The following is a 202,265-nucleotide window of genomic DNA, read 5'->3' as shown; positions in this document are numbered from 1 at the left end:
ACACACACAGTTCACCGTCGCCACCGGCATACCGGTCTACTTCTGCGACCCCCACTCACCCTGGCAACGCGGCTCGAACGAAAACACCAACGGCCTACTCCGCCAATACTTCCCCAAAGGCACCGACCTGTCCGCCCACAGCGCCGAAGACCTCGAACACGTCGCCCAGCAACTCAACGGCCGACCACGCAAAACACTCGGCTGGGCCACCCCAGCCGAGCGCCTGCGTGATCTACTCACAACCACATAGGCCAACAGGCGTTGCAACCACCCCAAGAAACCACCCAACACGGCCCCCGGAATCCGCAACACGGGCCCCGGAATCCGCAACACGGGCCCCGGAATCCGCAACACGGCCCCCGGAATCCGCAACACGGGCCCCGGAATCCGCAACACGGGCATCGTTCAGTCGAGGGCGGCCAGTTTGCGGGTGAGGACGGTGCGTTCGCGGTCGTTGCCGCACAGGGACACGGCACGCTCCAGTTCGGCGCGTGCCTCGGCGGTGCGGCCGAGGCGGCGCAGCAGTTCGCCGCGCACGCCCGCCACCTGATGAGAATCCGCGAGGCCGTCGGCGACGGCGTCCACCAACGGCAGGGCCTCGCCGGGGCCGCGGGCCATCGACACCGCCACCGCACGGTTGAGTTCCACGACCGGTGACGGCGCCAGCGTTCCCAACGCCTCGTACAGCGCCACGATCCGTTCCCAGTCCGTTTCGGCGACGGACCCGGCGACCGCGTGGCATTCGGCGATCGCAGCCTGCAGTCCGTAGTAGCCGAGCCCCCGGCCGATCCGTTCGGCCGACCGCAACGCCGCCCTTCCCCTTCGGATCGTCGAGCGGTCCCACAGCCGCCGGTCCTGGTCCTCGAGCAGCACGGGTTCGCCGTCGGCGCCGGTCCTCGCGGGGAAGCGTGCCGACGTCAGTTCCAGCAGTGCCAGCAGCCCGTGCGCCTCGTTCTCCCCCGGCATGAGCCGCGCCAGCACCCTTGCGAGCCGTCGCGCTTCGCTCGCCAGGTCGAACCGGATCAGCGCACCGCCCGAACTCGCCGACGACCCCTCGGTGAAGATCAGGTAGACGACGCTCAACACCGAAGCGAGCCGCGCACCGAGTTCGTCGGCCTGCGGCGTTTCGAACCCCGCGCCGGCCGCACCGAGCGACTTCTTCGCCCGCGTGATGCGCGCCTGCACGGTGGCGGTCGAGACGAGGAACGCCCGCGCGATCTCGTCGCTCGCCAGACCGCCGACCACGCGCAACGTCAGCGCCACCTGCGCCTCGCGGGAGAGCGCCGGGTGGCACGCGGTGAACATGAGAGTGAGGACGTCGTCGTCGGTGTCGTCGGGCCGTTCCGGAGCGGATCCGGTGTCCAGCTGCGGCAGGCGTTCGTCCAATGCCGCCCGCCGGCGGAACGTGTCGATCGCCCGCCGCCTGCCCGTCGTCAGCAGCCACGCCACCGGATCACGTGGGACGCCCTCGCGAGGCCAGTTCACCAGTGCCTCGGCGAGGGCTTCCTGCGCGACGTCCTCCGCCAGCGCGAGATCGCCGGTGTACCGCGCGAGCGCACCGACGATCCGCGCCGACTCGATCCGCCACAGCGCCTCGACCCGGCGCCGGGCCGCGACGGTCTCGGCTGCCGTGCTCACGCCGTGCCGAGCTGTTCCCGCCAGACCTTCTCCTTCTGGACCCACTCGTTGTCCTGCGGGAACTCGTCGACCCCGGTCACGCGGCGGATCTCCATCTTGCTGCCGGGTCCCTGCAGCGGAGCGCGCTTCGCCCATTCGACGGCCTCTTCCTTGGAGGCGACCTCGAGCATCCAGAAGCCGTTGAACAGTTCCTTGGTCTCGCCGTACGGACCGTCGCTGACGACGGGTGTCTCGCCGGAGTAGTCGACAACCACGCCCGGGTCCTGCGGGTCGAGCCCCTCGCCGCCGACCATGACCCCGGCGTTGATCATCTCCTCGTTGAAGCGGCCCATGACCGCGATCACTTCGTTGAAATCGACGTTCTCGAAAGCCGCCATGGTCTCGTCGGTGGCCCGCATGATCAGCATGAACTTCATTGTCTACTCCTTCGCCGGTGAAGCCCCCTTGGTGGAGCTTCTCACCTAGGTCGAACGGGCGCCCCCGGAAATCGACAAGCCCGGAGAAAATTTCTTCGAGGTGCCTCGCCCGGCCCGCGCCTGCGACGGGTGAGGTCCGCATCGTCGCCGGTCGGCGCGGTCTCCTTCGCGTTCGTCGCGCACGTGTTCCCGCATCACGGCGAGTCGAATCCCGGGCTCCGCATCCCGGGGGCCGCCGGGCTCGCTCCACGGCCTGCCGTGAGCTCCGGCTGACGTAGGCTCCGGCGGGTGACTCCGACCGCCACCGCAACCCCGGACCGGCTCGCCGAGACGGTATCGGCCTGCCGTGAGCTGATCGAGACCCGCTTCGCCGGTGACGTCGAACGCGGCGCCGCAGCCATGCTCCTCGACGACGGCACGATCCTGACCGGTACCGCTCCCGACGTCGCCAACCCCAGCGTGGAGATCTGCCACGAGACCGAACCGTTCGCGGCGGCGTTCCGGCTCGGCCGGGCGATCGTCGCGTCGGTGTGCCTTGCGCGTGAGGCGCCGGGCCGGTTCGTCGTCCTCAGCCCCTGCGGGGTGTGCCGGGAGCGGCTCGCCGGGCACGGCCCGGATGTCCGCGTAGCGGTGCCCGGCGATACGGGTACCCGCGGCGATCCGGCGTGGATCACCCTCGGCGAGGCGCTGCCGCACTACTGGGCAGCGGTGTTCGACGACATCCCGTGGCGCTGACGCTCGTCCTGCGTTCCCGAAAGGTCGGCGTCTCGTGGCACGCTTACCAGGGTGAGCATCACGGACGCGGCGCGCCTGCGCGAACTCGCGCTGCTGCGCAAGGTGCGCGACCGGATCGACAGGGAGTACGCCCAGCCGCTCGACGTCGATGCACTCGCGCGCGGCGTGCACCTGTCGGCGGGCCACCTGAGCAGGCGGTTCCGCGAGGCCTACGGCGAGTCGCCGTACTCGTACCTGATGACCCGGCGGATCGAACGCGCCATGACCCTGCTGCGCCGCGGTGACCTGAGTGTCACCGAGGTCTGCTTCGAGGTCGGCGGCTCCTCGCTCGGCACGTTCAGCACGCGGTTCCGCGAGCTCGTCGGCATGTCCCCGAGCCGGTACCGGGCGCAGCAGGCGGGCGCGACCGACGGCATGCCCGCGTGCGTGGCGAAACAGGTCACCAGGCCGATCAGGAATCGAGAAGCGCCCGCGCCGCGCAGGTCCTAACGTGAAGCCATGAGCAGCACAGACCTCACCATCGCCCAGGCCATGCTTCCGCTGGCCGACCCGGACACCTCACTCGCCTTCTACCGCGACGTCCTCGGCTTCGAGGTGCGCAACCACGTCGAGTACGGCGACATGCACTGGATCACCGTCGGCCCGCCCGGCCAGCCGGAGACGTCCGTCGTCCTGTACCCGCCCGAGGCGACACCCGGTCTCACCGACGCCGAGCGCAGCCTCATCGAGGAGATGATGGCCAAGGGCACGTACGCCATGATCAACCTGTCCACCCCGGACGTCGACGCGGCGTTCGCCAAGGTCCAGCAGGGCGACGTCGAGGTCGTCCAGGAGCCGATCGACCAGCCGTACGGCATCCGCGACTGCGCACTGCGCGACCCGGCGGGCAACATGATCCGCATCCAGCAGGTGGGGTGAGCAGGCGATGGCCACGAAGACCGCGGGCCCGAGCGCGCTGTCGCGGTGGATCCAGCACCGGGCCAACGCCTCCACGAGGAAACGCATCCGCCGCAAGGGTGGCCGGTCGATGGGGATGGACCTGTTGATCCTGCACACCGTCGGCAAGCGCTCCGGCGAGCCGAGGGAGACCCCGTTGACCTGGTTCGCCGACGACGACCCCGAGGCCTGGCTGATCCTCGCCTCGGGCGGCGGTGAGCGGCATCCGGACTGGTACGTCAACCTGATGGCACGCCCGGAGCAGGCGACGGCCGAGTGGCACGGGCAGGAGCCCGTCGCGGTGACCCCGCGGGTCCTCGACGGCGCCGAGCGGGAGCGGGCGTGGCTGCGCATCGTCGAGGAGCAGCCGCGCATCGCGAAGTATCAGCGCAAGCACAGCAGGCAGTATCCCGTCGTGCGGCTGACCCGCCGCTGACCGCGTCGCGGGCGCCCGAACCGAACCGACCCACTGGAGAGAGCCGATGAGCACGGACACGCCGGCGGTACCGGCCGCCGACAGTCACGACCTGATCCGCGTGCAGGGCGCGCGGGAGAACAATCTCGCCGACATCAGCATCGAACTGCCGAAACGGCGGCTGACGGTGTTCACCGGCGTGTCCGGCTCGGGCAAGAGCTCACTGGTGTTCGCGACGATCGCCGCGGAATCGCAGCGGCTGATCAACGAGACCTACAGCACGTTCGTGCAGGGGTTCATGCCGACACTGGCGCGGCCCGACGTCGACGTGCTCGACGGTCTCACCACGGCGATCATCGTCGATCAGGAGCGCATGGCCGCGGATCCGCGGTCGACCGTCGGCACGGCGACCGACACCGGTGCGATGTTGCGGATCCTGTTCAGCAAACTGGGCGAGCCGCACATCGGGTCGCCGAAGGCGTTCTCGTTCAACGTGGCGTCGATCAGCGGCGCGGGCGCGGTCACGATGGAACGTGGCGGCAAGAAGGTGAAGGAGCGGCGCAGCTTCAGCATTCTCGGCGGCATGTGCTCGGAGTGCGAGGGCACGGGGCGGGTCACCGACTTCGACCTGTCCGCGATGTACGACGACAGCAAATCGCTGCGCGAGGGCCCGTTCACGATTCCCGGTTGGAGCGCCGACGGTTGGTACGGGCGCATCTACATCGGCTGCGGCTTCTTCGACCCCGACAAGCCGCTCCGCGAGTTCAGCAAGTCCGAATTGGACGACCTGCTCCACAAGGAACCCACCAAGATCAAGGTCGACGGGATCAACCTCACCTACGAGGGGATCATCCCGAAGTTGCAGAAGTCGATGCTGTCGAAGGATCGCGAGGCTATGCAGCCGCACATCCGCGCGTTCGTCGACAAGGCCATCACCTTCACGACCTGTCCCGAATGCGACGGCACCCGGCTGAACGACACGGCGCGCTCGTCGAAGATCGACGGTGCGAGCATCGCCGACGTCTGCGCGATGCAGATCAGCGACCTCGCCGAATGGGTTCGCGGGATCGAAGTACCGTCCGTGCAGCCGCTGCTGGAGATGCTGCAGTCCACACTGGACTCGTTCGTCGAGATCGGGCTCGGCTATCTGTCACTGGACCGGCCGTCGGGCACGCTGTCCGGCGGTGAGGCGCAGCGCACCAAACTCATCCGCCACCTCGGTTCCTCGCTGACGGACGTCACGTACGTCTTCGACGAGCCCACCATCGGACTGCACCCGCACGACATCGCGCGCATGAACGACCTGCTGCTGCGGCTGCGGGACAAGGGCAACACGGTGCTGGTCGTCGAGCACAAGCCGGAGACGATCGCGATCGCCGACCACGTCGTCGACCTCGGTCCCGGCGCGGGAACCGACGGCGGGACGGTGTGCTTCGAGGGCACGGTCGACGGCCTGCGAGGCAGCGACACGCTCACGGGCAAACACCTCGACGACCGCGCCGCGCTGAAACCGTCGGTGCGCACCGGCGACGGCGCGCTCGAGATCCGCGGTGCCGACCTGCACAACCTGACCGGCGTGGACGTCGACATCCCGCTCGGTGTGCTCACGGTCGTCACGGGTGTGGCCGGGTCGGGCAAGAGCTCACTGATCCACGGCTCACTGGCCGGACGCGACGACGTGGCGATCGTCGACCAGAGTGCGATCAAGGGTTCGCGCCGGTCGAACCCGGCCACGTACACCGGCGCGCTCGACCCGATTCGCAAGGCGTTCGCCAAGGCCGGCGGTGTGAAACCGGGACTGTTCAGTGCGAACTCGGACGGTGCGTGCCCCAACTGCAACGGTGCCGGCGTCATCTACCTCGACCTGGCGATCATGGCCGGGGTGCCCACGCCCTGCGAGGTGTGCGAGGGCAAGCGATTCCAGGCCGAGGTGCTGGAGTACACGCTGGGCGGCAAGGACATCAGCGAGGTGCTCGCGATGTCGGTGGCTCACGCCGAGGAGTTCTTCTCCGCAGGCGAGGCGAAGATACCGGCTGCACACAAGATCCTGAAACGACTCGACGACGTCGGCCTCGGCTACCTGACCCTCGGCCAGCCGCTGACCACGCTGTCGGGCGGCGAACGGCAACGACTCAAGCTCGCGACGCGCATGACGGAGTCCGCGGGTGTGTACGTGCTGGACGAACCGACCACCGGGCTGCACCTCGCCGACGTCGACCAGCTGCTGGCGTTGCTGGACCGGCTCGTCGATTCCGGCAAGTCGGTCGTGGTCATCGAGCATCACCAGGCAGTGATGGCCCACGCCGACTGGATCATCGACCTCGGCCCCGGTGCCGGTCACGACGGTGGGCGGATCGTCTACGAAGGCAGTCCGGCCGACCTCGTCGCCTCGCGTTCGACGCTGACGGGACAGCACCTCGCGGAGTACATCGCCTGACCACTGTCGTTGACAGGCCGTGTTGCGTTTTCCAGGGGCCGTGTTGCGGATTCCGGAGCCCGTGTTGCAGTTCCCGGGCGGCGTTGCAGTTCCCGGGGGGCCGGATACGGAACCGCCCCGGTTCGTCCTTCGGGGGATGACGAACCGGGGCGGTTCCGGCCGGCCGCCAGGCCGGGCCTGTATGCACGGGCGGCTGCCGCATGGGGGAGATTTCCGCCCGTGCATACCCCCAGTGGCCCGGTGGGGACCGGTGGCTGGACCACCGCGCGAGCGGGAGGGAGCTTCGGAGGCTCGTGCCACTCGCCCGCGCGGCGGAGGAGAATCCCGCGAGCCCGAATGGTCCTCACCGGTACCGATCGTCCCGCGGGGGTGATCAGTTACTGCGCCGGTACTCCTCCCACGTGACCTTCTCGACCTTCGGGCCGTCGTCCGGTGCGCCCGATGCCAGGCCGTTCTTGCCGCGGAAGTAGTCGCCGACCTGCTTCTGCGCCGCCGGTGACACGTCGGTGTCACTGATGGCGATCGCGTGGATGTGCGGCGCCCAGTCGCCCTGGTCGGCGGTGCGGTGCCAGGCGGCGAACCCGACCTTGCGCAGCGCCTTGACGGCCTTGTACGCGTTGATGCCGCGCACCGAGATGTCGACGGCGCCGCCGCCGTCGTGCGTGCCGGCCGAGCCCGGGTTCGACCCGGTGTACGAGCCCTGCGTGACGGTCAGGTCGATCCCGGAGATCTTCTCGGCCTCTTCGTACATGTCGAGCGTGCGCCGGTTCAGCACGTCACCCGAACCGAGCCGAATCTTGCCGCCCACGCTGATCTTCCGCGTGACGTCGAACCCGGCGTCGCGTCCCAGTTTCGTCAGCGAACCCTTGCCGGGCAGGCCGCTCGCGGCCAGCCCGGAGTAGCCGAGTGAACGCTGGTACTCGGCGTACGCCGAGATCGTGCTCGTGCCGAAGTGTCCGTCGACGTATTTCCCTGCCAGCATTCCCTTTGCGGCGAGTGCCTTCTCGACCTTCGTCACCGACTTGCCCGCACCGGGAACGATCGACGTGTTCGGCTTGTACGGATCCCACATGGCGGCCTTGACGACCTTCTCCATGTTGACCGAACCGGCCTTCGCCGCCGGAGCCGCGGTGTTCGGCTCACTCGCGGTCGCGGCCGAGGGTGCGAGTCCCGCCGCGGCCACCGCCGTCAGCAACGCCGTCGCTGCGATCTTGCGCATGAGGTGTCCTTCGCGTCGAATTCGGGGATCAGGAGCCGCGGCATCAAGAACCGCAGTGGCCGAACTTGCTGGTGAACGACTTGTCGCCGACCGAGCCGCCCCACTTGACGCACTTGTCGGCGGCCTGGGCCTTCACCGGCCCCGCGTAGTAGCTGAACTTGCCCTTGTCGGTCTTGCGGCTGCCGCCCTGGACTTCGAGGAACGCCGACGTCGCGCTGGCCTTGCCGATCTTGGTGTTCTTGATCGTGGTGACGCAGTTCTTGCCGGAGCCGGAGTTGTACATCAGGTACACCCGGCCGTTGCCGCTCAGGCCCTGCTGGTTGATCACGCTGAAGCCGTTGCCGCAGATCTCCTTCGCCGTGTACGGGTTGGATCCGCCACCGCCGCAGTTCTTGCTGGTGAAGCTGGTCTTGGTGAAGTACGGGACGTTCCTGCCGCCGAGCACGACGCGCTTGGCCACGCCGTTGAGGCGCTGCTCGAAGTGCAGGTGCGGACCGGACGAACCGCCGGTGTTGCCGACACGGCCGATGCGAGTACCGGCGTTGACCTTCTGGCCCACGCTCACGCCCTGCGAGTACAGGTGGGCGTACCGGGTCTTCCAGCCGCCGCCGTGGTCGATCTCGATCCACTTGCCGTAGCTGGTGTTGCCCTCGTTCGCGACACGCGAGACGGTGCCGGGCGCGGACGAGACGACCGGCGTCTTCCAGATACCGGACTTCTGGAAGTCGACGGAGTTCTCGGGACTGTGGCCCTGCCACGTCGCCGCGGTCGCGGTGTAGCCGCACTTGAACGGCATCTTGAACGCGGGGGCCGCGGCAGCCTGGCCGGCACCGATCGACACCAGTGCCGCGCTCGCCGCGACGGCGACGGCACCGATGGCCGCCGAGATCTTGCGGAACTTCATGATTCTCCTCGAAGGCGAAGATTGATGGGATGTGAATCGGTGACGACGGGGTCTCCACGAGCGCGTGCGCAACTGCCGAGGTTCGGACCTCACTGCGCGCCCCACCGGTTCCCGACGTCAGAAATCGAAATCGATGCGCACTCCCTGCGCGGCTGCCGCCCGTGTCTCAGGCGCGATCACTGTGTCCGTTGGTATCCCTCCCAGGTGCGAATCGGTTTGACCTTGGGCCCGTCGTCGGGCAGATCGTTGGCGAGACCGTTCTTGCCGAGGTAGTAGTCACCGGTCTGCGCGCGGGCCGGTTCGGACAGATCGGGGTCGGCCAGCGCGACGGCGTGGATGTGCGGCCCCCAGTCGCCCTGCGCGGGCGAGCGGTACCAGGCGGCGAACCCGACCTTGCGCATGGCGCGCACGACCTGGGTGCGCTTCTTCGGGCTCATCCCGTCGACGTACAGATCGACGGCGCCGCCGCCGTCGTGGGTGCCCGCCGACGTCGGGTCGCCGCCCGGGTTGTACGAACCCTGCTCGACGTCGAACGTCACGCCGGTCAGCCGCTGCGATTCGAGCAGCATGTCCTTGGTGCGCTTGTTGAACGTCGCGCCGTCCAACGTCACGCGCTTGCCGGGCCGCACGATGTGCGTCACGTCGAAGGCGTGGTCGCCGAGCGCGGTCAAGGAACGGTGCCCCGGGATGCCGTTGGCGGCGAGCCCTTCGTAGCCGAGGGAACGCTGGAACGCGGAGTAGGCGTCGAGGGTGGCCGTGCCGTAATGGCCGTCGACGTACTTCTGTTCGAGTACCCCGCGCTCGGCGAGCTCCCGCTCGACCTTTTTGACGTGCTTGGCCGCTCCGTCGGTGAGGGTCTGGTCCGGGCGCTGCGGGTCGATCTGCGCGGCCTCCAGGACCGCCGCCATGTTCACCTTCGGCAGCTCCGCGGCTCCGGCTCCGGTTCCGGCTCCACCCGTGGGCCCGGAGTTTCCGGCCGCCGCGCACATGGGCAGGCTCACCATTACGGCCGCTGCGGCGAGGCCGGTCACCGCCGTCGACACGGGGCGCTTCGCTTTCATTCGCTTCCTTCTTCCAGCCGTGGTGCGTTGCTGGGAGGAACAGTGGCGAACGGGCGAGGTGTCCGGAACGTGTTGGGCAATCCTTCTGACGCCGTATGACACCGGTTGACAGGCCCGACACCCGGACGTTGCATGCTGAAGCCGCAGGTCAGCGCTGTATGACAGCGGTTGGGGTGCGATCGGTCCGCGGCCTCTTCCTGTGACGAGTCGTGTTGCCGGAGTGAAGTCCGAACGGGCATTTTTGACAGATCGGCAACCGCTGCGGCGTAGCCGGCGTCACATCCGCAGACGCTCGAGAAGGAGGACCGAGGCCGTGTCCGACGCCGAAGGTGAGCAACGGCCGCCTGCGCTCGAAGAGTTCATGGCGGAGCTGAAACGTCTCAGACAGCAGGCGGGGAACCCGTCCTTCCGCAAGATGGCCGAATTGTCGGGTGCGGTGTCGCACGCGACGCTCCATCTGACCGTGACGGGGCGCCGGTTGCAGCCGTGGGAGACGGTGCGGGAGTTCGTGCGCGCATGTGGCGGTGACGAGGCCGAGTGGTGCGCGAGGTACCGGCGCACCAGGGCAGTGCTGTCGGGTGAACTCCCCGAACCCGCCGCCGGAACTGAGCCTGTTGTCGAGACCGGTGGTCCAGACGAAAGGGCCGTGGATTCGGCGTCCGGTGCAGCTTCCCGCGACGCCGCCGCTTCGGATGCCGTGGTGGTGGACGGGACCGGTGCGGCAACCTCGGTGCCGGCGCAGCACAACTACGAACAGGGCGCCGACGGGGCGGATGCGGCAGGTTCGAGCGCCGCGGCATCGGCCGGTCGCGGCGTCTCGCGGCGCTGGCTCGCCGTGCCGCTGGTGGTGCTCGCGGTGGTCGCCGTTGCGGGCGGGCTGTGGGCCTTCGGCGGTGACGACGGTCGCGCCGAGGCCGACCGACAGCACTCCGCGGGCGGCGAGTCCAGCAGTGCGTCCGAAGCCGGCGCGCTCTCCGAACCGGTGTACGAGGGCGATGCGAGCAAGCTGGCCCGCGACCTCGGCATCCCGGACGGTGCCGTGGTCGCGCCGCAGCAGAAGTTCACACGGACCTTCGAACTGGAGAACGCAGGCACCGTGCACTGGAAGGGCCGCTACCTGCAGCGGATGGACAACGAAACGGGTCCGCACCACTGTCGGGCCCCGCAGCGGGTGCGCATCTCGGACACACCGCCGGGTGAGCGCGTGAAGGTGCCGGTGACGGCTACCGCGGCTGAGGAACCCACGACCTGCAAGGTTCGCTGGAAGATGGTCGACCACACCGGGCGGCAGCTGCTGCCCGAGTACCGCCCTGCCTACTTCCTCGTGCACGTCCGTGCCGGTGCGTCGGGGCCGGTCGAGTAGTGACCGCGCGCCACGGCTCACGCGCGACTCCGCCGAGTGCGGTCAGCGGCGGCGGCCGTCACGTCACAGGGCCGGGGTGAGCAGCCGCGTGCAGGGTGGGTTCGTGTCACCTCCGTAGGTGCGCCGCCGCTTCGAGCTTCGCCACGTGTGCGCGCCAGGCTCGCTCGTCGGTGTGCGGCAGGTTCGAGGCCGCCGCGGTGTAGCCGACGGTGCCGTCGAGTTGCTCCCGGAGGATGTCGGCGTGGCCGGCGTGCCGTTGGGTATCGGCGATGACGTGCACCGCGAGCTGGTGCAGCGTCACCGGATTGCGGTGCGCGGGCCAGTGGGGAACACGTCCCCGGGTGCCGAGATCCGACCCGGTGAGGACGGCGTCGGTGTTGGCCCACGCCGTGCGGTACAGGGCGACGACGTCCTCGCGCGATTCGTCGGACCGCGCCCACATGTCGACGAGCGGGTCGTCGTCCAGCCCGTCGAGCCAGGCGGGAGCTCCCTGCGGGCTGCGGCCGAACGGTTCGCCGAAGTAGCCGAATTCGACACCGGCGGCGTGTTTGACCAGGCCGAGCAGGTTCGTTCCGGTCGGGGTGAGCGGACGGCGGACGTCGTACTCGCCGAGCCCGTCGAGTTTCCACAACAGCGTGTCGCGTGCCTGCTGCAGATACCGCAGCAGCGTGTCGGTCTGCGTTTCGGGCTCGCTGTCGCCCGCGTGCCGGTCGTCCACCGGGCAGAGCGTAGATGTGCCCGGACGAGGCCGCGAAGGGTTTTCGCGCGACGTATGCGGGAACGCCTATGCGTGCCAACGGACCGCCGACGGAAGGAAGGGCCATGGCCTCCTGCGAGGTTTGCGGCAACGACTACGAGCTGACGTTCGAGATCCGCACCCAGGGCGGTGGGGTGCATGTCTTCGATTCGTTCGAATGCGCGATCCACCGGCTGGCTCCCGTGTGCGAACACTGCGGCTGCCGGGTGATCGGCCACGGCGCGTCGGTCAACGGCCGGTTCTTCTGCTGCGCCCACTGTGCCCGCACGGCGACCGGCGCCGGCGCTGAACTGCAGGACACGGTCGGCACCGCGTGAGCCAACGCTGGTCACCCGGCGGCGTGATCCCGTACCGTCGCGCCCGATTCGTGAACGTCCGGGGATACGAGCGCCGTCCTGTCCAAGGGTGAACGCCCGGCGGGAGCGCCCCGAGTTCTCGAACGGAGTGACGAGGAGGTCGCGTGGGTGTTCCGCAGCCGGGGTTGACCTGGGGTCTGAAACGCAGCTTCGTCGCCTACGTGTCCCGGCTCAGGGACGGCGGTTGCGGCGCCAAGGACGGCGGCTCCGTCGTCGACGGCAGCTTCTTCCACTTCGAGCCCGTCGAAGCGGTGGCGGCGGTCGGCGATCCTGCGCAGGGCACCGCGGTACGGCCCGTGGCCGCGCAGCCGGACGGGCCGGTGCCACAGCCTGCCGACTCCGCGGTCCCGTCCACCGGGGACGACGTGCTCCGGTTCCGGGGCGACGTGCGGCTCGTCGGCCACGCGGGGTTGCTGTTCGTGATGTTGAAGGACCCGTGGGTCGAGTTCACTTCCGGCGGGGCGGTGCTCACGGTCGTCGACGTGGAGCATTGGCCCGACACGTCGATGCGGATGCCGCTCGCCACGCTCGAACCCACCGAACCCGTCACCGGCCAGGGCCTGCGGGTGTGGTCCGACGTCCCCGCCAGGCTCACCGAGCAGGGCGTCGAGCTGTTCAACGAGCAATACCCGGCCGGGCAGCCGTTCGACCCCGTCACCTTCGCCGTACCAGCCGGATGAACCCGCAGTGACCTGCATCGGCATGGTCGACCACCGATCGTCTCCGCGCCGAACGGGTCACAAGCCGGCCACGCGGCCGAGCAGGTCGTGGTTGAATTTCCGGTGGACTCACGGCGAAAGGGTGGACGTGGCGAAGCTGGGTGAACTGGAGCGCGCGGTGATGGAGGTGCTCTGGGCGCGGGCCGAGCCGGCCACCGTGCGTGCCGTCCACGAGGAGCTGACCGACCGCGGCTTGGCGTACACCACCGTCATGACCGTGTTGACCCGGCTGGCGGCGAAGGGCGTCGTGCGCAGGAAGCGGTCGGGCCGGGCGTGGCTGTACGCACCTGCGGCGAGCCGCGAGGAGTACGTCGCGGAGCTGATGCTGGAGGCACTGGAGATGACCGGCGACCGGGATTCCGCGCTGGTGCGTTTCGCCCAGTCGGTGACGAACGACGAGGCCGATGCGCTGCGGAAGGCCCTGGAACGGGGCGAATCGCCATGAGCCTCGCCGCGCATCACGTCGCAGCGGGCACAGCGGCCGTGCTCGTGTCGCTCTGGCTGCTGCGCGGACGCTGGACCCATTCACACCCGCGCGCCGCGTTGGTGCTCTGGCAGCTCAGTTCGCTGGCGCTGATCGTGTCGGTCGTCGGTGCGCTGCTCTCGTTCGGCCTCGAACCGTTCGGCCGGGGACTGCTGCCCGCGCTCGTCGATCTGCCGTGGCGGTTCCAGGAACTCGACCTCTGGCACCTCGGGGCCGTCGGACTCGGCCTCGCCGTGGGCGGCTGGCTGGTCGTCAACCAACTGTTGTGCCTGCGCAGCACGGCTCGCGCGCGGGCGCGGCACCGGTTGCTGCTGCAGCTCGTGGCCACTCAGGAATCAGAGGAGCAGGGCAGGGACGCGCTGGTCGTCGACCACCCGGTCGCCGTCGCGTACTGCCTGCCGGGCCGTACTCCGCACATCGTCGTCAGCGCGGGCGCGCGGCGGCTGCTCACCGACGACGAACTCGACGCCGTGCTCGCCCACGAGCGTGCGCACGCGCGCGAACGGCACCACCTGGTGGTCGCGCCGTTCCAGGCGCTGCGGCGGTTGCTGCCCGCGAGCGGATTGCTGACCAGGGTGTGTTCGACGATCGAGCTGCTCGTCGAGATGTGCGCCGACGACCGTGCCGCGCGTTCGCGCGGCCGCGAACCGCTGGCGAGTGCCCTGGAGCGGTTCCGCGCGAACGGAAGCGGCGGCAGCACACCCGCGGGCGCGCTCGCCGTGGCCGATGCGCCGGTGCTGGCCCGCATTCGCAGGCTCCGCGACCCCGAGGAGGCCAGGTTGCCGCTGGCGTGGCCGCCGGCGTGCGCGGTCGCCGTCGCGGCGCTCGCGACGTCGCTCTCGCTCTTCGCCGTCCCGCTGTAGGGCAGGTTCGCGCCCCAAAGGCACCTTGGCAGTTCAACGCAGCCACGCGTCAGCCTGTCGTTGAGGGGTGGTGGCCGGGCCGGCGGGCGGGAGCCCCGAATCCTCCACTCGCGACTCCGCGCCCGCCCAGCTGTGGTCCCCTTGCGCCTTCGTGCGCCCGCCCGGCTGCGGTCCCGCGTCCCCTCCGCTTCGTCCGTGCGTGCCCCTTGCCATAAATACGACAAAGTGTAGTAAGTTCCGCGCATGGACATCGTCTACAACCTTCTCGTCGTGACGCACCTGCTCGGCATGGCCTACCTCGTCAGCGGCATCGTCGTGCGGTGGGTCGGATCCCCCGAACCGGCGGGCAAGATCATGCTGTGGGGCGCGAGCGCCCAGGTCGTCACGGGTCTGGCACTCGCGGGCATCGCCTCGGCGGGCCTCATCGGCGGCGAGGTCAACCACATGAAGATCGGCGTCAAGCTCGTCGTCGCCGTGGTGGTGCTCGTGCTGGCTCATATCGTCTGGCGCCGTCCCGACGCCGGGAAGAACGTCTTCTACGGCCTCACCGCGGCGACCCTGCTCAACGTCGTGATCGCCGCCATGTGGGTGTGAGCCACCGGCCACATCACTAGGGTTTCGGTATGTCCCGTGCCCATATGCCCGAGCCCGCCGCGAGTCGCGGCAGCGGAGTGGAGTTGTCGGCGCATGAGTGATAAGGCATTCGACGGCAAGTCGGTCGGCACCTGGTTACCGGCCGGTATTGCGATGGGGATCGCGCTCGGCCTGACCGTGTTCGACAACGTCGCCATCGGGGCAGGAATGGGAGTGGCACTCGGGATGGGTATGGCCACTGCCGCGTCGGCGAAGGGGAAGTCCGACGAGGACGACGGGACCGGCGGCCCTGGGGCGTGACCCGGCGGAGCTCGTTCGAAGCTGGTACCTCGGATCGAAAGCCCTGGATCGGAGGGGCACTGCGCCACCGAACCGGCGTCGACGGGAGGCGCGTCAGGCGGGGCGGGTGCGGCGCAGCCAGAGCAGGCCGATCACGGGCAGCACCAGAGGGATGAACAGGTAGCCCATGCCGAAGTTCGACCACACCGTGGCGTCGGGGAACGCGGCGCGGTCGAACACGCTCAACGTTCCGACGACCAGCACTCCCGTCATCTCCACCGAGCACGACACGAGCGCCACGCGCCACCACGTCGGGCCGGTGCGGGCGAGTGCGAAGGTCGCGAGCACGTAGACCACCGCCGCGAACGCCGACAGTGCGTACGGCACCGGCGCCTCGTCGAACCGGGTGGCGATCTGCACTGCGGCGCGGGAGGTCGCGGCCACGGCGAAGATCGCGTAGACGGCGATGAGGACGCGGCCGGGCCCGCTGGCGGTCGCGGGCCGATCGGCGGGCGTGCGGGACGATGTTGCGGGCCGGTCAGGCACTGGCCCCACCCCACACCTCGACCATGCGCAGCAGCAGCACCGGGACGGTCAGGCACAGGATTCCGAGAATCGCAGTGCTGGAACGGGTGCGCTCGGCGAGTGCCCACACGGTGCCCAGTGGCAACACGAGTAGCGAGCCGACCAGGTATGCCAGGAACGTGAGCATGCTGCCCGGTTCGCCGCCGCCGATCAGCATGACGACCGAGATCACGACCTGGACAGCGAGCAGTGCTTCGAGTGCTCCGACGCCCATGAGCAGCGGTTTCTCCGGCTCGCGGTGCAGCACCACGAGGACGAACGCCCAGATCGCGACGCCCGCCGCACAGGCGGCCACCGCGATCGCATAGCCAGTGATCACCGGACCTCCACGCTTACTACCGCCCGTAGTCTACGACCCGGGCACGCGGGCCGGATTCGTGGCCGGTGGGTGCGGCATCGGCCACGGCGTCGGGTCGCCCGCTCGCCGGACGGGTCGCCGTGATCCGGATTCGCCGTCATGGTCACGGGCGGATTCCTCCGGTAGCGTCGTCGGCAGACGGCCGGGCACCTGCCAACACGACCCCGATAGATCGGAGCCCCCAGCCCGGCGCATCGCCCGCCACCGCGGGCCTGTCATCGCAGCCGAGTGGGGGTCGGCTCGCCTCGTCGATCACGTCCAGATTCTCCGCGCACGTCTTTCCGAGTACAGCCGCGTGCAACTGCGGCCGCCGGGCCCGCGTTCGTTCGGGTTCCGGCGCGTCCGCAGGTCTGCCGCGACAACCCGACTCCGCGACAGCCCGACTTCGCAACAACCAACACGAGGTGTCCATGTCCCCCGTTTCCACCGATGCGGAAACCCACGAATCGGCCGGCGCCCGCCGGCCGAAGCCGATCACGTCCGGCCGGACGTCCCTGCCCGAACACGTCACCGTGAAGGTGTTCGTCATCGCGCCGCTGGTGGCGATCGCCGCGGCCGTGCCCTTCGCCTGGGGATGGGGCCTGAGCTGGATCGACATCGCGATCGGCGCGGCGTTCTTCGTCGTCAGCGGGCTCGGTGTGACGGCGGGCTACCACCGGTTGTTCACCCACGGTTCCTACAAGGCGGCGCGTCCGCTGCGCATCGCGCTGGCGATCGCGGGCAGCATGTCGGCGCAGGGGCAGGTCACGACGTGGGTCGCGGACCACCGCAGGCACCACGCGTTCTCCGACCGCGCGGGCGATCCGCATTCGCCGTGGCGGTACGGCACGTCGCCCGCCGCGCTGGCGAAGGGCTTCTGGCACGCGCACATGGGCTGGCTGTTCGACAGGGAGGTCACGAACGTCGAGCGGTTCGCTCCCGACCTCGCAGGCGACCGGGACATCCGCACCGTCGACCGGCTCTTCCCGGTGTGGGTGCTCGCGAGCTTTCTGTTGCCCGCGCTGCTCGGCGGGCTCATCACCTGGTCGGTGTGGGGTGGCGTGACGGCCTTCTTCTGGGCCGGTCTCGTTCGGATCGGGCTGCTGCACCACGTGACGTGGTCGGTGAACTCGATCTGCCACATGATCGGCGAACGCCCGTTCAGCAGCAGGGACAAGGCCGCGAACTTCTGGCCGCTCGCGATCTTCTCGTTCGGCGAGTCCTGGCACAACCTGCACCACGCCGACCCCACCTGCGCCCGGCACGGAGTGTTGCGCGGTCAGCTCGACATCTCCGCCAGGCTGATCTGGATCTTCGAGAAGCTCGGCTGGGCGACGAAGGTCCGCTGGCCGACCGCCAACCGCCTCACCCGGCTGGCTCAGTAACCGCTCCGCCGTCCCGCCCGTCACGGGGTGTCACGGCCGGCGCGGCCGGCTCCTCGTTTCGGGTGGGAAGGGCCCGTTCGTCCGCTCGCTCGTGATACGACATCTTCACGATCTTCGTCTGTTGGACCGGTCCGTGACCTGCGTGAGGGGCGCCTCGGCTACGGTCGTCCGCGGCAGGCGAACTGGGTGGAGGGACGATGACGAGCACCGTGACGCGTCACGGTCCGGACGAGCGGCAGCAGGAGTCCGGGCCGGAACCCGCGGGTGAGCCGCGCGGGGGACGCTCCGGGTTCGCGTGGCTGGTGCGGCTCCCGAACGCGGCCGTTCGCGGGCTGCGCCGTTCGGCGGCGACGACGCCGGGACGGCTGACACTGATCAGCGTCGGTCTCGCCCTGCTCGCGCTGCTGGTCGGCACGGTGGCAGGTGCCCAACTCGGCGAGCGCAAGGCGACGATCGACGGGCTCGTCGACCACCGCGAGCCGTTGACTGCGGCCGCGCAGGAGGTCTACCGCTCCCTCTCGGACGCCGACGCCACCGCGGCGGGCACGCTGCTCAACGCCGATTCCGAGGGCATCGCGCTGCGGGACCGCTACGACCTCGACGTCGCACGCGCCGGAGCCGCGCTCGCGAAGGCGGCGAGCGCCTCGGCAGGCAACGCCGAAGCGGTGGCGCAGGTCGACGTGCTGTCGCGGCAGCTGCCGGTCTACACCGGGCTGGTCGAGACGGCGCGGACGAACAGCCGGCAGGGCAACCCCGTCGGTGCGGCCTATCTCGCCGAGGCGTCGCAGCTCATGCGCTCGGAGATCCTGCCGGCCGCGAAGACCCTGTACGAGATCGACGTCGAACGCCTCGCGGAGGAGCAGGACGACGCAGCGTCGGTGCCGTGGCTGACGGGCCTGCTGGCGTTGGCGCTGCTGGCGGCGCTGATCGTCACGCAGGTGCACCTCAAGCGCCGGACGAACCGCGTGTTCAACGTCGGCCTGGTCGTGGCGACGGTTGCGGTCGGGCTGGCGGTGCTGTGGTCGGCCGCGGCCGTCACGGTGCAGAGCCTGCTCGTCAGCAGTGGTCAGTCGTCGGGTTCGGAGCAGACGGACGTCATGGTGCGGGCGCGTATCGCGGCACTGCAGGCGCGCGCCGACGAGACCCTCACGCTGCTGGCCCGCGGCAACGGCACCGCGTACGAGGAGGAGTACCAGGCCTCGATTCAGCGGCTCTCCGGCGGGAACGGCGAAGCAGGGTTCCTCGGTGAGGCGAGGGACGGCACCGAGGGATTGCCCGCTGCCGATCACGTGGACGCCGCGATCAGGAGTGCAGGGGCGTGGCGCGAGGTCCACGGTCAGGTGCGCAACCTCGACAACGGCGGCCGCTACGAGGACGCGGTCGAGCTCGCCATCCAGACCGAGGGCGACGACGGCGCGACGGCCGCCTTCACGCGTCTCGACGGTGACCTGGCCGAGGGCATCGCCGACAGCAGGCAGTTGTTCCTCGACGACACGACGAACGGGTCGCGCGCGCTGACGTTGCTCTCGCCGGGATTCGCGGTGTTGTCGCTGGTGGCGATGCTGGGTTCGATCCTCGGCATCCGTGAACGTCTTCGGGAGTACCGCTGATGAAACGCTGGACATGGCTCGCCGGGGCGCTGGTGGCGACGTTGGTGGCCGGATGCGGATCGGCGGGGACTCCCGTGGATCCCGCCCCGGTCGGCTCGGTGCAGCGTCCGATGCCCGGCGGCACCGATGTGTCGGGGAAGATCGAGCAGGGTGGTTCGGACGCGCCGAGCTGCAACCCGCGCCAGAGTCTGCGGCCGAACGACTCGATCCCCGCAGGGTCCACAATGGACAACATCAGGAAGCGTGGCTACCTCATCGCCGGTGTCGATCAGGCCACGAACCTGTGGGGTTTCCGCAATCCGCACACGGGTGAGCTCGAAGGATTCGACATCGATGTCGTGAAGGAGATCGCCCACGACATCTTCGGCAGTTACGACCCCAACACGATCCGCTTCAAGGCCATCAACTCCTCGGAGCGGGAGACCGTGCTGGCCAGCGGCGACGTGGACGTGGTCGTTCGCACGTACTCGGTGACCTGCCAGCGGCTGCAGAAGGTCGCGTTCTCCTCGGTGTACTTCGAGGCGGCGCAGCGGGTGCTGGTCACCGAGAAGTCGGGGATCGAGAACATCTCCCAGCTGGGCGGGAAAAAGGTGTGCGCAGCGGGCAGTTCGACGTCGGTCAACCGGCTCGCCGAGGCGAAACCGAAGCCCGAGCCCGTGGTGACCAACAACTGGACGGACTGTCTCGTGCTGTTGCAGCAGGGGCAGGTCGCGGCTGTGTCGACCGACGACACGATTCTCGCGGGCATGGCGGAGGAGGACCCGTCCACGCGGGTCGTGGGCCCGCCGTTGTCGGAGGAGCTCTACGGCGTCGGCGTCCCGAAGGGCAACGAGGACATGGTCCGCTTCGTGAACGCCACGCTCGAGGACTTCCGGAAGAACATGTGGCGCGACCGGTTCCGGCACTGGGGGCTGCAGCAGGTGCTGGGCGACCTGAACCCACCGCAGCCGCAGTACCGGTGACCGCGAACCGAGGAGGCAACCTGTGACCGACGAGCCACGCCGTCCTCGCCATGCGGCGCCGGACGGGGACGAAGAGCAGCACACGCAGTACGTCACGCCGGCGGCGCCGAACGGCGGCCCGCCCCGGCACGCCGCACAGCCACCTCAGCAATCACAGCCGCCGCACCCGCAACCGCAGCAGGCTCCGCCGACCGCGCACCAGCCCCCGCACGCCGCGCAGGCGCAGGGCGCCAACGAACCGATGCCGACGAGCGTGCTCGACCACGCTCCGGGCACCGAACTCGTCATGCCGCCGACGCCGCCGTCCGAATCGGCCGACCCGAGCGAGGGCATGGGGCCGCCCAGCGGGTACACGAGCGGCCCCGGGAGCGGTCCGGCGAGCGGGCCCGGAAGCGGGCCTGCGAGCGGACCGGGCAGTGGCACCGGCAGCGGACCCGGGAGCCACGGCAGCGGTACCGGGAGCGGCAGCGGGCCGTGGACCGGTTCGGGCGCGGGCACGGGCGGGGGTGCGTTCCCGCGCACGTCGCGGCGTTCGTCCTCGCGCACGTCGACGCGTGGCCGGCTCGGTGCCGGCATGGTCGAGGTGCCGCCGGTGCCCTACCGGGACCCGGCCGAGGCGGTGCTGTCGGACCCGGTGGTTTCGGAGTCGAAGCGCTTCTGCAGCAGCTGTAACGCCAAGGTCGGCCGCGGTTCGGGTGACGAGGCGGGCAGCCCGCAGGGCACGTGTGACAAGTGCGGGACCCCGTTCTCGTTCGTGCCGAAGCTCCATCCCGCCGATCTCGTCGGCGGTCAGTACGAGGTGCTCGGCGCGCTCGCCTACGGCGGGCTCGGCTGGATCTACCTCGCGCGAGACCTCAACGTCGACGGCCGCTGGGTCGTCCTCAAAGGACTGATCAATACCGGTGACGCGACGGCGATGGCCGCCGCCGTCAACGAGAAGCGGTTCCTCGCCGAGGTCGAGCATCCGCACATCGTCAAGATCTACAACTTCGTGCAGCACCCCGACCCGGCCACGGGCGGGGCCGTCGACTACATCGTGATGGAGTACGTCGGCGGGCAGTCGTTGCGCCAGCTCGCGCTCGATCACCACCGCAAGAGCGGGCGTGCGGAGCCGTTGCCGATCGGGCAGGTCATCGCCTACGGGCTGGAGATCCTGCCGGCGCTGGGGTATCTGCACAACCAGGGTCTGCTGTACTGCGACCTCAAGCCGGACAACGTGATCCAGACCGGGGACCAGCTCAAGCTGATCGACCTGGGCGCCGTGCGGCGGATGGACGACTACAGCAGTCCGCTGTTCTTCACGAGCGGTTACAGCGCGCCGGAGCTGGCGAGCGACGGTGCGTCCGTGGCCTCGGACCTGTTCACGGTCGGCCGCACGCTCGCGGTGCTGAGCTTCGAGTTCACCGGCTACACCACGAAGTTCAAGACGACGCTGCCGAGTCAGGACGACGTCCCGCTGTTCCAGCTCTTCGGCTCGTACTACCGGTTCCTGCGACGTGCGACGCACGCCGATCCGGCGCGCCGGTTCGTCTCCGCCGAGGAGATGGCCGATCAGCTGACCGGTGTGCTGCGCGAGATCATGGCGTTGGGCACGGGGAAACAGCGTCCCGGACAGTCCACTGTGTTCGGTCCGGAGACGAACACGTTCGGCGTCGACATGGTGGTCCCGGACAGCGGCCGGAACGTGCCGCTGCCCGATCCGGTGGAGGTCGTCTCCGGGCTGCCGGTGCCGCAGGTCGACACGGACGACGTCGGCGCAGGTGTGCTCGCCGCGACGCTCGGGGCGGACCCGCGGGCGGCGATCGAGGCGCTGGCCGGTGCGCCGCGCGAGTCGATCGAGGTGCGGCTGCGTGTCGTGCGGGCACGCATCGAACTCGGCGAGCTGGCAGAGGCCAATCGGCAGTTGCAGGCGGCGCAGTACCTGGCGATCAAGGCGGGATTCCCGCACGACTGGCGGATCGACTGGTACCGCGGCCTGATCGAGCTCGCAGGCGGGCGTGCGCGGGTCGCGCACGTCGCCTTCGACACGGTGTACGACGAGTTGCCCGGTGAGACGGCGCCGAAGCTGGCGATGGCCTTCAGCGCGGAGGCGACCGGCGAGTACTTCACGGCGTCGCGGCTGTACGAACTGGTGTGGCGCACCGACCGGTCGTACGTCAGCGCCGCGTTCGGACTGGCGCGTGTCTACCTGGCGCAGGGGGCACGGGCCAGCGCGATCGAGGTGCTCGAATCGGTGCCCGCGACGTCGACGCACCACGTGCCCGCACAGTTGGCGGCGATCAAGGTGAAGATCACGCCGGTCGCGGGCCAGCAGGTGACCGAAGCCGATCTCGTCGACGCGAGCGCACGGCTCGAGCGGCTGAACCTGGACGCCGAGCGGCGGACCCGACTCGCGATCGAGGTGCTGTCGGCGGCGCTGGATTGGGTCGGTGCGAACGAGCGCTCCGCGGGCACCCGAGTGCTGGGCTGCGGGCTGGACGACCGTGACGTCCGGCTCGGGCTCGAGTCGCACCACCGGTCGCTGGCGCGGCTGGTGTCCACGGCCGCGGAACGCATCGAACTCGTCGACAAGGCGAATGCGTTGCGGCCTCGCACCTTGACGTGATCGGGCCGCCCCTGCGATGCAGCATGATCAAGGGAAGAATCGTGGCTCCCGCCCGCCGGCCCGACCACCACCCCTCAAGGACACGCTGACGCGTGGCTGCGTTGAGCGCCCCAAGGTGCCCTCGGGGGCATCGCCCCGGTTGCGCGACGACCACGCCACGGTGGTGAATCTCAGGGGTTGACGTCCCAGCCCCTGTCCTCGGCCGCCTTGGCTTCGGCCGCCCTGGTCTCGCGGAACTTGTCGAGCGCGTCGGGGTCGCCGTGCGTGGTGAAGTGCTCGACGCCGACGGTCACGAACAGTGCGCGGGCGCGCAGTGCGACCGGGCCGTCCGCGGCGTCCAGGCGGCCCTCGGCGCTGACGTACGTCTTGCGGCCTGACCCGCCGTCGAGCTTGGCTGCGATGTGCAGCGTCGAGCCGACGGGCACCGGGGCGACGAAGTCGGTTTCGAGGCGGGCGGTCACGGCAGGCCTGCGCAGCAGGTTGCCGACCGCCGACCCGAGGGCCTCGTCGAACGCGCACGCCAGCAGCCCGCCGTGGGCCAACCCGGGAGCGCCCTGGTGGTCCTTCTGCACGGTGAACGTCGACACGACGGACATGTCGTCGGCGACGGCCGATGTCAGGTGCAGGCCCGATTCGACCTCGTGGCCGCACCCGAAGCACTCGGCATAGTGCTCGGCGAGCTGCGTGCCGGGGGCGGGTGCATCGGCGTGCGGGCTGACGGGCTCGGCATCGGCGGGCGGCCAGGTGTCGGTACGTGAGCTCATCGGGCCAAGCTATCCGGCCCGGGCGCTGCGACCCCGCTTACGCCACCGATCTGTGGCGAACACCGCCGTTGCGACCTCGTCGACGAGTGCGAATGTCGGCCTCTTCGTGCGGCGTCGGCTTCAGCCCGGGCTCGTCGCCGGGGGATAGCTCGTCGGGTCAGGGACGTCCTTGTAGCCCGTGGGCGTCCCCGGCATGACCTACGGCGAAATCGTCGGAAGCGGCGAATGGCGACAACTACTCATTTCGAGGTAATCAGACGGTGACGACCAAGCCATCGCGCCTCGTCTTCATGACGACGGCGATTGCGGCAACACTGAGCCTGGCTGCATGCGGCTCGGAAAGTGGAGGCACGGATTCCGCCCCGGCCAGTGCACCGCTGTCGGCTCCCGACGGGCAGGCCGCGTGGCAGCAGCAGGATCCTTGTTCGCTGCTCTCCGAACAGGAGTTGCAGCCCTACCTCGGTGACAAGGCGGGTTCGATCCCGCCGGAGCGCAGCAGCAAGTTAAACCGGTCGACTTGTGAGTGGAAGGTCTCCAAGTACGACGGGGTCCGCCTCGTCCTGTGGCAGCCGCCTGCGCCGACGGTCGTCACTGACAGAGACAAGACCGTCGAGGTCGGTGAGCGCACCGGCTACATCACCTCGGAAACGTCGACGAGCTGCCTCATGGACGTCAAGGCCGACCCCGCGTATCTGCAGATCGACGTCAATGCCGCCGACGTCGACAGCGGGCGTGAGCACTACTGCGAGGTCGCCGCGGAGACCGCCCAGGCCGCGCTGACCAAGCTCGGCTGGTGAGCCGGAGGGCGCCGCAGGTCGCCTGAACGCCACGGGCGCACCGACCGGTCAGTCCTGGAGTGCCGACATCGACGTCCATTCGGGCCAGGAGTACGACCAGTCGTGGTAATTGCCGTCGCGGGGACCGAGGGGCACGCTGCTGCCCCGCACCTCGAACGGGTCGCCGGTCTGCGCCAGGTTGTAGTACTCGAGGGCGTTGGCGGGTGCGAGGTTGACGCATCCGTGGCTGACGTTCGTGTACCCCTGGCTGCCGACCGACCACGGGGCGGCGTGCGTGAACTCGCCGTTGTTGGAGATTCGCACCGCCCACTCGACGCGGAAGTCCTCGTAGTCGTAGGCAGGGTTGGTCATGTAGTACTCGGGGTGCTTCGTCATCACGACGTGCGTGCCGCTGCGGGTGACGCGGCCCGGGTCGGAGTCGAGCCCGAAGCTCGCCGGATAGTCGGCGGTCTGCTTGCCGTCGACGAACACCTTCATCCGGTGCGTCTGGGTGTTGGCGCGGACGAGCTGCCTGCGGCCGATCGTGAAGGTCGACGACAGACCTTTTTCGGCGTAGGCACCGTCGCCCAGTGCGAGTCCGTACAGGTCGGCGTCGACCGACACCTCGGTGCCGGGCTTCCAGTACTCCTTGGGACGCCAGTGCACGGCCGTGTCGAGTTCGAGCCATGCCCACGAGCCCTCGGTGGCGGTGGACGTCTCGACCGACAGCGCCCGTTCGACCGCAGCCTTGTTCTCGACCGGCTCGTCGAACGTGATCGAGATCGGCATGGCGACGCCGTAGGTCTCGCCGTCCCCGACGTTCAGGCTGGCGCCGTGGACCGCGGCCGGTTTCACCGTCGTGAACGAGCCGTTGACCGGGGTTTCCTCGCCGTCGGCGTTCGTCGCCGTGCCCGCCCAGCGGTAGACCTTGTCGTAGCCGAGCCGTTCGCCGGCCGTCCACGAGCGCCGGTCGTCGGCGAGTTCACCCTCGACCTGTTCGCCCATCCCGTTGGTGAGGGTGACTTCACTGAGCGTGCCGTGTTCGACGCTCGCCGACACCGTGTCGCGCGGTTGTACGTTCTTCGCCCCGTCACCGGGGTGCAGGCTGACCTCGGCCGCAGGTGCGGGCGAGGGCGTCGCGCCCTGCGCCCCCGCGCTGCCCTGCCGGGGTGCGGGTCCGGTGCAGGCCGCCAGCCACAGCAACGCCGTCAGCATCATTGCGGCGACCGGCGTGGATCTGCGACCGGACCCGGTCGATTCTCTTCCCGTCACGTGGATCGGCCCCCTCCGACGTTCCCGGCTTAGGCGGCTGAGGCCACCTGTCGGCCACGGATACGTGAGTAGTGATAGCAATCACATTCGGCTGTTTGGTTCGGACGTCCCGGTCGATGCCGGCGGTGACCATGCGGCTACCCAGGTGACATGGCCGGTACGGGCCGGGTCGAAACCCGTCGGGGCGCCGATCCGCCCGGTTGGACCAACCGCCCGTGCGGGGCTGTCGAAACGGCGGCGGCAGGGTAGGCTGCGAAGTGGCCGTTGTTTTGCGTGTTCGTGGCTTCACACTCGCGGAACTTCTAACGCGGGGCGTGAGACGGACATGCGCTCTTTCGCAGAACCTCGTTGGAACCGTCCGGATCGGCCGGGATCTCACTGCGGGTGGGGTCCAGCTCAACAGCAACGAGGAGTAAACGGTGGCGCAAGGCACTGTGAAGTGGTTCAACGCCGAAAAGGGCTTCGGCTTCATCGCCCAGGACGGCGGAGAGGGCGACGTGTTCGTCCACTACTCGGAGATCGAGGGCCGCGGCTTCCGCACTCTCGAGGAGAACCAGCGAGTGGAGTTCGAGGTCGGCCAGGGTCAGAAGGGCCCTCAGGCTCAGAAGGTTCGCGCTCTCTGAGCGTGCGTCACCTACTGACTTTCACTGACTGACGAGTGAGCCCCCGGCGACATCGTCGCCGGGGGCTCACTTGCGTTCGACAGCCGCTGGTTCCATGGCGGCTGTTCCGTGGCTGTTCAGCGGCGCGGTGCGTCCCAGCCGCTGCGGTCGAAGAAGTGCTCGTCGGTGCGGGCCTCCGGCTCGACGCTGCCGGCCCCGGATGCGGCCCCGGCCACGGCCCCGGACGCGGGCCGCGGTTCCGCGGCTGCGGCGAGTGGCGGGACGGCGTGGCCGTGCGGATCGGTGTCCTCACCGGGCCGTGCGGCATGACCATCGGGAGCGGGCGCGCCCGGTTCCGCGTACGGCGCCGCCGGCTGCCCGTTGCCCGGTAGCCCGGCATCGTGGAATCCGGCTTCCCGGGGTTCGGCGTGGTGCCGGCCGCCGGGGCCCTGCTGGCCTGCGTCGAGGTGGCCGTCAGGGCGGTCTGTGCCGTATCCGGTGCCGTCCTGTTCGGGAGTGGCCGGCTCGCCACCGGTGTGCGTCACCGAGCCCGCCTCCCACGCGAGCCGTTCGAGCACCCACTCCAGGGCGAGCGCCTGCGGGGACGTGCCGCGAGCCTCGGCCAGCTCGGTCAGCTCCTCGCCCGCGGCGTGGGTCATGCGCAGCTGGTAGACCTGCGCTTCGCCGAACTTCCTGCCGGAGCCGGTGCTCTCGACGTCGTTGTCCGGGGCGAGGGCCTTGAGGTAGCTGGAAAGCTCCTGGTCCTCGGCACCGTGGTCGTCGGTGTCGTCGCGGCCTGCCGGTGCGGCGGTGCGCGGCGTGGCGTTGTCCGGGTCGTCCCGGCGTCTGGAGCCGGATTTGCCGCGGCCGGACAGCCGTCCGAATGAAGGTTTAGGCACGGCGGTCACGATAACGGTTGTGTCTCAGCGACGTGGGCCGACGTGGCTTCCGACACGTCGTGTAACGCTCGCAGTCACTCGCGATCCGGTCGTTCGGCGTAGCCGTGGTCCATCTGTGTGGATGCGGCAGGAGCGCGGTGCGCATTCTTGTACGGATCGTGATTTCGGACATCGCGATGATTGCAGATTGCACGACCGAAGAATGCCCATCGGGCAGCGGTGGCGCTCCGAAGTGGCGCCGTCAACAGTCCGTCGAAACCGCCGTGACCACCGGTGTGACGCGGTCGGCAAAGTGGCCGCAGAAATGGAGAGGCCCCCGCGCCAGGGGGAGGAACGCGGGGGCCGGAGGGGATCTCCACAGGCGCTGACCGGGGGTGTGTCAGCACGTCGATTGTTACACGATCCGGTCGCGGGTGGCGAGGTTTGTGGATGAAAAAAGCTCGCCGGTCTTCATCGATGGGGTTCGCTTCCGCATGGTCGGCCGCGAATGGGTCGACATTCTTCCGTCGTTCGGGCAGTGGTCCCGCGAGATCTTGCGCGGTCGGCCCCGCTGCACGGATATCACGCGACGATCGTCGCCCGGAATGCTTGACGCGATTCGCGAAACCGATGTGCGCAACCCGCACGTATGACGCGGAGTTCACTCTGCGGGGGGCTGGGGTTGTGATCGCCACGTGGCTAGCCTCGGCGCCGAGACGGGTGGTCGAACACCCCTCGATCCGGCGGCAACCCGTACGCGGGGATCCGTCCGCGATCCGGCGCAGCCCCTTTGGAGGAGCCATGAGCGGATCAGTGGAAGTGCGGCAGTTTCTCCTCCGGCAGGAGGGAGGGGAGCAGGTTTCCGGCGTCGGCGGACTGCCGGGGCAGCGTTCGGGTCATGCGGAGGCACCGCGGGTTTCCGACGACCAGGTGCGCAGAGCCAGGATCGCCGTCGCCTCGGGTGCGGCCGACGCCGAGGACTGCGCCCAGCTGCTGGACATGCTCGGCCTGACACCCGACGAGGACGGCAACCTGCCAGCTCAGCGGTGACCACTGTGGCGATCCGGCCGGCGCCGGATCGGTGCGCGTGGCCCCGTTCGTGTGGGTGACGGGTGCGGTCGGGAGAGTGTGCGTCCAGGTGCACACCCCCTGGTCGTGCACCTGGACGACACTTCGTCACGCTAATTGCAGTCAGCGCTGGTGGGCAAACGGTTGCGCGCCGGTTCGGCCGGGCTGTTACCGGGTCGGCAGCTCCCGGTCGGCCGTTGTTAACCCGGGCGTGGTCGCGGTCGCGTCGCCGTGACTGAGTCGGCCGTGGTCGTCGCTCGGCGTGGCGGGGTTCGGATTCCTCCGGCCGGAGCTCCCACGAGCGCGCTTACGGCAAGCGCGGGGTGTCGATGGCCGGGTTGTCGAGAGGTCTCCCGTCGCTCGGATGACCCGCCACGTCTTTCGCCGGCCGAAGGGCGGGTGAAGGTCGTGTGGGCTCCATCGGCGGGCGCCATGGGTGACCCTCGGGTGGTTCGGGCGTTTCCGCAGGTCAGCATGAAAACGACCCCCGGTGTTTCGGCCGATCACCGGGTGCCGTAAAGTAGTCATCGCTCCCGGGGACGCGACCTGGAGAGCGTGGTCGGGTCGGTTATCCGAAACCGGCCGGGCTCCCATCGTCCAGCGGCCTAGGACTCCGCCCTTTCAAGGCGGCAACGCGGGTTCGAATCCCGTTGGGAGTACGCAGTACACTGCACGTGACGAGTGCAGTCGACAACAGAATACCGGCCCAGGTAGCGGAATCGAGACTTGAGGCCGGAACACAGCAAGGCCCTGTGGCGCAGTTGGTCAGCGCGCCGCCCTGTCACGGCGGAGGTCGCGGGTTCAAGTCCCGTCAGGGTCGCATCGAAGGAGCGGGTTCGTCATCGGACGGGCCCGCTTCTCTTGTATTGCCGGAGAGTCTCCGGCGTCGGCGACCTGGCAGGGCCGGTGGTTCGGACACCCTGCTGTTGGATGCCCTCTCTTCGGCGCCCTGTCCTCGATGCCCTGCGTTTCGGTGTCCTACTCTCCGACGTCACTGTCCCGATGCCCTGTTTCGGCGTCCGGCTTTTGGATGTGCCGGCACCGATACGCGAGGCCGACATGCGGGGTTCCGCAGGCGGAACGGGGCGGCGTCCGGAGTCTCGCCGTCCGGGACTTACGGCCGCCCTGCACACCGGACCCGCCGCACGGTCCGTTGCGCGCATGCGCTAGTGTGTACAGCCAACGGCCAGGTAGCTCAGTTGGTACGAGCGTCCGCCTGAAAAGCGGAAGGTCGCCGGTTCGACCCCGGCCCTGGCCACCCACGAAGAAGCCGTCCGGACTCAGGTCTGGGCGGCTTTTTCGCGTTCCGGCACGGGCGTCGTGATTCCGGTGGGTGCGTGCCGGAAGAAGGTGAGAAGTCGGCGGAGTCGGCCGAGGCCACCCACCCATCGAGCCCCGCCACGGCGAGCAGATCCGTGCGAGTCCCTCCGCTTGGGTGTCGCCTCGTGTCAGACGTCGGTCCGAGCCGCGTCCGCAACCATGCTGTAGGAAACCTAGTTGCAATACAAGCAACTAGGACCTGATTTGGCGTCGTTCAGCGAACCTGTCGGCGCCTCGCGCACACGGTACAAACTCGCTGCGCAAGGTCGCGTCATAAGCGACAAATATGCCGAAAAGCGACCTTCTGCGGAGGCTTCTAGGTCACCGACTCGGTTGACAGTCGCGCGCGACCTTGCCTATCTTCACGCAACCGACTTGCACATTTGGCAACGAAGGTGTGTTTCGGTGCTCCGCTTGTGTCCGCACCGACGAAGGCAGGCCCCCGGGCTGGGATGGGGAGAAGCTCATGGTTCTCGGCCGCAGCGCGCGCGGTGAACGGCGCGACCCCGATTTCCCGCTCGACGCGGTTCCACAGTCGTCGCGGCGCTCACCCGCCGGTCTGTTCGTACTGCTGGTGAGCTTCTTCTTCTTCACTCCGACGATGTTGGCCGGCGGTCAGACCTCCGTCGGCTTCACGTTCTCGAACTACCTCGGTATTGCGCTGATCGCCGCGGTGATCTTGGCGGTCTATGCCGCGTTGATGGGTGTGATCAGCTCCCGATCCGGGTTGAGCACGGTGCTGATCACGAAAGCGTGTATGGGGCGCGTCGGCGGCAAGTGGTCGGCCTTGTTGCTCGGCGGTACCCAGGTGGGCTGGTTCGCGGTGACCCTCGCGACCCTCTCAGACCTGATCGGGCGCGCGTTGTCGCTGGAAGTCACCTGGCCGCTGGTGCTCGTGTTCGGGGTAGTGACGGCCACGGCCGCCTATCGCGGGGCCAAGGGCCTCGAGATGCTCGGATGGGTGGCAATCCCGTTACTGCTCGCGCTCTGCATCTGGGTCACGCAGCGTGCCATCGGTGATATCGGAGGCTGGGGCGAGCTGATGGCGACCGAGCCTGTCACCGAGATCAGTGTCGGTTCGGCTCTCACCGTACTGGTCGGAACATTCGTGAGCGGGTCCACGCAGGTCGGCAACTGGTCACGGTTCTCCCGAACCGATCGCGGCGCGCTCATCTCGATCTTCGTCGCCGTGATCGTGGCTCAGTACGCGATGTACTTCTTCGGCGGGCTCGGCTCCGCCGCCTACGGCGAGCCCGACTTCGTGCTCGCGCTCTACGAGATGGGTCTGGTCGCGGCCGGAGCGGGTCTGCTGCTCGTGGCGTTGTGGACGACCAACGAGAACACGGCTTACGCATTCGGCGTGGCGGGATCCGAGCTGTTCGGCGTGAACGACAAGCGACCGTTCGTCGCAGGTGGCGCGGCGCTGGGTGTGGTGTTCGCACTCACCGGTATCTACGAATCGCTGTCGACGTTCCTGATCCTGCTCGGCACCTTCGTCCCGCCGTTGGGCGGTGCGATCATGGGGCAGTTCTACCTCGTCTGGCGCGGTCGGCTTCCCGCTCACCACCTGACCGACGCCGGTGGCTTGACCGCGCTGCCAGTGGTGCGCGTGAGCTGCGTCGCTGCGTACCTGCTGGGTACCGCCGCTGCCGGTACGGGTGCGGCCTTCGACCTCGGAATACCCGCGGTACAGGGCATCGTGGTCGCGGCCCTCGCGGCTCCGCTGTGCCACGTCCTGCTGTCGCGGTGGCGGAAAACCTTGCCACGCGAGGTCGCTGATTCCCCGGCAACCGATGCGGCGGCGGGGAAATCGGCCTCCGGCGCGACCGAATACAAGGCAGGAGACTGACATGGCCCGCGAGTTCACCTGGCCCGCCGGAACGCGTGCGGCCGCGGCGTTCACCTTCGACCTCGATGCCGAGTCGTGTGCGCTCGCGGCCGACCGGTCCAGCCACGACCGGATGTCACTGATGTCCCACCAGGCCTATGGGCCGCAGACAGCAGTGCCGCGCCTGCTGGCGATCCTGGCCCGGCAGGAGATCACCGCGACGTTCTTCGTCCCGGGGCTCAGCGCGGAGATGTACCCGGACACCGTGCGGCGGATCGTCGATTCCGGTCACGAGATCGCCCACCACGGCTACACGCACGAGCCCATGGGATCACTGACGCGCGTCCAGGAGGCCAGGGTGCTCGACCGTGGCCTCGATGCGCTCGACGCCGTCGCCGGCGTGCGGCCGGTCGGCTACCGGGCACCCTGGTGGGAATTGAATTGGCACACGCCGGAACTGCTGATCGAACGCGGTTTCCGCTACGAATCCAGTCTGCTCGACGGTGATCGCCCGTACGCACTGGGAAGTACCGAATCCGACGCGTCCCTTGTGGAGATTCCGGTCGACTGGGCGCTGGACGACTGGGAACAGTACGCGTTCTTTCCGGGTTGGACCGGCAGCGGCGTCATCGAGTCGCCCGCCAAGGCGAAGGAAATGTGGCTGCTCGAAGCCCGGGCCATGCACCGGGAGAACGGCTGTTTCGTGCTGACGAATCATCCGTTCCTCAGTGGCAGGCCAGGACGTGCTCACCAACTCGAGGAACTGATCGAGCAGGTCAAGGCGCTTCCCGGGATGTGGGTGACGACCCTGCAACAGATCGCGGCGCACGCGGCGTCGCTCGACCTGCCGCCCTATCGGCATCGCCGGATGTCGGCCGAGCAGGTCCGGGATGCCTTCGCTCACATCGACGAGTGACTCGTCCTCCGCGGCAGTCGGACGACGTCACGGGATCACCGTTACGCGAAAGAGCAGTGGACGAATATCGAGAAGGGGACGGATCAATGGGCGCCGAGCTGGAACGACTCAAGGTAATCCACAACGGATCAAAGGAACGGCGGACGTTCTCCGATGCCGAGATGGAGCGCAGACTGTCGACGCTGCGCAAGATCATGGCTGACGACGGAGTCGACGTCGCGTTGCTGACGTCGTACCACAACGTCAAGTACTACTCCGACTTCCTCTACACCTCGTTCGGCCGCAACTATGCCTACGTCGTGACGGCGGACGAAGCTTTCACGGTGTCGGCCAACATCGACGCCGGCATGCCGTGGCGCCGAACCTACGGCGACAACGTCGTCTACACCGACTGGCACCGCGACAACTACATCCACGTGATCCGGGAAACGCTGCGGTCCAGGGGTGTCGCGGTCAAGCGGATCGGTGTCGAGGACGACACGCTGCCGCTGCAGCTCCGGGAGAAGTTTCAGGCCGCCTTCGCCGATGCGGTACTCACCGACATCTCTGGGGCGGCGATGCAGCAGCGGATGGTGAAATCGCCCGAGGAGATCGAGGTGATCAAGCACGGTGCGCGCATCGCCGACCTCGGGGGTGAGGCGGTGAAGGACGCCGTCGCAGCCGGCGTGACCGAGTACGAAGTCGCGCTCGCCGGCACCGAGGCGATGGTTCACGAGATCGCCCGTACCTTTCCGCAGTCCGAGATCCGGGACACGTGGGTGTGGTTCCAGTCGGGCATCAACACCGACGGTGCGCACAACTGGCCCACCACGCGGAGGCTCCGGGACGGTGACATCCTGAGTCTCAACTGTTTCCCGATGACCTCCGGCTATTACACCGCCCTCGAGCGGACGATGTTTCTCGGCGAGCCCGACGCCCGGTCGCTGGAGCTGTGGAACGTCAACGTGGAGGCCCATCGGCGAGGGCTGGCCCTGATTCGTCCAGGGATCAGCTGCGGCGAGATCGCCCACACACTCAACGAGCTCTACGTCGAGCATGGCCTGCTCGCCAACCGCACATTCGGTTACGGTCACTCGTTCGGCGTGCTCAGCCACTACTACGGCCGTGAGGCCGGGCTGGAGCTGCGCGAGGATGTCGACACGGTGCTGGAACCCGGCATGGTCGTATCGATGGAGCCGATGATCATGGTTCCGGAGGGTGAACCCGGCGCGGGTGGCTACCGTGAACACGACATCCTGGTCGTCACCGAGGACGGTGCGGAGAACATCACAGGTTTCCCGTTCGGGCCCGAGCACAACGTCATCCGCGGGTGACCGGCGCCCGTCCGGGTCGACGTGCAGGAGCCCGCCGACCCGGACGGATCGCACCGCGGCACGGCGAGTCGTGGAGCGCGGTGAGGCCGACGGGCGCCCGCACGGGAGGCGAGATGATGATGCCATGGTGAACGACTTCATGGACGCGGGTGAGCGGGCCGGTTCCGATGGGCGGGGGATGTCCGTGCTGCTCAACGGCATCGCCGTGCTCGGCGCCTTCAGCAGCGAAGAGCCGCAGCTGGGGGTTACAGAGATCGCCGCCAAGGTCGGGCTTCACAAGAGCACGGTGTCGCGAATCCTGGCGACTCTGGAGCAGACGGGCATGGTCGAGCGGGACGAGCTGTCCCGGCGGTTCCGGCTCGGGCTGGGGGTACTCGCCCTCGCGGGACCGCTGCTCGGGGATCTCGACGTCCGGCGCGCGGCGTACCCGGTGCTGTCGGACCTCAGTATTCGCACCGGTGAGACCGCGGCGCTGATGGTGTGGAACGAGCCCGAGTCCGTCTGCGTGGAGGAGGTCTCCAGCAGGCGGCAGGTCAAGCACACCACGCCACTGGGCACTCGCTACAACACGGCCGCCAGCTCGTCGGTGCAGGTGTTCTGCGCAGCCGTGGACGAGAACCGGGTACGTGGCCTGCTGGAACAGGGGTCGCTGCGCGCCGCGGGAACGGACGAATGGGCCGTGGAACGCTACCTCACCCGTCTGGGCGAGGTGCGCGAGCTCGGCTACGCCGTCAACTACGGTGAGACGTCGGCGGAAGAGGTGGGGATCGCCGCGGCGGTGCACGATCATCGCGGCAAGCAGTCGGCGGCCGTGTTGCTATCGGCGCCGCGATTTCGGGTGTCGCGGCAGCAGCTCGACGCCTATGGCGAGATGGTGCGCGAGGCAGCCGCCACGATCACGGCCCGGTTGGGCGGTGCGTGACGTCGCCTCCGGTGGGCGGTATCCCGAGGTTTCGGCCCCCGCGGACCCCGTGCTCCCGGTCACAACTGTGGTACGGCGGTGCCAGTACCCTCACCGGGTAGGACGACGGGAGAGGGAGCCGCCTGGTGAGCACGGACCACGAGCGCAGTTACTACGAGCGCATCGACGATCGGCGGTACAAGCCGACCGCCCACACGAGCGGCGCGTGGAACCCGGACGAGCAGCACTTCAGCCCTCTCGGCGGTCTCATCACGCACGCCATCGAACGCGACCGTGACGACCGTGGCAGCGCGCTCGCGATCTCCCGCATCAGTTTCGACATCCTCGGCAAACTCGCCCTCGACGAATGCGACATCCGCGTCGAGGTGATCCGTCCCGGCAGGACGATCGAGCTGGTCGAGGCCGTCGCCGATCTCGGCGGCCGCACGGCGGTACGCGCGCGGGCGTGGCTGCTGGCCCCCGGCGACACGGCGTCCGTGGCAGGTGGCGAGGACGCGCGGCTCGCCCCTCCGGATGAGGTCGAGCCGTGGCGGATGTCGCACCTGTGGTCCGGTGGCTACATCGCCTCGCTCGACGCCCGTCCCGTCTCGACACCCGAGCCCGGCCGCGGCACCGTCTGGATCTCGTCCGACACCGACCTCGTCGCCGGTGAACGCGTCGGCCCGTTCGCGGCGTTCGTCACCCACGTCGACGCGGCCAACGGCATCGCCGTGCGCAGGCCGCCGACCGAGTGGATGTTCCCGAACGTCGACCTGACCGTTCACCTTCATCGGACTCCCGAGGCCGGCTGGACCGGTCTCGACACCACCGTCACGTTCGGCGCCGACGGCAGGGGCATCACGAGCACCGCACTCCACGACACCCGCGGCCACGTGGGGCACGCACAGCAGATCCTCACGGTGCGGCCGCTGTGAGCACCCCCGTGCAACCCTCGGCGGCGTTCGTCCCGTCCTGACAGGGAGTCCGCGCGAACGGCGCGGGTCGACATCGCGAGGGGGCTGCGATGAGAACTGTCAGGAGCGCGTCGAGGACCGCCGGGTTGACGATGGCCGCACTGCTGGGCGGTGTGCTGGCGGTGCCTGCCGCCGCTGCGGCCGAGGTGGACGGGGACCTGCCGGATTCGGCGTCCGTGCAGGCCGACATCGACGGTGACGGTGGCCCGGAGCTGATCACCGTGCGCGAACGGGCCGGCGACCGTGTGGTGTCGGCACGCTTCGCCGACCATTCCTATGTGGAATCCCCGTTCGCCGCCGACACGGCGGGACGGCTGCACCTCGACCCGAGGGTCGCCGACCTCGGCAGGGACGGTGCGGCAGACCTGCTCGTCACCACCGCGACCGGCGCCAACACGCTGACGTTCGCCGCGTTCACCTACATCCCCGAACAGGGACTGGTGCGGGTGACAGGCACCGACGGCGTGCCACTGACTTTTCACGACGGCGGCGGTGCGACATCGCTGGCGTCGTACGCGTGCCACGAACCCGGCGACGACGGTGCGACGTTCACCACCGTGCGGGCCGAACGTACCGACGGCGGACTCTACGGCGTGCGCACCCGTTACGAGGTCGAACGGGACACGGTCGTCCCACGTGGACAGACCGAGTTCCACGGCGTCGCCGAGGACGCACCCGTGGCGCAGGCCGACCCGGCCAGCTGCGCCCCCGCGTGACGCGGACGGCGAACCCGGTCAGCCTTCGCGCCGGTGGGCGATGTACCGGACCACCAGGCCCGTCAGCAGCGCCAGTCCGGAGACCACGACCAGCGCGCCGACCGGCGTCGACGGGCCCTCGGTGGCCTCCGGTGTACGGGAAGGCTCGGCGATCACCGAGAGGGCGCCGATCTCGTCCACTCGGTGCGGTGCCTGCGCCTGGGCCGGTGGTGCGGTCGTGAGCAGCGACATCGCCACCGCGACGAACAGCGCCGCGAGCGTGGCGAGAATGCGGGAAGTACGCATGGCCTTCGCGATCTCCGGACTTCGGTGGCACGATCCCGTCAGCGAACCACCACCGGGCAGCGGCACGAAGCGCAGCGGCGTCGCGCGTCGCGGTGACGGTACTGCTCCATTCCGGGGAACCGCGGGGTTCCGGCGCAGTGCCGGGTCCGGGCCGGGCGACGCCCACCACGGACCCGGTCAGCCGATCGCGGTGACGGTTCCGCGGGCGTCGTACAGGTAGTGGACACCGCCGGAACGCACCAGCCGGCCACCGTAGCTGCAGTCGATGCGCGAATCCGACTCCGAATCGACGAGACGGGTGCTGCCCGACGCGCTCACCAGGTCCACGGCGCACCCGCCGACGTGGCCCTCCGACGCGACCACGGCACGGTCGCCGGACATCGGCAGTACGTCGGTGACCGTCCGCCGCTCGTACCGGTGGTGCCAGGCGACCGAACCGTCGGACGACATTGCCGTCAGCACGTCGGCGTCGGACATCGAACCGCAGCCGGAGACGTACAGCGTGTCCTCGCCGGCGGCCAGCCGCAGAGCCCGTTCCATGGACCAGCCGTCGTCCGCGAACCGCGCACACGGCGTTCCTTCCGCCGGCAGGCCGGTGGACCAGGCTTCGTTCCCGTCGGACAACCGCCGCGCCGTGATCCGGCCGCTCTCCCTGCTCGCGGTGACGTACAGCCGCCCGGTCACGTCGGAGGCGACGTTCGACTCGAGCACGTCCTCCTTCGACGCTTCCCACAGCCGGCGGCCGGTGCTGGCATCGAACGCGAGAACGTCGCCGTCGCAGCCGAGCAGGGCGACGTCGTCGTGGGCCGCCTCGACGTGCTCGTTGATGCAGTCGAACCGGCGCTCCCACAGCTCGTCACCGTCGATGCCCACCGCGGCGAGTCTGCCTTCCGGACGATCGCCGCGTGTCACCAGCGTGTACCGCGATCGCACGTCGTCGTCACCCGTCGGCCACGGCTCGTCGACCTCCGCGTGGAGCGCGTGATCGTCGCCGCCGTAGTTCCACAGCGACGTCGAGGCGCCCGTCCGCGTGTCGAGCACGGTCCCGTCCACGTCCGTTCCGTGCGTGTTCCAGTGCACCACGAGACGGGTCGCATCGGCGGCGACGAGGCGCGGCCTGTCGCCGCCTTCGAGCGATCGGATCCACACCGGCTCCCCGTCCCGCGCCGACAGGAGCGCGACGCGCGGAAAGCCGCGATCCTCGTAGGTCACCGCGATGCCGTGCCGGGTGGGCGCGACGTCACGCACCAGCCCGAGCGACCCGACCTCGAAGGTCCAGCGCACGGAGCCGTCGAAGACGGAAGGCTTCGCGGTTTCGATCCGGCCGGGCCCCGATTCGACGTCGGAATGCCGCCACAGCAGGTACCGGTCGGACAGCGCCGGGCCGAATCCGCCCAGCACGAAGACCATCGCCGTCACGACCACGACGCAGCTGCCGGTGATCAGACCGCCCGCGGCCCAACCGGTCGCGCGCCGCCCGTGCAGCCGCATCTCCCACCACGTCGCTGCCGCCACGGCCGCCCACAGCGGTGCGGCCAGCAGCGCGTACAGCGGCGCGGGACCCTGCCATTCGTCCGCGGGCAGCAGTCCGACGACGGCCGTCACCGCGGTGCCGACGGCGAACAACCCGGCGAGCCCGGCGAACCAGTGCAGCGCCGTGCGCGACTCCGCGTGCCCCGCTCCCCACAGCCCGAACAACCCCAGCGCGGTGAACCCGGTGAACAGCAACGCCCACACCTGCAGTTCCTCGGCCTCGAATCCGCCGAGCACCCACGTCGTGAACAGGGCGGCAGGCACCATGAGCGCGAGCTGGGCCGTCACCAGCACCGTGATCAGATACGACGCCGGCTCGGTCACCTGCGTGTCCTGGGCGGACGAACCGGAAGCGCCGGTGTACCGGTCGTCGCCGGGCGCGTCGTCGTGCGCATCCCCGTCGGGTGCGCCCGGGGCCCGGGCGTCCGGGTCGTTCGGCGTGGTCGGTTCATCGGCCATGGCGGTTCGACGCCGCCCACCGAGGATCGGTTGCATCCGCACCGGCCCTGGCGATGCCCCGTGACGGCGCGTCCGGCATGGTGAACAGTGGATCTCGCGTGGACCGGCGAGCAGGAGGCGGACATGAGCAATCTCGAAGCCGCACCCGAGGAGCTGACCTGCACGTCGGCACCGAACGGCCGCGGAAGGGTGCTCGAACCGCGCAGCGTGCCGCTCGGCGGGCCGCGGGCGATGTCGGTGCGGCGAACGCTGCCGCAGCGCGCGCAGTCGTTCATCGGAGCGTGGTGCTTCGTCGACCATTACGGCCCCGACGACGTGGCGGCGACCGGCGGTATGCGCGTGGCAGGCCATCCGCACACCGGGTTGCAGACGGTGTCGTGGCTGTTCCGCGGCGAGATCGAACACCGCGACACGACCGGCGTGCACGCGTATGTCCGCCCCGGCGAGCTCAACCTCATGACCGCGGGTGCCGGCATCGCGCACTCCGAGTTCTCCACGCCCGGTACCGATGTGCTGCACGGGGCGCAACTGTGGCTCGCGCTGCCCGAGGCCCACCGGTTCACCGAGCCCGGGTTCGACCACTACGCACCGCCCGCGGTCGACGTCGACGGTGCGCGGATGCTGGTCTTCCTCGGCTCGCTCGCCGGGCAGGTCTCGCCGGTGCACACGTTCACCCCGCTGCTCGGAGCCGAGATCACGGTCCCCGCGGGGCGGGAGCTGCGGCTGAGCATCGACCCGGCGTTCGAACACGGCGTGCTGGTCGATCGGGGAGCGGTCGTCACGGCAGGGGTGACGGCCACCGCGGGCATGCTCGTCCACCAGCCCACCGGTTCCGACACGCTGACGTTGCGCGCCGAGTCCGACAGCCGCGTGCTGCTGCTCGGCGGCGAACCGCTCGGCGAGCAGATCGTCATGTGGTGGAACTTCGTCGGCCGTTCACACGACGAGATCGCCGAGTACCGCCGCGAGTGGGAACACGAACGCACGTCGCTGCAGCCGGGCCGCTTCGGCCGCATGCCGGCGGAGTGGGAGCAGACCATTCCCGCGCCCGAGCTGCCGAACGCCCGCCTGCGCCCGCGGAGCTAGTCGACACGCGGGCGCCCGCGTGTCCTGCACGGGGTTCCGGTGCGCGTGTTGCGTTCCCGGGGCGCCGTGTTGCGTTTCTCGGGGGCCGTGTTGCGGATTCCGGTGACCGCGTGCCGGTGACCGTCGTCGCCTGCCCTCCTCGGTCCCGCACCCCCGCCGCACGGTCACCGAGCTCGTCGTTCCGCCTGCGGCCGGCTCCGTGCGTTTTGCGCACCCCCGCTCGGGCGCGACCTGGTGTTCGGCCGGTTCACGCCGCTCCGTGCGCAGGCACGGGCGGCGGTCAATCCACGAACCGGGCCAGGACGGTTGCCTCGTACCGCACGGTTTCGGCGGCGTCGTGCTGTCCGAGCCGGTCGTAGTCGGCCGCGTTCGCCCTGCGCTCGTCGACGGCGGCGCGCACGATGCCGGTAACATCGTCGGCCGTCAGCTCCTTACGTGCGACGTCGGCCGTGCCGACCCCGGGCACGGCTCCCGCGACGTTGTCCGAACCGGTGTCCGGTGCGGCTCCTGCCGGCACGGCTTCGGCGTTGTCGAGCGCGCCGAGGGCCGAGCGCAACGCCGACGTGGCTGCCTTGTCCTTCGACTTCATGGCGTCTTTCAACGCCGCCCGCATGGTGGTGCGCAGCTCCGCCGCCCGTTCCGTCACCGGGGCAACGTAACAACGCCGGTTCGGTACCCGCCTCCCCTTTTTCGCCCGAAATCCGCAACACGGCCCCCGGAACCCGCAACACGGCTCCCCGAGAACGCAACACGGCCTCCGGGATCCGCAACACGGGCGGTCGGCTCGGGTTCAGTCGCGCAGTTGGCGTCGCAGGAGCTTGCCGGTGACGGTCTTGGGCAGGTCGTCGCGGATCTCCACCTTCCGCGGGTACTTGTAGGCGGCCATGCGCTCCCTGCAGAACGCGACGAGTTCGTCGGGTTCGGCGGAACGTCCCGGGCGCAGGCTGACGAACGCCTTCACGGTCTCGCCGCGGTACGCGTCGGCCACGCCGACCACCGCGGCCTCGCGCACGGCTTCGTGCTCGTACAGCACGTCCTCGACCTCGCGCGGCCACACCTTGTAGCCGCCTGCGTTGATCTGGTCCTTCTTGCGGTCGACGAGGTAGAACCAGCCGTCGGAGTCCATGTAGCCGACGTCGCCGGTGTGCAGCCTGCCGCCGGGCAGTGCCCTCGCGGTCTCGTCGGGCTTGTTCCAGTAGCCGGGCACCACCTGTGGTCCGGACGTGACCAGTTCGCCGATCTCACCGGGCGGCAGGTCGCGCCCGTCCTCGCCCACGACACGCACCACCGTGTCGAACACCGGAACGCCCACCGACAGGGCACCCGACGTGGGGTCGACCGGCGCGTCCCCGCCCCTCGGCACGCCGTGGGACGGGGACGTGGTCTCGGTGAGGCCGTAGACGTTGTTGATGTAGTGGCCGAACGTCTCCCGGAACGCCGTCACGGTGCTCGGCGGGATCGGCGCACCGCCGGAGTACAGCTTCGTCAGGCTGGCCAGTGCGGGCTTCTCGGCGTTCGGTGCGTTCATCATCGCGATGAACACGGTGATCGATCCGGCTGCGAACGTGACCTGCTCGTCCCGGATCGTTTCGATCGTCACCTCCGGGTCGAACCGGTACAGCAGCACCAGCGGAGCCCCGGTGAGCAGGGACAGTGCGACGTGGGCGATCAGCCCGGTGATGTGGAACAGCGGAGCGACGCCGAGGATGACGTCGTCGTGGTCGATGCCGATCCACTCGCGGAAGGTCTGGGCGTTGAACACCACGTTGCGGTGGGTGTTCATCGCGCCCTTGGGTGGACCGGTCGTGCCCGAGGTGTAGGTCAGCAGGGCCACGTCGTCGGGCCGCAGCCGCACCGGAGGAGGCGCGGTGCCGCGGAACCGCGCGAGCATTGTCGACATGTCGATCGTGTCGTCGCAGGCGATCCGCTCGATCCCGCCGAGTACCCGCTCGTCGCCGCGAGACTGGTATTCGAGCTCGGAGGTCGTCACGACCGTGCGCACGCCGGTGCGCGGCAGCACTGCGGCCGCCACGTCGCGGTACAGCCCTTCGAGACACACCAGCACGCTCGCGCCGGAGTCGGTCAGGATCAGCTCGAGTTCACGTTCGCGGTTCATCGGGTTGACCGGCACCGCGATGCCGCCCGCCTTCCACGTGCCGAGCTGGGCGATGACGAACTGCGGCACGTTCTGTGCGTAGATCGCGACCCGCTCGCCCGTCGTGAACCCGGTGTCGACGAGGCCCGCCGCGAACGCGTCCGACAGCTCGTCCAGTTCGCGCGCGCTGATCCGGCCGTCGAAGTAGCGGATCGTGTCGGCGTCCGGCCTGCGCGCGGCCGCGGCGGCGAACATGTCCACCGCGTTGTCGAACTCCACCGTGATCCCGTCGGGCTGCCCGTCCGGGTACAGCTTCAGCCACGGTCGCTGGTCGTAGATTCCCATGGCGTCAGCCGGCGGCGACCGGGCTGCCGGCGGACCCGGCCTCGTGGGGCGCGTCCCGGCCGAGGACGCCTCGCATCGCAGGTGCGTCGGTCATGGGGAAGCTCCTTCGCCGCCGTCGGCTGATGGTGCGGCCGTGCGTGAACGTGTGTCAAGGTTGGACAGTGGACGCCGATGTCGTCGCTCTGCCGCGGTTTTGCGCCGTGTGAGGGAGAATCGGCCGACATCGGGAGCGGACGGTGACCGCTCGCGCAGCGATCCGCAGGCGAGGTGATGCCGATGTTGACCGTTCGGACCTATCGCAGCGGTGACCGGGCCGCACTGCGCGAGTTGTTCGCGGTCGCGGGCCGTGGATCACCGACGGAATCGCTGTGGGGCGATCCCGCGTCGGAGGCGGCCGTCTATCTCGACCCGTACCTGGACGCCGTGCCGGGTTCGGTGTGGCTGGCCGAACGCGACGACCGGCTCGTCGGATACCTCGTCGGCTGCCCTTCCCCCGACCTGCTGCCGGGCGAGGACGCGAGGCTTGCCTCCGCGATCCGGCAGCATCGCCTGCTCAGGAACCCCGCCGCGCGGCGCTTCTTCGCGCGCGCCGTGCGCGACATGGCCGTCGCCAAGCTCCGTGGCCGTCGCACGGCGGGGGAACTGCACGACGAACGTTGGCCCGCCCACCTGCACCTCAACGTCGCCGAGAACGCGCGGGGCAGCGGTGCGGCGGAAGGCCTGGTGCGGCACTTCCTGTCCCAGCTGAAGGAGCAGGACGTGCCGGGTTGCCACCTGCAGACGGTCGAGGAGAACGAACGCGCCGTCCGGTTCTTCCTGCGGATGGGGTTCACGCCGCACGGCGAACCCGTGCCGGTGCCCGGTGTTCGCTACCGCGGCAAGCCGGTGCACCAGCTCACGATGGTGCGCTCGGCCTGACGGGCTCAGGCCGGCAGGCGCGTGCCTCCCGTCAGACGCGTGCGCAGCGCGGCGAGATCCGACTTCGACAGGCCGCCGTCGAGCAGGAAGTCGGGCATGTTCAGGTGGGCGACGGTGGCGGCGATCGAATCCTCGATCGTGGTGCTGTGGTCGGCGAGTAGCCCGGTGACGACGGTGAGCTGGTCGCCTGCGCCCATCGCATCGAAGCGCGGCTGCATGCGCGGGTAGCTCAGCAGGTAATCGGCGCAGATCTCGTCGACTGTCGCGCCGGCGAAGGCCAGCAGCACCAGCGAGACGAGGCCCGTCCTGTCCTTGCCGCCCGCGCAGTGGACCGCCACCCCACCGGGTGCTGCCGTGGCGATCGCGCGCACCGCGGCGACGACCGGATGCGGGTGCTCTTCGAGCATGGCCGGGTAGTGCAGCGGTGATCCGAGCTTGTCGATTCGTTGCCAGCGATCGTAGAACGGGGTGCCGACGGGATCCAACGGCGCGTGCACCGTCGTGACCCCTTCGGGGCGGGGCGCCTGGTCCGCGGTGTGTTCGCACGGATCACGCAGATCCACGAACGTGCGAACGCCGTGTGCCCACACTGCCGCCCATCCGGCCTCCGTGAGGGTCGCCGGCTCCTCCATCCGGACGACGGCACCGGGTGCCACGTGGCCCAGCCCGCCCAGGTCACGGACGTTCACGCAGCCGTCCCAGGTGAGGCTCCTGTCGCATGCAACGCCGTTGGTCATGTGCGGTGGACGCGTGGCACGGGGCGCGGGTTGAGTGCACCCGCGCCGGGTTCACCGCCACGGGTGCATCGTGGCGGGTGTCCGTCGCGCGGGCCGGACTTCGCGGGTTGGACCGTGCGGGCCGGGTCAGGGCTTCACCTGCAGCAGCCGCGGCGACACGGCGAAGCCCCGGCGTTCGTACGCCGTGACGGCCCGTTCGCTCGAATGCACCGTCACCCATTCGAGGTCCAGTTCGCGGGCGCGGGCCAGTGCCGCCTCGATGAGCCGGTCTCCGTGGCCAGCCGACCGGTGCTCCGGCGCGACGTAGACGCATTGCAGATCGCCTGCCACCCGGTCGGTCGACCGCGGTGACGGGACCCGCGGTTGCAGCGCCAGCCACGCCATGCCGACGGCCGCACCATCCCGCAGCATGATCAGCGCATGGTGTGCGTCGGCGTGAGCCCGCGCCCACGTCACGAACGCGGCCACGAACTCGTCCCGCGTCGTGGCCGGTTCGTCGCCGCGGTCGATCACCCAGCGCCAGCGCATGTCCGCCAGCAACGGCAGCTCGTCGTCGCGCGCCGCGCGGATCGTCACATCGTCCATGGCGGGCATTCTCGCCGCACCGGAACTGTCGGACGTCGCGAGTAGCGTCGGCTGCCACCAACGGCAGTGGAGCGGAGGAGGGCTGTCATGCCGGACGACGGGAACACGGCGGGGAACGCGGAAGGGAACGTGGACGGGGACCGACACAGAGCCGGGGACGGGAATCTGCGTGGCAAGGTGGCCCTGGTGGCCGGGGCGACGCGTGGCGCGGGGCGCGGGATCGCCGCGGCACTCGGCGAGGCGGGGGCGACCGTGATCTGCACCGGCCGCAGCTCGCGTGCCGGCAACGCCACGTCGGACTACGACCGTCCCGAGACGATCGAGGGGACGGCCGAGCTGGTGACGTCACTGGGCGGTACCGGCATTCCCGTCCAGGTCGATCACCTCGAACACGACAGGGTGCGCGCCCTCGCCGACCGGGTCCGTGGCGAATTCGGTCACCTCGACGTGTTGGTCAACGACATCTGGGGCGGCGAGGAACTGAAGGGCGGACCAGCCGAGTGGAACACCCCGATCTGGCGGCACGACCTCGACACCGGCCTGCGCATTCTGCGTCTCGCCGTCGAAACGCACCTGGTCACTTCGCACTTCCTGCTGCCGCTGCTCATCGAACGCCCTGGCGGCCTGCTCGTGGAGGTCACCGACGGCACCACCGAGATCAACGCGTCCTCGTACCGGATCTCGGTGTTCTACGACCTGGCGAAGGAGTCCGTGAACCGGCTGGCCTTCTCGCAGGGTCACGAGCTCGCACCGCACGGGGCGAGCGCCGTCGCGGTCACGCCGGGCTGGATGCGCTCGGAGATGATGCTGGAGCACTTCGGCGTCACCGAGGCCACCTGGCGTGATGCGCTGAACCCCGAACGCGCCGACGGGCCGGTCGCGCCCGCGGACTTCTCGGAGTCCGAAACTCCGCGGTTCGTCGGGCGCGGCATCGCCGCGCTGGCCGCCGATCCGGACCACGCACGCTGGAACCAGCGTTCGGTCACCGCGGGCGACCTCGCACGCGAGTACGGAGTCACCGACGTCGACGGCACCAGTCCGGATGCATGGGCGCGGTGGTGAGTGCCGCCGGCAGTCACGGCGGCAGGAACCGCTTCGCCAGGCCCGGGGCCAGCCACGGCTTGCGGCCGTAGGCCACGACCTTTCCGGTGAGCGCCGCGCGCGTGGGGTTTCCGCGGCCGTAGACGAGCAACAGCCACGTGGCCGGGTCTGCGGAGATACGCACGTGCGGCCGGCCGCTCTCCCCGATGGTCAGCGCGCCGTCACGGAAGGAGTAGATCTGCATGGGCCCGCCGCGCAGCCGCACGTGGTAGGTCGCCGTGTGGCCGGCCGCTGCGTCGCGGTCGATCCAGCCGGGCATGATCTGGTGCATGCCGGTCAGCACCATCGGTACGTGCTCGGGGTCTATCGGCCACGACCGGCCCAGTGCGGCCGCGATGTCGTGGCCGTGCACGACGAACTCCCCGAGTAGCGTGCCGAGGGCACGGTCGACGCGGATCTCCTGGTCGCCGTCGAACATCATGCGTGCCTCCGGGCCGAGCTCGTCGATCGTGGCGAGAAAGTCGTCGAGGTCGGCGCGCAGTAGACCGGCCAGGGTCCCGAGGTCGTCCGCGGGCAGCGAGGCGATCTGCTGTTCGTTGAACTCGGGCAGGTCGGCTGCGCGCGACGGCCACGTGCCCTGCCCGCGGGCGAGGTCGCGGTAGCGGCGCGGCTCCATCGCGACGTGGCCGAAGACGTCGGCGATCGTCCACGGTGGAGTGGCGGGGACCGGGACGGCCGGGTCGAGAACCGACAACGCGAGGTCGATGAACTGTTGTGCAGCGGCCCTGGCGGCTTCGGCCGTGGGTTCCACGGTCGGTTCGAGCATGGCTGCGGGCACTCCAGGCTTCCGGTGGCGGCTTCCGGTGGGCACGGCGTCGTGAACTGCGTCGAACCGTATCGGACACGCCGATGCCGGGCTAGGGTCGCTGGTCACGTCGAGTACGGGTGAGGAGACGACGATGTCCGAAGTAGACGTAGACGCGCAGGGCAGGACCGAGCCGCCGCTCGAAGGCGGTGAGGAGGACCAGCTCCTCGGCTTCCTCGACTACCAGCGGCAGACGCTCGAATGGAAGTGCTCGGGACTGGGAGCGGACGCGCTGCGGCGGACCACGTCGGCCTCCGCGATGACCCTCGGCGGACTGCTCAAGCACATGGCCTTCGTCGAGAACCACTGGTTCGCGCGCAGCCTGCACGGGCTGCCAGCCGAGCCGCCGTGGGACGAGGTCGATTGGAGCCGGAACCCCGACTGGGAATGGTGCAGCGCCGCGTCCGACACCCCGGAGCAGCTGTTCGGCCTGTGGAAGGACACTGTGGACACCTCGCGCAGGCTTGCCGCGGAGGCGATCGCCGACGGCGGGTTCGACGGGCTCGCTGACACGCCCTGGCCGGACGGCCGCGCGCCCAACCTGCGGTGGATCCTGCTCCACATGATCGAGGAGTACGCCCGCCACAACGGCCATGCCGACCTGTTGCGCGAATCCATCGACGGGGAGACCGGCGAATGACCGGCACGGGAGCGCTGCATCACCTGGAGCTGTGGGTCGACGACCTGGCAGCGGCCGAACGCGAGTGGGGTTGGCTGCTGGGCGAGCTCGGCTACGCGTGTGCCGACCGCTGGCGAGGCGGGCAGAGCTGGCGGCACGGCACCGGCGGGTACGTCGTGCTGGAGGCGGGCCCGGACCGCTCCGGGTCGCACGACCGGCTGCGGGCGGGCATGAACCACGTGGCCTTCTGGGCAGGCGGGCGCGGTGACGTCGACCGGTTCGCCGCCGCGGCGCCCGCCCACGGCTGGCGACTGCTGTTCGCAGACCGGCACCCGTACGCGGGCGGCCCCGACCACTACGCCGCGTTTCTCGAGAACGGCGAAGGCTTCGAGGTCGAGCTCGTCGCCGCGTCCTGAACCGGCGACACGGACCGCGGGCACGACCCCGCGGCGGTGCACCGATGAGGGGCAGCGGACGGCCGCCGCCCCCGGGATCCGCAACACGAGCCCCGGAGACCGCAACACGGTCCCCGGAGACCGCAACACGAGCGCCGGGAGGGCGGGCGCTCACCCGAATGGGTGAGTTTCGTGGGTGTGCGTCATGGCGGGGCGCGAGGCCGCTCTCCCCACGTGCGCACCCTCCCTCCCCCAGGGGGTCGCGCCGGCGCCGGCCCTTGGACCCCCAGCAAGGGCCGGCGCCCCCTCACCTCTCTGTCCCGCCTGCTCCCCTTCGCGCGAGGTCCGTCCGCGCTCGGATCGAGTCCCGGTTGCGCGAGTCTCCGGCCGATCGCGGGAGGTGTTCACAGGGTGACGGCGGCGTCGCCGTCGGTCGGTGCTGCTGCGAAGCGACTGCATTCGAGGTACATGTCACAGTGTGTCACCAGATCGCCGGAGTATCCTTGAGCGTCCACGAAAACGCCTGGTCACCGTGTCAAGTCAGCAGTGTTCGTACTCGGCCGAGGCGGCGCGAAGGGGCTAGTGTTCCTGTGTGCGGCCACTATCCTGGCGGCCAGGTGCGCCGGGAAGTCTGGTCGGCAATGGTCTTGACCGCTGCCTTCCCTGGAGTGTGAATGTCGCAATCGTCTTCCCACGACTACGACACGTTCGGTCGCGGATCGTGGTCGGAGACCCGCCGTATCGGTGACATCCTGCGTAAGGAGACCGTCGGCGGCGCGCTGCTGATCATCGGTGCCGTGGTCGCGCTGATCTGGGCCAACTCGCCCTGGTCAGAGGCGTATCAGTCCATGGTGTCGTACAAGATCGGCCCCGAATCGCTGCACCTGGACCTGACGATCTCCCACTGGGCCGCCGACGGCCTGCTGGCGATCTTCTTCTTCGTCGTCGGCCTCGAGCTCAAACGCGAGTTCGTCGCGGGCGACCTACGGGACATCCGCAAGGCGATCGTTCCCGTCGTCGCCGCGGTCGGCGGTGTCATCGCTCCGGCCCTGATCTACGTCGCCTTCAACTTCGGCGGCGCCATGCAGGGCTGGGCCATCCCGACGGCCACCGACATCGCGTTCGCCGTGGCGATCCTCGCGGTCGCCGGGCCGTTCCTGCCCGCCGCGCTGCGGATGTTCCTGCTGACGCTCGCGGTCGTCGACGACCTCATCGCGATCCTGATCATCGCGATCTTCTTCACCGACGACCTGGCGATCGGCCCACTGCTGCTCGCGCTGGTTCCGCTGGGCATCTTCACGTTCCTGGTGCAGAAGCGGGTGCGCTCGTGGTACCTGCTGTTGCCCCTGGCCATCGTGACCTGGGCGCTCGTCCACGCCTCCGGTGTGCACGCGACCATCGCGGGTGTCGCGCTCGGCATGGTCGTGCCCGTGCTGCGGAGCGAGCGGGCCGGTGGGCCGAATGCCGGTCCCGGCCTCGCCGAGCACTTCGAGCACCGGTTCCGCCCGCTCTCGGCCGGCGTCGCCGTGCCGATCTTCGCCTTCATGGCGGCCGGTGTCCCGATCGGCGGGTTCTCGGGCCTGATCGAGTCCTGGCAGGAGCCGGTCTCGCTCGGCGTCATGGTCGGCCTCGTGCTCGGTAAGACCATCGGCATCGTCGGCGGCACGTGGCTCGCCACGAAACTCACCGGCGGACGCATGGCCGAAGGGCTCAACTGGATCGACGCCGTCGGGCTGGCGTTGCTCGGCGGTATCGGCTTCACGGTGAGCCTGCTCATCGGCGAACTCGCGTTCGGCGTCGGCACACCGGAGGACGACCACGTCCGCATCGCGATCCTCTCCGGGTCGGTCATCGCCGCCGTGCTCGGCACGATCGTGCTCCGCGCCCGCAACCGCGTGTACAAGCGGATCCACGAGTTCGAGAACCGTGACGAGGACGCGGACGGCGTGCCGGACGTCTACCAGACAGGAAGCGACGACTCGTCGAAGTGACCGTCCACCGCGGCCCCGGACACCCCGTGGCGGGTGTCCGGGGCCGCGTCGTGTCCGGCACGGCCGCCCCGGTGTTGTCGTGCCCCTGCGTTCGTTGCCGCTTCGTGCGTGATCGCCGTTCCGGTCGCTGTGGGGCTCGCCGTTCCGGGACGAATCCGGCAGACTCGCGCGGGTGGCGACCGACAGCGCACGTTGGCAGCGGTACTGGGACCAGCACGCAGGCGACTACGACCGGCAGATGACCAGGTGGGAACGCAAGCTGTTCGGCGATTCCCGCAGGTGGGCCGCGTCGCGGGCGCGGGGTGACGTACTCGATGTGGCCGTGGGCACCGGCCTCAACCTGCCGCTGTACCCGGGCGACGTGCGCATCACCGGCGTCGACATCTCCCCGCGCATGCTCGAGCACGCCCGCACCCGTGCCGGGCAGCACGGCCTCGACGTGACGCTCCGCCAGGCCGGTGCCGAGGACCTGCCGTCGCCGGACGCGTCGTTCGACACGGTGGTCTGCACTCTCGGGCTGTGCGCGATTCCCGACCACGACGCGGCGCTCGGTGAGATGGCGCGGGTGCTGCGGCCCGGTGGTCGGCTGATCCTCGTCGACCACGTCGCGGGCAGCTCCCGTGTCGTCCGGTTGCTGCAGCGGCTGCTGGAAACCGTCACCGTCCGCCAGGCCGGTGAGCACTTTCTGCGCAGGCCGTTCGACCTGCTCGCAGGGCACGGTTTCGACGTCGTCGAGCGCGAGCGGTTCAAGGCGGGGCTCGTCGAGCGGCTCGTGGCCACGGCGGGAGCGGCGCAACCGCCGGAGCCCGGCTCACCGTAGGAGCAGGGTGGGCCCGCTCCGCGACACCGGCGGCTCCACTCCGCGGCATCGCGGCGCTGCGCCCGCCGAGCCCCGTCACACGCTGCAGCGCCGCCACGCTGCGCCCGCGGACATCCGCCGCGCCGCCGGCGTCACATCGCCCTGAGTGCGGGCAGGAGCTGCTCCTCCTCGTGGTCCAGGTGCCGTTCGAGTTCGCAGGCGAGCCGTTCGACCTCGACGCGAGCGGCGTCGCGTGACTCGTCGTGCACGGCGGTCTGCATCGCGGCGGTGAGGTCGGCGATCGTGTCGTGCTCGCTGCGCAACCGGGTGAGGGTGTCGGTCAGTTCCGGATGTTTCGCACCGATGGCCTCGAACAGGCCCGCGTCCTCGCCGACGTGGTGATTGTGCAGTCCCTGGCACAGCGTCACGCAGTTGATGCGCAGCTGAACCCCCAGCCACGGCCCAGAGCCCGCCAGTTCCTTCCGGATCAGCGCGAGCTCGCGCCGGAACGCGTCGTGGATGCCCACCAGCATGTCCGCGAGCGAACCGCCGCCGGGTGGGCCGTCGGAGGCGGGCGAGAGCGCGACCACCGGCAGCACCCGTGCGGTCTTGTGCTGGTAGTCGCCGAACCCCGGCGCGGCCTCGACGACGCGGGCGAACACGGTGTCGCGCTCCTCGCCGTCGAGTATCTCGGCGAGCGCATCGTAGGTGAATGCGCCGTCCTCGACGGTCACGCGCGGGTCGGCGCTGATGTTGTGGAACCAGTCCGGGTGCCGGTCGGAGCCCGCGGCGGACGCGACGACCAGCACGCGCTCGCCGTCCGGGAAATAGCCCAGCGGAGTGGTGTGCCGCAGGCCGCTCTTCGCGCCGGTGCTGGTGAGCAGCAACAGTCTGGCGTCGGCGAACATACCGCCGACTCGGCCGCCCGTGGCACGGAACTCATCGATGATCGGTCTGTTGACATCGTTCATGTACGCACTGCTTTCGGAGTGAGGGTGGGGATTCGAACCGTCGAAAAGCAGTGCTTCCTGGCGGGCCCCGTGCTCGTGAACGGCTCCGGGCCCACCGCGCGATCACGCGGTGGCCGGGAACCTCTCTCGTGCGTGGCCACGCATGGCCGACCCGGCAGTCACGAAGCAGGACCGTAACGGAAGCGCCACACGGCGCGCAATGCCTCGCGTGAGAGCGGCGCAGGTCGTACGCTCGGGGTGTGCACAACGGCGACGGAGCGAGCGGTCTGGTGTCCACTGAGGACGGGGCGGCCGGCGCATGAACGGACCGCGTGTCGCACTGTTCCCCACCTGCCTCACCGACACGGCGTTCCCCGAGACGGCCAAGGCCATGGTGCGCCTGCTCGAACGCCTCGGTTGCGACGTCGAGTTCCCGCTGGACCAGACGTGCTGCGGCCAGATGCACTTCAACACCGGGTACGCCGACCACGCGCGGCCGATGGCCCGCGCCTTCGCCGACGTGTTCGACGGCTACGACCACATCGTGGCACCCTCGGGTTCGTGTGCGGGCATGGTGCGGGAGATCCACCCGAACCTGTGCGATTCCTCGTCCGCGGCCCTGCGCACGTATGAGCTGAGCGAGTTCCTGGTGGACGTGCTCGGTGTCGTCGACGTGGGCGCCCACTTCCCGCACCGGGTCACCTACCACCCGACGTGCCACTCGCTGCGCATGCTCGGTGTCGGTGACAAACCCCTGCGCCTGTTGCGCGCGGTGTCGGGACTGGAACTGATTCCGCTGCCGCAGGCCGAGCAGTGCTGCGGATTCGGCGGAACGTTCGCGCTGAAGAACGCCGAGACCTCCACCGCGATGCTCGCCGACAAGATGCGGTGTGTCCAGGACACCGGTGCGCAGGTCGTGACGGCCGGCGACAATTCGTGTCTGATGCAGATCGGCGGCGGCCTTTCCCGGTTGCGGGCGGGGGTGCGTCCGGTGCACCTGGCCGAGATTCTGGCGAGCACACAGGAGGAGCCGTGGGTCGCAACCCCGTGACATGGCTGGGCAGCCCGGCATTCCCCGACGCCGCACGCCGCGCCCTCGACGACACGCAGCTGCGCGGCAATCTCCGCAAGGCCACCACCACGATCCGTGGTAAGCGCGAGTCGGTCGTGAGCGAGCTCGACGACTGGGAGGAACTGCGCAGGGCCGGTGAGTCCATTAAGGACGACGTGCTGACGAACCTCGACACGTACCTGGAACGCCTCGAAGCCGCCGTCACCGAACGCGGCGGAGTGGTGCACTGGGCCCGCGACGCCGACGAGGCGAATCGCATCGTGCTCGACCTGGCGCGGCAGGAGGGCGCCGACGGGGTCGTCAAGGTCAAGTCCATGGCGACCGCCGAGATCGGTCTCAACGAGGCGCTCGCCGACGGCGGGGTCGACGCGATCGAGACCGACCTCGCCGAGGTGATCGTCCAATTGGGAAACGACAGGCCGTCGCACATTCTCGTCCCCGCGATCCATCGCAACCGCGCGGAGATCAAGGAGATCTTCGCGCAGATGCCCGAACCGCCGGACTCCGACGACCCCCGTGCGCTCGCCGAGGCGGCCCGGAAGTACCTGCGGCGCAAGTTCCTCTCGTCCAAGGTGGCGATCTCCGGGGCCAACTTCGGCGTTGCCGAAACCGGTTCGATCGTCGTCGTCGAATCCGAGGGGAACGGCCGAATGTGCCTGACCCTGCCGGAAACGCTGATCACCGTGATGGGGATCGAGAAGGTGCTGCCGCGATGGCAGGACCTCGAAGTGTTCCTCCAGCTGCTGCCTCGATCGTCCACAGCGGAACGGATGAACCCGTACACCTCGATCTGGTCCGGTGTGACTCCCGGCGACGGGCCGCAGAAGTTCCACCTCGTGCTGCTCGACAACGGCCGGACGTCGACACTGGCCGACGAGGTCGGACGGCAGGCGCTGCGGTGCATCCGGTGTTCGGCGTGCCTGAACGTCTGCCCGGTGTACGAACGCACCGGCGGCCAGGCGTACGGGTCGGTGTACCCGGGGCCGATCGGAGCGATCCTCGCGCCGCAGCTCGCCGGTGACCTCCACGACGAGCAGGCGGCCTCCCTGCCGTACGCGTCGTCGTTGTGCGGAGCGTGCTACGAGGTATGTCCCGTGCGGATCAACATTCCGGAGGTGCTGACGCACCTGCGCGCCGAAGTGGTGGAGGCGAAGGGGAAACGGACGCCCGAGGCGATGGCCATGTCGGCGGCCGCGTGGGTGTTCGGTGATCGCCGGCGGTACGAGGCGGCGCAGAGGGCGGGTTCGCTCACGCGGTTCCTGGCACGCGACGGCACACTGTCGTCGCTGCCGTGGCCCGGTTCCAAGTGGACGGACACCCGCGATGCACCCGTGGTGCCGAAGGAATCGTTCCGCTCGTGGTGGAGGCGCAACCGTGGCTAGCGCGCGAGAGGAGATCCTCGGCCGGATCCGCGCCGTCGATCGGCAGGCGACGCCCGCGGTGCCACGCGAGTACGAACGGGTTCGCCGGGCCGACGACCCCGTCGGGTTGCTGGCCGAACGCGTCGCCGATTACCGGGCGACGGTGCACCGTGCCGCGGCGCGAGAGCTGCCGTACCGGATCGCCGAACGGCTCGACGGGCGGGGCCGTATCGCCGTGCCGCCGGGCGTGCCGTGGGAATGGCGGGTTCCCGGTGTGTCGTGGTTGCCCGACGACCCTCCGCTCGGTGTGTCCGATCTGGAGGCGGCCGACGGGGTGCTCAGCGGCTGTGCGCTCGCGATCGCCGAGACCGGAACCATCGTGCTCGACGCGGGCCACGCCCAGGGCAGGCGGGTGCTGACGCTGCTGCCCGACTACCACCTGTGCGTCGTGCACGCGGACCAGGTCGTGGTGAGCGTGCCGGAGGCGGTCGAACGGCTGGATCCCAAGGGTCCGCTGACGTTCATCAGCGGACCGTCCGCGACCAGCGACATCGAACTCGACCGGGTCGAGGGTGTCCACGGCCCGCGCACCCTGGAAGTCCTGCTCGTCGGCTGACACGCCTTACCCTGGTGCGCGTGTCCTGCACTCGGGTTCGCCGTGTTGCGGATTCCGGGGGCCGTGTTGCGGGTTCCGGGACGCTGCCTGCGCGCGTTGGTGTCCCCGCAGCGCTGCACCGCCGACGTCGACAGGCGGCGATCGGCACCGCCGCCGGTCGATGAGTCAGCCGTCGTGTCGGGGTGAAATGCGGAGCACGGGGACGCCCGGTGCGGCCGCGAGCAGGTCGTCGTCCGACGACTTCGCATCGATCCCGTCGAAGAACGCGCCGACCTCCCAGCCCCAGCGTTTGAGGTAGGCGCGGAGGATCGACGGCTTCTGTTCGTCGTCGAGCTCGACCGCCTCGAACCACTCGACCCTGCGCCCGACGCGGAGTGTGCCCTCGCCCGTCGCCCGCAGGTTCCGGACCCACTGCGTGTGCCCGCGAGCCGCAACCAGGTACCGCACCCCGTCGATGCTCAGCACGTTGACGGGCACTGATCGCCATTCGCCGGTTTTCCGTCCGCGCACCGACAGCACTCTGCTGCCCCACAGGCTGACGCCCAGCCGGGTCAGTCGCGCCACGACGGCGTTGAACACCACGGCCGGCCGTGTGGGCTCCAAGTAGCGCACGTTCTCGGTCATCACCACTCCTCGAGATCACCTGTCGCAATCGAGAGCACTGCTCTCACTTTCGAGCATCCTCGTCAGTAGCCCAGAAATCAAGAGCACTGATCTCGATGTGGTGCGCTGATCACTGAAATGCGAGAATCACGCCATGCCAGCCCATCGAACTGCACGCGAACGCGCCCGCGCCGAGCTCACGGCCGAGATCAAGGACGAGGCCCGCAGGCAGCTCGCCGACAGCGGCGCGAACGGGCTGTCGCTGAGAGCGGTCGCGCGTGAGCTCGGCATGGTCTCGTCCGCGCTGTACCGCTACTTCCCCAGTCGTGACGAGTTGCTGACCGCACTCATCGTCGACGCGTACAACGCGCTCGGCGACACCCTCGACACGGCGTCGGCGTCGGCGTCGGCGTCCGGTGGCAGCCCGGCCGACCGGTGGCGCGCGGCCGCGCACGCGTTGCGCAGCTGGGCTCGCACTCACCCGCACGAGTACGCCCTGCTCTACGGAACCCCCGTTCCCGGATACCGCGCGCCGGACGACACCATCGTGCCTGCTGGCCGCGTCCCCGGGGCGTTCCTGTGGATCGCGCGCGATGCCTGGCACGCGGGCGACCTTCCCGTCAACGGCGCCGAACCGGACGACACGTTGCGAACCCAGGCGCGCACCATCGCGACGGCACTCGACCTCTCCGGCCTGCCCGAGGTGGTCATCCTCCGGGCCGTCGATGCGTGGACGCAGCTGTTCGGCACCGTGGCGCTGGAGTTCACCGGCCAGTTCGCCAACACCCTCGATCCGGCCGACGCCTACTTCGCGCGCGCCGTCGAGTTGCAGTTACGCACCGCCGGCCTCGCCTGAGCTCCCCCTGGAATCCGCAACACGGGCCCCGGAACCTGCAACACGGGCCCTGGAATCCGCAACACGGGCCCCGGAATCCGCAACACGGCGCAGGGGCGGGCACGGGTGCAGGACACGCGGTGCCGAACGCAGAACACGCGTGTCTGAGTGCAGGACACGTGGGTCAGATGCGCGGGGTGTCGGCGCCGAGCTGTTTGCTGATCTCGGCCGCGGCCTCCATGACCACGGGCAGGAGCTCGTGGCGGATCTCGTCCACACTCAGTTCGTCGGCGCGCACCGACATGCTCAGCGATGCGATCGTCAAGGAGTGGGCGTCCCGCACCGGCGCGGAGAACGATCGCACGCCCTCCTCGAATTCCTGGTCGACGAGGGCCCACCCGCGGGTGCGGGTCGCGGCGAGCGCCGACGTCAACTCGTCGGCCGTCACCTTCGTGCTCGCGGTCAGTCGGGTGAACGGTGCGCCGGCGAGGTACGTGGCCAGCTCGTGGTCGGGGAGTTCGGCGAGAAGCACGCGGCCCATCGACGTGGCGTACGCGGGCAGTCGCGTTCCCGTGGTGAACGTGTGCCGCATGACGGGTCGGGCAGGCACGCGGGTGACGAACACGGCGTCGTCGCCGTCCAGTACGGCCAGCGAACACGTGTGCCCGGTGACCTTCGTGACGTTCTCCATGTGCGGCTGGGCGACCTCGGTCAGCTTCAACGACGACAGGTAGGCCTCCCCGAGTGTCAGCACGCGCGGGGTGAGGGAGAACTCGCGGTCGTCGGTGCGCAGATAGCCGAGGCGTTCCAGGGTCAGTACGACGCGTCGCACCGTCGGCCTCGACAGGCCGGTGGCCTGGGCGAGCTGGGCCAGTGTGAGGCGCGGTCCGCGATCGGTGAACGCGTGGATGACCGCGAGCCCACGTTCGAGGGACTGCACGTAGTCCTTGTCCTCCGGAGCCTTCACCACGGCCCGATCCCCTCGCGCTGAACGCAGAGCGCGGACGCAATGCGTATGAGTTGTTCGCTATCCGACTACTCGGTACTGTGCGGTGGCCTGCCGGACGTGTCAAGTTCGGTTGCGCTGAGCCACCCCGCCGGCGGATCGCGGCCGGCCCGAGCAGGAGGGAAGCCGATGCTGTTCCACGTCGAAATGCAGGTGAACCTGCCGCCCGACATGGACCCGGAGAAGGCCGCCGCAATCAAGGCCGATGAGAAGGCCATGGCGCAGGAGCTGCAGCGAGCCGGCACGTGGCGGCACCTGTGGCGCGTCGTGGGCCACTATTCGAACGTCTCGATCTTCGACGTGCCGTCCGGTGACGAGCTGCACGACATCCTGTCCAACCTGCCGCTGTTCCCGTACATGGACATCCAGGTCAAGGCTCTGACGCAGCACCCGTCCGCCATCTGATGCGCGGGCGAGGGGACAGCTCGGCCCGGCACGGCCGGGGCCGAGCACGGGAACGGCCCGGATCCCACGCGGGATCCGGGCCGCTCGGTGACACGTCGTTGCCGCTCAGGCCTTCTGCTGCATGGTGCTGCGAGCCGGGTTGGCCTGATCGCGGGCCTTCGGGTCCTTCTCGGCCTGCTTCGACCGGACGCCTGCCTCGATGCGCTTGCCGACCGTCGAGTCGATGTTCTTCCAGTACTCGAACGCCCGCTCCAGCACGGGTTCGGTGACGCCGTTCAGAAGGTGCCCGACGACGTTGTCGACCAGCCGGTCGCGGGCGCCGTCGTCCATGACCTCCCGTACCAGCGTGCCCGGCTGGGTCCAGTCGTCGTCCTCTGCGTGTGAGACGTAGGCGGCCCGCGTGATGTCGCCGTCGGCCTGCCAGGTCGGCGGCCTGTGGGTCTCGCTGTCGGCGGCGGGGCCGCCCTTCGAGTTCGGCGCGTAGACGGGATCGGTCACCTTCCGGTATGCCATCACGCCGTCCTTCGAGTACGACTGCACGGCCGAGACCGGGGCGTTCACCGGCAGCTGCTGGTAGTTGACGCCGATGCGGGCGCGGTGGGCGTCGGCGTACGAGAAGAGCCTGCCCAGCAGCATCCGGTCCGGACTGGGTCCGATACCGGGCACCAGGTTGTTCGGCTGGAACGCGGCCTGTTCGATCTCCGCGTGGTTGTCGGTCGGGTTGCGGTCCAGCGTCATCCTGCCGACCTCGATGAGCGGGTAGTCGCCGTGCGGCCACACCTTGGTCAGATCGAACGGGTTGAACCGGTATGTCTTCGCGTCCTCGTACGGCATGATCTGCACGTACAGTGTCCAACTCGGATAGTCGCCCGCCGCGATGTGCTCGAACAGGTCACGCGTGTGGTAATCGGTGTCGGCGGCGGCCATCTGGTCGGCCTCGTGCTGGGTGAAGCACTCGATGCCCTGGTCGGTCTTGAAGTGGTACTTGACCCAGAACTGCTGGCCCTTCTCGTTGATCCACATGTAGGTGTGGGACGTGTAGCCGTTCATGTGCCGCCATGAACGCGGAACGCCGCGGTCGCCCATCAGCCACGTCACCTGGTGCGCGGACTCGGGCGAGAGCGTCCAGAAATCCCACTGCATGTCGTGGTCGCGCAGGTTGTTGTCCGCGCGGCGCTTCTGCGACCGGATGAAGTGCTGGAACTTCATCGGATCCTTGATGAAGAAGACCGGCGTGTTGTTGCCGACCATGTCGTAGTTTCCCTGCGAGGTGTAGAACTTCAGCGCAAAACCGCGGGGGTCACGCCACGTGTCGGGGCTGCCGCGTTCGCCCGCGACCGTCGAGAAGCGTGCGACCATCTCCGTTTTCGCGCCCGGCTGGAACAGCGCCGCCTTCGTGTACTGGCTGACGTCCGCCGTCACCTCGAAGCGCCCGAACGCGCCGCTGCCCTTGGCGTGCGGCTGCCGCTCCGGGATGCGTTCGCGGTTGAACTGGGCCATCTGCTCGATGAGATAAGCGTCCTGCAGCAGGATCGGCCCGCCCGGGCCGACGGTGAGCGAGTGTTCGTCGCTCTCGACGGGGACGCCTGCGTCGGTGGTGGTGGCGGGGCGATCGGTGGGTGCGGCCATGTCGTTCGGTTCCTCCTCGTTGCGTCGTCGGCACGCCGGCGTGCCGGTGCCGGGAATCTCCGCGGTCCTCCGTGCGGGGCCGTGGCCCCGCTGCCGGGTCAGCCGCCGTGGGGAGCGGGAGCCTGTGCGGCCGTGGACTCGGACCGTCGTCGCTGCAGGCACGCAGGACACAGGCCCCAGAACATGACCTCGGCCTGGGAGATGTCGAACCCGCGGTAATCGCTCGGGATGAGGCACGGCGACGCGCCGACGGCGCAGTCGACGTCTTCCGTCCGCCCACATGACTGGCAGACGAGGTGGTGATGGTTGTCGTGCACGCGGCGTTCGTAACGAGCCGCGTGGCCGGCGGGCTGTACGGAACGGACCAGACCGGCTTCCTCGCAGGCGCGCAGGACGTCGTAGATGGCCTGCCGTGACACGGAAGCCGGTTGTCCGCGCACGCCCGCCCATACGGCGTCCGCGGTCGAGTGCGGGTGGTGTTCGAGCCAGCGCAGTACGCGCCTGCGTGGCCCCGTGACGCGCAATCCGGCCGAGCGCAGCAGTTCTGCGATGTCCGGCGGTGAACCTGCATCCATCACCTGCCGGGCTACCCGAACTGGATGCGGTCAAACCGCCGTGTCGCAGCGGCGGGCGCCCCCAGGGGCACTTTGGTTGCACTGAATGCAACCAAAGTGCCCCTGGGGGCGCGGGGTCAGCGGCCGAGGAGCTGGGGTGCTTCGGTGCGGACGAGCTCTTCCAGCTGGGCGATGCTCGGATTCACCAGGGAGTGTTCCCCGACGTACACCGTGGGCACGGTCTCGTTGCCGCCGGCGGCCGCGCGCACGCGTTCGGCCGCGCCCTGCTCCTCCCAGATGTTGATCTTCAGGACGGGCAGGTCGGTCGCATCCAGCTGTGCCTCGAGCATCATGCAGAACGGGCAGCCGGGTCGCCAGTAGAACTCGATCTCGTCAATCGCCACGGTTCCGACCGTACGTCGCACCTCCGGCCGTCCGGTGTGCGATGTGACGCAGCTTGACATGCAGCCGGACAGCTGCCTATGTTGAAAGGGCAGCCGATCGGCTGCATGTCGGAAGCGGGAGCGGATGGACGAGGTCTTCAAGGCGCTGGCCGACCCCGGCCGTCGCCGGTTGCTGGACAGCCTCAACGCCCGCAACGGGCAGGCGTTGCGGGAACTGTGCGCGGAGCTGGACATGACGCGCCAGTCGGTGAGCAAACACCTGGCCGTGCTGGAGGAGGCGAATCTCGTGACCACGATTCGCCGGGGCAGGGAGAAGCTGCACTACCTCAACGCCGCGCCGATCCACGCGATCTCGGATCGCTGGATCCACACCTACGACCGCAGGCGGGTCGAAGCGCTCGCCGACCTCAAACAGGCATTGGAGCAGGAACCGATGGGCGAGCCCGCATTCGTGTACACGACGTACATCAGGACCACGCCGGAGAAACTGTGGCAGGCGCTGACCGATCCCGCGTTCACCCGCCGCTACTGGGGCGTCGAGTTCGAGACCGACTGGAAGCCCGGGTCGCCGATGGTGTGGCGGGAAGGCGGCAACCGCACCGAGGATCCGGCGCAGCAGGTCGTCGAGTCCGAGCCGTATCGCAGGCTGTCGTACACGTGGCACACGCCCACCCCGGAGTGGGCGGCCTCGGTGGGGGTCGGTGAGGACGTACGCGCCGAGCTGGCCGCCGAATCGCGGTCGACCGTGACATTCGAGATCGAGAGCCGCGGTGACCCCGACGGCCGCGGCGAGAAGGTGCGGCTCACCGTCACCCACGACGGGTTCCCCGACGGCAGCACGATGCGGCAGATGGTGTCCCAGGGCTGGCCCGAACTCGTGGCCGATCTGAAGACTCTGCTGGAAGACGGGGAGCAGCTTCCGGCTACGTGACGCGGGATCACGGCGCCGGGTCGCCGTGTCCGCGTGCCGGGCGGGGTACTGCTGCGTGACCGGGATGTCGATCTCGGTTGCCGGTAGGCGGGCGTTCGGAGGCCTTCGCGGGGGCGCGGAGTTGCGGCACGCTGAACGGCATGGACGATGGTGCGCGGATCGGCACCGGTGCGGACGGGGACGAGCACGCCGCACGCGAGCGGCAGTCACCGGGGGATTCCCCACGGGAGGCGGCCGCGGCGGCGGACGCCGCGCTGCGGGACGTCGCCGACGAGCTGTACGCCCTCGATCGCGCGGAGTTCACGCGGACGCGCGATCAACGTGCGCGTTCCGCGGGCGACCGTGACCTCGCGGCCCGGATCCGCAAGCTGCGCAAACCGACCGTCGCGGCCGCGCGGGTGAACCGGTTCGCGCGCCGGAACCCCGGTCGCGTCGGGCAACTCCGCGGGCTCGGCGACGAGCTGCGTGCCGCACACGGTGAGCTGGACGGCGACCGCATCAGGGAGCTGTCGCAGCGGCGGTCGGACCTGGTCCGTGAGCTGTCCGAACTGGAGGCCGCGGACGCGGACCTGGACGTGTCACGCGAGGTGCACGACACGTTCGACGCGGCGGTGACCGACGCCGGCGCGGGCGAGGCCGTGGCGCGCGGTTGCCTCGCCGCGACGTTGCAGCCGGGGGATGTGTTCGCCGCGGGCTGGCCCTCGCCCGATGTGGCCGGCCGTGGCCCCCGGGCTGCCGCGACTGCCCGGCCCCACGGTCTGCGCAGCGAAGATCTGCGCCCCGAAAGTCACGGCCTAGAAAGTCCCGGCCTCGAGAGTCACAGCCCCGAGAGTCACGGCCTCGAGAGTCACCGCCCTGTGGAGAGCTCGGGCGATTCTGCGCGGCGGGCGCAGGCCGGGATGCAGGACCGGGAACATCGCGACGATCAGCGGCAACGTCGTGAACGGAACCGCCGGGACCGGCAACGGCGCGAACCGCAACCGGCCGAGGATCGGATCCGGGAACAGCGGGCCCAGCACGAGGACGGCGCACAGCGGCGGCGCGAGCAGGAGCCCAGCGATCAGGAACGCCGGGAAAAGGAACGGGAACGGGAACGCCGGGACCAGGAACGCAAGGAACGGGATCAGGAGCGCAAGGAACAGGAACGCCGGGAACAGTGGCTCAGGGAGCGGCGGGAGCTGCGCCGCCGGCGCAGTGCCGAACTCGCCGAGGCCAGGGCCGCGTTCGGTGCTGTCGTCACCGAACTCAGGGAGGCGGAGGCCGCCGAGGCCGAGGCTCGCCGCCGCACCATCGCGGCCCGAAAGGCGTTCGACGCCGCCGACCGCCGGGTGAGCGAGGCCGAAGCCGCACTGGCCGAGGTGACCGAAGCGCGGGCCGACCCGGAGTGAGCGCGGCCGCGACGGCATGCCGGGTCGCGCCGGTGAATGCGTTCCCGCGCTGGGCCGCATGCCTCGATGCCGTGCCGGTGGCCTGCGGTGCGACGTCCGGTGCGCCGGAGATCAGCGGACGTGGCTGTTCGTCTTGGTGCTGAAACGGAACTCGGCTCGCGTGGGCAGGGAGTCGAGCTCGAGGGCCGTGCAAAGCCTGGGGATTCCTTCCGACGTGAGACGCCGGCGAATCTCGGCCGGATCGCCGTCCGACTCCGCCGTGATCACGAGAGTGAGGACCGGGGAACGCTGCGGTCCGCCGAGCGTTCCCCGCGCCGAGGCCACACCGTCGTAGGACTCGAGCTCGGCCAGTAGCGGTTCGACGGCGGTGCTCGCGGCCAGCTCGGTGGTGCCTGCTGCCGGTTCCCGCTCGAATCGCCATGTGGTGGTCGCCGGCTTTCGGGCCAGCTGCGCGAGCAGCCACGTCAGCGCGAGCAGCGCGACGACGACGCCCGCGGCCGCGGTGACGTACAGCGCCCAGGTCGGCGGTCGCGCGGTGCCGGGGACCACGCGTGTGTCCGCACCGAGCACGGTCAGCCAGCCGACATGGGTCGCGACCGCGAACCCGCCTGCCGCGACCAGCACCAATCCGAACAGCGCGAGCAGGCTGCGGTTGAGCCTCGCGGGACGATTGAGGCTGGGCATCACTTGCTCCTAGCGGCCTTGAGTTTGCTTGTCACCGTCGGCCTGCGTTCGGGTCCGAGCTGGTCGATCCGCTGGGTCACGGCTCGTTCCACCGCCTCGGCCAGGCCCGTGGTGTTCGTGCGATCGGTGCGCACGACGGCCCTGACGGATCGGCCGCGCGCCTTCACCTTCACGTCCCTGACGCCGTCGACCCGGGCGGCTGCGCTGTGCAGCGCGTTGCGGTAGCTGCGCTGGGCGGCACCGCAGTCCACACTGCCGTCGCCGGGTGCCAACGGAAGTACCGTCCGCGCGCCGGGCACGAACGCGCACAGCAGCAGGAGCAACCCCACCAGCGCCGTGCCGATGCCGATGAGAAGCACTGCGGTATCGGTCCAGCGAAGGCCGTGCAGGGCACGCGCCACTGCGTCGTAGCTGATCCACGGTGGTTCGCCGAGGAGCAACTGCACCGCGGTGACCGCGGCCAGCGCTCCCGCGGCCATCGTGACGAGCGCTACCAACGAGGCCGGCAGGCTCCTGCGGGGACGGCGCTTCACAACACCCTCCTGTGATCGCGGGCCGGCGCATGCAGCGCGGTGACCGTGATGTCCACGCGCGGCACGGCAAGGCCGGTCAACTCGGTCACCCGGCGGATCAGGTGGCTCCTGGCCGCTTCGGTGGCCACCGACACCGGCGTCGGATAGGTGACCGACAGGCGCACGCCGAGCGTGGCCTCATTCCCCTGGATCTGCGCGGTGACCTGTGCGTCGTGGTGGGCGGAATCCGCACTACCCACGGCGATGTTGAGCACACGCCGGACGCTGCCGCCGACGTCGTCCACTTCGGCCAGCGCCGCGGTGGCGATCCGTTCGACGGTGCGCGTGGCGATCGTGGTCTGCCCGCGTTCCTCGATGCTGGTGGCGGTCATGTGTGCCTCAGCTCCGGTCCCGCCCGGAGAACTGGGACAGGTCGAGCTTGCCGTCCAGATAGCGGCCGACCAAGAGTCCCAGTCCTCCGAACACGAGGACGAACACGAATGCGCCGAACCCGCCGAAGGCCCCGGCGAGGCCCAGCACGAGCCCGGTAAGCAACCCGATCTGGGTCATACTCATGACAGTGTCCCTTCAGGCGAGCCGTCAGAATCGGTGCGAATGCCGACGCCGTGGACCGGTCCTGCCGCCGTCCCCGGTGATGCCGCGACAACCTCCCGCACATCGTCGCCGACCTGGTCCGGCGCCGCCGCGCGCAGCAGCCGGTCGGCCCGGCCCGCCAACCGACGGGCCGGCCGCTGCGGGAACCGGTATTCCCCGGCATCCGGTGACGTCGCCGGATCCCGCAGCGGCGGTGTGATCCGGGAGGTGCCGCCGTATCCGGCGACGCGGGGAGTGGACCGCACGGCGGCGATCCGGTCGGTCCGGAGCCGGTCGCCGGTCACTGCACGCGACTGCTGTCGGCCTGCTCGTCGTTGTCGTCTCCGGGCAGGTGCACGTCGCCGACGTGGATGTTCACCTCCACGACCTCCAGCGCCGTCATCTGCTCGACCGCGGTGATGACATTGCGCCGTACCGACCGCGACAGGTCGGCGATCGAGACGCCGTACTCGACGAGGATCTGCAGGTCGATCGCGGCCTGCTTCTCGCCGACCTCGACCGTGACGCCCTGGCCGCTCGAAGCCGAGGCGCCGGGGATGCGCTCGCGGATCGCGTTGAACGCCCGCGTGGCGCCGCCGCCGACGTCGTGGACCCCGGACACCTCGCGGGTGGCCAGCGCGGCGATCTTCTGCACCACGGTGTCGGCGATGGTGGTGGTGCCGTCCTTGGTCACCAGCGCACTGTTCCCGGACTTCTCCACTTCGCCACCCGAAGCCTGAGTGGTCGTCCTGGATTCCGGACTCTGCGTGGTGCTCTTGCCGGTGTCGGTCATGTCGTCCTCCTTCGTCGGATGCCTACACAGGAAAGACCCCACGGACGGGAGAACGTCACGACCCGTTCGTGTGGTCTGCATCTCCCGGCACGTGCAGTGAGTCCAGCGCACCGCGATCCACGTCGGTCACGACGAGCCGGAGCCGTGTGTCCCTCCAGGAACTGTCGTTCAAGGACGGTGCCAGCGCCGAAGCGGCGTCGCGCAGCACGGGTTCGAGCGGCAGGGTCAGTGCGACGACCCGGATCTCAACCGCGTGGTCGTCGATGTCCACGGCCATCACATCGGCGTCCCAGGGAACCCAGGACCGGGTCACCGGGGTGGCTGGACGCAATCCGGAGAGCTCGCGGAGCACGGTGAGCAGCTCCCGCGTGAGTTCGGTTCTGTCGGTGATCACGCGGCTGTCCGAGGGTCGGCGTCGAGGACGTTCACCGACACGTTCCTCGGGGCGATCCCGGTGGCGTCGGTGACGGTCCGGCGTACCGCGCGCTGCACCGCCCGCGCCACGGCCGCCGCCTGGTCGAAGTCCGAGATCGTCAGGTCGATCTCGAGATCGACGCTGCCGGTGGCGCCGTCGACACTGGTCCGGACCCCTTCGGTGGGGGCGGGTTCCACATCGGCGATCCGTTGCCGGACCGCGCGTATGGCGGCTCCGGTGAGCCCGACGATGCCGCCCTGCAGGCGTCGCACCCCGGACACGCGGGAGGCCGCTCGTGCCGCGATCGCGGCGAGTACGGGCGGTTCGACCTCCCACTCCGGTTCGCGTTCCTGGCCGGTCACTTGTCGATGTCCACGGTCGGCACGGCTGTCGTCGTCCTTTCGTCGCGTTTGCGGAGCACGATCACGCTTCGAAGATGTCCGTCATTGTGAGATGCAGGGTGACCGTCGGCCAGCCGATGCGGCTGCCGGCGGCCGTCTCGACCCGCTGCCGAACCTGCTCGAGTGCAGGGTGGGAGAAGGTGCGGCCGTCGACGGCGATGTTCAGTTCGACGACCGCGCCCGTCGCGTCCAGCTCCACCCTGCAGTGCCGTGCCCGCACGCCGTCGACGGTGTCGGCGGCGAATCGCAGGATCGTCGCAGCGGCCTGCGCGCTGATGCGCGCGGCACCGGCCTCGGTCGTCGGCAGCTCGAGAAGGTCGCGGCGCCGAACGTCGGCACGCACCGCGGCCATGATGCGGGCCGTCAGCCCAGGGGGCGGTTCGGTGTCGTCGGCGACCAGCTCCGCCGTCGTCTCGCGCAACAGCTGAAGACTGGCTCGGGATGCCTGACAGTGCTGGCAGCTGGTCCCGTGCTCGTCGGGTGCGTCGAGTTCCTCCCACAGGCTTTCGACGTCCCGGCCACAGGGCAGCCGGTATTCGTCCGTACCAGGGCTCAGCGCCATGGTGACATCACCTCAGCCAGTTCTGCTCGTGCGCGTGCGATCCGCCCGCGCACGGTCGTGGCGGAGACGGCCAATGTCGCCGCGATCTCGTCGTAGGACCGGCCGTGCACCTCGCGCAGCAGCCAGCAGGCTCGCTTCTCGGGAGTGAGCCGGGCCATCGCCGCTGACAGCGCGGCGAGCTGGGCGCTGGTCTCGGCCTGTTGCTCCGGTTTACCGTCGGGGCCCGGTGCGGCGTGTTCCTCGGGCGTGCCGTCGACCAGTGGCTTGCGTGATCGGATGACGTTCAGGCACCGGTTCGTGGCGCTGCGGTACAGCCAGCCGACGAACGCGGCGTCCTCCTGCAATTGTCCGAGCTGTCGCCACGCGGTGAGGAACGCGTCCTGGGTGACGTCCTCGGCGTCGGCCGCGTTGGCGAGCATCCGCAGCGCGAGCCGATAGATCGGCCCCTCGTACCGAGTCACCAGTTGCTCGTAGGCGTGGGCGTCCCCGTCCCGGGCTCTGGCGACGAGCGTGACGTCGTCCAGCTGCGTCCCGGTGACCGTCATGGCGACATCCCTCCTGTTCACCTCGTAGGACACCGGAATCGCACCGTCGTCACGCGCGCGCCCGGGTGACCGTCACCACGCGGACGTTCGGTTCGCCGTCACCGGCGTCGGTCGTTGTGCCCGGCCGGCCGCCCGGTTCCGGTACTAGCGCACCCGTGGCTTCCTCTTGCGACGGCGGCGCGCCGACAGCGCGGCCCACAGTCGCGGCAGGCCACGTCTGCGGGCGACGAACACGACGGGTTCGGCCTCCGGCCGAGGGCGTTGGCGGAACCTGCGCAGCCCGGCAGCGAACACCTCCGGGTCTCCGCCCGCGTCGGGATGGTGATCCCGCACGAACTGCCGGTACGCGGCCCGTTCGGCCGGCGACCATTCCGCGCGTCGATCGCTGTCCATCCCGTTCCTCCGCACCCGACTCGTCGGAACCTCATGTTACGGACCGGGAGTCGTCGCGCAGCCCTAGTCGCCGCAGGGCACCTGATCGAACGTGCGATTCGGCAGCGGGGTAACCGGGCGCGGCGGGAGCGTCGCCGGCGCCCCGGTTCGACCTGGCGGGGCGGTTCGACCTGGCGGGGCGGGCCGTGCAACCGGAACGGCCGCCGGGTGCGTCCCAGTGGGCATGCGGTGGATGTGGATGTCGGGGTTGTCGGTTCTCGCCGTCCTCGGCGGGTGCGGTGCGGACGGGCAGACCTGTACGGCGATCGGCTCGCCTCCCGGAATCAGCATCGATGGCCCGGGGGTTCCCGACGCGCTGCTCGGCGACGCGGTGCTCGAGGCGTGCTGGAACGGGGACTGCCGGGAGCACGACGTCCGCCGCTGGTCATCCGACCGGCAGCACGGGTTCGCCGAGATCCGGGAGCTGCCCGCGGAGCCCGTGCGTGTCACGCTCGTCGCCGAAGGGCGACGGCTGGGCCCCGTGACCGTGACACCCGAGCCGACCTGGCCGAACGGTGAGGAATGCCCCGCCGGTGGGCCCGCCGCGTCGATCACGGTCGACCGGAACGGAACCGTACGGCCGGACTGACGGTCCGGTGGTGTGACCGGTCCGGCCCCCGAGACCGGACCGGCCCACCTCCCCTCGGCGCCCACCTTCTTTCGGCGCCGACCTCCCCTCGGAACCCACCGGCCGCGCCGGCCTCGCCGGACCCGGTCAGCCGATGTCGCGCCTGCGCAGCGCGGTCATGCCCACGGCGACGAGGACCGCGGCCGTGGCCGTCAGCCACAGCAGCGGGGTGGCGGTGAACTCGGCGTGCGGCAGCTGCGGCACGTGCGTGAACGGCGAGACGTTCAGCACCGCCTGGGGCAGCTCGAGGATGGGGCCGAACATGGAGATCAGCACGAACGCCGCCGCCAGTGCCCACGCCGCCACCGTCGCGCGCGGCACGAGCCCGAACAGCAGCACCGCGGCGCCGGCCACCACCCACATCGCCGGCAGTTGAGCGAGGGTCGCGCCGAACACGCGTGGCCACTCGCCGCCGACGTCGCCGGAACTGAGCCCGTAGCCGAGGCCGAGCAGCGCGGCGCACACCGTGAGCACCGCGGCCGTGCCCGCCAGCACGAACAGCAGGTGCCCGCCGAGCCAGCGCAGCCGTCCGACACCGGTCGTGAGCAGCGGTTCGACGCGCAGGGCCGTTTCCTCGTAGCGCATCCGCAGGGTCGCCTGCACCGCGTACATGGATCCGATCATGGCGACCATGCCGGTGATCGAGCTCAGGAACGCGTCCTCGATGCCGCGGGCGCCGCCCATCTGCTGCAGCATCTGCTTCATCTCGGCACTGTCGCCCACGATGTCGCCGACGCCGGAGGCGAGCGTGCCGAACAGCATTCCCATCACGGCGAATCCGACGAGCCAGCCGATGAGCGCGCCGCGGTGCAGCCGCCACGACAGTGCCAGCGACGTCCGCAGTCCTGGTTTGGCCGCCGCGCGTCCCGGCCTGCCTGCGATGAGGCTCATCCCGACGTCGCGTTTCGGGAGCAGTGCGTACGCCACCGCGCACAACGCGAGTGTTGTCGCGGCGGGCAGCGCCAGCACCCACCATTCGTTCTCGGCGAATGCGCGCACCCGGTGCACCCACCCCACCGGCGACAGCCACGACAGCCATTCGGCCTCGGACGTGTCGCCCGCGGCGCGCAGCAGGAACAGCACGCCGAACGTGGAGCCCGCGAGCGTGTTGGCGGTTCGCGAATACTCCGCCAGCTGGGCGGTCACGGCCGCGACGCCCGTGAAGACGAGGCCACACAGTGCGACGGCCGCGCCGAACGCCACCGAACCCGTGGCGTCCGCGCCGACCCCGGCGATCATCGCGGCGAGCAGCGCCCCGGTCGCCGCGCTGAACAGGCCGGCCGTGATCACGCCCGCGGTCAGCGGTGCGTAGCGGCCGACGACCGCCGACGACAGCAGCTCCTGTCGCCCGGTGTCCTCCTCCTGGCGGGTGTGGCGGGTCACGGTGAACGCCGCGATCAACGACGTCAGCAGCGCCGCGATCGTGCCGAACCGCCAGGCCGCGAACCCGCCCGCGGTCTCCAGGTCGTAGGCGGGACCGAACATGATCGCGAACGACGGATTGGCCGCCACGCTGGCCGTCAGTCCGGCGCGGTCCGCCGGGTCGGGATAGAGCGCCTCGTACGCGCTCGCGCCTGACGAGGCGAGGAAGGCGATCACCAGAGCCCACACGGGCAGCACGATCCGGTCGCGGCGCAGCGCCAGGCGAATCAGCTGGCCAGTGCCCGCGAGCGAACCCGCCGCGGCCGGCTGCCGTTCGCGGGCGGCGGGGGCGTGGGTGACGTTCGCGGTCATGGCGCCGTCCTCGCCTTCTCCGCGCGTTCTGCCTCGGTGCCGGGCAGTTCGTCGGTGTAGTGCCGCAGGAACAGTTCCTCGAGGGTCGGTGGCGTGCTCGTCAGGCTGCGTACGCCGACGTCGGTGAGCCGTCGCAATGCCTCGTCGAGTGCGTCGGTGTCCACGTCGAAGTGGACGGTGTTGCCGTCGACGCGCAGGTCGTGAACATGGGGCAGGTTCGCCAGGCCGTTCGGGTGGCCCGCGAGCTCGGCGGAGATGGACGTCCGCGTGAGGTGGCGCAGGTCGTCCAGCGTGCCCGTCTCGACGGTGCGGCCCGCGCGGATGATGCTCACGCGATCACACAGTGCCTCCACCTCGGCGAGGATGTGGCTGGACAGCAGTACCGTCCTGCCCTGGCCGCGGACTTCGCGGATCGTCTCCTGGAACGCGGCCTCCATGAGCGGGTCGAGACCCGACGTCGGTTCGTCGAGGACCAGCAGTTCGACGTCCGAGGCCAGCGCGGCCACGAGCGCGACCTTCTGCCGGTTGCCCTTCGAGTAGGTGCGGCCCTTCTTGGTCGGGTCCAGTTCGAACCGCTCGATCAGCTCGGCACGCCTGCGCTTGTCCAGCCCGCCGCGCAGCCTGCCGAGCAGGTCGATGACCTCCCCGCCGGAGAGGTTGGGCCACAGGTTCACGTCGCCCGGAACGTAGGCGAGCCTGCGGTGCAGCGTGGCCGCCTGCCGCCACGGATCGCCGTGGAGCAGGTGCACGTCGCCGCTGTCGGCGTGCAGCAGGCCGAGCAGTACCCGGATGGTGGTCGATTTCCCGGAGCCGTTGGGGCCCAGGAAGCCGTGCACCTCCCCGGTCTCGACGTGCAGATCGAGCCCGTCGAGGGCGGTGGTGCGGCCGAATGTCTTGCGCAGCCCGGCGACGCCGATCGCCTCGTGGGCGGTCGTGCCGCTCGTGGTGGTGCTCGCGGCGTTGTCTGTCATGCGTTCGAAGGTACACTTGTTTCACAAAGTTGTGAACTACGAAAAATTGATGATCGGTATGAACTTCGGAACGCGCGCCGTGTGGTTCCCTGATCGACGTGAGGGAGGATGTGCCCGTGGTCGACGAGTCAACCGGACAGCAGGACGCCCGTGTCCGTGACGAGAACACCCGTGACGAGGAGGCCGTCGCCAAGTACGTCGAGAGTCTGGGACTGACGCTCAACAACATCGGCCTCCCGCGCATGCCAGCCCGGGTGTTCGCCGCGCTGACCACATCGGACAGCGGGGAGATGACGGCGGCCGAGATCGCGGAGGCGCTGTCGGTCAGCCCCGCCGCCGTCTCGGGCGCGGTCAAGTACCTCGAACAGACCGGGCTCATCGCCAGGGAGCGGGCGCCGGGAGCGCGCCGCGATCACTACCGCGTGTTCGACGACTTCTGGTTCGCCTCGATGCTCAAGCGCGAGCGCATGCTCGAGATGTGGCGCGACGCGACGCGGGAGGGTGTGGAGGCCGTCGGTCCCGACACGCCCGCCGGGGTGCGCCTGTCCAACATGGCCGATTTCCTCGACTACCTGGTCGTCGAGATCCCGAAGCTGTTCGCCCGCTGGGAGTCCCTGAACGCCGACCGGTGAGCGGCGGCACGTGAGTTCGTGACATCCGTTGTCCGCCGGACGGAACCAGCGGGCGGTGCAGGCGGTCGGAGGCAGTGTTCCCCGTAATCGGGTATGGCTGGCCGGCTGTCAGGCGACACGCAGTGGGGGTGTCGGCCATCCGCAACAGGTGCGGGAATCGGTCCGGGTGCGCCGCGGTGCAGGTCCGGACCAGCGGGCGCGAGGCGGGTGCGGTTCGCCGGGAGGGCAGCCGTACCGCTTCGCGCGTGCCGGACATGGCCCGCGGAGCTCGCGGCGCAGCGGCGCCATCCGCACCGGTCCGACCGCCGACCGCCGTACGGCGCCGGCTCCCGGTAAAGCGGCTCCGGCGCACCTGGTGAAGCGACTCGCGTGACCGCCGTCCCGGCTCGCGCCACTGCCGTCTCGGCCGCACGGGTGTCGGCTTGATCATCTCGTCCCGGTGGCCGCTACTCGGCAAAGGTGGTGCTGGGTCAAGATGGTGGCGTGCGCCCGCCCCGTGCCGACCTGCCCGCGCCGCGCTGGCTCGCGCACCTGTTGCGGACCAACCCGGCGCCGGTGCCGTGGAGCGGCGCGGCGCGAGCGGCCGTGACCTTCTCCGTGCCGATCGCCGTCGGCTACCTGCTCGGCGCGCCCGCGACGGGAGCGCTGGTGTCGGCGGGTGTGCTGCCGGTCGTCACGGGCGACGTGGCCGGCCCGTACCGGTACCGCGCGCGGCGGCTCGGCGGCACGGTGCTCGCCGCGATCGCCGGGTTCGGGGTCGGCCTCGTCACCGGCGCCGACCCGTGGCTGTCGCACCCGACGGTCGTGGCCGTCGCGGCCGTGTCGGCGCTGATCAGCGCAGGCGGCAACAACGCCTCGTTCGCCGCGCTGCAGCTGCTGGTGTTCGTCACGCTCGGCACGGGCCAGGCCGAGGCGGGCACGGACGTCGGCGTGGCGTTGCTGTGCGTCGTGACCGGCGGTGTGTGGGGGCTGCTCGTCGCGCTGTCCGGCTGGCCGGTGCGCGGGACGTCGCCGGAGCGCACCGCCGTCGCCCAGGTCTACATCGAGCTGGCCGCCATGCACTCGGCGCCCGACGACGCGACGTCACTCACCGCGCGCACACAGCTCACGACCGCGATGAACACCGCCTACGACCGGCTGCTCACCGCGCGGTCGTGGTTGTCGGGCCGGGACGCGACCTACCGCAGGCTGCTGAACCTGCTGTCGGCCACGACGCCCGCCGTCGAGGCGTCGGTCGCGATGGTCAACGCGGGGCAGCGAGCGCCGAAGGACGTCATCGCTCACTTCACCGACCTGGCCACGGCAGTGCTGGCCGACCTGCCGCTGCCGGAGCCGCCCGACCCGGAGTCGCGGACCGCCGGCCGCGGCGAGCCCGCCGATTCGCCTGCCGCGGCGCTGTACCACGCGCTGACGAGGATCAGCACCGACCGGGAACGCCGCAGGCGTGACCCCGTGTCCTGGCGTCGGAGGCTGGGCGAGTGGGTCGACTCGCTCACCTCGGGCCCGCTCACGTGGGTGGCCGCGGCGAGGCTGACACTGTGCGTGGCGCTCGCCGAGCTGGCACGTCTGATCGTGCCGCTGGACAACTCGTACTGGATCACGCTCACCGTCGGGCTCGTGCTCAAACCGGACTTCGGGTCGGTGTTCGGCAGGGCGGTGCTGCGCGGTGTGGGTACGATCGTCGGCGTGGGCATCGGGGCGGCGATCCTCGGCCTCGGTGCCGATTCCCACGGCGTCGTGCTGGTGCTGCTCGTCGCGGTCATGGGCGCCGGAGTGGCCATCGGCAAGGTCCGCAACTACGGAATCCTCAGCGCGTTCGTGACGCCGCTGATCATCCTGCAGATGGACCTCACGATCGGTGGCGACTGGGGCGTCGTGGTCGCCCGGCTCGCCGACACCGCCGCGGGCTGCGTCATCGTACTGGTCTTCGGCTACCTGCTGTGGCCGGGCAGCCTGCGCCCGCGCGTGGGCGGGCGGCTCGCGGACGTCGCCGACACCGTCGCCCGGTACGTCGAGGTCAGCCTCGGACCGCCCGGCGAGGACCGGGCGGAGCAGTCCCGCTGCAGGCGGCGTGCCTACCGCGGGCTTTCCGACCTGCGCACGGCGTTCCAGCAACTCGTCGTCGAGCCCTCGCCCGCGGGCAGGCAGGCCGCGGCGTGGTGGCCCGCGATCGTGGCGCTCGAACAGGTCACCGATGCCGTCACGGCCGTCGTCGTGACGATCTCGCACGGCGCCGAGCGGCCTGCGGAGTCCGACGTCCGCCTCATGACGGCCGCGCTCGGCGAGCTGGCATCCGCCGTGCGCGAGGCGCGCGATCCAGGCGACGTCGAGTTGCCTGCGACCGAGCAGCTCGCGGGCGTGGCGGATCAGCTGTCAGCCGCGTTCGACGCCGCCGGTGGCCCGGATCCGATGCGGCCGCGATTCCGGTTCCGGCGCCGGTGAGGCGGCCCCGCGGCGTTTCGGGGCGTGCCGCCGCGGTTCGTTCCGGCGCCCCGGCTCGGCCGTGGGAGCACCACGTCGACGAGCTCGCCACTCTGCCGGGCACTCGCGCATCGCTCCGTCCGGGTGATTCATACGGTTAGTCCGATTGCTGCGGGTTTCGTCGGCGTTTCGGGCGAATTGTCGCGTATTCGAGGGCTGAGGTGGGCCGGAAGCACGGAGTCCGCGGCTTTCGGAGATGACACGCTCGGGTCTTTTCGTGCGACACCCCGGCCAGCGTTTGCGCTCGGGCCGTCAATGCTGGTGGATTGGGTACATGGGCATCAACTTCGGCGAAATCAAGAAGAAGGCTCAGGACGCCCTGAGCAAGAACAGTGACAAGGTCGAGCAGGGCTTGGACAAGGCGAGCGGGTTTGCCAAGTCGAAGTTCGGCGACAAGGCCGACAAGATCGACAACGCGACGCAGAAGGCGAAGGACGCGCTGCACAAGCAGACAGGCGACGAGGGCGACCAGGGTGGTGGCCAGGGCGGCCAGCAGCCGGGGCCGTCGGGTCCGACCGGACAGTGAGTCGTGTCCGGTCCGGTGAGGCCGGACCGGACCACGCCGGATCGAACGAGGCCAGGCCGAACGAGGCCGGCGCTGCGGTGCCGGCTCGGACGAGGTCGGCCCGTCGGCGCACTCCGCGCCGATGAATCGACGCCGGGCGCCGGGTCCGGCCGTTGCGCGGTCGGCGTGACCGGCCGTGCTCCCGGTCAGTGACCGCGCCCCTCGGCGCGAGGTCGATGCGGGGTCAGGCGACCTCGCCGGTGAGTACGTCGCCGTCGATCGCGGTGAACCAGCCGCCGCGTTCGCCCAGTGACAACAGCCCGTCGAGCGCGTCCGGTGCGCGCAGGTCCAGCTTGACCGGCGTGCGCGGTGCCTCCTGCTGTCGCGTGAGTGTCGTGACGGCGTCGTGCCCCGCGTCGATCGTGGCGGCGAGACCGCCCGTCGAGGCCAGCGATCCGCGAGCGGCTCCGAGCAGCCCCAGCGCCTCGTCGAGCACGGGGAGCAGTGCGCCGCGGTTGCCCTCGGTCATGGCGCGCACCAGTTCAGGGCGACTGCCTGCGACGCGGGTGCCGTCCCGCAGCGACCCCGCCGCGAGTGCCGCGGCGAGCGGGCCACCGCCCGCCGCGACGTTCGCCAGCACCGCGGCGAGCAGATGCGGCAGATGCGATGTCCTGGCGACCGTGCCGTCGTGCGCGAGTGCGGGCAGTGCGATGACGTGCGCGCCCGCATCGAACGCCAGCGCCGCGGCCTCCCGCCACGCTATGAGGTCCGTACCGGGCTCGTCGTCACCCGCGGGCTCCTCGGCACAGACCACCCAGGTCGCGCCGTCGAACAGCGATGCCGTCGCGGACTTCCAACCGGACTCGGCGGTTCCCGCCATCGGGTGGCCGCCCGCGTAGCGCGTGTGCGGCGTGAGGCGGGCGACGGCGTCGCGGACCGGGGCCTTGACGCTCGTGACGTCGGTGAGCAGGCAGTTCGGTGCGTGTTCACCGACGGCACGGAGGACCTCGTCGACCGCGGTGAGCGGCACGGCGAGCACGACCAGTGCGTCCGCCTCCGCCGCGCGGTCGAGCGCGTGGGCGAGGTCGGTGGCCGCGTCGTAGCCGTCCGCGACGGCGGAGTCGACGTCGGTCTGCGAGTCGGAGACCCCCCAACACGTGCGTCCCGCGGCCGCGGCCGCCCGCAACACCGACCCGCCGATGAGCCCCAGCCCGATCACGCACACGTCACGCACGGTGCAGATCCTGACACACGACCGTGGCTCCCCGCCCGCCCCTCACCGAACATTCGAGTGCCACAGAGTGCCCCCAAGGGCACTTTGGGGGCACTCAACGCCACTATTCTTCCCTTGATCATGGCCGTGCCAGAGCGCTGTTCAACTACCGTGCGCGCGGGGAGACGTCGTGTACGAGGGGAAGTTTTGGCGCGTTCAACGCCACTAAGGTGCCCTTGGGGGCGCAATGGTGTCCTTGAGGGTGAAGACACCACTCACCGCAACGTCGACAGGGCGTAGGCGGCGTGCAGCGCGACGCCGTGGGTCATGGCGTCCTCGTGGTGGCGGACGCGGTTCGAGTGGTTGGCGGGCGCCTCCGCCGGGTCGACGTCCGGTGGGCAGCCGCCGAGCAGGGCGAACGCGCCGGGCACGCGCTGCAGTACGTACGAGAAGTCCTCACCGCCCATGATCGGATCCGGCAGCGGCGCTGCGTTCTCCGGCCCGAGAACCGTCGACGCGAGGTCCAGCACGCGGGCCGCCTCGTCCGGGTCGTTGGCGGTCACCGGATACCCCGGCGTGAGGTCCACCTGCACCCGGCAGCCGTACGCCGCGGCGATGCCCTCGCACACCTTCTCCACCTCGGCGCGCATCGTGGCCCGCGCGGCGTCGGACAGCGTGCGCATCGTGCCCTCGACGAACGCGGTCTCGGGGATGATGTTCGTGGTCGTGCCCGCATCGAGGTGCGTCACCGACAGCACGGCGGGTTCGGTCGCGGCGAACCGGCGGCTCGACATCGTGTGCAGCGCGCCGACGAGCGCCGCGGCCGCCGGGATCGGATCGACGGCCGCCTCCGGGACCGAGCCGTGCCCGCCCTTGCCGAGGACGCGCACGTGGAAGTCGTCGACGGCCGCCATCAGTGGACCGGGGCGCGTGTGCACCCGGCCGCTCGGCAACGTCGGATAGATGTGCACGCCGAAAGCCCGCTCGACCCGCTCGCCCGCCGCGTCCAGCACCCCTTCGTGGATCATGTGCCGCGCGCCGTGCTGACCCTCCTCGCCGGGCTGGAACATGAACACCACCGAGCCCGCGAGCTCGTCGGCGTGCCGGGACAGCAGCCGCGCCGCGGAGACCAGCATCGCGACGTGCGTGTCGTGCCCGCAGGCGTGCATGACGCCGTCGATCTCGGAGGGGAAGTCGAGGCCCGACTCCTCCTGCAGGGGCAGTGCGTCCATGTCGCCGCGCAGCAGCACCGCGGGCCCGGGTTTCGCGCCGCGCAGCACGGCGGTGACCGACGTCGACGTCTTCCCGGTGGTGATCTCCAGCGGCAGCCCGTCGAGCGCGTCGAGGATCTGCTGCTGCGTGTTCGGCAGCTGGAGACCGATCTCGGGGTGGGCGTGGAGCCGCCTGCGCAGCGCGACGGTGTCCGGTTGCAGCTCCCGCGCCTCGTCGAGTAGTCGCGGGAGCACCAGGTCGGGGAGAGTGGGGAGCTGTTCGGGTCCGGTCATACGGCCGATCCTGGCACGAGCGGCGCGAGGGCCGTGGTCACCGGTTCGGATCGGCCTGTGAACAGGCCGGGAGGCTTTCGAGCCGTCACCGAACGTCACGCGGGTATACGGTAGGCCCATGCCGGTGGAGGAGCCGATCACGGGATTCGCGGTGGCCGTCGTGCGCGAGGACGGCCGGTGGCAGTGCAGCGCGCTGGACCAGGCCGCTCTCGCCGAACTCGACGCTGCCATCACCGAACTGCGCAAACTGCGGTCGACGGGCGCGGTGTTCGGGCTGCTGGCGGTGGACGACGAGTTCTTCGTGATCGTCCGCCCCACGCCGAGTGGCGCTCAGCTGATGGTGTCGGACGCGGCCGCGGCGCTGGACTACGACATCGCCGCCGACGTGCTGGACCTGCTGCGCGCCGAACCGCCCGACGAGGACGACGACACGATCTGGCCCGAGGGTGACCTCGAGGTGCTGGCCGATCTGGGAATGCCGGCGCCCGAGCTCGAGGTGATCGCGGGCGAGACCGAGCTGTATCCGGACGAGCAGCTGGGCATGATCGCGCAGCGCTGCGGGTTCGGCGACGAGTTCAACAAGGCTCTCGACGAGTTGTGAACCCGTCGCAGGACGACGAGTCCGCGGTGCGCGAGGCGCTGCGGTTCGCGCACCGCGGTTCCGGGGCCGGTGACGCCCACCCGTCGGACGCCGACGTTCCGATCGGGGCGGCCGTGTTCGACGCCGACGGCAGGTTGCTCGCGGGTGCCCGCAACGCGCGGGAGGCGCTGGGCGATCCGACCGCGCACGCCGAGGTGCTCGCGCTGCGCGCGGCGGCGGCCGAGCACGGGGACGGCTGGCGGCTCACGGGCTGCACCCTGGCCGTGACGGTCGAGCCGTGCACGATGTGCGCGGGTGCGCTCGTGCTCGCGCGCGTCGACCGGGTCGTGTTCGGCGCGTGGGAACCGCGCACCGGTGCGGCCGGGTCGCTGTGGGACGTCGTCCGGGACCGGAGGTTGAACCACCGCCCCGAGGTGATCGGCGGAGTGCTCGAAACCGAGTGCTCGGCGCTGCTCGACGAGTTCTTCGCAGCGCATCGGGGCGACGCCGGTTGAGCCGCGTGGGAGACCCACCCCCGTGTCATCGGCGGTCGGCCTTGCCGTAACCTATTTAGCGGTAGCGTGTCCGAGCGGCCTAAGGAGCGCGACTCGAAATCGCGTGAGGTGAGAGCCTCCGTGGGTTCGAATCCCACCGCTACCGCGCTTGAAACGGGGCGGGTACTCATTGCGAGTACCCGCCCCGTTTTGCGTTCGGTCGGCGTCCATGAGCGGTCCCGCCTTCCCCTTGGTCGACCGGTGTTCCCACGGTCCGCACGGGTGATCGTGACGAGCATCGGCTTCCCGTGTCTTCCCGTGATTGCTACTGCGGAGTAACGTCTGGGATCCGTACGCGAGCCGAGGAGACGTCGATGTCCGACCAGCCCGCCGCCGAGGCCGAAGCGGCCCGGTCCACCGACCCCGCAGCCGTCGTCCGCGCGTTCCTGTCGGCCCTGGAACGGCTCGACATCGACGCTGCGCTCGGCTATGCGGCCGACGACATCGTGTACCAGAACGTGCCGCTGCCGCCCGCGCGTGGCAAGGCGGCGTTCGAGAAGCAGATGCGGTTCCTGGCGCGCTACGGCAGCGGGTTCGAGGCGCGCGTGCACCGCATCGCCGCCGACGGGCCGGTCGTGCTCACCGAACGCACCGACGTGCTCGCCGCCGGCCCGTGGCGGGCCGAGTTCTGGGTGTGCGGCACGTTCGAGGTCTCCGATGGCGAGATCGTGCTGTGGCGGGACTATTTCGACTGGACCACCGTGCTCGCGGCGAGTGCGCGCGGCGGGGTGCGCGCGCTGGCGAAGGCGGTCCGAACCAGGTCGGGACGTTCAGCCCAGCGGTGATCGTCACCAGCGCCTCGCGCGGATGAACAACCGACGAACGGACCCCTCCACATTGGCCATTCTCCTTTCGGGAATAACCCGAATGGGTAAAGATGCGTGCCGTGACCGCATTCTCCAGACGTGCGACGCGGGTCGTCTCGGCACTCTCCGCGACAGCGGTGGCCGGTTCGCTCGCGCTCGGCACTCCAGCCAGCGCAGAGCCCCAGTCGACCCCGCAGGCCGCCGACGACACGCGCATCCATGACGTGCAGGGCACCGGCCGGCTCTCCCCGATGGACGGCGAGACCGTCACCGTGCCGGGCGTCGTGACCGCGAAACGCCAGTTCGGCAGTGTTCGCGGCTTCTGGGTGCAGGACCCGCGGCCGGACGACGACCCGCGCACCAGCGAGGCGCTGTTCGTCTACAACGGCGACGAGACGCCGGACGTGGCCGTCGGCGACGAGGTGTCCGTGACCGGCGAGGTGGGCGAGTACCGGCCACAGGGGCAGGATTCGGCCTACCAGTCGTCGACGCAGCTGACCGGTGCGGAGTGGACGGTCGACTCGTCGGGCAACGAACTGCCGGAGGCGGTCGAGCTGACCCCGGACACCGTGCCGGAGACGCTCGCGCCGGAGGAGGGAAACCTCGACGAGCTGGAACTCCGGCCCGACAAGTACGCGCTGGACTTCTGGGAGTCTCACGAGGGCGAGCGCATCTCCGTCGCCGACGCCCCGTTGGTCAGCCGCAGCACGGACTACAACGAGCTGTACGTGACGACCAAGCCAGGGCAGAACCGCACGCCGCGCGGCGGGGTCGTATACGGCGGCTACGACGAGGGCAACACGGGCAGGCTGAAGATCGAGTCGCTGATCCCGTTCTCCGAGCGCCCGTTCCCGACGGCGAACGTCGGTGACACGCTCACCGGCACGACCGCGGGGCCGCTCGAGTACGACCGGTTCGGCGGGTACACGTTGCAGGCCACCGAGCTGGGCGAGGTCGAGAGCGGCGGGCTCGAACGCGAGACGACGCGCAAGCAGCACCCGAGCGAGCTGTCGGTCGCGACGTACAACGTGGAGAACCTGTCCGGCGTCGACGAGCAGGCCAAGTTCGACGACCTCGCCGGTGGGATCGTGGACCGGCTGCGGTCTCCGGACATCGTGACGCTGGAGGAGATCCAGGACAACAACGGCGCCGACGGCAACGGGGACGGCGTCGTGGCGGCCGATGAGACCCTCGACAGGTTCGTCGAGGCGATCGAGGCGGCCGGCGGTCCGACGTACGAATACCGGCAGATCGACCCGCAGGACCTGACCGACGGTGGCCAGCCGGGCGGCAACATCCGCGTGGGATTCCTGTTCAACCCGGAGCGGGTGTCGTTCGTGGACCGTGAGGGCGGCGACGCGACGACTGCGGTGGACGTGGAGAAGACGCGGCGCGGCACGGCGAAACTGTCCGTGTCGCCGGGCCGGATCGACCCGCAGCACGAGGCGTGGGACGACAGTCGCAAGCCGCTCGTCGGAGAGTTCGAGTTCCGCGGGCGGACGGTGTTCGTCGTGGCCAACCACTTCGCGTCGAAGGGCGGCGACGAGCCGACCCACGGCCGGTTCCAGCCGCCGACGCGCTCGTCCGAGGAACAGCGTCACAAACAGGCCGAGGTCGTGCGGGGCTTCGTCGACGACGTGCAGCGGGTGCAGCCGAACGCCAACGTGGTCGTCGCCGGGGATCTGAACGACTTCCAGTTCTCCGAGACACTGGGCACGCTCACCGAGGGCGGCGCGTTGACGTCGCTGATCGACACGCTGCCGCCCGGCGAGCAGTACAGCTACGTCTACGAGGGCAACTCGCAGGTGCTGGACCACATCCTCGTGTCGGACTCGCTGCGCCGCGTCGACTACGACGTGGTGCACATCAACGCCGAGTTCGCAGAGCAGGCGAGTGACCACGACCCGCAGATCGTCCGGTTCACGCCGTCGGCGGGCCACTTCCTCGACTACTGGGACTGGTTCTGGTCGCGCTTCGGCAGGTGAGCGTCCTGCGGCGTGGCGGCGCCGCAAGGCTTGTGACCCGGCCGGTCGCCCTCCGCGGGGCGGCCGGCCGTCGTCGTGCCTGACCGTGTTGCAGCTTCCGGGGCGCGCGTGTTGCAGCTTCCGGGGCGCGTGTACTGCATTCGGGACGTCGTGTTCTGCGCTCAGGACGTTGCGCCCACCCGTCGCCCGGCCGCCACCCCTCATCGACGCGCTGGCGTGCGGCTGCGCCCAGCGGTCGCCCGGCCGCCACCCCTCATCGACGCGCTGGCGTGCGGCCGAGTTCGATGGGCGTACGGCGGTCAACGGGTGTGGCTCGGGGGCCCGGCAGGGAAGGGGCCGCCGGGCGATCGAGCACGCGTTGACGCGCTACGCCGGGTTCCGGTGCCGCTCTGCCGGGCCGACCCGGTAGCGGGTGTGCAGCATCTCGGGGCTGTCGAGGGTGCGGATCAGTTCGAGTTCGACGTGTTCGGCCGGCATGTCGTCGAACAGCCGACGGCCCTGCCCGAGCAGTACGGGCATGATCTGCAGGGACAGCTCGTCGAGCTCGCCGGCGTCGAGGAACGCGCGGGCGGCGGACGCGCCGTGCAGCAGCACATCGCGGTCGCCTGCGGCCTGTTTGGCCTGCGCTGCTGCTTCGTGGACGTCGGTGACGTAGCGGGCGTGGCCTGACGCGGGCTGTTCGGGGGCGGATCGGGTGAGCACGAAGATGGGGACGCCGTCGTGGTGGTCGCCGTTCCAGTGGTCCGCGTGGTCGAAGGTGCGCCTGCCGGTGAGGACTGCGCCGGTGGCGTTCGCCTCGGCCAGGATTCGGCTGCCGACCTCGTCGGTGGAACGGGCGGTGCTCGGATCGCCGTCGTCGAGGGAGAGAGTCCGGTGCAGCCGCTCGCCGCCGATCCCGAGGCCGCGGCCGGGGCCGTCGCCCGGCCCCGTGATGAAACCGTCGAGGGACATCCACATGTAGAGCACGATCTTGCCCATCGCCGTCCCTTCCCGCGCACTCCTGCCCGACCCGATGGCGCCGACCCCGAAGCTGCCGACCAACGCAGCCGACCAACGCTGCCGACCAACGCAGCAGGCCCCGACGCTGTCGGCCTGCTGTGTCGCATTCTCCAACCCCGGCGCCGCACCTGCCAGCCGCCGTGTTGCACCCGCGGGGGCCAGTGTTGCGCTTTCCGGGGCCTGCATTGCGTTCTCGGGGGCTCGTTGTGGGGTGACGCCTCGGTGCCGCGCAGGTGGAAGTCCGACTGGTGCAGTACCCAGCCGGGGGTCTTGTTCCCGGCCGAATCGGTGTCGTGCCCGGCCTGTGTGCCGACAGCAGCTTCGCGAACCAGTACCGGACGTAGTCGCGGTTGTCGGACAGGCGCCGGCCGGGGTGCTCGCGGGTCGTCGTGCCCGTGTCCGGTTTCAGCGGGCTCGCCAGCTCAGCTTCAGGACCGACTGGGTGAGTTCGTGGTAGGCGGGGCGGATGTCGTCGGCGTAGCGGGCGGCCTGTTCGCCCCGCGCGGTCGGCACCGGCTCCGGGTCGGTGCCCACGTCGAGCCACGACAGCCGTGCCACGTTGTCCCGCGCCATCGACCACCACCGGCGAGCGCGGTCGGCCATCGCCTCCTCGGCCTCGGCCGCCGCCGTCACGCTCTCCTCCGCCGCCTGGATCTCGGCGTACAGCTGCCGCTCTCGCGCCTGCTCCCACGCGCGCAGCTCCTCGGCCGCCGTGCGCGCCAGCCCGATGATCTCCTTGTACCGCGCCGCCGCCGACGTCGAACCGCCAACGGAACCAGCACCGCCGGCAGTACCGGCACCGCCCGCGCCTTGGGCGTCAGTCATCCGTGTCCTCCTCACGCCGGAACGGGACGACGATCTCCGGGGCCGACAGCGTCGTCCGGTCGAAGAACAGCGCACGGTCCGGCCGGGGCGACCAGTGCACGACCTGCCCGGCCGCCAACGTCGACAGTTCGTTGCCCTGCACGTCCAGCGCTGCCCACGCGCCGATGTCGTCGGTGCCGCCGAACCCCAGTGTGTCCTTGAGCCGCGCCACGCTGCGCCACCAGCCGAGCACGTGCACCCCGCGGGCCGGGCCGTGTTTGAGCAACGCCCGCAGGTGGTCGAGGCCGCTGGACTTGCCGGGCTCCTTCGCCTCCAACGTCGGCAGTGCCGCGTCGACGCCGTAAGCCACCAGGATCCGCCGCTCGGACGACTCCTGCCCGGCCCATACGGACACGAGATCGGTGAGCGTGTCCGTGGTGACGACCTCGGCCTTGTGCCCGCCTGAGGACAGTTCCTCGGCAAGATCCGTCACCGCGGGTGTGCATCGCTCGACCAGGCACGCCAGCGCGAACTCGACATCCCCGGGAGCGCACTGCCGAGCCGTCGACCGCACCGCAGAATCCAGAATGGACACCGCGTCGCGCTGTCCGGTGCCGAGTACCGCGAGATTTCGACCCGGTGCGGCCGACAGTTCGACGGAATGCGCGGTGTCGGCGACGTCGATCGACTGGCCGACGATCGCCTGTGGCCGGTCCGAACGCGACAATGCCGTGTAGGCGGTCGACTCGGTGAGCACGGGTGCGTGGGCGCCGTCGAAGAGTCGCGGGACGCTCGTCGCACCGTAGCGCTGCCACAGCTGTCGTTGCAGTGCAGGGAAAACGCCGCCGGAACTCGCGTCGGGGACGTGGGCGAGGCCGTTACCGTGACCGATTCCCGAGTCGTGGTTGACCACCGCGTGCCAGCGCGGTGCGGCCACCGCCGCCTGATTGCCCTCGGCGAGCACGCGCCGTGCCTTGGGCATCGCGATCCGCAGCGTGCACTGCTCGAACACCGCGGGCTTGCCCCAGAACGCCTCGATACCGGCGATGTCCTGGCTGGCCAGGATCAGGTGGATGCCCTGCGACCGCCCACGGCGCGCGACGTCCTCGAGCAGCGCCGTGGCCAGCGCCGTCACCGAATCGCGCTCGCCGAACAGGTACTGGAACTCGTCGACGACCGCCACGATCCGCGGCCAATGCCCGCCGGGATCCTGCTGCCGCAGCTCCGACAGGGTCGTGACCTCGTGCTCCTTCGCGGCGGCCGAACGGCGGCGCAGCTCGTCGGTGAGGAACCGCAGCAGTGCCAGGCCGAACTCGCGGTCGGTGTTGACGTTCACCCCGACCAGCCGCGCGTGCGGCAGCCAGCTCTCCTCCTTGCGGCCGGGCGCCAGCCCCGCGAACGACACACCTTCCTTGAAGTCCAACAGGTACAGCGACAGCTCGTCCGGCGAGTACCGCGCACACAACGACCCCAGCAGCGCGTACAGGAAGTTCGTCTTTCCGGAACCGCTCGGGCCGCCGATCAGCGCGTGCGGTGTGGCGTCTCCGATGACGACGTCGACCGGCTCACCCTCGTGGAAGCCGACCGGGGCGCGCAGCTCGACCGCCGACGACTCGGTGCCGAACTCGGTCGGAAGCAGATCCTCGAACGTGCGCGGGCCGCCCTGCTTGGCGACGAGCGCCTCGGCGAGCCTGCCTGCGGCGGCCGTCACCTGGCTCGCGGGCAGCGGCGGGTCGAGCCGGACCGCCAGGTCGGGGCCGTTCATGCTCGTCACCGCGGTGCGGTCGGCCGTCACGTGGACGTTCTCCACGGCACCGTCGAGCATCGTCGGCACGTCCACGAGGATCAGCGCCATGCCGGCTTCGAGCGCCCCGCTGGCGACCCGCTTGATGTCGCGGATCTGCTCCGGCTGCAGATCCTCACCGTTGCCGTAGAGCACGCCGATCCGCCACGGTTCGAGGCGTTTGCCGGTCGCCGACCGCATGGCCCGCAACGACACGTGTCCCGCCTGCATCGCGACGCCGTGGATGCGGCGGATGTGGCCCGCGAAGTCGTCGAGCAGATCGACCAGCCGGGTCGGATCGTGCACCGTGACGGCGCTCGTGCGAGTGAGCGCGTAGAAGTTCGGCAGCACACCGGTCAGCTGTCCGATGTCCCACAGGTGGATCTTCACCCCGCCCGGTTCGAACGCCGACAGCACGCGCATCAGCAGCGATTCGACGAGCGCGTCCACGGTGGGCCGGGTGTTCGGCGCCGACGTGATCGACAGGTGGGAGGCGTCGAGCAGCGGCACGGCGACGTCGAACGTCTGCCTGCCCCCGACGTCCACTGTGGATTCGCCGATCCGCCACAGCTCCGGGGAGGACAGGCCGGGATCGGCGCCGACGCGGCCGAGCCATTCGCCGGGTGGCGCCCCCGCAGGCCCGGGTGCGGCCGTGGTGACCAGCTCGCGGAGCCGCCGGGGGCCGTCGGCCCACTCGGCGTAGAACCGGTCCCGGACCGTCGCGAGCTGCTCCACGACACCCGCCATGGCCGGCGTGGTCATGCGCGCGGCGAGTTCCGGGTCGGCGGCCGCCCGCTCCAGCCCGACGCGCACGACCTCCTGTTCGAGTCTGCGCCGGGCGAGTTCCTGCTCGGCGGCCGCGCGGGCGTTGCGCGCGGCACCGAGTGCGAGGCCGATCTGGTGGCGGAGCTGGTCGAGAGCGGTCACGACCCGAGCGCGCTGCTCGCTCTTCTTCCTGCCCATTCGCCTGTTACAACCTTGCTTCGTATTGATTCAGGGCCGATTCGACGTTGCCCAGCTGGGCGATGTGCTCGTCCACCTGGTCGAACGCGCGGGCCAGCGGCGGCGGTAGCCACGGTTCACCCGACGCAGCCGAGCCCGTGCCGCTCTGCACGCTCAGTAGCGCTTTCCGGTACTCCTCGAGCAGTTCTCTGGCGTGCGCGGCCTGTGCGGCGGTGTCGGTGACGCCGGATCGGACGAGGCCCAGCGAGGCGCGGAGTTCGTGTAGTGACATCGCGTGCTGTGGTGCGGCCCGCTCAGAGGCGGGCCGCGTAGCCTTCGGCCGACGAGATGCACGCCTGGATGGTGCTCTGCGTGCCCGTGATGCCCTGGATCGCCTCGGCCATGAGTCCGTGTGCCTGGCTGACGTCCTCCTGCGCACTGCCCTCGGTCGCCATCGCGAGGGTCTGCTGCGCCTCCTCCAGGGTCTGCGCGGCCTGTTGAAGTGCGGCGATGCTGGCGGAAGCCTTCTCGTTCGCGGCGGCGATCCCCGCGCGGATCTCTTCCACTCCGGCCATGGGGCGGGCTCCTAGACATGTTCGGTGTGTGTCGCACACCAACTTAGCGTGACCACACCTCGGCAGGAGTGTGGAGGTCGGTCGAATCCGATGACGCTGAGTGTTCGTCAGCTCTTGCGAATCTCCTTCGCGTGCACGCGCGACGTGCGAACCGCGGGACGGGTCGCGTTCACTCCGTTGACTCAATCGTGAAATCACTTAGCATGGTTATCCTTGATTGATGGGAGAACCCATGGGCGAGTTCGACGCCGTGGTGCGGGGCACCGGGGCCGCGGGGCCGGCCGCGGCCCTGTCGGTGGTCGAGGCCGGAGCTACCGCCGGACGGTCCGCACGACGACGTGGCGCTCCGCATCAGCACCCTCGGCCGTCTCAGGCGGTCCACAGGACGATGTGGACGGATCGGTGTGCACTGTGGATGGAGAGTCGGTCGCACCGCTCTTCGCCGCGGGAAACGCCATGGCAGGGCCCACCGGAATGGTGGACGGCGGGGGCGGGCGGCACACTCGGTCCCGCGCTCGTGTTCGGAAACCGCGCCGGGCGCGCGGCGGCTTCGGGAGGCAGGCGATGACGGAAACGCTCGAACAGCGCATCCAGCGGATCGAGGACAGGACCGCGATCCAGGACCTGGCCGTGCTCTACGGCTACATCATGGACGAACGCGACGAGGACGGCATTCGCAAGCTCTTCTGCGAGGGCGGGACGTTGCGGTCGGCCGACGGAGTGTTCGCCGCGAACGGCATCGATGAGATCGTGACGACCTACCTCGGACGGTTCAAGGCCCTCGGCCCGACGAACCACTTCACGCACGGCCACGTGGTGCGTTTCGACGACAACGACCCGGACGTCGCTCACGGCCAGCTCGCCAGTCACGCCGAGGTCGTCCGTGACGGCAAGGCCATGGTGGTCGCGCTCCGGTACCAGGACGTGTACCGGCGCACCTCGACCGGCTGGCGGTTCGCCGACCGGCTCATGTCGTACATGTACTACACCGAGGTCACCGAGTACGCGAACGTGCTCGGCAAGGAGTTGCGTGTGCGCGCCTACGGCGACGAGCGGCCCGGGGACTGGCCGGAACTGCTCACCAAGGGCCGCCCGCCCACCTGGCTGAAGGACTACCTCCCCTGACCGACCCGCGTGTTGCGCCCTCAGGGGCCCGTGTTGCGGATCCAGGGGGCCGTGTGGCGCTCTCCGGGGTCCGTGCCCGTTGCGGCCCGCCCACGTGTCGGCCGCACCTGCCGGGGTATCCGTATCCGTGATGTGCACGTTCGCGGCGCGGAGGTCGGACCGTGGGACGACGGCGATTCGAGGAGCTGTCCACCGGTGAGCGAAGACGCATCGTGGCCGGGGTGCTGCTGCGGACACTGCTCAGCGCAGGGCTCGTGATCACCGTCTACTACCTCCTGCCACTGGACCGACCGTTCGAAACCGGTCCGTGGCTGCGGTTCGGCATCGCCCTGGTGGGGTTCGGGGTGGCGGTCACCTGGCAGCTCCGGGTCATCGCGGTCTCGGACACGCCGAGACTGAAAGCCACGCAGCTGATCGCCGTCGGCGTTCCGCTGTTGGTCGTGCTCTTCGCCTCCGCCTACGCCGGGCTGGACCGTGCGCAACCGGGAAGCTTCAGCGAGGATCTGGGCCGCACCGATGCGCTGTACTTCACACTCACGGTGTTCGCCACGGTCGGCTTCGGCGACATCGTCCCGGAAACCGAGGGTGCCCGGATACTGACGATGATCCAGATGGCGGTGGGGCTCGTCGTCGTGGGCGTCGCCGCGCGGGCCGTCGTCGGGGCGGTACGGGCTGCGCAGCGCCGCGCGGACGAGGAGTCGCAGGCGTCGCAGGCCGGGCGGGCCGACCGCACGCGGTGACCGAGCTGCGGGCGTGTCCTCGACGTTCGGGCGCCGTCGGCGGGTGCGCTCCACCCGCCACACCGAGCTGCGGCCCTGTCAGCGCGTGCCGTGTCGGGTCGTGGCTCGAATCGCGGGCCTGCGGCCGAGGAGAGCGGCGAGGCGTTCGATCGGGGTGGCCTCCTCGGCTGGGGTGATGGGCTCGTCGTACATCACCCCGCGCAGACGTCGGGGCACGATCGGGGCGCCGAGGCCGAGGCAGCGTTCCGCGACGGGGTCGGCGAACGCCGTCGGCCTGCCGGTCGCGACGGCCAGGTCCCAGCCGTGTGTCACGGTCTCGACGGTGAACCCGCCCGCCGCGGCGGAGGCCGTGCACGCACCCCACGGTGCGCGCACCTCCTCGTCCGGCTCAAGCGTCGCCCACGCTGCGGCGATCTCGTCCGACAACCGCGCGTAGGTCGTCGCGAGGTCGGCGTCGGGAACGTCGGTGACCGCGAACGGAATGTCCCGGGCCGGCGTGCCGAGGGCGGTGCCGAGACCGCGGTGGGCGGTGCCGATCAGGTGTGCCATCAGCGTGCGGACGTCGAGCTCGGCGCAGGGCGTCGGACCGGCGAGCTGTTCGGCATCGGTGCCGGACATGAGCGACACGACCCAACCGCGGGCGTCGGCGTAGTCCTGCAGGCGTTGCCGCAACTCCCGGGTGTCCGAATGCGGAACACGCGGTGCCGAACGCAGGACATGCGCAAGGGAGTGGTCGGCTTGACTCCGGGCCACGACGGCCTCCTTCGCGGTTCGAGTGCAGGACACGCGGTGCCGAGTGCAGGACACGCGGGCCTGAGGGCAGGACATGCGATCGTTCGCAGTGTCGCGCATGCCGCGTCGCGCACGCCTACCACCAGTTGAACGCGGTTTGTGGCGGGTACGGGACGCGGATAGCGTCGCGACCATGGATACGTACCCTCTCGGCCAGTTTCCCGTGCACCGCATCGGGTTCGGTGCGATGCAGCTTCCCGGTCCCGGCGTCATGGGACCACCGCGTGACCACGACGAGGCCGTCGCCGTGCTGCGCCGGGCCGTCGAACTCGGTGTCGACCACATCGACACCGCGCAGTTCTACGGACCGGACGTCGCGAACGAGCTGATCCGCGAGGCGCTGCACCCGTATCCCGAGGGCCTCGTGCTGGCGTCCAAGGTCGGCGCGCTCCGCGACGAGCAGGGCGGATTCGTCGCCGCGCAGCGCCCAGGGCAGTTGCGGGCCGCCGTCGAGGCGAACCTGCGCAGCCTCGGTGTCGACCGGCTCGAAGTCGTGAACCTGCGCCGGATGGACGAGCACGAGCTGGCGGCGGACCAGCTGATTCCCCTGGAGGACCAGCTCGCGGAGATGGTCGCGATGCGTGCGGAGGGCAAGATCGCGGGGATCGGCATCTCGACGGCCACGTACGCCCAGGTGCAGCAGGCCATCGAGCAGGCGGGCATCGTCTGCGTGCAGAACGCGTTCAGCCTCGTCGACAGGGCCGACGCCGACGTGCTGGACCTGTGTCACGGCGCGAACATCGCCTACGTGCCCTACTTCCCGCTCGGTTCGGCGTTCCCGGGCATGCCGAAGGTCACCGACAACGCCGCGGTCAGGGCGGTGGCCGAGCGTGCCGGCGCGTCGCGCGCGCAGGTCGGCCTGGCCTGGCTGCTCGCTCGCCGGGACAACGTGCTGCTGATCCCCGGCACGTCACGCGTGGCGCACCTGGAGGAGAACATGCGGATCGCCGACGTCGCCCTGAGCGAGGCCGACATGGCGGAGCTCGAGGGCGGCGCCTGAGCGAGGATGCCCGGTTGCGTCCCTGCTCGGGGAGGAGGTTCGAACCTGCCGCGGTGACCCTCGGCCGCGCGGCGGGTTTGCCGACTCGGCGAAGCGGGTAGGGCCACCGAGAAGGGAGACATCGTGGCGAGAACGGCGCATTATCGCGCAGCGGACACGGACCACGCGTCCGCGATCACGGTGCGGGACGACCGTGGTGTCCCGGTGACCGAACTCGAACTGCCACAGGGCGGCGACAACCAGCACGACATCGACGGCGAACTGCTCGCAGCCGGTTTCAGCCGCAGCGCCGACTGGGCCAAGGTCGACGACGGATGGGTCGCCCCCGTCGTGCCGGCGGAGTAGGGGTTGCGTCCCCGTCACCGTGAGCTCGACGGTCTCTCCCCCGTTAGTCAGCACCGATCGTGATGTCGTCCCGGCCGGGGCGTCGCCGGAAGGCGTTCCCGGCTCGGCCGGAACGGAAAGGGGCAATCGATGAGCACGGACCGCGAATCGTTGAAGGCGGCGCTGTCCTCGGTCGACTTTCCTGCCAGCAAAGAGACGTTGGTGTCCCATGTAGAGGCCGACAGCGGCCAGACGGACGTGGCCCAGGCGCTGCGTGCGATGCCGCCTGCCGAATACGACAACATCGGTGAGGTCATCCAGTCGGTGTCACTGGAGGAAAGCCGGTCCGACTCGGACAAGGCGCAGCAGGCCCGCCACAACAACGAGTCGTCGCTGGCCGAACACGAAACCGAGGTGCCGTCGAACCCGATCGTCGAGGAACTCGGCGAGAACCGGGGAAGCTGACCACATCGACCGTTCCACGTCCCGCGAGGTGCACACCATGACGTCCGACAACGTCCTGCCTCTTCCCGACTACGACGAGTTGCCGATCGCGAAACTGCAGCACCAGATTCGCGCCCTGTCGTCCGACGACATCGAGACCCTGATCGAACACGAACAGCAGCACGGCAACCGCACGCCCGTGCTGGAGCTGTTGCGGACCCGGCAACAGCAGCTCGCCGAGGGCGCCGAGCCGTCCGGCGGCGACCAATGGGACGGGACCGGAAAGCCGGCGGACACCCCGCACGGCTCACCCGTCTCGCGTGACAGTGCGGCCGGTCCTGGCGCTCCGCTCCGGCACGGTGTCGCGGGTCAGACTCCCGACCGCGACCGGCCGTGACCCCCCCGGGTCGGAACGTGCCGCTGCCCACGGGTGAGAAGGGAGGAACCAGTGATGACCGACGTTCCCCACCAGGACAGTACCGAGCTGGAAGAATTCGTTCGTGCGGTGCAGCAGCGCGCAGGGCTGGAGTCGTACGACGAGGCCCATCAGCTGTGCCGCGCGACCGTGCGGGCCCTGGGCACGTCCGTTTCCGGAGGGCAGGCCAAGCAGCTGGCGCAATGGCTGCCGGACGTACTGGAAGCCGAACTCGGTGACAAGAGCGGACACGCCGAGCGGTTCGACAAGACGAACTTCCTGAACAAGATCGGCGGCGAGACCCACACGGTCGACATGGAAAGCATGGAGCGCCAGGCCTCCGCGGTGCTGTCCGTGCTGCGTTCGTGGGTGCCCGCCGAACAGGTCGACGACACGATCGCCCAGCTCCCCCGCGAGCTGTCGGCGTTGCTGGAATGACGGCCCGCGCGAGCGGCTCGCTGCGGCGGCCCTCGCGCACGCCGACCGCAGTCGAGAACCCCGGGCAGTGAAACGCCGGGTGGGTCGAACGTGACCCACCCGGCGTTTCACCGTCGTTCGGCTGTTCGGAGCCGCTGATCAGTCCTCGGGGTCGTAGCCCAGGTTCGCCGACAACCAGCGCTCGGCCTCGGCCATCGACCAGCCCTTGCGCTGCGCGTAGTCCTCGACCTGGTCACGGCCCAGCCGGCCCACCACGAAGTACCGCGACTCCGGGTGGCTGAAGTAGAAGCCGGACACGGCCGCGCCCGGCCACATCGCCATGGACTCGGTGAGTTCGATGCCGGTGGTGTTCTTGACGTCGAGCAGCTCCCACAGCGTCTGCTTCTCGGTGTGCTCCGGGCACGCCGGGTAGCCCGGCGCGGGACGGATGCCGTCGTACTTCTCCTTGATCAGGCCGACGTTGTCCAGCTCCTCGTCGGGCGCGTAGCCCCAGAACTCCTTGCGCACGCGCTCGTGCATCCGCTCGGCGAAGGCCTCGGCGAGCCGGTCGGCCAGCGACTCGAGCAGGATCGCGTTGTAGTCGTCGAGGTTCTCCTTGAACTCGGCGATCTTCTGCTGCGTGCCCAGGCCCGTGGTCACGGCGAAGCCGCCGACCCAGTCCTGCAGCCCGGTCTCCTTCGGCGCGACGAAGTCGCCGATGGAGCGGTTCGGGACGCCTTCGCGGTGCTCGCCCTGCTGTCGCAGGTTGAACAGCGTCGTCAGCTTCTCGCCGCGCTGCTCGTCGGCGTAGAGCTCGATGTCGTCGCCGACCGCGTTGGCGGGGAAGAAGCCGATGACGCCGTTGGCGGTCAGCCACTTCTCCTCGGTCAGCTTGTCGAGCATGGCCTGCGCGTCGTCGTACAGCTTGCGCGCGGTCTCACCGGTCGACGGGTTGTTGAGGATGTCGGGGAACGAACCCTTCATCTCCCACGCGTTGAAGAACGGCTGCCAGTCGATGTAGTCCCGCAGCTCGGCGAGGTCGTAGTCCTCCAGCACGTGGATGCCCGGCTTGGCGGGCGTCGGCGGCGTGTACGACGACCAGTCGATCGGGGTGCGGTTCTCCCGCGCCTGCTCGAGGCTGATCAACGGTTTGCCCTGCTTGTTCGAGTGACGGGTGCGCAGCGCGTCGTAGTCGGCCTGCACCTCGGCCATCAGCGTCTCGCGCTGCTCGTCGTGCAGCAGCGAGGCCACGACCGGCACCGAACGGGAGGCGTCCTTGACCCACACCACGGGGCCGTCGTACTTGCGGTCGACCTTGACGGCCGTGTGGGCACGCGAGGTGGTGGCGCCGCCGAGCAGCAGCGGCACGTCGAACTCCTGGCGCTGCATCTCGGAGGCGAAGTTGACCATCTCGTCCAGCGACGGGGTGATCAGGCCGGACAGGCCGATCACGTCGGCCTGGTGCTCCTTGGCGGCGTCCAGGATCTGCTGGGCGGGCACCATCACGCCGAGGTCGATGACCTCGTAGTTGTTGCACTGCAGCACCACGCCGACGATGTTCTTGCCGATGTCGTGGACGTCGCCCTTCACGGTCGCCAGCACGACGGTGCCGTTGGTGTCCTTCTCGCCGGTGGTGCCGGCGTCGGCCTTCTCCTGCTCGATGAACGGGATCAGGTAGGCCACGGCCTTCTTCATCACCCGGGCGCTCTTGACCACCTGGGGCAGGAACATCTTGCCCGCGCCGAACAGATCGCCGACGACGTTCATGCCGTCCATCAGCGGCCCCTCGATGACCTCGATCGGGCGACCGTTGCGCTGTTGGATCTCGAGGCGCAGCTCCTCGGTGTCGTCCTCGACGTAGGCATCGATGCCCTTCACGAGCGCGTGGCTGATCCGTTCGGCAACCGGCAGCTCGCGCCACTCGTCCGCGGACTCTTCGGTGGCCGTGCCGTCGCCCCTGTACTGCTCGGCGAGCTCCAGCAGCTGCTCGGTCGCGGCCTGGGAATCGTCGGTGCGGTTGAGAATGACGTCCTCGATGGCGTCCCGCAGGTCGGGCGCCACCTCGTCGTAGACGGCGAGCGCGCCGGCGTTGACGATTCCCATGTCCAGGCCCGCGTCGATCGCGTGGTACAGGAAGACCGCGTGGATCGCCTCGCGCACGGTGTTGTTACCGCGGAAGGAGAACGAGACGTTGGAGATGCCGCCGGAGATCTTCGCCTCGGGCAGGTTCTCCTTGATCCAGCGGGCGCCCTCGATGAAGTCCACGCCGTAGGTGGCGTGTTCCTCGATGCCCGTCGCGACCGCGAACACGTTCGGGTCGAAGACGATGTCCTCGCGGGGAAAGCCGACCCGGTCGACGAGGATGTCGTAGGCGCGCTTGCAGATCTCCTTGCGGCGTTCGAGGTTGTCCGCCTGCCCGTCCTCGTCGAAGGCCATCACGACGACGGCAGCGCCGTACTTCTTGCAGAGTTCGGCCTGCTGGATGAACTCGTCCTCGCCCGCCTTGAGCGAGATCGAGTTGACGATCGGCTTGCCCTGGATGTTCTTCAGGCCTGCCTCGATGACCTCCCACTTGGAGGAGTCGACCATGATCGGCACGCGGCTGATGTCGGGCTCGGAGGCGATCAGCTTGAGGAAGCGATCCATCGCCTCGACGCCGTCGATCATGCCCTCGTCCATGTTGACGTCGATGACCTGCGCGCCGTTCTCCACCTGCTGCAGGGCCACCGACAGGGCGGTGTCGTAGTCGCTGTCCTTGATCAGCTTGCGGAACCGGGCCGAGCCGGTGATGTTGGTCCGCTCGCCGATGTTGACGAACAGCGACGAGTTGTCGACGTTGAAGGGCTCAAGGCCCGACAGCCGCATCGCGGCCGCGGGCTCGGCGGGCTTGCGAGGCGAGAGCCCCTTGGCCGCGTCGGCGATGGCGCCGATGTGGGCCGGTGTCGTGCCGCAGCAACCGCCGAGCACGTTGACCAGGCCTGATTCGGCGAACTCGCGGACAACCGGCGCCATCTGCTCGGGCGTCTCGTCGTACTCGCCGAACGCGTTGGGCAGGCCGGCGTTGGGGTAGCAGTGCACGAAGCAGTCGGCGATGCGGCTGAGCTCGGCGGCGTACTGCCGCATCTCGGCGGCACCGAGCGCGCAGTTCAGGCCGATCAGCAGCGGCTTGATGTGCCGGACCGAGTTCCAGAACGCCTCGGTGGTCTGACCCGACAGCGTGCGGCCGGAGGCGTCGGTGATGGTGCCCGAGATCATGACCGGCCAGCGGCGGCCGCGCTCCTCGAAAAGGGTCTCGAGCGCGAAGATGCACGCCTTCGCGTTGAGGGTGTCGAAGATCGTCTCGATCAGCAGCAGGTCGGCGCCGCCGTCCACGAGGCCGTTCGCCTGCTGCAGGTATGCCGTCACCAGCTCGTCGTAGGAGACGTTGCGGGCGCCGGGGTCGTTGACGTCCGGGGAGATCGACGCCGTGCGGTTCGTCGGGCCCATCGCGCCCGCCACGAACCGGGGCTTGTCCGGGGTCGCGAACTCGTCGGCCGCCGCGCGGGCCACCCGAGCGCCCTCGTAGTTCAGCTCGTAGACCAGCTCCTGCATCTCGAAGTCGGCCTGCGCGATCGTCGTCGCGCTGAACGTGTTGGTCTCGACGATGTCGGCGCCGGCCTCGAGGAACTGGCGCGTGATGCCGCCGATCAGGTCAGGCTGGGTCAGCACCAGCAGGTCACTGTTGCCCTTGACGTCGCAGCCCCAGTCGGCGAAGCGTTCGCCGCGGTACTCGGCCTCGCCGGGCGACTCCTGCTGAATCATCGTGCCCATCGCACCGTCGATGATCAGGATCTGCTCACGCAGGAGCGCAGTGAGCTCGTCGGTGCGGTCTGGCTGGATGTTGCTCATGCCCTGCCTTCCTTGTCGGAAGGCGTCCTTGGTGGTTCACGCCGAGCGTGGCGGGACGGCCCCTGGCGATGGCCGACCCGTTGCAACGCCTCTCGGCACACCCCAGCTTAAAGCGTGCCCGGCCGTTGGTCGCGAGCGTTTTGCGAGGAAGCTCACCGCTCGGTTGACCTCGGCCGCTCGATTCGCCATGAACGTGCGGCCGCTCGGGGCCGGTTCCGCATGGTCGGGAACGGCCGGCGACGAGCGGAAACGGCTGGGCACGGCTGGGCACGGCTGGGAACGGCTGGGAACGAAAACGCCGGGCAGCCCCAGTGGGGCCGCCCGGCGTTCGCGGTTGGCGGAGGATACGGGATTCGAACCCGTGAGGGCTATTAACCCAACACGATTTCCAATCGTGCGCCTTAGGCCGCTCGGCCAATCCTCCGCGGAAAAGGGTACAGGACCGCGAGCGACGGCTGATAGCGGGTCTGAGCTGCGGCAACTGCGACTCCTGTGCCACCCGTGGCGGGGCCGTGGCGGGGCAGTGATGGCGCGCGCGATGGCGGAGGCGGGGGCCTCGCCGTCGGTCTCGCCGGCCCGCCCGATCTGCCGATCGGACCAGGTGCTTCGGCCGGTCGGGGGTGGTCGGCGGTTAGGCCGGTCGGGTGGTCATGTGGGTGGGCCGTCGGCGCCGAGCAGCGGCAGGCACGGCTCCAGGCCGTCGATGGTGACGTCGACGGTCCGGTGGCGCTCCCATGCCTCTCGGGTCAGCACGAAGCGGTGGCCGGTGCGGCAGCGGCCACCGACGGCGTGGCGGGCGGTGCCGTCGTCGGCGTAGCCGAGCCTGCGGGACACGCCCGCCGACGCGGGGTTGCCGTCGAACGACTCGGAACGTGCGATCTCGGCGCCCAGTCCGGCGAACGCCAGGTGCAGCACCGCGGCGCGCATCTCGGTGCCGATGCCCTTGCCCTGGTGGTCACGCCCGAGCCAGGAACCGCTGCCGACCTCGAGGGTGACGGAGAACTCGGCGGCGTTGAGCCCCTGTGTGCCGACGACGGTGCCGCCGGACAGCACGGTCAGCGGCAGTGTCCACTTGTCAGGGCCGAGCTCGCCGCGGGCGCGGTAGTGGTGCTGCACGACGGAGCGGGCGACGACATCGGGCGGTGCATCCGTGAACGGATGCAGGAACGGCATCGTGTCCGGCTCGTGGATGCCACCCGCGGCGAGTTCGGCGAGCGCGGCCAGCTGGTCGTCGTCCGGTAAGCGCAGTTCGAGCCGCGGGGTGCGCACGCGCAACCCCAGGAGCGGGAAGTGGTCGGCCAGCATGCCGCCAGTATCGCCGCCCCGTCGACCGCTTTCCGCCGGAAACGCACCGTGACCACCCCGCGTGCGGACGAGTCCTCCGCGCGCCCCCAAGGGCACTTTGGTTGCACTCAACGCGACCATTCTTCCCCTGATCTTGCTGCTGCGGAAAGCCGTCCAACGCCATGCGCGAGGGGAAGTTCTGTCGCACTCAACGCAACCAAGGTGCCCTTGGGGGCATTCACGGCCCCGCGGGGCGGTTACTCAGCGTGGGGGTGTCGACGTGAGGTTGGCGAAGCTCTCCACGTCGTCCCTGCGGCCCGCCACGACGAGGAGGTCGTGGCGCTCGACCACGCTTTCCTGGGTGGCGTACGTGAAGTTCTCGCCGGGTCGCTTGATGCCCACGACCGTGACGCCGTATCGCTTGCGGATCGACGTCTGCCCCAGCGGCACGCCCAGCACCTCGTCGGGCGCCGTCGTCTTGACGAGCGCGTAGTCGTCCTCGAACTCGATGTAGTCCAGCATCCGCCCCGTCACGAGGTGCGCCACGCGTTCACCCATGTCGTGTTCGGGCAGGACGACGTGGTGCGCGCCGACGCGTTCGAGGATCCGCCGGTGCCGCCGGTTGGTGGCCTTCGCCCAGATGCTGGGGATGTCGAAGTCGGCCAGCACCGACGTCGTCAGGATGCTCGCCTCCATGTCGTCGCCGATGCTGACGACGGCGCGTTCGAAGTCCGGCACGCCGAGCTGGACCAGCGCGTCCGGATCCGTCGTGTCGGCGACGGCCGCGTGGGTCAACTCGTCGGCGAAGTGCTGCACGAGCTTCGGATCGCGATCCAGTCCGAGCACCTCGAACCCGCTCGCGATCAGTTCCAGCGCCAGCGAGGCGCCGAACCTGCCGAGCCCGATGACGACGACCCGGCTGGCGTCCTTCGACGTCCGCGCCGCGCTCCTGTCCGACCACCTAGCCAACGATCGGCCTTTCCTCCGGAAGTTCGTACCGACGTGAACGGTCCCGCAGCGCCAGCGCCGACGCCAGCGTGATCGGGCCGACGCGTCCCAGGAACATGAGCAGTGACAGCACGAGGTCTCCTGCCGTGCCCACGTCGGCTGTGATGCCGGTGGACAGTCCGACCGTCGCGAACGCCGACACGACCTCGAACAGCACCTGCTCCAGCCGGAACGGCGTGAGCGCCAGCAGCGCCAGCGTGCTCAGCATGACTGCCGCGACGCTGAGCAGCACCACCGTCAGCGCCTGCCGCTGCACCAGCGCCGGGATCTTGCGGCCGAAGGCGTGCACCGACGGTTCACCCTTGATCTCCGAGTAGATGACGAACGCCAGCAGCGCGAACGTCGTCACCTTGATGCCGCCCGCCGTGCCCGCACTGCCGCCGCCGATGAACATCAGGATGTCGGTGACCAGCAGGGTTCCCGATTCCATCTCGCCGACGTCGACGCTGTTGAACCCGGCCGTCCGCGGCATCGCCCCGTGGAACGCACCGGCCAGCAGCTTGCCCGCGGCACCGAAGCCGCCGAGCGTCTCCGGATTGTTCCACTCGGCGATGGTGATCACCACGATGCCGATGCCCAGCAGCACGCTCGTCGTCAGCAGCGTCAGCTTCGCGTGCATCGACCAGCGCCGGACCGCCTCGCCGCGGCGGCGCGGACGCCGATGCCGCCACAGTTCCAGCCACACCGGGAAGCCCAGGCCGCCTGCCAGCATGGCGAGCATGATCGGCAGGCAGATCCAGGCGTCGGTGGCGAACCCCATGAGGCTGTCGCTGTAGAGGGCGAATCCCGCGTTGTTGAACGCCGAGATCGCGTGGAAGACCCCGTGGTAGGCCGCGCGCCCCGCCTCGTAGCCGTAGCCGGTGGCGAACCTGAGCGCCAGCAGGGCCGCGACGACCAGCTCCAGCAGCAGCGACACCGTGATGACGCCGCGCACCACACGCCGCACGTCACCGAGGTCGAGAGCCTTCGTCTCGGCCTGCGCCGTCAGCCGCATCCGCAGCCCGAACCGCCGCGACACGAGCAGTCCCAGCAGGGACGCCGTCGTCATGATGCCGATGCCGCCGAGCTGGATCAGCGCCAGGATGACGAGCTGGCCGAACGTCGACCAGTGCTCGGGGGTGTCCACGACGATCAGCCCGGTGACACACAGCGCCGACACCGACGTGAACAGCGCGTCGACCAGTCCGGTGGCCTCACCCTGTCGGGCGGCGATCGGCAGCGCGAGCAGGACCGTGCCGCACGCGACGGCGACCGCGAACCCCGCGACGACCACGCGTGCCGGCTGCCGCCAGCTCGGCAGCAGGCGGCGGAGTAACCGCCCGGTCACCTCACGCGGGGTGTTCGGGACGGCCGTCGGCCGCCCACTCGGTGTGGAACACGCCGCCGGAGTCGACGCGGCGGTAGGTGTGGGCGCCGAAGAAGTCGCGCTGCCCCTGGACCAGTGCCGCGGGCAGCCGCTCGGCGCGCAGCGCGTCGTAGTAGGCCAGCGCGGTCGAGAAGCCCGGTGTGGGGATGCCGAGCCGCACCGCGGTCTGAACCACGGACCGCCACGAGTCCTGGGCGTCCTCGACGGCCTTGCGGAACCCGCCGCTGGTCAGCAGCGTCGGCAGCCCCGGTTCCGCGGCGTAGGCGGCGCGGATGTCGTCGAGGAAACGCGCGCGGATGATGCACCCGCCCCGCCAGATCGAGGCGACCCTGCCCAGGTCGATGTCCCAGCCGTACTCGGCTCCACCCGCGAGGATCTGGTTGAAACCCTGCGCGTAGGCGACCACCTTGGAGGCGTACAGCGCTTGCTCGACGTCGTCGGCGAATCGCTCCGCGTCGGAACCGGACAGCGGGGCGCGGGTCGGACCTGCCAGGCCGCGCGCGGCCGAGCGCAGATCGGCGTGGCCGGACAGCGACCTGGCGAACGTCGCCTCGGCGATACCCGTGATCGGCTCGCCGAGGTCGAGTCCGATCTGGACCGTCCACCGCCCGGTGCCCTTCTGCTCGGCCTGATCGGCCACGACGTCGACGAACGGCTTGCCCGTCGCGGCGTCGGTGTGGCCGAGGACCTCGGCGGTGATCTCGATCAGGTAGGACTCGAGCCGGCCGGTGTTCCACGTGCGGAAGACGTCGGCGATCTGCGCCGGCTCGTACCCGAGCGCGCCGCGGAGCAGGTCGAACGACTCCGCGATCAGCTGCATGTCGGAGTACTCGATGCCGTTGTGGACCATCTTGACGAAGTGGCCCGCACCGTCGGGGCCGATGTGGGCGGCACACGGCTCACCGTCCACGTGCGCCGAGATGCTCTCCAGCAGCGGTCCGAGCGATTCGTACGACTCGGCGGAACCACCCGGCATGATGCTCGGCCCGTGCAGCGCGCCCTCCTCGCCGCCGGACACTCCGGTGCCGACGAAGTGCAGACCACGCTCCCGCAGGGCGGCTTCGCGACGGCGGGTGTCGGCGAAGTGGGCGTTACCCGCGTCGACGATCACGTCACCCTCGTCGAGCAGCGGCGCGAACTCCTCGATCACGGCGTCCGTCGGATCGCCGGCCTTGACCATGACGACCAGCTTGCGCGGGCGCTCCAATGCGTCGACGAACTCGCGTGCCGAGGACGTGGGCACGAAGTCACCTTCGTCGCCGAACTGCTCGACCAGTTCCCTGGTGCGCGTTTCGGAGCGGTTGTGCAGGGCCACGGTGTGCCCGCGGCGAGCGAGATTACGGGCCAGATTCCGCCCCATCACGGCGAGTCCGGTCACGCCGATGTCGGCCTTCTTCGTCATGCGGCCAACCCTACGCCGACCTCCTGCTTTGGGGCAGCGGCGAGAAAAGGTAACGTTCGTCCCGCCATGGCAAGCACCGTGACCTCTCGCCGCAAGCAACTCGGCAACGAGTTGCGGCATGCGCGTACCAATTCGGGGATGACGCAGCAGCAGGTGGCTGCGATCCTCGGCTGCACGCAGGGCAAGGTCAACAAGATCGAGTCGGGCGCCGTCGGAGCGAAACTCGGCGATGTCCGGACCATGATCGATGCCTACGGCGTCTCCGGTGAGGAGGCGGACACGCTGCTGAACCTCGCGCGTGCCGCAGCCGGGCAGCGGGGCCACTGGTCCGGCTACCGCTCCGTGGTGCCGCACTGGTTCCGCACCTTCACCGACCTGGAACCAGCGGCCGCGGAGATCATGACGTGGCACGGTGAGCGCATCCCGGGGCCGTTGCAGTCCGAGCACTACATGCTCAAGCAGTTCACCGAGTTCGGCTCGAGCGACATCACCTCGCTCGTGCGCGCCCGCCTCGACCGCAAGGCCGTCTTCGACCAGGAACAGCCGCCGTACTACCGGTTCATCCTGTCCGAATCGGCGTTGCGCAGGGCGCCCGGCGGACGCTCACCCGGCGTGATGCTCGACCAGATGGAACACCTGCTCGAGCTGGAACGCCGCACCCGCGTGTACATCCACGTGCTGCCGTTCGACGCGAAGCTCGCCGCGGTGCCCAACGACTTCACGATCATGCGCTTCCCCGACCGCACCCGCGACTTCGTCTACGTCGAACACTCCGCAGGCGGCATCTACCTCGACGACATGAAGGACTTCCAGATCTTCGTCGACTCCTGGGACCGCCTGCGCGGTGCCGCGCTGGAACGGGGCGAGACGCGGGAGTTCGTCCAGGAGATGGCGGCGCACTACCGCACTCAGCTGGTCACCTGAGGCACCGCCGAGCGGGTGGCGGTGGCTCGCCGGGATCGGCACGTTCGTCGTCCTGCCGGAGGTCGACGTGGATGCGGAGCGGGCGGTCGGTGCTGCCGAGGCACGGGCCGCGTGCCCGCAACCGGGACGCGGTGCGGCGAGGTGTGGTGCGCCGTCGGCGGGCGAAGGACGTCGCGGCGCTAGACCGGCCGGAACGCGAGGCCTGCCGGAAGGTCGATCAGAGGCGGGCGACGTACCGCGAGGTGAGCCTGCGGTCGTCCGGGGAGTCGCCGTGCTCTCGCGGGCGGCGGCTGACGAGACCCGGCCCGAACCGACGGGGTTTGCGCGGCGAGGGCAGTGCGGGCACGGCGTGATCGGTGAGGTCGGGGACGTCCGGCTCCGGTGTCTGTGTGCTCGAGCCGGTCATCTCCAGTCGTACGGCCATATGTACTCCAACCCCAGAGAGCACGCGGTGGGCGTGCGCGCGGACTTGTGGTTCGCCTCTCAGCGAGCGGGCCGGGGTCGACCTGCCGCCGAGCGTTAGGAATAATCCTAGGAGGGGATTAATCACGGTGTCGACCGGCGTTCGTGAAGTTCCCACGGATGGACGCACGCTTTTGTCGGTTCGACGTCTGGACACAGGGATAAACCGGAGCAGTGATACGAAATCGGGCCACCTCGGTGGCCAGGTGTCGACGTTGCGCCGGTACGGAGGTAGAGATGGCCGACCGCACAGTGGAGACGGATTATTACGACCCGGCAACCGTTGTAAGCCGGTTCGACCCGATCGGATGGCAGAAGTCGTTCGCGAGTGAACCCAACGGTGGAAACTGCGTGGAGGTCAACTTCGGCGACACGGACGGCGGCGGCAACGTCGGCGTCCGGGACACCAAGCTCGACGACAGTCCCGTCTTCATGTTCACCAGGGGCGAATGGCAGGCGTTCGTCACGGCAGTGAAGGCAGGTCAGTTCGACCTGCCCGCCTGAACGCCGGGCCGTCGCCGGCCGGCCGGGCCGGCCGACCGGACCCCGTTCCGGCGAACCGCAGCCAGGCCGTAGACTGGTAACCGGACCCCCGCGGCGTCCACCCTGTGAACCTCCCCAGGGCCGGAAGGCAGCAAGGATAAGCAGGCTCTGACGGGTGCGGGGGTCCCCTTTTTGTATGCGGGTGGCGAACCGTCAGCCGCATGTCCTGCACCCAGCACCGCGTGTCCTGCGAAGTGCTCGTCCGGGTGTCGGTGCGGGCCGGTACGCTCGCTGCCGTGGCTCTCGCGCTGTACCGCAAGTACCGGCCCTCGACCTTTGCCGAGGTCGTGGGGCAGGAACACGTCACCGAGCCGCTCCGCACCGCGCTGGCGGCCGGACGCATCAATCACGCCTACCTGTTCTCCGGGCCCCGCGGTTGTGGCAAGACGTCGAGTGCCCGCATCATGGCGCGCTCGCTCAACTGCGAAAGCGGGCCCACGTCCGACCCGTGCGGCGAATGCGGCCCGTGTAAAGCGCTTGCGCCGGAAGGCCCCGGCAGCGTCGACGTCACCGAACTCGACGCAGCCAGCCACGGCGGCGTCGACGACGCCCGCGAGCTCCGGGACCGTGCCTTCTACGCACCCGCCGAGTCGCGCTACCGCGTGTTCATCATCGACGAGGCCCACATGGTCACGACGCAGGGCTTCAACGCCCTGCTGAAGATCGTCGAAGAGCCACCAGAGCACCTGATCTTCATCTTCGCGACCACCGAGCCGGACAAGGTTCTGACGACCATCCGCTCGCGCACGCACCACTATCCGTTCCGGCTCATCCCGCCGACCGCCATGCGCGAGCTGCTCGAACGGAACGTCGCCGCCGAGGGCATCAACGTCGAGCCGGCCGTGTATCCACTGGTCGTCCGCGCCGGCGGCGGATCCGCCCGGGACACCCAGTCGGTGCTCGACCAGCTTCTCGCCGGTGCGGGTCCCGACGGCATCAGCTACGACCGGGCCGCCGCGCTGCTCGGCGTCACGGACGCGGCGCTCATCGACGCCATGGTCGACGCGCTCGCCCGCGAGGACCACCAAGAGGTCTACGGCACCATCGACCGGTTGGCCGAAGCAGGCCACGATCCGCGCCGGTTCGCCAGCGACCTGCTCGACCGTTTCCGCGACCTGATCCTCCTGCGTTCCGTGCCGGACGCTGCGTCGAACGGCATGGTCGCCGCGCCGGAGGAAGAGCTCAGCCGGATGTCGGCGCAGGCCGAACGCGTCGAGCCCGGCACGCTCACCCGCTACGCCGAACTGCTGCACAACGGGCTGCGGGAGATGCGCGGGGCCACCGCGCCCAGGTTGCTGCTCGAGTTGCTGGCCGCGCGCATGCTCCTGCCCGAGGTCGCAGCCGACGGAGGCGCGACGTTGCAGCGCCTCGAACGCCTCGAACGTCGGATGACGGCAGGCGGCGGGGCTGCGGCCGCCACGGAGGCGGTACCGGAGCGGACGTTCGAACGGCCCTCGCAGCGCGCACCGCAGGCCGACCCCGGGGCACCGGCCCAGACCGGTACACAGGTCGCGGCCCCGGCCCGGGCGACCGCCGAGCATGCGTCCGCGACCGCGTCGTCGCCGGGGCCGGAGCAGCGGGCCGACTCGGCGGGCTCCTCCGCCCAGGCCGCTGCTCAGGCACCGGCTGCGCACGCGGAACCGGCTGCGCACGCGGAACCGGCCGAACCGGCGGCACCACAGCAACCGGCCCAACCGGCGGCGCAGGCCCCGCCGACGGCGCAGGCCCAACCGACGGCGCAACAGCAACCGGCGCGATCCGAACCGGTGGCGCAGCCCGCGGCTCCGGCACAGCCGGAATCGGCTGGGCAGGACGCCGCGGCGGAACAGCCCGGCCAGATCGACGCAGCCGCGTTGCGCCAGTACTGGCCACAACTGCTGTCGACCGTGCGTAAGGCCAGCCGCAGCACGGAGGCGATGCTCACCAACGCCACGGTGCACAGTGTCGAGGCAAACGGCGTCACACTCACTCACACGGCGGAGCCGTTGGCGCGGCGACTGTCGGAACCGCGCAACGCCGACTGCATCGCCGCGGCCCTCGGTGAACTGCTGGGCGGCCGGTGGCAGGTGCGCTGTGTGCACGCGGGAGCAGCCGGTCCTCCGCCTGCGCAGTCGGCTCCGTCCGCGCAGGCGTCCTCCGCGGGTCCGGCGCACGGTTCGACGCAGAGCGCGCCGGCTCAGGGAACACCCGTGCAGGGGGCGCCCGCGCAGGGGGCACCTGCTCAGGGCGGGCCGGCGAGGCAGGAGGCTCGGCCGGCAGGCGGTGAGCCGTCCCCGGACGCGTCGACGGGCGCTTCGGACACGACCGGCGACCCGTCTCCCGGCGCTGTGACCACCGGAAACGCCCGGACCGCACCGTCCGGGGCCGCGGCGCAGGCCGAAGCAGCCGAACCCGCGACCCGGGAGCGTCCGCCGCAGCCCGACGGAGCCTCGGCGGGTGCCGGGCCGAAGGTGACCACGGCCGAGCCGGACATCCCGCTGCCTCCGGAGCCGGACGACGACGAGTACGGCGCTCCGGAGCCGCCGCCGAACCCCGAGCCCGCCCGGTCCGATCGGTCGCAGGCGTCCGCCGGTAACGGTGCCGTGCAGGCCGGGGTGGCTGCCGCCGATTCGGGTGACCCGGAGGACGTCGCCCAGCGGCTCCTGACGGACCACCTCGGCGCCCGCCCCATCGACTGACACTCCGGTGCTCAGTGCTCCGGTGCTCGGCCCTCCGGTGCCCGGTGCCGGCTGCGGCGGGCGATTTCAGCGGTCGAGGTAGCGCAGCACTCCGCGGGTGATCGCGGCGGCGTACCGCTGGTGGCCTTCGGCGGTCGACATCGCCGCCGCCTCGTCGGGGTTGCGCATGTTGCCGCATTCGACGAGCACCGCGGGGACCGTCGAGAGGTTGAGTCCGGCGAGGTCGGCGCGTCCGTCGAGCCCGTCGGCCGAGGCGATGTAGTCCGCCTTCGGCAGGCCGGTGGCTGCCATCCCCGCCACCATGGCGCGTGCCAGTCCGGGTGCCGCGGTGCGCTGGGCGTCGTTCAGCGGCGGGTCGGAGTAGATGACGTGAAACCCGCTCGCGTCGGTCGCGGACCCGTCGGCGTGGATCGACACGACGGCGTCGGCGTGGTTGCGGTTGCCGATCGCGGCCCGTTCGTCGACGCACGGGCCGACACCGTCGTCGGCGGAGCGGGTGAGCACGACGTGGACCCCGCGGTCGGTGAGTTGCCTGCGCACCTGCTGGGCGACGGCGAAGTTGAAGGCGTGCTCGGGGTAGCCGTCGGCGGCACTCGTGCCCGTCGAGTTGCACTGTTTGCGCGCCCCTCGGCCGTTCGGCACCTCGCGTTCGATCCGGTCGAGGTTCGCCGCGTTGGCTCCGTTGTGCCCCGGGTCGAGGACGACGACGTCGCCCCGCGGCTCCCCGCCGGAATCCCGGCCGGGCCGCGGACGTGACTCTCGGTTCGGCTCCCGGTTCGGCTCCTGCCGGTGCAGTTCACCGGTGTGCGGCACCACCGTGCCGGGCACCCACTCCTGGGCGGCCGAACGCTGGGTCGCCGCCCGCTGATCACCCACCTGGCCGCTGGACACGGGTTCGGCCGCCGAACAGCTCGTCAACAGCATGCCGAGACCGATCGCCGCGGCGATGCCACGTGCCGGCGTGGCGGCGAACCTGCCCCCCGAACTTCGCACGGTGTCCACGGTGCCACAGGTGAGGCGACTAGGCTGGCCGGTACAGCCAGCTCAAGCGAGAGATCGGATCGACCATCATGGCGCAGCCCGGCGGCGGAATGCCCGACATGCAGCAGATCATGCAGCAGGCGCAGCAGATGCAGCAGCAGATGCTCGAGGCGCAGGAGGAGATGGCCAACGCCGAGGTCACCGGAACCGCAGGCGGCGGCAAGGTGACCGCCACGGTCAGTGGCGAGCTCCAGCTGAAGAAGCTCGACATCGACCCGGGGATCGTCGACCCCGAGGACGTCGAGACGCTGTCCGACCTGGTGGTGGCTGCCGTCCGCGATGCGACGGGCAATGCGCAGCAGCTGCAGCAGGAGAAGCTCGGCTCCATCACGGGTGGCCTCGGCGGCGGTGAAGGCCTGCCCGGTATGGGCAACCTCGGCCTCCCCGGGATGTAAGCGTGTACGAAGGTGTCGTTCAGGACCTGATCGACGAGCTCGGCAGGCTGCCCGGCGTCGGTCCGAAGAGCGCGCAGCGGATCGCGTTCCATCTGCTCGCGTCGGATCCGCAGGACATCGCGCGGCTGCGCGAGGTGCTCGGCAAGGTCGCCGAGGGCGTGCGGTTCTGCGAGATCTGCGGCAACGTCTCCGAGGGCGAGCGGTGCCGGATCTGCAACGATCTGCGCCGTGACGCGACGTCGGTCTGTGTCGTCGAGGAGCCGAAGGACGTCCTGGCCGTCGAGCGGACGCGCGAGTTCCGCGGCCGTTACCACGTGCTCGGGGGCGCGCTCGACCCGTTGTCCGGTGTCGGGCCCGATCAGCTGCGTATCAAGGATCTGCTCACGCGCATCGGGTCGGAGGAGATCACCGAGGTCATCATCGCGACCGACCCGAACACGGAAGGTGAGGCCACGGCGACCTACCTGGTCCGGATGCTGCGTGACTTCCCGGGACTGACGGTCACCCGGCTGGCGTCCGGGCTGCCGATGGGCGGCGACCTCGAGTTCGCCGACGAGTTGACGCTCGGCCGCGCGCTGTCGGGCCGCCGCGCGCTGTGACCCGCCGTGGCGCGCGGTTGCGGCACGGCACGTGACGTCGTCGACCACGTGAGCGGCTCGGTCGGCGTGGTCGACCCGGCCCGTGACCTCGCCGACCGGGTGCTCGCTGCGCCGCCACGGCTCGGGGTGGTGCGGCTTGTCGTGATCGACGGGCCGTCGGGTGCGGGGAAGTCGCACCTGGCCGCCCGGGTCGTCGACGTGCTCCGCGGCCGCGGGGCCGATCCTGCGCTGGTGAGCACCGACGACTTCGCGACGTGGGACGACCCGGTGTCGTGGTGGCCGCGGCTGAGTGCGGGGGTTCTCGAACCGCTCGCCGCGGGCAGGCCCGGCCGGTACCGGCGTACCGAGTGGACCGAGGCCGGGGAGCCGGTTGCCGGTGGATACGTGGCTGTCCCGGTGCCGGGCGTGCTCGTACTGGAAGGCGTGTCGTCGGGCCGCCGGTCGGTGCGCGGTTGGGTGTCGGTGCTGTGCTGGTTGGACCACGCGGACCGGGCCACCCGGTTGGCTCGCGCGGTGGCGCGGGACGGTGAGTGGTCCAGACCGCAGCTGGAGCGGTGGCAGCGCTTCGAGGCCGGGTGGTTCGCGGTGGACGAACCCCGCCATGCGGCCGACGTGGCCTATTCCTCCGAACGGTCTAATCCAGTCGTCCGAGACGACTGAAACCCGCCTTCTTCGCGCACTATCCGTGTCCGAATTCGTGAATTAGTCGCCGTAAACGACTGTCAAGTAGCCCGATCGTAACCTCAAGTACTTAAGGAACCGGCAACGAGCCGCTAAGGTCTGCCCCCATCTGCGCCCACCTGGGCGTAACCCGACTGACCTTTCTCAAGGGGTGCGAACATGCTCCACTCACGGGTGAACCGCACGCGCCGCCTCGCCCTGATCGGGCTGGCGGGCGCGCTTGCGTTGTCCGCTTGTGCCTCGGAACGTGGCGAGGACGCCGGTGCCGCGAACACACTGGTGTTCGGTGCCGCCGGTGCGCCGAAGAACTTCGACCCGGTGTTCAACGACGACGGCGAAAGCTTCCGGCCGATCCGGCAGATGTACGAGACGCTCGTCGCGTACAAGCCCGGCACCGCCGAACTCCAGCCGGGTCTGGCCACCGAGTGGACCCCGAGCGACGACGGCAAGACGTGGACGTTCGAGCTCCGCGAAGGAGTCAAGTTCCACGACGGCACCGACTTCAACGCCGAAGCGGTCTGTTTCAACTTCGACCGCTGGTACAACATGCCGAGCGCCGCCGCGCAGAGCCAGATGATCTACTACGGCGACGTGTTCGAAGGCTTCGCGAAGAACAAGGGCGACGCCTCGGGCGACCCGGTGTACAAGTCCTGCGAGGCCAAGGACGAGCACACCGCGGTGCTGAACCTCAACGAGGCCAAGGGTGCGTTCCCCGACGCGTTCGGCCTGACGTCGCTGTCCATGTCGAGCCCGAAGGCGCTGAAGGAGCACAACGCCGACGAGGTCACGCAGAGCGGCGAGTCGTTCAGCTACCCGGCCTACGCCAACGAACACCCGACGGGCACCGGGCCGTTCAAGTTCGAGTCCTACGACAAGTCGGCGAACACGATCACGCTGACCCGCAACGAGGATTACTGGGGTGACAAGGCGAAGCTCGAGAAGCTCGTCTTCCGTGTCATCCCGGACGAGAACGCCCGTAAGCAGGACATGATCTCCGGGCAGATCGACGGCTACGACCTGCCGAACCCGGCCGACTATCAGGCGCTGCGTGATTCGGGCGCCCAGGTGATGGTCCGCCCGACGTTCAACATCCTCTATCTGGGTATCAACCAGAAGAACACGCCGGAATTGAAGGACGAGCGCGTCCGCAAGGCGATCGAGTACGCGATCAACAAGGAACAGCTGGCGAAGAACCAGCTTCCCGAGGGCGCGTCCGCGCGGTACCAATTCGTGCCGGAGGAGACCGACGGCTACACCGACGAGGTCGAGAAGCACGAGTACGACGTCGACAAGGCGAAGCAGCTGCTCAAGGAGGCGGGCGCCGAGGACCTGACGCTCGAGTTCTACGTGCCCACCGAGGTCAGCCGCCCGTACATGCCGGACCCCGTGGACATCGCGGGCGCCGTCTCGGACAACCTCGACGCGGTGGGCATCGACGTCAAGATGCGGCAGCGGCCCTGGAACGGCGGTTTCAAGGACGACATCCAGAAGCACGGTAAGCACGACATCCACCTGCTCGGCTGGACCGGTGACTACGGCGACGCGGGCAACTTCGTCGGCACGTTCTTCGGCCGCGAGAAGGCGGAGTTCGGTTTCAACGAGCCGAAGATCTTCAAGGCGCTCGCCGACGCCGACGCGAAGGTCGACGACGAGGAGCAGAAGAAGGCCTACGAGGACGCCGCGGTCAAGATCTCCGAGTACGTGCCCGCCGTTCCGTTGACGTCGTCGCCCCCGGCGATCGTCGTGGGCGGGGACGTCCAGGGGCTCGTTCCGAGCCCGCTGACCGACGAACGGTTCGTCTCGGTTTCCAAGGGCCAGAGCTGACGCTCTGCTCGACATCCCACCGGGAGGCAGTGCCTGCGTGCGCGCCGCGTGCGTGAGCGCTGCCTCCCGGCTTCATGGGGCAAAGGCACCTATTCATGCTCAGGTTCACGGTGCGTCGGCTGCTACAGGCTGTTCCGACGCTGTTCGTACTGTCCATTTTGGTTTTCGCGTGGCTCCGGATGCTGCCGGGCGGGCCTGCCACGGCTCTGCTGGGAGACAAGGCCACCCCGGAGCGGGTCGCGGCGATGAACGCGGTGCTGGGACTGGACGATCCGATCGTCGTCCAGTACTTCCGCTTCCTCGGCCGCACGCTCACCGGTGACTTCGGAAACTCGCTGATCACCGGTGACCCGGTGATGGAGGAGGTCAGCTGGGCGTTTCCGGCCACGCTGGAGCTGTCCGTCGCGGCGATGTTCCTGGCGGTGCTGTTCGGCATCCCGATGGGCTACATCGCGGCGCGGTTCCGCGGCAGGTTCCTCGACAACGCCACGGTCATCACGACGCTCGTCGGCGTCGCGGTGCCGGTGTTCTTCCTCGGGTTCCTGCTCAAGTACATCTTCACGCAGGAGATGTCGCTGCTGCCGCCGTCCGGCAGACACGACGTGCTCATCGACGCCACCCGCGTCACCGGTATCGCGACATTGGACGGACTGCTGACGGGTGAGTTCGACGCCACGTGGGACGCGATGCTGCATCTCATTCTTCCCTCGGTGGCGCTGGCGAGCATTCCGTTCGCGGTGATCGTGCGGATCACACGCGCCTCGGTGCTGGACGTGCAGGGTGAGGACTTCGTCAGGACGGCCGACTCGAAGGGCCTGACGACGCAGATCGTGCGCAAACGCCACGTGCTGCGGAACGCCCTGCTGCCCGTGTCGACCACGATCGGCCTGCAGACCGGCCTGCTCATGTCGGGTGCGGTGCTGACCGAGAAGGTGTTCGCCTGGGGCGGGCTCGGCACCCTGCTCGAACAGGCGATCCAGCAACGTGACTATCCGCGGCTGCAGGGGCTCATCCTGCTGTTCGCCGTGGTCTTCGTGCTGGTCAACCTGCTGGTCGACATTTCGTACGCAATCATCGACCCGAGGGTGCGTGTGCGATGAGCATTCTTTCCACGCGGAAGGCCGAGAAGATCGACTCGCTGGCCGAGGGTGGAACCAGCCTCGCCATGGACGCGCTCCGCCGGACGTTCCGCAGTCCGGTCGCGATTCTCGGTCTGGTCATCGTCGGCCTGTTCGTCATCCTGGCGATCATCTCGCCGTTCATCGCGCCCAAGGACCCGTACCGGCCGTATCCGGAGTTGAAGGCCGAACTGACGCCGTCGAACATCCCGGGTCCGATGCCCGGCTTCCTGCTCGGCAGCGATCAGAACGGATACGACTTCTTCTCCCGGCTGCTCGTCGGCGCGCAGCAGACCCTGTTCGTGGGTGTGTTCGCAACGCTGATCGGCGTGGCCGTCGGCATGATCATCGGCGGACTCGCGGGCGCGTTCGGCGGCTGGGTCGACAGTGTCCTGATGCGACTGACCGACATCATGTTGTCGATCCCCTCGCTGCTGCTCGCGATCTCGATCGCGGCGTTGCTGCCGGGCAGTCAGTGGACGGTGATCATCGCTGTGGCGATGATCGGCGTCCCGGTGTTCGCGCGATTACTGCGGGGCGCGATGATCGCCCAACGGTCGAGCGACCACGTCCTCGCGGCGACGGCGCTCGGCGTCAAACGGAAGACGATCGTGTTCCGGCACATGCTGCCGAACTCGATCGGCCCGGTGATCGTGCAGGCGACGCTCACGCTCGCCACCGCGATCATCGACGCGGCGGCGTTGTCGTTCCTCGGCCTCGGTGACTCCGACTGGCGGCGTGCGGAGTGGGGTCTGATGCTCGGCAACGCGCAGGAACTGCTCAGTGTGAAACCGTCGCTGGCGTTCTTCCCCGCCATCGCGATCATCATCGTTGCGCTCGGCTTCACACTGCTCGGCGAGTCGATGCGGGAATCGCTCGACCCGAAGAACAGGCGGTAACTCACGTGGCACTACTGGACGTACGCGACCTGAGTGTCGTGTTCAAACGCAAGGGAACCCGCCCGTTCACCGCGGTCGACGGCGTCAGTTTCTCGGTCGAACCGGGGCAGACGGTCGGCCTCGTCGGGGAATCGGGCAGCGGCAAGTCGGTGACGTCGCTGGCGATCATGGGACTGCTGCCCAAGCGGGGAGCGGAGATCGGTGGCTCGGTGACGTTCTCCGACACCGAGCTGCTCACGCTCTCCGACAAGCAGCTGCGCGACCGCCGCGGCCGGGACCTGGGCATGGTGTTCCAGGACCCGCTGTCGTCGCTGAACCCGGTGATCACCATCGGGTTGCAGATCACCGAGGTGCTCGAACGCCACCGTGGGATGACCCGGAAGGAGGCGCGGGTCGAGGCTGCGGAGCTGCTCGACCGGGTCGGGCTGCCCGATCCGCAGCGGCGCATCGACGAGTACCCGCACCAGCTGTCCGGCGGGATGCGCCAGCGTGTGCTCATCGCTATCGCGCTGGCGTGCAGGCCGAAACTGCTGATCGCCGACGAACCGACGACCGCGCTGGACGTGACGATCCAGGCGCAGATCCTGTCACTGCTGTCGGAGCTGGTGTCCGAAACGGACACGGCGCTGATCATGATCACGCACGATCTCGGTGTCGTTGCGGGACTCTGCGACGACGTCAACGTCATGTACGGCGGCCGCATCGTGGAGCGGGCGCAGCGGCACGACCTGTTCGAGCGGTCACGGCACCCCTACACGCACGGGTTGCTGCAGTCGATCCCCCGGCTCAACGCACCGCGGGGCGAACCGTTGACGCCGATCCGCGGCTCGGTTTCGGACAACATCGAATGGGAGCAGGGCTGCGCGTTCGCACCGCGATGTCCGAACGCGACGGACGTGTGCTGGAGCGAGCCGCCCGAGCTGAAAGCCGACGACGGCAGGATGCTGCGCTGTCACAACCCCGTCGCCATCGGCGATGCCGTAACGGAGGGAGCGCTGTGACCGACGAAACCGCCACGACGACGGACGTCACCGGCACCGGGTCGGCGGCCACCGACATGGACGTCGCAGGTGCCGACGTGACCGGAACGGACGTCGCCGGCGCGGCCGGAACCGGCGGCGGCAGGTCCGCCGACGGTGACGGTGCCGCGGGGGCCGACGACGTGCTCGTCACCGTCGAGGGGCTCGAGGTGCATTTCCCGATCAAACGGGGAATCGTGCTGGAACGCACCGTCGGTTACGTGTACGCGGTCGACGGAATCGATCTGACGATCCGGCGCGGCGAGACTTACGGTCTGGTCGGCGAATCCGGCTGTGGCAAGACGACGATGGGCCGCGGCCTGCTGCGGCTCGTCGAGCCCACCGGTGGCCGTGTCGTGTTCGACGACACCGACGTGTCGACACTCAAGGGCGAGACGCTCCGCAAGTCGCGCCGCCGCATGCAGATGATCTTCCAGGATCCGCTGTCCAGTCTGGACCCACGGCAGTCCGTCGAGTCGATCCTGGTCGAGGGGATGCGCGCGCACGGGCTCGACTCCGGCAAGGAGTCGACCCGGGCACGGCTCGTGGAGCTCCTCGACTCCGTCGGTCTCCCGGAGAGCGCGCTGCACAAGTATCCGCACGAGTTCTCGGGCGGCCAGCGGCAGCGGATCGGCATCGCGCGGGCGCTGGCCGTGGAACCGGACCTGATCGTGGCCGACGAGCCGGTGTCCGCGCTGGACGTCTCGGTGCAGGCGCAGGTGCTGAACCTGCTGGAGGAGCTGCAACAGCGACTCGGGCTGACGTATCTGGTGATCGCTCACGACCTGGCCGTGGTGCGGCACATCTCCGACCGGATCGGCGTGATGTACCTCGGGTCGCTCGTCGAGGAGGCGAGTTCCGACGAGATGTACGCCGAGCCGATGCATCCCTACACCAAGGCGCTGCTGTCGGCCGTTCCGGTGCCGGATCCGACGGTGGAGGACGAGCGGGAGCAGATCCTGCTGACCGGTGATCTCCCGTCGCCCGCGAATCCGCCGACGGGCTGCCGATTCCACACGCGCTGCCCGTGGAAACAGGACACGCTGTGCGACACGGATCGGCCGGAGCTGCGCGAGGTCGGCGACGGCCACCGCGTAGCCTGCCACTACGCCGAGGACATCGCGGCCGGCAGGATCACGCGACACGAGGTGGAACCCGAACTCGTCCACCCCGACACCTGACCGGGTTGCGCCCCCAGGACGCCCCCAGGGGCACCTTGGGGGCGTTCAACGCCCCAATTGTTCCCCTCGCGTTCTCCTCGGACGGGAAGGTTGCGAAGGGAGGATTCGGGGTGGGACCTGCAGGAGCGTGAGGGATCCGACGTGCTCTCGGATACCGGCCGGGCCCACACCGTCGCCGATGAAGCTGTCCAGGTCGGGGAGCGTCGGCAGCGGGTCCACGAAACCCGAAACGAGCACGAGGGTCCCCAGGTGCCACGGCGCTGTGAGTGACGCGAGGTGCCGCAGGACGGTGATGCAGCCGAGGCTGTGGGCGACCACGATCGACTCCCGCCCCGGAGCCTCGACCCGTGCGCTGCGTCATTACGAGGACCGCGAGTACTCCTTGCGTAACGCGACGCCAACGGATACCGGATCTACTCCGAGGCCGACGTCCCTCGGGTCTTCCAGATCAAGGCCTTGATCGCTACCGGGCTGACCACGAGCACCATCCGGCGGTATGTCGACTGCGCAAGGACCGGGGAGCACGGTACGAGGCTGGACATGTGTCCCGACCTTCGCGCGGAGATCGACGCCATCTCGGTCCGGCTCGTTCGGCAACAGGCCGAACTCGAACAGACGCGTCACCGGCTGTGCTCGATCGTGTCCGACGCCTGACGATCCTCGACCCGATCCTGGGCGACGTCGGGTGGGAGTAGCCGGTTTCGGCGGCGGGCGAGACGTGCCGTGGTGGAGCCGAGGAACACGCCCGCCACGACGACGGCTGCCGCCGCGATCTCGACCGGCGTCGGCCGCTCGTCGAGCAGTACGAACGACAACGTCATTCCGACCACCGGCACGAGCAGCGAGAACGGTGCGACCGAGCTGGCCGGGTTGCGGCGCATGAGCGTCGTCCAGATGCCGGACCCGAGGATGGTGCCGAGCAGCACGACGTAGCCGAGTCCGGCCAGTGCGAGCCACGCCTCGTCCAGGGTCGCCAGCGACAGCCACTGGCGCTCGGGTCCCTCGAACACCAGCGACAACGCGAACATGGGCAGTGGCGGCACGACGCTCATCCACAGCGTGAAGTGCAACGGGTTGTCCGGCTTCGCCTGCCTGGAACACAGGTTTCCCGCGGCCCAGCTCAGCCCTCCCAGCAACGTCAGGATCACCGGCAGCAGTGCGGCGTACTCGGCGCGCTGCCACGCGATGGCCGTCATGCCGACGACGGCCATCGCGATGCCTGCCAGCTGTCGGCGCGACAGTCGTTCCCGCAGCACCACCGCACCGAGCAGTACCGTGAACGGCGCCGACGACTGCAACACCAGTGAGGCGAGGCCCGTGGGCATACCCGTGTACATGCCCACGAACAGGAACGCGAACTGGAACGTGCCGAATCCGAGTCCGTAGCCGATCAGCCAACGTGCCTTCACTCGGGGACGTGGGATCAGCAGCATCGTGGGGACGGCGATGACGAGGAACCGGATCGCGCCCGCGAACAGCGGCGGGAAGTGGGTCAGCACCGCGTGGATCGCCAGGAAGTTGCAGCCCCAGATGACGGCGACGAACGCGGCGAGCAGTCGGTCTCTCAGCGCCATGACCCCAGCCTGGAGCCGCCGGACTCTGTAGTCCAGCGAGAATATTTGCAGGAAGTGTGTAGCTGTGCTTCAATACGCACCGTGGACGTCGGCAAACTGAGGACGCTGCGCGAGTTCGCCGACCGGGGCAGCGTGTCGGAGGCGGCGAAAGCGCTGAGCTGCACTCCGTCGGCGGTGTCGCAACAGCTGCGCGCGCTGCAGGCCGAGGTCGGACTCGTGCTCACCGAGCCGGACGGCCGCGGACTGCGCCTCACCGACGCCGGAACCGCGCTCGTCGCGCGGGCCGACGACGTGCTCGGCGCGATCGACCGCGCCGAAGCCGAACTCGACACGTTCCGCAGTACTCCACGCGGGCGCGTGCGGCTGGCCGTGTTCCCTTCGGCGGCCCTCGTGCTGCTTCCCGGGCTGTTGGGGCAGGTCGACGCCGTCGAAGGGCTCGAGCTGGACGTCCGCGATGTCGACATGACGCCACCGGAAGTGCCCGGGCTCATGGCCGACTTCGACATCGTGGTGATGCACCGTGACGAGTACGCCCCGCCCGTCGCCTCCGAACGCCTGGAGGTGCTGCCACTGCTGCGGGAACCCCTGGACGTGGCGCTGCCCCCGGAGCACCCGCTGGCAGGTGCCGACCGCGTCGAGCTGGCCGATCTTGCCACCGAGCCCTGGATCAGCGTCGACGTCGGGTTCCCCGTCGACGACCTGCTGGTGTCACTGGCCACGCGGACCGGTGTCCGGCCACGAGTGGTGCAGCGGATCAACGACTTCCGGATCATCGAATCGCTCGTCGCCGCGGGCCACGGCATCGCGCTGCTGCCGCGGTACACAGTGGACACGGCGAAGGTGCGGCGGAAACCGCTCGCCGGCATCAAGGCCGCTCGGCACGTCGAGGCCGTGATCCGCCCCGGTGCCCCCGATCGGCGTCCCGCGGTGCGCGCGGTCCTCGATGCGATCCGCGCCGAGGCCGCCCAGTTCGGCGAACCCGGCGCGTGAGGCGTCCCCGAATCCGCAACACGGTCCCTGGGACGCAGCCGCGCGGCAGCGCGTCGATGAGGGGTGGGGGTCGGGCGACGGGTGGGCGCAACACGGCGATGCGGGGTGGGGCGTGCCCACCCCGCATCGCCGACTGCTCAGTGGTGCGAACCCTCGGTGGGTGCGCGCGGGCCTCAGCGGTGTGCGCGGTTGATCGCCGAGACGACGGCGCGCAGTGAGGACGTGACGATCGACGGGTCGATGCCGACGCCCCAGTAGACGCCGTCCCCGATGCCGCATTCGATGTACGAGGCGGCGCGCGAATCGTCACCCGGCGACATCGTGTGCTCGCTGTAGTCCATCAGCCGCACGTCGTAGCCCACCGTGGCCAGGCCGTCGAAGAACGCGGCGATCGGCCCGTTGCCGCGGCCGCTGACCTCCCGCTCGTCGCCGTCGACGAGCACGGTCGCGGTCACCTCGTAGCCGTCCGAGGTCGCCGACACCTGCGCGTGCTCGAGCTTCAGCGGCGCGGTGGTCTCCAGGTACTCGCGGGAGAACGCCGTCCACATCGTGTCCGGGTCGACCTCGCCGCCCTCCGAGTCGGTGTAGTGCTGCACGACCTGGGAGAACTCCACCTGCAGGCGGCGCGGCAGGTCGAGCTGGTGCTCGCTCTTCATGATGTAGGCGATGCCGCCCTTGCCGGACTGCGAGTTGACGCGGATGACCGCCTCGTAGGTGCGGCCGACATCCTTCGGGTCGATCGGCAGGTACGGCACTTCCCACGGGAACTCGTCGACCGGGGTGCCCGCCTTCTCGGCTGCGTCCTCCAGCGCGGCGAAACCCTTGTTGATCGCGTCCTGGTGGCTGCCGGAGAACGCGGTGAACACCAGGTCGCCGCCCCACGGGCTGCGCTCGGCCACGGGCAGCTGGTTGCAGTACTCGACTGTCCGCTTGATCTCGTCCATGTCGGAGAAGTCGATCTGCGGGTCGACGCCCTGGCTGAACAGGTTCATACCCAGCGCGACGAGGTCGACGTTGCCGGTGCGCTCCCCGTTGCCGAACAGGCAGCCCTCGATGCGGTCGGCGCCGGCCTGGTAGCCGAGCTCAGCGGCCGCGATGCCGGTGCCGCGGTCGTTGTGCGGGTGCAGCGACAGGATGATCGAGTCCCGGTTGTCGAGGTTGCGGCTCATCCATTCGATCGAGTCGGCGTAGACGTTGGGTGTCGCCATCTCGACGGTCGCGGGCAGGTTCATGATCGCAGGCCGCTCCGGCGTGGGCTGCCAGATGTCGGCGACGGCGTTGCACACCTCGGCCGCGTACGACAGCTCCGTGCCGGTGTACGACTCGGGCGAGTACTGGAAGCGGAACTCGGTGTCGGAGTACTTGTTCGCGTACTCGGCGGCCAGCTCCGCGCCCTGGAGCGCGATCTTCTTGATGCCCTCGCGCTCCTCGCGGAACACGACGCGGCGCTGCAGGATGGACGTCGAGTTGTAGACATGCACGATCGCGCGCGGTGCGCCTTCGAGGGCCTGGAACGTGCGCTCGATCAGCTCGGGGCGGCACTGCGTCAGGACCTGGATGTGGACGTCGTCGGGGATCGCGCCGTCGGTGATGATCTCGCGGACGAAGTCGAAGTCGGTCTGGCTGGCCGCGGGGAAGCCGACCTCGATCTCCTTGTAACCCATCCGCACGAGCAGGTCGAAGAACTTGCGCTTGCGGGCGGGCGACATCGGGTCGATCAGCGCCTGGTTGCCGTCGCGCAGGTCGACCGCGCACCACAGCGGGGCGCGGTCGATGCGGTTGTCGGGCCAGGTGCGGTCGGGCAGCCGGATGTCCTCGACCAGCCGGTGCCACGGCTCGTAACGGTGGTACGGCATGGATGAGCCGCGCTGGAAGTTCCACACCGGCTGGTCGGCGGGCGCCGGACGCGACGGTTTACGGATGCGACTGTTGGAAGAAGGTACTTCGGAGATTCCGCTCTCGGGCGTACTCATGGTGCTGAATGCTCCTGCTCGCTGCTGAAGGGGCCTCGGTCCTCAGACCGGCACAACGAAACCCCGCGACGGGGAGCCGGTCCGATCAGGCCCCGTCGCGGCAGCGAAGCAGAAGTGCGCGTGCCACGAGAGCGAGGCTAACCCAACGACGGGCCGATTGGCGAGGGCGGGTGTCGACACCGAAATGTTACGGCGCAACATCGTTGCAGGTTACTGGCCCGTAGCAATCGGCCATGCGACGTGTCAGACTGCGGGTCATGGGTGAGCACACGGAGAAGAACGCGCAGGGTAGCGCAGGTGGTGGCGCCGATACGGAGGCCACCGAGGTGCACCAGCCGTCGGCTCCCGAGACGACGTCCGGCGGCAGCGGTGCGCCGCAGGCGGCCGCGCAGAGCGGCACCCCCGACGCGGCGAACGGGAAGGTGACCGGGCAGACCGGCGGTTCGCGGCGTGCGCAGCGTGAGGCGAAGGAGCCGTCGGTCGACTGGAAGGCCGTTCGCGAACGGGGTGTCGGCCTGCTCGCCGGGATCGTCCGGTGGGTCGGCCTCGCGTTCGCGCTGGTCCTGGTGCTCCACGTCGTCTTCGTGATCGGCGAGGCGAACCCCGAGAACGGCATCGTGCAGTGGGTGGCCGACACGTCCGAGAACCTCGCGGTCGGCTTCCACGACCTGTTCCAGCCCGCGGATCCGAAACTCCTGGTCCTGATCAACTACGGCATCGCTGCGATCTTCTGGCTCGTCGTGTCGTCGATCGTGGCGAAGGTGATCCGCCGCGTCGGCGGCGGCGTCTGAGCGCTTCGGTGCCCCCAAGGGCACATTGGTCGCACTCAACGCGCCTGTTCTTCCCCTCGCACTTCGTGAAGGGGGCATGGGGTGCGCTCGCTGTTGCGCCATGATCGGGGGAGGATTCGTCGCGCTCAACGCGACCAGGGTGCCCTTGGGGGCGCTCACGCCGGCCTGGGGATCGCAGGGTCACAGCAAGGGGGTGCCCCAGGCGCCGGCGTAGGCGATCTCCGAGAGCGGCAGGCGGGCGCGCGGGGCCCGTTCGCGTTCGACGTCCCGTGGCCCGCCGAGCACCTCGGCATCGGCCTGGACCCCGACGGCGATCGCGACCAGGGGTTCGGCGTCGGCGGGCACCCCGAAGTCCCGTCGCACCCGTTCCGCGTCGAAACCGGCCATCTGGTGCGCGGCCAGGCCCTCCGCGACGGCCTGCAGCGCCAGGTTCTCGGCGGCGAGGCCGACGCCGTACTCGGCGTACGGCACCTCGCCCTTGGCGTTGCGCCGCATCGCCAGCCCGACCAGCAGCGCACCCGCCCGGTGGGCCCACGCCCGGTTCCGTTCCGTCAGCGCCTCCAGCACCCGCGCGTACGTCTCGTCGCCGCGTAGGCCGACGAGGAATCGCGCGGGCTGGGTGTTGCCGAACGAGGGCGCCCAACGGGCCGCGTCGAGAAGGGTGCGGATCTGCTCCGGTGTGACGTCGCTCATTGCGTCGAAGGCCCGGGGGCTCCGGCGCCGGGCGATCAGCGCGTGCACACCGACGGGCGTTTCCTGTTGTCCGCCACCCATTCCGCACCTCCATGGGCCCGGAAACCAGCAGCTCGGCGGCGTGCGAGGAGTCACAAGGCCGAATGGCATCCGGGTGAACGATCGGTACCCTGGTCACGACGATACGGAGCGTGCGCACCTTTGCGACAAGGCCGCCGAGCGGGCGCCGCTCCTTCGAGGAGGTTCGGCCAAAGTGGCGCTCATAGTCCAGAAGTACGGCGGTTCGTCGCTGGAGAGCGCAGACCGGATCAAGCGTGTCGCCGAGCGCATCGTTGCCACGAAGAAGGCAGGCAACGAGGTGGTCGTCGTGTGTTCCGCGATGGGGGACACGACCGACGAGCTGCTCGACCTCGCGGAGCAGGTGAATCCCGTCCCGCCGGAGCGCGAGATGGACATGCTGCTGACTGCGGGCGAGCGGATCTCGAACGCGCTTGTCGCGATGGCGATCTCGGCGCAGGGCGCCGAGGCGTGGTCGTTCACCGGCTCGCAGGCGGGCGTCGTGACGACGTCCGTGCACGGAAACGCCCGCATCATCGACGTCACGCCCGGGCGCGTGACCGAGGCGCTCGAGCAGGGCTACATCGCCCTGGTGGCGGGCTTTCAGGGTGTTGCCCAGGACACCAAGGACATCACGACGCTCGGCAGGGGCGGATCGGACACGACGGCCGTCGCGCTCGCCGCGGCGCTCGAAGCCGACGCGTGTGAGATCTATTCCGATGTGGACGGCGTGTACACCGCGGACCCGCGGATCGTTCCGGATGCCCGCAAACTCGACACGGTGCCGTACGAGGAGATGCTCGAGCTCGCGGCGAGCGGCTCGAAGATCCTCCACCTGCGCTCGGTCGAGTACGCAAGGCGGTACGGTGTGCCGATCCGGGTTCGCTCGTCCTACAGCGACAAGCCGGGCACGACGGTGGCCGGCTCGATTGAGGAGATCCCCGTGGAACAGGCGTTGATCACCGGCGTGGCGCACGACCGGTCCGAAGCGAAGATCACGGTCACCGGGGTCCCCGACCATGCGGGCGCGGCGGGCAGCATCTTCCGCGCGGTCGCGGACGCCGAGATCGACATCGACATGGTGCTGCAGAACGTGTCCAACACGCAGGGCCGCACCGACATCACCTTCACCCTGTCGAAGGCGAACGGGCCGAGCGCGGTCGGGGAGCTCGAGGCGCTCAAGGAGCAGATCGGCTTCTCTGCCGTGCTCTACGACGACCACGTCGGCAAGGTGTCACTCGTCGGTGCGGGCATGCGCTCGCACCCGGGTGTCACGGCGACGTTCTGCGAGGCGCTGGCCCACGCGGGCGTCAACATCGAGATCATCAACACCTCCGAGATCCGCATCTCCGTGCTGATCCGCGACGAGCAGGTCGACGACGCGGTGCGTGCGATCCACGAGGCATTCGAACTCGGCGGCGACGAAGAGGCCGTCGTCTACGCGGGGAGTGGTCGCTGATGGCTGGTGGGCTGCGAGTCGGTGTGGTCGGTGCGACCGGCCAGGTCGGCGGTGTGATGCGGCAGCTGTTGGAGGACCGGAAGTTCCCCCTGTCCGAGCTGCGGTTGTTCGCCTCGGCCCGCTCCGCCGGTTCGACCTTGTCGTGGGGCGGCAAGGACATCGAGGTGGAGGACGCGACGACGGCCGATCCGTCCGGACTGGACATCGCGTTGTTCTCCGCCGGAGGTTCGACGTCGAAGGCGCAGGCGCCACGGTTCGCCGAGGCGGGCGTGACGGTGATCGACAACTCTTCGGCGTGGCGGCTCGACCCGGACGTCCCGCTCGTCGTCAGTGAGGTCAACCCGGACGCGATCGGCGATGCGCGCAAGGGCATCATCGCCAACCCCAACTGCACGACGATGGCCGCGATGCCCGTCCTCAAGCCGCTGCACGACGACGCGGGCCTCACGCGCCTGATCGCCAGCACGTACCAGGCGGTGTCGGGCAGCGGGCTCGGCGGTGTCGAGGAACTGGCGAGCCAGGTCGATGCCGCGGACGGCAACGCGAAGGCGCTGACGCACGACGGTTCGGCCGTCGACTTCCCCTCGCCGGAGAAGTACGTCGCGCCCATCGCGTTCAACGTGCTGGCCATGGCCGGCTCCATTGTGGATGACGGCACGTTCGAGACGGACGAGGAACAGAAGCTGCGCAACGAGAGCCGCAAGATCCTCGACATCCCGGGGCTCGCGGTGTCGGGCACGTGCGTGCGCGTTCCGGTGTTCACCGGGCACTCGCTCTCGGTCAACGCCGAGTTCGCGTCGCCGATCTCCGTGGCCCGTGCGCAGGAGCTGCTCTCGGGGGCGCCGGGCGTGCAGCTGGCCGACGTGCCGACGCCGCTGGAGGCCGCGGGCAAGGATCCGAGCTTCGTGGGCCGCATTCGCACCGACCAGGGCGTGCCGGACGGCCGCGGGCTGACGCTGTTCCTCTCCAACGACAACCTCCGCAAGGGTGCGGCGCTCAACACGGTGCAGATCGCGGAGCTCGTCGCCGACCGAATCTCGAAGTAGGGACGCGGCGGAAGCACGCGACGCCAACCAGGAGACGCCGCGAAAACAGGAGACGCGCCGAAAACAGGCGCCGAAAGCCGAGGACGGGCGTTTCCGGCGAATCGTGCCGCAATGACGAAAACCGCGAAGGTTCAGGCCTTCGCGGTTTTCGCATTCCGGAGCTCTTTCATTCGTTTCCGGTGATGCGTGTCTCTGATAGTTGTAGGTGCTAAGCAATCGGGGTATGTCTGGTAGTGGAGTGATCACGTGCGGTGAGAGGGGTGTGGACATGACGTATGAGCTGCGGGATTGGGACATCGTCTCGGGGGTGGGCATCACCGCTCTCGGCGTGGCCGCCGCCAGGGCCGTCGAGACGAGCCGGGCCGACCCGCTCGTCCGGGACCCCTACGCCGCCGATTTCGTCCGCGCCGCAGAATCGCCGATTCCCATGCCGGCGCAGGCCGAGGACGTCGCCGACGACGATCTCCGGTGGTCGCTGATGTCGGTTTTCCTGGGGCTGCGTTCGCGCCATCTCGACGAGTACCTGCTCGATTCGTGCCGCGCCTCCGGGGAATCGCCGGGTGCCCGCCAAGTCGTGTTGCTCGCGGCCGGGTTGGACAGTCGCGCTTTCCGGCTGCCGTGGCCGGAAGGCGTCACGGTGTACGAGGTCGACCAGCCGCGGGTGCTGGCGTTCAAGGACGCGGTGCTCGCGCGCGGCGGAGCGGAGCCGGGATGTGCGCGCCGGGTCGCGGCGGTGGACCTGCGCGACGACTGGGCGGCGGCGCTGGCCGGTAACGGCTTCGATCCTGCGATGCCCACCAGTTGGCTCGCCGAGGGGCTGATGCCGTACCTCCCCGGGGACGCGGCGGAGCAGCTGCTGACGACCGTGCACGAGCTGTCCGCGCCGGGCAGCACGATCGCGGTGGAATACATGCCGGGTGTGGATTCGGTACTCGCCGATTCCTCGGCCGCGTCGTTGTCGGCCGGACTGGGGATCGACCTCGCATCGTTGCTGGCGGACAGCGACTACGACCCGAACGCCGGGCTGGCTGAACTGGGGTGGACCGTCGACGAGGTGACGGTGGCGCAGTTGGCCGACCGGTACGGCCGCACGTTCGACGACGAGCACGTCGCCGAGCTGGCGGGCAACGGGCGGTATCTGACGGCACGGAAACGCTAGCCCTCCCGTCCGCAACCGGGTCACGGCCCGGTGGTGTTGCCGGTAGGTTGTCGAGCCATGTGGAAACGGACGGCGCCGGTCGCCGCGCTGGGAATGTTGTTGCTCGCAGGGTGCTCCGAGGTGTCGGAGATCAGCAAATCCGTGGGCGGGGCCGCGGACAAGGCGAGTGTCTGTGGTCAGGCGCTCGGGATCGTCGACCTCAACCCGAACGTCGATCCGGAACAGGTGCAGTCCGAGGCTGCGGACAAGGCGCAGGAGCTTCGTGACCTCGCGGGCAAGGCCACCGAACAGGACCTCAAGCAGAACCTGACCGCGCTCGCCGACGGTTACGTCGAACTCGAGCAGCAACGCGCCGACCGGATCGGCGACTTCAACCAGTGGCTGCAGCAGAACCTGAACAAACTCGACCAACTCCGCCAGGCCTGCACATGACCCGTGACGCCGCGGTGCCGGTCGGGACGTCCCTCCGGCGCCGCGGCGTCACGCGGGCTGCGGGGCGGGCCGGCCGGACGTGCTGCGGCGGGACAGGGCCGCACCGGCGGCTGCGAACGCCAGTCCACCCGCACCCGCCGCGACGAAACCCATGCCCGGCGACGTGTGGTCCATGACGAACCCGACGACCGGGCTGCCGAGTGCGAGCCCGATCCGTGTCGCCGAGTCCTGCACGCCCATCGCCTCGCCGCGCGCCGCCGGCGGAGCGAGCTGCGAGACCCGTTCCGTCGTGGCCGCAAGGGTCGGGGCGCACACGAGGTTCGACGGCACGAGGATCAGCGCGAGCAGCCACCACGGCTCGGCCACGAGGGCCGCGGGGATCGTCAGTGCGGCCAGCGTGACCATCAGTGTCAGTTGGGACGCCGACCGGCGTGCGACCCCGTGCACGACCCCGCCCACCAGCGACGCCAGGCACATCACGGCGATCACGATGCCCGCCGCGCCCACCTCCCCGGACTCGCGCAGGGTGGCCAGTGCCGCCAGTTCCGCGCCGACCAGTACGAAGAGTGCACCGGTCGCGACGAGCAACGTCGCGATCATGTGCCTGCCGAGCCAGGACGTCAGCGGTGGGCGAATCCCGGCCCGAGAGGTCTGCCCGGCCTCCTCCGGTGTCCGGACCGGTGGGTTCACGGCGAACAAGGCGCACCCGCACGTGCCGAACAGCAGGCCGATCGCGGTCAGTGCGGCCGTCGACGAGACCTGCGTGGTGACGAGGATTCCCAGCGCGGGGCCCGTCATGAACGTCAGCTCGACGAGCACCGAGTCGAGCGAGTAGGCGGTGCGGCGCTGCCGCACGGGGACGAGCGCGGCGATCACCTGGCGCGCGATGGGGCCCGCGGGAATGAGGAGCGCACCGGCGGGCAGTGCCGCGACGAGCAGTACGGCGTACGGCAGGTGCGGTGCGCTGATCCAGAACGTGGCCGACGTCGTGCCGCACACCGCGACCACGGGTCGCAGTCCGTGGCGGTCGATCATGCGGCCGAGCAGCGGCGCGGCGAGCGCCGTACCCGCGGTGGTGGCGGTGCCGACGAGGCCGGCGGCGCCGTAGCCGTGGCCGAGTGTGCCGACGACGTGAAGGGTCAGCGTGACGCCCGTGGCGGTCATGGGGAGCCGGGCGAGCACGGCGACGAGGGTCGACGTGGCCATGCGAGGAATGCGAAGAATGTGCAGGTAGGGCGTCAGCGGCACGTCCGCGACGTAACAGCATCCCGGTACGGTCGTGCAACTTCTTTCGAGCACGTCACACGTGGGGTGCGGGTGACGCGCCGGAGGGTGAACCCGGCGGGCAGGACGGGGAACGGTTACGTCGGGGGACGGTTGTGGGAGCTGTGGTGGACGGTGCGACCGCAGTGTGACGCCCGGATCGCTCGTCTCGGTACTTGCCGTACCGGCAAGTGGGTGAAGCTCATGCCCCAGTTGGTCCAGTGCGCGATGGGTGGCGAGCACACGTCGTGACGTCATCACGCCACGGGATCAGGTGATTGCACGGTGTGCACGACGAGGCCGGTTGGTACGGCTGGACGTGTTCGTTGCTCTCCCACGCCAGGAGGTTGGCAGTCATGAAGTCCGGATTCGCTCGTACGGTCGCCGCGGTGCTGTCAGGGGCCGCGCTCGCAGTCTCCACATCGGGGATCGCGACGGCCGCGAGCATCAGCGACGACGGCAGCGGCTCGGTCACCACCCAGTCCACCGCACACCGCCTACTGGACCTGCGGGACCAGCTCACCGACCGGGCCTACTCCGGTGACGTGCAGGGCACGAAGGCCATGCTCGCCGAGGTCGACCCGGTGCTCGAGCGGCTCGCCACGACATCCACCGCGCGAAAGGCGGCGAGCGACGCGAAGAAGGCGTTGGCGCAGAACCAGAAGGTGCGGGACGTTCTCGCGGACCCGCAGGCGCAGCCGCGTGCCTACACGGCCGACGCCGAGATGCGGCAGCTGCCCTCGCTGCCGGATCCGTTGGCCGCGGTGAACGGCCTGCTGCAGTCACTGCTCGCGACGGTACAGGGGCTGTTGTCCGGTCTGCTCGGCCCGGTGCCGATGCCGGAGGTGCCCGCGGTCCCGGACACACCGGAGGTCCCGGACACCCCCGACGTCCCGACCCCGTAACCCACGGGCGGCCGTTGGACGCCCCCAAGGGCACCTTGGGGGCGTCCAACGCCCCAAATCTTCCCCTCACGCCGATCAGCGCCCCGGGACATCGACGAATCCCGGGGCGCCGCTGTTCGTGCTACCGCGTGTAGCCGGACAGGCCCATGCGGAGGGCGCCCGCGGCCTCGGCTGTGGCTTCCCGGAAACGGGTGCCGACGCCGGTGAAGTTGACGAACCCGTGGATCAGGTCGTCCTGCCTGCTGAGGCCGACGGGGACGCCGGCCTCGGCCAGCTTGGCCGCGTACGCCTCGCCCTCGTCGCGCAGCGGGTCGAACCCCGCGGTGGCGATGTAGGCGGGCGGCAGGCCCGTGTGGTCGTCGGCGAGCAGCGGTGACAGCAACGGGTCGGCGCGGTCGACACCCGCGGGTGCGTACTGGTCGAGGAACCACGTCATGTGCTCGTCGGTGAGGAAGAACCCGTTGCCGAACAGTTCGCGCGAGCGGCGCCGCGTCGTCGAGTCGACCGCCGGGTACAGCAGCAGCTGGAACGCGGGTGCCGGGCCGCCGCGCCGGGTGGCGGCCAGCGCCGTCACAGCCGCGAGGTTGCCGCCCGCGCTGTCCCCGCCGACGGCGATGCGCTCGGCGTCGGCTCCCAGGTCGGCGGCCTTCGCGTGGGCGTAATCGAACGCCGTGAGCGCGTCCTGCTGCGCCGCGGGGAACGGATGCTCGGGTGCGAGGCGGTACTCGATCGACAGCACCCGCACGCCCGCTTGCTTGGCGAGCAGCCGCGCCGTGTTGTCGTGGCTGTCGCGCGTGCCGATGACGAAGCCGCCGCCGTGGTAGAAGACCAGCAGCGGTGATCCGTCGGCCAGGCCTTGCGGCGTGTACAGCCGGGCCGGGATGTCGCCGTGGTCGGCGGGAATCAACAGTTCGCGGGTCGCGACCGGCTGGATCGGCGCGCCGCTCACCAGGTGCCGTGCCGCATCGAGGGCCGCGCGCGAGGTGTTGACGTCGAAGTCCGAAGCCACCAGTGACGTCCCGGACAGCTGTTGCATCCGCAGCAGCAACTGCGCGTCCAGTGCGAGCTCCTGGCCGTCCAGCTGCACCGGCTTGCCCGCGATCAGCCGACGCAGCGGCGAGGGCAGCGCGTAGATCGTCTTCATGGCTGCGGCCTGGGCCCGGATCTGGGGTGGAATCGCCATCGGTGGTGCCTTCCCGTCGACTCTGACTGCGTACACGAGGTTACTTGCGGGTAGGAAGAAGGGCCAGTCGTCGGTGACCGCGTTCCCCTGCCCCGCGGCGGCGCCCCGGCGGCCGATCACCGGCCGATCACCGGCCGGTTCCGGCCGTCACGAGTGCGAGATGTGACGGATATCGTCTCGGTGCCGCCGTAGTGGACCTCGACCATGGTCGAGCACTTAGCCTCGGAGTCGTGACTTCTACAGGCGCGACTTCTGCAGGCGCGACTTCCGCCAGCACGGTCAAGGTGCTCGGTATCGGCGGCTCGTTGCGGGACGGTTCGCAGACCGAACGGGCGCTCCGGATCGCACTCGACGGTGCTGCCGAAGCGGGTGCCGACACGTCCGCCATCTCCGGCCAGGCCCTGGACCTGCCGTTCTACGACGCGGTATCGCTCGAACGCACGCCACGCGCGAGCGAACTCGTCGAGGCCGTCCGCGAGGCCGACGGGCTCATCGTCGTCTCGCCCGGATATCACGGCGCACTGTCGGGCCTGATCAAGAACGCGCTCGACTACCTCGAGGACCTGCGCGCCGACCGGCGCCCCTACCTCGACGGCCGCGCCGTGGGCGTGGTCGGGGTCGCCTACGGCTGGCAGGCGGCCGTAACCACACTCGACCAGCTGCGCACCATCACCCACGCCCTCCGCGGCTGGCCCACACCACTCGGTGGCGCGGTCAACACCGGTGAGGTCAAATTCGACGTCGACGGCGGAGCGTCGGAGGAGAAGGTCGAGCGCACGCTGCGGCTCATCGGCACCCAGGTCACGGAGTTCGCCCAGCGCCGCGCATGACGGCGGCCGGGTTTGGGTTCCCGGCGAGGCGGTAATCCCCGGATCGCGTCGGCCCGGCGCGCGTCGCGTGCTGCCCGCGGCACGCGATGCTTCCGAGGACTCGAGCGCTTGCAGGGGAGCGCACCGCAGGAGGAACCCATGGCCAAGTCGCCGATCAGCAGCCCACTCAAGGACAGCGACAAGAAGATCACCGCGAACGTGCTGCAGAGCACGCTGGTCGACCTCATCGATCTGTCACTGATCGCGAAGCAGGCCCACTGGAACGTGGTCGGCACGAACTTCCGCAGTGTCCACCTGCAGCTCGACGAGCTGGTGTCGACGGCGCGCACCTACACCGATTCGGTGGCCGAGCGTGCCAACGCCATCGGTGTCTCGCCGAACGGCAAGGCGTCGACGGTCGCGGAGAGCTCGGGCCTGTCGGACTACCCCGACAACTGGCAGGACACGAAGGCCACAGTCGACGCGATCGTCGAGGTCCTCTCCGAGCTGATCGAACGCCTGCGGAACCGCATCGACGAGACCGACAAGGCCGACCTCGTCACCCAGGACCTGCTCATCGAGATCGCTGCCGAACTCGAGAAGCAGCACTGGATGTGGCAGGCCCAGCAGCAGTAGTCCCGCGCGTGGCGCGGGAGCCCCCAGGGGCACTTTGGCTGCATTGAACGCAACCAAAGTGCCCCTGGGGCACGGGCGCGGGTCAGGTGAGCCCGACGGCCTGCATCGCGAAGTGCACCTCGGTGGCCGTCTGGGTGATCGTCTCGGAGATCACCAGTGAGCCGTGGCCCGCGTCGTAGCGGTAGAACGCGTGGGTCACGCCTCGCTCGGCGAGCCCGTCGAGGTAGTTCTCGATCTGGCGGATCGGACAGCGCGGGTCGTTGTCACCGGCGAGCACGAGAACCGGGGCGTCGACGTCGTCGAGGTACGTCAGCGGGGAGCACTCGCGGTAGACGCCGGGCACGTCCTCGGGCGCGCCGCCGAACAGGGCGCGGTCGAACGAGCGCAGCTGTTCCATCTCGTCCTCGTAGGCGGCTACGTAGTCGGCGACGGGAACGCCGGCGACACCCGCCGTCCACCGGCCCGGCTGGGTGCCGAGCGCCAGCAACGTCAGGTACCCACCCCACGAAGCGCCACTGACGACGCACCGCTGCGGATCGGTCAGCCCGCTGCTCACGGCCCACCCGTGCACCGCGGCGACGTCTTCGAGCTCGGTCAGCCCCGGCCTGCCCTCGATGGCGTCGCGCCACGCCGAGCCGTAGCCCGTCGATCCGCGGTAGTTCACCTCGACGACGGCGAACCCGGCGTCCAGCCACACGGCGCGGTAGGCGGAGAAGCGGTCCTCGTCCGCGGCGTGCGGACCGCCGTGCAGCAGGAACACGGTCGGCTGCGGACCCTCGGCTCCCGCCGGCCTGGCGACGAGCGCGTGGATGCGGCCACCGGGACCGTCGACGAACGCGTCCTCGACGGGCTGCGACCCGGGTGCAGGATCGCCGGGCGGGGTCATCAGCACCTCGTCGGCCCCGTCGGCGCGGCGAACCCGCACCACGGGAGGCTGAGCGGCGTTCGACCACGAGTACTCGACGCTGCCGTCCGGGCGAACGCCGCCACCGCCGATCCGGCCGGGCGGCGTGTCCAACGCGGTGAGCGCGGCGGACTTCAGGTCGTAGCGATGCAGCGAGCTGCGGCCCTCGTGGAAGTGGACGATCAGCAGCGCGTCGGCGTCCGGATACCAGGTGCCGGCGACCTCGCCGGGCAGGTCGAGACTGATCTCCTGTTCGGTGTCGGCCTCGACGTCCCAGATGAGCAGCTCTTCCCTGCCGCGGCGTTCGTGCAGGAGCAGCAGCCGCGGGTCGCCTTCGACGGGGGAGAACTCGAGCGCGTCGAGGCCCTTGCCCTCGCCGTCCCACTTGTCGGCGACGGCCTGGAACCCGTCGGTGGCGAGCACGCGGACCGCGGGGTGGCGCGAGTCGCCGTGCTCGGAATGCGCGATGGCCAGCAGCCGTTCGTCCCGGGACAGCGCGGCGATGCCCGCGTCCTCGGAGCGGAAGTAGAAGCGTGTCGTCTCCCCGCCGGTGTGCGCGTACAGCGCGCTGCCGTCGTCGGTGGACACGCCGACCGCGACGAGCCGGTGGCCGATCTCGAGGCCCGCCGGATAACCATCGGGGACGTCGGCCACGGCCTTGGCGGCCTCGGCGTTCTGCGCCGTGTCGCCGGCGTCGAAGGGCTGGCGGACCCAGGAGCCGAACTCGTCGCCGTCGGTGTCGTCGAACCACCAGATCCACTCGCCGTCGGGCGACGTCGTCGCGTGAAGCGTCCCGTTAGGACGGTCGGTCACCTGGCGGCTCTCGCCCGTGACGCGGTTCCACGCGTAGACCTCCCACACGCCGCTGGCGTTGGACACGTAGATGCTGGCGTCGGGTGCGTCGAGCGCCCAGTCCGGCACCGATACCCGCGGCGCCAGGAACCGTGACCGCCAACGCCGCTCGGCCCCCTCGTCGGAGAAGAGCCGGTCGGGGACGTGTGGGGCTGGGTACCGCGGTGCGCCTGGCTGCTGTGTCGTCACGGTCGTCGATACTGCCAGGTCCCGGTGGCGACGCCGCCGCACGCCGTGCCCGGGGTGGTCGGCGGAGACGTGCCCGGTGGTGATTCAGCGGAGGTGCGCAGGCGCGCGAGCTGCGTGTGAGCCCCGTCACCTGTGAGGTTGAGGGGTTGTGCGGACCGGCGCAGGGGGTGGCCGTCATCATGGGCGCGATGTCTGCTGAACCCGTGCGCACCGACAACAGGGCCGACGACGAACCCGACGAGACGCGGTTGAGGCGCTGGGAACAGCGCACCGAGTGGCCGATGATCGCGCTGTCCGTGCTGTTCTTCGCGGGATACGCCTGGGTCGTGTTGGAGCCCGGCATGGACCGCGGCACGCGCTCGACGCTCGACCTCGGCATGTGGCTGGTGTGGGCGGCGTTCGCCGCCGACTACCTCGTCCGGCTCGCGCTGAGCCGGCGGCGCGGCAGGTTCGTGCTGCGGAACCTGTTCGACCTCGTCGTCATCGCCGTGCCGATGCTGCGGCAGCTACGAGTGCTGCGCCTGGTCATGGTGCTCGTCCTGATCAACCGGCGGATCCAGGCGCGCGTGCGCGGGCAGGTCGTGGCCTACGTGTCGGGTGCGACCCTGCTGGTCGGCGTGTCCGCCGCACTGGCGGTCCTGCAGGTGGAACGCGATCATCCGGACGGCATGATCACGAACTTCGGCGACGCCCTGTGGTGGACGATGACCACCATCACCACCGTCGGCTACGGCGACTACTCACCGGTCACCGGCCAGGGCAAGCTCATCGCCACCGGACTCATGCTCGCCGGCATCGCACTGCTCGGTGTGGTCACGGGTTCGATCGCGTCGTGGTTCGTCGAGAAGTTCGGTGGCATGGAGGAATCGGAGCGGGAGTCCCGGCAGGCCGACGCCGTTCGTGCGGAGGAGCTGCGCGGCGAGGTCGCCGACCTCAGGGCGGAGATCACCGCGCTGCGTGAACAGCTCGTGGGCGCTCGCACCGACGATTCCCGGGCGTGACGGCCGGTCGTCCGAGCGTGACGACGACCCGGTGACGGCGACGGCCCCGTAGGGCCTGAGTGCCTCGTCCGCACGGGTCTCGCCCCGGGATGGTCCGGCCACGGGGGATTGCTCTCGTCCATCCGGATTGTCCGCTGTGCGGGCTTGCGGTTGTGGATCACCACTCCTATGCTTCGGGAAGCGCTTTCCGAAAGCGCTTACAAACCGTTCATCCGGTAAGCACAACATCCGGTCAGCACGATGGGCCGTACGGCGAGCCGACGGAGGTGATCGCTGAGTTCTTCGCGCATGGCGCCGGCTCGTCGACATGACCGCTCGTCGAGGTGGCGGTGCCGCATGAGTTGCCAAATCGCATCACCGGTGGCCGCGGGCGTGGCCGCCGAGCGGGGAGGATCATGCACCGCACGTTCTCGCATGCCCGAACGACTTCCAGCGCACGCAGTACCGATCCGACGTCGCAGCCGAGGCCGCTGCGGCCGACGAGATCGCCGAGGCTGCGGCGGGTGTTCCTCGTTGCCGTGGCCGCCGTCCTGCCGCTGACGGCGACCTCGGCGACAGCCTTCGCGGCGATACCCTCTGGCGTTGCAGGGGCGGCCGTCGCCGACTCAACGGTTACCGATGCGACGGTTAACCGTGAAGCGGCTACCGGTGCAGCGGCTACCCACGCAGCGGCGGCGGGCCCGGCACGACGCGGTCTCCGAGGCGAGCCGCCGGACCGGTACTCGTTGTCCTGGCCGTGGGGTGCGGCCGGATCCGTGCACCGCAACGGGTTCACCGTCGTCCGGCCGGAGCCGACGCGGCGCGACTGGGCTCCGCTGCACCCGGACAAGTGGACGTTCGCCGACGGTCAGGTGATCCAGACCGACCGGGGAGATCCGCCGGAGGGACCGCGCAGGCCGTTCGAGTACGCGATCGTCGACGCGGGTCCCGAACTGGGATCGGTGCGTTACCGCGCCGCGGTGCGTATCGACGAACCGGTGACCCGAAACGACCGCGACGTCGTCCTGATCTTCAACTACCGGTCGCCGACGAGCTTTTACTACGTCCACCTGTCGCAGGACAACACGATCTACGCACACAACGGCATCTTCAAGGTCGACGACGCCGACCGGGAACGCATCGACGATCAGTGGGACGGCGAGCGCGGTGCGCCGCCCACGATCGACGACCGCGCCTGGCACGACGTGCGACTCGACTATCACGCGCCGTCCGGTCGTATCGCCGTTCACGTCGACGGTTCGCCGAAGCCGTTGATGACCGCCAGGGACACGACGTTCTCGGGTGGCCGGATCGGATTCGGCTCGTTCGACAACTACGGCCGCATCCGCGACGTCACCGCGGCCGGCATCCGCGACTGACGAGCAATCGTCCACTGTAGACGTCCCGGTGCGGCGGAATCGCCTTCGGACCGGGCGGGTCGGCGTGTGCTCGCGCATGTGCCGGCCGGAAATCGATCCAAGCACGTGAAAACGATGAGCACGTGGGATGGAGTCCAATGATGGGCAACAGAAAATGGTGGGTGTCGGCCGTGACCACGGCGGTGCTCACGATGTCGCTGGCGGCGCCGCCTGCGGGCGGAGCGTCACCGGCGGAGGGCCGGCCGGGGGCGGGTGACGAACCGATCACCGATCCGATTCCCGAGGATCCGCGGCCCGCGGAATTGGGGTTGGTGCTGGAGGAGTACGCCCAGCTTCCGGAGACCGAACCGACGCCGCCGCCGACGGACGAGCGGCTGATGCGGCACAACCGGATCAACTACATCGGGGAGGTGCCGGACGGCTCGGGCCGGAAGTACGTGCCGGACCTCAACGGTCCGATGTATCTGCTCGGCGACGATGGCAAGCAGCACGCGTATCTCGACATGCGCGACGAGGACGAGTACTTCTTCTCGGGCAGGGGCATGGGAACGGGTTTCGGCTTCGTCACGTTCCACCCGGAGTTCGCCGAGAACGGCAAGTTCTACACCGTGCACTCGGTCGGCGAGGAGGGCATCGCGGAGAACGAGCCGACGTACCCCAACCAGCCGAACGCCGACGTGCAGAGCGTCGTGACCGAGTGGACCGCCGACGACCCGTCGGCGAACACGTTCTCCGGCACCCACCGCGAGATCTTCCGATTCGGCTTCGCGACCCAGATCCACGCGATCCAGCAGATCGACTTCAACCCGACGGCCGAGCCGGGTGACGAGGATTACGGCCTGCTGTACATGGCGGTCGGCGACGGTGGAAACGGTGTCGGCACCGACGTTCCGCAGGCACTCGACAACCCGGCGGGCAAGATCCTCCGTATCGACCCGGAGGGCACGAACGGCCCGGGCGGTGCGTACGGCATCCCGGAGTCGAACCCGTTCGTCGGGAAGCAGGACGCGCTCGGCGAGATCTACGCGCTGGGCATGCGGGATCCGCACCGCTTCACGTGGGACCCCGAGGGCAAGAACGAGATGTACCTCGGCCACATCGGACAGCGGGCGCTCGAGGCCGTGTACAAGGTCGACAAGGGCGACAACCTCGGCTGGAGCGAACGGGAGGGCCGCTTCCGGTTCGACCCGGAGAAGCAGTGCGTGCTGTACCCGCTGCCGCCGGATGACCCCAAGCACGGCTACACCTACCCGGTGGCGGCCTACGACCACGACGCACCGGCGAACTGGCCGTGCAATTCGGACAGTGGGCACGCGATCTCGGGCGGCAAGGTGTACCGCGGCGACATCCATCCGGAGCTGCAGGGCAAGTACATCTTCGGTGACCTGGTCGACGGTGAGGTGTTCAGCACCGAGGCCGCCGACATGAGCCGCGGCAAGAACCGGGAACCGATCACCGAGGTGCAACTGTTCGATTCGGACGGCGAGCGGAAGCGGATGAGCGACTTCGTCGACGACGGGCGGGTCGACCTGCGGTTCGGCACCGACGCGGCGGGCGAGCTCTACCTGCTGGCGAAGGCGAACGGCAAGATCTGGAAGGTCACGGACGTGAAGCCGGCCGAGCCGTCGGAGGTCACCGATGCCGTGTCGGACAACCTGGTCGCGCACTACGACTTCGAGCACCCGTTCGCTGTGGACGGTGCGAAGGAGGCGGGGCAGGGCAGCGCCAACACGCTGCTGGACCTGGTGAACGGCGGCGAGGACATGCGTGTCGATGGCGGTGCGTTCCCCGGCAGTAACAACTCGTTGCAGCTCAAGCAGGTCAACCCCGGCCAGGTCGGCAACGACGATTGGAAGGCCGGGCTGTGGGACGGCGACGCGGACGGTGTCGAATCGTTGGACGCGTTCAACGCCGCCGACGGGATCACGGTGATGGGCTGGGTGAAAATGACGGGTGAGAACCCGAGCCCCGACCCGTCGTCGGACGATCCGGACGCGCGGTACAACTCCGTCGGCCTGGCGGGCGTGCTGAGCGGCGATTCGGACGGTCACAACGTGCGCGCGCTGCTGGAACTGATCGAGGTCGACGGCGAGATGCGGCTCGTGGCCCTGGGCAGGCGCCTGGACGGCGGCGAGTCTCAGACGTTCGCGGCCGAGCAGGATTGGCGTGAGCTCCTGCCGAAGGGTGAGTGGGTGCACCTGGCGGCGACGTTCGACTATACGACCGGTGAGATGGCGTTGTACCGCAACGGCGAGCCACTCGAGGGCTCGTACGTCAAGGACGGTGACCCGTGGCAGGTGGACGGTTCGCCGACCAGTGCGACGAACCCGCGCGGCATCAAGGTCGGCGGTAGCTTCCCGCAGAACACGGCGGAGAAGAATCCGTGCAACTGCAGCATGGATTCGCTGATGTTCCTCGACGAGGCTGCCGACGGTTCGACGATCGCCGAGCAGTACGCGCGCTTCCGGGGCGAGTAAGCGATCACGCAGCGGTGGGCCGTACCGGAAGGTGCGGCCCACCGCTGCTGTTCGGCCACAGTGCCCACGGGTGCGACCCCAGCGGGCTCGTTCGACTCGGCTCGGCTCCGGCCGCTGAAGACACCACGGCGACCTGCACCGGCCCTCCCCGGAAGCCGCAACACGACCCCCGGAATCCGCAACACGAGTCCTGGAGGGCGCAACACGGGCTCCGGAATCCGCAACACGGCCTGGGCTGCGTGTGACATGAAGAAAGAGACCCCCGTCCGCCTGCTCCGGTGACAGAGCCGCGGACGAGGGTCTCCCTCTTTCGTCGGGGTGGCGGGATTTGAACCCACGACCTCCTCGACCCGAACGAGGCACGCTACCAAGCTGCGCCACACCCCGATGATGTGTTCACCGGTCTCCCGGTGAGCGGGTCGGGAAACAGTCTAGCGGACTTCGCTGCGGGCTTTGCGGCGGGTGGTCCTTCTGGCGGTGGTGTCCTTGCGGGTGGTCGGTGAGCTGCGGGGAACGAGGGTGAGCAGGCTCGCTTCGGGTGGGCAGGCGAATCGGGCCGGGGCGTACGGCGAGGTGCCGAGACCGGCGGAGACGCCGAGCCACATGTCGGCGCCCCATCGGGAGACGCCGCGGGCGCGGGACCGGTCGAGTTCGCAGTTGGTGACGAGGGCGCCGATGCCGGGGACACGGAGCTGCCCGCCGTGGGTGTGGCCTGCGAGCACGAGGTCGTAGCCCTCGGAGGCGAACGGGTCCAGCACGCGCGGTTCGGGCGAGTGGGTGATGCCGAGCTTCAGCACGATCTCGGCGTCGACGGGGCCTGCGATCTCGCTGAAGCGGTCGCGGCGCAGGTGGGGGTCGTCGACGCCCGCGACGAAGATCCGCTGACCTGCGACGTCGAAGGTGGTGCGGCGGTGGGTGAGGTCGTGCCAGCCGCGTTCGATCATCGCCGCACGCAGGTCCTGCCAGGGCAGGTGCCTGCCGTGGATCCGCTTCTTGCGGCCCCTGGGCATGAGGTAGCGCGCCGGGTTCTTCGGCTTGGGTGCGTAGTAGTCGTTGCTGCCGAAGATGAACACGCCGGGCCGGTCGAGCAGCGGTCCGAGCGCGCGCAGCACGTGCGGTACGGAACGCTGATGGGCGAGGTTGTCACCGGTGTTGACGACCAGGTCGGGTTCGAGCTCGTCGAGGGCCGCGACCCAGCGTTGTTTGGACTTCTGGCCGGGCAGCATGTGCAGATCGGAGATGTGCAGGATGCGGATCGGGTAGGCGTCGTCGTCGAGGACGGGGAGCGCGGCCGTGCGCAGTGTCCAGTTCCTGCGTTCGACGCCGACGGCGTAGCCGAGCGTTGCGGCGCCGACGGCGGCCGTCGTGGTGACGAGGCGCTTCATGGAGTCTCCTTGCCCTGCAGCTGCACGCGCCCAGCGTACGCGTGCGGCCGGCGGTCAGGGGGCGGGTCGAGTCGGTGCCGTGGCGTATCAGTTGCCGCGTTTCCGAGACCGCGAACACCAGGGCGATCGCGGTCCCCGGTCCGATGACGGCCAGCCACCACAGGGGACTGAGCTCGGTGAAGCGGCCCCCGGGCGGGTGTCCGGCCGGGCCGGAAGCTCGACCGGACACCCGCCGGACCTCGTGGACCGGCATCGCCGGGTCCCTCACCGCCGCGGTTCGCTACTTGTAGCGAGGACTGGGCTTCGGGAGCTGGCGGACCGGTTCACCTTCCATGATCTTCTTCATCGCGTTGAACCAGGTGCGCGCCGGCGCCTTGCCGCCGAAGATGTTGCCTTCACCGTCGACCGAGTAGACGTTGCCGGGGCCGCTGTCCACGATGCCGCCCGTCGGGCGTTCCGGCTTGAAGATCATCGACGCACCGGCCAGCTGGGGCGTGCCACCGATGAACGCACCGGAGGCGTTGCTCTGCGTCGTACCCGTCTTGCCGATCATCGGGCGCGACCAGTTGACGGCCTCGGCCGCGGCGGCTGACGTGCCGCCGGGGAGGTCGTCCTTGCTCATGCCGACGGCCAGCGAGTTCGCCAGGTCCTCGCTCACGACCTGCTGGCACGGGTTCTCGTCGACCTTCACCGGGTTGCCGTCGCGGTCGGTGACCTCGGCGATCGGGGTCGGCGGGCACCACGTGCCGCCGCTGAGGATCGTCGCCGCGACGTTGCCCATCTCGAGGGGGTTCGTCGGGCTGACGCCCAGCGTGAACGACGGCATACCTCGGGAGTTCTTCCGCGGAGCGTAGTACTTCCGCTGCGACATGGCGTACTGCCCGCCGGCCTCCTTGTCGATCGGGCCGCCGTTCCCGGCGTTCGACTTCATGGTCCTGCGCATACCGAGCTTGTAGGCCATGTCGAGGATCGGCTCGATGCCGACACGGTCGACGAGGTGCACGAACGTCGTGTTCGGCGACTTCGCGAGCGCGTCCTGCAGCGTCAGCGTGGGCGGGTAGTCACCCGCGTTGCCCACCGTGTACGGCGCTCCGGCATTCGTGTAGCGCGACGAGGTGTACGAACCCGGTGACGGCAGGTCGTCGAAGATGCCGACCCCGGCCTTCTCCATCGCCGCCGCGGCCGTGAAGATCTTGTAGCTCGACCCGGCACCGGTGACGTTCCACGTGTCGGACGGCAGGGCGTAGGTGGTCTCGCCCGCCTCCTTGTCCAGTCCGTAGTCGCGGTTGGCGGCCAGCGCCACCACCTCGTGCCGCTTCTTGCCGGGCCGGACCAGCGACAACGTGTTGGCCACGTTCTCGGTCATCTTCGGCACCTGCTTCTCGGCGGACTGTTTGGCGAGGTGGTTGATCCGCCGGTCCAGCGTCGTGCGGATCGTGTACCCGCCGTCGTAGAGCTCCTCCTTCGAGATGCCCGAGCGGATCAGGTAGTCCTCGACGTACTGGCAGAAGAACCCGTGCTCGGGACCCGCACCGACGCAGTTCGCGGCCGGCTTGTTCGGGCCGCCCTTCACCACGCCCAGCGGCTCCTTCTTGAGCCGCTCCGCGTCCTCCTCCGACAGCTTCTGGTTGTCGACCATCGAGTCGAGCACCAGGTTGCGGCGGTTCTTGGCGCCCTCGGGGTTGTTCCACGGGTCGAGCACCGCCGGGTTGTTCACCATTCCGGCGAGCATCGCCGACTGGTTGACGTCCAGCTTGTCGGGTGTGGTGTTGAAGTAGGCCCGCGCGGCCGCGCCGACACCGTAGATCTGCCGCGAGAACTCGACGACGTTCAGATAACCGGCGAGCAGCTCCGCTTTCGACATCCGCGTCTCGAGCTGGATCGCGATGCGCGCTTCCTTCAGTTTGCGCGCGATGGTCTGTTCCTGTGCGCGTTGCTGGCCGATCTCGTCGTCGCGGTAGGTGACGTTGATCAGGTAGTTCTTGACGTACTGCTGGGTCAACGTCGAGGCGCCCTGCGTGTCGCCGCCCGACGTGTTGCTGATCGCGGCGCGCAGCGTGCCCTTCCAGTCGACGCCGTTGTGCTCGTAGAAGCGGCGGTCCTCGATCGAGATCAGCGCCCACTTCATGGCGTCCGAGATCTGCTCGGGCTTGGTCGGCACGCGGTACTGGTTGTACAGCGTGGCGATCGGTTTGCCGCTCTTGTCCGTGATCGTCGTCAGCTGCGGCGGCGGCTCGTCGGCGAGTTCGGCCGACATCGAGTCGACGGTCTCGCTCGCCTGGTTCGACACGACACCGGCGGCTCCGACCACGGGGAAGAGGATCCCTGCCACCAGCACACCGGCCAGCAGGCAGAGCCCGACCATCTTCAGCAGACCGCTTCTCTTACGCACGCAGCCAGGGTACGCACACCGGCCGTCACGTGCGGGTTGGCTACGCGGCGCGCTGCCGTGGCGCCCATACACACTTCAGTGGAGAAAGCTCCAAGCGGTAATCCGAAACATTGTAGCCACCTGCACTTGACCGCACGGTCATTCGCGAAAACAAATCCGAACTTCGTTGGTTGGATATGGGAACCGCGTGTGTCTACAGTCCGTCAACATCTCACGAGGCAACGCTCACAAGGGGAGGCGTTGCGGAGGGACCGTGAGAACACAGGGAGAGAGCGACCAGTCGCAGCGGCGAGGCTGAGGCGCCACGACCAGGCGGCCCGAGGCATGGCAACTGCGCAGGTCACAACAGGTAGGAGCTGGGGGTCGTGATGAACACCAACCAGTCGAGCTGGCGTATCCAGGCGTACTGCCGGGACACGGACCCGGACGGACTGTTCGTCCGCGGGGCAGAGCAGAATCGCGCGAAGACCATCTGCATGGGCTGTCCCGTGCGGACGGAATGTCTTGCCGAGGCGCTCGACAACCGGATCGATTTCGGTGTCTGGGGCGGTATGACCGAACGGGAACGGCGTGCGCTGTTGCGCAAGCGCCCCGAGGTGCACAGCTGGTGGGACCTCCTCGAGTCGGCCAAGCGCGAATACGAGCCGGCGGGTGCCGGCTCGAGCTGACACGTCGGACGGGTGGACGCCGGCCCCGCCGGTGTCCACCTCTCACAACCGGTGTCCACCTCTCACGACAGCGGCGGGCCCGCGTGTGTCAGGCGCCCGCCAGGCGATCGCCGATGTCGCGTAGTCCGCCCACGTCGTGCACGTCCCCGGCGAGCGCGGGCACCCGCCGCACCGGCACGTCCGGGTGCGCCCGGGTGAAACGCTCCAACAGCCGGGATTCACGTTCGGCCAGCAGCACCCGGTCGGCGTGCAACCGCAGCACCGCCTCGGCGAGGGGTGCGCTCGTCTCTCCCCGTTCCAGCGCCTCGGCCGCGGCGAGCGCGTCGACCACGGTCAGGTCGGCCAGCACGGGATGCGTCCGGTTCGCCACCAGGCCGGCCAGCGGCATCGACTCCTCCGAGAGCCGCTCCACGAAGTAGCTCGCCTCCCGCAGCGCGTCCGGTTCCGGCGCAGCCACGACCAGGAACGACGTCCCCTCGGACCGCAGCAGTTCCTGTGTCTTCGCCGCCCGTTCGCGGAACCCGCCGAACGTCGAGTCGAACGCCTGCATGAACGCCGAGGCATCCGCGAGCAGCTGGCCGCCCAGGATCGTCGAGACGGCCTTGGCGAACATCGAGAAGCCCGCGCTCATTACCTTGCGGATTCCCCACCCGCCCGCGCGGGCCGGGCTCGTGAGCAGGCGGATCATCCGCCCGTCCAGCGCCGCCGACAACCTGCTCGGCGCGTCGAGGAAGTCCAGGGCCGAGCGGCTCGGCGGCGTGTCGACGACGATCAGGTCCCAGTCGCCCGTCGCCGCTAGCTGGCCCAGTTTCTCCATCGCCATGTACTCCTGCGTTCCGGAGAACGACGTGGAAATGGTCTGGTAAAAGGGGTTGCTCAGCAGCTGTTCAGCCCGTTCCGGGCCGGCGTGGCGCCGCACCATGTCGTCGAACGTGCGGCGCATGTCCAGCATCATCGCCCACAGCTGGCCGTCCGGTTCGAACCCGTCCACGGCCACCTGCCGGGGATGATTGCCCAGCTCACGAAGGCCGAGCGCCTGGGCGAGCCGCCGCGCCGGGTCGATGGTCAGCACCACCGTGTTCCTGCCGCGTTCGGCTGCCCGCAGTGCGAGCGAGGCGGCCGTCGTCGTCTTGCCGACCCCGCCCGAACCGCAGCACACGATCACGCGCGTGTCCGGGTCGTCGATGAGCGCGTCGACGTCGAGTCCGTCGAGCTCGCCGTGGTCCGGGATCTCCTGCGTGCCGGCCACCGTCACCGCACCCCCTGCTCGCGCAGCGATTCCGCCAGCTCGTACAGCGCGGCCACGTCGACCCCGCCGGAGAGGTCGGCCAGTTCGAGTGTCGGCAGGTCGCTCTCGGACAGTTGCTGGCGCGCGGCCGTCTCCGCCTCGACCCGGCCTGCGTGTTCCACGGTCTCGGTCACCAGTGCGTCGAGCGTCGTGTCCGGCAGGTCGAGACCCGCAGCCCCCAGACCGCTCCGCACGCGGTCGGCGTCGACGCGGCCACCGGCGGCCGGCGAGATCGAGCGGGCCGGCAGCCGCGGCGGGCGCACCCGGTTGATCAGCACCGCCCCGGGGCGCAGGTCCGCGCCGTCCAGTTCGGCGACCGCGTCCAGCGTCTCCCGCACCGGCATTTCCTCGAGCAGGGTCACCAGGTGCACGGCCGTCTCGCCGGAATGCAGCAGGCTCACGACCCCGTCGGCCTGCGAACGGATCGGCCCGGTCTTGGCAAGGTCCGTCAGCGCGCGGGTGACGTCGAGGAACTTCACCACCCGGCCCGTCGGCGGCGCGTCCACGACGACGGCGTCGTAGAAGTGGCGCCCGTCGGAGTCGGTCCGGCCGACGCACTCCTTGATCTTGCCCGTGAGCAGCACGTCCCGCAGTCCCGGCGCGAGCGTGGTCGCGAACTCGATCGCGCCCATCCTGCGCAGCGTGCGGCCCGCGAAGCCGAGGTTGTAGAACATCTCGAAGTACTCGAGCAGCGCCGCCTCGACGTCGATGTGCAGCGCCCGCACCTCGCCGCCGTTCGGGGCGGAGGCGATGCGCTGCTCCGCGTACGGCAACGGCTCGGTGTCGAACAGCTGGGCGAAGCCCTGCCTGCCCTCGACCTCGACCAGCAGTACGCGCCTGCCGTGGCCCGCGAGTGCGAGCCCGAGCGACGCGGCGAGTGTCGTCTTGCCGGTGCCGCCCTTGCCGGTCACGAAATGCAGCCGGGTGCGGGTCAGCTCGTCGGTCCAGCCGGCCAGCGTGGTGGTCACCGGGGAAGCGTAAGACATCAACTCGCCAAGGCCAGCACGGCGACGATCACCGCGATGCCGCCGGCCAGCCACCAGGAGACGGCGGGAGTCAGCACCGTGAGCGTCAGCACGCAGGTCAGGGCCAGTGCGGTGACGCCGACGAGGCCCGTCACGGCGACGGCCTGCCACCGCCCGGTCCGCTCCCGCACGCGCGCCATGATCATCAGCACAGCCAGGACACCGGCCACGCCCAGCAGCGAGGCCGCGAAGATCCGCCACGTTTCCACGGGAACTCACGCTACTGGCAGTGGTTGTCTAGGGTGACGGCCATGAGTGCCACGAAGTGGGAGTACGCCACCGTTCCGCTGTTGATCCACGCCACCAAGCAGATCCTCGACCAGTGGGGCGAGGACGGCTGGGAGCTGGTCACCGTCCTGCCCAACCCGAGCGGCGAACAGCACGTCGCGTACCTCAAGCGCCCGAAGGACTGAGGCCGATGAGCGCCAGCACCGCGTCGGCGAGGCTCGCCGAGCTCGGCATCGAACTGCCCGGCGTCGCGGCTCCGGTCGCGTCGTACATCCCCGCGATCCGCACGGGACCGCACGTTTACACCTCAGGCCAGTTGCCGTTCGTCGACGGCGCGCTGCCCGCCACCGGCAAGGTCGGCGGTGAGGTCGGGCCCGAGGAGGCCAAGCAGTACGCCAGGACCGCGATGCTGAACGCGCTGGCCGCCGTCCACGACCTGGTGGGCATCGACGCGGTCACGCGCGTGGTCAAGGCCACCGGTTTCGTCGCCTCGGCGGAGGGGTTCAACGCCCAGCCCGCGGTGATCAACGGTGCGTCCGAGCTGCTCGGCGAGGTCTTCGGCGAAGCGGGTGCGCACGCCAGGTCGGCCGTCGGCGTCGCGGAGCTGCCGCTGGGCGCGCCGGTGGAGGTCGAGCTGATCGTGGAGGTGTCGTGATGGACCCGGATGTCGAGCAGGCGTGCCACGAGCTGCTGCTGCGCCTCTCCGGCCGGCTGCCCGACAACCTGGTCTGGCGGTTCCGCGACTGGCTGGGTGAGGGTGCGATGAGCACGCTCGCCCGCGTGCTGCCGAAGACTTTGCTCAAGCACAGGGTCGACCTCGACCAGGAGGAGTACGGCCTGCTGGTGGCCGGCCTCGTCCCGCACGGCGCTGACCGGCATCAGGTCAGTTCCACCCTTGGGGTAGACGCACCGTTAGAGAGCGGGTACACATTCACCGCGAGTACACCTAACTGGGTGAACTCTGTCGACTCGGTGGCCGCCGTGATCGACGCAACGTTGCGACGGCGACCCGATGTGGGTGAAGTGCGGGAAGCTTGGCGACAGGAACGTGGGGCCGGCCCGGAGGGGGCGAAACGTGTCCTGCTCGTCACGGCTGCCGCCGGGCTTCCCCGGCTGACGGGCGAACTGCAGCGCCTGCTGCGCGTGCTGGGTGACGAGGCCCCGTGCGTGGAGGTGCTGCCCACTCGGTTCGACCCGCCCGCCTACCACCGGGAGGCGCTCGCGAACTCCCGGTTCGTGTGCGCAGGGGCGGCCGACTCCGGGCGGCAACTCGTATCCGCATAGCGTCCGCGGCCGGCGGGCGGGAGGGAGAGCGGCGACATGGTGGACCTGCGGCCCGGTGGTGACCAGGACGGCTTCGGCGTCCCGCTGCGCCTGTACAACGTGCTGCTCGCGCTCGCGGGCAGGCTCGACGACAGTGCCCTGTCCGAGGCGCGGGAGCTCGTCGCCCGGTCGAATCTCGACGACGCCACCGAACTGACCGTGGGGTCACTCGTCGCCGGCCGCCTTCCCGTCCGCCCCGCCGAACAGCGGGAGCTGGCTTCGCTGCTGGAGCTCACCCGCTCCGACCCGACGCTGGCGGACCAGCTCACCGTCGTCGACGACATCGCGGCGACCGAACACCGGTTCAGCCGCGAGGACGACCCCGACGCGGGTGTCGGCGACGCGCTCGATCGCGTCCTGCGCGTGCTGCCCGACCTGCGTTCGGTCCACGCCGTGTGGCGCAACACCGCCGCGGGCAGCGTGCCCGGACCGTTGCCGCAGCGCGTCGTGCTCGTCGACATCGGCCCCGATGCACACCCGCCCGCCGTCGCCTTCCGCGTCGGCGACGCGCTGCGTAAGGCCGGTATCCGTGCGGTCGTCGAGGTCACCGGGCCCGGTTCGGAACGCACCGCGTACCACGAGGCGGCGCTGTCCTCCGGTGTTCCCGTGTGGCTCGCGGGCCCGGACGCCGTCGCGCGCGACTCCGCGAGGGCCGAGTCTGTAAGAGCGGAGCCGGCTCACGCTGAGCCGGCACCCGCACCCACCGGCCCCGCGAGTGTTCCCCCGCCCCCGGAACCACAGACCCGGGAACCGCGGAACCCGGAACCGTCGCGGGCGGCACCCGGGAACCCGCCCGCCGTGGCCGCCGTATCGGAGACCCCCGTGTCCGACGGTCCGGTGCCCACCGAATCTCCCGTGCGGGAGCAGGCGGCCACACCGGCCCCAGAGCCGGCTCCGGCTGCCCGGGGCTGGACCGCGGAGCCGCCACGGTCGGCGAGGTCGTCCGGTGAGCAGGGCCGCGGCCGGCGCAGTCGCAACCCAGCGCGCGTACCGGCCGAGCCGCCCGAAACCGCGGGCGGCGAGCTGCCGCGTGGCGGTGAGGGTGGCCAGGTGGTCGAGTTCCCTCAACCGGCGCACGACGTCGAGCAGGACAACCGGTCGGCACAGACCACCGAGATGTCCCGCGAGGAGGTCGCCCAGCTGCGCGCCGCGATCGCCGAGGACAGGGAGAAGGGGCAGGCGCTCGCGTCGGCCGATCTCGACTCCGACCAACTCGCCCGGATCCCCGATCTCAACCTCGACGATCCGCAACTGACCGACCGCGACCGCGAGCTGCTGCGCGAGTTGCACGCCGAACTCGCCGAGCGGGAACGGGCCGAGGCACAGCGCCAGCGGGCGGGCGGGACCCCCGCGAACGGCACCGACGCCCGCTGAGGCCGCTGCCGGACTGCTTTCGGCGGCGCGGCCGGTCGCACAGCGACAACCACCTCGCGCCTCGTCCACCTCGCGCCTCGTCCACCGGGAATCTCGTCGAACCGTGCGGGCGCACTGCTCGGCACCCGACCGGGCAGTGGGCCCGCCGAGCAGCGGTTCCCGGCTCGGCGGGGCCACCGCGGGCACGACGGACGGTCGCGCTTGCGCGGGTCAGAACGCCATCGTGGCGTGCACGTCGAGGTTGAGGAAGCGGGGCTCCCCCTCGCACAGCTTCTGCAACCGCTCCGCGAACTTCGAGGTCGCAGGGTTCGCGGAGTTGGCCATCGCCGCCTCGTAGCTGGGGAACTCCACCATCTCGATGTAGGTGCCCGCGCGGTCACGGTCGCTGGTCGTGACGCCCCATCGCGCGGTCCGGTCGGCGCCGATCTCCTCGGCCCACTCCCGGGCCAGCGCCTCCACTTCGTCGATGCGGTCGGTGCGGAACTCGATCAGCTGGATGAACGCGCCCGGTGCCGTGTCGGCGACCGGCGCGTCCCGCAGCCCTTCCCGCGTCATCGCACGCAGCTGCTCGTCATCGGCATGTCCGTGCACATCCACCGCGTGCCTGGCCGCCGCCTGCGCCAGCTCTTCCTCTTCGCCGCTCATCGCCAGCGTGCAACCCGACACACTGGGGGTGTCCCGGCAGTCGACATATTTTCTGGTCATTTCTCGGCTCCTGTTCGATCCGTTCCTCGCCCGGTCGCAGGACAAGCGGGCGGAGGAGCGCCGACAGGTCCACTGTGCGCCGCCCAGGGAAGCTGTGACGAGTGACACAAGTCAGTCATCGGCCGCCATAGGTCACCGGACCGGCGATGCAGGTCGGCCCGCCCCGGCGCGGGCGACCCCGGCCGTTCACGAGGCACGGCCGTCCGGGAATGCCGGCATCGGACGGAGTCGGGAGTTCGGCGGCGGCGGTATGTTGCGGACGTGGCTGCGAACTTTCATCTGCCGAGGAGCGCGATGCCGGATCCGACCGGCGGCGCGGGATCGGCCGACGCCGCGGCACCGCAGGAACCGCCCGTGCCCGCCCGCGATGCGGCTACTGTGATGCTGCTGCGAGACACACCCTCCGGCATCGAGGTCTTCCTGCAACGGCGGGTCACGGCGATGAAGTTCGCCGCCGGGATGACGGTGTTCCCGGGCGGCGGGGTCGACGAGCGTGACGCCGACGCATCGATCGCCTGGGCCGGTCCGTCCGCCGCACGGTGGGCGCAGTGGTTCGGCTGCGACGAGCGCCTCGCCAGGGCGCTCGTGTGCGCCGCGGTCCGTGAGACGTTCGAGGAATCCGGCGTGCTGCTGGCAGGGCACGGCCCCGACAACATCGTCGGAGACACTGCCGGCTACGCAGGCGCCCGCGCCGCGCTCGTCGGCAGGGAGTTCTCGCTCGCCGAGTTCCTCGCCGACGCCGGGCTGACGCTGCGCGGCGACCTGTTGCGGCCGTGGGCGAACTGGGTCACCCCGGAAGGCGAGAAACGGCGCTACGACACCCGGTTCTTCGCCGCGGCGTTGCCCGCCGGGCAGGACGCCGACGGCGAGACCACCGAGGCGTCCGAATCGGGTTGGCGCACGCCCGCCGACGCCATGGCCGACGGTGAGGCGGGCCGCAGCATGCTGATGCCACCCACGTGGGCGATGCTGTCGGACCTCGCGGTGTGCCGGGACGTGACGGAGGTGCTGGCGACCCACCGGGCGCCGGTTCCGAAGGTGATGCCCACCCTGCGATTCGACGGCGAATCCGTGCTCGTCGAGCTGTGACCGGGACGCGGACTGTGACTGGAGGTGTGATGACCGGCGCGAGTGCGCACCCGGCCTACGAGACGCCGCGGGTGGTGACGTCGGCGGCGACGGTGGTGCTCGAGGAGAACCCGTCGAACATGACGCTCGAGGGCACCAACACGTGGATCCTGCGTGGGCCGGATGCGCCCGCGTCGATCGTCGTCGACCCCGGATATCTCGACACCGCACACCTGGAGCGGGTCGTTGCGGCTGCGGGGCCCGTCGAGCTGATCGTGCTCACCCATCACCATCCCGACCACACCGACGGTGCGCCGTGGCTGGCCGAACGGACGGGCGCGCCCGTGCGGGCGTTCGACCCCGGACTGTGCCTTGAAGGGGACCCGCTGGGCGACGGCGACGCCGTCCGCGCCGCCGGGCTGGAGCTGATGGTGCTGCACACGCCGGGGCACTGCGGCGACTCCGTGTCGTTGCGCTTCGACCACGACGACGTAGTGCACGTGCTGACAGGTGACACGGTGCTCGGCCGCGGAACCACGGTTGTCGAGCACATCGGCGACTACCTGCGGTCACTCGACCGGCTCGCCGCGCTGCCCGCCGGATCGGTCGGCCTCACCGGGCACGGCCCGGAGCGGGAGGACCTGTTGGCGACGGTCGACCAGTACCGCAGGCACCGGCAACAGCGCCTCGCCGAGATCCGGGGCGCGCTCGACGTGCTGGGCGCCGACGCGACGCCGCGGCAGATCGTCGAGCACGTCTACGCCGACGTCGACCGTGCCCTCTGGCCCGCAGCGGAATCCTCCGTCACAGCCCAGCTCGAATACCTGCAGAGCTGACCGAAGCCCCCAGGGGCACTTTGGTTGCACTGAACGCCACCAAAGTGCCCCTGGGGGCGCCTGATGGCAGTCGATGGGTCACGTGGCGAGTGCGGGGGCCCGTTCGGAGGCGACCGCGTGCGGGCGGATCGTGCCGCGCAGGAGTGCCACGACGGCGGCGAGCGCCATCGCCACCGCACCCGCGGTCAGGAACGCCGCCGACGGGCTCGCGTGTTCCACCACGTAGCCGCTCACGGACTGGCCGCAGGCGATTCCGAGCGTGACCGACGTCAGGACCCACGAGAACGCCTCGGCGGCGGTGTCCCGTGGTGCGGTGAGTTCGATCGTGGTCGAGTGCGTCGTGGACTGCGGGGTGATCATCGCGCCGGCCGCGAACATCGCCAGTCCGAGGCCCCACAACGTCGACGGCCACGCCATGACCGCGACCAGCGCCCCGAACAGGCCGAGCAGCACCGGCAGTCGCGCAGGCAGCGTCCGCGGCCACGGCCGGAGGCTGTAGGCAACGCCGAACGCCACCGAGCTCACCGACCACAGCGACAGCAGTACGCCGCCGACCGAGACGTTGCCCGCCTGATCGGCCGCCGCCGGCACCGCCACCTCCACGAATCCGATGATGATCCCGAAGCCCAGCGCCGCGAGCGCGAGCGTGCGCATGCCCGGGCTCGCCAGTGCGCCCAGCAATGACGCCCCCGCCTGCGGATTCGGTCCCCATTCCCGTACCGCCGGGCTCAGCGCGAACAGCGCCGCACCTGTCGCCATGCACGCCCCGCCGAGTACCAGGCCGGTACCGGGCCACGGGAGCGCGATCAGCACACCCGCCAGTCCCGGCCCGAGGATGAAGAACACCTCCATGCTGATCGCCTCGTACGAGAACGCGGCATCGCGGGTCGGGCCGGCGGGAAGCAGCCGGCCCCACAGCGCACGGGACGCCGAGCCGGTCGCGGGTTCGAACAGCCCGATCGTGGCGGAACAGCCGACGAGCACCGGTACGGGCGCACCGGCCTCGATCACGACGATCAGCGTCGTCAATGCGGTGACGAACAGTGCGGTGACCACCAGAAGTGGGCGTGTCGGCCCGAACCGGTCGATGATGCGTCCCTGGACGACCGACCCCGCGGCCACGCCGACGAGCGCCGCGGCCGACACGAGGCCGGCTGCGGCGAACGAACCGGTCTCGTGCTGGACGTACAGCAGTGCCGAGATCCCGATCATGGCGATCGGCAGCCGAGCGAGCACGGATGCCACGAGTGGCCTGCGGGAACGCGGTGTTCGCAACACCGCGCGGTAGTCGGCGAGCGAGGTGCGGCCCTCGGAGGCGGGCGGATCGGGCCGGTCTGACTGGGACATGCCCACTATTATGGCACGTGCGTACCAGTCTGTTTTCTGGACTGTATCTGCCGGCGACCGTGAGTATTGAGGTGCATACCCGCCCCTCTTTCGGGTATCCGTGTCTCAGTTGGATAACGGAACAGCGTTTTCGGGCATCTTCTGACCCTCGTGAGCGTCCTTGAGGGTGAAGACACTTGAAGAGCAGGGTGGGTGCCGTGCGATTCTGAAGAAGTCAGCGGGTCTCGCGTCGCGAGACCCGGCAGTGCGAGTCCCACCCATGAACAAGCTGAAGACGAGTTTCGTGACCCGGAACTAAGCGCAGTGCTTGACCGGTGCATACGGCGACCGGGCGCACCGGTTGGGCCGGGTGCCGGAACAGTCGATCAACTACATAGGCGGTTTCCTCGCTTCGCAGCGGGTACTCAAGTATCGAGAGGTCGGGTCATCCGGCGTCGTCGATGGCGAGACCTCGGTGGCACGAGCACCAGCGCTGCTGGAGGCGAACACAGTCTCCCTCCGGGATTCGGGTCGGGGCCTTTCAACCGGAGGGCGGGGAGCGTGGGCTGTCGGGGGATGGTCCACGCACAGGCAAAGGGCCGGTGCGCCACGTCGGGGGTGGCGCCCGGCCCTTTGTCATGTCTTGATGCAGTCGGCTGCGAGACGGCAGCTGTGCCCGAGACGGTCGCTGCCGATCGCCGCCTACCGTGCCTTCCGCGGTGCGGACCCGCAGCCGAGACAGTCCGCGACACCGCACTCCGCCGCGACGTCGCACCTCGCCGGAGTGCAGGATCCCGGATGTCGCCTGTCTCCGTAGGCGTTGCCGGAGCCGCCGACCGTCGCATAGGGGAAATTGTGGGACCTCGCGCGGTGCGAGGTGTCGAATCCCCTGGTCAGCGGGCGCGTCGCGCGAGTCGCTCGGGGTCGAGGATCAGCACGCTCTTGCCTTCGAGTCGCAGCCAGCCGCGGTGCGCGAAGTCGGCGAGTGCCTTGTTCACCGTCTCACGGGAGGCGCCGACGAACTGGGCGATCTCCTCCTGCGTCAGATCGTGCGTGACGCGCAGCAGGCCTGCCTCCTGGCTGCCGAACCGCTGGGCCAGCTGCAGCAGCGCGCGTGCGACACGGCCGGGAACGTCCGTGAAGATCAGTTCCGCGACCATGTTGTTCGTGCGCCGCAGACGGCGGGCCACCACGCGGAGCAGCTGCTCGGCGATCTCGGGACGCGTGGAGATCCACTGCCGCAGCGCGGCGCGGTCCATCGTCACGGTGCTGACCTCGGTCACGGTCGTCGCCGTCGAGGTACGCGGTCCCGGATCGAAGATCGACAGCTCGCCGAACATGTCCGAAGGGCCCATGATCTGGAAGAGGTTCTCCCGGCCGTCGGCCGACTTGCGGCCGATCTTCACCTTGCCCGACTTGATGATGTAGAGCTTGTCGCCGGGCTCGCCCTCGTTGAAGATCACGTGGCCGCGCGGAAAGTCCACGGTCTCCAGGGTCTGTGCGAGCGCTTCGGCCGCAGCCGGCTCCACGCCCTGGAAAATGCCCGCCCTGGCCAGGGTCTCGTCCACCTCGTGCCTCCTTTGAGAAGCGACCATCGCACCCGGGGACGGGAGCGTGGCGCCGGTCACTACGTGCAGTGTAGGGCGTGCCCTCGAGATCGCTTCCCGGCTCGCCGATCCGCCGTAGCGACACCCCGTCCTGGGTGACGTACACGGCAATCACCCGGCGCTGGGCGCTGCCTGACACAGCTCGTCGAGACCGTACGCGGACGATCTCCGACCCGAAAGTTTAACCCTGACGTAACGGTGCCGGGCGACCGCCTCCGTTCGGGTGGCACACCCTCACACCGGGTATCACGGTGACTACCGCCAGGCCATGCCGCGCGGGCATTTCTGAGACGTACGGGTGATGAATCGACGTCATTGTGTGACCAGGTCGCGTGCGTCGCCCCCGTCGCAGTGCCGGCCGACGTCGGTTCCGGCCTGCCTCAGTCGGTGCCGCGCGCGTCCGAGGTCCGTGACTCCGTGGGTCGGGCCGAGGACTGCGGAGCCGAGGACTGCGGAGCCGAGGCTCCGGTCGATGCGGACGTGTTGGCCTGCGACGACTGCGGGTCCACGCCGTCGCGGCGGGGTTTGCCGAACCGGCCCCCCGAACGGCCGCCGAACCGCCTGCGGCGGAACAGTTCCAGGGCCCTGCCGATGCCGTGCCCGTACAGCGCCCTGACCTCTTCGGGTTTGGCCTGCTCGAGGAACTCCTCGACGTCCTCGCCGCGCACGGACACGTGGCGCAGCCGGGTCTCGACGCGTTCCATCCCGAGCGCGAACAGCATGACCGCCAGTGGCACCGCGATGACGAACCAGACGGTCATTTCTCTCCAAGTCCGGCGATCGGGGGCATCGCCGCGTTCGAGGGTAGTGAAGCGTGTGCCCGTCCTGTCGGAGGTCGCACGTAGGCTAACGATGTGTCGTCAGCGGTTCCTGAGCACCCCCGGGAGGGGACGCCCCGAAAGAGTGTTGTCCGGTCGCGGCCGCTTACCGAGGAGAGTCGGCTGGCCCTGGTGCGGCGGGCGCGACGTATCAAGCGTTGCCTGGACGAGGCTTATCCAAACGCCGAGTGCGAGCTGGACTTCGCCACGCCGCTCGAGCTGCTCGTAGCCGTCATCCTGTCGGCGCAATGCACCGACGTGCGCGTCAACCAGACCACGCCTGCCCTGTTCGCGCGCTACCGCACGGCCGCGGACTACGCGGGAGCCGACCGGACCGAGCTCGAGGAGTACATCCGGCCCACCGGCTTCTACCGCAACAAGGCGACCTCGCTGCTGCGGCTCGGCGCCGCACTGGTCGAGCGGCACGACGGCGAGGTGCCGAGCACGCTCGACGAGCTCGTCAAGCTGCCGGGAGTCGGCCGTAAGACGGCCAACGTGATCCTCGGCGAGGCGTTCGGCCTGCCCGGCATCACCGTCGACACGCACTTCGGCAGGCTCGTGCGCCGCTGGGGCTGGACGGCCGAACAGGACCCGGTCAAGGTCGAGTTCGCCGTCGGGGACCTGTTCCCCCGGAAGGACTGGACGATGCTCTCGCAACGGGTGATCTGGCACGGCAGGCGGATCTGCCACGCGCGCAAACCCGCGTGCGGTGCGTGCCCGGTCGCGCGTGACTGTCCCGCGTTCGGCGAGGGCCCCACCGATTTCGACGAGGCCGCGGCGCTGGTCAAGGGGGACGAGCGGGACCACCTGCTGGCGATGGTGTCGGAGCGGTGACTCCCGCGGCGCGCTGGGCGTTGGTGGCGGGTGTGCTGGTGATCGCCGCGTTGGTGGCGGTCGTGCCCATGGTGAACTCGCAGGACGGCACCGACCGTGGCGAGGACCTGGGCCCCGCACGGGCAGCCGCGCAGCTCGGAGAGTGCCGGACCGGCTCCGGCGCTCCCGCCGGTGGACTGCGCGGGGTCGAGGCGGTGTGCCTGGCCGACGGTTCGCAGGTCGACGTGGGTGAGGTCGTCGCCGCGGGGGACCGGCCGACGCTGATCAACGTCTGGGCCACGTGGTGTCAGCCGTGCCGGGAGGAGCTGCCGCTGCTCGACGCCTACGCGGCCGGGCCCGGCGCCGCGAGGGTGGTCACGGTGCAGGTCGAGAGCGGCCAGCGGGAGGGGCTCGAACTGCTGGCCGAGCTCGACGTCGACTTGCCGGGCCTGTTCGACGGCGAGGGGCCGTCGGGTCCGGTGCGCGAGGCGCTGTCGGTGCCGCGCGCGCTGCCGGCGTCGTACCTGGTGACCCGTGACGGTGACGTCGAGCTGATCCGCAAGCCACGGCTGTTCACGACCCAGGAGCAGATTCGAGAGGCCCTACGTGCGGGAGGTGAGCGGTGACCTGTGAGATGAGCGGCCCGCTCGTCGACCCGGCGGAGGTGCCGGACTGGCTGGCCGAACTGGTGCGGGCCAGCGCCGCAACGGACGCAGCGGCGTTCACCCGCCTCACCGTGCCGGACGGGCAGAACCCCAGGGCGGCGTCGGTGCTGGTGCTGTTCGGCGAGCAGCCGGTGCACGGTCCGGACGTGCTGCTGCTGCGCCGCGCCGACACGCTCGGCTCGCACGCCGGGCAGGTGGCGTTCCCCGGCGGCGGGGCCGAGGACGGCGACGAAGGTCCGATCGGCACGGCACTGCGCGAGGCGGAGGAAGAGACGGGCGTCGAGGTGTCCGGCATCCGCCCGGTGGCGGTGCTGCCGCGGCTCTACATCCCGGTGTCGCGGTTCGCGGTGACACCGGTGCTCGCCCACTGGGAGGAGCCTTCGCCCGTGCACGCGGTCGACCTCGGCGAGACGGCCGCCGTGGCGCGGGTGCCGCTGTCCGAACTGGCCGATCCGGCGAACCGCTTCATGGTGCGCAAACCCGGTGGTGGCTGGAAGGGACCTGCCTTCACCGTCGGTGAGCTGTTCGTCTGGGGGTTCACGGCGGGCGTGCTGACGGCACTGTTGCGACTGGGTGGCTGGGAACGGCCATGGGATCACACGGATGTGCGAGACCTTGACGTAGCGTGGGCGCGGCACATGGAGCGTGAAACGGGCCGGGAGTGACGGTGAACTGGGTCGACCTGCTGGTGATCGCACTGGCACTGCTCGCGGCGGTGTCGGGCGCACGCCAGGGCATGCTCGTCGCGTTGCCCGCGTTCATCGGTGTCGTCGCGGGTGCGCTGCTGGGGATCGAGCTCGCGCCGTGGCTCGTGGACTCGTTCGACGAACCCGCGGCGCGGGTGGCGATCGCCGTCGGCACGGTGGTGTTCCTCGTCGCGCTCGGCGAAACCCTCGGTGTGCTGGCTGGCAGTCAGCTGAAGAACCGGATCCGCTCGCCGAAGTTGTCCAGTGTGGACAGCACGCTCGGTGCGATCGTGCAGGGCATCGTGGTGTTCGTCGTGGCGTGGCTGATCGCGCTTCCGCTCACGAGCGTCGCCGCGCTGCCCGGGCTGGCACGCGCGATCAACGAGTCGTCGGTGCTGGGTGGCGTCAACGACGTCATGCCGGACGCGGCGCAGGGGCTGCCGGGGGAGCTGCGCGAGCTGCTCGACGCCTCCGGCTTCCCATCCATTGTGGATCCGTTCCAGCAGGCTCCGGTGCGGGAGATCTCCCCGCCCGACGAGTCGCTGCCCGCCGACGCCGTTGTGCAACAGGCGCATCCGAGTGTGCTGAAGATCCGCGGCGTCGCCTCCTCGTGCTCCCGCTCCCTTGAGGGCAGCGGCTTCGTCGTCGCCCCACAGCGTGTGATGACGAACGCCCACGTCGTCGCGGGCACCGACCAGGTTGCCGTCGAAACCCCCCAGGGGCGAGAACCTGCCACGGTGGTGCACTTCGACCCGAGTACCGACCTCGCTGTGCTGGCCGTGCCCGGTCTGACCACGCGTCCGCTCGACCTGCGTGACGAGGACGCCGTCGAAGGCGACGACGCGATCGCGCTCGGCTACCCGCTCGACGGGCCGTACACCGCGTCGCCGTTGCGGGTGCGTGAACGGATCAACCTGCGCGGCCCCGACATCTACGACGCCAACACCGTCCAGCGTGACGTCTTCACCGTCCGCGGACAGGTGCGCAGCGGGAACTCCGGCGGCCCCATGATCGACCCGGACGGCGACGTCATCGGTGTCGTGTTCGGCGCGTCGGTCGAGGATCCGGACACCGGATTCGTGCTCACGGCCGACGAGGTGCGGGACGAGTACGAACAGGCGCCCGCCTACGGCGCCGAGGTCGGCACGGGCCCGTGCACCTCATGACGCGGCGGATGCGCCGCGATCCCGACGTCCGCACCGCGGCCGGTCACCAGGCCCATCAGAACCGACTCCAGGCGTTCGCTCTGCTCCTCCTGGGTTTCCTCGCCGCCGCGCCGCGACCCCGGTGGCTGGGCTCGGCGCGGCGGCACTGAGATGTCGACGTGCTCGGGTGCCGACGTGCTCGGGTGGTGCGGTGCCCGGTGGCGTGCTCAGGCGGTGACGAGGTCGCGACGCCGGAACCCGGCGGCCCCTGCGCCCACCAGCAGGGCGCCGACGGCCGTCAGGATCCCCACGGCGCCCCAGGAGATCTCGTCGGCCGGATGCTGGCCGACGTGCTGGAAGGGTGAGGTGTCCAGCACTGCTCGGTCGAACTCGAGCATCTCGCCGAACAGGCTCAGCACCGTGCCGTAGACGAACACGATCCACACCAGTCCGAGGAGCCTCGGCGCGAGTCCGTACAGGGCGACGGCCAGCCCGAGGAAGAGCCACGCGGCCGCCACGTGCACCGCGTTCCCGAGCACGACCGGGCCGAACAGTCCCCAGTCGCCGGTGCCGAGCACTGCGCCGACCCCCTGGCCGAGGCCGGCGAGCAGCAGCAGCCACAGGGCGCCTGCCGCGGTGACGGCGGTCCACGAGCCCAGCCACGACGACCGGCTCACGGCCGTGGCGAGAACCGGCTCGGCGCGCACGCCCTGTTCCTCCCCCCGCAACGACTGCACGGACAGCACCACGTACACGGCGACGATCAGGGCGAAGTAGATGCCCATGAAACCCAGGTAGCCCTCCAGGATCCCCTCGGCGCCCCCCATGACGGTGACGATCTCCTCGGGCATGTCCGCCGCACCCTCCTGCATGGGCTGGGCGAAAGCGCCGAAAGTGACGCCGGCGAGCACCATCGCCATGGACCAGCCGACGAGCGACGGACGCTGGAGCCGGTAGGCCAGCGCGAGCGTGCTGCGCAGCCACGTGGCCGCACGTGCCGAGCCGAGCCGGTCGGGCAGGACTCCCGCGGCGAGGTCCCGCCGGGTCTGGAGCGCGTAGCCGACCGCGGCGCCGGCGACGGCGAGCGCGACCGACAGCAGCAGCGGCCACCAGCGGTCCAGCGTGAACGGCGCGGTCTGCTGCGACCATCCCAGTGGCGAGAGCCAGGACAACCAGCCGAGGCCGCCGTTCTGGGTGGTCGACATGTCGCCGATGCCGCGGACGACGAACGCCGCCCCGAGCACCGCACCGGCGATGCCGGACCCGGCTCGAGAGAAGGCCGAGAGCTGCGTGGTGATCGCCGCGACACCGGCGAATGCCAGCCCCGCCGCGCCGATGCCGGCGCCCATGAGCAGCGACGGTCCCGCCTCGGGCGGCGGCTCGATCGTCGAGCCCAGCGTGACCAGGCCGGTCAGTCCGGCGACCAGCAGGTTCATCACCGTCGCCATGATCAGCGCCGCGGTGAGCTGGGCGTGCCGCCCGAGCACGTTCGCGCGGACCAGCTCGGCCCGCCCGGTCTGCTCCTCGACCCGGGTGTGCCGGGACACGGTCGTGATCGACATGAAGGCGGCGCCCAGCATCAGGTACAGGGCGTAGAAGCCCGCGACGAGCCGGGCGACGGTGATGTCGTCGAAGCCGTAACCGGGTCCGCCGATCAGCGCCATCACGGGGTTCGCGGCCATCGTGGCCATTCCGGCCAGGCTCTCGGCGTCCATGACGGCGCCGATCGCGTTGGCGAAGTAGGCCCACAGCACCGTCAACCCCAGCACCCAGGCCGGCAGGCGAACGCGATCGCGGCGGACCATGAACCGCAACAGGGTCCCGGTGCCGGTGAGCGCGCCGCGCTGGTGGGAAGTGCTCTCCGGTGGCGCCGCGCCGCCGGGCCGTTCGGTGGCGGTCGTCATGACGCCACCTCGTTCCTGCCGGCGCGGGCCTTGCCGGCGCGGCGCTTGCGGGAGCCGTTGGACGCGGAACCGCCGTCGTGGCTGCCGTTGCTGCCGGCTCCGCCCAGTTCGTCGCCGTAATGCCGGAGCAGCAGCTGCTCCAACGTCGGTGGCGTGGCCGTCAGGGCCTGCACGTCGTGGGACGCCAGGTCGCGCATGATCGTCGGCAGGTACTCGGCGTCGACCTCGAACCGCGTCTGCTGACCCTCGGCGTGCAGGTCGTGCACGCCCTGCCGCCGAGCGAGCTCGGTGAGGGGCTTGTCGGTCAGCGCGGTCACCGTCGTACGGGACAGGTGCCGCAGATCCTGCAACGTGCCGGACTCGACGACGGTGCCCTTGCGAATGATGGAGATCCGGTCGGCGAGGATCTCGACCTGGGCCAGGATGTGGCTCGACAGCAGCACGGTGACGCCCGCCTCCTTGGCCTCGCGGACACACTCCTGGAAGACGACCTCCATCAGCGGGTCGAGGCCCGCGGTGGGTTCGTCGAGCAGCAGCAGGTCGACGTCGGAGGCCAGCGCCGAGATCAGCGCGACCTTCTGCCGGTTGCCCTTGGAGTAGGTCCTGCCCTTCTTACGCGGGTCGAGGTCGAAGCGCTCGACGAGCTCGTCGCGCTTGGCCGCGTCGACCCCGCCCCGCAGCCGGGCGAACAGGTCGATGGCCTCCCCGCCGGTGAGGTTCGGCCACAGCTCCACATCGCCGGGCACGTAGGCCAGCCTGCGGTGCAGGGCGACGGCGTCGCTCCACGGGTCGCCGCCGAGCATGCGCACCGTCCCGGCATCGTGGCGCAGGATCCCCAGCAGGATCCGCATCGTGGTGGACTTCCCGGCGCCGTTCGGCCCCAGGAAGCCGTGGACCTCTCCGCGCGCGACCTCGAGGTCGAGGCCGTCGAGGGCGGTGACCTTCCCGTAGTTCTTGGTGACGCCGGAGATGTCGATGGCCGGGGACTCGCCCTTGGCCGGTCCGGTGGACGACATTGTCGACCTTCTTTCTGCCGTGGAGTCTCGTGGTGTTCGCGATGTCGTGCGCGTGGTCTGCAGGTGTGCGCCGGCTGTCCGCGGATCAGGCGGTGTCGGGTGTGGTGCCCGATTCGGCCGGGGGATCGGCCGGAGGGTCGCTGTCGCTGAACGGTTCGGTGCGGTCGGGCGCGTAGGCGTCGAGCAGGGTGCTGTCGGTCAGCAGGCCGTGGGTGTAGAGCTCGAGGGCAGGCAGCATGAGCTCGTGGGTGGTCCGCCGCCAGAAGTCCGCGTCGAGCTCGCCGAGTTCCTTGTCTGCCATCAGAACGGACTGCAGCATCCAGCCGAGCGAGATCGAGAAGGTGAGCTTGACGCGGGCCCGTTCGTCCCGGCTGGGGCGCATGACGCCGGTGCGGACCCCTTGCCGCATCCAGCGTTCGGCCTCGCCGTACATGTCGGTGAGGAGGTTCCGCGCCGCATCGCCGCCGGTCATGAGACTGCGCACCACGTAGCGAATGAGTGGCTGGAACTCGTCGACCATCGCCATCTGTGTCAGGAACGTGGCGCGCAGATCGGCCGAGCGCATGGCCTCGGTCTTGTACTTCTGGATCACGTCCACGACGTGTTCGTCGCAGGCGCGGCGCAGTTCCTCCTTGGAGTCGAAGTGCTTGAGGATCGCCGGTGCGCTCACCCCGACGTCGGCCGCGATCGCGCGCAGTGAGGCGTCGAATCCGTCCTGCCCGAAGCGGTTGACGGCAGCCTCGAGGATGCGGGTCCGGGTGTCCGGAACCTCTGCGGGTGAACGCATGTAAACCACGGTAAACGCGTGTAAACCGGGTGCGCAAGTGGGGTGCGATGTGAACGGGTTCGCCCAGGTCACGAGGGTGCTGAGCGAAGGAGTCCCCCCGGCGGGTTCGGGTTCGCGGGAGGTCGGCCCTGTCAGCGGCTGCGGAGGAACGAGGCGAGGATGGCCGAGGTCTCCGCGGGCGCTTCGAGGTGCGGGAAGTGGCCGACTCCCGGCAGGGTGATGAACTCGGAGTGCGGGCCGCGCCACGGAGTCGAGTCTCGCGCGGTCGAGGGCAGCACACACGGGTCGTCCTCGCCGTGCAGCTGCAGGACGGGCATCGTCACGCGGGCGTCGATGTCGCGCCGGAACCGTCTGCCGTCGCCGCGGAACTGTGAGCGCAGCGCCCAGCGGTAGTACTCGAGGGCGCTGTGCGCGACGCCGGGGATGCGCATGGCGTGGCGCAGGGTCGCGGTGGTCTCCGTGAAGTCGCCGGTGCCGCGCCACGCCTCGCCCGCCCACGATGCGAGCAGCTCGCCGGTGTAGGCGGCGTCGTCGGCGACCAGGCGTTTCTCCGGCGCCATCGGAATCTGGAACCGCAGCACGTGGCTCGACGCGCGGGCCTGCGCACCCCGGAGCCCGAGCGGCAGCCGGAAGGCCGCGTGCCGCAGTGCCAGCGGGTGCGCGCCGCCCAGCACGCCGACGGATCGCACCACCCGCGGCCGCATCGCAGCGGCCGACCAGGCGAGCAGCCCGCCCCAGGAATGGCCGACCACGTGTGCCGAGCGGAGGCCGAGCGCGCGGATCAGCCCGGCGACGTCGCCGGCGGCGGTCCACGCGTCGTAACCGCGTGGCGGTTTGTCCGAGTCCCCGTATCCGCGCAGGTCGACGGCCACCACGCGGAATCCGGCCTCGGCGAGGTCACACAGCTGGTGATGCCACGTCCACCACAGGCCTGCGAACCCGTGCAGCAGCAACACGGGTTCGCCTTCGCCCGCCTCCGCCACGTGCAGCAGGATGCCGTTGGCGGACACGTCGCGATGCGTCCACGGGCCGGGGTACCGGACGGTCGACGGGTCGGGCGGGAGCACTTCCGGGCTGCGGTGGCGAGGCAGGAAGGGTCAGGACCGCGGCAGCGGTTCGCCCGGGGCCGCGGGCGCGCCTTCGGCGGCCTCGGCCGACTTGTGCTGCGGCTTCAGTGCCGCGGCCGATTCCTTGATGCTGTCGATAGACCGCTGTGGCGCGCGGACCTTCTTGAACTTCCGGTACCCCAGGAAGCCGCAGATCCCTGCGAACACCAGCATCAGCAGGAACACGATGCCGAACGCGGCCCAGCGCTGGAGCCACTCCGACAGCAGTTCGCCGAGGAAGAAAAAGAAGAAGAACGAGCTGTAGAGCGCGACCACCGCGGCGATGATGAAGAAGACGCTGCCCTTGGCGGCCTTCTTGACCTCGCCGACCGTTTCGGCCTTCGCCAGCTCCAGCTCGGCGCGGAACAGCGTCGACATGTGCTGCGTCGCGTCTTTGACCAGCGAACCGATCGACGCGCCTTCGGCGGAGTCGGCCGCGGAGTCCTCCGACAACGGGAGGTAGGGCACCCAGCCCCCGGCATCCCGGTTGTCGCCGTCGTTGAGTTCATGCTTCGGGCTGCTCACGCGCCTCATCGTGCCATGGGGATGGCGTCACGGTCGCGAAGGGCGCACGGGCGGTGTCGATGTGGTGTGAAGTCGTCGTCTCGGCGTGTCGTCCGGCGGTCGGAGCGGGATGCACCGAACGGGTGAGGACACGGAGTTGAATCCCATCACGATCGGTAGCGAATGGGGAGTATTGTTGAGTACTGGCCAGTAATAACGGACAAAATCCGTCAAAGTACGCAGGATCGGACAGTAATCAACATGTCGGGTATCGAGGCTGAATCCGCCGCCGCGGGATCCGCAGGTGGCGGGAACGAGAAGACCTTCTTCGGGCACCCCCGAGGGCTCGCCAACCTCTTCGGCGTCGAGATGTGGGAGCGCTTCTCGTTCTACGGGATGCTCGGCATCCTGCCGCTGTACCTCTACTTCTCCGCCGCCGAGGGCGGCCTGGCGATGGACAAGGGCACCGCGCTCGGCATCGTCGGTGCGTACGGCGGCCTCGTCTACCTGTCGACGATCCTCGCCGCGTGGGTCGCCGACCGCCTGCTCGCTCCCGAGCGAACGCTGTTCTACAGCGCCGTCGTCATCATGATCGGCCACCTCGCGCTCGCCGTGCTCCCCGGGTACGCAGGCGTCGGGGTCGGGCTCGGCTGCGTCGCGCTCGGCAGCGGCGGCGTCAAGGCCAACGCCACCGCCGTGCTGGGCACGCTCTACGGCGAAGGTGACGAGCGCCGCGACGCCGGTTTCACGATCTTCTACATGGGCGTCAACCTCGGCGCCTTCGTCGGCACCGCGCTCACCGGATTCTTCCAGCACACGGTCGGTTTCCACGTCGGCTTCGGGCTCGCTGCCGTCGGCATGGCGCTCGGGCTGATCCAGTACTCGATCGGCCGCTCCAACCTCGGTGAGACCTCACGGGTCGTGCCGAATCCACTGCCGGCCTCGCGCCGCCCGCTGGTCGCGCTGGTGTTCGCGGCGGTCGCCGTCGCATGCGTGCTGCTCGTGCTGACCGGCGCGATCACCGCGCAGAATCTCGGGGACGTGGCGGTGTGGGTCGCGGGCCTCGCGGCCGCCGCGCTGTTCGTGATCCTGCTGACCAGTACCAGGGTTGGCAGCGTCGAGCGCAGGCGCGTGATGTCGTTCATCCCGATGTTCGTGGCCAGCGCCGCGTTCTTCGCGCTGTTCCAGCAGCAGTTCACCGTGCTCGAGGTGTACTCGGACGAACGCCTCAACCGGGACCTGTTCGGCTGGGAGATGCCGATCTCGTGGGTGAACCTGATCAACCCGGTGTTCATCCTGATCCTGGCACCGATCTTCGCCACGGTGTGGGCCAAGCTCGGCGACCGGCAGCCGTCGACGCCGATGAAGTTCGCACTCGGCACCGGCGTGATGGGCGTGGCGTTCCTGCTGTTCCTGCCGATGGCGGGCGGCGAGGGCAACACGAGCCCGCTGCTGGCGGTCGTCGGCATCCTGGCGACATTCACGGTGGCCGAGATGTTCCTGTCGCCGGTCGGTCTCTCACTGTCGACGAAGCTCGCACCGCAGGCGTTCCGTGCCCAGATGGTCGCGCTGAACTACCTGTCAGTGTCGCTGGGCACGGCGCTGTCCGGGTCCCTGGCCGAGTACTACTCGGCCGAGCACGAGGCGTCGTACTTCGGCACGGTCGGCGCGGTCGCACTCGGCATCGGCGTGCTGATCGCCCTGCTCTCGCCGTTCATCCGCAAGCTGATGTCCGGGATCCGGTAGGTCCGCTCCGCGTAGCCGGCCAACACGGCCGGCTACGCGGTCGACACGCCGAACAGGGAGCCGACACCGTAGGTGACCGCCATCGTGAGCGCGCCGACACCCGCGTTGCGCAGCACCGCAGGCAACCTGCGCGCCCCGCCGAGCGTCGCGCTGGTCCACCCGGTGAGCACCAGCCCGGCCAGCACGCCGACCGCGCAGGTCACGACCCGGATCTCCGGCGGCGGCAGCACGATCGCCAACAGTGGAAGCAGGGCTCCGGCCACGAACGCCCCCATCGACGCGAACGCCGCGTGCCAGGGATTGGTCAGCTCGTCCGGATCGATGCGCAGCTCGACGTCGGCGTGCGCGCCGAGCGGGTCCTTCTCGGTGAGTTCGCGGGCGACGCGCGCGGCGAGGGCGGGCGAGAGGCCCTTCTCCTCATAGATCCCGGCGAGCTGCCGTTCCTCGGAATCGGGCATCGTGCGTAGCTCCCACTTCTCGGTGCGGAGCAGTGCCTTCTCGGTGTCACGCTGGGTGCTGACGGACACGTACTCGCCGCCTGCCATCGACAGCGCGCCCGCCACGAGGGACGCGACACCCGCGATGACGATCGCGGAACGGTCCGTGGTCGCGCCGGCGACACCCACGACGAGACCGGCTACGGAGACGATTCCGTCGTTGGCACCGAGCACGGCCGCGCGCAGCCAGTTGGTCCGCCTGCCGACGCCGTCCTCGCGATGGTTGGTCCGATCCCGAGGTGATGCTCGACTGGGAGCTGTCGGATCTCCCCGACCGATTGGGCCGCCCGGCCGTGCAGTCCTGTCGGGTTGTGCCGCGTCGTTCGGTTGCGCGGTCCCGTCCGGTTGTGGGGTGTCGTCGGTGCCGTCCACATGCTCTCCCTAACCGTGCCCGCGGCGGGTATCAAGGACCCATGCGACAGCGCGAACACACCTACACGCTGACTCTGCGGTGGACGGGCGACCGTGGCACGGGCACGTCGGGTTACCGCCGCTTCGGCCGTGACCACGACGTGATCGCCGACGGGAAACCGTCGCTCGCCGGGTCGGCGGACCCGTTCTTCCGTGGCGACGCCGACCGGTGGAACCCCGAGGAGCTGCTGCTCGCGGCCCTCGCCCAGTGTCACATGCTGTCGTATCTGGCCGAGTGTGCGCGGGGCGGTGTGGTCGTCACCGGTTACTCCGACGAACCGGTCGGCACGATGACCGAGACGCTCGGGGTCGGCGAGTTCACGTCGGTGCAGTTGCGTCCCGTCGTCACCGTCGCCGACGCCACCATGCTGGATCGGGCCCGCGAGCTCCACGAACCCGCGCACCAGGCGTGCTTCATCGCGCGGTCGGTGAACTTCCCGGTACGCCACGAGGCCCGCATCGACATCGCCGCCGACACGGACCGGTCCTGACGCCTTCGGCGCAGGCGATGCCGATGCCGGGAGTCCGGACCACACCCGCAGGCGACCCGGTTCACTGCTCCAGTTCGGCCAGCTGCTTCTTCGCCTCTTCGAGTTGAGCCTCGAGCTCGGCCACGCGGGCCTGCTGCTGCTCCTTCGCGGCGTTGATGACCTCGTCGATCGGCGTCGACAACTGCTCGTGGAGCTCCTTCGCCGCACGCGACACGGCCGAGGCGGTCACGGCCAGTCCGCGGGTCACCCACTTGCTGCCGTGCTTGAGCTCGGCCTGCCATTCACCGTCGGCCGTTCCGGTGACGGTGAGGGTCAGTTCGACGGTGCGGGTCTTGCGTGCGCTGGTCCCCTTGGCACGGCCGCGCTTGGGCTTGGCGTCGTCGGCGGACTGTTCGTCACCGGACCGGGAATCGGTCTGCGGGGTCTGGGCCGACGTCGTGCCGGCCGCATCGCCGGCCGACGGATCGGACGTGCCGTCGGAGGCCGCGGAGGCGTCGGCAGTCGAGTCCGCGCTGGTCAGCGGCGTTTCAGCAGCTTGATCGCTCATGTCGGTGGTCGCGGTGGTGCCGGTGTCGGCGGCGACTTCGGTGCTGGCTTCGGTAGTGGCTTCGGCATTCATCGCGGGCGGGTCCCCTCGAAACGTCCGGCAGTGGCGCCCGCATTGTAGAACACTCGTTCGACGTGTTGTCCACCCGGGTGCTCGCCGATGATCGGAATAGTGTTAACAAAAAGTCGGAAAATGTGGGGCAGGTCTCATCCGGTCGAGCTTCGAAGGTGTCCGTTGTGTCCGGATGTCGATGTGAAGCCTTTTCGAGCGTGTGTGGCCCATCTGCGCTTCTGCCAGGGACAAACCGGTACAGACCTCGTATACGTAGCCCGATGGAGTGATCCCTCGTTCGGGCTGTGTCCTGCGGAAACGGGTCATCGCTGCAGCTCGGGGCGGTACTGAAAATCAGCAACGCATTTGATCGAAACTTGCAGTGGGGATAACAATGCGAACCGTCGCGTACGCGAACAGTAACCCCTGTGCACGTAAAACCCGTGTGGCGCGGAACGTTGTGCACACAGCGGGTCGTACTGGGGGCTGCGCCGGTGAGTCCGGACTTCGGACGTTCGAGCACGAGGAGCGTCCGGGTGCGGGCCTGCGCAAACGGTCGCACATCGCGTGAGCGACGCACTACTGAACGCTCCACACCTCGCACCTTCGTGTGCCTAGTTGCAGGACGTGATCGATGGAAAGGCGTAGCAACGCCGACTGCTCGGGTTACACCGGGCGAGATGCCGGTGTAACCGCCGGGTTCGGGGACGCGTACCGGAGGCGGTCGCGTTCGCTGGCAGCCGCTGTGGGCGCGATGGTGCTCGCGCTCGTCATGACCGCGTGCGGCGGGGATCCGTCGGCCGGCGGCGGGCAGGACACCAAGCCGGTCGCCGTGACCGAGGAACAGCTCGCGAAGCTGCCCAAGGCCACGACCTACGACGCGCTCGAACAGGCGCCCGCCGACCCCGCGAAGGGGGACACGTCGGCGGGTAAGAACGGCACCGGAACGGTGCTGCACCCGAAGCAGACCCTGGCGGTGTACGACGAGCCGAGCGGCAAGCCGTTCGCGAAGCTGCCCGTCAAGCAGATCTCGTCGCCGACGTGGGTCCCGGTCGTCGCAGAGAAGGGCGATTGGGCGCAGATCCTGCTGCCCACACGTCCCAACGGCGCCAGTGGCTGGGTCCACACCACCGACAAGTCGGTCGAAGAGGCGCACAACGACTTCGCCGTCACGGTGCACCGCGACGACTTCACCCTCGAGATCACCAAGAAGGGTGAGCAGATCGGGGAATGGACCATCGGGGTCGGGAAGGACGAGCACCCGACGCCGACGGGGCGGCAGTACATCATCGCTTCCATCGAGGAGCAGGTGAACGACTACAGCCCCATCGTGCTTCCGCTGAGTTATCACTCGGAGTCGCACGAGACGTTCGGCGGTGGCCCCGGCACCGTCGGCATCCACACGTGGCCGGACAACAGCTTCGTTGGCAAGGCCAACAGCGACGGCTGCATCAGGGTGACGAAAGAAGCCCTGGACGAGCTCGTCAAGCTGCCGCTGGGAACGATCGTCGAGGTCGTTTGACGCCCCTCCCACGGCAGTGCCCCACCGGTGACGGGCCCCCGCCCGGAAACCCGACCCGAATGCACGACCGGAAATCGAAAGGTACTTCCTTGTCGAAGAAGAAGACTGCCGCGCTCGGCGCAGGCGCACTGTCGGCCGCCCTCGTCGGCGGTGTCATGTTCGCCCCGTCCGCGCTCGCGCAGACCGAGGACTCCGCTTTCGGCATCTCCGCCAGCGGCCTGATCAACATCGCCAAGACGCCGCACGTCGTGGGCGAGGGGTCCGAGACGGTGCTCGGCAGCAACGTGGCGGGCCTCGCGGAGGCGACGGTGCTCAACGCCGAGGCGTCCCCGAACTACGCCTACGCCGACGTCGCCAACCTCAGCGTCCTGCCCGGCCAGGCTCCCGGCGTCCCGGAGCTCCCGGGTGGTTCGCCCCTGATCGCGGCGACCGGAACCATCAGCGCCGAGTGCGACAACGGTGAGATGAGCTCGGACATCACCACGCTGACCATCGCCGGGCACGAGGTTCCGATCAACAACCTCGAGCCGAACACGACGGTGCTGCCCGAGCAGCTCGGCGGCGTTGCCCAGGTCACGTTGAACCAGCAGACCGACAACACGGTTACGGCCGTTCACATCGAGCTGCTGCAGGGCGTGCCGGGCCTGTCCGACATCGCCGGGCAGACGATCGACATCGCGTCGGCCACCTGCACCGCGGGTGACGACGACGGCGGCGACGACGGTGACAACGGCGGCGGCGACGGCGACAACGGCGGCGACAACGGCGGCGACAACGGCGGTGACAACGGCGGCGACGACAACGGTGACGGTGGCGGCGACGAGGCCGGCCCCGACGGTGCCGCCCCGGCTCCGACCCCGCAGCCCGGCCACCTGGACGTGACCGGCTGACGCATCCCCCAGGGGAGCTCCGCACATACGAAAGCGGCCTCCACAGTGGACATCCACTGTGGAGGCCGCTTCTCGTGCGTGCCCGAGCCTGCTCAGTCGTCCGAACCGGACGCGAGCCCCTTCGAGATCTGGTCCATGACCGTGCTGTCGGCGAGCGTGGTGACGTCGCCGACCTCGCGGTCCTCGGCCACGTCGCGCAGCAACCTCCGCATGATCTTGCCCGAGCGGGTCTTCGGAAGTTCCGGTACGACCATGATCTGCCGCGGCTTCGCGATCGGGCCGATCTCCTTCGCCACGTGATTGCGCAGCTCCTGGATCGCCTCGTCGCCCGCCTGCGCAGCGTCACCGCGCAGGATCACGAACGCCACGATGCCCTGGCCCGTCGTCTCGTCGCTCGCACCGACGACCGCGGCCTCCGCCACCGTCGGGTGCGACACCAGCGCCGACTCGACCTCCGTGGTGGAAATGCGGTGACCGGAGACGTTCATGACGTCGTCGACCCGGCCGAGCAGCCAGATGTCGCCGTCGTTGTCGTACTTGGCGCCGTCACCTGCGAAGTAGTAGCCCTGTTCGGCGAACCGCGACCAGTACGTGTCCTTGAACCGCTGGTCGTCACCCCAGATGCCGCGCAACATCGCGGGCCACGGCTTGTCCAGCACCAGGTAGCCGCCGCCACCGTTGCCGACCGGCTTACCCGCGTCGTCGACCACCTTCGCCGCGATGCCCGGCAGCGGCCGCTGCGCCGAACCCGGCTTGGCATGCGTGACACCGGGCAGCGGCGAGATCATGATCGCGCCGGTCTCGGTCTGCCACCATGTGTCGACGATCGGGCAGTTGCCACCGCCGATGGTCTCGCGGAACCACATCCACGCCTCGGGGTTGATCGGCTCACCGACCGAGCCGAGGAGCCGCAGCGACGACAGGTCGTAGCCGGCCGGGATGTCGGCGCCCCACTTCATGAACGTGCGGATGAGCGTCGGCGCCGTGTAGTAGATCGAGACCTTGTAGTTCTGGACGATCTCCCAGTGCCTGCCCTCGTGCGGGGTGTTCGGCGTGCCCTCGTAGACGACCTGTGTCGCACGGTTGGCCAGCGGGCCGTACACGATGTACGAGTGCCCGGTCACCCAGCCGATGTCCGCGGTGCACCAGTAGACGTCCTCGCCGGGCTTGTGGTCGAACACCGCGTTGTGCGTGTAGGCCGCCTGCGTCAGATAGCCGCCCGACGTGTGCAGAATGCCCTTCGGCTTACCCGTCGTGCCCGAGGTGTACAGGATGTACAGCGGGTGCTCCGAGTCGAACGCTTCCGGGGTGTGCTCGCCGGACTGGGAGTCGACCAGCTCGTCCCACCAGAGGTCGCGGCCCTCGGTCCACGGGACGTCGTCCGAGAGGTCGCTGCCGGTGCGGCGGACCACGATGACCTTCTCCACGCTCGCCGCACCCTCGAGTGCTTCGTCGACGTTCACCTTCATCGGTGCGGCCTTGCCGCGGCGGTACTGCCCGTCCGAGGTGATGACCACCTTGGCCTCGGCGTCGTCCACCCGCTGGCGAAGAGCGCTCGGCGAGAATCCGCCGAAGACCACGCTGTGCAACGCGCCGATCCGGGCGCACGCCAGCATCGCGACGATCGCCTCGGGGATCATCTGCAGCTGGATCGCCACGCGGTCACCGGCGGTGACACCGAGCGAGGTCAGCGCGTTCGCGGCCTTCGACACGTCATCCTTGAGCTGGGCATACGTGATGTCGCGGGTGTCGCCCGGCTCGCCGATCCAGTGGATGGCCGTCTGGTCGCCGTGGCCCGCCTCGACGTGCCGGTCGACGCAGTTGTAGGCGACGTTCAGCTTGCCGCCGACGAACCACTTCGCGAACGGGGCGTCCGACCAGTCCACGACCTGTGTCCACTTGGTGTCCCAGTGCAGGCGCTCGGCCTGCTTCGCCCAGAACGCCTCGCGGTCGGCGTCGGCCTCCGAATACCACTCCGCCGTCGCGTTGGCCGCCGCCGCGAACTCCGGGCTCGGAGGAAAACTCCGGCTCTCGGTCAACAGGTTGTCGAGTGCCGGCGACTGCTCTGTCGTCATCTGCAAGGCCTCCTGGTCGTTGCTCAGGCGCACGCGTCGTCGTTCCTGCGCCTGCCTGTGAAGTTAGTACCGCACGAGACAGGTTGCAGCCACGTTCGCCCACCCACAAGGCCCCGCGCTCGTTGCGGGCGCCCTGGGCGATGAGCGGCTGACGAACGGTCGGCGCATATGCTCGCCGGGGTGTGCAAGCGACGCGGGAGGATGGGCAGTGGCCGAGAGTGAGCCGGAGCGCGAGGTGCTCACATGGGATCTGTTCGGGACGGCGAGCCGGCAGCTCGCCACGGCCGTGGCCGACAGCGGGTTCCGGCCCGATCTGATCCTGTCGATCGCCCGCGGCGGCCTGTTCGTGGCTGGCGCGCTCGGATACGCGCTCGACGTGAAGAACCTGCACGTGATGAACGTCGAGTTCTACACGGGCGTCGACGAGCGACTGGACCTGCCGGTGATGCTGCCGCCGGTCCCGAACGCCGTGGACCTGGCGGGCGCCAAGGTGCTGGTGGCCGACGACGTCGCCGACACCGGTGCGACGCTGAAACTGGTGCGTGACTTCTGCGCCGACGAGGTTGCGGAGGTGCGCTGCGCCGTCGTGTACGAGAAGCCCGCGTCGACGGTGGCGTGCGATTACGTGTGGCGGCGGACCGACCGGTGGATCAACTTTCCCTGGTCGACCGAACCGCCCGTCATGACGAGAGAAGGTCAGGTGCTGGACGCATGAATCAGACGGCTGCTGCCGGGGACCCGCTCGCGCCGCTCGTCGAGCTCGACGGCGTCGCCGAGGCGGCGAAGTCGGCCCAGGACGCGGTGTTCGCCGTCCACCGGTACGGCGTGAACCTGCGCGAGGGCTCGGCCACGGCCGCCGAGGCGTCGGTGCGAGCCGCGCGCTCCTCGGCGGGTGTCGAGGGCGTCGACCCCGAGATCCCCGACGAAGGTGACGTGCGTGACCCGGTGCTGGCCGGTGCGCTGCGGGTGGCGAAGGCGAGCGAGACGCTCCTGCCGACGTGGCGCCGCGCCCCGATGCAGGCGCTCGCCCGGATCCACGTCCTCGCCGCGGCGGACCTGACGTCCGACTCCGACGCGCTGGGCAGGCCCGACCCTGCCGCGTCACCTCGACTGGAACTGCTCGGCCGACTCGTCACCGGCGGGACGAAGGTGCCTGCGGCAGTGCTGACGGCCGTCGTCCACGGCGAACTGCTGGCGTTGCAGGCGTTCGGCACCGCCGACGGGGTGGTCGCCCGCGCGGCGGCACGGTTGACGATGGTGGCGAGCGGACTGGACCCGAAGTCGCTGACCGTGCCCGAGGTCGCCTGTTTCCGCAGGCAGGAACGGTATGCCGAGACCGCGGCGGCGTTCGCCTCCGGAGAGCCCGACGGGGTGCGGGACTGGCTGCTGTTCTGCTGCGCCGGGTTCGAAGCGGGCGCCCGCGAAGCGCAGAGCATCGCGGACGCAGCCGCCTGATCACGCGCCCGGCCGGCGTTACGGGCCGGCCGGGCCCCGGGACGCCCGAACGGGAACGGCGCCCGAGTGGGAACCGTGGCCCGGCCGGGCCCGCGCGGCCGAGCCGTGCGGGTGCGACTCAGGATGCGCGGGGGCGGACCTCGTCGAGTGCGTCCCGGACGTGCCCGCCCGCATGGTCGAGTGCATCGGCCGCCGTCGTGACGTCGACGTCGCCGAGCAGGTGGACGAGCGCCACCTTCAGGTCACCGTCGGCCCTGGTCAGCGCCGCGTCACACGCCTGCTCGTCCGCGCCGGTCGCCTCGCCGAGGATGCGGAGCGTACGGCCGCGCAGCTTCGCGTTCGTGGCGAGCATGCCGACCATGAGGTTCGAATAGGTCCGGCCGAGTTTGACCATCGTGGCCGTGGAGAACGCGGTCAGCACCATCTTCTGTGCCGTGCCCGCCTTCATCCGGGTCGAGCCGGCCACGGCCTCGGCGCCCGTGTCCACGACGATCGACACGTCGACCTCCGCGGGTACCGGCGCCGACGGATTGTCCGACACCAGCCCGGTGTGCGCACCGAGCCGCTTGGCTTCCTTGAGCGCACCGAGCACGTACGGCGTCCGGCCCGAGGCGGTCAGTCCCAGCACGAAGTCGCCCGGCGTGACGGATTCCGCGATCTCGGCGGCACCGGCCGATTCGTCGTCCTCGGCGTTCTCCACGGGCAGCCGCAGCGCACGTTCTCCCCCGGCGTGGTGCGCGACGAACCAGTCGGCGGGAACGTTGTAGGTCGGCACCAGCTCGGCCGCGTCGAGCACCGCGAGCCTGCCCGAGGTGCCCGCACCCACGTAGTGCACCCGGCCGCCGCCGCGCAGCGCCGCCACCGCGTGGTCGACCGCCGTGGCGAGGACGTCCAGCACGCTCCGCACAGCACCGGCCACCTGCGCGTCCTCGGCGTTGATCGCCGACAGGATGCCGTGGGTCGACAACCGGTCGATGTCGGTCGTGCGCGGATTGCGCCCTTCGGTCGGCGACTCGACGTGTGCGATCGTCGCCACCTGCTGCGGACCCGCGTTCGTCGAGCGGGATGCCATGTTGCTCACCGTTTCAGTCCTCACCCGGCCACTCGCCGGCCGGGTTCTCATCGGGTGCGCCGCCGCCCGTCGGGGCGGGTACCGAGCCTGTGCGTGCCGACCGCGTCGCGAGTGGCGTCGAGGGCCTTCACAGCGTCGTCCATGTGCTGTTGCGCGATGCCGATGAACAGGCAGTCGATCACCGTCAGCTGGGCGATGCGGCTGGCGGTGGCGCCCGAACGGAAGGTCGTCTCCCGCGCGGCCGTGGTGAGTATGTGGTCGGCGACCTCCGCGATCGGTGACCGCGGGAAGTTCGTCAACGCGACCGTCGTCGCGCCGTGTTCCTTCGCGGCCCGGAGTGCCTCCACGGTGTCCGTCGTCGCGCCCGAATGCGAGATACCCACGGCGACGTCACCCTCGCCGAGCACCGCGGCCGACGTCAGCATGATGTGCGTGTCGGACCACGAGAAGCTCACCCGCCCGATGCGGTGCAGCTTCTGTTGCAGGTCGGCGGCGACGAACGCGCTCGCCCCGACGCCGTAGACGTCGACGCGGCCTGCGCCGGCCATCACGTCGACGACCTGCTGCAACCGGTCGACGTCGAGCTGTTCGGCGGTTTCCTCGACGGCTCTGGCGTCGGTGAACCCGATCTTGCCGACGATCGAGGCGAGGTCGTCGTCGTAGGAGATGTCACCACCGTGCATCTGCGGGGTGCGTGCCGCCGATCGGGCGGTGTCCGCGGCGAGCGCGATGCGCAGCTGCGGATAGCCACCGACGCCGATCGCCTTGCAGAAGCGGGTGACGGTCGTCTCGCTGGTATTGGCCGCAAGGGCGACCTCCGTGATGCTGCGGCGGGACACGGTCGTCGGGTCGTCCAGTACGACTTTGGCGACGCGCTGTTCGGCCTTCGCGAGGCCCGGCAGCAGGGACCGGATGCGGACCAGCGGACTGCCGTCCGGGTCGGCCGATTCCGAAGCCGCCGCGGCCACGGGGTCGTCCGTCGTGTCCGGCAAAGGTTCATCACCTGTAAGTCCCGTTGGAAAATTCCTTACTGCTGGCGTCTGCGACAAGGTTACCCACACCCTCCAGTCGATTGCAGCCCCTGGTGTGTCCCCCGCCGACCCGGCCGCTAGAACCATCGTTGCTCAGAAAGTCGCCAACCGCCTAGGGAGCGTTAGGCACAGCGCCTTAACGACTTGGCAACGTCACCTGCGGCTATGTGTCGGTAGCAGAGAGCGATTTCGCATGGTTTGCACGTTTCGGTGGTGCGACGGTGACGATCGTCGCGCGGCTGCACGACCATGACGCGGATGCAACCGGAACGGCCGGGTGGCCCACGCCGAACGTCGTGAATCTGCTGGTGAATGGCCAACAATCGCCCGTCATCACTGTCTCCTCGAAGGTGCACCGGGTGCCACTGGCGCCGGTGCCGAATCGCCGCCGCGGCCGCGCCGGTCCGGCGGTCGCTTCAACACCGTGGATGCCCATATCCGGAGGGGCATACGCGTCGATATGTGTAACGCGTGTGAGACCGCTCGCCTCGCGCACGCACACGAGGCGGCCCCGAGGGCAGTGCAGCACTGCCCTCGGGGCCGCCTCGGTGATCCGGCTCGCGTGGGGACGCGGATTACGAACCGGGCCGGTGGGAGACCGGCTTGGGCCGCAGCCCGGCGTTGTCGGACTTCCGGCCGTCGCCGGTGGCGCCGGCCGGGCCGGCGCCACCGGCGTTACCGCTCCTGCCATTACCGTGCCCGCCGTTGCGGGACTTGCCGTTCGCCGGCTTGTCGTCCTGGCCCGGGGTGCGGAACCAAGAGCCGCCGCCCGCGTTCGGCTTGGCCTTCAGTGCCTGCGACATGGCCGTCGCCCACGCCTCGCGAGCGTCGTTGACCGAACCCCATTCGCGGGTCGGGTGCACGCGGTTGGTCAGCAGGATGGCCATCGACTGCGAGTTCGGGTCGATCACGAACGACGTGCCTGTGTAGCCCGTGTGCCCCGCGGTGACGGGGGAGGACAGTTCGCCCATGTACCAGTCCTGGTCGAGTTCGAATCCGAGCCCGTGGGCGTGGCCGGGGAACTCCTGGTTGCGGTTCGTGAGCATGTCGCGAACGCTGCGTTCCTTCAGGATCCGCTCACCGCCGTAGACGCCGCCGTTCAGTAGCGTCTGCCCGAGCACTCCCATGTCGCGGACGGTCGAGAAGATGCCCGCGTGACCGGCGATGCCGTCGAGTGACCAGGCGTTCTCGTCGTGCACGACACCGCGGATCATGCCGCGATCCGGCTCGGACTGGTACTCCGTGGCCGCGATGCGGTCCCGCTTCGAAGCGGGCGGGTTGAAGCCCGTGTCGGTCATCCCGAGCGGCGCCGTGATGTTGTCGTGGACATAGTGGTCGAGCCGCTTGCCGGTGAGCTTGCCGACGAGCTCGCCGAGCGTGATCAGATTCAGATCGGAGTACTCGTACTCGGTTCCCGGCTCGTTCACGGGCTCGGCGGCCAGCACTGCTCCGATACGCGAGGTGCGGTCCGGGTAGTCCTCCCACAGCGGCATCGTGGCCTGCAGCCCCGAGGTGTGGGTCAGGAGCTGCTCGACGGTGATCGAGTCCTTGCCGTTCGCGCCGAAGGCGGGCAAATAACGCGCGACGGGCGCCGACAGCTCGACGTCGCCGCGCTCGATCAGCTGCATCACGGCGATCGAGGTGAACAGCTTGGTCACCGATGCCATGTCGAAGATGGTGTTCTCGCGTACTCGAACCTGCTGGTTCGGCGGCAGCTCGTTGCCGTCGCGGTCGAAGCGCACTGCGCCGCCCGCCGAGAACTTGCCCGCGACCTTGCCGTCGTGGGCGAGAAGTCCGGCGGCGCCGGAGTACATCGGATGGCCGTCGACGGCATCCGACGCGGTCAGCTCGGCCAGCCGCCGCTCCGCCTGCCTGATCGGCCGCGGGTCCAGGCCCGCGTCCTTGGGCTTGGCGTGAGCGAGCGCGCCCGCCGTCGGCGACAGCGCGGTGCGTGGACCGTCCGATCGCCCTTCGTCGGGTGTCGCCGCCGCCGCGGTGGTCGTGCTTGTCAGGACGAAGACAGCCGTCATCGCCACGATTCTGCCTCGCACGCGAGTAATCCCCCTACCGGTAGATCAGATACTGCTCCCGGTTCCGGCGGAATCCGTCGATCTCATCGGACCACGAACCGATGATCTCGTCGGTGCCTGCGCCGGCGTTCACCATGCTGCGGAGGCGATCGGAACCGAAGAGCTTGTCGATGAAGTTGTCCTCGCGCCACCCGAACAGCTTGGGGTGCACCCGTTTCGCCGTAACGATCATGGCGATGCCCGTGCGGATGGGCTCGAACGCGTGCGGGTCGGTGATGTTCAGCTGAACGCCACCGCATTGTTCGTCGGTGAATTTGCCGAACGTCGGCACGAAGTACGTTTCCCGGAACGATACACCGGGAAGGTTCTGTTCCTGGAGTGCTTCACGCCACTTCCAGTCGACCCCCGGGGCGCCCAAGATCTCGAACGGCCGTGTGGTGCCCCGTCCTTCGGAGAACACCGTTCCCTCGAAAAGGCAGGTGCCGGGGTATGCGAGCGCGGTGTCCGGGGTCGGCATGTTGGGGCTCGGTGGCGTCCACAGAAGATCGGTTTGCGAGAACAAACGATCACGTTTCCAGCCACGAATCTCGATGACGTCCAGATTATCGAGTTTCCCGCCTTCCTCCGGCAGGAATTCGTTGTTGAACAATCGCGCGAGTTCGCCCGCCGTCATGCCGTGCTGCAGGACGATCGGTTTGAGCCCGACGCCGGAGCTGAATTTCGGGTCGAGCATCGGGCCGAACGCGGAACCGCCGATGGGGTTGGGGCGGTCGAGCACGACGAACTCCACCCCGACTCGTGCGGCCGCGGCCATGCCCTCGTACATCGCCCAGATGTAGGTGTAGAAGCGTGATCCCACATCGGCGATGTCGAAGACGACCGTGTCCACACCCGATTTCCGGTACATCCGTGCGAGTTCGTCGATCGTGGCGCCGTACGCGTCGTAGACGGGAACGCCGGTGCGCGGGTCCTCGTAGTCGCCCTCGGAACCGCCGGCCTGCGCACTGCCCCTGAATCCGTGCTCGGGGCCGAACGCGGCAACCGGTCGGACGCCCGCCGCGATCAGCGAATCGACGATGTGATCGCCGCTGACCAGCACTCCGGTGGGGTTGGACAGCACGCCCACCTTGCGCCCGGCGAGGCGCTTCCAGCCTTCGTCGGCGAGAAGGTCGGCGCCGGGCCGGACGGCCCGCCCAGGTACGGGGCCGGGCCGTGCGGCGGCGCTGTCGGACGACGTGCCCGGGCGCGGAGCCGCGGACGCGAGCTGGGACCCCGAGGTCAGCAGGGGCGTCGCGAGGGCGCTCGCGGTCAGGAACGAGCGTCGGTTCAAAGGCATGTCATCACCAGGTCAGACCGTGGCCGAAGGGGTAGAGGGTCGTGTCGGGGTCGTCCCCGGCCGGAATCGTGACCGGCAACTTGCCGTGCGGGGCCTGCTGGCCGAGCAGCACCTTCGCGAGCGAGGTCATGGAAACGTCCCGCCAGTCGTACGTGGCGAGCCATGTCGGGACGTCGACGTAGCCGGGGTCGTAGGGCTCCTGGACCGAGACTGCCACGACGTTCGCGTCCGTGGCCAACAACTCGTGCAGCAGGTCACGTTGTGCGGCGTCGCCCGAGAGACCGTTCGTGAGGACGACGACCGTGTCGGCGTCACCCGCTGCGTTCACGGCACGCCGGATCGTTGCCTCGTCCGGCTGTGCTCCGGTCGGCAGTGCCGTCGCCGAATCGCCGAGCTTCGACGCGAGCGACTCGACCGGCCGTGCCGGGTAACCCGGGTAGTCGAGGTTGTTCCAGCCGGTCACCAGCGTGTTGCCCTCGCCGGGAAGGGGCAGAACCCCGTCGTCGTTGCGCAGCAGCGTCGGAGCCCTGTCCGTGGCGGCCTGCACCGTCTCGCGGTTCTCCGGCGTGCCGACCTTCTCGCCAACGGCCCCGACGTTGACCATCGGCGCCTCGGGAATGCCGCGCTCGGCCTTCAGTTCGAGAATGCGCAACACGCTCTTGTCGATGCGCTGTTCGGTGATGCGTCCGCTTTCCACCGCGTCGAGTACGCCGTTGACGGCGACGTCGAGGTCCGGCGGCATCAGCATCTGGTCGACACCCGCTTCGAGGGCGAGCACCGGGATCTCACTGTCGGGGTGCATCTCCCGCACGCCCTGCATCTGCAGTGAGTCGGTGACGACGACACCGTCGTAGCCGAGTTCTTCGCGCAGTAGTCCGGTCATGATCGGCTTCGACAACGTGGCCGGCTCACCCGACGGATCTAGGCTGGGCACGCGGATGTGCGCGGTCATGATCGAGTCGATGCCCGCGTCGACCGCCGCCTTGAAGGGCGGCAGGTCGATCTCGCGCCATTCCTGCTCGGTGCGGTCGATCGTCGGCAGGCTGGTGTGGCTGTCGGTCGCCGCGTCGCCGTGCCCCGGGAAGTGTTTGGCCGAGCTCGACACGGTCGCGGTGTCGCTGCCCGAATCCTGGTAGCCGTGAACCTGCGCGCGCACGAAGTCACTCGCCACCTGCGGATCCGCGGAGAAGGACCGTGATCCGATGATCGGGTTCGCGGGGTTGGAATTGACGTCGGCGACCGGGGCGAAGTCCTGGGTGATTCCCATGGCGCGCAGCTCGGAGCCCGTGACGGCGGCGGTGGCCTTCGCGGCCTCGGTGTCACGGCCTGCGCCGATGGCCATCGCGCTCGGCTGCTCGGTTGCGGGTTCACCCACGCGCGTAACGCGTCCGCCTTCCTGATCCACCGAGACGATCAGTGGCACGCCGGCATCCGTGGCGAGTGCCGCCCGCTGGAGACCGTTGGACAGCTTCGCGACCTGTTTCGGGCGCTCGATGTTGTCGGTGCCGCCGTGGTTGAAGTAGATGACCCCGCCCGGCTGGTACTTACGGACGACGTCGGACGGCGTGTCCACGCCGTACTTCTCCTGGTTGCCGGCGTGTTTCTCGTTCGGCGCCTGTCCCCAGACGTCGGCGACGAACAGCTGCCCCACCTTCTGCTCGAGCGTCATGTCGCGCAGCGTCCGTTCGGCCCAGCTCACGTTGCTGTCCGGACCGGCCTGCGCCGGAGGGGTCGTGCGGACCTCGGCGCCTGCGGTGGATGCACCCACACCGCCGGTGGCGACGAGAAGTCCCGTGAGTGTGGCAGCGGCATAGCTGTTCCTCCTGCGCGGGGAAGCAGGTTTTGTCACGAAATCCCTCCAGTGAGCGTGTGGATGTGGGAAATCCACGAATGCGTCAGCACCGGAAAGCTAAGCGAGCACGATAGGCCCGTCAATGGACGAACGTCGCGGACCGTCACGAGTGGACCGTTCCCTCCGGAAAACGGCAGGAACGGTCCACTCGTGACATGCCGATGGGGGAACGGAATCCGCCATTCGCGGCGCTATTCACGACCACGGAAGCGGGGCGCACGGAGCGACGTGGGGCAGAGCGACGCGGGGCACGGAACCTGCGTGGGGAGGGTGCCGCGCTCACGGAGTGGCACGCGATGCACTGCGCCGGAGATATGGCGCCGGAGGTACGGCGCCGGAGGCACGGCGCCCATTGAGTGCGGCGCCCACGGAGGCGGCACGCGGCGCTGGAGGGGTGCGCACAGAGGCGTGGCCCGCCGACGATGTCGACGGGCCCCACCTCGCGCGAGGGCCTGGGCGACCAAGCTGCAACGTGTGTCGCATCTTTTGGGGTACTAGGCGTCCGGCGTCCCGGTAACGCAGTCCCACGGCGACGAAGCCTTACGCGGCGTGCCCAGCGTGGGTACCCGGTACTCGCGCACGGAGATCGATCGGGGTGGATCGGGCTTATCTTCGCCGGATCCCTGGCCGGTTCGACGTCCGCACCTCCAGTTGTACTCAGTGATGCAGTTCACTTCAAGGGGCAGTTCGGGTGCACCGGTACAGATTGTGGCCGGATATGCGCATGACGTGGGTTTCCTTGCTGTGGCGGGAAAGTCAGCCGCCGGACGGGTGTTGACGCCGATACGGCCCACGTCCGCCGGCCCGAGCTGCCGTGCCAGCTTCGGACGTCAGGCAGGTCGCTCGCCGGTTCGCCGGGTCAGTCCGTAGGCGGCCGTTCCGGCGACGGCGGCGATCCCGAGCCCGAGTCCGACCCCGGCGAGCATGTTCGACCGCGCCGTCACCTTCGACCGGATGGACACCGGCTTCTCGAAGGTGTGAATCTCCCAGGTCCGTTCCGTGGCGATCCGGCGCAGCGTGCGGTCCGGATTCACCGCGTGCGGATGCCCGACGGTTTCCAGCAGTGGGACGTCGGTGCTCGAATCGCTGTACGCGTGGCAGTGGGTGAGGTCGTAGCCGCGTTCGGCCGCGAGGTGGCGCGCCGCGGCTGCCTTCTGCTCGCCGTAGCAGTAGAAGTCGATCTCGCCGGAGTAGTGCCCGTCCACGATGCCCATACGGGTGCCGACGCTGTGGTCGGCGCCGAGCATCGCGGCGATCGGAGTGACCACCTCGTCGCCTGCCGCCGACAGCACGATCACGTCGTGGCCCTGCGCCTTGTGGGCGGCGATGAGCGCCTCGGCCTCGGCGTAGACGAGCGGCGTCACGACGTCGTGCAGCGTTTCGGCCACGACCGCGCGCAGCTGTGCGACGTCCCAGCCGCGGCACAGCGCGGAGATCTCGGCCCTGAGGCGTTCGGTACGTTCTTCGTCGGCGCCGGACAGCGAGAACACGAGCTGTGCGTATGCGCTCTTGAGGGCCGTGCGGCGGCTGATCATTCCTTCGCGCATGAGCGGTCTGCCGAACGCCAGTGCGCTCGAGGACGCAATGATCGTCTTGTCGAGGTCGAAGAACGCCGCGGCGTCGCAGCTTGGGGAGTTCCCGGAGTCGGCCACGTTCTCACGATAGGTGATCGGCAAAGCCGGTTGTGCCGCCGGACCGACGCAGATCGTCCCGCCGCACGCCCCGTCCGTGGCCGGGATCGGCGCTACCCTTCTGTTACCGAATTGCCTGTTCGGAACCGGTTTCGGACCGGTTGGCGGAGCTACCCTGGAAGTAGTCCGGTATCGCTCCCGGATACGGCTCGGCTCACCCCCGGCCGAGCCCGGGCGGTCCCCGTTTCCCTCCCCCTGGCGGGGGCCGCCTCCTCGATTCTCGCCTGCGCTCTTCCTCGCTGCGCTGTTTCCGGTGCACGGCTTTCCTGTGCACGGCCCCGGTTACCGCTGAGTTATCCACAACGACCCGGTTATCCACAACTTTGCGATTCCCCTCTTTCCGTCGCGGTGGCCGCAGGTGAATGTGGATGGCAGCCGAAATTCTCTGGGGGGCGCAATGGAACGGGCTGTGGACCGGACGGCGGAACCGGGCGTCGTCGCGAACGCCGTGACCACCGGCACGATGTCCGGTGGTCACGGACGGCCGCTCGTCGTCGCACGTGAAGGGCGGGTGCTCGACGAGATCCGCAGGCACGCCGCGGCGGTCGACTGCGATCTCGTCCACGTGGCAGATCTCGACGACGCGGAACCGTACTGGCACGAAGCACCGCTCGTGCTCGTCGACGAGGACGTCGCGCCGAGCACCCGGGTGCGACCTCGGCGAGGCGACGTCGTACTGGTGTGCGGCGGGAAACCGCCGCAGAGCATGTGGCGCCGCGCCGTGGTGCTGGGTGTGCGTGAGGTCGTGACACTGCCCGACGCCGACGGGGTGCTGCTCACCTCGTTGGCCGATGTCGTGGAGCGGCCGAGCACGGACCGGGGGCGGGTGGTCGCCGTCGTCGGTGGACGCGGAGGGGCCGGTGCGTCGGTGCTGGCGGCGGCCGTGTCCGTCAGCGCCGCCAGGCAGGGCGGCAGATCCGTCCTCGTCGACTGCGATCCCCTCGGCGGCGGTATCGATCTCGTGCTCGGCGCCGAACTGCAGGACGGAGTGCGCTGGCCGGACGTACGGGTCCAGGGCGGGCGGGTGGCCATGTCGGCGCTCGACGAGGCCTTGCCGGTTGCCGGGCCTGCCGACGGGCCGGTCGCGCTGCTCTCCTGTGACCGCGACGGTGGAGGTCCTGCCCCGGAGACGGTCGAGGCGGTGCTTCGAGCGGGGGTGCGTGCAGGGCGGACCGTCGTGTGCGACCTGCCACGGGATCCGGGTCCGTGTGGCCGGCGGGTGCTCACCGTCGCGGACCTCGTCGTCGTGGTGGTGCCCGCCGAACTGCGCGCGTGCGTCGCGGCCTCGCGAGTGCTGGAGCGGCTCGGGGAACCCCGTGGCCGCGTCAGGGTGCTGGTGCGCGGTCCGTCGCCGGACGGACTCGGGGCGCGTGACGTCGCGGGCAGCGTGGGCGTGCCGCTGCTCGGGTGGGTGCCCGCCGACCGCCGTGTCGCCAAGGCCGTCGAGCGGGGTTCGTTCAACCCACGACGCCGGGGCGCGCTCGGCACCGCGGCCCGCACCGTACTCCGAGAACTCGCCATCGGCTGATACCCGCCGGCCGACTGTCCACATTGACCGTTCCGGAGCAATGCTCCGATATCGTTTCTCAAGGGGAGAACATGGGAAGCAGTACTGTCCATTCACTACCCGAAGAAGATGCGGAACCGCATGACGGTCCGCGACTGGTCGAACGGGTTCGGCAGCGGCTTGCGAACACCGGCTCTGCCGCCGATCCGCAGTCGGTGGCCGAAGCGGTGCGTGCTGAAACGACCGGAGTCGCAGGGCATCTCGACGTCCTCGACGCGCTCCGTTTGCTGCGGCACGAGTTCGTCGGTGCCGGACCGTTGGAACCGCTGCTCGACGACTCGGCGGTGACCGACGTGCTGGTGACCGCTCCCGACGAAGTGTGGGTCGACGGCTCCGGCGGTCTGCGCCGCACGGACGTGACCTTCGCCGACGAGGAGGCCGTGCGCAGGCTGGCGCAGCGGCTCGCGCTCGCGGCGGGCAGGCGCCTCGACGACGCCCAGCCGTTCGTCGACGGCTGGTTGTCCGGGGCGGGACCGCACGGACGGGTACGTATGCACGCGGTGTTGCCGCCCGTGGCGGCGGCCGGGACCTGTCTGTCGCTGCGTGTCCTCCGGCCCGCCGCGCACGATCTTCGGGCTCTCCGCAGGCTGGGCACAGTCGACGAATCCGGTTTCGCGTTGTTGGAGGCCGTCGTCGCGGCGCGGCTGGCTTTCCTGATCAGCGGTGCGACCGGTTCCGGCAAGACGACCCTGCTCGCGGCGCTGCTCGGCGCGGTCTCCCCGAAGGAGCGCATCGTCAGTGTGGAGGACGCCGCGGAGATTCGGCCGTCGCATCCACAGGTGGTGCAGCTCGTCGCGCGGCCTGCCAACGTCGAGGGTGCGGGTGAGGTGACGCTGCGCGACCTCGTGCGGGAGGCCCTGCGGATGCGGCCGGATCGGCTGGTCGTCGGCGAGGCGCGCGGCTCTGAGGTCTGTGAGTTGCTGAACGCGCTCAACACCGGTCACGACGGCGGTGCGGGCACCCTGCACGCCAACTCACCGAGTGAAGTGCCCGCCCGACTCGAGGCGCTGGCCGCGCTCGGTGGACTGACCCGGTCGGCGCTGCACAGCCAGCTCGCGGCGGCGGTGCAGATCGTGCTGCACATGGAGCGGGCAGGCGGCACGCGGCGCCTCACCGAGATCGGCGTCCTACGGCGTAGCGGCGACGGAGTCGAGGTGCGGCCCGTCTGGACGTCGTCTGGTCCCACTGCGGACCACGAGCTGCTGACGTCCATGCTGCGCGGCCGGGGAGTGGAGCCGCCATGGTGACGGCAGTCCAGCTGGCCCCCGCCCTGGCTTCCGGGGGCGCGGCACTGCTGCTCTGGCCGCAACAGCGGGGCAGACAGCGGTTGCGGGGTGTGGTCCAGCGGGCGCCCGCCCCGGAACGTTCCGGGAGCCGGTGGCGAGCGCCGTGGTCGTGGCGCGCCGGTGCCGTCGCGGCGCTGCCACCGGTACTGCTGGTCTCCCTGTGGGTGGGCGCCGGTCTCGTGCTGGCGGCCGGGTTCGGTGTGGCCGCGGTGTGCGTGCAGACCCGGGCTCGCCGCCGCGTTCGGCGGGGCGTTGCCGCGTTGAACGGCCTCGCCGAGGCGTTGCGCGCGATGGCGGGCGACCTCCGTGCCGGCGCGCATCCCGCGACCGCGGCCGAAGCTGCGGCGCAGGATGCGGCGCCTCACGTCGCTCCGGTGTTCCGGGCCATCGCGGTGTCGGTGCGGCTCGGCGGCGAACCGGACACCGGCCTCGCCGGGCTGCCTCCGAACTCGGCATCGCTGCCGGTCGGCGTGCTGGAGCGCGTGACCGCCGCGTGGTCGCTTGCGCGGCGGCACGGACTGGCTCTGGCCGACATCGTCGACGCGGTCCACCGCGACGTGGCGACGCGTGCCCGGCTTGCGAGCGCGCTCGACGCGCGGATGGCGGGACCACGGGCGAGCGCACTGATTCTTGCGGGACTGCCCGTCCTCGGAGTGCTGCTCGGCGAGGCGATGGGAGCGGCACCGCTCGGCGTGCTCCTCACGACGACAGCTGGGCAGGTGCTCCTTGCGGTGGGCTCCGCGTTGTTACTCGGCGGTGTGGCGTGGACTTCGGCGATCACGGGCAAGGTGTTGCCCGGATGAGCCCGCTCGTGCCTGCGTTGCTCGCCGCTGCGCTCTGGCTGCCGCCGGTTCCGTCGGCCACACGGTTGCGTGCGCTGCTCCCGTCGCGGCCGGCTTCGATGCCACGCTCGCGGCTGCTGCGAACCCTGACGTCTCCGGAACGCGGGTTGCCGGCGTGCGCGGCGGTGTCGGTCGCGCTGCTCGTCGCCGCCGCGGGGGCGGTCGTGGCAGCGCCCTTCACCGGCGCCTGCGTGTGGTGGGGCATCCGGCGGGCGCGAGCGCGCCGTGGCCGCCCACAGCCGGATCCGTTGCGCATGGCTGCGACCGGTGACCTGCTTGCCGCATGCCTGCGTTCGGGCATGCCGGTGTCCACCGGAGTGCACGCGGTGGCGTCGACGGCCCAACCAGATGCGGCCGCCGCGCTTCGTGCCACCGCGGGGTTGCTGACGCTCGGTGCAGAACCCCGGCAGGCCTGGCAGCCGGCTCGGGAGTGCCCGGCCACGGCCGAACTCGCTCGCGCCGCCTGCCGTACTGCCCGCTCCGGCAGTGCGCTCGCAGGGGTCGCTGAAGACATGGCTCACCGGGAACGTGAGGCCGTCGCGGACACCGCAGAGGCCCGCGCCCAACGAGCGGCAGTTCTGGTGACGGGGCCGCTCGGGTTGTGCTTCCTGCCCGCGTTCCTGTGTCTCGGCATCGCGCCTGTCGTGATCGGACTCGCGGGCGAGTTATTGGTCTGAACCGCTCGTCTCGGCCGAAGGCCCACTGCGTCGGCTGACTATGTCGACCCGAAGGAGGCCGCTCGGCATGAGCGGGCGGCGAAAATCGATGGAGAAAGGAAAGTCATGAACACGGTTATGACGATTGTGCGCACGGTTCTGCCCTTCGCCCGGCCGTCGGGGACGAGCGGGACCCCACCGCGGGAAACGGGCACACCGGGGAATCTCGAGGAGGTTCCGCGAACCAGCCTGTGCGACGGCCGGCCGACCCTGAAGGCAGCCGACGGGACGACAGCGGATGGGACAACAGCGGATGATGGGGCGAGAGCGGATGGGGCGACGGTTGATCTGGCTGCGTTGATTCCCAGACAGGCCGGACCGGAATGCGAGGGGATGCCGCGTGCCGGCTGGATCGCAGACGAGTGCCGGGAGAAACAGCTCGGTGAACGCGACCCCGGTGACCACGATGCCGATCGCAATGAAGGCGGCCGTCGCGATGGCGGCAGCCGCAATGGCGGCGGCGGTCGCGAAGGCCGGTCCGTTGCCGTCGCCGGTCGTGCCGAGCCCGACGACGAGGCGCGCGACGAATGCGACGTCGATGGGGGAATGTCGACGGCAGAATACGCAATAGGAACGCTGGCCGCCGCAGCGCTGGCGGCGGTTCTGTACGTGATTGTCACCGGCGACTCCGTGACCTCCGCCCTGACCTCGCTCATCGAGCAGGCGTTGTCGGTGGACTTCTGATGTCCACCGTCGAACCGCGTGCTCGTGACGGCACCCGCGGTCGCGACGGCGGCGGTTCCGGCACCGGTGGGCGAGGTGGGCCCGGAGTGGCCTGCCGGGACGGCACCGGGGGCTCCGGGCGTGGCGAACCGGCCGGTGGAGGTGACGAGCGTGACCGTGGCGCGGTGACGGTCGAAGGCGCGATCACGGTGTGCTCGCTGATCGTGGTGCTGGGACTCGTCCTGGGGGTCGTCACGGCGATGCTGGACCAGGCGCGCTGTGCCGACGCCGCCGGTGAGGCGGCACGCCTGCTCGGCAGAGGCGACGATGCCCGCGCTCGGGAAGCCGTCGAGCGGCTGGCCCCGGACGGCGCGACGTTGACGGCGACCGGCGACGGCACCGGCATCGTCGTCACCGTGCGCAGCCCGATCCTCGGCGGACTGTTGCCGGGAACGGAACTCGCGGCGGAGGCCTATGCGATCCGCGAACCCGGAACCGAAGGAGCTGCAGCCAGTGAGGCGGAACAATGAGGTTCGGGAAGCGGAGCCCGCGCCCTGAGCGGGACCTCCGCGAACGCACCGCGCCGCCGGGCACCGATGCGGCGCCGCCGGGCACCGGCGCCGCACCGTCGCCGGATTCCGGAAGGCAGGGGGCGGCGGCAAGACAGCAGGAGGAGGCAAGGCCGCGGGACGTGGCAAGGCGCCGGGACGTGGCAAGTCCGCGGGATGCGGCAGGGAAACGGGATGCCGAAGCGGGTATGGCCACGGTGTGGGGCGCGTTCGCGATCGCAGGTCTGCTGGCGGTCGCGGGCGTGGTGTGGCTGGTCGGTCATGTGGCTGCGGTCCGGCACCAGGCAGCCAACGCCGCGGATCTGGCGGCGCTGGCGGCTGCCGGCCGGGTGGACGGCGGCATGGGCGACGCGTGCCGGCTGGCGCGGACGGTCACCGACCGCATGCACGTCGACTTGGCCGACTGCCGCGTCGCGCACCCGGATGCGCTCGTGACCGTCGAAGCCGGCGGTGGGCCGTGGCTCGCCGTCTTCGGCCCGGTGACCGCACGTGCGCGCGCCGGTCCCGCGACGGAAGCCGAGGGGCATTCGGACGACGAGCAGCGGTCGGCTGCACGCGGTGAACGGTATCCGCCGCGTGCGCTGGGTGCGGACGTCGTGCAGAAACCACGGAGTGGCCGGGACCCGCCTGCCGGTGTTCGGCCGGCCGGTGCCCAGGTCATCGCCACGACGAACGGTACGTCGATCGGCGGCAGGGCCCGATGACCGGCGACCGGTGTTCGGCGCGACCGTTGTGTCGATGCTCACTCATCGTCTCCGAACGTCCGGTTGTCGAGCGCCTCTGTCGTCGACCCTGCAACTTGCCGTTAAGTGAGATCAGACGCCGCGACGAAGCGGTGCGAACGGTTTCAGGAGGCTTGAGCAAGACATGTTGGACATGGAGTGGCCCGACAGCTGGCGCGGCTCGTTCCGGATCGAGCTGCGTGCGGAGGCGATCAGCCTCGCCGAGCGCGGCTGGCCCATCTTGCCGGGCACGATCTCCCCGGGCGAGGGCGCCGACTGGGAGTACCCGGCACCCGCACACGAGGACTGGCAGGACCGGCTCGGCGCACACCCGCGTCAGGTCGCCGCGTGGTTCACCGGCAAACCCTGCAGCTTGCTGGTCGCAACCGGCACGATGGTCGATGCTCTCGAGGTCGGCGACGAACTCGGCAGGCGGGCGGCGTCCTTGCTGCGGGTGACGGGCCGCCCCGCGCCGATCGTGGCGATGCCGAACGGCCGGTGGCTGTTCCTCACCACCTCGACCGATGCCGTGCACCCCGTGCTCGCCGAGAACGAGGACGTGACCTGGCACGGCCGTGACGGGTACGTCCCGCTTCCGCCGACTCCGTATCGGCAGGGCGTGGTGCACTGGCGCGTCAAGCCGGAGATCTGGGGCTGGCGGCTGCCCGAGCCCTCGACCGTGCACGAGGTGCTGGTGCGCGCTCTACTCGGCGAACACGACGACGCGACCGTGACGGACCCGGCCACAACGGTGCTCCCGACCGAAGATCAGCCCGCCGTGGCTTCGTCTGCGGCCTGAACCACCCCGTGACCGTGTGCGCCATCGCGTCTCATCGCCCCGAGCACGATGTCGAGCACGGTCACAGCCCCCGCCTTGTCCAGCGGTTCGTTGCCATTCCCGCACTTGGGCGACTGAACGCAGGACGGGCACCCGGCCGGGCACTCGCAGGAGACGATCGCCTCCCGCGTAGCGGCCAGCCATGGGACCAGCGCGGCAAACCCGCGATCGGCGAAACCGGCACCCCCGGGATGACCATCGTGCACGAACACCGTCGCCTCCCCGGTGTCAGCGTGCAACGCGGTCGACACTCCGCCGATGTCCCAGCGGTCGCACGTAGCGAACAGCGGTAGCAGGCCGATCGCTGCGTGCTCGGCAGCATGCAGGGCGCCGGGAAGGCGCGCCGATCCCAGCCCCGGCGCCTCCCGGCGCCCTGCAGCATCTTCCACTCCACCAGCACCAGCACCAGCACCAGCACCGTCGGCTTCCGTGTCCACGCATGCCGCGCTCTGGAGCAGCTCGTCGTTGATCGTGTACCAGACGGCTCTGGTGCGCAGCTCCTCCTCCGGCAGATCGAGCGCCACCTGATCGAGCACCTCGCCCGAAGGCAGTCGCCGTAGATAGCCGACGACGCGCGACGTCACGGCCACATCGCCGAGGCACACGGTCACGCCCCCGAAATGCTGCTTCTGGTGTGTAGCCAGCACCTCGATGTCGATCACCTCGCGCGGCGACGTGTTCCACTCGGGGTCCTCGGCGTGCACCAGCGCCAGCCCGGTTTGCAGGTCCAGCTCGTCGACCACGTACGACGAACCCTGGTGCAGATACACCGCGCCCGGATGGACCGTCGTGCACGCCGAGCTCGGATCGACCGTTCCCAGCAGCCTCGACGTCTCCGCCTCGACGACCGCGACCTGCTCGCCGCCCGAACCACGAATGTCCACATCGAACTGCGGCCGGTCCCGTGACGTCCAGTACCACCCGCTCGGCCTGCGGCGCAGCACGCCGTCGGCCACCAGCGACTCCAGCACCGCACGTGCCTCGTCGCCGCCGAACGCGTCCAACTCACCGGCCTTCAGCGGCACCTCCGCGGCCGCGCACGCCAGCTGCGGTGCCAGCACGTACGGATTGACCGGGTCGAGCACGGTGGTCTCGACCGGCCGATCCAGCAGTGCCTCCGGATGGTGCACGAGGTAGGTGTCCAACGGGTCGTCCCGCGCCACGAAAACCACCAGCGCGTCGTCGCCCGCACGCCCCGCGCGGCCCGACTGCTGCCAGAACGAGGCCAACGTGCCCGGGTAACCGGCGAGCACCGCCGCGTCGAGACCGGAGATGTCGACGCCGAGTTCGAGCGCGTTGGTGGTCGCCACGCCGAGGAGTCGCCGCGCCATCAGGTCGGCTTCGAGCCGCCGCCGTTCTTCCGGCAGGTAACCGGCGCGGTAGGCGGCGACCGTCTCCTCCAGCGCCGGGTCGACCTCGGCGAGGATGCGTTTCGCGCCCAGCGACGTCAGTTCCGCACCGTGGCGCGATCGCACGAACGCCAGCGTGCGAGCCCCCTCGATCACCAGCTCGGCGAGGATGCGTGCTGCCTCGGCCCCGGCGGAACGTCGCACGGGCGCACCGTTCTCCCCGGTCAGCTCGTCGAGCAGCGGCGGTTCCCACAACGCCACGGTCCGCGGGCCGCGAGGTGACGTGTCGTCGGTGACCGCCGTGGCGGGCCTGCCGGTGAGACGAGCGGCGAACTCGGCGGGTTCGGCGGTCGTCGCGGACGCGAGGACGAACACCGGTGCGGCGCCGTAGTGACGGGCCACGCGCTGCAGGCGCCGCAGGAGCAACGCCACGTGCGAGCCGAACACGCCGCGGTAGCTGTGGCACTCGTCGACGACGACATAGCGCAGGTTGCGGAAGAACGCTGCCCAGCGCGCATGCCCGCTGAGGATGCCGCGGTGCAGCATGTCGGGGTTGCTGAACACCCAACGTGCGTGTTTGCGGACCCAGTCGCGCTCCTCGCGCGGGGTGTCGCCGTCGTACGACGCCGCGCGCACGCCGTCGAGGTCCAGGTCCGTCACGGCTCCGAGCTGGTCGGCGCCCAGGGCTTTCGTCGGCGCGAGGTACAGCGCGGTCGCGGAACTGTCGGTGACCAGCGTGGACAGCACGGGCAGCTGGTACACGAGCGACTTCCCGGACGCGGTGCCGGTGGCGACGATGACGTCGGAGCCCTCCCACGCGGCCGTGGCGCCCGTCGTCTGGTGGGTCCACGGGCGGTCGACGCCACCGCTGCGCAGGGCCGTCACGACCTCGGCCGGAGACCACGACGGCCACTCGGTGACCTCGGCGTCGCGGCCCGGGAGGTCGGCGACGTGGGTGACCGGGTCGCGCCGCTCGGGGATGCCGGCCGTCGCGCGCGCGAGCAGCCGGCGTGCACGCGTGGTCGAGGCTTCGTTCATCTGTTCGAGAATCGCACAGCCTTCACTGTGACGACCGACACCCGAGAGTGACCGGTGCCACACTGCTACGCCGGGTATCCGCCCCGAAACAGGTCTCCCGAGATCGACTCCGATACCAATACACTGCGCCGACAAACCGCAAAAAGTGGTGCACATCCCATGTCAGCGTCGACACAGTGGGGTCCGCGGAGTGTCGCGGCCGACCGGTCGCTGCTGGCGTAGGCGACGTTTCAGGAGGACGCATGTCCCGGCACTTCCTCGCGGCCGGCTCTCCGGAGCTGGCCGGAGGTGACTACGGCATAGTCGCCGTGGTCGCCGTGATCGCCCTGGCTGCACTGGCACTCGGATATGTCCTGCTCAAAGAGGTCCTGGCGGCTGACCAGGGCACGGAGCGGATGCGCGAGATCGCCACCGCCGTGCAGGAGGGCGCCGCTGCCTATCTCAACCGGCAACGCAAAACACTCGCCGTCTTCGGCGTGGTCGTGTTTCTGCTGTTGCTGTTCCTACCGGCCGAGGACTGGAACGAACGCATCGGACGTTCGCTGTTCTTCCTGATCGGCGCGGTGTTCTCGTTCTCGATCGGCTACCTCGGTATGTGGTTGGCGACGAGAGCGAACGTCCGGGTGGCGGCGGCCGCCAGGCAGTCCGGTGGCCGGGAGAAGGCGATGCGTGTCGCGTTCCGCACCGGTGGTGTCGTCGGCATGATCACGGTCGGTCTCGGCCTGTTCGGCGCCGCCGTCGTGGTGCTGGTCTACGCGGGCCAGGCGCCGAAGGTGCTCGAAGGGTTCGGTTTCGGTGCCGCGCTGATCGCGATGTTCATGCGTGTCGGCGGCGGTATCTTCACCAAGGCCGCCGACGTCGGCGCAGACCTGGTCGGCAAGGTCGAGCAGAACATCCCCGAGGACGACCCGCGCAACGCGGCGACGATCGCCGACAACGTGGGCGACAACGTCGGTGACTGCGCGGGCATGGCCGCGGACCTGTTCGAGTCGTACGCCGTGACGCTCGTGGCCGCGTTGATCCTCGGCAGTGCGGCGTTCGGCGCGAGCGGCGAAGGGCTCGTCTTCCCGCTGATCATCCCGGCGATCGGGGTGATCACGGCCGTGATCGGCATCTACATCACCAAGGCGCGCTCGGGCGAGAGCGCGCTGACGACGATCAACCGCTCCTTCTACATCTCGGCGGCGATCTCGGCGGTGCTGTCGGCGATCGCGGCGTTCGTGTTCCTGCCGAGCTCGTTCCCCGGCGTGTCCGGCAACCCCGCCGTGATCGCCACGTTCTCGGTGCTCATCGGTATCGCGCTCGCCGGCGTGATCTTGTGGCTGACCGGCTACTACACCGGCACCGAGAACAAGCCGGTGAAGGACGTCGGCAAGACGTCGGAGACCGGGGCGGCGACCGTGATCCTCTCCGGTATCTCGGTGGGCTTCGAATCCGCCGTGTACACGGCACTCGTGGTGGGCTCGGCCGTGTTCGGCGCGTACCTGCTGGGCGGCGCGGTGGCGTTGTTCGCCGTGGCCCTCGCGGGCACGGGCCTGCTGACCACCGTCGGCGTGATCGTCGCGATGGACACGTTCGGCCCGGTGGCGGACAACGCCCAGGGCATCGCGGAGATGTCCGGTGACCTCGAGGAGGGTGAGGGCGTGCAGGTCCTCACCGAGCTCGACGCGGTCGGCAACACCACGAAGGCGATCACGAAGGGCATCGCGATCTCGACGGCCGTGCTGGCGGCGACCGCGTTGTTCGGGTCGTACTCCTCGGCGATCGGTGAGGCGCTGGACAGTGTCGGCCGGATGGCGGGCGACGCGCTGCCGGATTCGTTCCTCGACAGCATCATCTCGCCGAACACTCTGGTCGGCGTGATCATCGGTGCGGCTGTGGTGTTCCTGTTCTCGGGGCTGGCGGTGAGCGCGGTCGAACGCGCCGCGGGTGCCGTCGTCTACGAGGTGCGGCGGCAGTTCCGCGACATCCCCGGGATCATGGAGGGGACGACACGGCCGGAGTACGGCAAGGTCGTCGACATCGTCACCCGTGACTCGCTCCGCGAGCTCGCGACGCCCGGTCTGCTGGCGGTGTTCGCACCGATCGCCGTCGGATTCGGACTCGGCACGGGTGCGCTCGCCGGGTATCTCGGCGGTGCGATCGCGTGCGGCATGTTGATGGCGGTGTTCCTCGCCAACTCCGGCGGCGCGTGGGACAACGCGAAGAAGCTGGTCGAGGACGGCCATCACGGTGGGAAGAACTCCGAGGCACACGCGGCGACCGTCATCGGCGACACGGTCGGCGACCCGTTCAAGGACACCGCGGGCCCGGCGATCAACCCGCTGCTGAAGGTGATGAACCTGGTGTCGCTGCTGATCGCACCCGCGGTCGTCCAGCTCACGGTGGGTGAAGGTGCCTCTCCGGCGCTGCGGATCACGTTCTCGGTCGTGTCGGTGGCGATCATCGTCGCGGCGATCGTCGTGTCGAAGCGGCGTGGTTCGGCGATGACCGAAACACCGGCGGAAACCCCGACGAACGCCTGACCGGGAAGCAGTGCTGATGCCCCCAGGGGCACTTCGGCCGTTGAACGCAGCCGCGCGCAGGAGGCCCCGTGAGGGGCGGCGGGGCCGGCGGGAGCGACAGCCGAGGTTCCTCTGGGGGCTTTCGCCGTCCCGCACCCGTTCGGATCGGCGTGGGCACCGGCACAGTGTCCGCGTACACCCTGGGCGCAGGCGGTACTCTCCGCGTCGGACGCAGTACGAACCGTGACCGGAAGGGGCGGCGTTGGGGGCGCGGAGGTTCGTGAGGATCGGCGTGGCCGGCGGGGTTCTCGGCTGTGCACTGCTGGCCGGGTGCGGTCACCCGGACTCGTCGGCGCGGCAGGCGGATCGCGCGTCCGGCACCGCGGCGCCGGAGGATGCGGCGTCAGGGGGTCCGGCCGCTCCCGAGCGTGCCGACGTGCTCCTCGCCTGGGTGGACGAATACTGTGGCGCGGCGGCGGACGTCGTCGACGCGGCGAGCCGTTACCCGGAGATCGACGCCAGCACTCCCGGCGGCACCTCCGCCACGTCCGCAAGGCTCCTGACCGTGATGATCGGCGGTTTCGACACCGCACTGGAACGTCTCCGTGGGCTCGGGGAGACCGGCGTGGACGGTGCCGAGCGGGTGCGCGGGTCGACGGTCGAGGCCTACGGCCGGGTGCGTGAGCAGGCGGTCGCCGCGAAACGTGCGCTGGACCGGCGCGGGGCGGACGCGGTAGGTGCCGTTCGCGCGACGCTCGACCGCGTCGGTGCGCTCGATCTTCTCGGCGACCTCGACCGGGTGCCCGAACTCCGCGCTGCGGGTGATCGTTCGGACACCTGCGGTCAGCTCACGGCACGGGGCGATGCCCGTATCGCGGGCCGCTGACCCGCAACGCGGCGGTGCCGTCGACGCGAGCGGCGCGGCGTTCCGGAAAGCGCCGGCTGCGGTGTGTCTCCTCGGCGGGACACGCCGCCGAGCCGCGTTCGATGCGGTCGTCGTGGTGCCGGAGGGTGCGCGACGTGAGGCCGCACGCCCTCTCGACGTGAGCGATCGGGCGGGAAGATCGGTGACCCGTTCGTGATTCGTGATCCGGGTGCCCGGGAATGTCTGGGCGGCCGGCGGTGTCTCAATGACACGCGGAGGCCGACTCGGCCGGGTGAGTTCCACGTCACCTGTGCGGCCCGCCTGCGGGCAGTCACCGTGGGGGTGGCGGAGGAGAGTCGGCGCGGCAGCATGGAAACATCGAGGACGAATCGGCCGAACCACTTGACACGTCGCATGTGGCGTGTCGAGGAACCTGGGCAGACACGACGGACGTTCAGCGTGCACACTGGCGGGTCCGACAGGTGATGTGAGGAAGCGGGACAGCGTGGCGGCAACGACGCGGAAGAAGAAAAACGAGAGCTCGGGCGACGGTAACCGACGGTTGGTGATCGTCGAGTCGCCCACGAAGGCGCGCAAGATCGCGCCTTATCTCGGAGGCGACTACGTCGTCGAGTCCTCCCGCGGCCACATCCGTGACCTGCCGCGGGGTGCCGCGGACGTGCCGGCCAAGTACAAGGGCCAGTCGTGGGCGCGACTCGGTGTGGACGTCGACAACGACTTCGAGCCGCTCTACATCGTCCCCGCCGACAAGAAGTCCACGGTCACCGAGCTCAAGGGCCTGCTCAAGGACGTCGACGAGCTCTTTCTCGCGACGGACCCCGACCGCGAGGGCGAAGCCATCGCCTGGCACCTGCTGGAAGCGCTGAAGCCGAAGGTGCCGGTGCGCCGCATGGTGTTCCACGAGGTCACGCCGGAGGCGATCCGGGCCGCGGCGGAGAGCACGCGCGAGCTCGACCCGGACCTGGTGGACGCACAGGAGACGCGCCGCATCCTCGACCGGCTGTACGGCTACGAGGTCTCGCCTGTGCTGTGGAAGAAGGTCATGCCGAGGCTGTCGGCCGGCCGGGTGCAGTCGGTGGCGACGCGCGTGATCGTCGAGCGGGAACGCGAGCGCATGCGGTTCACCTCGGCGTCGTACTGGGACATCTCGGCGACGATGGACGCGGGTGCCGACGCGGCGCCGCGGAACTTCCCCGCACGGCTGACCGTGGTGGACGGTGCCCGGGTCGCGACGGGCCGTGACTTCGGCTGGGACGGCAGGCTCAAGGACTCCTCGGCCGAGGTCCGCGTGCTGGACGAGGCGGAGGCGAACCGGCTCTCCGAGGCACTCGACGGTCGTGACTTCGCGGTCAGCAGTGTCGAGGAGAAGCCGTACACCCGGAAGCCGTACGCGCCGTTCATGACGTCGACGTTGCAGCAGGAGGCGGGCCGCAAGCTGCGGTTCTCGTCGGAGCGCTCGATGCGGATCGCGCAGCGGCTGTACGAGAACGGTTACATCACCTATATGCGTACCGACTCGACGACGCTGTCGGAGGCGGCACTGTCGGCGGCGCGAAGCCAGGCGACGGACCTGTACGGCTCCGAGTACGTGTCGAACAGCCCGCGGCAGTACAACCGCAAGGTCAAGAACGCGCAGGAGGCGCACGAGGCGATCCGTCCCGCCGGTGAGGTGTTCCGTACGCCCGGCCAGGTCGCCGGTGAGCTGGAGACCGACGAGTTCCGCCTGTACGAGCTGATCTGGCAGCGCACCATCGCATCGCAGATGGCCGATGCCAAGGGCACGACGATGTCGGTGAAGATCACCGGCACGGCCACGAGCGGGGAGGAGTGCGTGTTCTCGGCCTCCGGCCGGACGATCACGTTCCCCGGCTTCCTGAAGGCCTACGTCGAATCCGTCGACACCGAGGAGGGCGGCGAGGCCGACGACAAGCAGAAGCGCCTGCCGCAGCTCGCCGAGGGACAGAACCTCACGGCTGCCGAGCTCGAGCCGGATGGTCACGCGACGTCGCCGCCCGCGCGCTACAGCGAGCCCGCGCTGGTGAGCAAGCTCGAGGAGCTGGGCATCGGCCGTCCCTCGACGTACGCGTCGATCATCAAGACCATCCAGGACCGCGGTTACGTGTGGAAGAAAGGTTCCGCGCTGGTGCCGTCGTGGGTGGCGTTCTCGGTGGTCGGGCTGATGGAGCGGCACTTCGAGCGGCTCGTCGACTACGACTTCACCGCGGCGATGGAGGACGAACTCGACCGCATCGCCAGTGGGGACGACAAGCGCACCAGCTGGCTGTCGCGGTTCTACTTCGGCGGCGATCTGGGCGTCGACGGTTCGGTCGGCCGCATCGGCGGACTGAAGAAGCTGGTCGGGTCGGGTGTCGAGGACATCGACGCGCGGGAGATCAACTCCATCCCGATGTTCACCGACTCCGAGGGACGCGACGTCGTCGTGCGCGTCGGCCGCTACGGGCCGTATCTGGAACGCGAGGTCGACGGCAAGTCGCAGCGGGCGAACCTGTCCGACGACCTGCCGCCGGACGAGCTCACGCTGGAGATCGCGGAGAAACTGTTCGCGACGCCGCAGGAAGGGCGCGTGCTGGGCACCGACCCGGTGAGTGGGCACGAGATCGTCGTGAAGGAAGGCCGGTTCGGCCCGTACGTCACGGAGATCCTGCCTGAGCCGGAGGAGGAACCGGCCGAGCAGGACTCGGCGGAGGAGGCTGCTGCGGAGTCTGCCGAGGTGGGCGAGGACTCGTCGGGCGAGCAGAAGGCCGGCACGAAGACGGCTGCCAAGAAGACCACGGCGAAGAAGGCGACGACGAAGAAGGCGACCAAGCCGAAGCCGCGTACGGCGTCGCTGCTGAAGTCGATGGACATCGCCGAGGTGACCCTCGACGACGCGCTGAAGCTGCTGTCGCTGCCGCGCGTGGTGGGCACGGATCCCGAGTCCGGTGAGGAGATCACCGCGCAGAACGGCCGGTACGGGCCGTACCTGAAGAAGGGCACCGATTCGCGTTCGCTGGCCACCGAGGAGCAGATCTTCGACATCACGCTCGACGAGGCGTTGAAGCTCTACGCCGAGCCGAAGCGCAGGGGCAGGCAGGCCGCGAAGCCGCCGCTGCTGGAGCTCAAGGAGGATTCCGTCTCCGGCAAGCCGATCGTGGTCAAGGACGGCCGGTTCGGGCCGTACGTCACCGACGGCGAGTACAACGCGTCGCTGCGCAAGTCCGACAGCGTCGAGGACCTGACGCAGGAACGCGCCGAGGAGCTGCTCGCCGAGAAGCGTGCCAAGGGGCCCGCGAAGAAGACCACGACCAAGAAGTCGGCCGCGAGCACCAAGAGCGCGGGAACGAAGTCGACGGGCACGGGCACCAAGTCCACGGCCACGAAGAGCACGGGGACCAAGAGCACGGCCACGAAGAGCACGGCGAAGAAGTCCACGTCGAGCAAGTCGTCGGGCTCCACCGCATCGAAGTCAACGGGGTCGAAGTCGACGGCGAAGTCGACGGCGAAGTCGACGGCGAAGAAGAGTACGACGACCGCGAAGAAGTAGCGGTTCGGCGACCGCGACGCGGCTCCCGGTGGGCTCTCCCGCCGGGAGCCGCGTCGTCGGTGCGGGCGGGCGGTCACCGGTCCGGCGGATGTCGCCGACCGGTCGTCGCGGGCCCGGTGTGAGGGGTCCTGCGGCGTCCCGCAGCCGGTCCCGTCGAGCGTTTGTGCAGCGTACAGTCACTCTTCCGGCTCAGGATGGTGGTCGGGGGCCGCCTATGGGCGGACTACCCGCTGCGGTCGCGGCGGCCGCTGGGTGAGCCGGGTCATCGTCCTGTTGGCGGATGCGCGGTGTGATGGGACCGCTACCCTGGCAGCCGACGGCATGTCACTGCGGGTTCCCCGCATCGGAAGCAGGTACGAGGAGGACGCGTGGGCAGCGGAGACGGTACCCAGGCTCCGGAGTCGGCGCACGGCTACAGCGATTCACTCGCCGACGCGGACACCGCCGCGGACGGGGCCGGTTCGATGACTCCTCCCGCACAGTCGACCGTGCCGGACCTGGAGGTCATCCGGACCAAGGCCGCCGCGGCGCTCGCCGAGGAGGACGCGAAGCAGGCGGGCTCGGGAGGCGCAGGCGGCGCCCCGGAGGCCGAGGCGCCCGACGACGGCGCCTCCGACGGTGCAGGCGCGGACGGTGCCGACGCCGCCGAGACGAACGGCGCCGGGGCGAGCGGTGGCAGGGGCAGACTCGGCAAGCTCCCGCGGCCGCGCATGCGGGGCCAGCTGCTGCCTGCGATGTTGCGCCGGGGGCAGCAGTCCCAGCAGGCGCAGCGGCCCTCGGAAGCCAAGCCCGTGAAGCAGCCGCTGAACCAGCGCGTCACGGTGCGCAGGCCGTCGAACGCCTCGACCGGCATGATCGTGGCCGGTGTGCTGTTGATCGTGTTCGTGATCGTGGCGATTCAGTTCGTCGCCAGCTTCGTCGAGAGCGTGGGCAGCATCTTCTCCTGAACCACCATCTCCTGAACCGGACGCGCTGCGTGACCCCGACCGGCCGTCGCCGGCCGGCCGCTGTCGCAATTCGGTGAATCGCCCGGTGTGACATCACCGTCGGTGGGGTAATGCCTACGCGCGGTGTCTTCGCTGGTCCACCCCGCGAGGGCGGGCAGGTCAGCGATACCCTGGCCGCACAGGCAGCGCCGGTCATGTGGGGTGGGCACATCAGCGAGGCAGCTCGGGGGACGCAGAACGCCGACAGACGCGGTGACCGCGCGTCGGCGGAGTCCGCCACGGTGCAGGACGCGGTTCCCGGCGACACCGAGGGGTCGCCCCGCGTGCCGGGAGGTCCTTCGGCGCATCACGAGATGTCCACGACCCGGCGGGCGCGCAGCGTGCTGGGGATCCGGCCGTTCCGGCGGCTGTGGGCGGTGACGTACCTGTGCAGCGTGGCCGACTGGCTCGCGATGCTCGGCCTCACCGGTCTCGTCACGAAGTACACCGACGACTACCTGCTGCAGAACTTCGCGTTCGTCGGTGTCGTGCTCACCCAGCTGCTGCCGGGGCTGCTGTTCGCGCCACTGGGAGGCCTGCTCGCCGACCGGTTCGACCGGCGCAAGGTGATGATCTGCGCCGACCTCGCGCGGTTCGCGCTGCTGTTCTCGATCCCGATCGTCGGGTCGCCGATCTGGCTGTTCGTCGCCAACTTCATGGCCGGGTCCGCCGCGATGATGTGGATCCCCTCGAAGGACGCAGCCGTGCCGAACCTGCTGCGCAGGCCGGATCAGGTGGAAACGGCCAACCAGCTCGGCCTGTTCATGACCTACGGGCTCGCGGTCGTCAGCGGTGCGGGCCTGTACTCGGTGCTCACCGGTGTGCAGACGACGCTCGGCATCTCGCCCGACGCGTTCGGCGAGTTCGGTGTCGCCAACGCCGTCGTGTTCATCAACGCGCTGCTGTACCTGGCCAGCGCGATCCTCATCGCGACCCGCATCCCGGAACTGTCGCTCCGTAACGTCCACCCGGTGCCTGCGAGCACGGCCGCGCAGGACACCGCGTCGAGCGGCGACGGGTCCGACGAGGACAACGTCGGCTTCATCGCGATGGTGCGGCAGAGCTTCAGCTACATCCGGCGCACGAAGCTGGTCCGCGGCCTGCTGATCGGGATGATGGGCGCGTTCGCCGCGGGCGGTGCCGTGATCGGTGCGGCCAAGCCGTATTCGTCCAGTCTGGGCGGCGGCGACTCGTCGTTCGGATTGCTGTTCGTGGCGGTCTTCGTCGGCGCCGCGGCGGGCCTGGCGATGGTGCCCAAGCTGGCGCGCAGGCTGCCGCACGACCGGCTGTTCGGCGTCGGCATCGTGCTGGCGGGCCTGGCGCTGATCGTCGTGGCGTTGTCGCCCCACCTGGCCGTGTCGCTCGTCGCCGCGGCCGCCGTGGGTGCGTGCGCGGGCGCGGGCTTCCTCACCGGCGTCACGATCATCGGCTCGCAGATCGACGATTCGATGCGCGGGCGTATCAATGCGATCTACCAGTCGCTGCTGAAGATCATCATCTTCGGCTCGACCGCGATGGTTCCGGTGCTCATCGGCCTGGTGCAGCCGCACAAGGTCACGGTGTGGGGCAACGAGCTGATCATCGACGGCACCCGGCCGGTGCTGCTCGGCGGTGGGTTGCTGGCCGCGCTCGTCGGTGTCATCGCGTACCGGCAGATGGACTCGCGCCGCACCGAACCGATCCTCGCCGATCTGCGCAACGTCATGCGCAGGCGGCCGCGGCGGGTGAACGGCCTGCTCATCGCATTGGAAGGCACGACGGATACCGACACCGGCACCCAGGCGGCCCGCCTCGCCGACGCGCTGCGTACCGGGGAACGGGACGTCGTGCTCGCCACCGATCCGGCGCTCGACGACGAACGCCTGCAGGACATCGTCTCCGGGGCGTCCCTGTCGAGCGCACGGGCGCAAGCGCTTGCGGCGGCGGCCGTGCGCGCCGACATCGTGGAACGCGACATCCGGCCTGCGCTCGACTCCGGCGCCGTCGTCGTCATGGAACGGTTCGTCGACTCGCCGCTCGCGCACCTGTCGGCGGTGGCCGGGCTCGACGCCTCCGAGCTGGAAGGGCTCGCCGACTGGGCGACGGCGCGGCTGCGGCCCGACCTGGCGGTGCTGCTCGACACCGACCCGGCCGCGACCACCGCGGACGGCGGTGCGGACGGCTCGTCGGCCGGTCCGCAGCACTGGCGGGTGCAGCAACTGCTCACCGAAATGGCGTCGGCAGACCCGCAGCACTACGTCGTCGTGGACGCGGACGGCAGCCCCGACGACGTCGCCGACCGGATCCACACCGCGGTCCAGTGCGCCCTCGCCGGGAAGATTCCGGGACTGAGCTCGCGGCGCAGGAAGTCCGGCCGCGAGAACGGCTCGGAAGCCCAGGACCCGGCTGGAGCCCAGGACGCGGCCGGAGTCGAGGGCCGGACCGATGGAGCCGCCGAAGTTTCCGCGGCGGGCGAGACCGACCCGAGCGATACCGACCCGAGCGAGCGCGCGAGGCAGGGGACCGCGTCGTGACGTCGGTGTGGTCGCAGGTGGTCGGTCAGGAACCGGCCGTGGAGACGTTGCAGACCGCGGCGTCGGCGGCCGCCGCGCTGGTCGCAGGTGAGGCCGACCCGACCGGCGGGATGACCCACGCGTGGCTGTTCACCGGTCCACCGGGATCGGGCCGGTCGGTGGCGGCGCGGACGTTCGCCGCCGCGTTGCAGTGCTCCACGGGCACGGGCTGCGGTGGCTGCTCCGGTTGCCGCACCGCCGTCGCAGGTACCCACGCCGACGTGCGGCTCGTCGTCCCCGAAGGGCTGTCGATCTCGGTCGCGGAGATGCGCTCGCTCGTGCAGGCCGCCGCGCGCAGGCCCACGACCGGTGAATGGCAGGTCGTGATCATCGAGGATGCCGACCGGCTGACCGAGGGTGCCTCGAACGCACTGCTCAAGGCCGTGGAGGAACCGCCGGACCGCACCGTGTTCCTGCTGTGTGCGCCGTCGGACCACCCCGAGGACGTGTCGGTGACGATCCGGTCGCGGTGCAGGCTCGTCACGTTGCGCACACCGCCGCCGGACGCCATCGCGCGGGTGCTGGCCGAGCGCGACGGTGTCGACGAGTCGACAGCCCGGTGGGCGGCATCGGTGTGCGGCGGGCACGTCGGCAGGGCGCGCAGGCTCGCCACCGACGAAGCGGCACGTGGCAGGCGCGACGCGGTGCTGCGCATCCCGCTCGGACTGCGCAGGCCCGGCGACGTCTTCACGTGCGCCGACGAGCTGATCAAGACCGCCGAGTCCGACGCCGCCGACGAGAGCAAGTCGCGCGACGAGGCCGAAGCCGAGGAACTGCGCACCGCGATGGGCTCTGGCGGCACGGGCAAGGGTGTGGCGGCGGCGAAACGCTCCGCCGACGCCGCCGTGAAACAGCTGGAGAAGCGGCAGAAATCGCGTGCCACCAGAACCCAGCGGGACACGCTCGACCTGGCACTGATCGACCTCGCCGGGTTCTACCGCGACGTCCTCGTCACCTCCAGCGGATCCGGTGCCGCTCTCAACCACCCCGACTTCGCCGAACACAGCCGCGAGGCCGCGCGCGAGTGGACGCCGGCGTCCACGTTGCGGCGCCTCGAAGCGGTCCTCGAATGCCGCGAGGCGATCACCTGGAACGTCAAACCGCGCATCGCCGTCGAGGCCATGATCACCACCCTCCGCGAGGGCTGACCGCACGGGCGGGGCCGAAGTGCCGTGCCCCAGGGCACCTTGGGGGCGTTGAACACAGCTACGCGCCGGCGTGCCGTTGAGGGGTGGTGGTCGGGCCGGCGGGCGGGGGCCAGACATCTTCCCCTCGCGCCGGGCCGCCACCGAACCGGATGCGATATGCGCGGTAGGTGCCGAAACGGCGATGCCCCACGGTGCCAGGGCGGCACCGTGGGGCATCGCAAACTTCGCTGTTACTCCCGCGGGCGAGGCGACGGCTTCGGCGGAGCCGTGGCCGCCGCTGCCGATCCACCGCGACGACCCGGCGACACGGCCACCAGGACCGCACCGATCAGCAGCATCGCCGTGCCCGTCCAGAAGATCGGCACCGACGCGTACGCACCGCTGGTCTGCGCCAGCTTGTCCGGACCCGCGGGCGGGGCCGCGCCGCCACCCTCCGGCGGGGCCGCCGGCGGCTCGGGCTTGCTGCAATCGACGCCGCCCGTCGGCGCGAACGCACGGGCGATCTGCTCACCCAGCGACACCTGCGCCAGCGACGACGGCAGCTTCTCCGCCGCATCCCCCGGCAACAGCTCCTTCAACTTCTGCGTCGGCAGGATCTGCAGGTCCAGCAACCGCGCCGATGCGCCCTGCTGGTAGCCCTTGAACGGCTTGGCCTGCTCACTGCCGCGCTTGGTCAACTCGGCGATGCTCAACCGCAGCACACCCAGGTCCAGCACCTTCTTGGCCGCGGAGCCGTTCAGCGCCTTCACCCCGTTGTTCATCGTCTGCGCGAGGTCGCCGACAACGGGTGCGTCCTTGACCTGCTCGTAGCCGGGCAGGTCCTTCAGGTCCTTCGTCGGCAGGCCGACCGGGATGTCAGCAGTGGGGTTCGCAGCATCGAGCGTGAACAACTCCTTGCCGTTCCGCTCGATCGTCAGCACCGGCGCCTCGTACTCGACCTTCGACGTCTCCGCCTTGCCGGTCGACAGCACGCGCAGCGTCGGCTGGCTCGCCACCTTGACCGTCAGGCCCAGCGGCGTTCCCTTGAGGATGTTGATGTCGGCGACCTGCATCGTCGACGTCGACTCCACGGCCTTACGTTCGGTGCCGGGCATGTCGACCAGCCGCACCGTGGACCGCGTCGACAACGTGTTCGGCGCGCTGACCAGCGACCCCTTCCCGTCGTCGGCGGGCTTGGCCTCGTTCGTGCGCTGACCCGACAGCATCCCGCCGAGATCGGCGAGCGAACCCAGCTTGCTCAGCGCCTCCTCCGCGCCCGAGCCGGCACCGTTGAGCTGCCCGATGTCCGGCATCGTCGGGATCGTGTTCACCAGCGACGCGCTGGCCGTCGACGTCGACGCGTCCGCGATCGTGCCCACACACGGACCCAGCTCCTCGCTCCACCGCGCATGCGCCGAACCGTTCAGCGCACTCAGATTGACCAGCGGATTGTCCGGCGCATTGATACCCGTCGACACCGGCTTCTCGTTGTCCGGCAGCGCCGTCTGCGTCACCGACCCCGGAGGCATCGGCGCATGACCACCGATAGCCAGCCCGGCAGGCGAGGCCGACGCGATCGACCGCTCGTACGTCAGATACGACTCCGAATCGACCTTCGCATTCGACAACCCGAAACCGCCCTCCAACGCGGACTGCTTCGGCAGATCGTCCTCGGCACCCGGCAGGATCGCGTCCGTCGGCACCGCCTGCGGCAACAACCGCACCATGCCGAGCGCCGTGCCCGCCTCCCCGATGGCCTTGGCCTTCGTCTTCGTCGGCCCCGACGCGGGCGGCGCGTCCGGATCGGCAGGTGGCGGAACGGGAGTGGTCGGGATCGTCTGTCCGGCCGCGGGTCCGGCGGCCAGGACGACCATGGCAGCCGCCAGCGGCAGCGCTGCCGAGCGGGCCAGTCGTCGGCGCATAGTGGTGGGTCCTCCAGTGCAGGTGAAGCCGGTCGGGGTGGCTGTGCCTGTTTGATCCTCTAACGAGCGAGGGGGGCGTTGGTGACGCACGAAGCTCCGGTATAGTGTTACGCGCAAGGACATCACGTCCACGCCGCCTTAGCTCAGACGGCCAGAGCGACGCACTCGTAATGCGTAGGTCAGGGGTTCGATTCCCCTAGGCGGCTCGCCCGAAGGCGCCCCATGCTCGTCGCGTGGGGCGCCTTCGCTGTGTTCGGGCATCGCAGTGTCTTCTGGGGGCGTGGCCCCCAGACCCCCGCCCGGGGAGTCCCCCGGACCCCCATCGGTTGTGGTTGCCTTGGTCGGGGTCGGGGCTTGCGGTGTGTTCGGGGTCGGGCGGGGTGCTTCGGGGAGCGGTTGTCGGGGGCTGTGCGGGTTTCGGGGCGTGGGTGCGTTGCGTTGGCTCGCTTCGCATCGCTGGTGCGGTGGGTTGCCGGTCGCCGGTATCGGGTGCAGGCGCGGGGGTGTGGGTTGCGCTGGGGTGGGCTCGCATCGCTGGGGTGGCGAGGTCTGAACACGGGGGCGGGGCCCTCCGCCGAACGGAAGGCCCCGCCGTCGCCCACGGTCAGTACGGGCAGGTGTCGCGGTACTCGGCGATGTCCCCGTCGTCCGGCGCGGGGCACAGGAACTGCGCGTAGCGCTCGTCGTCGTCGAGGAACAACTTGAACCACGACAGCGTGTACTTCGCCGTCGTCGTGTCCGGCGTGTTCGGGAAGAAGTGGTTGGCCCGCTCCAACTCCATGTACGCCTTGTCCGTGCTGTCGGGGATCGACTCGTAGAACGGCTCCGAGTGACGCCGCACCGGCGCGACCGAGTCCGACTCACCACCGACGATGAACGTCGGCGTCGACAGCCCCGAGAAATCCTTGCGCAAATGCCACGGCGCGAACGGCACGGCCGCGTCGATGTCCGAGTTCTCGACCGCCGCCTCGAGCGAACCGCCGCCGCCCATCGAATGCCCGGCCACGCCGAGCCGCTCCGGGTCGACCCGATCGGTCACATCGCTGTCCTGCGTGAGGTATTCCAACGCGGCGTTCAACTGGTCGGCGCGGCTGCCTGGCTGGTCGTAACGGCTGTCGGTGTCGATCGTGAACACCACGAACCCCTGCGAAGCCAGCCGCGGCCCCAACCAGGCGATGCTCGATTGGCTCGCCGTGTAGCCCGGAGAGATCGCGATCGCCGCGAACGTGCCCTCGCCGGTCGCGGTCGGATAGTAGATCGTCCCGCCGCCGAACCCCGGCACCAGGCTCGACACCCGGTCCTCCGCGACGTCGAACGGACCCCGCGGGGCCTCGATGC

General features: G+C 69.8%; 192 protein-coding genes, 7 tRNA genes, 1 other RNA gene, 3 pseudogenes and 1 riboswitch (1 of these 204 only partly in view). Of the genes and pseudogenes, 117 read left to right on the top strand and 86 right to left on the bottom strand.

Features of this window, described 5'->3' with window-relative positions; genetic code table 11:
• Positions 1 to 250: IS30 family transposase (locus LY12_RS15655; RefSeq protein WP_372493516.1), on the top strand; the 250-nt coding region annotated here is incomplete at its 5' end.
• 155 nt (positions 251 to 405) lie between these two features.
• Here LY12_RS15655 and LY12_RS15650 read toward each other — a convergent pair.
• Both LY12_RS15650 and LY12_RS15645 read right to left on the bottom strand, forming a co-directional pair.
• Positions 406 to 1,638, bottom strand: coding sequence for an RNA polymerase sigma factor (locus LY12_RS15650; protein WP_253857248.1), 1,233 nt, complete (start codon positions 1,636 to 1,638; stop codon positions 406 to 408).
• Positions 1,635 to 2,054: a YciI family protein gene (locus LY12_RS15645; protein WP_253857247.1), complete on the bottom strand. Its 420-nt coding sequence runs from the start codon at positions 2,052 to 2,054 to the stop codon at positions 1,635 to 1,637. The genes LY12_RS15650 and LY12_RS15645 overlap by 4 nt, the downstream gene beginning before the upstream one ends.
• 288 nt (positions 2,055 to 2,342) lie before the next feature.
• On the opposite strand from LY12_RS15645, the gene LY12_RS15640 reads away from it, so the two are divergent.
• Genes LY12_RS15640 through LY12_RS15620 form a run of 5 tightly spaced genes read left to right on the top strand, consistent with a single transcriptional unit; the run spans position 2,343 to position 6,577 of the window.
• Positions 2,343 to 2,789, top strand: a complete 447-nt coding sequence (locus LY12_RS15640; protein ID WP_253857246.1) for a cytidine deaminase — start codon at positions 2,343 to 2,345, stop codon at positions 2,787 to 2,789.
• 51 nt (positions 2,790 to 2,840) lie between these two features.
• On the top strand, positions 2,841 to 3,278 hold the full coding sequence (locus LY12_RS15635) for a helix-turn-helix transcriptional regulator (RefSeq protein WP_253857245.1): 438 nt from the start codon (positions 2,841 to 2,843) through the stop codon (positions 3,276 to 3,278).
• Positions 3,279 to 3,287: 9 nt separating this feature from the next.
• The gene (locus tag LY12_RS15630; protein ID WP_253857243.1) at positions 3,288 to 3,707 is read left to right on the top strand and encodes a VOC family protein; all 420 of its coding nucleotides are present in this window, start codon (positions 3,288 to 3,290) and stop codon (positions 3,705 to 3,707) included.
• 7 nt (positions 3,708 to 3,714) lie between these two features.
• A complete protein-coding gene (locus tag LY12_RS15625; RefSeq protein ID WP_253857241.1) occupies positions 3,715 to 4,161 on the top strand; it encodes a nitroreductase family deazaflavin-dependent oxidoreductase in 447 nt (148 codons plus the stop codon).
• Positions 4,162 to 4,207: 46 nt separating this feature from the next.
• Positions 4,208 to 6,577, top strand: coding sequence for an ATP-binding cassette domain-containing protein (locus LY12_RS15620; RefSeq protein ID WP_253857239.1), 2,370 nt, complete (start codon positions 4,208 to 4,210; stop codon positions 6,575 to 6,577).
• A 373-nt stretch (positions 6,578 to 6,950) separates the two neighbouring features.
• Here the strand turns inward: LY12_RS15620 and LY12_RS15615 are convergent, their stop codons facing one another.
• The 3 genes from LY12_RS15615 to LY12_RS15605 all read right to left on the bottom strand — a co-directional run bounded on the left by LY12_RS15615 (position 6,951) and on the right by LY12_RS15605 (position 9,761).
• Positions 6,951 to 7,796, bottom strand: a complete 846-nt coding sequence (locus tag LY12_RS15615) for a peptidoglycan-binding domain-containing protein (RefSeq protein WP_253857238.1) — start codon at positions 7,794 to 7,796, stop codon at positions 6,951 to 6,953.
• Between the two features lie 43 nt (positions 7,797 to 7,839).
• The gene (locus tag LY12_RS15610; protein WP_301302519.1) at positions 7,840 to 8,700 is read right to left on the bottom strand and encodes a M23 family metallopeptidase; all 861 of its coding nucleotides are present in this window, start codon (positions 8,698 to 8,700) and stop codon (positions 7,840 to 7,842) included.
• Between the two features lie 176 nt (positions 8,701 to 8,876).
• Positions 8,877 to 9,761: a peptidoglycan-binding protein gene (locus LY12_RS15605; RefSeq protein WP_253857236.1), complete on the bottom strand. Its 885-nt coding sequence runs from the start codon at positions 9,759 to 9,761 to the stop codon at positions 8,877 to 8,879.
• Positions 9,762 to 10,074: 313 nt separating this feature from the next.
• On the opposite strand from LY12_RS15605, the gene LY12_RS15600 reads away from it, so the two are divergent.
• Positions 10,075 to 11,124 (top strand): NBR1-Ig-like domain-containing protein, encoded by a 1,050-nt coding sequence (locus LY12_RS15600; protein WP_253857234.1) that lies wholly within the window; start codon positions 10,075 to 10,077, stop codon positions 11,122 to 11,124.
• Between the two features lie 106 nt (positions 11,125 to 11,230).
• Here LY12_RS15600 and LY12_RS15595 read toward each other — a convergent pair whose 3' ends face one another.
• Positions 11,231 to 11,842 (bottom strand): DinB family protein, encoded by a 612-nt coding sequence (locus LY12_RS15595; protein WP_253857232.1) that lies wholly within the window; start codon positions 11,840 to 11,842, stop codon positions 11,231 to 11,233.
• A 104-nt stretch (positions 11,843 to 11,946) separates the two neighbouring features.
• Here LY12_RS15595 and LY12_RS15590 point away from each other — a divergent pair, with 104 nt between their 5' ends.
• The 6 genes from LY12_RS15590 to LY12_RS15565 all read left to right on the top strand — a co-directional run bounded on the left by LY12_RS15590 (position 11,947) and on the right by LY12_RS15565 (position 15,197).
• Positions 11,947 to 12,198: a metallothionein gene (locus LY12_RS15590; protein ID WP_253857230.1), complete on the top strand. Its 252-nt coding sequence runs from the start codon at positions 11,947 to 11,949 to the stop codon at positions 12,196 to 12,198.
• Positions 12,199 to 12,341: 143 nt separating this feature from the next.
• Positions 12,342 to 12,917, top strand: coding sequence for an HtaA domain-containing protein (locus tag LY12_RS15585; RefSeq protein WP_253857228.1), 576 nt, complete (start codon positions 12,342 to 12,344; stop codon positions 12,915 to 12,917).
• 121 nt (positions 12,918 to 13,038) lie between these two features.
• Entirely contained in the window at positions 13,039 to 13,401 is a 363-nt protein-coding gene (locus LY12_RS15580; RefSeq protein WP_308292125.1) for a BlaI/MecI/CopY family transcriptional regulator, read from the top strand.
• A complete protein-coding gene (locus LY12_RS15575) occupies positions 13,398 to 14,303 on the top strand; it encodes a M56 family metallopeptidase (RefSeq protein WP_253857226.1) in 906 nt (301 codons plus the stop codon). The genes LY12_RS15580 and LY12_RS15575 overlap by 4 nt, the downstream gene beginning before the upstream one ends.
• A 243-nt stretch (positions 14,304 to 14,546) precedes the next feature.
• Complete coding sequence (locus LY12_RS15570; protein WP_253857224.1) at positions 14,547 to 14,897, top strand: hypothetical protein; 351 nt, start codon at positions 14,547 to 14,549, stop codon at positions 14,895 to 14,897.
• 93 nt (positions 14,898 to 14,990) lie between these two features.
• On the top strand, positions 14,991 to 15,197 hold the full coding sequence (locus LY12_RS15565) for a hypothetical protein (protein WP_253857222.1): 207 nt from the start codon (positions 14,991 to 14,993) through the stop codon (positions 15,195 to 15,197).
• 93 nt (positions 15,198 to 15,290) lie between these two features.
• Here LY12_RS15565 and LY12_RS15560 read toward each other — a convergent pair whose 3' ends face one another.
• Positions 15,291 to 15,722 (bottom strand): hypothetical protein, encoded by a 432-nt coding sequence (locus LY12_RS15560; RefSeq protein WP_253857219.1) that lies wholly within the window; start codon positions 15,720 to 15,722, stop codon positions 15,291 to 15,293.
• Positions 15,715 to 16,080 (bottom strand): hypothetical protein, encoded by a 366-nt coding sequence (locus tag LY12_RS15555; protein ID WP_253857218.1) that lies wholly within the window; start codon positions 16,078 to 16,080, stop codon positions 15,715 to 15,717. The genes LY12_RS15560 and LY12_RS15555 overlap by 8 nt, the downstream gene beginning before the upstream one ends.
• A gap of 449 nt (positions 16,081 to 16,529) precedes the next feature.
• Between LY12_RS15555 and LY12_RS15550 the strand changes: the two genes are divergently transcribed.
• The 4 genes from LY12_RS15550 to LY12_RS15535 all read left to right on the top strand — a co-directional run bounded on the left by LY12_RS15550 (position 16,530) and on the right by LY12_RS15535 (position 22,660).
• Positions 16,530 to 17,483: an acyl-CoA desaturase gene (locus LY12_RS15550; RefSeq protein WP_253857216.1), complete on the top strand. Its 954-nt coding sequence runs from the start codon at positions 16,530 to 16,532 to the stop codon at positions 17,481 to 17,483.
• Between the two features lie 197 nt (positions 17,484 to 17,680).
• A complete protein-coding gene (locus LY12_RS15545; RefSeq protein WP_253857215.1) occupies positions 17,681 to 19,093 on the top strand; it encodes a GlnX family signal transduction membrane protein in 1,413 nt (470 codons plus the stop codon).
• Positions 19,093 to 20,055 carry a glutamate ABC transporter substrate-binding protein gene (locus tag LY12_RS15540; RefSeq protein ID WP_253857213.1) on the top strand — a complete coding sequence of 321 codons (963 nt, stop codon included), beginning with the start codon at positions 19,093 to 19,095 and terminating at the stop codon, positions 20,053 to 20,055. The genes LY12_RS15545 and LY12_RS15540 overlap by 1 nt, the downstream gene beginning before the upstream one ends.
• A 22-nt stretch (positions 20,056 to 20,077) precedes the next feature.
• On the top strand, positions 20,078 to 22,660 hold the full coding sequence (locus LY12_RS15535; RefSeq protein ID WP_253857211.1) for a serine/threonine-protein kinase: 2,583 nt from the start codon (positions 20,078 to 20,080) through the stop codon (positions 22,658 to 22,660).
• Between the two features lie 170 nt (positions 22,661 to 22,830).
• Here the strand turns inward: LY12_RS15535 and LY12_RS15530 are convergent, their stop codons facing one another.
• Positions 22,831 to 23,424 carry a PaaI family thioesterase gene (locus LY12_RS15530; protein WP_253857209.1) on the bottom strand — a complete coding sequence of 198 codons (594 nt, stop codon included), beginning with the start codon at positions 23,422 to 23,424 and terminating at the stop codon, positions 22,831 to 22,833.
• Between the two features lie 260 nt (positions 23,425 to 23,684).
• Between LY12_RS15530 and LY12_RS15525 the strand changes: the two genes are divergently transcribed.
• The gene (locus tag LY12_RS15525; RefSeq protein ID WP_253857208.1) at positions 23,685 to 24,221 is read left to right on the top strand and encodes a DUF3558 family protein; all 537 of its coding nucleotides are present in this window, start codon (positions 23,685 to 23,687) and stop codon (positions 24,219 to 24,221) included.
• 48 nt (positions 24,222 to 24,269) lie between these two features.
• Here LY12_RS15525 and LY12_RS15520 read toward each other — a convergent pair whose 3' ends face one another.
• On the bottom strand, positions 24,270 to 25,418 hold the full coding sequence (locus tag LY12_RS15520; RefSeq protein ID WP_253857206.1) for a L,D-transpeptidase: 1,149 nt from the start codon (positions 25,416 to 25,418) through the stop codon (positions 24,270 to 24,272).
• A 473-nt stretch (positions 25,419 to 25,891) separates the two neighbouring features.
• On the opposite strand from LY12_RS15520, the gene LY12_RS15515 reads away from it, so the two are divergent.
• The gene (locus tag LY12_RS15515) at positions 25,892 to 26,095 is read left to right on the top strand and encodes a cold-shock protein (protein ID WP_009156738.1); all 204 of its coding nucleotides are present in this window, start codon (positions 25,892 to 25,894) and stop codon (positions 26,093 to 26,095) included.
• A gap of 116 nt (positions 26,096 to 26,211) precedes the next feature.
• On the opposite strand, the gene LY12_RS26275 is transcribed toward LY12_RS15515, so the two are convergent.
• Complete coding sequence (locus tag LY12_RS26275) at positions 26,212 to 26,973, bottom strand: hypothetical protein (protein ID WP_372493515.1); 762 nt, start codon at positions 26,971 to 26,973, stop codon at positions 26,212 to 26,214.
• Positions 26,974 to 27,386: 413 nt separating this feature from the next.
• On the opposite strand from LY12_RS26275, the gene LY12_RS15505 reads away from it, so the two are divergent.
• The 11 genes from LY12_RS15505 to LY12_RS15455 all read left to right on the top strand — a co-directional run bounded on the left by LY12_RS15505 (position 27,387) and on the right by LY12_RS15455 (position 35,988).
• Positions 27,387 to 27,605 carry a hypothetical protein gene (locus LY12_RS15505; RefSeq protein ID WP_253857204.1) on the top strand — a complete coding sequence of 73 codons (219 nt, stop codon included), beginning with the start codon at positions 27,387 to 27,389 and terminating at the stop codon, positions 27,603 to 27,605.
• Positions 27,606 to 27,753: 148 nt separating this feature from the next.
• Positions 27,754 to 28,002, top strand: coding sequence for a hypothetical protein (locus tag LY12_RS15500; protein ID WP_253857203.1), 249 nt, complete (start codon positions 27,754 to 27,756; stop codon positions 28,000 to 28,002).
• 604 nt (positions 28,003 to 28,606) lie between these two features.
• Positions 28,607 to 28,679 (top strand) — tRNA-Glu (locus LY12_RS15495).
• Positions 28,680 to 28,766: 87 nt separating this feature from the next.
• Positions 28,767 to 28,840 (top strand) — tRNA-Asp (locus tag LY12_RS15490).
• 364 nt (positions 28,841 to 29,204) lie between these two features.
• Positions 29,205 to 29,278: transfer RNA gene (locus LY12_RS15485), tRNA-Phe, on the top strand.
• A 528-nt stretch (positions 29,279 to 29,806) separates the two neighbouring features.
• Entirely contained in the window at positions 29,807 to 31,189 is a 1,383-nt protein-coding gene (locus LY12_RS15480; protein ID WP_253857201.1) for a cytosine permease, read from the top strand.
• 1 nt (position 31,190) lies between these two features.
• Positions 31,191 to 32,084: a polysaccharide deacetylase family protein gene (locus LY12_RS15475; protein WP_253857199.1), complete on the top strand. Its 894-nt coding sequence runs from the start codon at positions 31,191 to 31,193 to the stop codon at positions 32,082 to 32,084.
• Between the two features lie 86 nt (positions 32,085 to 32,170).
• Positions 32,171 to 33,397, top strand: coding sequence for an aminopeptidase P family protein (locus LY12_RS15470; RefSeq protein ID WP_253857197.1), 1,227 nt, complete (start codon positions 32,171 to 32,173; stop codon positions 33,395 to 33,397).
• A gap of 124 nt (positions 33,398 to 33,521) precedes the next feature.
• A complete protein-coding gene (locus LY12_RS15465; RefSeq protein ID WP_253857195.1) occupies positions 33,522 to 34,319 on the top strand; it encodes an IclR family transcriptional regulator in 798 nt (265 codons plus the stop codon).
• Positions 34,320 to 34,444: 125 nt separating this feature from the next.
• Positions 34,445 to 35,233 (top strand): thioesterase family protein, encoded by a 789-nt coding sequence (locus LY12_RS15460; RefSeq protein WP_253857193.1) that lies wholly within the window; start codon positions 34,445 to 34,447, stop codon positions 35,231 to 35,233.
• Between the two features lie 89 nt (positions 35,234 to 35,322).
• Positions 35,323 to 35,988 (top strand): hypothetical protein, encoded by a 666-nt coding sequence (locus LY12_RS15455; RefSeq protein ID WP_253857192.1) that lies wholly within the window; start codon positions 35,323 to 35,325, stop codon positions 35,986 to 35,988.
• A gap of 18 nt (positions 35,989 to 36,006) precedes the next feature.
• Here the strand turns inward: LY12_RS15455 and LY12_RS15450 are convergent, their stop codons facing one another.
• On the bottom strand, positions 36,007 to 36,273 hold the full coding sequence (locus tag LY12_RS15450; protein ID WP_253857190.1) for a hypothetical protein: 267 nt from the start codon (positions 36,271 to 36,273) through the stop codon (positions 36,007 to 36,009).
• A 177-nt stretch (positions 36,274 to 36,450) separates the two neighbouring features.
• Positions 36,451 to 38,265 (bottom strand): outer membrane protein assembly factor BamB family protein, encoded by a 1,815-nt coding sequence (locus LY12_RS15445; protein ID WP_253857188.1) that lies wholly within the window; start codon positions 38,263 to 38,265, stop codon positions 36,451 to 36,453.
• A gap of 123 nt (positions 38,266 to 38,388) precedes the next feature.
• Here LY12_RS15445 and LY12_RS15440 point away from each other — a divergent pair, with 123 nt between their 5' ends.
• Complete coding sequence (locus LY12_RS15440) at positions 38,389 to 39,351, top strand: pirin family protein (protein ID WP_253857187.1); 963 nt, start codon at positions 38,389 to 38,391, stop codon at positions 39,349 to 39,351.
• Between the two features lie 280 nt (positions 39,352 to 39,631).
• Here the strand turns inward: LY12_RS15440 and LY12_RS15435 are convergent, their stop codons facing one another.
• Together LY12_RS15435 and LY12_RS15430 are read right to left on the bottom strand one after the other, a co-directional pair.
• Complete coding sequence (locus tag LY12_RS15435; RefSeq protein WP_253857186.1) at positions 39,632 to 39,997, bottom strand: GatB/YqeY domain-containing protein; 366 nt, start codon at positions 39,995 to 39,997, stop codon at positions 39,632 to 39,634.
• A 144-nt stretch (positions 39,998 to 40,141) separates the two neighbouring features.
• Positions 40,142 to 41,791, bottom strand: coding sequence for an AMP-binding protein (locus LY12_RS15430; RefSeq protein ID WP_253857185.1), 1,650 nt, complete (start codon positions 41,789 to 41,791; stop codon positions 40,142 to 40,144).
• A 276-nt stretch (positions 41,792 to 42,067) separates the two neighbouring features.
• Between LY12_RS15430 and LY12_RS15425 the strand changes: the two genes are divergently transcribed.
• Positions 42,068 to 42,709, top strand: coding sequence for a GNAT family N-acetyltransferase (locus LY12_RS15425; RefSeq protein WP_253857184.1), 642 nt, complete (start codon positions 42,068 to 42,070; stop codon positions 42,707 to 42,709).
• A 5-nt stretch (positions 42,710 to 42,714) separates the two neighbouring features.
• On the opposite strand, the gene LY12_RS15420 is transcribed toward LY12_RS15425, so the two are convergent.
• The gene (locus tag LY12_RS15420; RefSeq protein ID WP_301302518.1) at positions 42,715 to 43,446 is read right to left on the bottom strand and encodes a tyrosine-protein phosphatase; all 732 of its coding nucleotides are present in this window, start codon (positions 43,444 to 43,446) and stop codon (positions 42,715 to 42,717) included.
• Positions 43,447 to 43,572: 126 nt separating this feature from the next.
• The gene (locus tag LY12_RS15415; protein ID WP_253857181.1) at positions 43,573 to 44,031 is read right to left on the bottom strand and encodes a GNAT family N-acetyltransferase; all 459 of its coding nucleotides are present in this window, start codon (positions 44,029 to 44,031) and stop codon (positions 43,573 to 43,575) included.
• Positions 44,032 to 44,118: 87 nt separating this feature from the next.
• On the opposite strand from LY12_RS15415, the gene LY12_RS15410 reads away from it, so the two are divergent.
• On the top strand, positions 44,119 to 45,093 hold the full coding sequence (locus tag LY12_RS15410; RefSeq protein ID WP_253857179.1) for an SDR family oxidoreductase: 975 nt from the start codon (positions 44,119 to 44,121) through the stop codon (positions 45,091 to 45,093).
• 13 nt (positions 45,094 to 45,106) lie between these two features.
• Here the strand turns inward: LY12_RS15410 and LY12_RS15405 are convergent, their stop codons facing one another.
• Complete coding sequence (locus LY12_RS15405; protein ID WP_253857177.1) at positions 45,107 to 45,898, bottom strand: maleylpyruvate isomerase family mycothiol-dependent enzyme; 792 nt, start codon at positions 45,896 to 45,898, stop codon at positions 45,107 to 45,109.
• Between the two features lie 133 nt (positions 45,899 to 46,031).
• On the opposite strand from LY12_RS15405, the gene LY12_RS15400 reads away from it, so the two are divergent.
• The 4 genes from LY12_RS15400 to LY12_RS15385 all read left to right on the top strand — a co-directional run bounded on the left by LY12_RS15400 (position 46,032) and on the right by LY12_RS15385 (position 49,762).
• Entirely contained in the window at positions 46,032 to 46,577 is a 546-nt protein-coding gene (locus LY12_RS15400) for a DinB family protein (RefSeq protein ID WP_253857172.1), read from the top strand.
• Positions 46,574 to 46,972 (top strand): VOC family protein, encoded by a 399-nt coding sequence (locus LY12_RS15395; protein ID WP_253857171.1) that lies wholly within the window; start codon positions 46,574 to 46,576, stop codon positions 46,970 to 46,972. The genes LY12_RS15400 and LY12_RS15395 overlap by 4 nt, the downstream gene beginning before the upstream one ends.
• 653 nt (positions 46,973 to 47,625) lie before the next feature.
• The gene (gene nhaA, locus LY12_RS15390; protein WP_253857170.1) at positions 47,626 to 48,942 is read left to right on the top strand and encodes a Na+/H+ antiporter NhaA; all 1,317 of its coding nucleotides are present in this window, start codon (positions 47,626 to 47,628) and stop codon (positions 48,940 to 48,942) included.
• 172 nt (positions 48,943 to 49,114) lie between these two features.
• Positions 49,115 to 49,762, top strand: coding sequence for a class I SAM-dependent methyltransferase (locus tag LY12_RS15385; protein ID WP_253857169.1), 648 nt, complete (start codon positions 49,115 to 49,117; stop codon positions 49,760 to 49,762).
• Between the two features lie 131 nt (positions 49,763 to 49,893).
• Here the strand turns inward: LY12_RS15385 and LY12_RS15380 are convergent, their stop codons facing one another.
• Positions 49,894 to 50,712 carry a nitroreductase/quinone reductase family protein gene (locus LY12_RS15380; protein ID WP_253857168.1) on the bottom strand — a complete coding sequence of 273 codons (819 nt, stop codon included), beginning with the start codon at positions 50,710 to 50,712 and terminating at the stop codon, positions 49,894 to 49,896.
• 298 nt (positions 50,713 to 51,010) lie between these two features.
• Here LY12_RS15380 and LY12_RS15375 point away from each other — a divergent pair, with 298 nt between their 5' ends.
• From LY12_RS15375 to LY12_RS15365, 3 genes are read left to right on the top strand one after another with little or no spacing between them, the layout of a single operon-like run.
• Entirely contained in the window at positions 51,011 to 51,742 is a 732-nt protein-coding gene (locus tag LY12_RS15375) for a (Fe-S)-binding protein (RefSeq protein WP_253857167.1), read from the top strand.
• On the top strand, positions 51,724 to 53,145 hold the full coding sequence (locus tag LY12_RS15370; RefSeq protein WP_253857166.1) for a LutB/LldF family L-lactate oxidation iron-sulfur protein: 1,422 nt from the start codon (positions 51,724 to 51,726) through the stop codon (positions 53,143 to 53,145). The genes LY12_RS15375 and LY12_RS15370 overlap by 19 nt, the downstream gene beginning before the upstream one ends.
• A complete protein-coding gene (locus LY12_RS15365) occupies positions 53,138 to 53,740 on the top strand; it encodes a LutC/YkgG family protein (RefSeq protein ID WP_253857164.1) in 603 nt (200 codons plus the stop codon). The genes LY12_RS15370 and LY12_RS15365 overlap by 8 nt, the downstream gene beginning before the upstream one ends.
• A 165-nt stretch (positions 53,741 to 53,905) precedes the next feature.
• On the opposite strand, the gene LY12_RS15360 is transcribed toward LY12_RS15365, so the two are convergent.
• Positions 53,906 to 54,364: a nitroreductase family deazaflavin-dependent oxidoreductase gene (locus tag LY12_RS15360; protein ID WP_253857162.1), complete on the bottom strand. Its 459-nt coding sequence runs from the start codon at positions 54,362 to 54,364 to the stop codon at positions 53,906 to 53,908.
• Between the two features lie 133 nt (positions 54,365 to 54,497).
• Here LY12_RS15360 and LY12_RS15355 point away from each other — a divergent pair, with 133 nt between their 5' ends.
• Positions 54,498 to 55,199: a TetR/AcrR family transcriptional regulator gene (locus LY12_RS15355; protein WP_253857160.1), complete on the top strand. Its 702-nt coding sequence runs from the start codon at positions 54,498 to 54,500 to the stop codon at positions 55,197 to 55,199.
• Positions 55,200 to 55,362: 163 nt separating this feature from the next.
• Here LY12_RS15355 and LY12_RS15350 read toward each other — a convergent pair whose 3' ends face one another.
• On the bottom strand, positions 55,363 to 56,148 hold the full coding sequence (locus tag LY12_RS15350; RefSeq protein WP_253857158.1) for an IclR family transcriptional regulator domain-containing protein: 786 nt from the start codon (positions 56,146 to 56,148) through the stop codon (positions 55,363 to 55,365).
• Between the two features lie 165 nt (positions 56,149 to 56,313).
• Here LY12_RS15350 and catC point away from each other — a divergent pair, with 165 nt between their 5' ends.
• A complete protein-coding gene (gene catC / locus LY12_RS15345; protein ID WP_253857156.1) occupies positions 56,314 to 56,589 on the top strand; it encodes a muconolactone Delta-isomerase in 276 nt (91 codons plus the stop codon).
• Between the two features lie 105 nt (positions 56,590 to 56,694).
• Here the strand turns inward: catC and LY12_RS15340 are convergent, their stop codons facing one another.
• The 3 genes from LY12_RS15340 to LY12_RS15330 form a co-directional block, all read right to left on the bottom strand.
• The gene (locus LY12_RS15340) at positions 56,695 to 58,218 is read right to left on the bottom strand and encodes a catalase (RefSeq protein WP_253857154.1); all 1,524 of its coding nucleotides are present in this window, start codon (positions 58,216 to 58,218) and stop codon (positions 56,695 to 56,697) included.
• Between the two features lie 98 nt (positions 58,219 to 58,316).
• Positions 58,317 to 58,793, bottom strand: a complete 477-nt coding sequence (locus tag LY12_RS15335) for a Fur family transcriptional regulator (protein ID WP_253857153.1) — start codon at positions 58,791 to 58,793, stop codon at positions 58,317 to 58,319.
• A 116-nt stretch (positions 58,794 to 58,909) separates the two neighbouring features.
• Positions 58,910 to 59,176, bottom strand: coding sequence for a glutaredoxin domain-containing protein (locus LY12_RS15330; RefSeq protein ID WP_253857151.1), 267 nt, complete (start codon positions 59,174 to 59,176; stop codon positions 58,910 to 58,912).
• A 124-nt stretch (positions 59,177 to 59,300) separates the two neighbouring features.
• Between LY12_RS15330 and LY12_RS15325 the strand changes: the two genes are divergently transcribed.
• Both LY12_RS15325 and LY12_RS15320 read left to right on the top strand, forming a co-directional pair.
• Positions 59,301 to 60,107 (top strand): ArsR/SmtB family transcription factor, encoded by an 807-nt coding sequence (locus LY12_RS15325; protein ID WP_253857149.1) that lies wholly within the window; start codon positions 59,301 to 59,303, stop codon positions 60,105 to 60,107.
• A gap of 140 nt (positions 60,108 to 60,247) precedes the next feature.
• Positions 60,248 to 61,495 (top strand): hypothetical protein, encoded by a 1,248-nt coding sequence (locus LY12_RS15320; protein WP_253857147.1) that lies wholly within the window; start codon positions 60,248 to 60,250, stop codon positions 61,493 to 61,495.
• Positions 61,496 to 61,606: 111 nt separating this feature from the next.
• Here the strand turns inward: LY12_RS15320 and LY12_RS15315 are convergent, their stop codons facing one another.
• The 10 genes from LY12_RS15315 to LY12_RS15270 all read right to left on the bottom strand — a co-directional run bounded on the left by LY12_RS15315 (position 61,607) and on the right by LY12_RS15270 (position 66,394).
• Positions 61,607 to 62,179, bottom strand: coding sequence for an alkaline shock response membrane anchor protein AmaP (locus LY12_RS15315; protein ID WP_253857145.1), 573 nt, complete (start codon positions 62,177 to 62,179; stop codon positions 61,607 to 61,609).
• Positions 62,179 to 62,712 (bottom strand): DUF6286 domain-containing protein, encoded by a 534-nt coding sequence (locus LY12_RS15310; RefSeq protein ID WP_253857144.1) that lies wholly within the window; start codon positions 62,710 to 62,712, stop codon positions 62,179 to 62,181. Before LY12_RS15310 ends, LY12_RS15315 begins: the two co-directional genes overlap by 1 nt.
• Complete coding sequence (locus tag LY12_RS15305) at positions 62,709 to 63,083, bottom strand: Asp23/Gls24 family envelope stress response protein (RefSeq protein ID WP_253857142.1); 375 nt, start codon at positions 63,081 to 63,083, stop codon at positions 62,709 to 62,711. Before LY12_RS15305 ends, LY12_RS15310 begins: the two co-directional genes overlap by 4 nt.
• 7 nt (positions 63,084 to 63,090) lie before the next feature.
• Positions 63,091 to 63,267 carry a hypothetical protein gene (locus LY12_RS15300; RefSeq protein ID WP_253857140.1) on the bottom strand — a complete coding sequence of 59 codons (177 nt, stop codon included), beginning with the start codon at positions 63,265 to 63,267 and terminating at the stop codon, positions 63,091 to 63,093.
• A 319-nt stretch (positions 63,268 to 63,586) separates the two neighbouring features.
• A complete protein-coding gene (locus LY12_RS15295; protein ID WP_253857138.1) occupies positions 63,587 to 64,078 on the bottom strand; it encodes an Asp23/Gls24 family envelope stress response protein in 492 nt (163 codons plus the stop codon).
• A 55-nt stretch (positions 64,079 to 64,133) separates the two neighbouring features.
• Positions 64,134 to 64,472: a hypothetical protein gene (locus tag LY12_RS15290; protein ID WP_253857136.1), complete on the bottom strand. Its 339-nt coding sequence runs from the start codon at positions 64,470 to 64,472 to the stop codon at positions 64,134 to 64,136.
• Positions 64,469 to 64,855 carry an Asp23/Gls24 family envelope stress response protein gene (locus LY12_RS15285; RefSeq protein WP_253857134.1) on the bottom strand — a complete coding sequence of 129 codons (387 nt, stop codon included), beginning with the start codon at positions 64,853 to 64,855 and terminating at the stop codon, positions 64,469 to 64,471. The genes LY12_RS15290 and LY12_RS15285 overlap by 4 nt, the downstream gene beginning before the upstream one ends.
• Positions 64,856 to 64,916: 61 nt before the next feature.
• Entirely contained in the window at positions 64,917 to 65,456 is a 540-nt protein-coding gene (locus tag LY12_RS15280; RefSeq protein WP_253857132.1) for an anti-sigma factor, read from the bottom strand.
• Positions 65,447 to 66,001, bottom strand: coding sequence for an RNA polymerase sigma factor (locus LY12_RS15275; protein ID WP_253857131.1), 555 nt, complete (start codon positions 65,999 to 66,001; stop codon positions 65,447 to 65,449). Before LY12_RS15275 ends, LY12_RS15280 begins: the two co-directional genes overlap by 10 nt.
• Positions 66,002 to 66,145: 144 nt before the next feature.
• The gene (locus tag LY12_RS15270) at positions 66,146 to 66,394 is read right to left on the bottom strand and encodes a hypothetical protein (protein ID WP_253857130.1); all 249 of its coding nucleotides are present in this window, start codon (positions 66,392 to 66,394) and stop codon (positions 66,146 to 66,148) included.
• A gap of 238 nt (positions 66,395 to 66,632) precedes the next feature.
• Between LY12_RS15270 and LY12_RS15265 the strand changes: the two genes are divergently transcribed.
• Positions 66,633 to 67,022 carry a hypothetical protein gene (locus LY12_RS15265; protein ID WP_253857128.1) on the top strand — a complete coding sequence of 130 codons (390 nt, stop codon included), beginning with the start codon at positions 66,633 to 66,635 and terminating at the stop codon, positions 67,020 to 67,022.
• Between the two features lie 126 nt (positions 67,023 to 67,148).
• Here LY12_RS15265 and LY12_RS15260 read toward each other — a convergent pair whose 3' ends face one another.
• Together LY12_RS15260 and LY12_RS15255 are read right to left on the bottom strand one after the other, a co-directional pair.
• On the bottom strand, positions 67,149 to 68,795 hold the full coding sequence (locus tag LY12_RS15260; RefSeq protein WP_253857126.1) for an ABC transporter permease: 1,647 nt from the start codon (positions 68,793 to 68,795) through the stop codon (positions 67,149 to 67,151).
• Positions 68,792 to 69,766 carry an ABC transporter ATP-binding protein gene (locus LY12_RS15255; RefSeq protein ID WP_253857124.1) on the bottom strand — a complete coding sequence of 325 codons (975 nt, stop codon included), beginning with the start codon at positions 69,764 to 69,766 and terminating at the stop codon, positions 68,792 to 68,794. Before LY12_RS15255 ends, LY12_RS15260 begins: the two co-directional genes overlap by 4 nt.
• A 116-nt stretch (positions 69,767 to 69,882) precedes the next feature.
• Between LY12_RS15255 and LY12_RS15250 the strand changes: the two genes are divergently transcribed.
• The 3 genes from LY12_RS15250 (at position 69,883) to LY12_RS15240 (ending at position 73,405) form a co-directional block, all read left to right on the top strand.
• The gene (locus LY12_RS15250) at positions 69,883 to 70,398 is read left to right on the top strand and encodes a GbsR/MarR family transcriptional regulator (protein WP_253857122.1); all 516 of its coding nucleotides are present in this window, start codon (positions 69,883 to 69,885) and stop codon (positions 70,396 to 70,398) included.
• Between the two features lie 483 nt (positions 70,399 to 70,881).
• A complete protein-coding gene (locus tag LY12_RS15245) occupies positions 70,882 to 72,840 on the top strand; it encodes an FUSC family protein (protein ID WP_253857120.1) in 1,959 nt (652 codons plus the stop codon).
• Between the two features lie 313 nt (positions 72,841 to 73,153).
• On the top strand, positions 73,154 to 73,405 hold the full coding sequence (locus LY12_RS15240; RefSeq protein ID WP_253857118.1) for an antitoxin: 252 nt from the start codon (positions 73,154 to 73,156) through the stop codon (positions 73,403 to 73,405).
• Between the two features lie 223 nt (positions 73,406 to 73,628).
• Here the strand turns inward: LY12_RS15240 and LY12_RS15235 are convergent, their stop codons facing one another.
• A complete protein-coding gene (locus LY12_RS15235; RefSeq protein ID WP_253857116.1) occupies positions 73,629 to 74,618 on the bottom strand; it encodes a prephenate dehydrogenase in 990 nt (329 codons plus the stop codon).
• Between the two features lie 254 nt (positions 74,619 to 74,872).
• Positions 74,873 to 76,102, bottom strand: a complete 1,230-nt coding sequence (locus LY12_RS15230) for a M20 metallopeptidase family protein (protein WP_253857114.1) — start codon at positions 76,100 to 76,102, stop codon at positions 74,873 to 74,875.
• Positions 76,103 to 76,220: 118 nt separating this feature from the next.
• On the opposite strand from LY12_RS15230, the gene LY12_RS15225 reads away from it, so the two are divergent.
• From LY12_RS15225 to LY12_RS15205, 5 genes are all read left to right on the top strand, one after another.
• Positions 76,221 to 76,703 (top strand): tRNA adenosine deaminase-associated protein, encoded by a 483-nt coding sequence (locus tag LY12_RS15225; protein ID WP_183782087.1) that lies wholly within the window; start codon positions 76,221 to 76,223, stop codon positions 76,701 to 76,703.
• Positions 76,700 to 77,197: a nucleoside deaminase gene (locus LY12_RS15220; RefSeq protein ID WP_372493514.1), complete on the top strand. Its 498-nt coding sequence runs from the start codon at positions 76,700 to 76,702 to the stop codon at positions 77,195 to 77,197. The genes LY12_RS15225 and LY12_RS15220 overlap by 4 nt, the downstream gene beginning before the upstream one ends.
• A 60-nt stretch (positions 77,198 to 77,257) precedes the next feature.
• Positions 77,258 to 77,342: transfer RNA gene (locus tag LY12_RS15215), tRNA-Ser, on the top strand.
• A gap of 208 nt (positions 77,343 to 77,550) precedes the next feature.
• Positions 77,551 to 78,021: a limonene-1,2-epoxide hydrolase family protein gene (locus tag LY12_RS15210; RefSeq protein ID WP_253857112.1), complete on the top strand. Its 471-nt coding sequence runs from the start codon at positions 77,551 to 77,553 to the stop codon at positions 78,019 to 78,021.
• 101 nt (positions 78,022 to 78,122) lie between these two features.
• Complete coding sequence (locus LY12_RS15205; RefSeq protein ID WP_253857110.1) at positions 78,123 to 80,027, top strand: DUF8508 domain-containing protein; 1,905 nt, start codon at positions 78,123 to 78,125, stop codon at positions 80,025 to 80,027.
• 366 nt (positions 80,028 to 80,393) lie between these two features.
• On the opposite strand, the gene LY12_RS15200 is transcribed toward LY12_RS15205, so the two are convergent.
• The 5 genes from LY12_RS15200 to LY12_RS15180 form a co-directional block, all read right to left on the bottom strand.
• Positions 80,394 to 81,005 (bottom strand): dihydrofolate reductase family protein, encoded by a 612-nt coding sequence (locus LY12_RS15200; protein WP_253857108.1) that lies wholly within the window; start codon positions 81,003 to 81,005, stop codon positions 80,394 to 80,396.
• A gap of 426 nt (positions 81,006 to 81,431) precedes the next feature.
• Entirely contained in the window at positions 81,432 to 81,851 is a 420-nt protein-coding gene (locus LY12_RS15195) for a hypothetical protein (RefSeq protein ID WP_253857106.1), read from the bottom strand.
• Positions 81,844 to 84,576 carry an FtsK/SpoIIIE domain-containing protein gene (locus tag LY12_RS15190; protein ID WP_253857105.1) on the bottom strand — a complete coding sequence of 911 codons (2,733 nt, stop codon included), beginning with the start codon at positions 84,574 to 84,576 and terminating at the stop codon, positions 81,844 to 81,846. Before LY12_RS15190 ends, LY12_RS15195 begins: the two co-directional genes overlap by 8 nt.
• A 7-nt stretch (positions 84,577 to 84,583) precedes the next feature.
• On the bottom strand, positions 84,584 to 84,847 hold the full coding sequence (locus LY12_RS15185) for a hypothetical protein (RefSeq protein ID WP_253857103.1): 264 nt from the start codon (positions 84,845 to 84,847) through the stop codon (positions 84,584 to 84,586).
• 22 nt (positions 84,848 to 84,869) lie between these two features.
• Positions 84,870 to 85,130 (bottom strand): hypothetical protein, encoded by a 261-nt coding sequence (locus LY12_RS15180; protein WP_253857102.1) that lies wholly within the window; start codon positions 85,128 to 85,130, stop codon positions 84,870 to 84,872.
• Positions 85,131 to 85,694: 564 nt separating this feature from the next.
• Between LY12_RS15180 and LY12_RS15175 the strand changes: the two genes are divergently transcribed.
• Together LY12_RS15175 and LY12_RS15170 are read left to right on the top strand one after the other, a co-directional pair.
• Positions 85,695 to 86,255, top strand: coding sequence for a nuclear transport factor 2 family protein (locus LY12_RS15175; RefSeq protein ID WP_253857100.1), 561 nt, complete (start codon positions 85,695 to 85,697; stop codon positions 86,253 to 86,255).
• A 161-nt stretch (positions 86,256 to 86,416) separates the two neighbouring features.
• Positions 86,417 to 86,995 (top strand): potassium channel family protein, encoded by a 579-nt coding sequence (locus LY12_RS15170; RefSeq protein WP_253857098.1) that lies wholly within the window; start codon positions 86,417 to 86,419, stop codon positions 86,993 to 86,995.
• 78 nt (positions 86,996 to 87,073) lie between these two features.
• Here LY12_RS15170 and LY12_RS15165 read toward each other — a convergent pair whose 3' ends face one another.
• A complete protein-coding gene (locus tag LY12_RS15165) occupies positions 87,074 to 87,748 on the bottom strand; it encodes a TIGR03086 family metal-binding protein (RefSeq protein ID WP_253857096.1) in 675 nt (224 codons plus the stop codon).
• Between the two features lie 172 nt (positions 87,749 to 87,920).
• Here LY12_RS15165 and LY12_RS15160 point away from each other — a divergent pair, with 172 nt between their 5' ends.
• The 5 genes from LY12_RS15160 to LY12_RS15140 all read left to right on the top strand — a co-directional run bounded on the left by LY12_RS15160 (position 87,921) and on the right by LY12_RS15140 (position 90,408).
• Positions 87,921 to 88,787, top strand: coding sequence for an oxidoreductase (locus tag LY12_RS15160; protein ID WP_253857094.1), 867 nt, complete (start codon positions 87,921 to 87,923; stop codon positions 88,785 to 88,787).
• Positions 88,788 to 88,910: 123 nt separating this feature from the next.
• On the top strand, positions 88,911 to 89,132 hold the full coding sequence (locus LY12_RS15155) for a hypothetical protein (RefSeq protein WP_253857092.1): 222 nt from the start codon (positions 88,911 to 88,913) through the stop codon (positions 89,130 to 89,132).
• A gap of 129 nt (positions 89,133 to 89,261) precedes the next feature.
• Positions 89,262 to 89,576: a DUF2795 domain-containing protein gene (locus tag LY12_RS15150; protein ID WP_253857090.1), complete on the top strand. Its 315-nt coding sequence runs from the start codon at positions 89,262 to 89,264 to the stop codon at positions 89,574 to 89,576.
• A gap of 37 nt (positions 89,577 to 89,613) precedes the next feature.
• Positions 89,614 to 89,952 (top strand): DUF8129 domain-containing protein, encoded by a 339-nt coding sequence (locus LY12_RS15145; protein WP_253857088.1) that lies wholly within the window; start codon positions 89,614 to 89,616, stop codon positions 89,950 to 89,952.
• Between the two features lie 54 nt (positions 89,953 to 90,006).
• A complete protein-coding gene (locus LY12_RS15140) occupies positions 90,007 to 90,408 on the top strand; it encodes a DUF2267 domain-containing protein (protein WP_253857086.1) in 402 nt (133 codons plus the stop codon).
• 138 nt (positions 90,409 to 90,546) lie between these two features.
• Here the strand turns inward: LY12_RS15140 and metH are convergent, their stop codons facing one another.
• From metH to gnd, 6 genes are all read right to left on the bottom strand, one after another.
• Positions 90,547 to 94,275 carry a methionine synthase gene (gene metH, locus LY12_RS15135; protein ID WP_253857085.1) on the bottom strand — a complete coding sequence of 1,243 codons (3,729 nt, stop codon included), beginning with the start codon at positions 94,273 to 94,275 and terminating at the stop codon, positions 90,547 to 90,549.
• A 13-nt stretch (positions 94,276 to 94,288) separates the two neighbouring features.
• Positions 94,289 to 94,375: riboswitch (S-adenosyl-L-homocysteine riboswitch) on the bottom strand.
• A 235-nt stretch (positions 94,376 to 94,610) separates the two neighbouring features.
• Positions 94,611 to 94,699 (bottom strand) — tRNA-Ser (locus LY12_RS15130).
• Positions 94,700 to 94,923: 224 nt separating this feature from the next.
• Complete coding sequence (locus LY12_RS15125) at positions 94,924 to 95,580, bottom strand: GNAT family N-acetyltransferase (protein ID WP_253857084.1); 657 nt, start codon at positions 95,578 to 95,580, stop codon at positions 94,924 to 94,926.
• Positions 95,581 to 95,820: 240 nt separating this feature from the next.
• Positions 95,821 to 96,528 carry a potassium channel family protein gene (locus LY12_RS15120; protein ID WP_253857083.1) on the bottom strand — a complete coding sequence of 236 codons (708 nt, stop codon included), beginning with the start codon at positions 96,526 to 96,528 and terminating at the stop codon, positions 95,821 to 95,823.
• On the bottom strand, positions 96,521 to 97,894 hold the full coding sequence (locus LY12_RS15115; RefSeq protein ID WP_253857082.1) for a TrkH family potassium uptake protein: 1,374 nt from the start codon (positions 97,892 to 97,894) through the stop codon (positions 96,521 to 96,523). The genes LY12_RS15120 and LY12_RS15115 overlap by 8 nt, the downstream gene beginning before the upstream one ends.
• 1 nt (position 97,895) lies before the next feature.
• Positions 97,896 to 99,335 (bottom strand): NADP-dependent phosphogluconate dehydrogenase, encoded by a 1,440-nt coding sequence (gnd, locus tag LY12_RS15110; RefSeq protein WP_253857081.1) that lies wholly within the window; start codon positions 99,333 to 99,335, stop codon positions 97,896 to 97,898.
• Positions 99,336 to 99,401: 66 nt separating this feature from the next.
• Between gnd and LY12_RS15105 the strand changes: the two genes are divergently transcribed.
• The gene (locus tag LY12_RS15105; protein ID WP_253857080.1) at positions 99,402 to 100,259 is read left to right on the top strand and encodes a helix-turn-helix domain-containing protein; all 858 of its coding nucleotides are present in this window, start codon (positions 99,402 to 99,404) and stop codon (positions 100,257 to 100,259) included.
• Positions 100,260 to 100,476: 217 nt separating this feature from the next.
• On the opposite strand, the gene LY12_RS15100 is transcribed toward LY12_RS15105, so the two are convergent.
• On the bottom strand, positions 100,477 to 100,683 hold the full coding sequence (locus tag LY12_RS15100; protein ID WP_253857078.1) for a hypothetical protein: 207 nt from the start codon (positions 100,681 to 100,683) through the stop codon (positions 100,477 to 100,479).
• Between the two features lie 275 nt (positions 100,684 to 100,958).
• On the opposite strand from LY12_RS15100, the gene LY12_RS15095 reads away from it, so the two are divergent.
• From LY12_RS15095 to LY12_RS15085, 3 genes are all read left to right on the top strand, one after another.
• Positions 100,959 to 101,225, top strand: coding sequence for a DUF397 domain-containing protein (locus LY12_RS15095; RefSeq protein WP_253857076.1), 267 nt, complete (start codon positions 100,959 to 100,961; stop codon positions 101,223 to 101,225).
• 79 nt (positions 101,226 to 101,304) lie between these two features.
• An RNA gene (gene ffs / locus LY12_RS15090) (signal recognition particle sRNA small type) lies at positions 101,305 to 101,397 on the top strand.
• 103 nt (positions 101,398 to 101,500) lie between these two features.
• A complete protein-coding gene (locus LY12_RS15085) occupies positions 101,501 to 103,942 on the top strand; it encodes a DNA polymerase III subunit gamma and tau (RefSeq protein ID WP_253857445.1) in 2,442 nt (813 codons plus the stop codon).
• 66 nt (positions 103,943 to 104,008) lie between these two features.
• Here LY12_RS15085 and LY12_RS15080 read toward each other — a convergent pair whose 3' ends face one another.
• On the bottom strand, positions 104,009 to 104,935 hold the full coding sequence (locus tag LY12_RS15080; RefSeq protein ID WP_253857074.1) for an N-acetylmuramoyl-L-alanine amidase: 927 nt from the start codon (positions 104,933 to 104,935) through the stop codon (positions 104,009 to 104,011).
• A gap of 77 nt (positions 104,936 to 105,012) precedes the next feature.
• On the opposite strand from LY12_RS15080, the gene LY12_RS15075 reads away from it, so the two are divergent.
• The 8 genes from LY12_RS15075 to LY12_RS15040 all read left to right on the top strand — a co-directional run bounded on the left by LY12_RS15075 (position 105,013) and on the right by LY12_RS15040 (position 112,699).
• A complete protein-coding gene (locus tag LY12_RS15075) occupies positions 105,013 to 105,378 on the top strand; it encodes a YbaB/EbfC family nucleoid-associated protein (RefSeq protein WP_253857072.1) in 366 nt (121 codons plus the stop codon).
• A gap of 2 nt (positions 105,379 to 105,380) precedes the next feature.
• Positions 105,381 to 105,977 carry a recombination mediator RecR gene (recR, locus tag LY12_RS15070; RefSeq protein WP_253857070.1) on the top strand — a complete coding sequence of 199 codons (597 nt, stop codon included), beginning with the start codon at positions 105,381 to 105,383 and terminating at the stop codon, positions 105,975 to 105,977.
• Between the two features lie 48 nt (positions 105,978 to 106,025).
• Positions 106,026 to 106,637: a uridine kinase family protein gene (locus tag LY12_RS15065; RefSeq protein WP_253857069.1), complete on the top strand. Its 612-nt coding sequence runs from the start codon at positions 106,026 to 106,028 to the stop codon at positions 106,635 to 106,637.
• A gap of 180 nt (positions 106,638 to 106,817) precedes the next feature.
• On the top strand, positions 106,818 to 108,482 hold the full coding sequence (locus LY12_RS15060) for an ABC transporter substrate-binding protein (protein WP_253857067.1): 1,665 nt from the start codon (positions 106,818 to 106,820) through the stop codon (positions 108,480 to 108,482).
• Positions 108,483 to 108,577: 95 nt separating this feature from the next.
• On the top strand, positions 108,578 to 109,582 hold the full coding sequence (locus tag LY12_RS15055; protein ID WP_253857065.1) for an ABC transporter permease: 1,005 nt from the start codon (positions 108,578 to 108,580) through the stop codon (positions 109,580 to 109,582).
• Entirely contained in the window at positions 109,579 to 110,499 is a 921-nt protein-coding gene (locus LY12_RS15050) for an ABC transporter permease (RefSeq protein WP_253857063.1), read from the top strand. Before LY12_RS15055 ends, LY12_RS15050 begins: the two co-directional genes overlap by 4 nt.
• A gap of 5 nt (positions 110,500 to 110,504) precedes the next feature.
• Complete coding sequence (locus LY12_RS15045; RefSeq protein ID WP_253857062.1) at positions 110,505 to 111,500, top strand: ABC transporter ATP-binding protein; 996 nt, start codon at positions 110,505 to 110,507, stop codon at positions 111,498 to 111,500.
• Entirely contained in the window at positions 111,497 to 112,699 is a 1,203-nt protein-coding gene (locus tag LY12_RS15040; protein ID WP_253857060.1) for an ABC transporter ATP-binding protein, read from the top strand. The genes LY12_RS15045 and LY12_RS15040 overlap by 4 nt, the downstream gene beginning before the upstream one ends.
• A gap of 45 nt (positions 112,700 to 112,744) precedes the next feature.
• Here LY12_RS15040 and LY12_RS26270 read toward each other — a convergent pair.
• A pseudogene (locus tag LY12_RS26270) lies at positions 112,745 to 113,032 on the bottom strand (hypothetical protein); the annotation flags it as partial.
• A gap of 72 nt (positions 113,033 to 113,104) precedes the next feature.
• On the opposite strand from LY12_RS26270, the pseudogene LY12_RS26265 reads away from it, so the two are divergent.
• A pseudogene (locus tag LY12_RS26265) lies at positions 113,105 to 113,353 on the top strand (MerR family transcriptional regulator); the annotation flags it as partial.
• Here the strand turns inward: LY12_RS26265 and LY12_RS15035 are convergent.
• A complete protein-coding gene (locus LY12_RS15035) occupies positions 113,320 to 114,273 on the bottom strand; it encodes an EamA family transporter (protein WP_253857058.1) in 954 nt (317 codons plus the stop codon). The pseudogene LY12_RS26265 and the gene LY12_RS15035 sit on opposite strands and share 34 nt — an antisense overlap.
• Before the next feature lie 81 nt (positions 114,274 to 114,354).
• Here LY12_RS15035 and LY12_RS15030 point away from each other — a divergent pair, with 81 nt between their 5' ends.
• Complete coding sequence (locus LY12_RS15030) at positions 114,355 to 115,263, top strand: LysR family transcriptional regulator (protein ID WP_253857056.1); 909 nt, start codon at positions 114,355 to 114,357, stop codon at positions 115,261 to 115,263.
• A gap of 173 nt (positions 115,264 to 115,436) precedes the next feature.
• Here the strand turns inward: LY12_RS15030 and leuA are convergent, their stop codons facing one another.
• A complete protein-coding gene (leuA, locus tag LY12_RS15025) occupies positions 115,437 to 117,236 on the bottom strand; it encodes a 2-isopropylmalate synthase (RefSeq protein ID WP_253857053.1) in 1,800 nt (599 codons plus the stop codon).
• Positions 117,237 to 117,658: 422 nt separating this feature from the next.
• On the opposite strand from leuA, the gene LY12_RS15020 reads away from it, so the two are divergent.
• Positions 117,659 to 118,027, top strand: coding sequence for a hypothetical protein (locus LY12_RS15020; RefSeq protein WP_253857443.1), 369 nt, complete (start codon positions 117,659 to 117,661; stop codon positions 118,025 to 118,027).
• Positions 118,028 to 118,207: 180 nt separating this feature from the next.
• On the opposite strand, the gene LY12_RS15015 is transcribed toward LY12_RS15020, so the two are convergent.
• Positions 118,208 to 118,801 carry a nitroreductase family protein gene (locus LY12_RS15015; protein ID WP_253857051.1) on the bottom strand — a complete coding sequence of 198 codons (594 nt, stop codon included), beginning with the start codon at positions 118,799 to 118,801 and terminating at the stop codon, positions 118,208 to 118,210.
• Positions 118,802 to 118,973: 172 nt separating this feature from the next.
• Between LY12_RS15015 and LY12_RS15010 the strand changes: the two genes are divergently transcribed.
• From LY12_RS15010 to LY12_RS14995, 4 genes are all read left to right on the top strand, one after another.
• Positions 118,974 to 120,236 carry an aspartate kinase gene (locus LY12_RS15010; RefSeq protein WP_253857049.1) on the top strand — a complete coding sequence of 421 codons (1,263 nt, stop codon included), beginning with the start codon at positions 118,974 to 118,976 and terminating at the stop codon, positions 120,234 to 120,236.
• Positions 120,236 to 121,282, top strand: a complete 1,047-nt coding sequence (locus LY12_RS15005; protein WP_253857047.1) for an aspartate-semialdehyde dehydrogenase — start codon at positions 120,236 to 120,238, stop codon at positions 121,280 to 121,282. Before LY12_RS15010 ends, LY12_RS15005 begins: the two co-directional genes overlap by 1 nt.
• A gap of 268 nt (positions 121,283 to 121,550) precedes the next feature.
• The gene (locus LY12_RS15000) at positions 121,551 to 122,441 is read left to right on the top strand and encodes an SAM-dependent methyltransferase (protein ID WP_253857039.1); all 891 of its coding nucleotides are present in this window, start codon (positions 121,551 to 121,553) and stop codon (positions 122,439 to 122,441) included.
• Between the two features lie 57 nt (positions 122,442 to 122,498).
• Positions 122,499 to 122,873, top strand: a complete 375-nt coding sequence (locus tag LY12_RS14995; protein WP_253857037.1) for a DUF8711 family protein — start codon at positions 122,499 to 122,501, stop codon at positions 122,871 to 122,873.
• Positions 122,874 to 122,921: 48 nt separating this feature from the next.
• On the opposite strand, the gene LY12_RS14990 is transcribed toward LY12_RS14995, so the two are convergent.
• A complete protein-coding gene (locus LY12_RS14990) occupies positions 122,922 to 124,121 on the bottom strand; it encodes an MFS transporter (RefSeq protein WP_253857035.1) in 1,200 nt (399 codons plus the stop codon).
• A 371-nt stretch (positions 124,122 to 124,492) separates the two neighbouring features.
• Between LY12_RS14990 and LY12_RS14985 the strand changes: the two genes are divergently transcribed.
• Positions 124,493 to 125,041, top strand: coding sequence for a hypothetical protein (locus tag LY12_RS14985; protein ID WP_253857033.1), 549 nt, complete (start codon positions 124,493 to 124,495; stop codon positions 125,039 to 125,041).
• A gap of 121 nt (positions 125,042 to 125,162) precedes the next feature.
• On the opposite strand, the gene LY12_RS14980 is transcribed toward LY12_RS14985, so the two are convergent.
• Entirely contained in the window at positions 125,163 to 126,224 is a 1,062-nt protein-coding gene (locus LY12_RS14980; RefSeq protein WP_253857031.1) for an alpha/beta hydrolase, read from the bottom strand.
• A 230-nt stretch (positions 126,225 to 126,454) separates the two neighbouring features.
• Here LY12_RS14980 and LY12_RS14975 point away from each other — a divergent pair, with 230 nt between their 5' ends.
• Positions 126,455 to 127,054 (top strand): NADPH-dependent FMN reductase, encoded by a 600-nt coding sequence (locus tag LY12_RS14975; RefSeq protein ID WP_253857029.1) that lies wholly within the window; start codon positions 126,455 to 126,457, stop codon positions 127,052 to 127,054.
• A 138-nt stretch (positions 127,055 to 127,192) separates the two neighbouring features.
• Positions 127,193 to 127,669, top strand: a complete 477-nt coding sequence (locus LY12_RS14970) for a Dps family protein (RefSeq protein ID WP_253857027.1) — start codon at positions 127,193 to 127,195, stop codon at positions 127,667 to 127,669.
• Between the two features lie 82 nt (positions 127,670 to 127,751).
• On the opposite strand, the gene LY12_RS14965 is transcribed toward LY12_RS14970, so the two are convergent.
• Positions 127,752 to 129,614 (bottom strand): S9 family peptidase, encoded by a 1,863-nt coding sequence (locus LY12_RS14965; protein WP_253857025.1) that lies wholly within the window; start codon positions 129,612 to 129,614, stop codon positions 127,752 to 127,754.
• Positions 129,615 to 129,802: 188 nt separating this feature from the next.
• Between LY12_RS14965 and LY12_RS14960 the strand changes: the two genes are divergently transcribed.
• From LY12_RS14960 to LY12_RS14950, 3 genes are all read left to right on the top strand, one after another.
• Positions 129,803 to 130,615, top strand: coding sequence for a potassium channel family protein (locus LY12_RS14960; RefSeq protein ID WP_253857023.1), 813 nt, complete (start codon positions 129,803 to 129,805; stop codon positions 130,613 to 130,615).
• Positions 130,616 to 131,370: 755 nt separating this feature from the next.
• Positions 131,371 to 131,973, top strand: a complete 603-nt coding sequence (locus tag LY12_RS14955) for a hypothetical protein (protein ID WP_253857020.1) — start codon at positions 131,371 to 131,373, stop codon at positions 131,971 to 131,973.
• 137 nt (positions 131,974 to 132,110) lie between these two features.
• Entirely contained in the window at positions 132,111 to 134,450 is a 2,340-nt protein-coding gene (locus LY12_RS14950; protein WP_253857018.1) for a PQQ-dependent sugar dehydrogenase, read from the top strand.
• A 313-nt stretch (positions 134,451 to 134,763) separates the two neighbouring features.
• Here LY12_RS14950 and LY12_RS14945 read toward each other — a convergent pair.
• From LY12_RS14945 to LY12_RS14935, 3 genes are all read right to left on the bottom strand, one after another.
• A tRNA-Pro gene (locus tag LY12_RS14945) sits at positions 134,764 to 134,837 on the bottom strand.
• 44 nt (positions 134,838 to 134,881) lie between these two features.
• Entirely contained in the window at positions 134,882 to 135,835 is a 954-nt protein-coding gene (locus tag LY12_RS14940) for a metallophosphoesterase (RefSeq protein WP_253857016.1), read from the bottom strand.
• A 280-nt stretch (positions 135,836 to 136,115) separates the two neighbouring features.
• Positions 136,116 to 138,227, bottom strand: coding sequence for a transglycosylase domain-containing protein (locus tag LY12_RS14935; RefSeq protein WP_253857014.1), 2,112 nt, complete (start codon positions 138,225 to 138,227; stop codon positions 136,116 to 136,118).
• Between the two features lie 368 nt (positions 138,228 to 138,595).
• Between LY12_RS14935 and LY12_RS14930 the strand changes: the two genes are divergently transcribed.
• Positions 138,596 to 138,895 (top strand): WhiB family transcriptional regulator, encoded by a 300-nt coding sequence (locus tag LY12_RS14930; RefSeq protein ID WP_253857012.1) that lies wholly within the window; start codon positions 138,596 to 138,598, stop codon positions 138,893 to 138,895.
• Positions 138,896 to 138,983: 88 nt separating this feature from the next.
• On the opposite strand, the gene bagB is transcribed toward LY12_RS14930, so the two are convergent.
• The 3 genes from bagB to LY12_RS14915 are packed head-to-tail and all read right to left on the bottom strand — an operon-like array spanning position 138,984 to position 141,417.
• Positions 138,984 to 140,144, bottom strand: coding sequence for an ATPase BagB (gene bagB / locus LY12_RS14925; protein WP_253857010.1), 1,161 nt, complete (start codon positions 140,142 to 140,144; stop codon positions 138,984 to 138,986).
• Between the two features lie 2 nt (positions 140,145 to 140,146).
• Entirely contained in the window at positions 140,147 to 141,151 is a 1,005-nt protein-coding gene (bagA, locus tag LY12_RS14920) for an ATPase BagA (RefSeq protein WP_253857008.1), read from the bottom strand.
• 17 nt (positions 141,152 to 141,168) lie between these two features.
• A complete protein-coding gene (locus LY12_RS14915; protein WP_253857006.1) occupies positions 141,169 to 141,417 on the bottom strand; it encodes a hypothetical protein in 249 nt (82 codons plus the stop codon).
• 42 nt (positions 141,418 to 141,459) lie between these two features.
• Here LY12_RS14915 and sp36 point away from each other — a divergent pair, with 42 nt between their 5' ends.
• Genes sp36 through LY12_RS14895 form a run of 4 tightly spaced genes read left to right on the top strand, consistent with a single transcriptional unit; the run spans position 141,460 to position 144,133 of the window.
• Entirely contained in the window at positions 141,460 to 141,621 is a 162-nt protein-coding gene (sp36, locus tag LY12_RS14910; protein ID WP_005466698.1) for a Sp36 family protein, read from the top strand.
• A gap of 5 nt (positions 141,622 to 141,626) precedes the next feature.
• Positions 141,627 to 142,091: a RidA family protein gene (locus LY12_RS14905; protein WP_253857004.1), complete on the top strand. Its 465-nt coding sequence runs from the start codon at positions 141,627 to 141,629 to the stop codon at positions 142,089 to 142,091.
• Positions 142,091 to 142,720, top strand: coding sequence for a hypothetical protein (locus LY12_RS14900; protein ID WP_253857002.1), 630 nt, complete (start codon positions 142,091 to 142,093; stop codon positions 142,718 to 142,720). Before LY12_RS14905 ends, LY12_RS14900 begins: the two co-directional genes overlap by 1 nt.
• Before the next feature lie 36 nt (positions 142,721 to 142,756).
• A complete protein-coding gene (locus LY12_RS14895; RefSeq protein ID WP_253857001.1) occupies positions 142,757 to 144,133 on the top strand; it encodes a hypothetical protein in 1,377 nt (458 codons plus the stop codon).
• A 210-nt stretch (positions 144,134 to 144,343) separates the two neighbouring features.
• Here LY12_RS14895 and LY12_RS14890 read toward each other — a convergent pair whose 3' ends face one another.
• Complete coding sequence (locus tag LY12_RS14890) at positions 144,344 to 144,838, bottom strand: DUF1059 domain-containing protein (protein ID WP_253856999.1); 495 nt, start codon at positions 144,836 to 144,838, stop codon at positions 144,344 to 144,346.
• Positions 144,839 to 145,132: 294 nt separating this feature from the next.
• Between LY12_RS14890 and LY12_RS14885 the strand changes: the two genes are divergently transcribed.
• Both LY12_RS14885 and LY12_RS14880 read left to right on the top strand, forming a co-directional pair.
• Positions 145,133 to 145,927, top strand: a complete 795-nt coding sequence (locus tag LY12_RS14885; protein ID WP_253856997.1) for an NUDIX hydrolase — start codon at positions 145,133 to 145,135, stop codon at positions 145,925 to 145,927.
• A 29-nt stretch (positions 145,928 to 145,956) separates the two neighbouring features.
• Complete coding sequence (locus LY12_RS14880) at positions 145,957 to 146,742, top strand: MBL fold metallo-hydrolase (protein ID WP_253856995.1); 786 nt, start codon at positions 145,957 to 145,959, stop codon at positions 146,740 to 146,742.
• Between the two features lie 78 nt (positions 146,743 to 146,820).
• Here LY12_RS14880 and LY12_RS14875 read toward each other — a convergent pair whose 3' ends face one another.
• From LY12_RS14875 to LY12_RS14865, 3 genes and pseudogenes are all read right to left on the bottom strand, one after another.
• Positions 146,821 to 148,089, bottom strand: a complete 1,269-nt coding sequence (locus LY12_RS14875; RefSeq protein WP_253856994.1) for an MFS transporter — start codon at positions 148,087 to 148,089, stop codon at positions 146,821 to 146,823.
• 872 nt (positions 148,090 to 148,961) lie between these two features.
• Positions 148,962 to 149,636 (bottom strand): Crp/Fnr family transcriptional regulator, encoded by a 675-nt coding sequence (locus tag LY12_RS14870; RefSeq protein WP_183648802.1) that lies wholly within the window; start codon positions 149,634 to 149,636, stop codon positions 148,962 to 148,964.
• A 581-nt stretch (positions 149,637 to 150,217) separates the two neighbouring features.
• Positions 150,218 to 150,436, bottom strand: a pseudogene (locus LY12_RS14865) (hypothetical protein); the annotation flags it as partial.
• 180 nt (positions 150,437 to 150,616) lie between these two features.
• On the opposite strand from LY12_RS14865, the gene nth reads away from it, so the two are divergent.
• Genes nth through LY12_RS14845 form a run of 4 tightly spaced genes read left to right on the top strand, consistent with a single transcriptional unit; the run spans position 150,617 to position 153,823 of the window.
• Entirely contained in the window at positions 150,617 to 151,327 is a 711-nt protein-coding gene (gene nth / locus LY12_RS14860) for an endonuclease III (protein WP_253857441.1), read from the top strand.
• Positions 151,324 to 151,932 (top strand): TlpA family protein disulfide reductase, encoded by a 609-nt coding sequence (locus LY12_RS14855; protein WP_253856993.1) that lies wholly within the window; start codon positions 151,324 to 151,326, stop codon positions 151,930 to 151,932. The genes nth and LY12_RS14855 overlap by 4 nt, the downstream gene beginning before the upstream one ends.
• A gap of 8 nt (positions 151,933 to 151,940) precedes the next feature.
• Positions 151,941 to 152,636, top strand: a complete 696-nt coding sequence (locus LY12_RS14850; RefSeq protein WP_253857439.1) for an NUDIX hydrolase — start codon at positions 151,941 to 151,943, stop codon at positions 152,634 to 152,636.
• A gap of 2 nt (positions 152,637 to 152,638) precedes the next feature.
• Complete coding sequence (locus LY12_RS14845; protein ID WP_253856989.1) at positions 152,639 to 153,823, top strand: MarP family serine protease; 1,185 nt, start codon at positions 152,639 to 152,641, stop codon at positions 153,821 to 153,823.
• Positions 153,824 to 154,029: 206 nt separating this feature from the next.
• Here the strand turns inward: LY12_RS14845 and LY12_RS14840 are convergent, their stop codons facing one another.
• The 5 genes from LY12_RS14840 to LY12_RS14820 form a co-directional block, all read right to left on the bottom strand.
• Positions 154,030 to 155,706 carry an ABC transporter permease gene (locus LY12_RS14840; RefSeq protein ID WP_253856988.1) on the bottom strand — a complete coding sequence of 559 codons (1,677 nt, stop codon included), beginning with the start codon at positions 155,704 to 155,706 and terminating at the stop codon, positions 154,030 to 154,032.
• Positions 155,703 to 156,722 carry an ABC transporter ATP-binding protein gene (locus LY12_RS14835; protein ID WP_253856987.1) on the bottom strand — a complete coding sequence of 340 codons (1,020 nt, stop codon included), beginning with the start codon at positions 156,720 to 156,722 and terminating at the stop codon, positions 155,703 to 155,705. Before LY12_RS14835 ends, LY12_RS14840 begins: the two co-directional genes overlap by 4 nt.
• Positions 156,723 to 156,807: 85 nt before the next feature.
• On the bottom strand, positions 156,808 to 157,509 hold the full coding sequence (locus LY12_RS14830; RefSeq protein ID WP_253856986.1) for a TetR/AcrR family transcriptional regulator: 702 nt from the start codon (positions 157,507 to 157,509) through the stop codon (positions 156,808 to 156,810).
• Between the two features lie 131 nt (positions 157,510 to 157,640).
• Positions 157,641 to 158,576 carry an alpha/beta fold hydrolase gene (locus tag LY12_RS14825; protein WP_253856984.1) on the bottom strand — a complete coding sequence of 312 codons (936 nt, stop codon included), beginning with the start codon at positions 158,574 to 158,576 and terminating at the stop codon, positions 157,641 to 157,643.
• A 30-nt stretch (positions 158,577 to 158,606) separates the two neighbouring features.
• The gene (locus LY12_RS14820) at positions 158,607 to 159,149 is read right to left on the bottom strand and encodes a phage holin family protein (protein ID WP_253856983.1); all 543 of its coding nucleotides are present in this window, start codon (positions 159,147 to 159,149) and stop codon (positions 158,607 to 158,609) included.
• Between the two features lie 231 nt (positions 159,150 to 159,380).
• On the opposite strand from LY12_RS14820, the gene LY12_RS14815 reads away from it, so the two are divergent.
• Positions 159,381 to 160,865, top strand: coding sequence for a peptide MFS transporter (locus LY12_RS14815; RefSeq protein ID WP_301302509.1), 1,485 nt, complete (start codon positions 159,381 to 159,383; stop codon positions 160,863 to 160,865).
• A gap of 32 nt (positions 160,866 to 160,897) precedes the next feature.
• On the opposite strand, the gene LY12_RS14810 is transcribed toward LY12_RS14815, so the two are convergent.
• Positions 160,898 to 161,536: a VIT1/CCC1 transporter family protein gene (locus LY12_RS14810; RefSeq protein WP_372493512.1), complete on the bottom strand. Its 639-nt coding sequence runs from the start codon at positions 161,534 to 161,536 to the stop codon at positions 160,898 to 160,900.
• A gap of 239 nt (positions 161,537 to 161,775) precedes the next feature.
• Between LY12_RS14810 and LY12_RS14805 the strand changes: the two genes are divergently transcribed.
• On the top strand, positions 161,776 to 162,264 hold the full coding sequence (locus tag LY12_RS14805; protein ID WP_253856982.1) for an OsmC family protein: 489 nt from the start codon (positions 161,776 to 161,778) through the stop codon (positions 162,262 to 162,264).
• 61 nt (positions 162,265 to 162,325) lie between these two features.
• On the opposite strand, the gene LY12_RS14800 is transcribed toward LY12_RS14805, so the two are convergent.
• Positions 162,326 to 162,883 (bottom strand): DUF6319 family protein, encoded by a 558-nt coding sequence (locus tag LY12_RS14800; RefSeq protein WP_372493511.1) that lies wholly within the window; start codon positions 162,881 to 162,883, stop codon positions 162,326 to 162,328.
• A 613-nt stretch (positions 162,884 to 163,496) separates the two neighbouring features.
• On the opposite strand from LY12_RS14800, the gene ldt-CoaP reads away from it, so the two are divergent.
• Both ldt-CoaP and LY12_RS14790 read left to right on the top strand, forming a co-directional pair.
• On the top strand, positions 163,497 to 164,384 hold the full coding sequence (gene ldt-CoaP, locus LY12_RS14795; protein WP_504967631.1) for a L,D-transpeptidase, choice-of-anchor protein P-associated: 888 nt from the start codon (positions 163,497 to 163,499) through the stop codon (positions 164,382 to 164,384).
• 89 nt (positions 164,385 to 164,473) lie between these two features.
• Entirely contained in the window at positions 164,474 to 165,274 is an 801-nt protein-coding gene (locus LY12_RS14790; protein WP_253856981.1) for a choice-of-anchor P family protein, read from the top strand.
• A 92-nt stretch (positions 165,275 to 165,366) separates the two neighbouring features.
• Here LY12_RS14790 and acs read toward each other — a convergent pair whose 3' ends face one another.
• On the bottom strand, positions 165,367 to 167,349 hold the full coding sequence (gene acs / locus LY12_RS14785) for an acetate--CoA ligase (protein WP_253856980.1): 1,983 nt from the start codon (positions 167,347 to 167,349) through the stop codon (positions 165,367 to 165,369).
• A 208-nt stretch (positions 167,350 to 167,557) separates the two neighbouring features.
• Between acs and LY12_RS14780 the strand changes: the two genes are divergently transcribed.
• Both LY12_RS14780 and LY12_RS14775 read left to right on the top strand, forming a co-directional pair.
• Entirely contained in the window at positions 167,558 to 168,064 is a 507-nt protein-coding gene (locus LY12_RS14780; protein ID WP_253856979.1) for a phosphoribosyltransferase, read from the top strand.
• Positions 168,061 to 168,804, top strand: coding sequence for a Fic family protein (locus LY12_RS14775; protein WP_253856978.1), 744 nt, complete (start codon positions 168,061 to 168,063; stop codon positions 168,802 to 168,804). Before LY12_RS14780 ends, LY12_RS14775 begins: the two co-directional genes overlap by 4 nt.
• Positions 168,805 to 168,922: 118 nt before the next feature.
• Here LY12_RS14775 and LY12_RS14770 read toward each other — a convergent pair whose 3' ends face one another.
• The 6 genes from LY12_RS14770 to LY12_RS14745 form a co-directional block, all read right to left on the bottom strand.
• Positions 168,923 to 169,876: an N-acetylmuramic acid 6-phosphate etherase gene (locus LY12_RS14770; protein ID WP_253857428.1), complete on the bottom strand. Its 954-nt coding sequence runs from the start codon at positions 169,874 to 169,876 to the stop codon at positions 168,923 to 168,925.
• Positions 169,877 to 169,923: 47 nt separating this feature from the next.
• The gene (locus LY12_RS14765; protein ID WP_372493510.1) at positions 169,924 to 170,868 is read right to left on the bottom strand and encodes a MurR/RpiR family transcriptional regulator; all 945 of its coding nucleotides are present in this window, start codon (positions 170,866 to 170,868) and stop codon (positions 169,924 to 169,926) included.
• A gap of 614 nt (positions 170,869 to 171,482) precedes the next feature.
• A complete protein-coding gene (locus tag LY12_RS14760) occupies positions 171,483 to 172,937 on the bottom strand; it encodes a serine hydrolase domain-containing protein (protein WP_253856976.1) in 1,455 nt (484 codons plus the stop codon).
• 34 nt (positions 172,938 to 172,971) lie between these two features.
• Positions 172,972 to 174,273: an exo-beta-N-acetylmuramidase NamZ family protein gene (locus tag LY12_RS14755; RefSeq protein ID WP_253856974.1), complete on the bottom strand. Its 1,302-nt coding sequence runs from the start codon at positions 174,271 to 174,273 to the stop codon at positions 172,972 to 172,974.
• A gap of 4 nt (positions 174,274 to 174,277) precedes the next feature.
• The gene (locus tag LY12_RS14750; RefSeq protein WP_253856972.1) at positions 174,278 to 176,122 is read right to left on the bottom strand and encodes a glycoside hydrolase family 3 protein; all 1,845 of its coding nucleotides are present in this window, start codon (positions 176,120 to 176,122) and stop codon (positions 174,278 to 174,280) included.
• 833 nt (positions 176,123 to 176,955) lie between these two features.
• Positions 176,956 to 177,777 (bottom strand): HAD family hydrolase, encoded by an 822-nt coding sequence (locus tag LY12_RS14745; protein ID WP_253856971.1) that lies wholly within the window; start codon positions 177,775 to 177,777, stop codon positions 176,956 to 176,958.
• A 448-nt stretch (positions 177,778 to 178,225) separates the two neighbouring features.
• Between LY12_RS14745 and ssd the strand changes: the two genes are divergently transcribed.
• The 8 genes from ssd (at position 178,226) to LY12_RS14705 (ending at position 184,980) form a co-directional block, all read left to right on the top strand.
• Positions 178,226 to 179,344 (top strand): septum site-determining protein Ssd, encoded by a 1,119-nt coding sequence (gene ssd / locus LY12_RS14740; protein ID WP_308292123.1) that lies wholly within the window; start codon positions 178,226 to 178,228, stop codon positions 179,342 to 179,344.
• 71 nt (positions 179,345 to 179,415) lie between these two features.
• A complete protein-coding gene (locus tag LY12_RS14735; RefSeq protein ID WP_253856970.1) occupies positions 179,416 to 180,630 on the top strand; it encodes a TadA family conjugal transfer-associated ATPase in 1,215 nt (404 codons plus the stop codon).
• Entirely contained in the window at positions 180,624 to 181,472 is an 849-nt protein-coding gene (locus LY12_RS14730) for a type II secretion system F family protein (protein ID WP_253856969.1), read from the top strand. The genes LY12_RS14735 and LY12_RS14730 overlap by 7 nt, the downstream gene beginning before the upstream one ends.
• Positions 181,469 to 182,188: a type II secretion system F family protein gene (locus tag LY12_RS14725; RefSeq protein WP_253856965.1), complete on the top strand. Its 720-nt coding sequence runs from the start codon at positions 181,469 to 181,471 to the stop codon at positions 182,186 to 182,188. Before LY12_RS14730 ends, LY12_RS14725 begins: the two co-directional genes overlap by 4 nt.
• Positions 182,189 to 182,293: 105 nt before the next feature.
• Positions 182,294 to 182,911, top strand: a complete 618-nt coding sequence (locus tag LY12_RS26125) for a DUF4244 domain-containing protein (protein WP_308292122.1) — start codon at positions 182,294 to 182,296, stop codon at positions 182,909 to 182,911.
• Positions 182,911 to 183,420 carry a TadE family type IV pilus minor pilin gene (locus LY12_RS14715; RefSeq protein ID WP_308292121.1) on the top strand — a complete coding sequence of 170 codons (510 nt, stop codon included), beginning with the start codon at positions 182,911 to 182,913 and terminating at the stop codon, positions 183,418 to 183,420. The genes LY12_RS26125 and LY12_RS14715 overlap by 1 nt, the downstream gene beginning before the upstream one ends.
• Positions 183,421 to 183,599: 179 nt before the next feature.
• Positions 183,600 to 184,163: an Rv3654c family TadE-like protein gene (locus LY12_RS14710; protein ID WP_253856963.1), complete on the top strand. Its 564-nt coding sequence runs from the start codon at positions 183,600 to 183,602 to the stop codon at positions 184,161 to 184,163.
• 163 nt (positions 184,164 to 184,326) lie between these two features.
• Entirely contained in the window at positions 184,327 to 184,980 is a 654-nt protein-coding gene (locus LY12_RS14705) for a bifunctional DNA primase/polymerase (RefSeq protein ID WP_253856962.1), read from the top strand.
• On the opposite strand, the gene sftH is transcribed toward LY12_RS14705, so the two are convergent.
• Complete coding sequence (gene sftH / locus LY12_RS14700) at positions 184,950 to 187,406, bottom strand: DEAD/DEAH box helicase (protein WP_253856960.1); 2,457 nt, start codon at positions 187,404 to 187,406, stop codon at positions 184,950 to 184,952. The genes LY12_RS14705 and sftH overlap by 31 nt on opposite strands.
• Positions 187,407 to 187,648: 242 nt before the next feature.
• Between sftH and LY12_RS14695 the strand changes: the two genes are divergently transcribed.
• The 6 genes from LY12_RS14695 to LY12_RS14670 all read left to right on the top strand — a co-directional run bounded on the left by LY12_RS14695 (position 187,649) and on the right by LY12_RS14670 (position 199,026).
• Complete coding sequence (locus LY12_RS14695; protein WP_253856958.1) at positions 187,649 to 189,931, top strand: sodium-translocating pyrophosphatase; 2,283 nt, start codon at positions 187,649 to 187,651, stop codon at positions 189,929 to 189,931.
• Positions 189,932 to 190,190: 259 nt separating this feature from the next.
• Positions 190,191 to 190,796: a hypothetical protein gene (locus LY12_RS14690; protein WP_253856956.1), complete on the top strand. Its 606-nt coding sequence runs from the start codon at positions 190,191 to 190,193 to the stop codon at positions 190,794 to 190,796.
• 484 nt (positions 190,797 to 191,280) lie between these two features.
• On the top strand, positions 191,281 to 194,340 hold the full coding sequence (topA, locus tag LY12_RS14685; RefSeq protein WP_253856954.1) for a type I DNA topoisomerase: 3,060 nt from the start codon (positions 191,281 to 191,283) through the stop codon (positions 194,338 to 194,340).
• Positions 194,341 to 194,708: 368 nt separating this feature from the next.
• On the top strand, positions 194,709 to 195,287 hold the full coding sequence (locus LY12_RS14680) for a hypothetical protein (protein ID WP_253856952.1): 579 nt from the start codon (positions 194,709 to 194,711) through the stop codon (positions 195,285 to 195,287).
• A 353-nt stretch (positions 195,288 to 195,640) separates the two neighbouring features.
• Complete coding sequence (locus LY12_RS14675) at positions 195,641 to 197,839, top strand: bifunctional MFS transporter/dTMP kinase (RefSeq protein ID WP_253856950.1); 2,199 nt, start codon at positions 195,641 to 195,643, stop codon at positions 197,837 to 197,839.
• Entirely contained in the window at positions 197,836 to 199,026 is a 1,191-nt protein-coding gene (locus LY12_RS14670; RefSeq protein WP_253856948.1) for a DNA polymerase III subunit delta', read from the top strand. The genes LY12_RS14675 and LY12_RS14670 overlap by 4 nt, the downstream gene beginning before the upstream one ends.
• A 230-nt stretch (positions 199,027 to 199,256) precedes the next feature.
• Here LY12_RS14670 and LY12_RS14665 read toward each other — a convergent pair whose 3' ends face one another.
• Positions 199,257 to 200,927, bottom strand: a complete 1,671-nt coding sequence (locus LY12_RS14665) for a hypothetical protein (protein WP_253856946.1) — start codon at positions 200,925 to 200,927, stop codon at positions 199,257 to 199,259.
• Positions 200,928 to 201,059: 132 nt separating this feature from the next.
• Here LY12_RS14665 and LY12_RS14660 point away from each other — a divergent pair.
• Positions 201,060 to 201,133 (top strand) — tRNA-Thr (locus LY12_RS14660).
• Positions 201,134 to 201,531: 398 nt separating this feature from the next.
• Here LY12_RS14660 and LY12_RS14655 read toward each other — a convergent pair.
• On the bottom strand, positions 201,532 to 202,265 hold the 3' portion of the coding sequence (locus LY12_RS14655; protein ID WP_253856944.1) for an alpha/beta hydrolase family protein. Its footprint extends 133 nt past the window's final position; 734 of the gene's 867 nt are visible here — the last part of the coding sequence; its start codon lies off the right edge, out of view; it ends in the stop codon at positions 201,532 to 201,534.

Source organism: Prauserella alba (genome assembly GCF_024171735.1).
Taxonomy (GTDB): Bacteria; Actinomycetota; Actinomycetes; order Mycobacteriales; family Pseudonocardiaceae; genus Prauserella; species Prauserella alba.
The sequence above is the reverse complement of the archived record's forward strand: the minus strand, read 5'-3'. Positions and strand labels throughout refer to the sequence as shown.

What these genes read in the sequence shown, in the direction of transcription:
- LY12_RS14985 (WP_253857033.1), top strand. Translation starts at nt 124,493, where the DNA reads ATGAAGTCCGGATTCGCTCGTACGGTCGCCGCGGTGCTGTCAGGGGCC.
- LY12_RS15375 (WP_253857167.1), top strand. Translation starts at nt 51,011, where the DNA reads ATGAACGGACCGCGTGTCGCACTGTTCCCCACCTGCCTCACCGACACG.
- LY12_RS15400 (WP_253857172.1), top strand. Translation starts at nt 46,032, where the DNA reads ATGTCCGAAGTAGACGTAGACGCGCAGGGCAGGACCGAGCCGCCGCTC.
- LY12_RS15175 (WP_253857100.1), top strand. Translation starts at nt 85,695, where the DNA reads ATGACGGAAACGCTCGAACAGCGCATCCAGCGGATCGAGGACAGGACC.
- LY12_RS14675 (WP_253856950.1), top strand. Translation starts at nt 195,641, where the DNA reads ATGTCCACGACCCGGCGGGCGCGCAGCGTGCTGGGGATCCGGCCGTTC.
- LY12_RS15320 (WP_253857147.1), top strand. Translation starts at nt 60,248, where the DNA reads ATGGACGATGGTGCGCGGATCGGCACCGGTGCGGACGGGGACGAGCAC.
- LY12_RS14695 (WP_253856958.1), top strand. Translation starts at nt 187,649, where the DNA reads ATGTCCCGGCACTTCCTCGCGGCCGGCTCTCCGGAGCTGGCCGGAGGT.
- LY12_RS15610 (WP_301302519.1), bottom strand. Translation starts at nt 8,700, where the DNA reads ATGAAGTTCCGCAAGATCTCGGCGGCCATCGGTGCCGTCGCCGTCGCG.
- LY12_RS15615 (WP_253857238.1), bottom strand. Translation starts at nt 7,796, where the DNA reads ATGCGCAAGATCGCAGCGACGGCGTTGCTGACGGCGGTGGCCGCGGCG.
- LY12_RS14840 (WP_253856988.1), bottom strand. Translation starts at nt 155,706, where the DNA reads ATGACGACCGCCACCGAACGGCCCGGCGGCGCGGCGCCACCGGAGAGC.
- gnd (WP_253857081.1), bottom strand. Translation starts at nt 99,335, where the DNA reads ATGACGAAGAAGGCCGACATCGGCGTGACCGGACTCGCCGTGATGGGG.
- LY12_RS15590 (WP_253857230.1), top strand. Translation starts at nt 11,947, where the DNA reads ATGGCCTCCTGCGAGGTTTGCGGCAACGACTACGAGCTGACGTTCGAG.
- LY12_RS15255 (WP_253857124.1), bottom strand. Translation starts at nt 69,766, where the DNA reads ATGACAGACAACGCCGCGAGCACCACCACGAGCGGCACGACCGCCCAC.
- LY12_RS15605 (WP_253857236.1), bottom strand. Translation starts at nt 9,761, where the DNA reads ATGAAAGCGAAGCGCCCCGTGTCGACGGCGGTGACCGGCCTCGCCGCA.
- LY12_RS14880 (WP_253856995.1), top strand. Translation starts at nt 145,957, where the DNA reads ATGACCGGCGCGAGTGCGCACCCGGCCTACGAGACGCCGCGGGTGGTG.
- LY12_RS15430 (WP_253857185.1), bottom strand. Translation starts at nt 41,791, where the DNA reads ATGGGAATCTACGACCAGCGACCGTGGCTGAAGCTGTACCCGGACGGG.
- nhaA (WP_253857170.1), top strand. Translation starts at nt 47,626, where the DNA reads ATGTCGCAATCGTCTTCCCACGACTACGACACGTTCGGTCGCGGATCG.
- LY12_RS15625 (WP_253857241.1), top strand. Translation starts at nt 3,715, where the DNA reads ATGGCCACGAAGACCGCGGGCCCGAGCGCGCTGTCGCGGTGGATCCAG.
- LY12_RS14950 (WP_253857018.1), top strand. Translation starts at nt 132,111, where the DNA reads ATGATGGGCAACAGAAAATGGTGGGTGTCGGCCGTGACCACGGCGGTG.
- LY12_RS15545 (WP_253857215.1), top strand. Translation starts at nt 17,681, where the DNA reads ATGACGAGCACCGTGACGCGTCACGGTCCGGACGAGCGGCAGCAGGAG.
- LY12_RS14815 (WP_301302509.1), top strand. Translation starts at nt 159,381, where the DNA reads ATGTCGGGTATCGAGGCTGAATCCGCCGCCGCGGGATCCGCAGGTGGC.
- LY12_RS15630 (WP_253857243.1), top strand. Translation starts at nt 3,288, where the DNA reads ATGAGCAGCACAGACCTCACCATCGCCCAGGCCATGCTTCCGCTGGCC.
- LY12_RS14770 (WP_253857428.1), bottom strand. Translation starts at nt 169,876, where the DNA reads ATGGCATCCCGCTCGACGAACGCGGGTCCGCAGCAGGTGGCGACGATC.
- LY12_RS15270 (WP_253857130.1), bottom strand. Translation starts at nt 66,394, where the DNA reads ATGGACAGCGATCGACGCGCGGAATGGTCGCCGGCCGAACGGGCCGCG.
- LY12_RS15005 (WP_253857047.1), top strand. Translation starts at nt 120,236, where the DNA reads ATGGCTGGTGGGCTGCGAGTCGGTGTGGTCGGTGCGACCGGCCAGGTC.
- LY12_RS15325 (WP_253857149.1), top strand. Translation starts at nt 59,301, where the DNA reads ATGGACGAGGTCTTCAAGGCGCTGGCCGACCCCGGCCGTCGCCGGTTG.
- LY12_RS15465 (WP_253857195.1), top strand. Translation starts at nt 33,522, where the DNA reads ATGGTGAACGACTTCATGGACGCGGGTGAGCGGGCCGGTTCCGATGGG.
- LY12_RS15360 (WP_253857162.1), bottom strand. Translation starts at nt 54,364, where the DNA reads ATGACCGAGAACGTGCGCTACTTGGAGCCCACACGGCCGGCCGTGGTG.
- LY12_RS15565 (WP_253857222.1), top strand. Translation starts at nt 14,991, where the DNA reads ATGAGTGATAAGGCATTCGACGGCAAGTCGGTCGGCACCTGGTTACCG.
- LY12_RS14730 (WP_253856969.1), top strand. Translation starts at nt 180,624, where the DNA reads ATGGTGACGGCAGTCCAGCTGGCCCCCGCCCTGGCTTCCGGGGGCGCG.
- LY12_RS15550 (WP_253857216.1), top strand. Translation starts at nt 16,530, where the DNA reads ATGTCCCCCGTTTCCACCGATGCGGAAACCCACGAATCGGCCGGCGCC.
- ldt-CoaP (WP_504967631.1), top strand. Translation starts at nt 163,497, where the DNA reads ATGGAAAGGCGTAGCAACGCCGACTGCTCGGGTTACACCGGGCGAGAT.
- LY12_RS15405 (WP_253857177.1), bottom strand. Translation starts at nt 45,898, where the DNA reads ATGCTCGAACCGACCGTGGAACCCACGGCCGAAGCCGCCAGGGCCGCT.
- LY12_RS15295 (WP_253857138.1), bottom strand. Translation starts at nt 64,078, where the DNA reads ATGACCGACACCGGCAAGAGCACCACGCAGAGTCCGGAATCCAGGACG.
- LY12_RS15275 (WP_253857131.1), bottom strand. Translation starts at nt 66,001, where the DNA reads ATGACGGTCACCGGGACGCAGCTGGACGACGTCACGCTCGTCGCCAGA.
- LY12_RS15570 (WP_253857224.1), top strand. Translation starts at nt 14,547, where the DNA reads ATGGACATCGTCTACAACCTTCTCGTCGTGACGCACCTGCTCGGCATG.
- LY12_RS15475 (WP_253857199.1), top strand. Translation starts at nt 31,191, where the DNA reads ATGGCCCGCGAGTTCACCTGGCCCGCCGGAACGCGTGCGGCCGCGGCG.
- LY12_RS15500 (WP_253857203.1), top strand. Translation starts at nt 27,754, where the DNA reads ATGAGCGGATCAGTGGAAGTGCGGCAGTTTCTCCTCCGGCAGGAGGGA.
- LY12_RS15190 (WP_253857105.1), bottom strand. Translation starts at nt 84,576, where the DNA reads ATGGGCAGGAAGAAGAGCGAGCAGCGCGCTCGGGTCGTGACCGCTCTC.
- LY12_RS15355 (WP_253857160.1), top strand. Translation starts at nt 54,498, where the DNA reads ATGCCAGCCCATCGAACTGCACGCGAACGCGCCCGCGCCGAGCTCACG.
- LY12_RS15530 (WP_253857209.1), bottom strand. Translation starts at nt 23,424, where the DNA reads ATGAGCTCACGTACCGACACCTGGCCGCCCGCCGATGCCGAGCCCGTC.
- LY12_RS14705 (WP_253856962.1), top strand. Translation starts at nt 184,327, where the DNA reads ATGTTGGACATGGAGTGGCCCGACAGCTGGCGCGGCTCGTTCCGGATC.
- LY12_RS15445 (WP_253857188.1), bottom strand. Translation starts at nt 38,265, where the DNA reads ATGGCCGATGAACCGACCACGCCGAACGACCCGGACGCCCGGGCCCCG.
- sp36 (WP_005466698.1), top strand. Translation starts at nt 141,460, where the DNA reads ATGAGTGCCACGAAGTGGGAGTACGCCACCGTTCCGCTGTTGATCCAC.
- LY12_RS15620 (WP_253857239.1), top strand. Translation starts at nt 4,208, where the DNA reads ATGAGCACGGACACGCCGGCGGTACCGGCCGCCGACAGTCACGACCTG.
- LY12_RS14895 (WP_253857001.1), top strand. Translation starts at nt 142,757, where the DNA reads ATGGTGGACCTGCGGCCCGGTGGTGACCAGGACGGCTTCGGCGTCCCG.
- LY12_RS15305 (WP_253857142.1), bottom strand. Translation starts at nt 63,083, where the DNA reads ATGACCGCCACCAGCATCGAGGAACGCGGGCAGACCACGATCGCCACG.
- LY12_RS15140 (WP_253857086.1), top strand. Translation starts at nt 90,007, where the DNA reads ATGACCGACGTTCCCCACCAGGACAGTACCGAGCTGGAAGAATTCGTT.
- LY12_RS15280 (WP_253857132.1), bottom strand. Translation starts at nt 65,456, where the DNA reads ATGGCGCTGAGCCCTGGTACGGACGAATACCGGCTGCCCTGTGGCCGG.
- LY12_RS15440 (WP_253857187.1), top strand. Translation starts at nt 38,389, where the DNA reads ATGAGCAATCTCGAAGCCGCACCCGAGGAGCTGACCTGCACGTCGGCA.
- LY12_RS14885 (WP_253856997.1), top strand. Translation starts at nt 145,133, where the DNA reads ATGCCGGATCCGACCGGCGGCGCGGGATCGGCCGACGCCGCGGCACCG.
- LY12_RS15200 (WP_253857108.1), bottom strand. Translation starts at nt 81,005, where the DNA reads ATGGGCAAGATCGTGCTCTACATGTGGATGTCCCTCGACGGTTTCATC.
- LY12_RS15180 (WP_253857102.1), bottom strand. Translation starts at nt 85,130, where the DNA reads ATGGCCGGAGTGGAAGAGATCCGCGCGGGGATCGCCGCCGCGAACGAG.
- LY12_RS15160 (WP_253857094.1), top strand. Translation starts at nt 87,921, where the DNA reads ATGGATACGTACCCTCTCGGCCAGTTTCCCGTGCACCGCATCGGGTTC.
- LY12_RS15645 (WP_253857247.1), bottom strand. Translation starts at nt 2,054, where the DNA reads ATGAAGTTCATGCTGATCATGCGGGCCACCGACGAGACCATGGCGGCT.
- sftH (WP_253856960.1), bottom strand. Translation starts at nt 187,406, where the DNA reads ATGAACGAAGCCTCGACCACGCGTGCACGCCGGCTGCTCGCGCGCGCG.
- LY12_RS14805 (WP_253856982.1), top strand. Translation starts at nt 161,776, where the DNA reads ATGCGACAGCGCGAACACACCTACACGCTGACTCTGCGGTGGACGGGC.
- LY12_RS15105 (WP_253857080.1), top strand. Translation starts at nt 99,402, where the DNA reads ATGGCAAGCACCGTGACCTCTCGCCGCAAGCAACTCGGCAACGAGTTG.
- LY12_RS15145 (WP_253857088.1), top strand. Translation starts at nt 89,614, where the DNA reads ATGACGTCCGACAACGTCCTGCCTCTTCCCGACTACGACGAGTTGCCG.
- LY12_RS15315 (WP_253857145.1), bottom strand. Translation starts at nt 62,179, where the DNA reads ATGCCCAGCCTCAATCGTCCCGCGAGGCTCAACCGCAGCCTGCTCGCG.
- LY12_RS14930 (WP_253857012.1), top strand. Translation starts at nt 138,596, where the DNA reads ATGAACACCAACCAGTCGAGCTGGCGTATCCAGGCGTACTGCCGGGAC.
- LY12_RS26125 (WP_308292122.1), top strand. Translation starts at nt 182,294, where the DNA reads ATGAACACGGTTATGACGATTGTGCGCACGGTTCTGCCCTTCGCCCGG.
- LY12_RS15015 (WP_253857051.1), bottom strand. Translation starts at nt 118,801, where the DNA reads ATGGGTGGCGGACAACAGGAAACGCCCGTCGGTGTGCACGCGCTGATC.
- LY12_RS15480 (WP_253857201.1), top strand. Translation starts at nt 29,807, where the DNA reads ATGGTTCTCGGCCGCAGCGCGCGCGGTGAACGGCGCGACCCCGATTTC.
- LY12_RS14755 (WP_253856974.1), bottom strand. Translation starts at nt 174,273, where the DNA reads ATGCCTTTGAACCGACGCTCGTTCCTGACCGCGAGCGCCCTCGCGACG.
- LY12_RS15195 (WP_253857106.1), bottom strand. Translation starts at nt 81,851, where the DNA reads ATGACTGACGCCCAAGGCGCGGGCGGTGCCGGTACTGCCGGCGGTGCT.
- LY12_RS15210 (WP_253857112.1), top strand. Translation starts at nt 77,551, where the DNA reads ATGTCCGACCAGCCCGCCGCCGAGGCCGAAGCGGCCCGGTCCACCGAC.
- LY12_RS15395 (WP_253857171.1), top strand. Translation starts at nt 46,574, where the DNA reads ATGACCGGCACGGGAGCGCTGCATCACCTGGAGCTGTGGGTCGACGAC.
- LY12_RS14890 (WP_253856999.1), bottom strand. Translation starts at nt 144,838, where the DNA reads ATGACCAGAAAATATGTCGACTGCCGGGACACCCCCAGTGTGTCGGGT.
- LY12_RS15230 (WP_253857114.1), bottom strand. Translation starts at nt 76,102, where the DNA reads ATGACCGGACCCGAACAGCTCCCCACTCTCCCCGACCTGGTGCTCCCG.
- LY12_RS14775 (WP_253856978.1), top strand. Translation starts at nt 168,061, where the DNA reads ATGAATCAGACGGCTGCTGCCGGGGACCCGCTCGCGCCGCTCGTCGAG.
- LY12_RS15470 (WP_253857197.1), top strand. Translation starts at nt 32,171, where the DNA reads ATGGGCGCCGAGCTGGAACGACTCAAGGTAATCCACAACGGATCAAAG.
- LY12_RS15150 (WP_253857090.1), top strand. Translation starts at nt 89,262, where the DNA reads ATGAGCACGGACCGCGAATCGTTGAAGGCGGCGCTGTCCTCGGTCGAC.
- LY12_RS14735 (WP_253856970.1), top strand. Translation starts at nt 179,416, where the DNA reads ATGGGAAGCAGTACTGTCCATTCACTACCCGAAGAAGATGCGGAACCG.
- LY12_RS14835 (WP_253856987.1), bottom strand. Translation starts at nt 156,722, where the DNA reads ATGTCGTCCACCGGACCGGCCAAGGGCGAGTCCCCGGCCATCGACATC.
- LY12_RS14830 (WP_253856986.1), bottom strand. Translation starts at nt 157,509, where the DNA reads ATGCGTTCACCCGCAGAGGTTCCGGACACCCGGACCCGCATCCTCGAG.
- LY12_RS15095 (WP_253857076.1), top strand. Translation starts at nt 100,959, where the DNA reads ATGGCCGACCGCACAGTGGAGACGGATTATTACGACCCGGCAACCGTT.
- LY12_RS14970 (WP_253857027.1), top strand. Translation starts at nt 127,193, where the DNA reads ATGGCCAAGTCGCCGATCAGCAGCCCACTCAAGGACAGCGACAAGAAG.
- LY12_RS15100 (WP_253857078.1), bottom strand. Translation starts at nt 100,683, where the DNA reads ATGGCCGTACGACTGGAGATGACCGGCTCGAGCACACAGACACCGGAG.
- LY12_RS15420 (WP_301302518.1), bottom strand. Translation starts at nt 43,446, where the DNA reads ATGACCAACGGCGTTGCATGCGACAGGAGCCTCACCTGGGACGGCTGC.
- LY12_RS15540 (WP_253857213.1), top strand. Translation starts at nt 19,093, where the DNA reads ATGAAACGCTGGACATGGCTCGCCGGGGCGCTGGTGGCGACGTTGGTG.
- LY12_RS15415 (WP_253857181.1), bottom strand. Translation starts at nt 44,031, where the DNA reads ATGGACGATGTGACGATCCGCGCGGCGCGCGACGACGAGCTGCCGTTG.
- LY12_RS14960 (WP_253857023.1), top strand. Translation starts at nt 129,803, where the DNA reads ATGTCTGCTGAACCCGTGCGCACCGACAACAGGGCCGACGACGAACCC.
- LY12_RS15185 (WP_253857103.1), bottom strand. Translation starts at nt 84,847, where the DNA reads ATGTCACTACACGAACTCCGCGCCTCGCTGGGCCTCGTCCGATCCGGC.
- LY12_RS15300 (WP_253857140.1), bottom strand. Translation starts at nt 63,267, where the DNA reads ATGAGTATGACCCAGATCGGGTTGCTTACCGGGCTCGTGCTGGGCCTC.
- LY12_RS15410 (WP_253857179.1), top strand. Translation starts at nt 44,119, where the DNA reads ATGCCGGACGACGGGAACACGGCGGGGAACGCGGAAGGGAACGTGGAC.
- LY12_RS15455 (WP_253857192.1), top strand. Translation starts at nt 35,323, where the DNA reads ATGAGAACTGTCAGGAGCGCGTCGAGGACCGCCGGGTTGACGATGGCC.
- LY12_RS14820 (WP_253856983.1), bottom strand. Translation starts at nt 159,149, where the DNA reads ATGAGGCGCGTGAGCAGCCCGAAGCATGAACTCAACGACGGCGACAAC.
- LY12_RS15575 (WP_253857226.1), top strand. Translation starts at nt 13,398, where the DNA reads ATGAGCCTCGCCGCGCATCACGTCGCAGCGGGCACAGCGGCCGTGCTC.
- LY12_RS15240 (WP_253857118.1), top strand. Translation starts at nt 73,154, where the DNA reads ATGGGCATCAACTTCGGCGAAATCAAGAAGAAGGCTCAGGACGCCCTG.
- LY12_RS14665 (WP_253856946.1), bottom strand. Translation starts at nt 200,927, where the DNA reads ATGCGCCGACGACTGGCCCGCTCGGCAGCGCTGCCGCTGGCGGCTGCC.
- LY12_RS14875 (WP_253856994.1), bottom strand. Translation starts at nt 148,089, where the DNA reads ATGTCCCAGTCAGACCGGCCCGATCCGCCCGCCTCCGAGGGCCGCACC.
- LY12_RS15520 (WP_253857206.1), bottom strand. Translation starts at nt 25,418, where the DNA reads ATGATGCTGACGGCGTTGCTGTGGCTGGCGGCCTGCACCGGACCCGCA.
- LY12_RS15035 (WP_253857058.1), bottom strand. Translation starts at nt 114,273, where the DNA reads ATGGCGCTGAGAGACCGACTGCTCGCCGCGTTCGTCGCCGTCATCTGG.
- LY12_RS15380 (WP_253857168.1), bottom strand. Translation starts at nt 50,712, where the DNA reads ATGAACGATGTCAACAGACCGATCATCGATGAGTTCCGTGCCACGGGC.
- LY12_RS14900 (WP_253857002.1), top strand. Translation starts at nt 142,091, where the DNA reads ATGGACCCGGATGTCGAGCAGGCGTGCCACGAGCTGCTGCTGCGCCTC.
- LY12_RS14980 (WP_253857031.1), bottom strand. Translation starts at nt 126,224, where the DNA reads ATGGCGATTCCACCCCAGATCCGGGCCCAGGCCGCAGCCATGAAGACG.
- LY12_RS15335 (WP_253857153.1), bottom strand. Translation starts at nt 58,793, where the DNA reads ATGGATGCAGGTTCACCGCCGGACATCGCAGAACTGCTGCGCTCGGCC.
- LY12_RS15125 (WP_253857084.1), bottom strand. Translation starts at nt 95,580, where the DNA reads ATGCTGGCCGACCACTTCCCGCTCCTGGGGTTGCGCGTGCGCACCCCG.
- LY12_RS14800 (WP_372493511.1), bottom strand. Translation starts at nt 162,883, where the DNA reads ATGAATGCCGAAGCCACTACCGAAGCCAGCACCGAAGTCGCCGCCGAC.
- LY12_RS15340 (WP_253857154.1), bottom strand. Translation starts at nt 58,218, where the DNA reads ATGGCCGCACCCACCGATCGCCCCGCCACCACCACCGACGCAGGCGTC.
- LY12_RS14715 (WP_308292121.1), top strand. Translation starts at nt 182,911, where the DNA reads ATGTCCACCGTCGAACCGCGTGCTCGTGACGGCACCCGCGGTCGCGAC.
- acs (WP_253856980.1), bottom strand. Translation starts at nt 167,349, where the DNA reads ATGACGACAGAGCAGTCGCCGGCACTCGACAACCTGTTGACCGAGAGC.
- LY12_RS15425 (WP_253857184.1), top strand. Translation starts at nt 42,068, where the DNA reads ATGTTGACCGTTCGGACCTATCGCAGCGGTGACCGGGCCGCACTGCGC.
- LY12_RS15450 (WP_253857190.1), bottom strand. Translation starts at nt 36,273, where the DNA reads ATGCGTACTTCCCGCATTCTCGCCACGCTCGCGGCGCTGTTCGTCGCG.
- LY12_RS15055 (WP_253857065.1), top strand. Translation starts at nt 108,578, where the DNA reads ATGCTCAGGTTCACGGTGCGTCGGCTGCTACAGGCTGTTCCGACGCTG.
- LY12_RS15225 (WP_183782087.1), top strand. Translation starts at nt 76,221, where the DNA reads ATGCCGGTGGAGGAGCCGATCACGGGATTCGCGGTGGCCGTCGTGCGC.
- LY12_RS15000 (WP_253857039.1), top strand. Translation starts at nt 121,551, where the DNA reads ATGACGTATGAGCTGCGGGATTGGGACATCGTCTCGGGGGTGGGCATC.
- LY12_RS14760 (WP_253856976.1), bottom strand. Translation starts at nt 172,937, where the DNA reads ATGACGGCTGTCTTCGTCCTGACAAGCACGACCACCGCGGCGGCGGCG.
- LY12_RS15060 (WP_253857067.1), top strand. Translation starts at nt 106,818, where the DNA reads ATGCTCCACTCACGGGTGAACCGCACGCGCCGCCTCGCCCTGATCGGG.
- metH (WP_253857085.1), bottom strand. Translation starts at nt 94,275, where the DNA reads ATGAGCAACATCCAGCCAGACCGCACCGACGAGCTCACTGCGCTCCTG.
- catC (WP_253857156.1), top strand. Translation starts at nt 56,314, where the DNA reads ATGCTGTTCCACGTCGAAATGCAGGTGAACCTGCCGCCCGACATGGAC.
- LY12_RS14940 (WP_253857016.1), bottom strand. Translation starts at nt 135,835, where the DNA reads ATGAAGCGCCTCGTCACCACGACGGCCGCCGTCGGCGCCGCAACGCTC.
- leuA (WP_253857053.1), bottom strand. Translation starts at nt 117,236, where the DNA reads ATGAGTACGCCCGAGAGCGGAATCTCCGAAGTACCTTCTTCCAACAGT.
- LY12_RS15260 (WP_253857126.1), bottom strand. Translation starts at nt 68,795, where the DNA reads ATGACCGCGAACGTCACCCACGCCCCCGCCGCCCGCGAACGGCAGCCG.
- LY12_RS15075 (WP_253857072.1), top strand. Translation starts at nt 105,013, where the DNA reads ATGGCGCAGCCCGGCGGCGGAATGCCCGACATGCAGCAGATCATGCAG.
- LY12_RS15265 (WP_253857128.1), top strand. Translation starts at nt 66,633, where the DNA reads ATGTCGGGGTTGTCGGTTCTCGCCGTCCTCGGCGGGTGCGGTGCGGAC.
- LY12_RS14725 (WP_253856965.1), top strand. Translation starts at nt 181,469, where the DNA reads ATGAGCCCGCTCGTGCCTGCGTTGCTCGCCGCTGCGCTCTGGCTGCCG.
- LY12_RS14905 (WP_253857004.1), top strand. Translation starts at nt 141,627, where the DNA reads ATGAGCGCCAGCACCGCGTCGGCGAGGCTCGCCGAGCTCGGCATCGAA.
- LY12_RS14995 (WP_253857037.1), top strand. Translation starts at nt 122,499, where the DNA reads ATGTGGAAACGGACGGCGCCGGTCGCCGCGCTGGGAATGTTGTTGCTC.
- LY12_RS15050 (WP_253857063.1), top strand. Translation starts at nt 109,579, where the DNA reads ATGAGCATTCTTTCCACGCGGAAGGCCGAGAAGATCGACTCGCTGGCC.
- LY12_RS14850 (WP_253857439.1), top strand. Translation starts at nt 151,941, where the DNA reads ATGAGCGGCCCGCTCGTCGACCCGGCGGAGGTGCCGGACTGGCTGGCC.